The sequence below is a fragment of the Pseudomonas sp. DCA-1 genome (assembly GCF_046523955.1).
Classification (GTDB): Bacteria; Pseudomonadota; Gammaproteobacteria; order Pseudomonadales; family Pseudomonadaceae; genus Aquipseudomonas; species Aquipseudomonas putida_Y.
Genome location: NZ_CP169881.1, coordinates 3463198 through 3689190, shown reverse-complemented (window position 1 = coordinate 3689190; position 225993 = coordinate 3463198). Strand labels below are relative to the sequence as shown.

At 61.6% G+C, this 225993-nt stretch carries 208 protein-coding genes, 8 tRNA genes, 2 pseudogenes and 2 riboswitches (2 of these 220 cut by a window edge); of the genes and pseudogenes, 115 read left to right on the top strand and 103 right to left on the bottom strand.

What is annotated here, in order from left to right:
* Positions 1-710, bottom strand: the 5' portion of a protein-coding gene (locus ACE4QZ_RS17400) for a C4-dicarboxylate transporter DctA (protein WP_021785512.1). It extends 601 nt beyond the left edge of the window; only the first 710 of its 1311 coding nucleotides appear in the window; it begins with the start codon at positions 708-710; the stop codon falls past the left edge of the window.
* 227 nt (positions 711-937) lie between these two features.
* Positions 938-1252 (bottom strand): helix-turn-helix domain-containing protein, encoded by a 315-nt coding sequence (locus ACE4QZ_RS17395; RefSeq protein ID WP_028697376.1) that lies wholly within the window; start codon positions 1250-1252, stop codon positions 938-940.
* A gap of 202 nt (positions 1253-1454) precedes the next feature.
* Between ACE4QZ_RS17395 and ACE4QZ_RS17390 the strand changes: the two are divergent.
* The 3 genes and pseudogenes from ACE4QZ_RS17390 to ACE4QZ_RS17380 all read left to right on the top strand — a co-directional run.
* Positions 1455-1799 (top strand): annotated as a pseudogene (locus tag ACE4QZ_RS17390) (PAS domain-containing protein); the annotation flags it as partial.
* Positions 1800-1964: 165 nt separating this feature from the next.
* A complete protein-coding gene (locus tag ACE4QZ_RS17385) occupies positions 1965-3083 on the top strand; it encodes a methyl-accepting chemotaxis protein (protein ID WP_410480460.1) in 1119 nt (372 codons plus the stop codon).
* A 13-nt stretch (positions 3084-3096) separates the two neighbouring features.
* Positions 3097-4785 carry a putative bifunctional diguanylate cyclase/phosphodiesterase gene (locus tag ACE4QZ_RS17380; protein WP_021785509.1) on the top strand — a complete coding sequence of 563 codons (1689 nt, stop codon included), beginning with the start codon at positions 3097-3099 and terminating at the stop codon, positions 4783-4785.
* A 95-nt stretch (positions 4786-4880) separates the two neighbouring features.
* Here ACE4QZ_RS17380 and folD read toward each other — a convergent pair whose 3' ends face one another.
* Positions 4881-5735, bottom strand: coding sequence for a bifunctional methylenetetrahydrofolate dehydrogenase/methenyltetrahydrofolate cyclohydrolase FolD (folD, locus tag ACE4QZ_RS17375; RefSeq protein WP_021785508.1), 855 nt, complete (start codon positions 5733-5735; stop codon positions 4881-4883).
* A gap of 269 nt (positions 5736-6004) precedes the next feature.
* Here folD and ACE4QZ_RS17370 point away from each other — a divergent pair.
* The 11 genes from ACE4QZ_RS17370 to ACE4QZ_RS17320 all read left to right on the top strand — a co-directional run bounded on the left by ACE4QZ_RS17370 (position 6005) and on the right by ACE4QZ_RS17320 (position 16306).
* A tRNA-Arg gene (locus ACE4QZ_RS17370) sits at positions 6005-6081 on the top strand.
* A gap of 41 nt (positions 6082-6122) precedes the next feature.
* Positions 6123-6198: transfer RNA gene (locus ACE4QZ_RS17365), tRNA-His, on the top strand.
* Positions 6199-6250: 52 nt separating this feature from the next.
* Positions 6251-6335: transfer RNA gene (locus ACE4QZ_RS17360), tRNA-Leu, on the top strand.
* A gap of 36 nt (positions 6336-6371) precedes the next feature.
* Positions 6372-6447, top strand: a tRNA-His gene (locus tag ACE4QZ_RS17355).
* Positions 6448-7280: 833 nt separating this feature from the next.
* Positions 7281-7580, top strand: coding sequence for a DUF6388 family protein (locus ACE4QZ_RS17350; protein ID WP_021782906.1), 300 nt, complete (start codon positions 7281-7283; stop codon positions 7578-7580).
* Between the two features lie 248 nt (positions 7581-7828).
* On the top strand, positions 7829-9142 hold the full coding sequence (tig, locus tag ACE4QZ_RS17345; protein WP_021782904.1) for a trigger factor: 1314 nt from the start codon (positions 7829-7831) through the stop codon (positions 9140-9142).
* A 91-nt stretch (positions 9143-9233) separates the two neighbouring features.
* Positions 9234-9875, top strand: coding sequence for an ATP-dependent Clp endopeptidase proteolytic subunit ClpP (clpP, locus tag ACE4QZ_RS17340; protein ID WP_003259400.1), 642 nt, complete (start codon positions 9234-9236; stop codon positions 9873-9875).
* Between the two features lie 108 nt (positions 9876-9983).
* Positions 9984-11267 carry an ATP-dependent Clp protease ATP-binding subunit ClpX gene (gene clpX, locus ACE4QZ_RS17335; protein WP_003250242.1) on the top strand — a complete coding sequence of 428 codons (1284 nt, stop codon included), beginning with the start codon at positions 9984-9986 and terminating at the stop codon, positions 11265-11267.
* Between the two features lie 164 nt (positions 11268-11431).
* A complete protein-coding gene (lon, locus tag ACE4QZ_RS17330; protein WP_021782903.1) occupies positions 11432-13828 on the top strand; it encodes an endopeptidase La in 2397 nt (798 codons plus the stop codon).
* A 152-nt stretch (positions 13829-13980) separates the two neighbouring features.
* Complete coding sequence (gene hupB, locus ACE4QZ_RS17325; protein WP_003250246.1) at positions 13981-14253, top strand: nucleoid-associated protein HU-beta; 273 nt, start codon at positions 13981-13983, stop codon at positions 14251-14253.
* Between the two features lie 181 nt (positions 14254-14434).
* Positions 14435-16306, top strand: coding sequence for a SurA N-terminal domain-containing protein (locus ACE4QZ_RS17320; RefSeq protein WP_021782902.1), 1872 nt, complete (start codon positions 14435-14437; stop codon positions 16304-16306).
* Positions 16307-16421: 115 nt separating this feature from the next.
* On the opposite strand, the gene ACE4QZ_RS17315 is transcribed toward ACE4QZ_RS17320, so the two are convergent.
* Positions 16422-17462 (bottom strand): patatin-like phospholipase family protein, encoded by a 1041-nt coding sequence (locus ACE4QZ_RS17315; protein ID WP_028697375.1) that lies wholly within the window; start codon positions 17460-17462, stop codon positions 16422-16424.
* A 177-nt stretch (positions 17463-17639) separates the two neighbouring features.
* Here ACE4QZ_RS17315 and ACE4QZ_RS17310 point away from each other — a divergent pair, with 177 nt between their 5' ends.
* The 3 genes from ACE4QZ_RS17310 (at position 17640) to ACE4QZ_RS17300 (ending at position 19587) form a co-directional block, all read left to right on the top strand.
* A complete protein-coding gene (locus tag ACE4QZ_RS17310) occupies positions 17640-17918 on the top strand; it encodes a lipoprotein (RefSeq protein WP_003250254.1) in 279 nt (92 codons plus the stop codon).
* A gap of 14 nt (positions 17919-17932) precedes the next feature.
* Positions 17933-18712, top strand: a complete 780-nt coding sequence (locus ACE4QZ_RS17305; RefSeq protein WP_021782900.1) for a CHAD domain-containing protein — start codon at positions 17933-17935, stop codon at positions 18710-18712.
* A 77-nt stretch (positions 18713-18789) separates the two neighbouring features.
* Positions 18790-19587 carry an acyl-CoA thioesterase gene (locus ACE4QZ_RS17300; RefSeq protein WP_021782899.1) on the top strand — a complete coding sequence of 266 codons (798 nt, stop codon included), beginning with the start codon at positions 18790-18792 and terminating at the stop codon, positions 19585-19587.
* Positions 19588-19628: 41 nt separating this feature from the next.
* Here ACE4QZ_RS17300 and ACE4QZ_RS17295 read toward each other — a convergent pair whose 3' ends face one another.
* The 3 genes from ACE4QZ_RS17295 to ACE4QZ_RS17285 all read right to left on the bottom strand — a co-directional run bounded on the left by ACE4QZ_RS17295 (position 19629) and on the right by ACE4QZ_RS17285 (position 22475).
* Entirely contained in the window at positions 19629-19997 is a 369-nt protein-coding gene (locus tag ACE4QZ_RS17295) for an Mpo1-like protein (RefSeq protein ID WP_021782898.1), read from the bottom strand.
* Between the two features lie 75 nt (positions 19998-20072).
* Positions 20073-21551: a methyl-accepting chemotaxis protein gene (locus tag ACE4QZ_RS17290; protein WP_021782897.1), complete on the bottom strand. Its 1479-nt coding sequence runs from the start codon at positions 21549-21551 to the stop codon at positions 20073-20075.
* A gap of 126 nt (positions 21552-21677) precedes the next feature.
* Positions 21678-22475 carry a TatD family hydrolase gene (locus tag ACE4QZ_RS17285; protein WP_021782896.1) on the bottom strand — a complete coding sequence of 266 codons (798 nt, stop codon included), beginning with the start codon at positions 22473-22475 and terminating at the stop codon, positions 21678-21680.
* Between the two features lie 157 nt (positions 22476-22632).
* On the opposite strand from ACE4QZ_RS17285, the gene ACE4QZ_RS17280 reads away from it, so the two are divergent.
* From ACE4QZ_RS17280 to greB, 4 genes are all read left to right on the top strand, one after another.
* Positions 22633-24039, top strand: a complete 1407-nt coding sequence (locus ACE4QZ_RS17280; RefSeq protein ID WP_028697374.1) for a transglycosylase SLT domain-containing protein — start codon at positions 22633-22635, stop codon at positions 24037-24039.
* A 112-nt stretch (positions 24040-24151) separates the two neighbouring features.
* On the top strand, positions 24152-24589 hold the full coding sequence (locus ACE4QZ_RS17275; protein ID WP_021782894.1) for a DoxX family protein: 438 nt from the start codon (positions 24152-24154) through the stop codon (positions 24587-24589).
* Positions 24590-24837: 248 nt separating this feature from the next.
* A complete protein-coding gene (locus ACE4QZ_RS17270) occupies positions 24838-25146 on the top strand; it encodes a hypothetical protein (protein WP_021782893.1) in 309 nt (102 codons plus the stop codon).
* Positions 25147-25157: 11 nt separating this feature from the next.
* Positions 25158-25646 carry a transcription elongation factor GreB gene (gene greB / locus ACE4QZ_RS17265; protein ID WP_021782892.1) on the top strand — a complete coding sequence of 163 codons (489 nt, stop codon included), beginning with the start codon at positions 25158-25160 and terminating at the stop codon, positions 25644-25646.
* Positions 25647-25706: 60 nt separating this feature from the next.
* Here the strand turns inward: greB and ACE4QZ_RS17260 are convergent, their stop codons facing one another.
* Together ACE4QZ_RS17260 and ACE4QZ_RS17255 are read right to left on the bottom strand one after the other, a co-directional pair.
* Positions 25707-28214: an ABC transporter permease gene (locus ACE4QZ_RS17260; protein WP_021782891.1), complete on the bottom strand. Its 2508-nt coding sequence runs from the start codon at positions 28212-28214 to the stop codon at positions 25707-25709.
* The gene (locus tag ACE4QZ_RS17255) at positions 28211-28897 is read right to left on the bottom strand and encodes an ABC transporter ATP-binding protein (RefSeq protein WP_021782890.1); all 687 of its coding nucleotides are present in this window, start codon (positions 28895-28897) and stop codon (positions 28211-28213) included. Before ACE4QZ_RS17255 ends, ACE4QZ_RS17260 begins: the two co-directional genes overlap by 4 nt.
* A 10-nt stretch (positions 28898-28907) precedes the next feature.
* Here ACE4QZ_RS17255 and ACE4QZ_RS17250 point away from each other — a divergent pair, with 10 nt between their 5' ends.
* The 3 genes from ACE4QZ_RS17250 (at position 28908) to ACE4QZ_RS17240 (ending at position 30953) form a co-directional block, all read left to right on the top strand.
* Positions 28908-29513, top strand: coding sequence for an arylesterase (locus ACE4QZ_RS17250; RefSeq protein ID WP_020192893.1), 606 nt, complete (start codon positions 28908-28910; stop codon positions 29511-29513).
* 58 nt (positions 29514-29571) lie between these two features.
* Positions 29572-29862, top strand: a complete 291-nt coding sequence (locus tag ACE4QZ_RS17245) for a hypothetical protein (protein WP_021782889.1) — start codon at positions 29572-29574, stop codon at positions 29860-29862.
* A gap of 113 nt (positions 29863-29975) precedes the next feature.
* Positions 29976-30953: a L,D-transpeptidase family protein gene (locus tag ACE4QZ_RS17240; RefSeq protein ID WP_021782888.1), complete on the top strand. Its 978-nt coding sequence runs from the start codon at positions 29976-29978 to the stop codon at positions 30951-30953.
* Between the two features lie 127 nt (positions 30954-31080).
* On the opposite strand, the gene ACE4QZ_RS17235 is transcribed toward ACE4QZ_RS17240, so the two are convergent.
* Positions 31081-31332: an Lpp/OprI family alanine-zipper lipoprotein gene (locus ACE4QZ_RS17235; RefSeq protein WP_003250288.1), complete on the bottom strand. Its 252-nt coding sequence runs from the start codon at positions 31330-31332 to the stop codon at positions 31081-31083.
* A 508-nt stretch (positions 31333-31840) separates the two neighbouring features.
* Here ACE4QZ_RS17235 and ACE4QZ_RS17230 point away from each other — a divergent pair.
* On the top strand, positions 31841-32122 hold the full coding sequence (locus tag ACE4QZ_RS17230; protein ID WP_003250290.1) for a GNAT family N-acetyltransferase: 282 nt from the start codon (positions 31841-31843) through the stop codon (positions 32120-32122).
* A gap of 69 nt (positions 32123-32191) precedes the next feature.
* Here the strand turns inward: ACE4QZ_RS17230 and ACE4QZ_RS17225 are convergent, their stop codons facing one another.
* Complete coding sequence (locus tag ACE4QZ_RS17225) at positions 32192-33268, bottom strand: 3-deoxy-7-phosphoheptulonate synthase (RefSeq protein WP_021782887.1); 1077 nt, start codon at positions 33266-33268, stop codon at positions 32192-32194.
* Positions 33269-33499: 231 nt separating this feature from the next.
* Between ACE4QZ_RS17225 and ACE4QZ_RS17220 the strand changes: the two genes are divergently transcribed.
* The 3 genes from ACE4QZ_RS17220 to cysB all read left to right on the top strand — a co-directional run bounded on the left by ACE4QZ_RS17220 (position 33500) and on the right by cysB (position 36172).
* Positions 33500-34447, top strand: a complete 948-nt coding sequence (locus ACE4QZ_RS17220) for a putative 2-dehydropantoate 2-reductase (RefSeq protein WP_021782886.1) — start codon at positions 33500-33502, stop codon at positions 34445-34447.
* A 124-nt stretch (positions 34448-34571) separates the two neighbouring features.
* Positions 34572-35069 (top strand): universal stress protein, encoded by a 498-nt coding sequence (locus ACE4QZ_RS17215; protein WP_021782885.1) that lies wholly within the window; start codon positions 34572-34574, stop codon positions 35067-35069.
* A gap of 128 nt (positions 35070-35197) precedes the next feature.
* Positions 35198-36172, top strand: coding sequence for an HTH-type transcriptional regulator CysB (cysB, locus tag ACE4QZ_RS17210; protein ID WP_010953293.1), 975 nt, complete (start codon positions 35198-35200; stop codon positions 36170-36172).
* A gap of 168 nt (positions 36173-36340) precedes the next feature.
* Here cysB and ACE4QZ_RS17205 read toward each other — a convergent pair whose 3' ends face one another.
* The 5 genes from ACE4QZ_RS17205 to ACE4QZ_RS17185 form a co-directional block, all read right to left on the bottom strand.
* Positions 36341-37075, bottom strand: a complete 735-nt coding sequence (locus ACE4QZ_RS17205) for a phosphoadenylyl-sulfate reductase (RefSeq protein ID WP_003250299.1) — start codon at positions 37073-37075, stop codon at positions 36341-36343.
* A 79-nt stretch (positions 37076-37154) separates the two neighbouring features.
* Complete coding sequence (gene pabB, locus ACE4QZ_RS17200) at positions 37155-38495, bottom strand: aminodeoxychorismate synthase component I (protein WP_021782884.1); 1341 nt, start codon at positions 38493-38495, stop codon at positions 37155-37157.
* A 206-nt stretch (positions 38496-38701) separates the two neighbouring features.
* Positions 38702-39682, bottom strand: a complete 981-nt coding sequence (locus ACE4QZ_RS17195) for an alpha-L-glutamate ligase-like protein (protein WP_021782883.1) — start codon at positions 39680-39682, stop codon at positions 38702-38704.
* Positions 39682-41217, bottom strand: coding sequence for an inactive transglutaminase family protein (locus ACE4QZ_RS17190; protein WP_021782882.1), 1536 nt, complete (start codon positions 41215-41217; stop codon positions 39682-39684). The genes ACE4QZ_RS17195 and ACE4QZ_RS17190 overlap by 1 nt, the downstream gene beginning before the upstream one ends.
* A gap of 5 nt (positions 41218-41222) precedes the next feature.
* The gene (locus tag ACE4QZ_RS17185) at positions 41223-41759 is read right to left on the bottom strand and encodes an ATP-dependent zinc protease (RefSeq protein ID WP_021782881.1); all 537 of its coding nucleotides are present in this window, start codon (positions 41757-41759) and stop codon (positions 41223-41225) included.
* Between the two features lie 306 nt (positions 41760-42065).
* Here ACE4QZ_RS17185 and ACE4QZ_RS17180 point away from each other — a divergent pair, with 306 nt between their 5' ends.
* From ACE4QZ_RS17180 to prpD, 6 genes are all read left to right on the top strand, one after another.
* Positions 42066-42782, top strand: coding sequence for a GntR family transcriptional regulator (locus ACE4QZ_RS17180; protein WP_021782880.1), 717 nt, complete (start codon positions 42066-42068; stop codon positions 42780-42782).
* Positions 42779-43669: a methylisocitrate lyase gene (prpB, locus tag ACE4QZ_RS17175; RefSeq protein ID WP_012053054.1), complete on the top strand. Its 891-nt coding sequence runs from the start codon at positions 42779-42781 to the stop codon at positions 43667-43669. The genes ACE4QZ_RS17180 and prpB overlap by 4 nt, the downstream gene beginning before the upstream one ends.
* Before the next feature lie 60 nt (positions 43670-43729).
* Positions 43730-44857, top strand: a complete 1128-nt coding sequence (gene prpC / locus ACE4QZ_RS17170) for a 2-methylcitrate synthase (RefSeq protein ID WP_021782879.1) — start codon at positions 43730-43732, stop codon at positions 44855-44857.
* A 162-nt stretch (positions 44858-45019) separates the two neighbouring features.
* Positions 45020-47608: a Fe/S-dependent 2-methylisocitrate dehydratase AcnD gene (acnD, locus tag ACE4QZ_RS17165; protein ID WP_021782878.1), complete on the top strand. Its 2589-nt coding sequence runs from the start codon at positions 45020-45022 to the stop codon at positions 47606-47608.
* Between the two features lie 74 nt (positions 47609-47682).
* Entirely contained in the window at positions 47683-48873 is a 1191-nt protein-coding gene (gene prpF / locus ACE4QZ_RS17160) for a 2-methylaconitate cis-trans isomerase PrpF (protein WP_021782877.1), read from the top strand.
* A gap of 170 nt (positions 48874-49043) precedes the next feature.
* Positions 49044-50528 (top strand): 2-methylcitrate dehydratase, encoded by a 1485-nt coding sequence (prpD, locus tag ACE4QZ_RS17155; protein WP_021782876.1) that lies wholly within the window; start codon positions 49044-49046, stop codon positions 50526-50528.
* Between the two features lie 175 nt (positions 50529-50703).
* Here the strand turns inward: prpD and acnB are convergent, their stop codons facing one another.
* Positions 50704-53313, bottom strand: coding sequence for a bifunctional aconitate hydratase 2/2-methylisocitrate dehydratase (gene acnB / locus ACE4QZ_RS17150; protein WP_021782875.1), 2610 nt, complete (start codon positions 53311-53313; stop codon positions 50704-50706).
* Between the two features lie 405 nt (positions 53314-53718).
* On the opposite strand from acnB, the gene ACE4QZ_RS17145 reads away from it, so the two are divergent.
* Both ACE4QZ_RS17145 and ACE4QZ_RS17140 read left to right on the top strand, forming a co-directional pair.
* Positions 53719-54186, top strand: coding sequence for a DUF1289 domain-containing protein (locus ACE4QZ_RS17145; RefSeq protein WP_162149592.1), 468 nt, complete (start codon positions 53719-53721; stop codon positions 54184-54186).
* A gap of 70 nt (positions 54187-54256) precedes the next feature.
* The gene (locus ACE4QZ_RS17140) at positions 54257-55015 is read left to right on the top strand and encodes a hypothetical protein (protein ID WP_230849517.1); all 759 of its coding nucleotides are present in this window, start codon (positions 54257-54259) and stop codon (positions 55013-55015) included.
* A gap of 26 nt (positions 55016-55041) precedes the next feature.
* On the opposite strand, the gene queD is transcribed toward ACE4QZ_RS17140, so the two are convergent.
* Together queD and ACE4QZ_RS17130 are read right to left on the bottom strand one after the other, a co-directional pair.
* A complete protein-coding gene (gene queD, locus ACE4QZ_RS17135; protein WP_012053047.1) occupies positions 55042-55398 on the bottom strand; it encodes a 6-carboxytetrahydropterin synthase QueD in 357 nt (118 codons plus the stop codon).
* A gap of 53 nt (positions 55399-55451) precedes the next feature.
* Positions 55452-56531, bottom strand: a complete 1080-nt coding sequence (locus ACE4QZ_RS17130) for a patatin-like phospholipase family protein (RefSeq protein ID WP_021782872.1) — start codon at positions 56529-56531, stop codon at positions 55452-55454.
* A 237-nt stretch (positions 56532-56768) separates the two neighbouring features.
* On the opposite strand from ACE4QZ_RS17130, the gene ACE4QZ_RS17125 reads away from it, so the two are divergent.
* The 5 genes from ACE4QZ_RS17125 to ACE4QZ_RS17105 all read left to right on the top strand — a co-directional run bounded on the left by ACE4QZ_RS17125 (position 56769) and on the right by ACE4QZ_RS17105 (position 60770).
* Positions 56769-57077 (top strand): PepSY domain-containing protein, encoded by a 309-nt coding sequence (locus ACE4QZ_RS17125; protein ID WP_021782871.1) that lies wholly within the window; start codon positions 56769-56771, stop codon positions 57075-57077.
* Positions 57077-57391 carry a PepSY domain-containing protein gene (locus ACE4QZ_RS17120; RefSeq protein ID WP_003250344.1) on the top strand — a complete coding sequence of 105 codons (315 nt, stop codon included), beginning with the start codon at positions 57077-57079 and terminating at the stop codon, positions 57389-57391. The genes ACE4QZ_RS17125 and ACE4QZ_RS17120 overlap by 1 nt, the downstream gene beginning before the upstream one ends.
* Positions 57392-58060 carry a response regulator transcription factor gene (locus ACE4QZ_RS17115; RefSeq protein ID WP_003250345.1) on the top strand — a complete coding sequence of 223 codons (669 nt, stop codon included), beginning with the start codon at positions 57392-57394 and terminating at the stop codon, positions 58058-58060.
* A complete protein-coding gene (locus tag ACE4QZ_RS17110; RefSeq protein WP_021782870.1) occupies positions 58057-59376 on the top strand; it encodes a sensor histidine kinase in 1320 nt (439 codons plus the stop codon). The genes ACE4QZ_RS17115 and ACE4QZ_RS17110 overlap by 4 nt, the downstream gene beginning before the upstream one ends.
* Before the next feature lie 239 nt (positions 59377-59615).
* The gene (locus tag ACE4QZ_RS17105; RefSeq protein ID WP_021782869.1) at positions 59616-60770 is read left to right on the top strand and encodes an HPP family protein; all 1155 of its coding nucleotides are present in this window, start codon (positions 59616-59618) and stop codon (positions 60768-60770) included.
* On the opposite strand, the gene ACE4QZ_RS17100 is transcribed toward ACE4QZ_RS17105, so the two are convergent.
* Positions 60744-61610, bottom strand: coding sequence for a LysR family transcriptional regulator (locus ACE4QZ_RS17100; RefSeq protein WP_021782868.1), 867 nt, complete (start codon positions 61608-61610; stop codon positions 60744-60746). The two genes, ACE4QZ_RS17105 and ACE4QZ_RS17100, sit on opposite strands and share 27 nt — an antisense overlap.
* A 179-nt stretch (positions 61611-61789) precedes the next feature.
* On the opposite strand from ACE4QZ_RS17100, the gene ACE4QZ_RS17095 reads away from it, so the two are divergent.
* Positions 61790-63679 carry a propionyl-CoA synthetase gene (locus ACE4QZ_RS17095; RefSeq protein ID WP_021782867.1) on the top strand — a complete coding sequence of 630 codons (1890 nt, stop codon included), beginning with the start codon at positions 61790-61792 and terminating at the stop codon, positions 63677-63679.
* A 195-nt stretch (positions 63680-63874) separates the two neighbouring features.
* Here the strand turns inward: ACE4QZ_RS17095 and zapE are convergent, their stop codons facing one another.
* Positions 63875-64945 (bottom strand): cell division protein ZapE, encoded by a 1071-nt coding sequence (gene zapE, locus ACE4QZ_RS17090; RefSeq protein ID WP_021782866.1) that lies wholly within the window; start codon positions 64943-64945, stop codon positions 63875-63877.
* A gap of 132 nt (positions 64946-65077) precedes the next feature.
* On the bottom strand, positions 65078-65320 hold the full coding sequence (locus tag ACE4QZ_RS17085; RefSeq protein WP_020193386.1) for a hypothetical protein: 243 nt from the start codon (positions 65318-65320) through the stop codon (positions 65078-65080).
* A gap of 258 nt (positions 65321-65578) precedes the next feature.
* Between ACE4QZ_RS17085 and ACE4QZ_RS17080 the strand changes: the two genes are divergently transcribed.
* Positions 65579-65653: transfer RNA gene (locus ACE4QZ_RS17080), tRNA-Gln, on the top strand.
* A 116-nt stretch (positions 65654-65769) separates the two neighbouring features.
* Here the strand turns inward: ACE4QZ_RS17080 and ACE4QZ_RS17075 are convergent.
* The 3 genes from ACE4QZ_RS17075 to ACE4QZ_RS17065 are packed head-to-tail and all read right to left on the bottom strand — an operon-like array spanning position 65770 to position 70894.
* Positions 65770-68157 carry a response regulator gene (locus ACE4QZ_RS17075; protein WP_410480095.1) on the bottom strand — a complete coding sequence of 796 codons (2388 nt, stop codon included), beginning with the start codon at positions 68155-68157 and terminating at the stop codon, positions 65770-65772.
* A 13-nt stretch (positions 68158-68170) separates the two neighbouring features.
* Complete coding sequence (locus tag ACE4QZ_RS17070) at positions 68171-68632, bottom strand: response regulator (protein ID WP_021782864.1); 462 nt, start codon at positions 68630-68632, stop codon at positions 68171-68173.
* A 15-nt stretch (positions 68633-68647) separates the two neighbouring features.
* On the bottom strand, positions 68648-70894 hold the full coding sequence (locus ACE4QZ_RS17065) for an ATP-binding protein (RefSeq protein ID WP_021782863.1): 2247 nt from the start codon (positions 70892-70894) through the stop codon (positions 68648-68650).
* Between the two features lie 267 nt (positions 70895-71161).
* Here ACE4QZ_RS17065 and ACE4QZ_RS17060 point away from each other — a divergent pair, with 267 nt between their 5' ends.
* The 7 genes from ACE4QZ_RS17060 to ACE4QZ_RS17030 all read left to right on the top strand — a co-directional run bounded on the left by ACE4QZ_RS17060 (position 71162) and on the right by ACE4QZ_RS17030 (position 77506).
* Positions 71162-71689 carry a spore coat U domain-containing protein gene (locus ACE4QZ_RS17060; RefSeq protein ID WP_021782862.1) on the top strand — a complete coding sequence of 176 codons (528 nt, stop codon included), beginning with the start codon at positions 71162-71164 and terminating at the stop codon, positions 71687-71689.
* Between the two features lie 30 nt (positions 71690-71719).
* Positions 71720-72256, top strand: a complete 537-nt coding sequence (locus ACE4QZ_RS17055) for a spore coat U domain-containing protein (protein WP_021782861.1) — start codon at positions 71720-71722, stop codon at positions 72254-72256.
* Between the two features lie 18 nt (positions 72257-72274).
* On the top strand, positions 72275-72808 hold the full coding sequence (locus ACE4QZ_RS17050) for a spore coat U domain-containing protein (RefSeq protein ID WP_021782860.1): 534 nt from the start codon (positions 72275-72277) through the stop codon (positions 72806-72808).
* A gap of 3 nt (positions 72809-72811) precedes the next feature.
* Positions 72812-73315: a spore coat U domain-containing protein gene (locus ACE4QZ_RS17045; protein ID WP_021782859.1), complete on the top strand. Its 504-nt coding sequence runs from the start codon at positions 72812-72814 to the stop codon at positions 73313-73315.
* Between the two features lie 40 nt (positions 73316-73355).
* Positions 73356-74132, top strand: coding sequence for a molecular chaperone (locus tag ACE4QZ_RS17040; protein ID WP_021782858.1), 777 nt, complete (start codon positions 73356-73358; stop codon positions 74130-74132).
* Positions 74133-74240: 108 nt separating this feature from the next.
* A complete protein-coding gene (locus tag ACE4QZ_RS17035) occupies positions 74241-76538 on the top strand; it encodes a fimbria/pilus outer membrane usher protein (protein ID WP_021782857.1) in 2298 nt (765 codons plus the stop codon).
* Positions 76535-77506 (top strand): spore coat protein U domain-containing protein, encoded by a 972-nt coding sequence (locus ACE4QZ_RS17030; RefSeq protein ID WP_021782856.1) that lies wholly within the window; start codon positions 76535-76537, stop codon positions 77504-77506. The genes ACE4QZ_RS17035 and ACE4QZ_RS17030 overlap by 4 nt, the downstream gene beginning before the upstream one ends.
* Before the next feature lie 90 nt (positions 77507-77596).
* Here ACE4QZ_RS17030 and ACE4QZ_RS17025 read toward each other — a convergent pair whose 3' ends face one another.
* The 5 genes from ACE4QZ_RS17025 to dkgB form a co-directional block, all read right to left on the bottom strand.
* A complete protein-coding gene (locus ACE4QZ_RS17025) occupies positions 77597-78745 on the bottom strand; it encodes a M14-type cytosolic carboxypeptidase (RefSeq protein WP_021782855.1) in 1149 nt (382 codons plus the stop codon).
* Positions 78746-78886: 141 nt separating this feature from the next.
* Positions 78887-79660 carry an AraC family transcriptional regulator gene (locus ACE4QZ_RS17020; RefSeq protein WP_021782854.1) on the bottom strand — a complete coding sequence of 258 codons (774 nt, stop codon included), beginning with the start codon at positions 79658-79660 and terminating at the stop codon, positions 78887-78889.
* Positions 79661-79696: 36 nt separating this feature from the next.
* Entirely contained in the window at positions 79697-80929 is a 1233-nt protein-coding gene (locus tag ACE4QZ_RS17015) for an MFS transporter (RefSeq protein ID WP_021782853.1), read from the bottom strand.
* A 251-nt stretch (positions 80930-81180) separates the two neighbouring features.
* Entirely contained in the window at positions 81181-82368 is a 1188-nt protein-coding gene (locus ACE4QZ_RS17010) for an MFS transporter (RefSeq protein WP_172402817.1), read from the bottom strand.
* Positions 82369-82373: 5 nt separating this feature from the next.
* A complete protein-coding gene (dkgB, locus tag ACE4QZ_RS17005; RefSeq protein WP_021782851.1) occupies positions 82374-83177 on the bottom strand; it encodes a 2,5-didehydrogluconate reductase DkgB in 804 nt (267 codons plus the stop codon).
* A 204-nt stretch (positions 83178-83381) separates the two neighbouring features.
* Between dkgB and ACE4QZ_RS17000 the strand changes: the two are divergent.
* Positions 83382-87570 (top strand): annotated as a pseudogene (locus ACE4QZ_RS17000) (NEL-type E3 ubiquitin ligase domain-containing protein).
* Between the two features lie 46 nt (positions 87571-87616).
* Here ACE4QZ_RS17000 and ACE4QZ_RS16995 read toward each other — a convergent pair.
* Together ACE4QZ_RS16995 and ACE4QZ_RS16990 are read right to left on the bottom strand one after the other, a co-directional pair.
* Positions 87617-88111 (bottom strand): DUF934 domain-containing protein, encoded by a 495-nt coding sequence (locus ACE4QZ_RS16995; protein WP_003250391.1) that lies wholly within the window; start codon positions 88109-88111, stop codon positions 87617-87619.
* Positions 88095-89747 carry a nitrite/sulfite reductase gene (locus ACE4QZ_RS16990; RefSeq protein ID WP_021782849.1) on the bottom strand — a complete coding sequence of 551 codons (1653 nt, stop codon included), beginning with the start codon at positions 89745-89747 and terminating at the stop codon, positions 88095-88097. The genes ACE4QZ_RS16995 and ACE4QZ_RS16990 overlap by 17 nt, the downstream gene beginning before the upstream one ends.
* 213 nt (positions 89748-89960) lie before the next feature.
* Here ACE4QZ_RS16990 and ACE4QZ_RS16985 point away from each other — a divergent pair, with 213 nt between their 5' ends.
* Positions 89961-91037: an ABC transporter substrate-binding protein gene (locus ACE4QZ_RS16985; protein WP_021782848.1), complete on the top strand. Its 1077-nt coding sequence runs from the start codon at positions 89961-89963 to the stop codon at positions 91035-91037.
* A 362-nt stretch (positions 91038-91399) separates the two neighbouring features.
* Here the strand turns inward: ACE4QZ_RS16985 and ACE4QZ_RS16980 are convergent, their stop codons facing one another.
* Positions 91400-91615, bottom strand: a complete 216-nt coding sequence (locus ACE4QZ_RS16980) for a DUF2970 domain-containing protein (protein ID WP_021782846.1) — start codon at positions 91613-91615, stop codon at positions 91400-91402.
* A 169-nt stretch (positions 91616-91784) separates the two neighbouring features.
* A complete protein-coding gene (gene metH / locus ACE4QZ_RS16975; protein ID WP_021782845.1) occupies positions 91785-95492 on the bottom strand; it encodes a methionine synthase in 3708 nt (1235 codons plus the stop codon).
* A 183-nt stretch (positions 95493-95675) separates the two neighbouring features.
* Between metH and ACE4QZ_RS16970 the strand changes: the two genes are divergently transcribed.
* The 5 genes from ACE4QZ_RS16970 to ACE4QZ_RS16950 all read left to right on the top strand — a co-directional run bounded on the left by ACE4QZ_RS16970 (position 95676) and on the right by ACE4QZ_RS16950 (position 101114).
* Positions 95676-97976, top strand: a complete 2301-nt coding sequence (locus tag ACE4QZ_RS16970) for a fatty acid cis/trans isomerase (RefSeq protein WP_028697369.1) — start codon at positions 95676-95678, stop codon at positions 97974-97976.
* 172 nt (positions 97977-98148) lie between these two features.
* The gene (locus ACE4QZ_RS16965; RefSeq protein ID WP_021782843.1) at positions 98149-99183 is read left to right on the top strand and encodes an acyltransferase family protein; all 1035 of its coding nucleotides are present in this window, start codon (positions 98149-98151) and stop codon (positions 99181-99183) included.
* A 58-nt stretch (positions 99184-99241) separates the two neighbouring features.
* Complete coding sequence (gene nfuA, locus ACE4QZ_RS16960) at positions 99242-99826, top strand: Fe-S biogenesis protein NfuA (protein ID WP_003250416.1); 585 nt, start codon at positions 99242-99244, stop codon at positions 99824-99826.
* 196 nt (positions 99827-100022) lie between these two features.
* Entirely contained in the window at positions 100023-100631 is a 609-nt protein-coding gene (locus ACE4QZ_RS16955) for an SCO family protein (protein ID WP_003250418.1), read from the top strand.
* Positions 100632-101114: a copper chaperone PCu(A)C gene (locus tag ACE4QZ_RS16950; RefSeq protein WP_021782842.1), complete on the top strand. Its 483-nt coding sequence runs from the start codon at positions 100632-100634 to the stop codon at positions 101112-101114.
* A gap of 46 nt (positions 101115-101160) precedes the next feature.
* Here ACE4QZ_RS16950 and ACE4QZ_RS16945 read toward each other — a convergent pair whose 3' ends face one another.
* The 8 genes from ACE4QZ_RS16945 to ACE4QZ_RS16910 all read right to left on the bottom strand — a co-directional run bounded on the left by ACE4QZ_RS16945 (position 101161) and on the right by ACE4QZ_RS16910 (position 107019).
* Entirely contained in the window at positions 101161-101388 is a 228-nt protein-coding gene (locus ACE4QZ_RS16945) for a hypothetical protein (protein ID WP_003250422.1), read from the bottom strand.
* A gap of 264 nt (positions 101389-101652) precedes the next feature.
* Entirely contained in the window at positions 101653-102498 is an 846-nt protein-coding gene (locus ACE4QZ_RS16940; RefSeq protein WP_021782841.1) for an AraC family transcriptional regulator, read from the bottom strand.
* On the bottom strand, positions 102495-102809 hold the full coding sequence (locus ACE4QZ_RS16935) for an AzlD domain-containing protein (RefSeq protein ID WP_021782840.1): 315 nt from the start codon (positions 102807-102809) through the stop codon (positions 102495-102497). The genes ACE4QZ_RS16940 and ACE4QZ_RS16935 overlap by 4 nt, the downstream gene beginning before the upstream one ends.
* Entirely contained in the window at positions 102806-103498 is a 693-nt protein-coding gene (locus ACE4QZ_RS16930; RefSeq protein WP_021782839.1) for an AzlC family ABC transporter permease, read from the bottom strand. Before ACE4QZ_RS16930 ends, ACE4QZ_RS16935 begins: the two co-directional genes overlap by 4 nt.
* 147 nt (positions 103499-103645) lie before the next feature.
* Positions 103646-104341, bottom strand: coding sequence for a sel1 repeat family protein (locus ACE4QZ_RS16925; RefSeq protein ID WP_021782838.1), 696 nt, complete (start codon positions 104339-104341; stop codon positions 103646-103648).
* Positions 104342-104479: 138 nt separating this feature from the next.
* Complete coding sequence (locus ACE4QZ_RS16920) at positions 104480-105562, bottom strand: hypothetical protein (protein WP_021782837.1); 1083 nt, start codon at positions 105560-105562, stop codon at positions 104480-104482.
* A 39-nt stretch (positions 105563-105601) separates the two neighbouring features.
* Complete coding sequence (locus ACE4QZ_RS16915; protein ID WP_021782836.1) at positions 105602-106228, bottom strand: LysE family translocator; 627 nt, start codon at positions 106226-106228, stop codon at positions 105602-105604.
* A 2-nt stretch (positions 106229-106230) separates the two neighbouring features.
* On the bottom strand, positions 106231-107019 hold the full coding sequence (locus tag ACE4QZ_RS16910) for a YqcI/YcgG family protein (RefSeq protein WP_021782835.1): 789 nt from the start codon (positions 107017-107019) through the stop codon (positions 106231-106233).
* Positions 107020-107179: 160 nt separating this feature from the next.
* Between ACE4QZ_RS16910 and ACE4QZ_RS16905 the strand changes: the two genes are divergently transcribed.
* From ACE4QZ_RS16905 to ACE4QZ_RS16870, 8 genes are all read left to right on the top strand, one after another.
* Positions 107180-108100, top strand: a complete 921-nt coding sequence (locus ACE4QZ_RS16905; protein ID WP_021782834.1) for a LysR substrate-binding domain-containing protein — start codon at positions 107180-107182, stop codon at positions 108098-108100.
* 121 nt (positions 108101-108221) lie between these two features.
* Positions 108222-110582: a DNA polymerase II gene (locus ACE4QZ_RS16900; RefSeq protein ID WP_021782833.1), complete on the top strand. Its 2361-nt coding sequence runs from the start codon at positions 108222-108224 to the stop codon at positions 110580-110582.
* Between the two features lie 78 nt (positions 110583-110660).
* Positions 110661-115082, top strand: coding sequence for an NEL-type E3 ubiquitin ligase domain-containing protein (locus ACE4QZ_RS16895; RefSeq protein WP_021782832.1), 4422 nt, complete (start codon positions 110661-110663; stop codon positions 115080-115082).
* Positions 115083-115179: 97 nt separating this feature from the next.
* Entirely contained in the window at positions 115180-119673 is a 4494-nt protein-coding gene (locus ACE4QZ_RS16890) for an NEL-type E3 ubiquitin ligase domain-containing protein (protein WP_021782831.1), read from the top strand.
* 227 nt (positions 119674-119900) lie between these two features.
* Positions 119901-120443 carry a DUF4174 domain-containing protein gene (locus ACE4QZ_RS16885; RefSeq protein ID WP_021782830.1) on the top strand — a complete coding sequence of 181 codons (543 nt, stop codon included), beginning with the start codon at positions 119901-119903 and terminating at the stop codon, positions 120441-120443.
* Positions 120444-120616: 173 nt separating this feature from the next.
* The gene (locus tag ACE4QZ_RS16880; protein ID WP_021782829.1) at positions 120617-121114 is read left to right on the top strand and encodes a hypothetical protein; all 498 of its coding nucleotides are present in this window, start codon (positions 120617-120619) and stop codon (positions 121112-121114) included.
* A 74-nt stretch (positions 121115-121188) separates the two neighbouring features.
* A complete protein-coding gene (locus ACE4QZ_RS16875; protein WP_021782828.1) occupies positions 121189-122022 on the top strand; it encodes a DUF692 domain-containing protein in 834 nt (277 codons plus the stop codon).
* On the top strand, positions 122015-122710 hold the full coding sequence (locus ACE4QZ_RS16870) for a DUF2063 domain-containing protein (protein WP_021782827.1): 696 nt from the start codon (positions 122015-122017) through the stop codon (positions 122708-122710). Before ACE4QZ_RS16875 ends, ACE4QZ_RS16870 begins: the two co-directional genes overlap by 8 nt.
* A 33-nt stretch (positions 122711-122743) precedes the next feature.
* Here ACE4QZ_RS16870 and ACE4QZ_RS16865 read toward each other — a convergent pair whose 3' ends face one another.
* The 4 genes from ACE4QZ_RS16865 to ACE4QZ_RS16850 all read right to left on the bottom strand — a co-directional run bounded on the left by ACE4QZ_RS16865 (position 122744) and on the right by ACE4QZ_RS16850 (position 126057).
* Positions 122744-123232, bottom strand: a complete 489-nt coding sequence (locus tag ACE4QZ_RS16865; RefSeq protein ID WP_021782826.1) for a DoxX family protein — start codon at positions 123230-123232, stop codon at positions 122744-122746.
* A 14-nt stretch (positions 123233-123246) separates the two neighbouring features.
* Positions 123247-123864: a ferric reductase-like transmembrane domain-containing protein gene (locus ACE4QZ_RS16860; protein ID WP_021782825.1), complete on the bottom strand. Its 618-nt coding sequence runs from the start codon at positions 123862-123864 to the stop codon at positions 123247-123249.
* Positions 123865-124033: 169 nt separating this feature from the next.
* Entirely contained in the window at positions 124034-125320 is a 1287-nt protein-coding gene (locus ACE4QZ_RS16855; protein WP_021782824.1) for a sensor histidine kinase, read from the bottom strand.
* On the bottom strand, positions 125317-126057 hold the full coding sequence (locus ACE4QZ_RS16850) for a response regulator (RefSeq protein ID WP_003250463.1): 741 nt from the start codon (positions 126055-126057) through the stop codon (positions 125317-125319). The genes ACE4QZ_RS16855 and ACE4QZ_RS16850 overlap by 4 nt, the downstream gene beginning before the upstream one ends.
* Positions 126058-126274: 217 nt before the next feature.
* Between ACE4QZ_RS16850 and ACE4QZ_RS16845 the strand changes: the two genes are divergently transcribed.
* Both ACE4QZ_RS16845 and ACE4QZ_RS16840 read left to right on the top strand, forming a co-directional pair.
* Complete coding sequence (locus tag ACE4QZ_RS16845) at positions 126275-126550, top strand: DUF2790 domain-containing protein (RefSeq protein ID WP_021782823.1); 276 nt, start codon at positions 126275-126277, stop codon at positions 126548-126550.
* A 10-nt stretch (positions 126551-126560) separates the two neighbouring features.
* On the top strand, positions 126561-127076 hold the full coding sequence (locus tag ACE4QZ_RS16840; RefSeq protein ID WP_021782822.1) for a thioredoxin family protein: 516 nt from the start codon (positions 126561-126563) through the stop codon (positions 127074-127076).
* Between the two features lie 118 nt (positions 127077-127194).
* On the opposite strand, the gene ACE4QZ_RS16835 is transcribed toward ACE4QZ_RS16840, so the two are convergent.
* Positions 127195-128043: a shikimate dehydrogenase gene (locus ACE4QZ_RS16835; protein WP_021782821.1), complete on the bottom strand. Its 849-nt coding sequence runs from the start codon at positions 128041-128043 to the stop codon at positions 127195-127197.
* Positions 128040-128489, bottom strand: a complete 450-nt coding sequence (gene aroQ / locus ACE4QZ_RS16830) for a type II 3-dehydroquinate dehydratase (RefSeq protein ID WP_021782820.1) — start codon at positions 128487-128489, stop codon at positions 128040-128042. Before aroQ ends, ACE4QZ_RS16835 begins: the two co-directional genes overlap by 4 nt.
* 263 nt (positions 128490-128752) lie before the next feature.
* Here aroQ and ACE4QZ_RS16825 point away from each other — a divergent pair, with 263 nt between their 5' ends.
* From ACE4QZ_RS16825 to ACE4QZ_RS16815, 3 genes are read left to right on the top strand one after another with little or no spacing between them, the layout of a single operon-like run.
* Entirely contained in the window at positions 128753-130006 is a 1254-nt protein-coding gene (locus tag ACE4QZ_RS16825; RefSeq protein ID WP_021782819.1) for a TolC family protein, read from the top strand.
* The gene (locus ACE4QZ_RS16820) at positions 129999-131213 is read left to right on the top strand and encodes an efflux RND transporter periplasmic adaptor subunit (RefSeq protein ID WP_021782818.1); all 1215 of its coding nucleotides are present in this window, start codon (positions 129999-130001) and stop codon (positions 131211-131213) included. Before ACE4QZ_RS16825 ends, ACE4QZ_RS16820 begins: the two co-directional genes overlap by 8 nt.
* Positions 131214-131229: 16 nt before the next feature.
* Entirely contained in the window at positions 131230-134376 is a 3147-nt protein-coding gene (locus ACE4QZ_RS16815) for an efflux RND transporter permease subunit (protein ID WP_021782817.1), read from the top strand.
* Positions 134377-134408: 32 nt separating this feature from the next.
* On the opposite strand, the gene ACE4QZ_RS16810 is transcribed toward ACE4QZ_RS16815, so the two are convergent.
* The 4 genes from ACE4QZ_RS16810 to ACE4QZ_RS16795 all read right to left on the bottom strand — a co-directional run bounded on the left by ACE4QZ_RS16810 (position 134409) and on the right by ACE4QZ_RS16795 (position 138973).
* Positions 134409-135746 carry an MFS transporter gene (locus tag ACE4QZ_RS16810; protein WP_021782816.1) on the bottom strand — a complete coding sequence of 446 codons (1338 nt, stop codon included), beginning with the start codon at positions 135744-135746 and terminating at the stop codon, positions 134409-134411.
* Between the two features lie 180 nt (positions 135747-135926).
* Entirely contained in the window at positions 135927-136703 is a 777-nt protein-coding gene (locus ACE4QZ_RS16805) for a ParA family protein (RefSeq protein WP_021782815.1), read from the bottom strand.
* Between the two features lie 159 nt (positions 136704-136862).
* Positions 136863-138434: a sensor domain-containing diguanylate cyclase gene (locus tag ACE4QZ_RS16800; RefSeq protein WP_021782814.1), complete on the bottom strand. Its 1572-nt coding sequence runs from the start codon at positions 138432-138434 to the stop codon at positions 136863-136865.
* A 59-nt stretch (positions 138435-138493) separates the two neighbouring features.
* Positions 138494-138973: a hypothetical protein gene (locus ACE4QZ_RS16795; protein WP_021782813.1), complete on the bottom strand. Its 480-nt coding sequence runs from the start codon at positions 138971-138973 to the stop codon at positions 138494-138496.
* 133 nt (positions 138974-139106) lie between these two features.
* On the opposite strand from ACE4QZ_RS16795, the gene ACE4QZ_RS16790 reads away from it, so the two are divergent.
* Positions 139107-139604, top strand: coding sequence for a GNAT family N-acetyltransferase (locus ACE4QZ_RS16790; RefSeq protein ID WP_028697364.1), 498 nt, complete (start codon positions 139107-139109; stop codon positions 139602-139604).
* A gap of 56 nt (positions 139605-139660) precedes the next feature.
* Here the strand turns inward: ACE4QZ_RS16790 and ACE4QZ_RS16785 are convergent, their stop codons facing one another.
* From ACE4QZ_RS16785 to lpxO, 8 genes are all read right to left on the bottom strand, one after another.
* Positions 139661-140449, bottom strand: a complete 789-nt coding sequence (locus tag ACE4QZ_RS16785) for an ABC transporter ATP-binding protein (RefSeq protein WP_021782811.1) — start codon at positions 140447-140449, stop codon at positions 139661-139663.
* Positions 140446-141462: a FecCD family ABC transporter permease gene (locus ACE4QZ_RS16780; RefSeq protein ID WP_021782810.1), complete on the bottom strand. Its 1017-nt coding sequence runs from the start codon at positions 141460-141462 to the stop codon at positions 140446-140448. Before ACE4QZ_RS16780 ends, ACE4QZ_RS16785 begins: the two co-directional genes overlap by 4 nt.
* Positions 141462-142472 carry an ABC transporter substrate-binding protein gene (locus tag ACE4QZ_RS16775; RefSeq protein ID WP_021782809.1) on the bottom strand — a complete coding sequence of 337 codons (1011 nt, stop codon included), beginning with the start codon at positions 142470-142472 and terminating at the stop codon, positions 141462-141464. The genes ACE4QZ_RS16780 and ACE4QZ_RS16775 overlap by 1 nt, the downstream gene beginning before the upstream one ends.
* 110 nt (positions 142473-142582) lie before the next feature.
* Positions 142583-142781: riboswitch (cobalamin riboswitch) on the bottom strand.
* A gap of 28 nt (positions 142782-142809) precedes the next feature.
* Positions 142810-143976: a DUF1624 domain-containing protein gene (locus tag ACE4QZ_RS16770; RefSeq protein ID WP_021782808.1), complete on the bottom strand. Its 1167-nt coding sequence runs from the start codon at positions 143974-143976 to the stop codon at positions 142810-142812.
* Positions 143977-144093: 117 nt separating this feature from the next.
* On the bottom strand, positions 144094-146220 hold the full coding sequence (locus tag ACE4QZ_RS16765; RefSeq protein WP_031322176.1) for a TonB-dependent receptor: 2127 nt from the start codon (positions 146218-146220) through the stop codon (positions 144094-144096).
* A 108-nt stretch (positions 146221-146328) separates the two neighbouring features.
* A riboswitch (cobalamin riboswitch) is annotated at positions 146329-146537 on the bottom strand.
* Positions 146538-146631: 94 nt separating this feature from the next.
* Complete coding sequence (locus ACE4QZ_RS16760; RefSeq protein WP_003250500.1) at positions 146632-147201, bottom strand: GNAT family N-acetyltransferase; 570 nt, start codon at positions 147199-147201, stop codon at positions 146632-146634.
* 78 nt (positions 147202-147279) lie between these two features.
* Positions 147280-147624: a carboxymuconolactone decarboxylase family protein gene (locus ACE4QZ_RS16755; protein ID WP_014591592.1), complete on the bottom strand. Its 345-nt coding sequence runs from the start codon at positions 147622-147624 to the stop codon at positions 147280-147282.
* A gap of 119 nt (positions 147625-147743) precedes the next feature.
* Positions 147744-148643 carry a lipid A hydroxylase LpxO gene (gene lpxO / locus ACE4QZ_RS16750; protein ID WP_021782806.1) on the bottom strand — a complete coding sequence of 300 codons (900 nt, stop codon included), beginning with the start codon at positions 148641-148643 and terminating at the stop codon, positions 147744-147746.
* Between the two features lie 158 nt (positions 148644-148801).
* On the opposite strand from lpxO, the gene thpR reads away from it, so the two are divergent.
* Positions 148802-149347, top strand: coding sequence for an RNA 2',3'-cyclic phosphodiesterase (gene thpR / locus ACE4QZ_RS16745; protein ID WP_021782805.1), 546 nt, complete (start codon positions 148802-148804; stop codon positions 149345-149347).
* A 27-nt stretch (positions 149348-149374) separates the two neighbouring features.
* On the opposite strand, the gene ACE4QZ_RS16740 is transcribed toward thpR, so the two are convergent.
* Positions 149375-150280 carry an AraC family transcriptional regulator gene (locus ACE4QZ_RS16740; protein WP_021782804.1) on the bottom strand — a complete coding sequence of 302 codons (906 nt, stop codon included), beginning with the start codon at positions 150278-150280 and terminating at the stop codon, positions 149375-149377.
* A 181-nt stretch (positions 150281-150461) separates the two neighbouring features.
* Between ACE4QZ_RS16740 and calA the strand changes: the two genes are divergently transcribed.
* Positions 150462-151514: a vanillin reductase gene (gene calA, locus ACE4QZ_RS16735; protein ID WP_021782803.1), complete on the top strand. Its 1053-nt coding sequence runs from the start codon at positions 150462-150464 to the stop codon at positions 151512-151514.
* Positions 151515-151624: 110 nt separating this feature from the next.
* Here calA and ACE4QZ_RS16730 read toward each other — a convergent pair whose 3' ends face one another.
* A complete protein-coding gene (locus ACE4QZ_RS16730) occupies positions 151625-152941 on the bottom strand; it encodes a hypothetical protein (protein WP_021782802.1) in 1317 nt (438 codons plus the stop codon).
* A 205-nt stretch (positions 152942-153146) separates the two neighbouring features.
* Here ACE4QZ_RS16730 and ACE4QZ_RS16725 point away from each other — a divergent pair, with 205 nt between their 5' ends.
* Positions 153147-154346, top strand: a complete 1200-nt coding sequence (locus ACE4QZ_RS16725; protein WP_021782801.1) for a sugar transporter — start codon at positions 153147-153149, stop codon at positions 154344-154346.
* Positions 154347-154385: 39 nt separating this feature from the next.
* On the opposite strand, the gene ACE4QZ_RS16720 is transcribed toward ACE4QZ_RS16725, so the two are convergent.
* The 3 genes from ACE4QZ_RS16720 to ACE4QZ_RS16710 are packed head-to-tail and all read right to left on the bottom strand — an operon-like array spanning position 154386 to position 156823.
* The gene (locus ACE4QZ_RS16720) at positions 154386-154970 is read right to left on the bottom strand and encodes a LysE family translocator (RefSeq protein ID WP_021782800.1); all 585 of its coding nucleotides are present in this window, start codon (positions 154968-154970) and stop codon (positions 154386-154388) included.
* A 50-nt stretch (positions 154971-155020) separates the two neighbouring features.
* Positions 155021-155851, bottom strand: coding sequence for an AraC family transcriptional regulator (locus tag ACE4QZ_RS16715; protein WP_021782799.1), 831 nt, complete (start codon positions 155849-155851; stop codon positions 155021-155023).
* 48 nt (positions 155852-155899) lie between these two features.
* The gene (locus ACE4QZ_RS16710) at positions 155900-156823 is read right to left on the bottom strand and encodes a LysR family transcriptional regulator (RefSeq protein WP_021782798.1); all 924 of its coding nucleotides are present in this window, start codon (positions 156821-156823) and stop codon (positions 155900-155902) included.
* A 103-nt stretch (positions 156824-156926) separates the two neighbouring features.
* On the opposite strand from ACE4QZ_RS16710, the gene ACE4QZ_RS16705 reads away from it, so the two are divergent.
* From ACE4QZ_RS16705 to ACE4QZ_RS16695, 3 genes are all read left to right on the top strand, one after another.
* The gene (locus ACE4QZ_RS16705; protein WP_021782797.1) at positions 156927-157580 is read left to right on the top strand and encodes an oxygen-insensitive NAD(P)H-dependent nitroreductase NfsB; all 654 of its coding nucleotides are present in this window, start codon (positions 156927-156929) and stop codon (positions 157578-157580) included.
* Positions 157581-157722: 142 nt separating this feature from the next.
* Positions 157723-158172: an antitoxin Xre/MbcA/ParS toxin-binding domain-containing protein gene (locus tag ACE4QZ_RS16700; protein ID WP_003250525.1), complete on the top strand. Its 450-nt coding sequence runs from the start codon at positions 157723-157725 to the stop codon at positions 158170-158172.
* Positions 158169-158606, top strand: coding sequence for an RES family NAD+ phosphorylase (locus ACE4QZ_RS16695; RefSeq protein WP_003250527.1), 438 nt, complete (start codon positions 158169-158171; stop codon positions 158604-158606). The genes ACE4QZ_RS16700 and ACE4QZ_RS16695 overlap by 4 nt, the downstream gene beginning before the upstream one ends.
* Before the next feature lie 7 nt (positions 158607-158613).
* Here ACE4QZ_RS16695 and ACE4QZ_RS16690 read toward each other — a convergent pair whose 3' ends face one another.
* Positions 158614-159768 (bottom strand): cysteine desulfurase family protein, encoded by a 1155-nt coding sequence (locus ACE4QZ_RS16690; RefSeq protein ID WP_028697910.1) that lies wholly within the window; start codon positions 159766-159768, stop codon positions 158614-158616.
* Positions 159769-159961: 193 nt separating this feature from the next.
* Positions 159962-160888: a LysR family transcriptional regulator gene (locus ACE4QZ_RS16685; RefSeq protein ID WP_021782796.1), complete on the bottom strand. Its 927-nt coding sequence runs from the start codon at positions 160886-160888 to the stop codon at positions 159962-159964.
* Between the two features lie 140 nt (positions 160889-161028).
* On the opposite strand from ACE4QZ_RS16685, the gene ACE4QZ_RS16680 reads away from it, so the two are divergent.
* The 3 genes from ACE4QZ_RS16680 (at position 161029) to ACE4QZ_RS16670 (ending at position 164201) form a co-directional block, all read left to right on the top strand.
* Positions 161029-162258, top strand: a complete 1230-nt coding sequence (locus ACE4QZ_RS16680; protein WP_020192828.1) for an acyl-CoA dehydrogenase — start codon at positions 161029-161031, stop codon at positions 162256-162258.
* A 163-nt stretch (positions 162259-162421) separates the two neighbouring features.
* The gene (locus ACE4QZ_RS16675; RefSeq protein WP_021782795.1) at positions 162422-163819 is read left to right on the top strand and encodes a PAAR domain-containing protein; all 1398 of its coding nucleotides are present in this window, start codon (positions 162422-162424) and stop codon (positions 163817-163819) included.
* Positions 163812-164201, top strand: a complete 390-nt coding sequence (locus ACE4QZ_RS16670) for a hypothetical protein (RefSeq protein WP_021782794.1) — start codon at positions 163812-163814, stop codon at positions 164199-164201. The genes ACE4QZ_RS16675 and ACE4QZ_RS16670 overlap by 8 nt, the downstream gene beginning before the upstream one ends.
* 7 nt (positions 164202-164208) lie before the next feature.
* On the opposite strand, the gene ACE4QZ_RS16665 is transcribed toward ACE4QZ_RS16670, so the two are convergent.
* Positions 164209-165273: a TerC family protein gene (locus ACE4QZ_RS16665; RefSeq protein WP_028697912.1), complete on the bottom strand. Its 1065-nt coding sequence runs from the start codon at positions 165271-165273 to the stop codon at positions 164209-164211.
* A gap of 321 nt (positions 165274-165594) precedes the next feature.
* Between ACE4QZ_RS16665 and ahpC the strand changes: the two genes are divergently transcribed.
* The 3 genes from ahpC to ACE4QZ_RS16650 all read left to right on the top strand — a co-directional run bounded on the left by ahpC (position 165595) and on the right by ACE4QZ_RS16650 (position 168349).
* Entirely contained in the window at positions 165595-166158 is a 564-nt protein-coding gene (ahpC, locus tag ACE4QZ_RS16660) for an alkyl hydroperoxide reductase subunit C (RefSeq protein ID WP_004375926.1), read from the top strand.
* Between the two features lie 124 nt (positions 166159-166282).
* On the top strand, positions 166283-167845 hold the full coding sequence (gene ahpF, locus ACE4QZ_RS16655) for an alkyl hydroperoxide reductase subunit F (RefSeq protein WP_021782792.1): 1563 nt from the start codon (positions 166283-166285) through the stop codon (positions 167843-167845).
* A 315-nt stretch (positions 167846-168160) separates the two neighbouring features.
* Positions 168161-168349: a hypothetical protein gene (locus tag ACE4QZ_RS16650; RefSeq protein ID WP_021782791.1), complete on the top strand. Its 189-nt coding sequence runs from the start codon at positions 168161-168163 to the stop codon at positions 168347-168349.
* Between the two features lie 4 nt (positions 168350-168353).
* On the opposite strand, the gene ACE4QZ_RS16645 is transcribed toward ACE4QZ_RS16650, so the two are convergent.
* The 3 genes from ACE4QZ_RS16645 to nhaR form a co-directional block, all read right to left on the bottom strand.
* Complete coding sequence (locus tag ACE4QZ_RS16645; RefSeq protein WP_021782790.1) at positions 168354-169001, bottom strand: YceH family protein; 648 nt, start codon at positions 168999-169001, stop codon at positions 168354-168356.
* Positions 169002-169089: 88 nt separating this feature from the next.
* Positions 169090-170301: a serine/threonine transporter SstT gene (gene sstT, locus ACE4QZ_RS16640; RefSeq protein ID WP_021782789.1), complete on the bottom strand. Its 1212-nt coding sequence runs from the start codon at positions 170299-170301 to the stop codon at positions 169090-169092.
* A 97-nt stretch (positions 170302-170398) separates the two neighbouring features.
* Entirely contained in the window at positions 170399-171292 is an 894-nt protein-coding gene (nhaR, locus tag ACE4QZ_RS16635) for a transcriptional activator NhaR (RefSeq protein ID WP_021782788.1), read from the bottom strand.
* 132 nt (positions 171293-171424) lie between these two features.
* Between nhaR and ACE4QZ_RS16630 the strand changes: the two genes are divergently transcribed.
* On the top strand, positions 171425-171664 hold the full coding sequence (locus ACE4QZ_RS16630; RefSeq protein WP_021782787.1) for a hypothetical protein: 240 nt from the start codon (positions 171425-171427) through the stop codon (positions 171662-171664).
* Between the two features lie 28 nt (positions 171665-171692).
* Complete coding sequence (locus ACE4QZ_RS16625) at positions 171693-172445, top strand: TerC family protein (protein WP_021782786.1); 753 nt, start codon at positions 171693-171695, stop codon at positions 172443-172445.
* Positions 172446-172574: 129 nt separating this feature from the next.
* Here ACE4QZ_RS16625 and ACE4QZ_RS16620 read toward each other — a convergent pair whose 3' ends face one another.
* Positions 172575-172754 carry a hypothetical protein gene (locus tag ACE4QZ_RS16620; RefSeq protein ID WP_021782785.1) on the bottom strand — a complete coding sequence of 60 codons (180 nt, stop codon included), beginning with the start codon at positions 172752-172754 and terminating at the stop codon, positions 172575-172577.
* Positions 172755-172920: 166 nt separating this feature from the next.
* Here ACE4QZ_RS16620 and ACE4QZ_RS16615 point away from each other — a divergent pair, with 166 nt between their 5' ends.
* Positions 172921-173655 (top strand): peptidase C39 family protein, encoded by a 735-nt coding sequence (locus tag ACE4QZ_RS16615; protein ID WP_021782784.1) that lies wholly within the window; start codon positions 172921-172923, stop codon positions 173653-173655.
* A gap of 89 nt (positions 173656-173744) precedes the next feature.
* Here the strand turns inward: ACE4QZ_RS16615 and ACE4QZ_RS16610 are convergent, their stop codons facing one another.
* A complete protein-coding gene (locus ACE4QZ_RS16610; RefSeq protein ID WP_003250557.1) occupies positions 173745-175028 on the bottom strand; it encodes an NAD(P)/FAD-dependent oxidoreductase in 1284 nt (427 codons plus the stop codon).
* 203 nt (positions 175029-175231) lie between these two features.
* Between ACE4QZ_RS16610 and ACE4QZ_RS16605 the strand changes: the two genes are divergently transcribed.
* From ACE4QZ_RS16605 to ACE4QZ_RS16590, 4 genes are all read left to right on the top strand, one after another.
* Positions 175232-175308 (top strand) — tRNA-Val (locus ACE4QZ_RS16605).
* Between the two features lie 171 nt (positions 175309-175479).
* Positions 175480-175556, top strand: a tRNA-Val gene (locus ACE4QZ_RS16600).
* A 131-nt stretch (positions 175557-175687) separates the two neighbouring features.
* Complete coding sequence (locus ACE4QZ_RS16595) at positions 175688-176257, top strand: SPOR domain-containing protein (RefSeq protein ID WP_021782783.1); 570 nt, start codon at positions 175688-175690, stop codon at positions 176255-176257.
* A gap of 152 nt (positions 176258-176409) precedes the next feature.
* Positions 176410-176835, top strand: coding sequence for a bifunctional (p)ppGpp synthetase/guanosine-3',5'-bis(diphosphate) 3'-pyrophosphohydrolase (locus ACE4QZ_RS16590; protein WP_021782782.1), 426 nt, complete (start codon positions 176410-176412; stop codon positions 176833-176835).
* A 3-nt stretch (positions 176836-176838) separates the two neighbouring features.
* Here the strand turns inward: ACE4QZ_RS16590 and ACE4QZ_RS16585 are convergent, their stop codons facing one another.
* The 3 genes from ACE4QZ_RS16585 to ACE4QZ_RS16575 form a co-directional block, all read right to left on the bottom strand.
* Positions 176839-177531 (bottom strand): endonuclease, encoded by a 693-nt coding sequence (locus tag ACE4QZ_RS16585; RefSeq protein WP_021782781.1) that lies wholly within the window; start codon positions 177529-177531, stop codon positions 176839-176841.
* 6 nt (positions 177532-177537) lie between these two features.
* Complete coding sequence (locus ACE4QZ_RS16580; RefSeq protein WP_004574330.1) at positions 177538-177780, bottom strand: DUF1654 domain-containing protein; 243 nt, start codon at positions 177778-177780, stop codon at positions 177538-177540.
* Positions 177781-177996: 216 nt separating this feature from the next.
* Positions 177997-179085 carry an asparaginase gene (locus ACE4QZ_RS16575; protein ID WP_021782780.1) on the bottom strand — a complete coding sequence of 363 codons (1089 nt, stop codon included), beginning with the start codon at positions 179083-179085 and terminating at the stop codon, positions 177997-177999.
* Between the two features lie 402 nt (positions 179086-179487).
* Here ACE4QZ_RS16575 and ACE4QZ_RS16570 point away from each other — a divergent pair, with 402 nt between their 5' ends.
* The 7 genes from ACE4QZ_RS16570 (at position 179488) to ACE4QZ_RS16540 (ending at position 186424) form a co-directional block, all read left to right on the top strand.
* A complete protein-coding gene (locus tag ACE4QZ_RS16570; RefSeq protein WP_021782779.1) occupies positions 179488-180447 on the top strand; it encodes a sugar ABC transporter substrate-binding protein in 960 nt (319 codons plus the stop codon).
* 20 nt (positions 180448-180467) lie between these two features.
* Positions 180468-182021: a sugar ABC transporter ATP-binding protein gene (locus ACE4QZ_RS16565; protein WP_021782778.1), complete on the top strand. Its 1554-nt coding sequence runs from the start codon at positions 180468-180470 to the stop codon at positions 182019-182021.
* Entirely contained in the window at positions 182018-183013 is a 996-nt protein-coding gene (locus ACE4QZ_RS16560; protein ID WP_084850569.1) for an ABC transporter permease, read from the top strand. Before ACE4QZ_RS16565 ends, ACE4QZ_RS16560 begins: the two co-directional genes overlap by 4 nt.
* Before the next feature lie 4 nt (positions 183014-183017).
* The gene (locus tag ACE4QZ_RS16555; protein WP_021782776.1) at positions 183018-184040 is read left to right on the top strand and encodes a LacI family DNA-binding transcriptional regulator; all 1023 of its coding nucleotides are present in this window, start codon (positions 183018-183020) and stop codon (positions 184038-184040) included.
* A 15-nt stretch (positions 184041-184055) separates the two neighbouring features.
* Positions 184056-184964, top strand: coding sequence for a ribokinase (gene rbsK / locus ACE4QZ_RS16550; protein ID WP_021782775.1), 909 nt, complete (start codon positions 184056-184058; stop codon positions 184962-184964).
* Complete coding sequence (rbsD, locus tag ACE4QZ_RS16545) at positions 184961-185359, top strand: D-ribose pyranase (protein WP_021782774.1); 399 nt, start codon at positions 184961-184963, stop codon at positions 185357-185359. Before rbsK ends, rbsD begins: the two co-directional genes overlap by 4 nt.
* Before the next feature lie 63 nt (positions 185360-185422).
* Positions 185423-186424, top strand: coding sequence for a nucleoside hydrolase (locus ACE4QZ_RS16540; protein WP_021782773.1), 1002 nt, complete (start codon positions 185423-185425; stop codon positions 186422-186424).
* Here the strand turns inward: ACE4QZ_RS16540 and ACE4QZ_RS16535 are convergent.
* Positions 186396-186608 carry a hypothetical protein gene (locus tag ACE4QZ_RS16535; protein WP_021782772.1) on the bottom strand — a complete coding sequence of 71 codons (213 nt, stop codon included), beginning with the start codon at positions 186606-186608 and terminating at the stop codon, positions 186396-186398. The genes ACE4QZ_RS16540 and ACE4QZ_RS16535 overlap by 29 nt on opposite strands.
* A 273-nt stretch (positions 186609-186881) precedes the next feature.
* Between ACE4QZ_RS16535 and ACE4QZ_RS16530 the strand changes: the two genes are divergently transcribed.
* Entirely contained in the window at positions 186882-187202 is a 321-nt protein-coding gene (locus ACE4QZ_RS16530; protein ID WP_014591556.1) for an I78 family peptidase inhibitor, read from the top strand.
* A 201-nt stretch (positions 187203-187403) separates the two neighbouring features.
* On the opposite strand, the gene ACE4QZ_RS16525 is transcribed toward ACE4QZ_RS16530, so the two are convergent.
* A complete protein-coding gene (locus ACE4QZ_RS16525) occupies positions 187404-187616 on the bottom strand; it encodes a cold-shock protein (RefSeq protein ID WP_003250656.1) in 213 nt (70 codons plus the stop codon).
* A 162-nt stretch (positions 187617-187778) separates the two neighbouring features.
* On the bottom strand, positions 187779-188084 hold the full coding sequence (locus ACE4QZ_RS16520) for a hypothetical protein (RefSeq protein ID WP_021782771.1): 306 nt from the start codon (positions 188082-188084) through the stop codon (positions 187779-187781).
* 338 nt (positions 188085-188422) lie between these two features.
* Here ACE4QZ_RS16520 and thrS point away from each other — a divergent pair, with 338 nt between their 5' ends.
* From thrS to ACE4QZ_RS16460, 12 genes are all read left to right on the top strand, one after another.
* Positions 188423-190345, top strand: coding sequence for a threonine--tRNA ligase (gene thrS, locus ACE4QZ_RS16515; protein WP_021782770.1), 1923 nt, complete (start codon positions 188423-188425; stop codon positions 190343-190345).
* On the top strand, positions 190345-190896 hold the full coding sequence (gene infC, locus ACE4QZ_RS16510; RefSeq protein WP_012052879.1) for a translation initiation factor IF-3: 552 nt from the start codon (positions 190345-190347) through the stop codon (positions 190894-190896). Before thrS ends, infC begins: the two co-directional genes overlap by 1 nt.
* 60 nt (positions 190897-190956) lie before the next feature.
* Positions 190957-191151: a 50S ribosomal protein L35 gene (gene rpmI, locus ACE4QZ_RS16505; protein WP_003250667.1), complete on the top strand. Its 195-nt coding sequence runs from the start codon at positions 190957-190959 to the stop codon at positions 191149-191151.
* Positions 191152-191178: 27 nt separating this feature from the next.
* Positions 191179-191535 carry a 50S ribosomal protein L20 gene (rplT, locus tag ACE4QZ_RS16500; RefSeq protein WP_003250671.1) on the top strand — a complete coding sequence of 119 codons (357 nt, stop codon included), beginning with the start codon at positions 191179-191181 and terminating at the stop codon, positions 191533-191535.
* Positions 191536-191644: 109 nt separating this feature from the next.
* On the top strand, positions 191645-192661 hold the full coding sequence (gene pheS / locus ACE4QZ_RS16495; RefSeq protein WP_003250674.1) for a phenylalanine--tRNA ligase subunit alpha: 1017 nt from the start codon (positions 191645-191647) through the stop codon (positions 192659-192661).
* A 31-nt stretch (positions 192662-192692) separates the two neighbouring features.
* Positions 192693-195074, top strand: a complete 2382-nt coding sequence (gene pheT / locus ACE4QZ_RS16490) for a phenylalanine--tRNA ligase subunit beta (RefSeq protein ID WP_021782769.1) — start codon at positions 192693-192695, stop codon at positions 195072-195074.
* Positions 195075-195078: 4 nt separating this feature from the next.
* A complete protein-coding gene (gene ihfA, locus ACE4QZ_RS16485) occupies positions 195079-195381 on the top strand; it encodes an integration host factor subunit alpha (RefSeq protein ID WP_003250679.1) in 303 nt (100 codons plus the stop codon).
* A complete protein-coding gene (locus tag ACE4QZ_RS16480) occupies positions 195362-195718 on the top strand; it encodes a MerR family transcriptional regulator (RefSeq protein WP_003250681.1) in 357 nt (118 codons plus the stop codon). The genes ihfA and ACE4QZ_RS16480 overlap by 20 nt, the downstream gene beginning before the upstream one ends.
* Positions 195719-195832: 114 nt before the next feature.
* Positions 195833-195909 (top strand) — tRNA-Pro (locus ACE4QZ_RS16475).
* A gap of 1269 nt (positions 195910-197178) precedes the next feature.
* On the top strand, positions 197179-197772 hold the full coding sequence (locus tag ACE4QZ_RS16470; protein WP_410480094.1) for a hypothetical protein: 594 nt from the start codon (positions 197179-197181) through the stop codon (positions 197770-197772).
* Between the two features lie 24 nt (positions 197773-197796).
* On the top strand, positions 197797-198825 hold the full coding sequence (locus ACE4QZ_RS16465; protein WP_011911495.1) for an IS30-like element ISPsp7 family transposase: 1029 nt from the start codon (positions 197797-197799) through the stop codon (positions 198823-198825).
* Between the two features lie 60 nt (positions 198826-198885).
* Entirely contained in the window at positions 198886-199371 is a 486-nt protein-coding gene (locus tag ACE4QZ_RS16460) for a putative phage abortive infection protein (protein WP_410480459.1), read from the top strand.
* Between the two features lie 329 nt (positions 199372-199700).
* Here the strand turns inward: ACE4QZ_RS16460 and ACE4QZ_RS16455 are convergent, their stop codons facing one another.
* The 3 genes from ACE4QZ_RS16455 to mobH form a co-directional block, all read right to left on the bottom strand.
* Positions 199701-200666, bottom strand: coding sequence for a GTP pyrophosphokinase family protein (locus tag ACE4QZ_RS16455; protein ID WP_103469203.1), 966 nt, complete (start codon positions 200664-200666; stop codon positions 199701-199703).
* Positions 200666-201811 carry a nucleoid-associated protein gene (locus ACE4QZ_RS16450; protein WP_146050474.1) on the bottom strand — a complete coding sequence of 382 codons (1146 nt, stop codon included), beginning with the start codon at positions 201809-201811 and terminating at the stop codon, positions 200666-200668. The genes ACE4QZ_RS16455 and ACE4QZ_RS16450 overlap by 1 nt, the downstream gene beginning before the upstream one ends.
* A 347-nt stretch (positions 201812-202158) precedes the next feature.
* Positions 202159-203874, bottom strand: a complete 1716-nt coding sequence (gene mobH / locus ACE4QZ_RS16445; RefSeq protein ID WP_103469201.1) for a MobH family relaxase — start codon at positions 203872-203874, stop codon at positions 202159-202161.
* 223 nt (positions 203875-204097) lie between these two features.
* Here mobH and ACE4QZ_RS16440 point away from each other — a divergent pair, with 223 nt between their 5' ends.
* Positions 204098-204292: a hypothetical protein gene (locus ACE4QZ_RS16440; protein ID WP_103469200.1), complete on the top strand. Its 195-nt coding sequence runs from the start codon at positions 204098-204100 to the stop codon at positions 204290-204292.
* A 124-nt stretch (positions 204293-204416) separates the two neighbouring features.
* Positions 204417-204782, top strand: a complete 366-nt coding sequence (locus tag ACE4QZ_RS16435) for a histone-like nucleoid-structuring protein, MvaT/MvaU family (RefSeq protein WP_103469199.1) — start codon at positions 204417-204419, stop codon at positions 204780-204782.
* Positions 204783-204869: 87 nt separating this feature from the next.
* On the opposite strand, the gene ACE4QZ_RS16430 is transcribed toward ACE4QZ_RS16435, so the two are convergent.
* The 3 genes from ACE4QZ_RS16430 to ACE4QZ_RS16420 form a co-directional block, all read right to left on the bottom strand.
* Positions 204870-205808 carry an ArdC family protein gene (locus tag ACE4QZ_RS16430; protein ID WP_103469198.1) on the bottom strand — a complete coding sequence of 313 codons (939 nt, stop codon included), beginning with the start codon at positions 205806-205808 and terminating at the stop codon, positions 204870-204872.
* Between the two features lie 86 nt (positions 205809-205894).
* Complete coding sequence (locus ACE4QZ_RS16425) at positions 205895-206218, bottom strand: hypothetical protein (protein WP_232099723.1); 324 nt, start codon at positions 206216-206218, stop codon at positions 205895-205897.
* Between the two features lie 298 nt (positions 206219-206516).
* Positions 206517-206882, bottom strand: coding sequence for a DUF3085 domain-containing protein (locus ACE4QZ_RS16420; RefSeq protein WP_019099029.1), 366 nt, complete (start codon positions 206880-206882; stop codon positions 206517-206519).
* A gap of 465 nt (positions 206883-207347) precedes the next feature.
* Between ACE4QZ_RS16420 and ACE4QZ_RS16415 the strand changes: the two genes are divergently transcribed.
* Positions 207348-207704 carry a GNAT family N-acetyltransferase gene (locus ACE4QZ_RS16415; protein WP_103469197.1) on the top strand — a complete coding sequence of 119 codons (357 nt, stop codon included), beginning with the start codon at positions 207348-207350 and terminating at the stop codon, positions 207702-207704.
* A 4-nt stretch (positions 207705-207708) separates the two neighbouring features.
* Here ACE4QZ_RS16415 and ACE4QZ_RS16410 read toward each other — a convergent pair whose 3' ends face one another.
* From ACE4QZ_RS16410 to ACE4QZ_RS16395, 4 genes are read right to left on the bottom strand one after another with little or no spacing between them, the layout of a single operon-like run.
* Positions 207709-209247 carry a conjugal transfer protein TraG N-terminal domain-containing protein gene (locus ACE4QZ_RS16410; protein ID WP_103469196.1) on the bottom strand — a complete coding sequence of 513 codons (1539 nt, stop codon included), beginning with the start codon at positions 209245-209247 and terminating at the stop codon, positions 207709-207711.
* A 9-nt stretch (positions 209248-209256) separates the two neighbouring features.
* Positions 209257-209562: a hypothetical protein gene (locus ACE4QZ_RS16405; RefSeq protein ID WP_103469195.1), complete on the bottom strand. Its 306-nt coding sequence runs from the start codon at positions 209560-209562 to the stop codon at positions 209257-209259.
* Positions 209559-210914, bottom strand: a complete 1356-nt coding sequence (locus ACE4QZ_RS16400) for an integrating conjugative element protein (RefSeq protein WP_103469194.1) — start codon at positions 210912-210914, stop codon at positions 209559-209561. The genes ACE4QZ_RS16405 and ACE4QZ_RS16400 overlap by 4 nt, the downstream gene beginning before the upstream one ends.
* The gene (locus ACE4QZ_RS16395; protein WP_103469193.1) at positions 210914-211891 is read right to left on the bottom strand and encodes a TIGR03756 family integrating conjugative element protein; all 978 of its coding nucleotides are present in this window, start codon (positions 211889-211891) and stop codon (positions 210914-210916) included. The genes ACE4QZ_RS16400 and ACE4QZ_RS16395 overlap by 1 nt, the downstream gene beginning before the upstream one ends.
* On the opposite strand from ACE4QZ_RS16395, the gene ACE4QZ_RS16390 reads away from it, so the two are divergent.
* On the top strand, positions 211890-212018 hold the full coding sequence (locus tag ACE4QZ_RS16390; RefSeq protein ID WP_256127447.1) for a hypothetical protein: 129 nt from the start codon (positions 211890-211892) through the stop codon (positions 212016-212018). The genes ACE4QZ_RS16395 and ACE4QZ_RS16390 overlap by 2 nt on opposite strands.
* 94 nt (positions 212019-212112) lie before the next feature.
* On the opposite strand, the gene ACE4QZ_RS16385 is transcribed toward ACE4QZ_RS16390, so the two are convergent.
* Genes ACE4QZ_RS16385 through ACE4QZ_RS16345 form a run of 9 tightly spaced genes read right to left on the bottom strand, consistent with a single transcriptional unit; the run spans position 212113 to position 219538 of the window.
* Positions 212113-214854 carry a conjugative transfer ATPase gene (locus ACE4QZ_RS16385; protein ID WP_103469192.1) on the bottom strand — a complete coding sequence of 914 codons (2742 nt, stop codon included), beginning with the start codon at positions 214852-214854 and terminating at the stop codon, positions 212113-212115.
* Positions 214854-215273, bottom strand: a complete 420-nt coding sequence (locus tag ACE4QZ_RS16380; RefSeq protein ID WP_103469191.1) for a TIGR03751 family conjugal transfer lipoprotein — start codon at positions 215271-215273, stop codon at positions 214854-214856. Before ACE4QZ_RS16380 ends, ACE4QZ_RS16385 begins: the two co-directional genes overlap by 1 nt.
* Complete coding sequence (locus ACE4QZ_RS16375; protein WP_103469190.1) at positions 215236-216744, bottom strand: TIGR03752 family integrating conjugative element protein; 1509 nt, start codon at positions 216742-216744, stop codon at positions 215236-215238. The genes ACE4QZ_RS16380 and ACE4QZ_RS16375 overlap by 38 nt, the downstream gene beginning before the upstream one ends.
* Positions 216734-217540: a TIGR03749 family integrating conjugative element protein gene (locus ACE4QZ_RS16370; protein ID WP_103469189.1), complete on the bottom strand. Its 807-nt coding sequence runs from the start codon at positions 217538-217540 to the stop codon at positions 216734-216736. The genes ACE4QZ_RS16375 and ACE4QZ_RS16370 overlap by 11 nt, the downstream gene beginning before the upstream one ends.
* Complete coding sequence (locus ACE4QZ_RS16365) at positions 217537-218178, bottom strand: PFL_4703 family integrating conjugative element protein (RefSeq protein WP_103469188.1); 642 nt, start codon at positions 218176-218178, stop codon at positions 217537-217539. The genes ACE4QZ_RS16370 and ACE4QZ_RS16365 overlap by 4 nt, the downstream gene beginning before the upstream one ends.
* The gene (locus ACE4QZ_RS16360) at positions 218175-218576 is read right to left on the bottom strand and encodes a TIGR03750 family conjugal transfer protein (RefSeq protein WP_103469187.1); all 402 of its coding nucleotides are present in this window, start codon (positions 218574-218576) and stop codon (positions 218175-218177) included. The genes ACE4QZ_RS16365 and ACE4QZ_RS16360 overlap by 4 nt, the downstream gene beginning before the upstream one ends.
* Before the next feature lie 7 nt (positions 218577-218583).
* Positions 218584-218961, bottom strand: a complete 378-nt coding sequence (locus ACE4QZ_RS16355; RefSeq protein WP_103469186.1) for a TIGR03745 family integrating conjugative element membrane protein — start codon at positions 218959-218961, stop codon at positions 218584-218586.
* 15 nt (positions 218962-218976) lie between these two features.
* Positions 218977-219216, bottom strand: coding sequence for a TIGR03758 family integrating conjugative element protein (locus ACE4QZ_RS16350; protein ID WP_024717928.1), 240 nt, complete (start codon positions 219214-219216; stop codon positions 218977-218979).
* A complete protein-coding gene (locus ACE4QZ_RS16345; protein ID WP_103469185.1) occupies positions 219203-219538 on the bottom strand; it encodes an RAQPRD family integrative conjugative element protein in 336 nt (111 codons plus the stop codon). Before ACE4QZ_RS16345 ends, ACE4QZ_RS16350 begins: the two co-directional genes overlap by 14 nt.
* 348 nt (positions 219539-219886) lie before the next feature.
* Between ACE4QZ_RS16345 and ACE4QZ_RS16340 the strand changes: the two genes are divergently transcribed.
* Positions 219887-220396 (top strand): TIR domain-containing protein, encoded by a 510-nt coding sequence (locus ACE4QZ_RS16340; RefSeq protein WP_103469184.1) that lies wholly within the window; start codon positions 219887-219889, stop codon positions 220394-220396.
* A gap of 70 nt (positions 220397-220466) precedes the next feature.
* On the opposite strand, the gene ACE4QZ_RS16335 is transcribed toward ACE4QZ_RS16340, so the two are convergent.
* The 5 genes from ACE4QZ_RS16335 to ACE4QZ_RS16315 all read right to left on the bottom strand — a co-directional run.
* Entirely contained in the window at positions 220467-221390 is a 924-nt protein-coding gene (locus ACE4QZ_RS16335; RefSeq protein ID WP_247726823.1) for a macro domain-containing protein, read from the bottom strand.
* Positions 221372-222493, bottom strand: a complete 1122-nt coding sequence (locus ACE4QZ_RS16330) for a DUF3800 domain-containing protein (protein ID WP_103469182.1) — start codon at positions 222491-222493, stop codon at positions 221372-221374. Before ACE4QZ_RS16330 ends, ACE4QZ_RS16335 begins: the two co-directional genes overlap by 19 nt.
* Positions 222494-222722: 229 nt before the next feature.
* Positions 222723-223451 carry a TIGR03747 family integrating conjugative element membrane protein gene (locus tag ACE4QZ_RS16325; RefSeq protein ID WP_103469181.1) on the bottom strand — a complete coding sequence of 243 codons (729 nt, stop codon included), beginning with the start codon at positions 223449-223451 and terminating at the stop codon, positions 222723-222725.
* A 38-nt stretch (positions 223452-223489) separates the two neighbouring features.
* The gene (traD, locus tag ACE4QZ_RS16320) at positions 223490-225613 is read right to left on the bottom strand and encodes a type IV conjugative transfer system coupling protein TraD (protein ID WP_103469180.1); all 2124 of its coding nucleotides are present in this window, start codon (positions 225611-225613) and stop codon (positions 223490-223492) included.
* A gap of 9 nt (positions 225614-225622) precedes the next feature.
* Positions 225623-225993: the 3' portion of an integrating conjugative element protein gene (locus ACE4QZ_RS16315; protein ID WP_103469179.1), read on the bottom strand. Its footprint extends 49 nt past the window's final position; 371 of the gene's 420 nt are visible here — the last part of the coding sequence; its start codon lies beyond the right edge, outside the window; it ends in the stop codon at positions 225623-225625.

Sequence of the window (225993 nt, the reverse complement as noted above, 5' to 3'; positions counted from 1 at the left end):
ATCAGTACGAAGCCGGCACAGGTCAGGTAGAACAGCGCCACCAGCCCGCCCAGGTGCTGCAGCGACTCCAGGCCATACTTGCTGGTGGTGAAGGCGATGGCGCCGAACACGCCGATCGGCGCCAGGCGCACGATCATGCCCATGATGCGGAAGATCACATGGCTCAGTTCATTGATCAGTCGCGAGATGCCGGCGGCCGAGTCACCCACCAGGTTCAGCGCGCTGCCGAACAGCACCGAGAACAGCAGCACCTGAAGAATGTTGTTGTCGGCGAATGCACCGATCACCGAGGTGGGGATCAGGTCCATGAAGAACGCCGTGGCGCCATGGATGTGCTGGCCGCGCTCGGCCAGGCCGTTGGCATCGGCGGCGGACAGTTGATCCAGGTGAATATTGGCACCGCTGCCAATGCCACTGCTGAAGGCGAACACCAGGCCAATCACCAGCGCGAGGGTAGTCAGCACTTCGAAGTAGATCACCGACTTCAGGCCGATGCGCCCGACCTTTTTCAGGTCGCCCGCACCCGAAATGCCGCTGACCACCACGCAGAACACGATCAGGCCGATGAGCATCTTGATCAGCTTGATGAAGCCGTCGCCGAGGGGTTTGAGTTGCAGGGAGAGGTCGGGGAAGCTCAGACCGCAGGCGATGCCGAGGGCAAGGCCAAGTACGACTTGCAGGAAAATCGAACGCGAGCACCATTTGAGCATGGGAGGAGTCTCTGATCGGTGTCCTTGCTTCGGTAGCCGCACGGGGCGAAAGAGCGCAGGACTTAATTATTGTGGTCTTACCGGTTTGTTCAGCGCGAGGCCATAAAAGCGCGAAAAATCCTCGATTGCAAGGTTTTTTGGCCTTACCGGTCTGACCAGTTGTGGGGCAATCCGGCCTGCCATGCTCTAGATCGGTGCGTGCCGTGAAAGTGGGCGCGTGAAATAGCTCAGGGCTTGGCCAGTGCCTGGTCAACTGCTGCAATCAGCTTGCCAAGATCTTTAGGCGGGGCGTTGTGGATGACGCCGAACAGGTAGGCGCGCTGCTCCTCTTCGTCGTCCGGTTCTGCGAAGAAGTCCTTGGGCTTGACGCCCAGCACCTGGGCAAACGCCAAGATTGCATCGATGCTGGGGGTGTAGGTGCTGGTTTCGAAACGGCTGATGGTCTTGGGGTCGAAGCCGGTCCGTTCGGCCAGTTGTGCCTGGGTCAGGCCCGCCAGCTTGCGGTAGCGGCGCAGGGCGATACCCAAAGCTGATCTCGTCATCGCTTAATTCCCATTTAGAATCAAGAACTTAACGATATCTATCCATGTGGCGCAACGCCATGATCGATCACCTTTGTTTTATTTATGTGATGAATTTCGTAGAATTCATGGTCTGACCGGTTAGTCATCGTCCTCTTCCTTGTGCCGTTCGGCCTCGTGCCTCAACGGCAGGAAGCGCTTTTGCCTATTGGAACTGATCGCCATGAATCGGTTCCGGTGGCCGTCGATGAATGGATACCGGCTTGTCATTGAATGGAGTCTCATCGTGCGCCTCAACTTGCCGGTAACCCCGGTCGAGCAACGTTTCCCCCCTCATCAGCGGCTGATTTCTGCTACCGATACCGCCAGCCTGATCACCTACTGCAACCCTGAGTTTGCCGCCATCAGTGGCTACAGCGAGGCCGAACTGATCGGCAGCCCGCACAACCTGGTGCGCCACCCGGACATGCCGCCAGCGGTGTACGAGTTGATGTGGCGCTACCTGAAAGCCGGGAAGAGCTGGATGGGTATCGTCAAGAATCGCTGCCGTAACGGCGACTACTACTGGGTCAATGCTTACGTCACGCCCATCCTCGAAGGAGGTCGGGTTGTGGGTTACGAGTCGGTGCGCGTATGCCCCACGCGGGAGCAAGTCGCCCGTGCCGAAGTGCTGTATGCGCGGCTGCGCAACGGTCAGGCGGCATTGCCTGCGTCGCGCCGGCTGAGCTTGCTGATGCAGGCCTTGGCCTTGCCACTGGCCGGCGGGCTGCTGGCGGTAGGCGCAAACCAGTTGTGGCCCGGTCTGGTGGGGCAGGGGCTGACCCTGGGTCTGTTCGTGGCCTGCGGCCTGTGGGCGCGCAACGCCCTCGGGCGGCAGCTACAGCAGATTGTGCAGGGCGCCGAAGGTGCCTTCGCCGACCCGGTTGCAGCCTTGACCTACAGCGACCTGACGGGTGCTGCCGGGCAGTTGCAACTGATGCTGATCAGCGAAGAGGCACGTCTGAAAACCGCCTTGACGCGGCTAAGCGACCTGGCCGGACAAATGGCCGTGGCTGCTCGCGATGCCGGGCAGTTGTCGCGCAGCACCGAGGCGGCATTGCTGGAGCAGCGCGCCGAAACCGACCTGAGCGCCACCGCAATGAACCAGATGGCCGCCTCCATTGGCGAAGTGGCCAACCACGTGCAGTTGACCGCCGCCGAGGCACACACGGCCCACCTGCTGGCCGAACAAGGTAGCCAGGTAGCCGATGCAAGCGGTGCGGCCATTCGTAACTTGGCCAGCACTGTGGCGCAGATCAACCAGGCGGTCAGCCACCTGGCTGGTCAGACTGGCGCCATCGCCGAGGCAGCCGGGATGATCCGTGGCATTGCCGAGCAGACCAACCTGCTGGCCCTCAACGCCGCCATCGAGGCAGCCCGTGCGGGTGAGCAGGGCCGCGGCTTTGCCGTGGTCGCCGACGAGGTGCGGGCACTGGCCGACAAGACTCGCCAGTCCACCCTGCACATCCAGGCCATAATCGATGCCTTGCGCAGTGGCGCCGAGGAAGCCGTGGCGATCGCCAGCCACGGCATCGACGGTGCCGAGCAAGGTGTTGTCCAGGTGCAGGAGGCCCGGCAAGCGCTGCATGGTATTCGTGACGCGGTACAGCGCATCAGCGATATGAGCCAGCAGATGGCCGCCGCCTCGCAGCAGCAGTCGGCGGTGGCAGAAGACGTTTCGCGGCAAATCAACGGCGTTGCCGGTATTGCCCAGCACAGCGCCCACAGCGCCAACGCCGCCGCCTCGCGCGGCACCGAACTGGAACATGTATGCGCCGGATTGCGCGCCCTGGTGGAGCGCTTCAACCGCTAAGGCAGGATGCTTTATGGATGATAACTATCGCGCGGCCGTGGACGCGGCCGCGATCTTTTCGGAAACCGACCTGCGTGGGAACATCACCTACGTCAATCAGCAGTTCTGCAGCATCTCGGGCTACAGCCGTGAGGAGCTGCTGGGGGCCAACCACCGTATCCTCAATTCCGGCCTGCATGAGCCGACGTTCTTTGTCGGCATGTGGCGGGCTTTGGCTGCCGGGCGGGTGTGGAAGGGCGAAATCTGCAACCGGTCCAAGGACGGTTCGTTGTATTGGGTCGACAGCACCATGGTGCCGCTGGTCGACCCGCTAACAGGCCAGGTGCGCAAGTATGTATCCATCCGCTTTGACGTTACAGAGAAGCGTCAGCTACTGCATACCTTGCAGTGGCGGGTGGGCCACGATGTGCTCACCGGCCTGCCCAACCGCGCCTATTTGTCCGACCTGCTGAACCAGGCCCTGGCCTGTTCGCGCCGTGAAGGCATCTCGCTGGCGGTGTGCATGCTCGACCTGGATGGTTTCAAGGCGGTCAACGACGGCTACGGGCATGCCGTGGGTGACCTGCTGCTGGTGGAAGTGGCGCAGCGTTTGAAGAGTATCCTGCGCGGTGGTGATGCCGTTGCCCGGCTGTCGGGCGACGAGTTCGTGCTGATCCTGCGCGACGTCGACGATGAGTGCCAGCTGCATGCAGCCCTGCAGCGGGTATTGCGGGCATTGGCGGCGCCTTGTGTGGTGCGTGGGCATACGCTGTCGCTCAGCGCCAGTATAGGCGTGACCCTGTATCCGCAGGATGATGAAGATGCCGACACCCTGGTGCGCCACGCCGACCAGGCCATGTATGTGGCCAAGCAGCGCGGGCGCAACCGTTACCACCTGTTCGATGTGACGCAGGAGCAGGAGCTCAAGGCCACCCACCAGACCGTGGCGCGCGTGCGCCGGGCGCTACGCAACGGCGAGTTGTGTCTTTACTACCAACCCAAGGTAAACCTGCGCAGTGGCAAGGTACTGGGCTTCGAGGGGTTGTTGCGCTGGCAGCGGCCGGGCCGTGGCGTGGTGCCGCCAGGCGATTTCCTGCCGTGGGTAGAACAGACCGACCTGATCGTCGAAATCGGCGAGTGGGTGATAGGGCAGGCATTGAGCCAGTTGCAGGTCTGGCAGTTGCAAGGGCAGCCCTGGTCACTGAGCGTGAATATCGCCGCGCGGCACTTGCAGCGCAGTGACTTTGCCGAGCGCCTGCAGCAACTGCTGGCAGCGTACCCGGCGGTGGACCCGGCGCTGCTGGACCTGGAAATCGTCGAGTCAGTGGCCATCGACAACCTGCAGCACGTCAGCCGCTGCCTGGACGCCTGCCGTGCGCTGGGTGTGCGTTTCTCGCTGGACGATTTCGGCACCGGTTATTCGTCGTTGAGTTACCTGAAACGCTTGCCGACCCAGACGATCAAGATCGACCAGTCGTTCGTACGGGACATCCTTCATGACCAGGACGACCTGGCGCTGACGGAGGCGGTGATCGGCCTGGCCCGGGCGTTTGGCCGCGAGGTGATTGCCGAGGGGCTGGAGAGTGTCGAGCATGGCCGGGTACTGATGGACCTGGGCTGCGAGCTGGCGCAGGGTTACTGCATTGCCCGGCCGATGCCGGCCAGTGAAGTGCAAGCCTGGGCACAGGCCTACCGGCAGCCGGCGCAGTGGCGTGACCCTTGAAGGCCATCAGCGGGCCGTGGTCCTGACCCGCACCATCAATCACGGGCAAAAAAAAACGGCACCTGCAAGAGGTGCCGTTTTCGCATCACGCGGTATTACTTGTGCAGCTCTTCTGCCGCATACAGCGTGTTCTCAAGCAGGCACGCCCGGGTCATCGGCCCGACGCCGCCCGGCACTGGTGTGATCCAGCCGGCGCGTGCCAGGGCAGTCTCGTAGACCACGTCGCCAACCAGCTTGCCGTCTTCCTGGCGGTTGATGCCCACGTCGATGACGATGGCGCCTTCCTTGACCCACTCACCCTTGACCAGGCCCGGCTTGCCGGCAGCCACGACCACCAGGTCGGCACGCCCGACATGGCCGGCCAGATCCTTGGTGAAGCGGTGGCAGACGGTCACGGTACAGCCGGCCAGCAGCAGTTCCATGGCCATCGGGCGGCCAACGATGTTGGACGCGCCGACGATCACCGCGTTCATGCCGTACAGGTCCTGGCCGGTGCTTTCCAGCAGGGTCATGATGCCTTTTGGCGTGCATGGGCGCAGCAGCGGAATACGCTGGGCCAGGCGGCCGATGTTGTAAGGATGGAAACCGTCCACATCCTTGTCCGGGCGAATGCGCTCGAGCAGCAGCGAGGCGTCCAGGTGCGCCGGCAGCGGCAGTTGCAGCAGGATGCCGTCGACGGCCGGATCGTCATTGAGACGGTCGATCAGCTCGGTCAGGGCCTGTTGCGTGGTCTCGCTGGGCAGGTCGAAAGCCTGCGAAATGAAGCCGACCTCTTCGCAGTCCTTGCGCTTGTGCGAGACATAGACTTGGGAGGCGGGGTCGGTGCCGACCAGGATCACCGCCAGGCCCGGCGTGCGCAGGCCTTGCTGGCGACGCTCCACGACACGTTGAGCGATCTGCTGGCGCAGGCTGGCGGCGATAGCCTTGCCATCGATTAGGTGTGCAGTCATAGACGCGTGATTAACCATCGAGAAGGAACAATAAAGAACGCGCATTCTCGCACGACATGGGCCAAGGGCAAAGGCGGGTGGTCGGGCAAATCCCCTAACCCCTTAAATAATTTAAATTTTTTCGAAAAAGGTGTTGACGACTTTCGGGGTCGACTATAAGATTCGCCGCACTTGTCGGGCACAGCCTAGCACTGGTTGGCTAAGTCGGGCAGAATGAGTGGTTTAACAGTTCCTTGTTAGCGTCTCGTTCGGTTAGGCTTCAAGCTTAAGCGCCCGTAGCTCAGCTGGATAGAGCATCCGCCTTCTAAGCGGATGGTCGCAGGTTCGAGTCCTGCCGGGTGCGCCATTAGGCAGCTTTGGCAAGCAAGTAGGCTGTAATGCAATATGGTGGGCGTAGCTCAGTTGGTAGAGCGCTGGATTGTGATTCCAGTTGTCGTGGGTTCGATTCCCATCGTCCACCCCATATTCTTCAAGGGCGCCTCGATAGCATCTGGCGCCTTTGTTTTAAGCGTTACGCGGACGTGGTGAAATTGGTAGACACACTGGATTTAGGTTCCAGCGGCGCAAGCTGTAAGAGTTCGAGTCTCTTCGTCCGCACCATGCTTCTGTAAGGTTGTACTGCAAGACCGCAATATGGTGGGCGTAGCTCAGTTGGTAGAGCGCTGGATTGTGATTCCAGTTGTCGTGGGTTCGATTCCCATCGTCCACCCCATATTCCTGAAAGGCGCCTTGATCGTGAGATCGGGCGCCTTTTTGTTTTGGGGTTGTGATGTGCATGCCGTCAGTGTTCTGGTGTCTTTGTTTGAGGTTGAGCGTCGCCCGCGTGGCTCCTGATGTTCCTCCTCGATATCGTGCCGGGTAAGCAAGGTGGTCGCGCTTACTCTGTTGGCGGTCAAGCTTTTATGGGGTGTTCTACGGCCGATTGTTTCAGGGCGGCAAGGTGCCTGCCTTGGTTTTTGCGGTGATGCGTAGATCGAGCGCCGCCCGCGCGGCGCATCGCGAGCAAGCTCGCTCCTACATTTGTTTCGGGCCAATTATTCCTGGGGCAGACGCGCGCGTCCCCTTGGCGCTCACCTCGATATCGTGGGGGACAAACAGGGCGGTCGCGCGCAGGCACAGGCGACACTGGCCCGAAACAAATGTAGGAGCGAGCTTGCTCGCGATGCGCCGCGCGGGCGGCGCTCGATCTCACAGGCACTACAACCCTCAAGGCAAGCTCGCTCCTACATTTGTTTCGGGCCAATTATTCCTGGGGCAGACGCGCGCGTCCCCTTGGCGCTCACCTCGATATCGTGGGGTACAAACAGGGCGGTCGCGTGCGCAGGCACAGGCGATACTGGCCCGAAACAAATGTAGGAGCGAGCTTGCTCGCGATGCGCCGCGCGGGCGGCGCTCGATCTCGAAGGCGCTGAAAATGTCGCGGTCAACCACCGCTCGGCCAAATCACCTCCCGCCCCTTGTAATCCTCTGGTGGCACCCCAATAAAAGCTGTTAGATTTCAGCCGGTTGAAACACCGGCCCGTTTGGCCGGCAAAGGACACCACGATGATTGCAAAAGAAGCCCGTCAGGCCCTGGCGCTGCAGCGCTTTGCCGAAGCCAATCCGCAGTTGCTCGAGGAGATCCGCGAGCTGGATGCGCGCGAGCAGGCCCAGCAGATCGAGTGGGCGTTCGAGGATGCAGCCGCGGAGCAGGGCATTGAGCCCTGGGAGTTGGCGCTGCAATTGATTGCCGAGTCCCCGGAGCAGCTGCAGGCCATGCGCCTGGAAACGCACCGTGAAGTGGCCGAGGCGCTGGGGCTGGAGTGGGAGGAGTACTGCCAGTTCAACGAAATCGATCCTGAATAAAGGAGGCGAATTCTTTGCTGGTAGTTGTTTGACAAGGTATTTCGGCTGCAGGCCGCCCCGGGCGCCGTGCAGCCTCTGTTGGAAGCAGGTCCGGCGCTGTGCCGTGCGGGCCTTGAAAGTTAATCGACCGGCGTTGTTTTCAGTCGTCCCGTGTGGGGTGACTTCTGCAGCGTGACTCACTAGAATGTTTGCCCTTGATTCTGGAGTCGGGCTAACGCCGGCTAACGTCTGTGCAACGAGGAATATCCATGCAAGTTTCTGTTGAAAACACTTCCGCTCTCGAGCGCCGCATGACCATCGCCGTTCCGGCCGAGCGCGTCGAGAACGAAGTCAACAAGCGTCTGCAGCAGACTGCCAAGCGCGCCAAGATTGCGGGCTTCCGTCCTGGTAAAGTGCCGATGACCGTGATCCGTCAGCGTTTCGAGGCGGACGCCCGTCAAGAGGCTTTCGGTGACCTGGTCCAGGCTTCCTTCTACGAAGCCATCGTCGAGCAGAAGCTGAACCCGGCTGGCTCTCCGGCTGTAGAGCCGAAGTCCTTCGAAAAGGGCAAGGATCTGGAGTTCGTCGCCATCTTCGAAGTGTTCCCGGAGTTCACGGTTGCAGGCCTCGAGTCGATCAAGGTCGAGCGCCTGAGCGCCGAAGTGGCTGACAGCGACCTGGACAACATGCTGGAAGTGCTGCGCAAGCAGAACACCCGCTTCGAGGCCGTCGAGCGCGCTGCGCAGAACGACGACCAGGTCAACATCGATTTCGTCGGCAAGGTCGACGGCGAAGTGTTTGCCGGTGGTTCGGCCAAGGGCACCCTGCTGGTACTGGGCTCCGGCCGCATGATCCCGGGCTTCGAAGAGGGTCTGGTAGGCGCCAAGGCAGGCGAAGAGCGCGTTGTCAACGTGACCTTCCCAGAGGACTACCAGAACCTGGACCTGGCTGGCAAAGCCGCCGAGTTCACCATCACCGTCAACAGTGTTTCGGCACCTGTGCTGCCAGAGCTGAACGAAGAGTTCTTCGCCCAGTTCGGCATCAAAGAATCGACCCTGGAAGGCTTCCGCGCCGAAGTTCGCAAGAACATGGAGCGTGAGCTGCGTCAGGCGATCAAGACCAAGGTCAAGAACCAGGTCATGGACGGTCTGCTGGCCGCCAACCCGATCGAAGTGCCAAAAGCCCTGCTGGAAAACGAAGTCAACCGTCTGCGCGTGCAGGCTGTTCAGCAGTTCGGTGGCAACATCAAGCCTGACCAACTGCCAGTCGAGCTGTTCGAAGAGCAAGCCAAGCGCCGTGTCGTGCTGGGCCTGATCGTGGCCGAAGTGGTCAAGCAGTTCGAGCTGAAGCCGGACGACGCCAAGGTTCGCGAGATGATCGAAGAAATGGCTTCGGCTTACCAGGAGCCTGAGCAGGTCATCGCCTGGTACTACAAGAACGACCAGCAACTGAACGAAGTGCGTTCGGTTGTGCTGGAAGAACAAGTTGTAGATACTGTTCTGCAGAAAGCGACTGTGACCGACAAGTCGGTCTCGTACGAAGAAGCCGTTAAACCAGCTGAGGCTCCTGCCGCTGCTGAGTAACAGGCTTCTCTCGTAGGAAACCTCCACAAGCCAGCCTTCGAGCTGGCTTGTGCGTATTCAAGCCATGACTATTTGGGAGTGAGCGCAGGACATGTCCCGCAATTCTTATATTCAGCAGAGCTCTGACATCCAGGCCGCAGGCGGCCTGGTCCCGATGGTTATCGAGCAGTCCGCCCGTGGCGAACGTGCTTACGACATCTACTCGCGCCTGTTGAAGGAGCGTGTGATCTTCCTGGTTGGCCCGGTAGAGGACTACATGGCCAACCTCGTCGTTGCGCAACTGCTGTTCCTTGAGGCAGAAAACCCGGACAAGGATATCCATCTGTACATCAACTCGCCGGGCGGTTCCGTCACCGCCGGCATGTCGATCTACGACACCATGCAGTTCATCAAGCCGGACGTTTCGACCATCTGCATCGGCCAGGCCTGCAGCATGGGCGCCTTCCTGCTGGCGGCAGGTGCCAAGGGCAAGCGTCATTGCCTGCCGAACTCGCGCGTGATGATCCACCAGCCGCTTGGCGGCTTCCAGGGTCAGGCCACCGATATCGAGATCCACGCCCAGGAAATCCTCAATATCAAGGCCCGTCTGAACGAGCTGCTGGCCTATCACACCGGCCAGGACCTCGAGACCATCAAGCGTGACACCGAGCGTGACAACTTCATGAGCGCCTCGCGCGCAGCCGAGTACGGCCTGATCGACTCGGTCTACGACAAGCGGCAACTGGCCTCCTGAACCGGGAGGTCAGAGCAGGTGGGCGTCGAAAGCGCCTACCTGCGGACTTGAAAAAGCCCGCAATTGCCTTCATCTTGTGTTGCAAGCCTACCGGATTGGATCGATCGAATGACTGACACCCGTAACGGCGAGGACAGCGGCAAATTGCTTTATTGCTCCTTCTGCGGCAAAAGCCAGCACGAAGTGCGCAAACTGATTGCCGGGCCCTCGGTATTTATCTGCGACGAGTGCGTCGACCTGTGCAACGACATCATCCGTGAGGAGGTGCAGGAAGCCCAGGCCGAGAGCAGCGCGCACAAATTGCCTTCGCCGAAAGAAATCAGCGGCATCCTGGACCAGTACGTCATTGGTCAGGAGCGCGCAAAGAAGGTGCTGGCCGTAGCGGTGTACAACCACTACAAGCGCCTGAACCAGCGTGACAAGAAGGGTGACGAAGTCGAACTGGGCAAGAGCAACATCCTGCTCATCGGGCCGACTGGCTCGGGCAAGACCCTGCTCGCCGAAACCTTGGCACGCCTGTTGAACGTACCGTTCACCATTGCTGACGCCACCACCCTGACCGAAGCCGGTTATGTGGGTGAGGACGTCGAGAACATCATCCAGAAGCTGTTGCAGAAGTGCGACTACGACGTGGAAAAGGCCCAGATGGGCATTGTCTACATCGACGAAATCGACAAGATCTCGCGCAAGTCGGACAACCCGTCCATCACCCGTGATGTCTCGGGTGAGGGCGTGCAGCAGGCACTGCTGAAACTGATCGAAGGCACCGTGGCCTCGGTCCCGCCGCAAGGCGGCCGCAAGCACCCGCAACAGGAATTCCTGCAGGTTGATACCCGCAACATCCTGTTCATCTGCGGTGGTGCGTTCTCGGGCCTGGAAAAGGTCATCCAGAACCGCTCCACCAAAGGTGGCATCGGTTTTGGTGCCGAAGTGCGCAGCAAGGAAGAGGGCAAGAAGGTTGGTGAGTCCCTGCGTGAGGTCGAGCCGGACGATCTGGTCAAGTTTGGCCTGATTCCGGAATTCGTCGGCCGTCTGCCGGTACTGGCTACCCTTGACGAGCTGGATGAGGCTGCATTGATGCAGATCCTCACCGAGCCGAAGAATGCCCTGACCAAGCAGTATGCCAAGCTATTCGAGATGGAAAGCGTCGACCTCGAGTTCCGCAGCGATGCGCTCAAGGCCGTTGCGCGCAAGGCCCTGGAGCGCAAGACTGGTGCCCGTGGCCTGCGTTCGATCCTCGAAGGCGTTCTGCTCGATACCATGTACGAGATCCCTTCGAAAAAGGATGTCAGCAAGGTGGTTATCGACGAGAGCGTCATTGAGGGCACGTCGCAGCCGCTGATGATTTACGAAAACAGCGAACCGCAAGCCAAGGCCGCACCAGACGCCTGATTCAGGCAATGGCCGGTTTTCGGTTGCAAGCAAGAAGGGGGCCTACGGGCCCCTTTCTGCTTTTCCTGTGCAAGCGCTTGTAATTTCCCAAGCATGCCCCCACATTAGGTCCAAGCATCATTTCCACCGGTTTCCGGCCATAAGGCCGCTGTAGAGGCGAAATCATGAAGACCACCCTCGACTTGCCTCTTTTGCCATTGCGCGATGTCGTTGTTTACCCGCACATGGTTATCCCGCTGTTCGTGGGGCGTGAAAAGTCCATCGAAGCCCTCGAGGCGGCGATGACGGGCGAAAAGCAGATCCTTCTGCTGGCCCAGAAGAATCCAGCCGACGACGACCCGGGTGAGGACGCCCTGTACCGCGTCGGTACCGTTGCCACCGTGCTGCAACTGCTGAAGCTGCCTGATGGCACCGTCAAGGTGCTGGTCGAAGGCGAGCAGCGTGGTGCGGTCGAGCGCTTCTCCGAAGTTGAAGGGCACATCCGTGCCGAAGTCTCCCTGATCGACGAAACCGACACTGCCGAGCGCGAGTCGGAAGTCTTCGTGCGCACCCTGCTGTCGCAGTTCGAACAGTACGTTCAACTGGGCAAGAAAGTGCCTGCCGAAGTGCTGTCTTCGCTGAACAGCATCGAAGAGCCAGGACGCCTGGTCGACACCATGGCCGCGCACATGGCCCTGAAGATCGAGCAGAAGCAGGAAATTCTTGAAATCGTCGACTTGACTACCCGTGTCGAGCACGTGCTGGCACTGCTGGATGCCGAAATCGACCTGCTGCAGGTCGAAAAGCGCATTCGCGGCCGGGTCAAGAAGCAGATGGAGCGTAGCCAGCGCGAGTACTACCTGAATGAGCAGATGAAGGCCATTCAGAAAGAGCTTGGCGATGGTGACGAAGGCCACAATGAAGTCGAAGAGCTGAAAAAACGCATCGAAGCCGCGGGTCTGCCTAAAGATGCCCTGGCCAAGGCCCAGGCGGAGCTGAACAAGCTCAAGCAAATGTCTCCGATGTCGGCCGAAGCTACCGTGGTGCGCTCGTACCTGGACTGGCTGGTGCAGGTGCCGTGGAAGGCACAGAGCAAGGTGCGTCTGGACCTGAGCAAGGCCGAGGAAATCCTCGATGCCGACCACTATGGCCTGGAAGAGGTCAAGGAACGCATCCTCGAGTACCTTGCCGTGCAGAAGCGCGTCAAGAAGATCCGCGGTCCGGTGCTGTGCCTGGTCGGGCCACCCGGCGTCGGCAAGACCTCGCTGGCCGAGTCGATCGCTGCCGCCACCAACCGCAAGTTCGTGCGCATGGCCCTGGGTGGCGTGCGTGACGAGGCCGAGATCCGTGGCCACCGCCGTACCTACATTGGCTCCATGCCGGGTCGCCTGATCCAGAAGATGACCAAGGTGGGTGTGCGCAACCCGTTGTTCCTGCTCGACGAAATCGACAAAATGGGCAGCGACATGCGCGGCGACCCAGCCTCGGCACTGCTGGAAGTGCTCGACCCTGAGCAGAACCACAACTTCAACGACCACTACCTGGAGGTCGACTATGACCTCTCGGACGTGATGTTCCTTTGCACCTCGAACTCGATGAACATCCCGCCGGCGCTGCTGGACCGGATGGAAATCATCCGTCTGCCTGGCTACACCGAGGACGAGAAGATCAACATCGCCATCAAGTACCTGGTGCCCAAGCAGGTCAAGGCCAACGGCTTGAAGAAGGAAGAGCTGGAGGTCGATGTCTCGGCGATTCGCGACATCATCCGCTACTACACCCGCGAAGCCGGTGTACGGGGCCTGGAGCGGCAAATTGCCAAGGTCTGCCGTAAGGTGGTCAAGGAACATACCGGGCAGAAGCAGGTCAAGGTCAAGGTGGCCAGCGAGCAGCTGGAGCACCTGCTGGGCGTGCGCAAGTTCCGCTATGGTCTGGCCGAGCAGCAGGACCAGATCGGTCAGGTTACCGGCCTGGCCTGGACCCAGGTGGGCGGTGAGTTGCTGACCATCGAGGCCGTGGTCATCCCCGGCAAGGGCCAGTTGATCAAGACCGGCTCGCTGGGCGATGTCATGGTCGAATCGATTACCGCCGCGCAGACCGTGGTACGCAGCCGCGCCCGCAGCCTGGGGATTGCCGCCGACTTCCACGAGAAGCACGACGTGCACATTCACATGCCTGAGGGCGCCACGCCGAAGGATGGCCCAAGTGCCGGTATCGGCATGTGCACCGCACTGGTGTCGGCACTGACGCAGATTCCGGTACGTGCTGACGTGGCCATGACCGGTGAAATCACCTTGCGTGGCCAGGTATTGGCCATTGGCGGGCTGAAGGAAAAACTGCTGGCGGCACACCGTGGCGGGATCAAGACGGTGATCATTCCCGAGGAGAATGTTCGCGATCTCAAGGAGATTCCTGAAAATATCAAACAGGATCTTCAGATCAAACCGGTCAAATGGATTGACGAAGTCCTGCAAATTGCGCTGCAATACGCCCCGGAGCCCTTGCCAGATGTGGCTCCGGAGATTGTCGCGAAAGATGAAAAGCGCGACGGCGATGCCAAGGAAAGAATTAGCACGCATTAGTAGTTTTCAGCTGGGGGGCTTTCCTTGACAGTTTTTTCGAGGCCTTGCTATAAAGCGGCACGCTATTGTCGTCAGGCCGCCCAGCACACGTTTCATAAGCTTTTCATTACATACTTAGAAACAAACTCAATAGAGAAATAAGGGGACTTAGAGTGAACAAGTCGGAACTGATTGACGCTATCGCCGCATCTGCTGACATCCCGAAAGCTGTAGCCGGCCGTGCGCTGGACGCAGTCATCGAATCCGTCACCGGCGCCCTGAAGCAAGGTGACGATGTGGTACTGGTTGGCTTCGGTACCTTCTCGGTCAAGGAGCGCGCCGAGCGTACCGGTCGCAACCCGCAAACCGGCAAGGCAATCAAGATCGAAGCCGCCAAGGTTCCAGGTTTCAAGGCAGGCAAAGGCCTGAAAGACGCCGTCAACTAAGTCGTCTTTCAGCCGGGCCCGGCCTGGCCTGGTCCGAGCACGGTGATGGCGGGGCGCAAACGTTCCCGCCTGACACGTTTGCTAAGAAAAGGCGCATCCTCGGATGCGCCTTTCTTTTATCAGGATTCTACCCACGCTCCGCGGTTGTCGACGCAGTGGTACAGCCGTTTCTGGGGGACGCATGCTGCAAAATATCAGGGACAATTCACAAGGTTGGATTGCCAAGACCATCATCGGCCTTATCGTCGTGTTGATGGCATTGACCGGTTTCGAAGCCATTTTCCAGGCCGCCACTCATAGCCAGGACGCCGCCAAGGTGAACGGCCAGACCATCAGCCAGAACGAACTGAGCCAGGCGGCCGACATGCAGCGCCGTCAACTGATGCAACAGTTGGGCAAGGATTTCGACCCGGCGCTGCTGGATGACAAGTTGCTGCGTGAGGAGGCACTCAAGGGGCTGATCAGCCGCAAGCTGCTGCTGCAAGGTGCTGAGGATGCCAAGTTCGCATTCTCCGACGCTGCGCTGGACCAGGTGATCTTGCAGACCCCTGAGTTCCAGGTGGACGGCAAGTTCAGCGCTGACCGTTTCGACCAGGTGATTCGCCAGATGGGCTACGGCCGCATGCAGTTCCGCGAGATGCTCGGCGAGGAAATGCTGATCGGCCAACTGCGCACTGGCCTGGCCGGTAGCAGCTTCGTCACCGATCAGCAGGTCGAAGCCTTTGCTCGCCTGGAAAAGCAGACCCGCGACTTCGCCTCCCTGACCTTCAAGGCCGACCCGGCCGCAGTCAAGGTCAGCGATGAAGAGGTCAAGGCGCACTACGACCAGCACGCCAAGGAGTTCATGTCGCCTGACCAGGTCGTGATCGACTACATCGAACTGAAAAAGTCGGCCTTCTTCGACCAGGTCAAAGTGACCGACGAAGAGCTCAAGGCCCAGTACGAGAAGGAAATCGCCAACCTCGCCGAGCAGCGCCATGCCGCGCACATCCTCATCGAGGTCAACGACAAGGTCACCGACGCCCAGGCCAAGGCCCGCGCCGAAGAGATCGAGCAGCGTCTGACCAAGGGTGAGGACTTTGCCGCTCTGGCCAAGGAGTTCTCTCAGGACCCAGGCTCCGCCAACAGCGGTGGTGATCTCGGCTTCGCCGGCCCGGGTGTATACGACCCTGCCTTCGAAGAGGCGCTGTACAAGCTGCAGGATGGCCAGGTATCTGCACCGGTGCGCACCGAGTTTGGCTACCATTTGATCAAGCTGCTGGGCGTGCAGGCGCCAGAAGTACCGAGCTTCGCCAGCCTGAAGGACAAACTGACCCGCGATCTGAAGATGCCACTGGTCGAGCAGCGTTATGTCGACGCCAGCAAGCAACTGCAGGATGCTGCCTACGAGGCTTCCGACCTGGCCCAGCCGGCCCAGGACCTGAACCTCAAGGTACACACCTCCGCTGCCTTCGGCCGCGAGGGCGGTGATGGCATTGCCGCCAACCGTGCGGTGGTGCAGGCTGCGTTCTCTGAAGAAGTGCTGGATGAGGGGGCCAATAGCACCGCCATCGAGCTTGACCCTGAGACCACCGTGGTGCTGCGCGTCAAGGAGCACCGCAAGCCAGAGCAACTGCCGCTGGAAGCAGTGGCCAAGAACATCAGGGAGCACCTGGCCAAAGAGAAGGCGACTGCCGAGCTCAAGGCCAAGGCAGACAAGCTGATTGCCGGCTTGCGCGACGGTTCCATCGCAGCAGGCAGTGTGCACGAAGGCCAGGGCTGGAAAGCCTATGAAGCAGTCACCCGTGGTGAGGACGGTATTGATCCGGCCGAACTGCAGGCACTGTTCCGTCTGGGCAAGCCGCAAGCCAAGGACAAGCCTGTTTACGGCAGTGTAGTGCTGCGTGACGGTAGCCTGGTGGTATTGCAGCTCAAGGGTGTGAACGAAGGCGCTACCGCCACCGACGAAGAGAAGCAGCAGATTCGCCGCTACCTCGCGTCACGTGCTGGCCAGCAGGACTTTGCCGCTTACCGCAAGCAGCTGGAAGCCAATGCAGACATCACCCGTTACTAAGGTGTTCGTTGCATGAAGAAACAGGCCGCCTCGCGCGGCCTGTTTCGTTTTCGCCAGCCGCGAGGACGGCCATTGTCGAAGACCGCACTGCCTCAGGGGCGGCGCCGACCAGATTCTACCGCTTCACCCCTTCATAACTGTCCAGCGTATCGCGTGCAATCTCTCGCCCCAGGGCGATGAGCTCCGGCGCCTTGTAGAACTCAAAGAACCGGCACACCCGCTTGGGCACGTTGATCAGCACATCCGGCGGATAGCCGGCAATCTTGTACTGTGCCAACGAAGTCTGCATGACCTCGAAGCTCTGGTTGATCAAGTCCAGCAGCGAGGCCGGCCCCACGTTGTCGATGATGAAAGAACCGGTGGCCGACTTCGGCGCGCCCTCGCGCTCCGGGGCCGCCGCTGATTGCTGGCTTTCCGGGTCGGCGCTGTCGGCCAGCCACGGGCTTGGTGGCGCCAACCCTTCGGCGACGATTTCCTTTTCGATGCGGATCAGCTCTTCCGCCGGTTTGCGCCGGAACGGCAGGCGTGAGCCCAGCGAACTCAGCAAGGCGTCAAAACGCATCTTGAACGCTGCCGGGCGCTCAATCACTGGCAACTGGTACTGCTTCTGGTTGGTGGCGTTGAGGTTCACCGCGATGATCAGGTCGCAATGGCTGGACACCACAGGCACGATTGGCAGCGGGTTGAGGATGCCGCCGTCGACAAGCATGCGGTTGCCTTGCATCACCGGCGTGAACAGGCTGGGAATGGCCGCCGAGGCGCGCATGGCCTGGTGCAGGCAACCCTCCTGGAACCAGATTTCCTGTTGGTTGGTAAGGTCGGTCGCCACTGCGGTGTAGGGTATGCGCAGTTGCTCGATGTTTATCTCGCCGACGATCTTGCGGATCTGCCCGAACACCTTGTCGCCGCGAATTGCACCGAGGCGAAAGCTGACGTCGACCAGGCGCAGCACATCCAGGTAGTCGAGGCTCTCGATCCAGTTGCGATAGTCGTCCAGCTTGCCGGCGGCATAGATACCGCCAATCACCGCGCCCATGGAACACCCCGCGACGCAGGCTATTTCGTAGCCGCGGCGCTCGATTTCTTCGATCACGCCGATGTGTGCATACCCTCGGGCTCCGCCCGACCCCAGTACCAGTGCCACACGTTTACTCATGAACATTCCCCGGCCAGTGCCATCATGGTCCTACAATGCACCCATCGCTGCCTGTGCTTCAATGTAGATCGTGCTGAGCTACTGTAATAAAACTGGCCAGGCAACGCCGGCTGGGCATGGCACTTTCCAGCTGTCGGAGCGTCGAATAGCCACCGTTTATCCATAGAGGTATTACTGATGAAAGCCTGGATCTGCCTTCCACTGATTGCCTTGGCCCTTGCTGGCTGCGCGGGCAAGACGGCCTACCGTGACAGCTGCGCGACCCAGCTGGATGCCGCCTGGAAGGAGCTGGACCTGGCCAAGGCCGAAGGCTTCGCCGGTGCCGTCAGTTACTCCAAGGCCTTGTCGTTGCTGACCGGGGCCAAGACCCAGCAGCAGTTCGAAGGCTATGAAAGCTGTACCCGCAAAGCCGAAAAGGCCCGCTTCTACATTCGTGAATCTCGCGCTGGGCGCTGACCAGGGAGCATCGTATGTCTGCCATGCTCGACCATGTAGTTGCCCAGATACTGACCTTGCAGGTGCGCTTGCTGGCCTGTCGTGAACGCCTGGCTGCCAATACCGACAGCGAGGCCTTGCACGACTTGCGTATCACCTTGCGGCGCCTGCGCAGTCTGTTGAGGCCGTTGCGTGGGCTGCCCGGCGTGGAGCAGCTTGAGGATGCTGCAAGTTCGCTGGGTACCCTTACCACGCCCTTGCGTGATCGTGAGGTACTGGCGGCCGAGCTGATCGGGCGCGGTCATGCGGCAGCCGGGCAGCGGCGTCTGCAGGGGCGTGACAGAACCTTTGCAAGTGTCGCTGCCAGCCCGCAGCTGGCCAGGGTGCTGGCGATTGTTGACGCCTTTCCATTGTTCCTGCGTGCGGCGGGCCGGGAGGGGCTGGTCAAATCGCTGGACAAACGCATCGACAAGCGCCTGGTCAAACAATGGCGCACGTTGCACGAAGCGTTGCGGGACCCGGCTCACGATCGCCACCGGCTGCGTTTGCTGATAAAGCGTGCGCGCTATGGCGATGAGGCCTATCCGCAACTCGATCACGCAGGAAAGAAACTGCAACGTGTGCTGAAAAAGGCCCAGGGCGACCTGGGTGATTGGCACGACCGCCTGCAATGGCTGCTGCAAGCGCGCGACCATGCCGACCTGCTGCCCTGCAAGGCCGATTGGGAGCAGGAACTGCATGAGGCGGAGCGCCAGTCAGATGTGACGCTGGATACCCTGCAAGAGGCGCTGGCGCGGCGTTATCACGGAAAATGACCGATTTGCGGGCTGATTGTCCGGGGTTTGCTGGCTAGGATGAGTGGACCTTTTCCTTTGCAGGCAGGAGCCGGCCAATGAATTTCAACCAACTGCTCGACGCTGTGCGGGCCAACCCGGATTCCGTCAGCATTCCGCCCAGCTGGGCTCAGGGGCGCGCAGCCTTTGGCGGCCTGATGGCGGCCATGGTGTACGAAGCCATGCGCCTCAGGCTCTGCGACAGCCGCCCGGTACGCTCATTGGCCATCAGCTTCGTGGCGCCAGCGGCTGCGGATGTGCCCATCCGCTTCGAGGTGGAGGTCTTGCGCGAAGGCAAGGCGGTTAGCACGTTGCTGGGCCGCGCCGTTCAGGATGGCCAAGTGGTGACCTTGGTGCAGGGCAATTTCGGTGCGGGCCGGCCTTCGGTGGTGGAAGTGCCGGCGTTACCTGCCGTTGAAATGCCTGCGCTCGACGCGGCGGCCCCGGAGTTGCCCTATATCAAAGGCGTTACCCCTGAGTTCATGCGGCATGTTGCCCTGCGCTGGGCAGTAGGTGGGCTTCCGTTCAGTGGCAGTAAGTCGCGCAAGATGGGCGGCTGGGTGCGTTTGCGGGATGTGCTGGAAGAGCCGGTGAACGAGGCGCACTTGCTGGCGTTGGTCGATGCCTGGCCACCCAGCCTTATGCCGTTTCTCAAGCAGCCCGCTGCGGGCAGTACGCTGACCTGGACCATTGAGTTCATCCAGCCTACGGCGAAACTGTCGACCCTGGATTGGTGCCGATACTGCGTGGAGACCGAGCATGCACGGGATGGCTATGGGCACGCTGCTGCGGCATTGTGGACAGCGCAGGGCGAGTTGTTGGCCTTGAGCCGGCAGACCGTCACCGTTTTCGCCTGATCTTTACCAGGTTGCTTACAAGGAGCGCCCCGGCAACTGACTCAGTGTCGGTGCTTGTGCCGCTCCCGCCAGGCCTTCCACCAGGCCCCGCTCACCACAAAGCGCGGAAAGGTGATGAACTGCTCGGTCAGTAATCGCTGCACGGCATCCTGGCGGTTGGCGAACGGTTCGGGCTGCTCGGCTTCAAGGCGGTGGCCTTGGCGCTGCAGGCCCAGTGCGGCGATCAGGGAAATTACGCCCACCGCGATCTGGCCGAGGTCGAAACCGAAGAGTCCGGACAGCACCAGTAGTGCCCCTAAAATGAACAAAGGAACGGCAATCAGGTGCAGCACCAGGTTGGTCGGGTGGCGGTGATTATGGTGGTAGCCGCGCCATTGCCAGGCGGGAAGATTGGGCAGGCGTTTGCTCATGGGGATTTCCTCTCGGTCATGCCCAAAGCTTAGTGCGGCCCCCAGGCGGGGGCCAATCGAACCTGGCTATGGTGACTATAGCTTGAGCTGGCCAATGGCCTTGTTCAGTTCGCCGGCCAGGGTCGCCAGTTCGCTGCTGGTGGTCGCCGAGCCGACCGTCTGCTGCACGGTCCGCTCGGTGACATCGCGGATGCTGACCACCGCGCGGTTCATTTCCTCGGCTACCTGGCTTTGCTGCTCGGCCGCTACAGCGATCTGGGTATTGCTCTCGCGCATCTGTGCCACGGCACCGGTAATTTCAGCCAGCGCCTCGCCGGCCTCCTGAGCCTGACGCACGCAGTCGTCGGCCTTGTACGAGCTTTCCTGCATGAACTCCACCGCATCGCGGGTGCCCGACTGCAGGGCCGAAACCATGGTGGTGATCTCATCCGTGGAGGTTTGCACGCGTTTGGCCAGGTTGCGCACTTCATCGGCCACCACGGCAAAGCCGCGGCCCAGGTCGCCGGCGCGCGCGGCTTCGATGGCAGCGTTGAGTGCCAGCAAGTTGGTCTGTTCGGCAATACTGTGGATCACACTGACGACACCGTTGATCTTCTGGCTGTCCTCGGCCAACTGGCGAATCATTTCGGCAGTTTGCTGCACGCCGCTGGAAAGCCCGGAAATCGAATCCTGCACTCGGCTGACCACCGCTTGGCCGCTGCCGGCCAAGGTGTCGGCGGTTTGTGACAAATCGCGGGTGGCACCGGCGTGTTGGGCAATGTGGTGCACGGTCGCCGACATTTCGTTGATGGCAGTGGCGGCCTGGTCGGTTTCACTCTGCTGGCCGAGCATGCCATGGCGCACGTCACTCATGCTGGCGGCCAGGCGTGCAGCGCCCGAGTCCAGCTGTGCTGCGCTTTGGGCGACGGTGCTGACCACGCGGTGGTAGGTGGACTGCATAGCGTTGAAGGCCCCGGCCATCTGGCCGACCTCGTCGCCACTGGCCAGCGGTACGCGGGCCGACAAGTCACCGGTTTTTTCCACGTGCAGCATCACGTCCTTGAGGGTGTTGAGCTGGCTGAGCAGGAAGCGGATCAGCAGTTGGGAGGCACCGAGCATGGCCAGCATCAGGATCAGTACACACACCGCGTAGTTGCTGAAGCGATCGAAGAATACCTGGCGCAGACTGGGGGACTGAGCCAGCACAGCCAACTGCTGGTCGCCGTTGCGCAGCACCTGAGCGCCACGCAGCGGGTTTTCACCGAGGATCCAGGCGCTTGGCAGTTCTACCCAGCCTTTGGCATTGCGCAGGGCATCGAGCGCTTCTCCGGCGAAGGTTGGTGTTTGCCCCGTTTGCCAACTGATGACATTGGCCGGGCGTGGCAGTGCTTGCCCGGCTGGCCAGGCGGCCAGCAACTGGGCTTGCGCGGCCGCTTGGGCCTGAGCCGCCTCGGCACGTGCGCGTTGCTCCAGGTGCACGGCATACAGCACCAGCAGCAAGGTGGTGACAAAGGCCACTGCGTTGACGGCCCAGAACTTGTACTTCAGGGAAACATTGCTAAGCCAGGCACCCATGGGCAGGTCTTCTCTGAGTTGAGCGGAAACAATATTGGCAAGGTGCCATCATTGTGCCCGCATCCTCCACGGGATTTGTTGATGCATATCAACGGCGTTCACCCACCTCGCAGAAACCCGCAAGAATCAGGGGAGCTGGAAAAAATCGCGGGCCGTTGCCGTGGTATGCGCTGCCGTGTGCTCGGCTGACTCACCGCGATGTGAGGCCACCTCGCGCAGTACTTCCGGCAAGAACGCCGGCTCGTTGCGCCCGCTTTTGGGCTTGGGCCGCAAGCTGCGCGGCAGCAGGTAGGGCGCGTCGCTTTCCAGCATCAGCCGGCCTTGAGGAATGTTGCCTACCAGCGGGTGCAGGTGAGTGCCGCGGCGTTCGTCGCAGATCCAGCCGGTAATGCCGATATGCAGGTCCAGGTCCAGGTAGGCGAACAGCGCCTCGCGCTCACCGGTAAAGCAGTGCACCACTGCGCCCGACAGGTGGTCGCGGTACTCCCTGAGAATCGCCAACAAGCGCTCGCTGGCATCGCGCTCGTGCAGGAACACCGGCAGGCGCAGCTCCGCAGCTAGCGTCAGCTGGGCTTCCAGGGCTTTTTCCTGGAGCGGGCGAGGGGAAAAGTCGCGGTTGAAATCCAGGCCGCATTCGCCCACAGCGCGTACGCGCGGTTCACTCAACAACAGTCGCAACTGGCGCTCGCTGTCGGCATCCCAGGCCTTGGCATCGTGTGGGTGTACGCCGGCCGTGGCGAACAGGTGCGCGCCGCTGGCATCCAGTTGTTGGCACAGCTCCAGCGCTTGTTCGCTGACCGCCAGGCTGGTGCCTGTCAGTAGCATTTGCGTAACGCCGGCCTCCAGTGCGCGCTCGACAACGGCTGCCTGTTGGTCGTGAAAGCTGCTGTTGGTCAGGTTGACGCCGATATCGATCAGTTGCATGGTGCTATCTCGTGCCGCGGGGCGGCCAGCATAGCAAAAACCGGGTTTTTCTGAAAAAGCCAAGAACTTCATGCTGTTGCCGTGGTCTTTTACCGTCGTTTATCACTTGGCGGTGCAACCCATGGATGCCGCTCACCGACCACGGACACGTTTTCGCATGCTGCGATGCTGGCTCATTTTCCTGCTGATGCTTTGGGTGGCCTTTACCGGCACCGCCCAGGCGCGTTCGCCGGGCCCGCAGCAGCACATACCGCCGGCCAAGGTACGTGACCTGCCGCAGATTCGTACCAGCAAAGTACTGCGAGTGCTGGTCAACCAGAGCCGCAACAGCTCCGGCGAGGTCAAGGGCGAGCCAGTCGGCATAGAGTATTATCGCCTGCGTGCCCTGGAGCATTTCCTCAATGCTCGTACCGCCGACGACCAGCAGATCCAGCTAACGCTCATCCCGCGAGCCAAGGAGCAGTTGCTGGGCGCTCTGGCCCGCGGCGAGGGTGATCTGGCTGCCCCGGGCGAGCTGCTTGACCCCACGACGGTGGGCGCTGTCAGCAGCAGTGCGCCGATACTCGACCAGGTGCCGCTGACGCTGGTCGGGCGCAAAGGCGAGCGAAGTTTCAGCAAGGTCGAACAGCTGTCAGGGCGTACCGTCGCCTTGACCAGCGCCAGTGCCGCGGGGCCGCTGATCCAGCAGGTCAACCAGCAACTGGCACTGCGCAAGCGGCCGCCGATCAAAGTGGAGTGGGTCGATTCGACGCTGGCAGTGGAGGATGTGCTGGAGATGGTACAGGCTGGCATCTACCACCTGACCGTAGTCGAGCAGCCCATTGCCCGGCGTTGGGCCCGGGTTATGCCGCGGCTGCGCCTGGACAGCCGGGTGCGCCTGGGTGCGCCGCAAGCCATGCGCTGGTATGTAGGGCGTGATGCGCCGCAATTGTTGGCCGCAGTCGATCGCTTTCTGCAAGGTTACCGCGCGCCCGATAACCAGGATGCAGCGTTCGAGCGTATCTACCGCCGCCAGTACCGGGTACACAACCCCTTGGCCAGCAAAGGCCGCCAGCGTCTGGCCTCGGTGCGGGCAGTGTTGCAGAAGCATGGTCAGGCGCAACAGATCGACTGGCTCAACCTGGCTGCACTGGCCTTCAAGGAGTCGACGCTCAACCCGACTGCACGCGGCACTGGCGGTGCCCATGGTCTGATGCAGATTACCCCTTCGGCGGCCCAACGGGTGGGGGTGAGCAATACCGCGACGGTAGATGGCAATGTCCTGGCCAGTGCCCGTTACCTGGCGCTTATCCGGCGCAAGTTTTTTGCCAGTGCCAAGATCAATGAGCGTGAGCGCATGGCCTTTGTGCTGGCAGCCTACAACCTTGGCCCCGAGCGGGTTCAGGCCATGCGCGCAGAGGCCCGACGGCGAGGGCTCAACGGTAACCAGTGGTTCTTCCAGACAGAGCGTATCGCCATGGAGCAGGTGGGGATGGGACCGGTCAATTTCGTCAATAGCATCAACAAGTACTACCTGGCGTTCAACCGCGAACGCACAGCACTGGAGCGCGTAGCGAAGCGTTAACAATCGATTATATCGATTGTTATGTTGGGTTTTTTGCGATTTTCATATCTATCGAATTGATTATGATGGCGCCCATCCCAACACAACTGCTTCGCTTCAAGGACGCTTCCACATGAACAACACTACCTTCAACGCACTGTTCTCTACCCGTGCTGGCGCAGGCCTAAGCGTTATCCGCATCCTGGTCGGCATCATCTTCATGGCCCATGGTGCGCAAAAACTCTTCGGCCTGTTCGGTGGCTACGGCCTGGAAGGCACCGGCCAATGGATGGAAAGCATCGGCCTGGCGCCGGGTTATCTGATGGCCTTGCTGTCCGGCAGTGCCGAATTCTTCGGTGGCCTGGCACTGGTGGTCGGCCTGCTGGCTCGCCCGGCGGCCCTGGCGCTGACGGTGACCTTGATAGTGGCGATCGTTTCGGTGCACATCGGCAACGGCCTGTTCATGTCCAACAATGGCTATGAGTTCGCCCTGGCGCTGTTGGCCGGCACTGTTGCAGTCATGATCGAAGGCGCCGGCCGCTTCTCGCTCGACCGGCTGATCGCCCGCTAATCACCTGCAAGCTGCGAGCTACGAGCCGCAGGCAAGCGCGGGCCAATACTCGGCTTGTTCTTGCTTGCGGCTTGTAGCTTGCAACTTGGTGCTCATCGCTCTAGCATACCGCCTGCGCCGATTTAAACAGCTACTTGCGGGGCGCAGGAAGGCCCCACCTCCGGGTCGTCCGAAATACCGCTAAAGCGCTGGTTCGGTGACGCCTCCCACCGCTGCCCAGCGGGATTCGCGAGGCGGAGAGAAGCTCCATGAGTTGCCCACGTACCAGTGTCTGTTTGAGCCCTTTGCCTGCCAGCCAGGCGTCCCGCACACCGCGCATCCTGCTCGGCGGCCGGCATCAGCCCACTCTATTGCGTCATCTTGAAGGCCTGTCACGGCGTAAAGGGCAGGCGCGTGCCTTTCTGATCCAGTTCGCTGATAGCGGCTGCCACCTCGCGCAGTTTGGCAATGACCGTTTCGACCTGGCTGTGATTCAGGCGCCGGCGTCGGACGAGGCTGCCGAAGTCATAGGGCATCTCACCCGCATCGCGCGTCAAGGCCTGATAACCCGCCGCTGAGGAATGCGCTATTGAGCACCAATATCATCACCACAGAAGGCCATGAGGCGCTGAAGAAAGAGCTGGACCACCTGTGGCGGGTGTATCGCCCGGAAATCACCCAAAAGGTTGCCTGGGCGGCGTCGTTGGGTGACCGCAGCGAGAACGCGGACTACCAGTACAACAAGAAGCTGTTGCGCGAAATCGACCGCCGGGTGCGATATCTGCGCAAGCGTCTTGAAGATGTGAAAGTAGTGGCCTATTCGCCTGAGCAGGAAGGCAAAGTGTTTTTCGGTGCCTGGGTAGAGATCGAGAACGACGAGGGCGAGACCATGAAGTTTCGCATTGTCGGCTACGACGAGATCTACGGGCGCAACGATTACATCTCGATCGATTCGCCCATGGCTCGTGCCTTGCTGAAAAAGGAGGAAGGTGATGAGGTGGTGGTGCATACACCTACCGGTGAGGCAACCTGGTATGTGAGCAGCATCAGTTATGGCCAGGGCGTTTCGACGGGCTGACTGGGCCCGTCTTGCGCCAGCCTGAGGCATGTGCTGTCCCTGCAGGCGATCTCCCAGGCCTCAAGCCTCGCGTAACACCGCCAGCGGGCTGGCATTCAACGCCCGCCGCGTTCCCAGCACCCCCGCACCCCCTACCAGCAGTGCCCCTGTCAGCGGCAACACCAGCAGCCACGGGTGCGGGCTCCACTGCAAGTCGAAGGCATAGCGGTACAGCACCCAGGTAATCAGTTCGCAGCCCACGGCCGCCAATAGCCCGCTGGCCGCGCCCAGCAGGCCGAACTCGATACGTCGGGCTTTTACCAGCAAGGGCCGCGCCGCGCCCAGTGCACGCAGCAGTGCGCCCTGGCGAATGCGCTCGTCCAGCGTGGCCTGCAAGCCAGCGAACAGCACGGCCAGCCCGGCGGCCAGCACGAACAGCAGCACATACTCCACCGCCAGGGTGACCTGGGCGAGGATGCTGCGCAGCTGGTCGAGCAAGGCATCCACCTGCAGGATGGTCACCGCCGGAAACGCCCGTGACAGCGCAACTACATCCAGGTCATGCCCCGGAGCCAGATAGAAGCTGGTCAGGTAAGTGGTTGGCAGCCCCTGCAGCGTGCCGGGCTGGAAGATCATGTAGAAGTTCGGCTGGAAGCTGTCCCAATGCACGTTGCGCAAGCTACTCACGCGGGCCTGGCGTTGCTGGCCGCCAATATCGAACGTCAGCAGGTCGCCCATTTGCAGTTTCAGGCTGCTGGCCAGTTGCGCTTCCACCGAAACCCCGGGGATGTCGTTGTCGGCTGGCAAGGCTTGCCACCAGCTGCCGGCGGTCAGTACGTTGCCTTCGGGCAACTCGGCGGCCCAGGTCAGGCTGAGGTCGCGCTGCACGGCGCGCTCGCCTGCCGAGTCCTTGCTGACCACCTGCTGTACCGGTTTTTCGTTGATTTGCACCAGGCGCCCGGGCGTCACCGGGTACAGCGGCGCTGAAGCGGCATTGACCTGGTGCAGGTGTTGAATGAACAGCTCACGGTCATCTGGCAGGATGTTCAGGGCGAAGTGGTTAGGCGCGTCCTTGGGTAGCTGTGCTTGCCAGGTATCGAGCAGCTCTGCGCGCAGCAGGGCGACCAGGGCCATGGCCAGCAGTATCAGGCCGAAGGCCAAGGCCTGGCCTGCCGCAGCCATGGGGTGGCGCAATAGCTGGCCCAGCCCCAGGCGCCAGGTGAGTGGCGCGCCGGCCAGCAGCTGGCGCAGGCTGCGCAAACCGAGCAACAGCAGGCCGCCGAGCAGAAGCGCAGCGACCAGGCCGCCACCGAGCAGGGCAAAGGTGAGCAGCAGGTCGAGGCTCAGGCGCCACATGATCAGGCCCAGGGCGAGCAGGGCGGCGCCGTACACCAGCCAACTGCTCGCAGGTATGGGCAGCAGGTCACGGCGCAGCACGCGAAGTGGCGGCACTTGGCCCAGCGCTGCGATCGGCGGCAGGGCGAAGCCAGCCAGTGCCACCAGCCCGGTACCGATACCTGCCAGCGCTGGAATGATGCCGCCGGCGGGCACCACGCTCGGCAGCAAGCCGTGCAGCAGACGGAACAGGCCCAGCTGAGCCAGCCAGCCGAGCAAGGCGCCGGCCAGGGCAGCGACCAGCCCGAGCATGGCGAGTTGCAGGCAATACAGACCCAACGCCTGGTGGCGCGACAGCCCCAGGCAGCGCAGCAGGGCGCTGGCGTCCAGTCGGCGTGCAGCATAGCGGCTGGCCGACAGAGCCACGGCTACGCCTGCCAGCAGCACAGCCACAAGACTGGCCATGTTCAGGTAGCGTTCGGCTTTGCCCAGTGCGCCGCCGATCTGTTGGTTGCCATCGCGGGTGTCACGCAGGCGCTGGTTGGCGGCCAGGTCTTTTTCCACGGTGTGGCGGTACTGCGCCAGCGCCTCGGCATCGCCGCGCCACAGGTCGCGGTAAGTGACCCGGCTGCCCGGCTGGATCACTCCGGTGGCTTCCAGGTCGGCCAGGTTCATCATCACGCGCGGGGTAAGGCTGTAGAAGTTGTTGGCGCGGTCCGGTTCGTAGGTAAGCACACGGCTCATCCGCAGGGTTTTCATGCCCACGTCGATGCTGTCGCCGATCGCCAGCCCCAGTGCCGCCAACAGCCGAGGTTCGACCCACACCTCGCCAGGGGCAGGGCCGCCGCCGGGCGTTTCTTCGGCATAGGGGGCCGGAGCGCTGCGTACTTGCCCGCGCAATGGGTAGGCGCCGTCGGCGGCCTTTACGCTGGACAGCTGGATGCCATTGTCGCCGCCGACCACGCTGGTGAACTCGACCACGTGTGCATGGCGCAAGCCCAGTGCCTTGCCGGCATCGAGCTGTTGTTCGCGGGCCGGGGCACTGCCCTGCAGTACCAGATCGGCGCCAAGGAACTCGCTGGCGCGCAGCTGCATGGCGCCGTTGAGGCGGGCGCCGAAATAGCCGATAGCGGTGCTGGCGGCTACCGCTACCAACAGGGCGAAGAACAGCACGCGCACTTCACTGGCGCGAACATCACGCAGCAACTGGCGCAGTGCCAGGCCGCCCAGACGGGACAGCGGCATATGGCTCACCGGGCCTCCATCGGCGCCACGAGGCGGCCCGCGTCCAGGCGGATCTGGCGCCGGCAGCGGCGGGCCAGGCGTTCGTCATGGGTGACCAGCACCAAGGTAGTGCCGCGCTCCTTGTTCAGCTCGAACAACAAGTCGCTGATGCGCTCGCCGGTGTGGCTGTCGAGGTTGCCGGTGGGCTCATCGGCGAACAGCACCGCAGGCTGCGCGGCGAAGGCGCGGGCAATTGCCACGCGCTGCTGCTCGCCGCCCGACAGCTGCCGGGGTGTGTGGCTCAGGCGCTTGCCCAGGCCGACCCGTTCCAGCAAGGTACGAGCCTGTTCGCGGGCGTCGCGGCGGCCGTCCAGCTCCAGCGGCAGCATGACATTTTCCAGGGCATTGAGGCTGTCGAGCAGCTGGAACGACTGGAACACGAAGCCCACATGTTCGGCGCGCACACGGGCGCGTTGGTCTTCATCCAGTGGCCCCAGATCGTGGCCGGCGAGCATGACTTTGCCAGCGCTGGGGCGGTCGAGGCCGGCGAGCAAGCCGAGCAGGGTCGACTTGCCAGAGCCGGAGGCGCCGACGATGGCCAGGCTGTCGCCTTGGGCCAGGTCGAGAGACAGTGCGTGGAGGATGGTAAGGTCTCCTTCCGCGCTGGGGACCACTTTGCTAAGGTTCTGCGCAACGAGAATGCTGGGGCTCATGGAGAATCCGATGCGAGTGTGGTGGTTGAGTGCCGGTCTGGCCCTGTATTGCCTGGCCCAGAGCGCAGCGGCAGGAACACTGCTGGTTGTTGGCGATAGTATCAGCGCCGGTTTTGGCCTGGATAGCCGCCAGGGCTGGGTGTCTCTCTTGCAGGCCCGCCTCAGGGACGAAGGTTTTGACGACAAAGTGGTCAATGCTTCGATCAGTGGCGACACCAGCGCAGGCGGCCAGGCGCGGCTGCCGGCGCTGCTTGCAGCACATAAACCGAGCCTGGTGGTGTTGGAGCTGGGCGGCAACGATGGCCTGCGCGGGCAGTCACCTGCTCAATTGCAACAAAATCTTGCCTCGATGATCGAGCACTCGCGTCAGGCAGGGGCCAAGGTGCTGCTATTGGGCATGCGCCTGCCGCCCAATTATGGTGTGCGTTACACCACTGCCTTTGCCAAGGTGTATGAACAGCTGGCAGCGGACAAACAGGTTCCTTTGGTGCCGTTTTTCCTCGAAGGGGTAGGGGGTGTACCCGAGCTGATGCAGGCTGATGGCATCCATCCGGCCCAGGGTGCCCAGCAGCGCCTGCTGGAAAATGCCTGGCCAGCGATAAAACCCTTGCTGTGAAGCTTTAAACGGGGGCGCCTTTCGGCTAATGTTGCGCCCCCCGTTTCGAGTGCTCCAAATGCCGCGCCCTGCCTGGTCCCTGTATGCCTATCAACTGATCGAGCCCGACGAACAGCTCGACTTGTTCGCCTGCCAGGAAATCCGCGTCCACCTCGTGGCCCGCCAGCTTGAGTTGGGCGTGCCGGTCGACCGTACCTTGTGCGGCGGCCTGCTGCCAGCCCAGCCACGTTGGTCGGGGGTGTCGCGATCGATCTATCGCGATGGCCGCCTGTGTGAGCTGTGTCGTGCCATCCTCGATGCCCAGCGACGTGGCATGCGCCCGGTGTGGCCAGAGCTGCACGGCAGCTGAACGACAGGCGCCTTTCATCATCTGAAACGTTTGCAACGTGCCAATGCCTCCCGCTTGCATCGGCGCGGGTGTACAATCGATTCTCTTGACCCACCTTTCGAAGGATTTACCGGATGTTGCCGCGCTTTCCTGCAGTCACCCGTAGCCTGTCCCTGGCCGCCCTGTTGGTAGCGGGCCCCGCTGCTGCGCTGGAGCTGCCACTGCCACCGCCCGGTGAAGACATCGTCGGCCAGGTGCATGTGATCAAGGCAAAGTACGAGGACACGTTCGCCGATATCGGCACCGCGAACGACCTCGGCTACCTGGAAATGATCGCCGCCAACCCGGGCGTAGACCCTTGGCTGCCGGGCGCTGGCACCGAGATCATCCTGCCGACCCGTTTCGTCCTGCCGCCGGGCCCGCGCGAAGGCATCGTCATCAATCTGGCCGAGTACCGTTTGTACTACTTCCCTAAGGGGCAGAGCGTGGTGTACACCTTCCCGCTGGGGATTGGTCGCGAGGGGTGGGGGTCGCCGATTGCCAACACCAAGATCACCGCCAAGACGCCGAACCCGACCTGGACGCCGCCCGCTTCGATTCGCAAAGAGCACGCAGCGGACGGTGACATCCTGCCGACTGTGGTGCCGGCTGGCCCGGACAACCCGCTGGGGCCGTTCAAGTTCACCTTGGGCGTGCCAGGCTACCTGATCCATGGTTCGAACAAGAAGTTCGGCATTGGCATGCGCACCAGTCACGGCTGCTTCCGCATGTTCAACAATAACGTGCTTGAACTGTCGAAGATGGTGCCGGTGGGGACTCCGGTGCGCATCATCAACGAGCCTTACAAGTTCGGTATCAGTGGCGGCAAGGTCTATCTTGAGGCACACACGCCGCTGGATGACCAGGGTAACCCGTCAGTTGTCGACAAACACACCGCCGTTATCAATACCTTGCTCAAGCGCGAAGACCTGGCCAATAACCTACGCATGAACTGGGACATGGTGCGTGACGTGGTGGCCGCAGAAGATGGTATGCCGGTAGAAATTGCCGTGCCGGTGGAAAACCAGGGCGGCGCACCGATGGTTACGAGCATTCCGCCCGAACTGCAGTAAGGTAAATTCGACCCAGGCCTGCCTTAGTGCAGGCCTTTTCGTACCTGCTGGCCGCATTTTCGGTTTCAAAGGCAATAAAAAAGCCGACCCACAAGTGGGTCGGCTTCTTAACAATCCGTGAGGATTATTACTTGCGGCTGGCTTTGTCCAGCATACGCAGAGCGCGCTCGTTGGCTTCGTCAGCGGTCTGCTGAGCCTTCTGAGCGGCTGCCATTGCGTCGTCAGCCTTACGGTAGGCTTCGTCAGCACGAGCTTGAGCGCGAGCTGCTGCGTCTTCAGTCGCAGTCAGACGAGCTTCGGTTTCTTTGGATACGCTGCTGCAACCGGTAGCCAGAACTGCGGCCAGAGCCAGAGCAGAGAATTTCAGAACGTTGTTCATCGTGTTCCCCTTCAAGGACTTTCTATTAAAGAGCCATCTCTCAGGAAAGAGAAACTGGCCGGCGTACATAGTACCCATTACTTGTAGTAAGTAAACTGACAGAGCGCAAGAACTGCAAAAAAAATGTTGCTTGACCCCGCGCCGACAAGATTTGCGACGTGTCTGTGAAAAAAATGTGCAGGCTTCGCAAGCGGTTGTAGTGCAGGAACTTTTTTGTTGAACTAAGGGTGACTTTAACTGTCGATCAGCGTCTTAAGCGCTAGAGCATCCGGTGGCTGTTGGGCTGGCTTGGGAAAGTCACGCCGGGCGGCGTTTTGATCATTTTTAACCGCCACCACCTTGAGCAATCCCGCTTGCGGTGCCTACTATCTTGTGAGCGTCAGAGGATCCAGGCGATTACAATCGTCCAATGGTCGAAGCGGAAACAGGTGGCGTAGAGGATTCTGTGCCGGATAAACCACCATCGGTTAAGGTAAGGGTCTGCCGAGAAGACCTGCGAGGAGTAGTGATGAGCGAAGCGCTGACCATCCACCATGACCAGGCCGGTCATCAGTTCGAGACCAACGTGGACGGTCATCGTGCCTATCTGACGTACATGGATCTGGGCAAGCAGACGCTGGACATCTATCGCACCTTCGTGCCCAACGCCCTGCGCGGCCGCGGGATTGCTGCCGCGCTGACCGAGCGCGCCCTGGAGTACGCCGAGCAGATGGGCTACACGGTGATCCCGTCTTGCTCGTATGTGGAGCGTTACATGGAGCGCCAACAGCGGCATTCGAGCAAGGCTTGAGCTGACGACTGGGCGCCAGACACAACAAAAAACGCCGGGCAATGCCCGGCGTTTTTGTTCGCGCAATAGTTAGCTGCGCTTACGCTGCGGCAGCACATCCTTGAGCTTGGCATGCATGCTGCGCAGGGTTTTCTCGGTAGCCGCCCAGTCGATGCAGGCGTCCGTGATCGACACCCCGTACTGCAACTCGTCGAGGTTTTTCGGAATCGACTGGCAACCCCAGTTCAGGTGGCTTTCGACCATCAGGCCGATGATCGACTGGTTGCCTTCGAGGATCTGGTTGGCGACGTTCTCCATCACCAGCGGTTGCAAGGCCGGGTCCTTGTTGGAGTTGGCATGGCTGCAGTCGACCATGATGTTGGCCTTGATCTTGGCCTTGGCCAAGTCCTGTTCGCACAGGGCGACGCTGACCGAGTCGTAGTTCGGCTTGCCATTGCCGCCGCGCAGTACCACGTGGCCGTATGGGTTGCCCTTGGTGGTGACGATCGACACGCCGCCTTCCTGGTTGATGCCCAGGAAGCGGTGCGGCTTGGACACCGACTGCAGGGCATTGATGGCAACGGTCAAGCCGCCGTCGGTGCCGTTTTTGAAACCCACCGCCGAGGACAGGCCCGATGCCATCTCGCGGTGTGTTTGCGATTCGGTGGTGCGGGCGCCGATGGCCGACCAGCTGATCAGGTCTTGCAGGTACTGCGGGGAAATCGGGTCGAGCGCTTCGGTGGCGGTCGGCAGGCCCATTTCGGCCAGGTCCAGCAGCAGCTTGCGGCCGATGTGCAGGCCGTCCTGGATCTTGAACGAGTCATCCAGGTACGGGTCGTTGATCAGACCTTTCCAGCCGACGGTGGTGCGCGGCTTTTCGAAATACACGCGCATGACCAGGTACAGCGTATCGGACACTTCTTCGGCCAGCACTTTCAGGCGCTCGGCGTATTCGTGGGCAGCCTTGATGTCGTGGATGGAGCAAGGGCCGATCACGACAAACAGGCGATGGTCCTTGCCGTCGAGAATATTGCGCACCACTTCACGGCCGGCAGTCACGGTCTGCAGGGCCTTGGCGCTGAGGGGGATTTCCTTCTTGAGCTGATCAGGGGTGATCAGGGTCTCGTTGGAGGCAACGTTCAAGTCATCGATCGGTAAATCAGCCATCGTGTTACTCGTCAGGTCACGGTGCCGGCCGCCAACTATCCCCGTGCGGCCCAGCAGCAAGAATAATCGCAGCGGGGAGCCGAACCTTAGCGCGTTACAGATGGCACGACAATGGGCTTAGCCCAGTCATTGTGGGGTTTTTACCTGAGCAAGGGTGTTGCCCGCGAATGGACTGCCCAGCGCTACGTAACCTGTGTAAAAAGAGAGCTGACTATATACCTGGAGATTGGCATGCATTCGCACACCCCTCGCATCGGCATCATCGGCAGTGGCGCCATCGGTGGCTTTTATGGGTTGATGCTGGCCCGGGCCGGTTTCGATGTGCATTTTCTGCTGCGCAGCGAGTATCAGGCCGTTTGTGAGCAAGGGCTGAGCCTGGACAGTGCCGTGCATGGCGCACTGCAGATGAGGGTGCAGGCTTATGCCAGTGCCGCCGACATGCCGCCCTGTGACTGGCTCCTGATCGGGGCCAAGGCCACCAGCAATGAGCAGTTGGCACCGTTGATCGTCCAGGCCGCTGCGCCCGGTGCCAAGGTGGTGCTGTTGCAGAACGGCCTGGGGGTAGAGGAGCAGTTGCGTCCAGCCTTGCGTAGCGACATGCACCTGCTCGGCGGCCTGTGCTTCATCTGCGTCAACCGCGAGGCACCAGGTGTCATCCGTCACCAGGCTTTGGGTGCGGTCAATCTGGGGTATCACAGCGGGCCGGCCAGCGATTGCGGGGTCGCGCTGGTGAATGAGGGCGCTGGGTTGTTCCGGGCGGCGGGGATCGACTCGCAGGCCATGCCGAACCTGGCCTTGGCGCGCTGGCAGAAGCTGGTGTGGAACGTGCCTTACAACGGGCTGTCGGTGCTGCTGGGGGCCAGCACCACACCACTGATGGCCGACAGCAATACCCGCGCGTTGATACAGGCCTTGATGGCCGAGGTGGTGCAGGGCGCGGCAGCTTGTGGCCATGTGCTGCCCGAGGGCTATGCCGAGCACTTGTTCCAGGTGACTGAGCGCATGCCCGACTACTGGCCGAGCATGTATCACGACCACACCCACAAACGCCCGTTGGAGCTGGGGGCCATCTATGCCGAGCCGCTGGCACGCGCACGGGCGGCAGGCTGCAGCCTGCCGCGCGTTGAGATGCTGTACCAGGCGCTGAGTTTCATCGACCGCAGCAACCGGCCTGCCTGAAGGTGGTGGAGGCTTCGGCGGGGCCCTGCAGCCCACGGCAGCAGCGCGCCGGACGGCAAAGCGAGCGTCCGGCACGCTGCTAAGCTGAAGCTTGCTCTGCCGCTGCGGCAGTCGAGGAGGTCGAATGATCCGCTCCATGCTGTACGCCACCGACCTCGGTGTCTACGCCCCTTTCGTGATGCAACACGCGCTGGCCCTGGCGCGCACGTTCAGTGCCGAGTTGTATGTAATCCACGCGGTAGAGCCGATGGGCCAGTTCGCCGAATCCCTCCTGCAAAGTTACCTCGATGAGCAGACGCTCGACCAGTTGCACAGCCAGGGGGTGAATACCGTGATGGCGAACATAGAGCAGCGTGTGCTGGAAAACTTTCGTGACGAATTGGGCGAAGAAGCTGACCTGGCGGTGATCAAGGCCGTGCGGGTGCGGCAGGGTGACCCGGCACAGGTGATTCTCGACCAGGCCCAGCGGCTAAGTGTCGACCTGTTGATATTCGGTAGCCACAGTGCGGGTGCCGGGGTGGATGTACCGCTGGGGCGCACGGCGGTGCGGCTGCTGCAGCTGTCGCCGGTGCCCGTGTACATGGTGCCCTTGGCGCAGCATCTAGGGCGTAGGAAGGCATGAAGATAGGTGTAGGCCGTTTCCGTGGGCATGTAACAAAATAGTTCTAGATTTATTTCAGAAACCACTAATATAGTTATATATCGTCGCTGCCTGCTGCTGCGGACTCATCGCTGAACCGAGGGAAACCTATGAAGCTTCAACAACTGCGCTACATCTGGGAAGTGGCGCACCATGACCTCAACGTCTCCGCGACGGCGCAGAGCCTGTATACCTCCCAGCCAGGGATCAGCAAGCAGATCCGCCTGCTCGAAGACGAGTTGGGTGTTGAAGTCTTTGCCCGCAGCGGCAAGCATTTGACCCGCGTTACCCCGGCCGGTGAGCGCATCATCAATACCGCAGGCGAAATCCTGCGCAAGGTCGAGAGCATCAAGCAGATTGCCCAGGAATTCTCCAACGAGAAGAAGGGCACACTGTCCATCGCCACCACCCACACCCAGGCGCGCTATGCGTTGCCGCCGGTTATCAGCAGCTTCATCAAGCAGTATCCGGAAGTGTCCCTGCACATGCACCAGGGTTCGCCCATGCAGATTGCCGAGATGGCTGCGGACGGTACGGTCGACTTCGCCATCGCTACCGAGGCGCTGGAGCTGTTTGGCGACCTGATCATGATGCCGTGCTACAAGTGGAACCGTTGCGTCGTGGTGCCACAAGGCCACCCGCTGGCCAAGCTGCCGAAATTGACCCTGGAAGCAGTCGCCGAATACCCGATTGTCACCTACGTGTTCGGCTTCACCGGGCGCTCGAAGCTGGATGAGGCTTTCAATCACCGCGGCCTCACGCCAAAGGTAGTCTTCACCGCGGCTGACGCCGACGTGATCAAGACTTATGTACGCCTGGGGCTGGGCGTGGGTATCGTTGCCGGCATGGCTGTGGATGCCAAGCTCGACAGTGATTTGGTGGCGCTGGATGCCAGTGAGCTGTTCGAAGCCAGTATCACCAAGATCGGCTTCCGTCGCGGTACCTTCCTGCGTGGCTTCATGTGCGACTTCATCGAGAAGTTTGCCCCGCACCTGACCCGTGAAGTGATGGCCAAGGCCATTCAGTGCCATAACAAGCAAGAGCTGGAAGAATTGTTCGAAGGCGTCGAGCTGCCGGTGCACTGATTCGGGAATGATGGGGCCGCTTTGGGAGTAACTGCCTACCTCAATTTCTAAAAGCTGGCGCGATCTCTGTGGGAGCGGGCTTGCCCGCGAATACGGGCGAAGCCCCTGCCATCCACCGCGGTGTCTTCTTCGCGGGTAAACCCGCTCCTACAGACCGCCAGGACTAGCTCAAGCCTTGCTGATCAGGTTGCCCGCATGCAACCCGCATTCCTTCTGCGTCGACTCCTCCCACCACCAGCGGCCTTCACGCTCATGCTGGTTCGGCAGCACCGGGCGGGTGCACGGCTCGCAGCCAATGCTGATGAAACCGCGCTCGTGCAGGCTGTTGTACGGTAGCTCGAGCATGCGGATATAACCCCATACCTCTTCACTGCTCATCTGTGCCAGCGGGTTGAACTTGTACAGCGTGCGCTCAGGCGTGGAGAAGGCGCTGTCGATCTCCAGTGCCGCCACCTGGCTGCGGGTGCCCGGGCTTTGGTCGCGGCGCTGGCCGGTGGCCCAGGCGCTGACGGTGGCCAGCTTGCGTCGCAGTGGCTCGATCTTGCGAATGCCGCAGCACTCACCATGGCCGTCCTTGTAGAAGCTGAACAGGCCCTTTTCCTTGACGAAAGGGTCGAGCTTGGCGCGGTCTGGGCTTAGGATCTCGATCGGCAGGTTGTACTGTTCGCGTACCTGGTCGATGAACCGGTAGGTCTCCGGGTGCAGGCGCCCAGTGTCGAGGCTGAATACCTTTACCTGCTTGTTCAGCTTCCAGGCCATGTCGACCAGCACCACATCCTCGGCGCCGCTGAAGGAAATCCACAAGTCATCACCGAAGTGCTCGAAGGCAAGCTTGAGAATGTCCTGCGGGGACTTGTTGGCATAGGTCGCGGCGAGGGCGGCGACGTCGAAGGGTTGGCTCATCAGGCGGTTTCCATCTTGGCTGTGGCGCTGTGCGCTCGTAGTAGGGGGATGGTAACAAAAAAATGCGGTCTGGAAGGGCTCACAAGCCCTGCAGGGTCTGCATCAGCACCCGCACTTTGGCTATCGACTCTTCATACTCGGCCTGCCATTGCGAGTCGGCTACCACCGCGCCGCCGCCCCAGCAACTGACCTGGCCATCTTTGATCAGCAAGCTGCGAATGGCGATCGAACTGTCCATCTCGCCGCGTACATCCACATACAGCAGCGAGCCGCAGTACAGTGCGCGGCGCGATGGTTCCAGTTCGTCGATGATCTGCATGGCGCGAATTTTCGGTGCGCCGGTGATCGAGCCGCCCGGGAAGCTGTCACCGATCAGGTCCAGCGCATCCTTGTCGCTGGCCAGCTGACCGGTGATGCTGCTGACCAGATGGTGCACGTTGGGGTAACTCTCCAGGCTGAACAGTTCCGGCACCTTCACTGAGCCGATCTCACACGTGCGCCCCAGGTCGTTGCGCAGCAGGTCGACGATCATCAGGTTTTCCGAACGGTCCTTCGGGCTGTGCAGCAGCTCTTGGGCATTACGCTCGTCTTCAGCCGGGTCGCTGGCGCGTGGGCGGGTGCCTTTGATCGGCCGGGTTTCCACCTGGCCTTGGCTGACGCGGATGAAGCGCTCGGGCGAAAAGCTCAGCAGGGTACTGCCGTCGGCCAGTTGCTGGTAGCCGGAGAAGGGTGTCGGGCAGGCTTGGCGCAGGGCCTGGTAAGCCCGCCATGGATCGCCTTGGCAGGGCGCGCGAAAGCGTTGGGTGAGGTTGATCTGGTAGCAGTCACCGGCCTGAATGTAGCGTTGTACCTGGTCGAACGCTGTTTTGTACTGCTCGGGCTCCAGGTCGCCGACCATCGGTGCGAGCAGCCGAAAGTCGCCGGTGGTGGCGCTGGTATTCTGGAACAGGCTGATCAGGCGTTCGCGTTCGTCACCTGCCAGGCTCGGATGGAACACCAGCTGGCTGGTGCCAAGCAGATGATCACTGACCAGTGCCCAGGCATACAGCCCCAGTTGTGCGTCAGGCAGGCCGAGGTCGTCCACGGCCAGGCTTGGCAGGTGTTCCAGGCGGCGGCCGAAGTCGTAGCTCAGGTAGCCGATCAGGCCGCCGGCGAAGGGCAGTTCTACACCGTTGGGCAAGTTGGCGTGGCCCAGTTGTGCCAGGCCAGCGCGCAGGCGCTGGAGGAAGGCGCGGCCATCTTCATCGGGCTGCGCCTTCAGGTGTTGCAGCGGCCAAGCGCTTATCAGGTCGAAACGACCGCGCTCGGCGCCGGGGCGGGCGCTGTCGAGCAGGATCGCACCGGGTGCCTGGCGCAGGTGGGCGAAATAGGCGGCAGGGTCGGGCTGGTAGGGCAGGGGGTGTAGCGTGCAGGTCGGCATCAGTATGGACGGCGATGTAAAAGCGAGGAGGGCGATTGTAGACCTGTGCAGGAAAAGCGCCTAGCGCTGGGTACGACATTCAACATTGTGTTTGGCCCGTACGCAGCACAAGGTAGCGCCTGCAGGTCGAGCGAAGCGCTTGAACCCGGTGCAGTGCTTGCAGGCGCTACCTTGTGCTGCGATGGGCTGCAAAGCAGCCCTGTATTTCAGCGGTTAGGCACATGCCCGAATAGACCCTGTGCTACCCGCACCCGCTGTTCGGCGTCTTCGGTCACACCGTCCTTGGCCAGTGCTTCGATGTGCGCCTCGATGGCATGGGTGCGCTGAGTCAGGCCGCAATCGTTGGCGATCTGGATGTTCAGCCCCGGGCGGGCGTTGAGCTCCAGAATCAGCGGGCCCTTGTCCTGGTCAAGCACCATATCCACGCCGATATAGCCCAGGCCACACAGTTCATAGCAGCCAGCGGCCAGCTTCATGAAACCGTCCCAGTTCGGCAGTTGTACGCTGTCGACCGCGTTGGTGGTGTCCGGGTGCTTGCTGATGATGTTGTTCAGCCAGGTGCCGCGCAGGGTCACGCCGGTGGCCAGGTCGACACCCACGCCGATGGCGCCCTGGTGCAGGTTGGCCTTGCCGCCGGACTGGCGAGTCGGCAGGCGCAGCATGGCCATCACCGGGTAGCCCATCAGCACGATGATGCGGATGTCCGGCACGCCTTCGTAACTGATGCTCTTGAATATCTGGTCCGGGGTCACGCGGTACTCGATCAGCGCGCGGTCGCGGTGCCCGCCGAGGGAGTAAAGCCCGGTGAGGATGCTGGAAATCTGGTGCTCGATTTCCTCGTGGCTGATGATCTTGCCCGACACCGTGCGGTAGCGGTCCTCGAAGCGGTCGGCGATTACCAGAATGCCATCACCGCCGGCGCCTTGCGCCGGCTTGATGACGAAATCGCTGCGCCCGCCAATGATCTGGTCGAGCTTCTCGATCTCTTTTTCAGTCTCGATGATGCCGTACATTTCCGGCACATGGATGCCGGCTGCCAGTGCGCGCTCCTTGGTGATGATCTTGTCGTCGACGATCGGGTACAGGCTGCGCTTGTTGTACTTCAGCACGTAGTCCGCGTTACGTCGGTTGATCCCCATGATGCCCCGGGCCTCCAGGGCTTTCCACGTCTTGATCAGACCAAACATCAGGAGTCAGCCTTATTCAGGAAGGCTTTGAAGCGCACGAGCTCGGTCAGGCGGTAGCCGCGATAGCGGCCCATCGCCAGCATGAAGCCCACCAGGATCAGCAGCACCGCCGGGAAGGTGAACACGAAGTACACCAGTTCCGGCACCATCATCAGCAGGTGTGCCAGGGATGCTGCGAACAGGGTGCCGATGGCCACTTTCATGGCATGGCCGCCACCACGCTCTTCCCAGGTGATCGACAGGCGTTCGATGGTCATGGTCAGGATCACCATCGGGAACAGCGCTACCGACAGCCCGCGTTCAAGGCCCAGCTTGTGGCTGAACAGACTGATGGCAGCAATCAGCACCACGACAAAGGTCAATACCACCGACAGGCGTGGCAGCATCTGCAGCTTGAGGTGTTCCAGATACGAGCGCAGCGACAGGCCCAGGGCAGTGATCACTGTGAACAGCACAATACCGAAGCCCAGCTGGGTTTCGCGGAACGCCAGGGCGATCAGCACCGGGGTGAATGTGCCCAGTGTCTGGATGCCGATCAGGTTGCGCAGCACCAGAATCACCAGCACGCCGATCGGGATCATGACCATGATCATGAAGGTTTGCTGGGTTTGCAGCGGCAGGCCGTACAACGAGTATTCGAGGAAGTCGGCGTCGGTGTTCTCGTCGGTCAGCTTGGCCAGGCGGATGGCGTTCATCTCGCTGTTGTTCATGCTGAAGGTGACGTTGGCCTTCTTGCCGCCATCGACGGTAATGAGGTTGTCGTCACCGGTCCACCACAGCAGGCGGTCGCTCGGCAGGCCTTGCTCACCGGTGTCCGGGTTGAAGTACAGCCAGTCGTCGCCGTTGAAGCTGCGCAGCCACAGTTCCGGGGTTTGCGGCGTGTCGGCCAGCAGGCGGATGGTGTGTACTTTCTCCATCGGCACGTGGGCGATCGACAGCAGCAGGTCGATGACCTGGGCCTTCTTCATCGCCGAAGTGTCGCCGGCCAGCAGCAGCTTGACGTTGTCGTCGTTGAGGTTGTTGACCCGCTTGATGGTCTCGCTGACGAAGGTCTCGACGTCGGCCGAGTGCTGACGTATCGGCGCCATCAGGGCTTCGGCGGCAATCTTTTCGGGGCCTTCGACGGCCAGGCTGTCGCGGAAAGTCGGGCCTTTGACCTTGGTCTTCTCGCTGCTGTAGCGTTTGGTGAGTACCAGGCGGTAGTAGAGGGTCTGGTTGCCGCTGGCACGACGTGCTGACCAGGTAACCTTGCGGTTGCCGTCGGCACGGTTGATGCTCACCCCGTAGTTGTTGGAGATGAAGCTCTCGTTGAGGCTGACATAGTCGCGGTTCAGCGGTGGCACGAACATCTGCACCTTGACCGGGTCCTTGCTGTTGGCCACGAACTCGACCTTGGCGTCGATGTTCCACAGGTCGTCGGTTTCATCCTCGGTCACCGGGATGCCGAGCACGAAGATCTGATAAGCCGTGACCGCCACGCCCAACAGCACCAGCACGGTGATCAGGACTTTCAGATGGAGGGTAAGAGAGCGCATCGGGATTACTCTGCTTTGGGAGCGTCGGTGGCACAGGCAGGTTTGCCGGCCGCGTATTTAAGGCTTGGGTCAACCAGTGCGTCGAAGTGCTTGAGCGCCTCGGAACCGATCAGCAGCGGGAACTGGAAGGCGCTGCGGTCGGTGAGGTTGACTTCGATGGTGCGCCTGGCCTGGCCCATGCAGATTTCGAGTTCGATGACCGGGCGGGCCGTGTAGGCCTTGCCCGATTCGGCATCATAGTCGCCGGCTCGGCGCTTGATCTTGCTGACGCGTGCCAGCGGGCGTTCGATCGGGTGCGAATGGGCCGCATCGATGGCGAGGTAGAAGCGTACCCAGCTTTCGCCATTGCGCTTGAACCGCTTGATGTCGCGGGCACTGAGCGACGCGGTCTTGGCACCGGTGTCGAGCTTGGCGGCCACTTCCAGATCCAGGTCGCCCAAATGCGCGTATTCGTTGAGACCATACACGGTCTTGCCCGCAGCCTGGCCAAGGGCCGGCAGCAGGGTGAGGCACAGCAGCAATAAAACGGGTGTAAGTCTCATATTCCTGGCGCGGTGCATTGCAAGGTTCTAGGCAAGGTTCAGGTCAAGGTGACTGGCAATTACTGCGCAAGCTTCCTCGTTTATCTGTCAGCAAGCATGAATGCATGACAGACAGGCTATCCATACCCCATCGGAGGCGCGGCATTCTATCACGCCGACGTCTTGACGCCAGCGGTGCGCGATCTGACAGCGTTGACGTGGTGTTAGTTCGCGATTAGACGATTGTCGACAATTTTCATTTTGTCTTTGACTTACTGGTCTTGATTGGCTAGTTTTTGACGAAGAGTTTTAAAAGGTGTCGACAATATGCAGGACCTTTCCACCCCCGGCCCGGTGCTGACAGACGAAACGGAAACCCTCTCCGAAAACGTCTTCCGGCGCATCCAGGCGGCCATTGTCAAGGGTGAGATCGCCCCCGGCAGCAAGATCTCCGAGCCGGAACTGGCGCGCACGTATGGCATCAGCCGCGGGCCGCTTCGCGAGGCTATCCACCGCCTTGAAGGCCAGCGCCTGCTGGTGCGTGTGCCGCATGTGGGCGCGCGGGTGGTATCGCTCAACCACGCCGAGCTGATCGAGCTGTACGAAATCCGCGAGTCGCTCGAAGGCATGGCCTGCCGCCTGGCCGCCGAACGCATGAGCCAGGCCGACATCGACGAACTGCGCCGGGTGCTCGACACCCATGAGCGCGATGCCGCGTTCCAGGCCGGCCTGGGCTACTACCAGCAGGAAGGCGACTACGACTTCCATTACCGGATTATTCAGGGTAGCGGCAACCAGACCCTGGTCAAGATGCTCTGCGGCGAACTGTACCAACTGGTGCGCATGTACCGTATCCAGTTCTCCGCCACGCCCAACCGGCCACGCCAGGCCTTTGCCGAGCACCATCGCATTCTTGATGCCATCGCCGACCGTGACGGCGAACTGGCCGAACTCCTGATGCGTCGCCACATCGGCGCGTCCAAGCGCAATATCGAGCGTCACTACCTGGACGCCCACAACAACAGCACACGAGGTGAGAAATGACAGTCAAGAGCACCCCCGGTCAGCGTTTCCGTGACGCCGTTGCCGCTGAACATCCGCTGCAGGTGGTTGGCGCCATCAACGCCAACCATGCGTTGCTGGCCAAGCGTGCCGGCTTCAAGGCCATCTACCTGTCTGGTGGTGGCGTGGCCGCCGGCTCCCTGGGTTTGCCAGACCTGGGCATCACTGGCCTGGACGACGTGCTCACCGACGTGCGTCGTATCACCGACGTGTGCGACCTGCCGCTGCTGGTGGATGTCGACACCGGCTTCGGTGCTTCGGCCTTCAACGTTGCCCGTACCGTGCGCTCGATGAGCAAGTTCGGCGCTGCCGCCATCCATATCGAGGACCAGGTTGGCGCCAAACGTTGTGGCCACCGTCCCAACAAGGAAATTGTCAGCCAGCAGGAAATGGTCGACCGTATCAAAGCTGCCGTCGATGCCCGCAGCGATGACAGCTTCGTGATCATGGCGCGTACCGACGCGCTGGCCGTCGAAGGCCTGAACGCCGCCCTGGACCGTGCCGAGGCGTGCGTCGAGGCTGGTGCCGACATGATCTTCCCGGAAGCCATCACCGAACTGCAGATGTACAAGACTTTCGCTGATCGGGTGAAGGCACCGATCCTGGCCAACATCACCGAGTTCGGTGCCACGCCGCTATACACAACCGAAGAGCTGGCCTCGGTCGACGTGTCGTTGGTGCTGTATCCGCTGTCGGCGTTCCGTGCCATGAACAAGGCGGCCGAGAACGTGTACACCGCGCTGCGCCGTGACGGCACACAGAAGAATGTGATCGACACCATGCAGACCCGCATGGAGCTCTACGATGCCATTGGTTATCACGCCTTCGAGCAGAGCCTCGATGCACTGTTTGCCCAGAAGAAGGGCTAAGCGCCAGCGCCCGAATTAGCCAGAAAGCATCCATAACAAATTCAAGAAAGGAGAAACACCATGGCCGAAGCAAAAGTACTCAGTGGCGCAGGCCTGCGTGGCCAGGTGGCCGGCCAGACTGCACTGTCGACCGTGGGCCAGGCCGGTGCCGGGCTGACTTACCGTGGTTATGATGTGCGCGACCTGGCCGCCGGTGCCGAGTTCGAAGAAGTCGCCTACCTGCTGTTGTACGGCGAGCTGCCAACCCAGGCCGAGCTGGCCGACTACAAGCACAAGCTCAAGGGCCTGCGTGACCTGCCGCAAGCCTTGAAGGAAGTGCTTGAGCGCATCCCGCGCGATGCCCACCCGATGGACGTCATGCGTACCGGTTGCTCGGTAATGGGCACCCTTGAGCCAGAGCTGACCTTCGAAGCCCAGCGCGACAAGACTGATCGCCTGCTGGCGCTGTTCCCGGCCGTGATGTGCTACTGGTACCGCTTTACCCACCATGGCGTGCGCATCGACTGCACCAGTGATGAAGACACCCTGGGTGGTCATTTCCTGCACCTGCTGCACGGCAAGAAGCCGAGCGAGCTGCACGTCAAGGTCATGAACGTGTCGTTGATTCTCTACGCTGAACACGAATTCAACGCCTCGACCTTCACTGCCCGTGTCTGTGCCTCGACCCTGTCTGACTTGTACTCCTGCGTTACCGCAGCCATCGGCTCGCTGCGTGGACCGCTGCACGGCGGTGCCAACGAGGCAGCGATGGAACTGATCGAACGCTTCCAGAGCCCGCAGGAAGCCACCGCCGAGCTGCTGCGCATGCTCGAGCGCAAAGACAAGATCATGGGCTTTGGCCATGCCATCTACAAAGAGTCCGACCCGCGCAACGAGGTGATCAAGGGCTGGTCGAAACAGCTGGCTGACGAAGTGGGTGACAAAGTGCTGTACCCGGTTTCCGAAGCCATCGACAAGACCATGTGGGAGCAGAAGCGCCTGTTCCCCAACGCCGACTTCTATCATGCCTCGGCGTACCACTTCATGGGCATTCCGACCAAGCTGTTCACCCCGATCTTCGTTTGCTCGCGGCTGACCGGCTGGGCGGCGCACGTCTTCGAGCAGCGCGCCAACAACCGCATCATCCGCCCGAGCGCCGAGTATGTCGGCGTCGAGCAGCGCCAGTTCGTGCCGATCGAGCAGCGCTGAATAGCTACAGAGAGGCAGCCCGTTTCCCATGTGGGAGCGAGCGTGCCCGCGAATGCGCCCGACCGGGCAACCCTATTGCACCTGCTGACGCATTCGCGTGCACGCCTGCTCCCACAGGTACGGTGAAACCTTCCGATTCCTGTGACCGAGCCTGATTCCATGATGAACACTGCATACCGCAAGCACCTGCCAGGCACTGACCTGGACTACTTCGATGCCCGTGCGGCGGTCGAGGCGATCAAGCCCGGCGCCTACGACGGCTTGCCATACACGTCACGCGTGCTCGCCGAGAACCTGGTGCGCCGCTGCGACCCCGCTACGCTCGATGCCTCGCTGAGCCAGCTGATCGAGCGCAAGCGCGATCTCGACTTCCCGTGGTTCCCGGCCCGCGTGGTGTGCCATGACATCCTTGGTCAGACTGCGTTGGTCGACCTTGCCGGCCTGCGTGACGCCATTGCCGACAAAGGCGGCGACCCGGCCCAGGTCAACCCGGTGGTGCCGGTGCAACTGATCGTCGACCACTCGCTGGCCGTCGAGTGCGGTGGTTACGACCCGCAGGCCTTCGAGAAGAACCGCGCCATCGAAGACCGCCGCAACGAAGACCGCTTCCACTTCATCAACTGGACCAAGAAGGCGTTCAAGAACGTCGACGTGATCCAGCCGGGCAACGGCATCATGCACCAGATCAACCTGGAGAAGATGTCACCGGTGGTCCACAGTGACCACGGCGTCGCCTACCCGGACACCTGCGTCGGCACCGACAGCCACACGCCGCATGTCGATGCACTGGGTGTGATCGCCATTGGCGTAGGCGGCCTGGAAGCCGAAAACGTGATGCTCGGCCGCGCCTCCTGGATGCGTTTGCCGGAAATCGTCGGCGTCGAGCTGACTGGCAAACTGGCCCCGAACATCACCGCCACTGACCTGGTCTTGGCCCTGACCGAGTTCCTGCGCAAGCAGAAAGTGGTCGGTGCTTACCTGGAGTTCCATGGTGAGGGTGCACGTGCCCTGACCTTGGGCGACCGCGCCACCATTTCCAACATGGCCCCGGAATACGGCGCCACTGCGGCGATGTTCGCCATCGACCAGCAGACCATCGACTACCTGCGCCTGACCGGCCGTGAAGAGCAGCAGGTCAAACTGGTGGAAACCTACGCCAAAGCCACCGGTCTGTGGGCCGACAGCCTGGGCGCTGCCGTCTATGAGCGCACCCTCAGCTTCGACCTGTCGAGCGTGGTGCGCAACATGGCCGGCCCGTCCAACCCGCACGCCCGTGTCGCCACCAGCGACCTGGCCGCCAAGGGCATTGCCGGCAACTGGGAAGAATTGCCGGGGCAAATGCCTGATGGTGCGGTGATCATCGCCGCCATCACCAGCTGCACCAACACCAGCAACCCGCGCAACGTGATTGCTGCAGGCCTGATTGCACGAAATGCCAACAGGCTGGGCCTGGCCCGCAAGCCGTGGGTCAAGTCGTCGCTGGCGCCAGGCTCCAAGGCCGTGCAACTGTATCTGGAAGAAGCCGGCCTGGAAAAAGAGCTGGAGCAACTCGGTTTCGGCATCGTCGCCTTCGCCTGCACCACCTGCAACGGCATGTCCGGTGCCCTGGACCCGGTGATTCAGCAAGAAATCATCGACCGCGACCTGTATGCCACCGCCGTGCTGTCTGGTAACCGCAACTTCGACGGGCGTATCCACCCGTATGCCAAGCAGGCCTTCCTCGCCTCGCCACCACTGGTGGTCGCCTATGCCATTGCCGGCACCATTCGCTTCGACATCGAGAAGGATGTGCTGGGCGTGGTCGATGGCAAGGAAATCCGCCTGAAGGATATCTGGCCCAGTGATGAAGAGATCGATGCCGTGGTGCGTGCAGCGGTCAAGCCGGAGCAGTTCCGCAAGGTGTACATCCCGATGTTCGCCATCGAGGAAGACCGTGGGCCGAAGGTGGCGCCGCTGTACGAGTGGCGCCCGATGAGCACCTACATTCGTCGCCCGCCATACTGGGAAGGCGCCCTGGCCGGCGAACGCACGTTGCGTGGCATGCGCCCGCTGGCGGTGCTGCCGGACAACATCACCACCGACCACCTGTCGCCGTCCAACGCCATCATGCTCGACAGTGCCGCCGGTGAATACCTGGCGAAAATGGGCCTGCCGGAAGAGGACTTCAACTCCTACGCCACTCACCGGGGTGACCACCTGACCGCCCAGCGTGCCACCTTCGCCAACCCCAAACTGTTCAACGAAATGGTGCGCAACGACGATGGCAGCGTGAAGCAGGGCTCGCTGGCGCGTATCGAGCCGGAAGGCAAGGTTACCCGCATGTGGGAGGCGATCGAGACTTACATGCAGCGCAAGCAGCCGCTGATCATCGTTGCGGGTGCCGACTATGGCCAGGGTTCGTCGCGCGACTGGGCGGCCAAGGGCGTGCGCCTGGCGGGTGTCGAGGCAATTGTCGCCGAAGGCTTCGAGCGCATTCACCGCACCAACCTGGTAGGCATGGGCGTGCTGCCGCTGGAGTTCAAACCGGGCACCGACCGTAAGACCCTGGGTCTGGATGGCAGCGAGACCTATGACGTGCTGGGTGCGCGCACGCCACGGGCGACCCTGACCCTGGTGGTTACCCGCGCCAATGGCGAGCGGCTGGAGGTGCCGGTGACCTGCCGTCTGGACACCGCCGAGGAAGTGTCGATCTACGAAGCGGGCGGGGTGCTGCAGCGCTTTGCCCAGGACTTCCTCGAAGCGACCGCCTAACCAAGAGCAGCGCGGTCCTGTGTAGGCGCGGTCAAACCCGCGCCTACAGAGGCTGTGCAAGACAGGAATTGAACATGGCACATGTACCGCAAGTGAAAATCCCCGCCACCTACATCCGCGGCGGCACCAGCAAAGGCGTGTTCTTCCGCCTGCAGGACCTGCCCGAGCAGGCGCAAATTCCAGGTCCTGCCCGCGATGCGCTGCTGTTGCGGGTAATCGGTAGCCCCGACCCTTACGGCAAGCAGATCGACGGCATGGGCGGCGCCACGTCGAGCACCAGCAAGACCGTGATCCTGTCGCAAAGCATCAAGCCCGAACACGATGTCGACTACCTGTTCGGCCAGGTCAGCATCGACAAGGCCTTCGTCGATTGGAGTGGCAACTGCGGCAACCTGTCCGCTGCGGTCGGTTCGTTTGCCATCAGCAGTGGCCTGGTCGACCCGGCGCGTATTCCACGCAACGGTATCGCCACGGTGCGTATCTGGCAGGCGAATATCGGCAAGACCATCATCGCCCACGTCCCGATCACTGAAGGTGAAGTGCAGGAAACCGGTGACTTCGAGCTGGACGGGGTCACCTTCCCGGCGGCCGAGGTGCAGCTGGAGTTTCTCGACCCTGCAGCCGATGAAGACGGCGGTGGCGGTGCCATGTTCCCCACCGGCAAGCTGGTCGATGACCTGGAAGTCCCGGGGGTCGGCACGTTCAAGGCTACCTTGATCAATGCCGGTATCCCGACCATTTTTGTCAATGCTGCCGATATCGGTTACACCGGTAGCGAACTACAGGACGCCATCAACGGCGACCCGCAGGCGTTGCTTCGTTTCGAGACCATCCGCGCCTATGGCGCCGTGCGCATGGGGCTTATCGACAACGTCGACCAGGCTGCCGGGCGTCAGCACACGCCGAAAGTGGCGTTCGTCGCACCGCCGAGCACCTACACTGCGTCCAGTGGCAAGGCGGTGCAGGCCGGTGATATCGACCTGCTGGTGCGGGCCTTGTCGATGGGCAAGCTGCACCATGCCATGATGGGTACGGCTGCGGTGGCAATTGGCACCGCGGCGGCCATTCCGGGCACGCTGGTCAACCTCGCCGCTGGCGGGGGCGAGCGCAGCGCTGTGCGTTTCGGTCATCCTTCGGGCACCCTGCGGGTCGGGGCCGAGGCGCGCCAGGTGAATGGTGAGTGGACGGTAACCAAGGCAATCATGAGCCGCAGTGCTCGCGTGCTGATGGAGGGCTGGGTTCGCGTGCCTGGCGACAGCTTCTAACGCACCACTGGCGCTCGGCTTTAGTTCGTTGGGGCCGCCAAGCGGCCCTTCGCGGGCTTGCCCGTTCCCACAGGGTAACCACAGGTTCTGAATGCCGTGGTCAACCTGTGGGAGCGGGCAAGCCCGCGAAGGGCTGCACAGCAGCCCCGGCAATTTGAAGGGAGCTGGATATGAGCGCCAACGTAGACCTCAACGACCGCCCGGATTACGACCGGGTGCTACAAACCCTGGCCGATTACGCCCTCGGCTACCGGGTCGAATCCCGCGAGGCCCTGGACACCGCGCGCAACTGCCTGATGGACACCCTCGGTTGTGGCCTTCTCGCCTTGCGCTTCCCTGAGTGCACCAAGCTCCTTGGTCCTCAGGTGGAAGGCACGCTGGTCCCGAATGGTGCTCGCGTCCCCGGCACCTCTTATTGCCTCGATCCGGTCAAGGCCGCCTGGGACATTGGCTGCACGGTGCGCTGGCTGGACTACAACGATACCTGGCTGGCCGCCGAATGGGCTCATCCCTCGGACAACCTCGGCGGTATCCTGGCAGTGGCTGACCACCTGTCACAGAAACGTCTTGCTGCGGGTGAAAAGCCGCTGCCGATGCGTGACGTGCTTGAGGCCATGGTCATGGCGCATGAAATCCAGGGCGTGCTGGCGCTGGAAAACGCCTTCAATCGCGTCGGCCTCGATCATGTGATTCTGGTGAAGGTCGCCTCGACCGCCGTGTGCGCCAGGCTGATGGGGGCTAATCGTGAGCAGATGCTCTCGGCCTTGTCCCATGCCTTCGTCGACGGCCAGGCCCTTCGTACCTATCGCCACGCGCCCAACGCCGGTTCGCGCAAGTCCTGGGCCGCCGGTGACGCCTCCAGCCGAGGTGTGCGTCTGGCTGACATCGCCTTGCGTGGGGAAATGGGCGTGCCGGGCGTGCTCACGGCTTCGCAGTGGGGGTTCTACGATGTTTCGTTCAGCCATACCAACAAAGACCTGGCGCTCAAGCCCGCCGGGCAGTACGAGTTGCGTCTGCCCCAGGCGTTGGGCAGCTATGTGATGGAAAACGTGCTGTTCAAGGTCAGTTTCCCTGCCGAGTTCCATGCCCAGACCGCCTGTGAGGCAGCAGTCACCCTGCACCCACTTGTGCGTAACCGTCTGCATGAAGTCGACCGCATCGTCATCACCACCCAGGAATCAGCGATCCGCATCATTTCCAAGAGCGGCCCGCTGGCCAATGCCGCCGACCGTGACCACTGTCTGCAGTACATGGTGGCCGTGCCGCTGATCTTTGGCCATCTGGTGGCCGAGCATTATGAGGACGCCTTCCATGCCAATCACCCCAGTATCGACCGCCTGCGCGAGAAGATGGAGGTGGTGGAAGACCCGCGCTTCAGTCGTGAGTACCTGGAGCCGGACAAGCGCTCGATCGCCAACGCACTTCAGGTGTTCTTCAAGGATGGCAGCAGCACCGAACAAGTGGTGGTGGAATACCCGATCGGGCATCGCCGGCGGCGCGCGGAGGGTATACCGTTGCTGGAGGCCAAGTTCAGGGCCAACCTGGCGACCCGCTTTGCGCGGCAGCGGTGTCAGCAGATTTTCGAACTGTGCAAGGACCAGCAGAAACTGGAAGGCATGGCGGTGCACAGGTTCGTGGATTTGTTTGTGATATGAGGTGGCCTGTGCCGGCCGCTTCGCGGCTAAAGCCGCTCCTACAAGGGCGTGCGCAGGTCTGGAACACCGTGGGAGCCCTGTGGGAGCGGCTTTAGCCGCGAAATGGCCGGCGCAGGCCCTAACAACAAAGCCCCGGCATCGCTGCCGGGGCTTTGCTTACAACCTGTAACTCAGCTTACGCCTGGACCACCGGGATCTTGGCGTTGGCTGCCGCTTCGCGGAACTCGGCGATCTGGTCGAAGCTCAGGTAGCGGTAAACGTCGGCAGCCATGCTGTCGATGTCTTTCGCATACTGCATGTACTCTTCGACGGTCGGCAGTTTGCCGATGATCGAAGCGACAGCGGCCAGTTCGGCCGATGCCAGGTACACGTTGGTAGCGTCGCCCAGACGGTTCGGGAAGTTACGGGTCGAGGTGGAGACCACGGTCGAACCGGTCTGCACTCGTGCCTGGTTACCCATGCACAGCGAGCAGCCTGGCATTTCCATGCGAGCCCCGGCCTTGCCGTAGATGCCGTAGTAGCCTTCTTCGGTCAGCTGGTGAGCGTCCATCTTGGTTGGCGGAGCCAGCCACAGGCGGGTCGGAATGCCACCCTTGACCTTCTCCAGCAGCTTGCCGGCCGCGCGGAAGTGACCGATGTTGGTCATGCACGAACCGATGAACACTTCGTCGATCTTCTCGCCTTGTACCGAGGACAGCAGGCGGGCATCGTCCGGGTCGTTCGGCGCGCAGAGCACAGGCTCTTTGACGTCGGCCAGGTCGATTTCGATGATTTCGGCGTATTCGGCATCGGCGTCGGCCGACAGTAGCTCAGGCTTGGCCAGCCAGGCTTCCATGGCCTGGGCGCGGCGCTCCAGGGTGCGGGCATCGCCGTAGCCTTCGCCGATCATCCAGCGCAGCAGGGTGATGTTGGACTGCAGGTACTCGGCGATAGCCTTTTCCGGCAGCTTGATGGTGCAACCGGCAGCGGAACGCTCGGCCGAGGCGTCGGACAGCTCGAAGGCTTGCTCGACGGTCAGTTCGTCCAGGCCTTCGATTTCCAGGATGCGGCCGGAGAAGGCGTTTTTCTTGCCTTTCTTCTCGACGGTCAGCAGGCCCTGCTGGATGGCGTAGTAAGGGATGGCATGAACCAGGTCACGCAGGGTGATGCCTGGCTGCAGTTTGCCCTTGAAGCGCACCAGGATCGATTCTGGCATGTCCAGCGGCATGACGCCGGTGGCGGCAGCGAAGGCCACCAGGCCGGAACCGGCCGGGAACGAGATGCCGATCGGGAAGCGGGTGTGCGAGTCGCCACCGGTACCTACGGTGTCAGGCATCAGCATGCGGTTCAGCCAGCTGTGGATGATGCCGTCGCCCGGGCGCAGCGACACGCCGCCACGGGTGCGGATGAAGTCTGGCAGGGTGTGGTGGGTGGTGACGTCGATCGGCTTCGGATAGGCCGCGGTGTGGCAGAACGACTGCATGACCAAGTCAGCAGAGAAGCCCAGGCATGCCAGGTCTTTCAGCTCGTCGCGCGTCATCGGGCCAGTGGTGTCCTGGGAGCCGACGGTGGTCATTTTTGGCTCGCAGTAGGCGCCTGGGCGTACGCCCTGGCCTTCTGGCAGGCCACAGGCACGGCCGACCATTTTCTGCGCCAGGGTGAAGCCCTTGCCGGAATCGGCAGGCTGCTCTGGTTTCTTGAACAGGTCGGAAGCACCCAGGCCCAGCTCGGCGCGGGCTTTTTCGGTCAGGCCACGGCCGACGATCAGCGGGATACGGCCGCCAGCGCGGACTTCATCCAGCAGCACTTCGGTTTTCAGCGCGAAGGTGGTGACCAGCTCGTCGCTGTCGTGACGGCGTACTTCACCTTTGTATGGGTAAACGTCGATGACGTCGCCCATGCCCAGGTTGGTGCAGTCGAATTCGATCGGCAGGGCGCCGGCGTCTTCCATGGTGTTGTAGAAGATCGGGGCGATCTTGGTGCCGAAGCAGAAGCCACCGGCGCGCTTGTTCGGCACGTACGGGATGTCGTCGCCGAAGAACCACAGTACCGAGTTGGTAGCGGATTTACGCGAGGAGCCAGTACCGACCACGTCGCCAACATAGGCAACCGGGAAGCCCTTGGCCTTGACGGCTTCGATCTGGGCCAGCGGGCCGACCGAACCAGGCTGCTGCGGTTCGATGCCGTCGCGGGCCATTTTCAGCATGGCCAGGGCGTGCAGCGGAATGTCAGGGCGCGACCAGGCGTCCGGGGCAGGCGACAGGTCGTCGGTGTTGGTTTCGCCAGGCACCTTGAACACGGTCAGGGTGTACTTGTCGGCGATGGCCGGACGCGAGGTGAACCACTCGCCGGCAGCCCAGGATTCCAGGACGGCCTTGGCGTGAGCGTTGCCGGCCTTGGCTTTTTCGGCCACGTCGTGGAAGGCATCGAACATCAGCAGGGTGTGCTTGAGCTGTTCGGCCGCGACGGCGCCCAGTTCGGCGTCATCCAGCAGTGCGACCAGCGTTTCGATGTTGTAGCCGCCCTGCATGGTGCCCAGCAGTTCGGTGGCGTGCTTGCGGTCGATCAGTGGGGACTTGGCTTCGCCCTTGGCGACGGCGGAGAGGAAAGCGGCCTTGACGTAGGCAGCTTCGTCGACCCCTGGCGGTACGCGGTTGGTGATCAGGTCTACGAGGAAGGCTTCTTCGCCGGCCGGCGGGTTTTTCAGCAGCTCGACCAGGCCTGCAGTTTGTTCGGCGTTAAGCGGCTGGGGAACGATACCCAGGGCGGCGCGCTCTTCGATGTGTTTGCGGTAGGCTTCAAGCACAGTTATTTCCCTCATCAGTGGTCCCTAAAGGGGGTCCGGGACGCTTATCCAGCATTCAATGCACCCATGCGCTGCCGCGGCTTTGTGGGCCGCCCAGCCAGGGTCGCAAAGAATCCTTACAGAAGCTGCTTTCAAAGTTTTACGCCTGCAGAACGGGGGCTGATGAGGGCTGGCGCGGGCATGCGAGGGATGCATGGCCCGGGCCAACGCCGTTCTACCGGATCAACTGTGCTCGTGACGCTTTGAAAACAGCTTCCAACGGACATTGTTGCCTTTGAAAAGGCCGGGTGATTCTACGGTAAAAAAAGCCCGAAGGTAAGGCGGTGTACGCGACTTTAACGAGTGACCCTGGTTAGACAAAGGGCTAACATGGGCCTGTGTTCCATCGCCAAGCTGTTGTTTTTCATGTCCAACAAGTCCATCAAGACCCCTTGCGTCGGCCTGTGCTCCACGGTGTACGGAGACACGGTGTGCCGTGGCTGCAAGCGTTTTCACCACGAAGTGATCAACTGGAACGGCTACGACGATACGCAAAAGCGCGCCGTGTGGTTGCGCCTTGAACAGCTGCTGGTGCAGGTGATGATGGCCAAGCTTGAGGTGTTCGACAAAGGCCTGCTGCGCCAGCAACTGGAGCAGCGCTCCATCCGCTTTGTCGAGCAGCAGTCGGAATATTGCTGGGCTTACCAGCTGATTGCCCGCGGGGCGCGGATGATCCGCGACCTGGAGGCCTATGGGATGGCCTTGATGCCTGAATTCCGCGACTGGGATCTGCCGCAGTTGCGCGACGCCATCGACCGCGAATTCTTCCTGTTGTCCGAGGCGCATTACCAGCGCTACATAGCCCCTGCCTTCCTGCGTGCCGAACTGAGGTAAGCCTTCTTTCTGCTCCATGCTTTGAAAAGGCGCCATTGTGCGTTTTTATCGAGCGTATGGAGTACCGATGATGGCGGATCTGTATTTTGAACGGCTGCTGAGTTTTACCGCGACATGCCGCTGGCAACTGCTGGATGCACCGTTGCGTGCTGCCCAGTTTCACGATGATGAAATCACCCGGCCGTTCTGGGTCGAATTCGATGATTGGAACGGTGACGATGGTTGGCTGATGACCAGCCTGGACTACGGCGAAGAAATGTTGCAATCCTTCCTGATTGACTCGTTGTGGGCGGGCGAGGGTCGTCAGCGTGCGTTTTGTGACAGTTTCTGGTTTGGTGTCTATCGAGTTGCAACAGGCTTCGTTTACGAGATCCGCCCTGCATATGAGGGCAATAACGTGAACCGCTGGCCTTCACTGGAATACTGGCTCGACGTCAGTCGCAACGGGTACCTGGGCTTTTACCCGGCGGGTTCGGATGCCGGTGTGCTCAAGGACGACCCGGCCAGTCTGGCGTTGCGCGACCCCTTCGGGACATCCGTGGTGCTATCCGTCGACCCGCCTATCGATCTGGATGCGGTCCTGTACAAGCTGACCGCCGCGCGACGAACGCCACTGTGGCACATCCCTGGCCTGAATCCGCAGCGGTTGCAAGAAGGGCAATTGTTCTTGAACATGAAGCTTTATAGCCCGGACGGTCGGCAAGTGAGGCGAAGTGTCGAGCGGGTTGCATACCTTAACAACCGTCGAGGCGAGCGTGGCCAGTTCAGCCTGCAGGTGTTGAACCCTTGCGTGCCTCCTCACCCTCGCCCACTCTTTGCCAATCCTTGACCCATGCTCGGTTAGCGCAGCGCCAATCAATCGCCGCTGTATTCGCAGCCGCTGGTGCAGGTTTCATGAATACGCACCTTCGACAGCTCCGGCATCAGCGGCTTGACCTGGTCCCAGATCCACTTGGCGATCACTTCGCTGGTGGGGTTTTCCAGGCCGGGGATGTCGTTCAGGTAGTTGTGGTCCAGCTGATCATAGATCGGCTTGAAGATCGCCTTGACCTCGGCGAAGTCGCGGATCCAGCCCGTGTGCGGATCGAGCGGGCCGGTCAGGTGCAGGCCGACCTTGAATGAGTGGCCATGCAAGCGGCCGCATTTGTGCCCTTCAGGGACGTGGGGCAGGCGGTGGGCCGATTCGAATGTGAATTCCTTGAAAATTTCCACGCTGTCATAACTCTGTGTGAATCAATAATGCGCGCAGTCTACCAGCATGGCCGCTACAAGGCTTGCAGGCGTTCATGCAGCCGCCCGGTGGCGGTCAGTTCCAGAAGTTCATCACCCAGGCGCTGGCTTTCGGCGATGGCCTTGTACCAATAGCGCTTGCGCCCTGGCGCATCGCCCATGAAGCGCTTGAAATCGTTGCGGTCGGGCAGTTTGCCGTAGGGCAGAGCGGCCAGGTATTGCGGCGAAGGCGTCATCAGCAGCACGTTTTGCAGGCGGGTGGCATCGCCCTTGCGCCAGGGCAGGGCCTTGTCGAACCAGCCAGGGACCACCTTGTCGGTGAAGTGTGGGTACAGCACCAGGTCGTCACCGCGGTAGGGCAGGTCGAGGTGGTAGTCGAGCAGGCCGCCGTCGCGGTAGGTGCCGGCGCCGGCACCGGGGATGTCTTTCACGCCCTGCATGACCATCGGTATCGACCCGGAAGCGAGCAGGGCATGGCGCAGGTTGGTCAAGTCCAGCGGCAGGTAGCGTGAGGGGAAGTCGGTCAGGGTGTCGAGCGGAGGGGCGGCGCGCCCATCGTGCAGAATGATGCGCTCGAAATGGCGGGCCAGGCGCGAACGGCCCAGGAGGTTACTGGCAACCACCGAGCCCAGGCCCAGCCCCAGGCGGCCGCGATGGTCGTGAGCGAGCTGGCCATGGCTTTTCACCACCAGAATGTTCAGGCGGTAGTGCGGGTTGGCCAGCAGTTGGCCGTCGCGGCCTTCCAGCAGGTCATCGAGCATGCGTTGGCAGCTGCGGCTGATTTCGGCGGGAGTGACGCCCTTGGCAAAATCCTGCTCGGTGTACAGCTCGCCCAGGCGGCGGATGCCGGCGACCGGGTCGTCGAGGCAGGCGCTGGCGAAGCGCCAGGCACCGATCGATGCGCCGATCAGGGCACGCTGACGGGGTGCCGAGGGTAGCCACTCGCCGAACAGCGCCAGGTCAAGGCCCTGGATGCCCAGCGGCTTCGGCCCACCCGCCGCGCCCGGCAATACCCCGACATCGGCCGCCTGCAGGCCGCGCTCGCGGATGTGTCGCAAGGCACGCCGGCCGGCCTTGAAGGTGAGGGCGGGGTATTTGATGTGGATGGCGCTCATGGCGGGTCTCTTGGGCATAGGAGCAGCCTTGTGCTGCGAGGGTCCGTTACAGATAACATAACTGCATGTGCCTGTATTGGCCCTTTCGAAGCACAAGGCCGCTCGTTGAAGGTTGCCGAGCCTGGCTAGCGCCGTAACTGCGCTATCATGCCGCCAGCTGTTTTCAGGTTGAATTAAGGACCGGTGGTTAATCTTAACCCCGTAGACAACTTGTACAGTTCTCAGGAGAGAAGAACGATGAAAACCTTGACTGCCCTGATCACCGCCGCTGCCCTCGCCCTGGGCGCCAATGTCGCCTTCGCCAAGGACGTTCAGCCTGACGAAGTGGTGAAACTGGTCAACGCCAAGACCATCAAGTCGCTGGACGAGCTCAAGGCCGCTGCCGTGGCCAAGCACCCAGGCGCCACCGTCACTGACTCGGAACTTGAAGACGAGTACGGCCGCTACATCTACAAGGTCGAGCTGCGTGATACGCAGAACTTCGAATGGGACGTCGACATGGATGCCAAGACCGGTGAGGTGCTCAAGGACGAACGAGACAGCTGATGATCCATGTATCCCGGACGGCACGTTACCTGGCGCTCTCGCTGCTTGCCGTCTGCTCCCTGGCTGTTGCCCGCGACCTGGACCAGGATGAAGCCCTGAAGCTCCGTCAGAAGGGCATCATCCTGCCGCTCGAGCAACTGCTCGAGACCGCCCTGGGGCGTCACCCCGGGGCGCGTCTGCTGGAAGCCGAGCTGGAAGAGGACGATGATCGCTACGAATATGAAGTCGAGTTGCTGACGACTGAAGGTGTGGTGCGCGAGATCAAGCTCGATGCCAGCACCGGCGCCCTGCTCAAAGACGAGGAAGATGACTGAATGCGCCTGTTGCTTGTCGAGGACAACGTACCGTTGGCCGATGAACTGACCGCCGGCCTGCAGCGCCAGGGGTATGCCGTGGACTGGCTGGCTGATGGCCGTGACGCGGTTTACCAGGGGCAAAGCGAGCCTTACGACCTGATCATCCTGGACCTCGGCCTGCCTGGCTTGCCCGGCCTGGACGTGCTGGCCCAGTGGCGTGCCGCCGGCCTGGCCACACCGGTATTGATCCTCACCGCCCGCGGCTCCTGGGCCGAGCGCATCGAAGGGCTGAAGGCCGGGGCTGACGATTACCTGAGCAAGCCGTTCCATCCCGAAGAGCTGCAGTTGCGCATCCAGGCCTTGTTGCGCCGCGCCCGTGGCCTGGCCAATCAGCCGAAGCTGGAAGCGGCCGGCCTGCACCTTGACGAAAGCCGTCAGTGCGTGAGTCGCGAGGGTGTGGATGTGCAACTGACCGCGGCCGAGTTCCGCCTGCTGCGCTACTTCATGCTGCACCCGCAGCAGATCCTGTCCAAAAGCCATCTGGCCGAGCACCTCTACGACGGTGAAACCGAGCGCGACTCGAACGTGCTGGAGGTCCACGTCAACCATTTGCGCCGCAAGCTGGGTCGCAGTGTTATCGAAACCCGACGCGGGCAAGGCTACATCTATGCCGGGAGCGGTGAGTGAAGTCGATCCAGGCGCGCCTGAGCCTGGGCCTGGTGGCGGTGCTGGTGGTGGTCGGCGTGGTGCTGGCGCAACTGACCTTGTGGCTGTTCGAAGCCGGCCTGCAACGTTATCTGGAAAACGGCCTGCGCAAGGAAAGCGAGAACCTTCTGGTGGCATTGGTGCGTGGGCCTTCGGGCCTGCAGCTGGATGAGCGGCGCATCTCGGCTGCCTATCAGCGGCCGTTTTCCGGTTATTACTTCCGCATTGACCTTGACCAGGGTACCTGGAGGTCTCGTTCGCTGTGGGACCTGGACATGCCCAAGCCCGCAGCGCCCGGGCTTTCCGATAGCCATGAACTGGGCCCGGAAGGCCAGCAACTGCTGACCCTGCGTGCCGACTACCGGCGCCTGGGCCAGGACATTTCGATCAGTGTGGCTCAAGACTATTCACCGGTGCGCGAAGGTTTCCGGCGCTTGCAGCAAATCGGCCTGGGCATGGGGCTGGTGGCGCTGATCCTGATTCTGGTGCTGCAGCGCATCACGGTCACCCGCTCGCTGCGGCCGCTGGAACGGGCACGCCGGCAGATTGCCCAGTTGCAGCAGGGGCAGCGCTCGCAGCTGGATGCCGAGGTGCCCAGCGAGTTGGTACCGCTGGTGGGGCAGATCAACCACTTGCTTAGCCATACCGAAGACAGCCTGCGTCGCTCACGCAACGCCCTTGGTAACCTCGGCCATGCGCTGAAGACGCCGCTGGCGGTGCTGCTGAGCCTGGCTTCCAGTGAGCGCCTGCAGGGGCTGCCCGAGGTACGCGCGCAAATGCGCGAGCAGTTGCAGCAGATTCAGGAGCGTCTGGCGCGCGAGCTGAACCGTGCACGCCTGGCAGGGGATGCGCTGCCGGGCGCGCAGTTCGATTGTGATGCCGAACTGCCGGGGTTGCTCGGGACCTTGGGCATGATTCATGGCGAGGGCCTGCTGTTGGCAAGTGATGTGCCGCCCGGGCTGTTGTTGCCATGGGACCGCGAGGACGTGCTGGAACTGTTGGGCAATCTGCTGGACAACGCCTGCAAGTGGGCTGACAGCGAGGTGCGTCTGGGCATCGCGTCGAACGCCGAGGGCTACCAGCTGTGGGTCGATGACGATGGCCCGGGTATTCCGCAAGGGCAGCGGCAGCAGGTGCTGGAGCGTGGTTCGCGGCTGGACGAGCAGGTGGACGGGCATGGGCTTGGGTTGGGCATCGTGCGCGACATCGTTGATGCCTGGGAAGGGCACCTGGCCTTGCTGGAAAGCCCGTTGGGCGGCCTGCGAGTGAGCATCGACCTGCCGCGCAAGGCCCGATAATGCCGGGGCCGCTGCGCGCCACGAGGGTGTCAGTACTACAAAAAAATTGCAGTACAGGCGCATTTTTTTGAATTAGCCCAATCCCGCTGCGCCCGGCAGAATCTCCCTCACGAAACCCTGCGGTTTCCATCCTTCCACGGACGGAGCCCCTTGTGGTATTGCATGCGCAATACGAGGCCCAGGCCAGCTCGGCTGGGCTTTCTTTTTAATCAGAAAAACCAAAGATCCCGATTGCCCAAATGTCTGCCTCGCGTTCCGAAAGTCGTCTGCAGCGGCTGCTGCCGTCCCCCCTGAACATCCCCCCCAAAGAATGGTTGCGTGCCGGTATCGGTGCGCTACTTGGCCTTTTCCTCGCGGGCTGGCTGACCAGCATGGCCTATGGGCCCAGCATCGCCCTGCACTTGCTCGGCCCGCTGGCTGCTTCAGCGGTACTGGTGTTTGCCGTGCATTCCGGCCCATTGGCCCAACCTTGGCCGGTGTTGGGCAGCTACGCCGTGGCCGGCGCTGTAGGGCTGGCGATGCGCGAAGGCTTCGGCCCGGAGCTGTGGGTGGCTGCTGCGGCGCTCGGTATCTCGATCCTGGTCATGTGCCTGTTGCGCTGTCTGCACCCACCGGGTGGCGGGGTGGCGGTGAGCGCGGTGCTGGCCGACACGGGGTTGACTGCCATGGGCGATCACCTGCTGGAGCCGGTGCTGCTCAATGCGCTGATCCTGGTGAGCGTGGCAATCGCCTACAACCGCCTGACGGGTGTGCGCTACCCGAAAGGCGCGGTGCCGCGCAAAGACCTGCACCACACCCATGACCCGCTGCCCGGCGAGCGGGTCGGCATCCGCGGTGAAGACCTGGACCAGGCCCTGGAAGAGCTGGGCGAGTTTGTCGACGTCACCCGCGACGAGCTGGAGCGCATCATCCTTGCGACCGAGCAGCACGCCCTGCAGCGCAGCCTTGGTGGTATCACCGCAGCCTCGGTGATGTCCCGCGATGTGCAGTTCGCCACGCCTGATACCACGCTGGAGCAGGCGTGGAAAATGCTCGCCAGCCATCACCTGAAAACCCTGCCTGTACTGCAGCACGGCAAGCTTGTGGGCATCGTCAGCCTCAGCGACCTGGTTGGCCCGGCCATGCAGCGTGGCCGTTGCGGCTGGCGCGGCCTGTTCGGCCGCAAGGCAGTGCGCATGGCGCAAGTGATGAGCACGCGGGTTGTCAGTGTCAGCAGCCAGCACCCGCTGGAACGCTTGCTGCCTTTGTTGTGCGAACAAGGCCTGCACTGCTTGCCGGTGCTTGATGGCGACAAGCTGGTGGGGGTGATCACCCAGACCGACCTGATTGCCGGCCTCAAGCGCCAGTTGCTCAGCAAGACCGAGGCTTCAGATAACCGGGTCCCAGCGTTGTGACCAGTCGCTGGCGCCGGCAGCTACCAGCCGACGCAGGATGGCGAAGGCCTGTTGCAGGGCTTCGCTGTCGCGTTTGCGTGGGTACACCAGGAAGGTCGGGTAGGTGAACTCCGGTGCCTGCGGTACCCGCTCGAACACGCCGCTGTCCAGATAGGCCTGCACCACCCGCGTGCGGAAGTAGCCACTGCCGCCTTGGTCGAGTATGAACTGCAGGGCCAACGGGCCAAGGTTGAAGCTTAACGCCGGGCGCGCGCGGTCGGGCAGGGCCGCATCATGCTGGCGGCGGAAGGCCTCGCCCCAGTCGATGTAGATATATGGTTCGGGCCGGTCGACCCGGCGCACGCGAATCAGCTTCTCTTCCATCAACTGTTCCACCTGCAGTCCTGGGCCGTAGGTCGGCTGGTAGACCAGCGCGGCGTCCAGCAAGCCCATCTCGACCTTGCGCAGCAGCGATTCTCCATCGCTGACCTCGCTGCGGATGGCATGGCTGGGCAGTTCGCGGTGCAGGGCACTTACCCAGTCGAGCATCATCGGGTTGCCCAGGCTCACCTCGCCGCCCACATGCAGCACCTGCTGGCAACCTTCAGGCAACGGCAGGTCGCGGCGCGCGGCTTCCCAGGTTTGCACCAACTGGTTGGCATAACTGACGAACGCTTCGCCATCGCTGGTCAGGCTGGCGCCGCTGCGGCTACGCACGAACAGCTGGCAACCCAGTTGCTGCTCCAGGCGCTGCACGCGCGCGGTGATCGCGGTTTGTGACACGAACAGGCGTTCGGCTGCGGCGACCAGGCTGCCGCAACGCACAATTTCCAGGAAGGTACGGGCCTGATCGATGTCCATGGGCTGCTCGGTGTTTGAGGGGGTGCCTATTCTAGAGGCTTTGCACTGTTATGGGGCGTTATTGCGTTGTCTGCAAATTTGCAGGTCGGTTGTGACTTTAGTCCCATGGCAGGGTGGGTGTAGCGGTCCATACTCAAGTTTCGCCCTTCAATAACAACAAGTACCGGGTTTCTGACGACATGAGCTACCAGCACAGCTACGCCCATTCCATTTCCGACCCTGCCGCTTTCTGGGCGGAACAGGCCGCACACCTGGCCTGGCACCGCAAGCCTGCCCTGACCCTGCAAGACAACGCCGACGGGACCCACCGCTGGTTCGCTGATGGCCGCCTCAACAGTTGTTACCTGGCCCTCGATCACCAGATCGAGCAGGGCCGGGGCGAGCAGTTGGCGCTGATCTACGATTCGCCAGTGACCGGCGTGCAGCAGACTTACACCTACAACCAGTTACGTGATGAGGTAGCACGCCTGGCCGGCTTGCTGCGCCAGCTGGGGGTGAACAAGGGCGATGGGGTGATCATCTACATGCCCATGGTGCCGCAAGCGGCCATGGCGATGCTGGCCTGCGCGCGGATCGGCGCGGTGCATTCGGTCGTGTTCGGTGGCTTTGCGGCCAACGAGTTGGCCCTGCGCATCGATGACGCCCGCCCAACCTTGTTGCTGACGGCATCGTGTGGGCTGGAGTTCGACCGGGTCATTGCATACAAGCCGCTGGTTGACCGCGCCCTGCAACTGGCCCGGCACCAGCCGCGCAATGTGCTGGTGCTGCAGCGGCCGCAGGCGCACGCTGAGCTGCTGCCAGGCCGCGACCTGGACTGGCAGGCGGCCTTGGCCGGTGCCGAGCCGGTGGCGCCTGTGGAGCTGGATGCCGGCGACCCGCTATACATCATGTACACGTCGGGCACCACCGGGAAACCCAAGGGTATCGTCCGGGAAAACGGCGGCAATGCCGTGGCGCTGTGTTACGCCATGCGCCATATCTATGGCATGCAGGCCGGCGATGTGTGGTGGGGCATTTCCGACGTCGGCTGGGTGGTCGGCCATTCACTGATCGTTTATGGGCCGTTGATGAGCGGCTGTACCACGGTGTTCTACGAAGGCAAGCCGATCCGCACCCCGGATGCTTCGGCCTATTGGCGGGTGGTGGAGCAGTATCAGGTCAACGCGCTGTTCTGTGCACCTACGGCCATGCGCGCCATCCGCAAGGAAGACCCGGAGGGCGAACTGATCCGCAAACATGACCTCAGCTCGCTGCGGCAATTGTTCCTGGCGGGGGAAAAGCTGGATTCCAGCACCCATGAATGGCTGGAGCGGGTGAGTGGCAAGCCGGTGCACGACCACTGGTGGCAGACCGAGACCGGCTGGCCGGTCACCGCGCCTTGCGTCGGGCTGGAGGGCAGCGCGGCGAAGCCAGGGTCGAGCAACCGGGCGGTGCCTGGCTACAACGTTCGCGTGCTGGATGACGAAGGCCACTTGCTCGGGGCCAACCATCAGGGGGCGATCGTGATTGCCCTGCCATTGCCACCCGGTTGCAGTCAGACACTGTGGGGGGATCACGAGCGCTACCTGCAGGCCTATCTGCGCACGTATCCGGGTTACTACCACACGGGCGATGGCGGCTATCTGGACGATGATGGCTTCGTCTACATCATGGGGCGCACCGATGATGTGATCAACGTTTCCGGTCATCGCCTGTCCACCGGCGAAATGGAAGACCTGGTCGCCCGCCACCCGGCGGTCGCGGAGTGCGCAGTGATCGGCGTGCATGACGAGATCAAGGGCCAGGTACCGCTGGCGCTGGTGGTACTCAAGGATGGCGAGGGCATTGCCGAGGCGCAGTTGCTGGTGGAGCTGGTGGGCAGCGTGCGCGAGGAAATCGGCCCGCTGGCCTGTTTCAACCGGGTTCGGCTGGTGAAGCGCCTGCCCAAGACCCGTTCCGGCAAGATTCTACGGGCGGTGCTGCGCAAGATTGCCGATGGGCAGGATTATGTGCCGCCTTCGACCTTGGATGACCCGGCAGTGCTGGGCGAGATCGAAGCGGTGCTGGCGGATTTGCCCAGGGCGGGCTGATGGTTTGACCTCGATGGCCCTTTCGCGGGCGAAGCGCCTCCACCCGCGAAGGGGCCGGGCCTGCTGGCCAGTTTCCACCGGTCGTTCACCGTTGGCGCTGCCACCGTATTCGCGGGTAAACCCGCTCCTACACACGCATCGGTGGTTCGTAGGAGCGGGTTCACCCGCGAAAGGGCCGTCTCAGGCACTGCAGGCTCAGGGGGCAATCTGGTGCAGTTGCCCCAACCGGCTGCGGGTACGCATCAGGTCGGCCAGTGGGCCGCCCAGGCTCTCTTCCAGCGGTCGTTTACCGATCACAACCACCCGCCGATCCTGGTCATACAGCACATCTACCAGGTTGACGAAGCGCTGCTGAGCCGCCAGCGAACACTCCGAGAGGTCATCCAGCCCATCGATGACCCACTCGTCATAGTCCCTGGCCAGCACCAGGTAGTCGATGACCGCGGTGGCCTTCTCGCACAGATCGTCAAAACCAAGCACTACCCGTCGGCCATCGACGGCCAGCGCCCGCAGCGGGCGCTTGTTCACTTCCAGCATCACCGGGTGTTCGTTCGGCACGTTCAGCGCCTGGCGCTGCGCCGCATCACCCGGCCAGACATAATGGCCCTGGGTAAAACGCTGATGCTCGCGGTTGGCCGGCAAGCTGCGAAAATCAGTGTCGCCACCGACTTCGAGCACTTGCATCGAGCTGTTGATCAGGCGAATGACCGGCAGAAAACGCTCGTGATACAGCGGGTTGGGCAACAGCCCTTCGGGCGCATAGTTAGAGGTCACCAGCAGGTACACGCCACGGGCGAACAAGGCGTTGAACAGCCGGGTGAGCAGCATGGCATCGCCTATGTCATGCACATGGAATTCGTCGAAGCACAGCACCCGGCAGCCGCCCACCAGTTCGTCCAGCGTTGCGCCCAGCGCGTCGTCCAACGCCCGGTGGCGATGCATGCCCAGATGCAGGCGGGCAAAGAAGTCATGAAAGTGCAGGCGCAGCTTGGCGGCTATCGGCACGGCCTGGAAAAAGCCATCGAGCAGCCAGCTTTTACCACGGCCGACCGAGCCGTACAGGTACAGGCTGCGCGGTTGGCCTTGTTCAAGCTGCGTCAGTTGTTCGGCCATGCAGTGGATTACCCGCCGCTGACCGTCACTCAACTGATAACCGCGGCTGCGCGCCTTGTCCTCGAACCAGCCGAGCAGCTCGCTCTGTTGATTGGCGGTGCCGCGCAAGCGTTGGCCAAGCTGGCGCAGGGGGGTGGGGATCCAGGCAGACAAAAGCAACGCTCCTTGGGCGATGGTGGGGCAGCCTGCAGCTTGCCCGAGGGCGGCCATTTTGACTAATAGAGAAAGTGCCGGGCAATCATCACTTCTTGCGATAGGTCTGACCGCCTGTTGTACCTGTACGGGCTATGCCTTGCGCTCCAGTTGGCGCTCGATCATGTACTTCACCGCCAGGCGACGCTCCTTGAGGTGGCGCAGGTCTTCGTCGACGAAGTTACCGGCCGAAATCGATTCGGCAGCCAGCACCTGGTTGTCGATGTCCACGTACTCGTCCAGCAGGCGGTCCAGCGCCTTGTCCTGCTGGCGGCGCTGCTGGACGATTTCGCGCGGGTAGTGCAGGTCCTGGTAGAGGTCGTGAGAGACAGGCATGGGGTCCTCCTTGGTCAATGCAATGGGCTTACCTGATTGGAAGTGCGGAATGCGATTGTGTTGAAGCGAGGCAGGCGGAAACCGACGGACGGTCGCTGCACCAGAGCCGAAATGACTAACTCGCTGTTTTTTGGCAATTTTTTTTATCGGGGGGTTCACAGACCGAAAGTTTGTTGTTAAAGTGCCGCGCATTCCAAGACAACAACCCAGTTGTCACTCACTTGGAATTGTCAGAGCAGCAAATGCTGCATCCGATACAGGGGCGTCGCCAAGCGGTAAGGCAGCAGGTTTTGATCCTGCCATGCGTTGGTTCGAATCCAGCCGCCCCTGCCATTTTTCAGATTCAAACGTATTTCACCCAGTGCCAGGAAAGATGAGCACTGGGTTTTCGCGTTTGTGTAGTTTTACGCGCCACCGCGCCTCCTGAGCGCGGTTCGTGCCGTACCAGGTTACCCGGCAATCCCCAGCATTTCGTTCAGCGCCCTGGCCAGTTCATCAGCCTGCACCGGCTTCTGGATCACCAGGCTGCCCGGCAGTTCCAGCCCCTGCAGCTCCGCATAACCGGTAAGAAACACCACCGGCACGTGGGGGTACCGTTCGCGGGCCGCCAGCGCCAGTTGTGCACCGTTGAACTCGGGCATGGCGAAATCAGTCAGCAGCAGGTCGATATCGTCATCCAGCAAGGCCAATGCCTGTTCGCCGCTGTGCGCCTGGCGCACCTGGTAGCCGTATTGGCGTAACACATCACCCAGCATGTCGCGCACCAGATGGTCGTCGTCCACCAATAGCACCGTGCGGTTATGGCCGCTTTCGCTGATCGGCTGACTGAGCACTGCTGCTGCAGGTTCGTTCACCATCTCCTCTTTTACCGCTGGCAGGTATACCGCCACTTCGGTACCGCGACCGAGTGTGGTGTCGATGCGCACGCCGCCACCGGACTGCTTGGCGAAGCCGAATACCTGGGCCAGGCCCAGCCCCGAACCTTTGCCGATGTCCTTGGTGGTAAAGAAAGGCTCGAATACCTTGGCCTGCACGTCTTCGCTCATGCCGCACCCCGTATCGCGGATACTCAGCATCACGTACTCGCCCGGGTCCGGGTCTTCCGGGCGTTGTGGGCGCTTGTCGATACGGGTGTTGCGCGTTGTCAGGGTCAGTTGGCCGCCGTAGGGCATGGCATCGCGGGCATTGATCGCCAGGTTGAGGATGATCATCTCGGTCTGGGTGGGGTCGGTCAGTGCCTGCCACAGGGCCAGGTCAAGGTCCAGGCGCACCGAGACGTTGCCGCCCAGGGTGCGGCGCAGCAGCTCTTCCAGGCCGGCCAGGGTACGATTGAGGTTCAGCGGCACCGGCTCCAGACGCTGGCGGCGGGAGAAGGCCAGCAGTTGCGAGGTCAGCTTGGCGCCACGCTCGCCCGCCTCGCGGATATGGGTGAGGCGAGTACGGGCCTTTTCCAGGTCGGCCTTGGCCAGATCGCGCTCCAGAAAGCTGGCACCGGTGAGTATCACCGTCAGCAGGTTATTGAAGTCGTGCGCCACGCCAGCCGTCAGCTGCCCGACCGCTTCCAGCCGCTGCATCTGCTGCAGAGCGGCCTCGATGCGCTCGCGCTCGTTGATCTGTTCGCGCAGCCGGGCGTTGGCATCTGCCAGGCCCAGGGCGGCTTCGCGCTCGCTGGTGATGTCGCGTGCCACCACGTACAGCAGGGTGTCCTCCGGCACCACCACCCACGACAGCCAGCGTTGCTGGCCGCCGGCATGCAGAATGCGACCGACAAAGCGTGCGCTGGTGCGGCCATGGGAGAGGGCGGCCAGTTCGGTGAGTAACTGTTCCTGGTCGTGTTCCGGCAGCAGGTGCAGCAAGGAGGACTGGCTCAGGCGTTCGCGTGAGAAGCCCAGGCTGGCTTCCCAGGCGGGGTTCAGCGCGACCGGGGTCAAGTCTTTGTTCAGCACGGCCAGCAAATCTTGCGACAGCTCCCAGGCACGATCGCGTTCGCGGGTACGGCGCTCGACCCGCTCGCCGAGCATCTCGTTCAGCTGACGCAGCGCCTGGGTAGCCTGGCGTTGCGTGTGGATGTCCTGCAGCACGCCTGAGAAGCGAACGCACTGATCACCGACGAACTGGCTCTGGCCGCTGCTCAGCAACCAGCGGGGCTCCAGGCCATTGGGTTGCGCGATCCGAAACTCCACGCGGTAATGACCGTCGCTTTCCGGGCGCATGGCATGTTCCACCGCCTCGCGCACCAGTGGCAGGTCGTCGGGGTAGATGCCGGCGTAGAACACTTCAAGGCTCATTTCGGTGCTGGTGGGCAGGCCGAACAAGGTCTTGCAGCGGTCATCCCAAAGCAACAGGCCCTCTTGCGGGCGCAGGTCCCAGGTGCCCATGCCGGCGGCGTCGATGGCAATGCGAGCACGTGCTTCGACGTCCGCCAAGGCCTCTTCGGCGCGGCGACGGCGCTGGCGTTCCTGCACTTCGCTCAGGGCTCGGCGCACGGCTTTGGGCAGTAGTGGCAGGTTCTTCTTCAACACATAGTCGGTCGCGCCCAGGCGGATCATTTCCACCGCGTGCTCTTCGCCATAAATGCCGGACAGGAATATGAACGGAATATCGGGTGCCAGGCGTTGGGCGATGGCCAGCACTTCGGTACCAGACGAGCCTGGTAGCACGCAGTCACACAAGATCAGGTCGTAGTGGGCCTGGCGCAGGGCATGTTCGACACCCGCATGGTCGAACACCAGCTGCGACTGTACATGCAGCCCGCTGCGCTCCAGGCGCATCAGGGTCAGCTCGGCGTCCATCGAGCTGTCTTCGACCATCAGTAGTTTCAACGGCGTTTGATGCATCGTCGCGGCGGCCTCAGTTGCTACCGCGACGGTTCAGTCGCAGTGAGCCGGGTGGCGGTTCGTTTAGCACTGCCCAGAATACCCCGAGGTCGGAGATGGCGGCGACGAATTCCTTGAATTCCACGGGTTTGACCACATAAGCGTTTACCCCCAGCTCGTAGGCACGCAACAGGTCGGGCTCTTCGCGCGAGGAGGTCAGCATTACGGTGGGGATGCTGCGCAGTTCGGCAGTGGCGCGCACTTCCTTGAGCACCTCCAGGCCGTCGACCTTGGGCAGTTTAAGGTCGAGTAACAGCACGGCAGGATTGCCGTCATCGCGCTCGGCATAGACGTTGCGGCGCAGCAAGTAGTCGAGCGCATCGGCGCCGTCACGCAGCACGATGACCTCGTTGGCCAACTGGCTGCGCTCCAGGGCCAGCAGGGTCAGCTCCAGGTCTCGGGGGTTGTCTTCGACCAGCAGAATGGGCTTGAGCATGATGGTAGCGATGCCTCAGGTAACAGTGTTTCGGGGTAGGGTGAAGTGGAAGCTGGCGCCCTGGTCGATCTGGCCAGTGGCCCAGACTCGACCGTCATGGCGCTCGATGATGCGGCGTACGCTCGCCAGGCCAATGCCGGTGCCTTCGAAATCTTCCATGCGGTGCAGGCGCTGGAAGACGCCGAACAGCTTGTTGGCGTAGGCCATGTCGAAGCCCACGCCATTGTCGCGGATGCAGACCTCGGTTTCGCCGGGGTGCTGTACGGCACTGATGCCGATGCGAGCAGGGTCGCGGCCGCGGGTGTACTTGATGGCATTGGCTATCAGGTTGTGCAAGGCCATGTTGATGAATGCCGGGTCGCCGATCACCTTGGGCAGCGGGGCGATGTCCCAAACGATTGCGCGGCCTTCGTAATCGGGGGCCAGTTCGCTGCGAATGGCCTCGACCAGGGCGTTCAGGTCGACGTCTGACAGGCGCAAGGCCGAGCGGCCCATCTGCGAGAAGTTGAGCAGGTTGTCGACCAGGCTGCCGGCAAAATGCGCCGCCTCACCGATATGCTGCAGAAAGCGCTTGCCGCGTTCGCTCAGGCCCTCGCCTTCGATTTCGCCAAGCAGTTCGGTATAGCCGGCGATGTGCCGGAGCGGTGCGCGCAGGTCGTGGGAAACACTGTAGGAAAACGCTTCGAGCTCCTTGTTGGAGCGGCGCAACTCGCCAGCCAGTTGTGCCAGTTCTTCGGCCTTGCGCAGGACAATGCCCAGCACAGCGGTGCGCAGCTCCATCACACCCTCGATCACCAGTGGGTCCCACGCCTGACAATAGCCGCGCAGTTCTTCCTGCCAGCGTTCAAAACTGTGCCGCGGGTCGAGGGTGCCCTGTGGCCCGACCTGTTTGGTCGGCTGGCCGGCCCAGTTGACCGTGCGTATCTGCTCGGGACGGAACCACAGCAGGTAGTGCGAGTGGATCTGCGAGATGGCCACTGCCAGCACCCCGCCAGCGTGGTTTGCCAGCTCGGGTAGCTCAGTGATGTCGCGCCGCAGGTTGTCGCTGTGGAACACGCTGTCTTCGTCACGTTGGCCGAGCCAGTGCACCAGCGCCGTCACCTGTGCCTCAGGCGGAGTCTGGCCGATCAGGTCACAGCGCTCGGCCGAGATCACCGCCGCGCCCTGGGCGTCGGCAAAGGCCAGCAGCACGTGGGGCAGGTCGCGCAAGCCGTCACTGACACTGTCGTGGTCGGCCATGGACGAGATCATGCGTACGATGTGTTGGCGCAGCGCCAACAGCTTGCGCGTGCTGGTGTGGGACTCGCGGGACTCCACCTGCAACGACAGCACGCTGGCCAACAGTTCGCAGGCCGTGCGGGTGCGCAAGTCCACCGGGCGTGGCTGCTGATGGTGGCAGGAAATCAGCCCCCAGAGCTCGCCGTCGACCACGATCGACAGTGACATCGAGGCCAGCGTGCCCATATTGCGCATGTACTGCAGGTGCACGGGCGACACGCTGCGCAGTACAGCGAAACTCATGTCCAGCGCCTTGCCGGTGCGTGGGTTGGTAGCAGGCAGCAGTGGCGAGGGCTGATAGTTGGCATCTTCGATCACGCGGATACGGTTGACCCGGTACAGCTCGCGCGCCTGGCGCGGGATGTCCGCAGCCGGGAAGCACAGGCCCGCGTAGCTGGGGTAGCCCGGGTCGGCTACCTCGGCCAGCACCTGGCCGTTGCCTTCGGCATCGAAACGGTAAGCCTTGACGCGCCCAAACCCGGTGATGCGCTTGAGCTGCAACACCGTTTGCTGCAGCAGGTCTTCGATACTGCTGGCCAGTTGCAGACTGGCGACAAAGCTGCGGACCAACGGGTAATAGTCGCCTTGCCCGGCCAGGTCTGCTGGCAGGCGGGGTGGTTCGAACTCGGCAATCAGCACCTGATCGTGGCAGTGGACCAGCAAGTGCAGCAGGGCACTGACGGGTGCGCCCTGGCGCAAGCACACGTCGCCAATGTGGAATGGGAAGACTTCATCTTCGGGAAGCCGTGAGAGGTGTGCGTGCAGGTCAAAGCCATCGTGAACCAGGTCGGAGAAGTGGCAACCGATCAGTTCACGGGCTGGCAAGCCCAACCAGTGCTCGACATTTTCACTGGCCTGCAGTACGCACAGGTCGGTGGCATCCAGCACCAGCAGAAAGCCGTGAGGCTGGATGCTGCCCGGAACCTGGATCGGTTCCTGGGCACAGCGCTCCATGGCGTCTGCCAGTGAGTTGTCTGCAGTCATGATTGAAAAAGCTCCTGTCATGTCCGTCCGTGTACGGCACAGGTGTCTGGCGCAGGACGAGTACGATTCACCCTAACAGAATCCCGGCCCATTTACCGGCTCCTGGCCATTGGAGGCACGGGTTGGCCATGGGTTCTGTGCAGCACAGGCTTTTTTTGAGGCAACGATACCGCTTTGTCGCTAATACAAAAAAATGGCTTTATGCCACTTCGCTTGTGCCGCCTCACTGCTACGCTCAGTTCAGGACGTCTCGATAAGGATAACAAGGTGACGGAGCGCATGCTGGCCGCGCTGTTCGGCCTGTTGTTCAGCGGCAGTACCGTGGCTGCGGATTTTCTCGTGGAAGTGCGGGTGCTGGTGCAGCGTGGCTGCATGCTGGTCACCCAGACCCGCGATGCGGGAGCCCAGGCCCTGGGGCGAATCGACCTGGGTGCGACGGCGCGCCTGGATGGCCCTGGCGCTCCCTTGAGCGGCGTGCTGCTGAGCCAGCACCCGCCGCGCCTTGAGTGCAACCCGGATACGCCCTATCAGGTGCGCGTCGATGGTGGCCAGCATGGTGGCGTCGGCGAGCTGCGCTACCTGGCCAGCCACGACCGCACGGCGCGGCCCATTCCTTATCGCTTGTACCGTGATGCTGCCTGGCGTGAGCCTCTGGCGGTAGGTGTAGCCCTGTCGGCGCGTGTGCCGGGCAGCGGTTCGGTTGAATTGCCGTTGTACGCACGTATCGACAAACTGGCCTGGGTGCCGGATGCAGGGGTTTATGCCGACCTGCTCAAAGTCACCGTCACCTGGTAGGGACGCCACCATGCACAAGGACGCCCGGCCATGAACCGCACTTCGATCCTGTTGCTCACCCTCGGCCCGCTGCTGGTCCCCGGTAGTGTGGCGCATGGCAGCACCACCGGTTTCATCCAGGCGCGGTTGGTGATCAGCGCGTCTTGCCAAATCAGCAGCAACGAGACGCAACCGGCCGTGCTGGGTGATCCAGGCGTAATGGACTTTGGCGAGCGCGGCCCGAACTGGAACCAACCGTTACGCAGCCAGGTGGACGAAGTGGGTGGAGAGGGCAGCCTGCAGATCAGTTGCACGCCTGAAGTTCGGGCCTTCAACGTGCGTATCAATGGTGGACTCTATGGCGACGATGGCATACGCCGCCTGAGCAACGGCCGTGAACTGATTCCTTATCAGCTGGCGGTCGACCCAGGTGGCAATAGCCGCTACGGCATCGGCCAGGTGCGGGCCTTCACCATTCGCAGCAGCCAGCAAGTACCGATTCCCATCTACGGTGTGGTAGTGGCGCAACCGCGTGCGCTGCCGGCCGGGCTTTACCGCGACACCCTCAGAGTGACCCTGGACTGGTAACCACGCAAGGAGACTCCGATGCGAACGAACCTTTCATATTGCGTCCTCGCAGGCCTGGGCCTGGCGTTGGCTTCCCAGGCCCAGGCGGCCACGGTGACGGGGAGTATCAGCTCGACCCTGACGCTGACTGCGGCGTGCCAGGTCAATGGCACGTCGGGCACGTCGGGGCTTAACTTCGGTGCCTTGGACTTCGGTACCCAGGATGCCTTGTTCGTTACCGCCGATGCCCAGGTGCTGGGAGGCGGAGGTGGCGCCATGAGCATCCTGTGCTCGGCAGGTACGGTGCCTGTGATCAAAGTGCGTGCCGGCCTGCATGACGGCCAGTCGAGCGGCGGCACCCGTGCGCTCGCCGATGGTTCTGGCAACTTTGTACCGTATGACCTCTATACCGACGCTGGGCGTACGGCGTTGCTGGCGGTCGACGACACCATCACCCTGCCGACCAGTACCGGCGCCGCTCAAACGGTCAACCTTTACGGCAAGGCCGTCGGCAAGGCGGGCCTGCCTGCCGGGGTCTACAGCGACACGATCTCGGTCGAGCTGTCGTTCTGATCCATGCGCGGCTGGCTGGCAGGAGGCCTGACTGGCGTCAGCATGTTGTTGACCGCCCCGTTGGGGGCAGTGACCACCAGTACCTTCACGGTGACGGCGCAGGTTGTCGCCGGGTGCCTGGTGGTAGGCGGTGTCACCAGTTACGGCACGCTCGATTATGGCTCGCAGTCGGCGCTGTCCACGGGGCTGCTCAGCACATCCCTGGGGGGTTCTACCGTGACGTTCCAGTGCACGCCGGGCGTGGCCATGAGCATGAGCCTGGACGGCGGGCAAAACAGTACCAGTGGCACACGCAACCTGAAGCGCACCAGTGGTGCGCAAGTGCTGGCCTACCAGTTGTACCGGGACGCGGCCTATACCCAGGCTTTGGGCATCGGCCAGAGCGTGGCGGTGAGCTATTCCGACCCGACGGCGATCAAGCTACCAGTGTACGGGCGGGTTCAGCTGACCGGCACGCAGCCGGCGGGGACCTACACCGATGTGGTGCAAGTGACGGTGACCTGGTAACTGCCAGCACCACCCATGACAAGTGTCTAAGGAGAGCTGCATGCGGGCAGGCGCGAAGTGGATGCGTGGATTGACTGGATTGTTGTCGCTGGCAAGCCTGCCGGCCTGGGCGGCCACTTCGGTGCTGATCTGGCCGATCGACCCGGTGCTGGAGGCCGACCAGAAGGCAGGTGCGTTGTGGCTGGAAAACCGTGGCACTGCACCGGCAAACCTGCAGGTGCGGGTATTCGCCTGGCGTCAGGGTGATTATAAGGAGCAGTTCCAGGCGCAGCGCGAGATTATCGGCAGCCCGCCGGTCGCCAACATCGCTCCCGGGCAGAAGCAGTTGATCCGCCTGACCCGTACCGGCCCTTCACCCGCCGGCCAGGAGCAGGCCTACCGCATCATCATCGACGAGATTCCGCCCGCCATCCCGGTCGACAAGGCTGAGCCTGGCGCGACGGCGGCCATTCGTTTGCAGATGCGCTATTCGGTGCCGCTGTTTGTCTATGGCGAGGGGCTGTGGGGCAAGGCCGACCCTGAAGGCAAACGCAACGCCGAGGGGGTGGGCAAGCCGCAGCTCAGTTGGCGCCCGGTGACGGTGCAAGGCAAGCCCTACATTGAACTGCGTAACACGGGCCCGGTACATGCGCGGCTGACCGATGTGGTCGTGCAGCAAGGCCGCCAAAGCAAGCCACTGGCTGAAGGCCTGCTGGGTTATGTGCTGCCGGGTGCAAGCATGCGCTGGCCGGCCCCCGTGGCATCCGACAGTGGCAGCGTGCTGAAGGGCAGGGTCAATGGTCAGCGCTCGGCGGACGCCATCCGCCAAGGCCAATGAGCCAACGACCGAATGCAGGGCAGGCGTCAGGGAGGACCCGGCAATGGTTGGAAACCGTGTGTGAAATGGCTCCCGGCGACGACGTGCCGCTGGTGCCTGGGGCTGACCATGGCCAGCTCCGCGCTGGTGCTGGCCGACGACTTGCCCCCACCGCCCACGGAGATGTCCGCCATCGCCGAGGCTACCCTTTACCTCGACCTGGTGGTGAACCAGATGCCCAGGGTTGACTTGATACCGGTGCAGCAGCGGGCCGGGCGGTTGTTCCTGGACAGCGACGTATTGCGTGCAGCCGGCGTTTCGCTGCCGGGCAACCCCCAGGGGGAGGTGGCCTTGGACAGCATCGCGGGGCTGCACACCGACTACGACAGTCAGAACCAGCGCCTGCTGCTGCAGGTGCCGCCGGCCTGGTTGCCAGACCAGCAAGTGGGTGATCGCAACCTTTACCCGGCCAGCGATGCGCGCAGCAGTTTCGGCGCCCTGTTCAACTACGACCTGTATCTCAACGACACCGATGAAGGTGGCACCTACCTGGCCGCCTGGAACGAGCTGCGCCTGTTCGACAGCTGGGGTACCTTCTCCAGTACCGGCCAGTGGCGCCAGTCTTTCAATGGCGCACAGGCGGACGATACGCGGCGAGGCTTCATGCGTTACGACACCACCTGGCGCTTCACCGACGAGCAGCGCCTGCTGACCTACGAAGCCGGTGATTTTGTGACGGGCGCCTTGCCCTGGAGCAGCTCGGTGCGAGTGGGTGGGGTGCAGCTGTCACGCGACTTCGCTGCGCGCCCGGATCTTGTCACTTACCCCTTGCCTGCGTTCGCCGGCGAAGCGGCGGTGCCCACGTCGCTCGACCTGTTCATCAACGGTTTCAAGTCCAGTACCACTGAACTGCAGCCAGGCCCGTATACCCTGACCAACGTGCCGTTCATCAACGGCGCCGGGGAGGCGGTGGTGGTCACCACTGATGCCCTTGGCCGGCAGGTGTCGACTACCTTGCCGTTCTATGTCACCAGCAGCCTGCTGCAGAAGGGCCTGTCGGACTACTCGGTGGCCGCCGGCAGCCTGCGCCGTGATTACGGCGTACGCGATTTCAGCTATGGGCCGGGTATCGCCTCAGGTAGCCTGCGCTATGGGCTCAGTGACATCTTCACCCTGGAAACCCACGCCGAATCGGCTGAATCGCTGGTGCTGGGTGGGCTGGGTGGCAACATGCGCGTGGGCAACTTCGGCGTGCTCAACGCTGCCTTGGCGCAAAGCCGGTTCGAGGGCGACAAGGGCCATCAGGTCGCCCTTGGCTACCAGTACAACAGCCAGCGCATCGGCTTCAGTTACCAGCGCCTGCAACGCCATGGCGACTATGCCGACCTGAGCCGGGTGGGCTTCCCGGATATGCAGCTGAGCAAAAGCAGCGAACAGGTCACTCTCAGCTTCAACCTGAACGAGTACGGCAGCATTGGCGCTGGTTACTTCGACGTGCGCGCCGGTGACGGGACGCGTACGCGGTTGATCAACCTGAGCTACAGCAAGCCGCTGTGGGGCGGCAGCAGTATGTACCTGTCGGCCAACCGTGAAGTGGGTGACAGCCAGTGGGCGGTGCAGGCGCAGTTGGTGATCCCGTTCGACCTGCACGGCACCCTGGCGCTGAGCATGGAGCGCAGCAATGAAGGCGAGACCCTGCAACGGGTCAACTACAGCCGTGCGGTGCCAGCCGGTGTCGGCGTCGGTTACAACCTGGGCTATGCCGCAGGCAGCGACCGTGATGCCTATCGCCAGGCCGACGTCACCTGGCGCCTGCAATCGGTGCAATTGCAGGCCGGTGTGTATGGCAGCAGCGGCGACATGACCCGCTGGGCCGACGCCAGTGGGTCTCTGGTGTGGATGGATGCCGGCGTGTTCGCCGCCAACCGTATCGATGATGCCTTCGTGGTGGTCAGTACCGCAGGTTACGCCGATGTGCCGGTGCGTTATGAAAACCAGGAGATCGGCCGCACCGATGCCAAGGGGCACTTGCTGGTGCCTTACAGCAGCGGTTACTACCGGGGCAAGTACGAGATCGACCCCATGAACCTGCCACCGGATGTCCTCGCACCGGACGTTGAGCAGCGTGTAGCGGTGCGACGGGGCAGTGGCTACTTGCTGGAATTCCCCCTCAAGCGTGTCATGGCGGCCAGTGTCGAATTGGTGGATGGCAACCAGCAGGTGCTCAAACTGGGTAGCCGTGTCACCCACGCAGAGAGCGGCACCCTGGCGGTGGTGGGGTGGGACGGGTTGGTGTACCTGGAGAACCTGTCGTCGCATAACCACCTTCAGGTAGCGCTTGACGGGGGTGGAAATTGCGAAGTGGAGTTCGATCTGCCTGAAGCACAAGGCTCGATCCCTCTGATTGGTCCGCTGGTGTGCCGATGAAGGCTTGGTTGCGCGGCCTGGGGGCGAGCGTGCTGCTGTTGCCGAGCGCTTCGGCCTGGGCGCTTTGCTCGTCGGTGGCCACGTTGCCGGCAGCGTTTGGCAGCCTTAATTCAACGCAGGTTCGCAACACCGTACAGACGGCTTCCAGCCTGAACTCCGGGTTGCAGTGCACCGGCTCACTACTGACCTTGCTCAGCAGCGGTGATCACTTCTACGCCACGATCACGCCCGCCTCGGGTGGGCTGGTCGGCCCGACAGGCGATGTCATTCCCTACACGCTCTATGCCGACAACACCACCCGCTACCCGATTACCCGGGGTGTGGCCTACGACTTCGCCCGCAACGGTATCCTCGACTTGCTGGGGCTGCTCGGCGGTACCACGCCCAAGGCGGTGCCGATCTACATGCGCACCCAAATTGGCAGCAATGTCGCGGCCGGGTTGTATCAGGAGGCCCTGACCGTGGCCTGGAGCTGGGATTATTGTTCGGGTATTGGCGCGTTGGGGATATGCCTTGGGCGTGACACCGGCTCGGGTAGCCAGATCTTGAACGTGAGCCTGACGGTGACCAACGATTGCCAGATCACCACCCCTGACATCAGTTTCGCCAGTGCGCCGGTGGTGGCGGGGTTCGGCACGGTGAGCCAGGGCATAAACGTGTCATGCACCAAGGGCAGCAGCTACACGGTAGGGCTGGATGACGGGCAGAACGTTTCCGGTGGGCGGCGGCGGATGAAGTCTTCGGCCAACAACTACCTGGCCTATGACATTTTCAAAAGTGCCGGGACCGTGCGCTGGGGGGCGTCAGGGGCTGCCAGGCGTTCCAGTACGGATGCCGACATCAACCCCGGCGTGGGTACCGGCACGGGTAGCCAGGTGTTCAACTACAACGCCAAGGTCTATACCGATCAGGCGACACCGCCGGCTGCGACCTATACCGACAGTGTGATACTGGATGTGCAATTCTGAACCTGTCGTCCTTCCGGTGGTTCATACCCCCTGAAGGAGCCGCCGTGTGTCGCGACGTGCTGCTCCTGCAGGGGCTGCGCAAGGCGAGGTTCAGCGCAAATCGCCTACCATGCTTGCCAGGGTCTCCAGTACCGCTCCGGCCAGTGCCTTCGAACGCGCCCCCGACCACCCGGTGACGACATCGGGTGCGTCGTCATGGTCCTTGAACGGCATCTCCAGCGTCAGTGACAGGCAGTCATGTGCCATGCCCACCGCATTGCAGGCCAGCGTCGTGTTCGCCTGTCCGGGTTCGTCACGGGTATAGCCATGCACCGTCTGGAAGTCGCGGGTCAGGCTGCACAAGGTGCTACGGAACTGCTCTTCGAGCTTGGCCAACCGAGGGGTGTAACCCGGGTTGCCCTCGCATGCGGCCGTGAACACGTGCGGGATCTCTTCGTCGCCGTGCACGTCGATGAAGGCATCCACACCGTACTGCTTCATCTGCGCCTGTGCAAAGAACACTTCCGGGCTGAATTCGACGCTGGCGTCCTGCCAGGCGCGGTTGAGGTCCTTGCCCTTGAAGTTGGTGCGCAGGTGGCCGAGGAAGGCGCCGTCGGGGTTCATGTTGGGGATCAGGTAAAGGTCGGCCTTGGCCAGTAATTGCTGGATCACTGCGTCGTTGGTCTGCAGGCGGTCGATCACGCCTTCCATGAACCATTCGGCCATGTGCTCGCCCGGGTGCTGCTGGGCAATCAGCCACAGCTTGCGTTTGCCTTCGGCACCGTCACCTGCCCGCAGCAGCGGGATATCGCGGCCCTGAATACTGCGACCGCAGGCCAGCAACTCGACCCCCGGGAGTTGGCGGGCACGTTCGATCAGCTGGTTGTGGCGGGCTCGCGGGTAGGGCTCGAAATAGGCGAACCAGATCTGGTCCTGTTCAGCCGTGACCTCGAACGATAGCGCCGCACCGTCGAACTGGCTGGGCACGCGGAACCAGCGCTGCTGGTCGTAGCTGGCGACCGCGTTGTAGCCGCTCCACGCGTTCTTGTACGAGGAGCCAGAAGCGTTGTCCAGGCTGAAGCGATGGACCTGCCCCGGTGTCAGCCCGCTGACCTTGAAGTGGAACCACTGGTAGTGGCCGCTGTGGGTGTCCGGGCGAATGGCCAGGTGTACCTGGGCCGGGTTGCTGGCATCCAGTACCTGTATGTTGCCGGAGTCGAAATCGCAGTCGATCTGCAGGGGGGACAGCGTCACGGTCATGTGCCGGGCTCCTTTGCGGGCATTGTTGTAGGGGTACTGTATAAGGCTTGGCGGGGATGCTGTGCAAGATCAGGCAGGGCGAGCCGTTAGCGGCCGCCCTTATGCAGCAAGCTGGTGACCGGTAAATGTGTGGACTTCAGGTTATTTGAAGAACTGGCTGGGCGTGGTACCGAACTGGCGCTTGAACATGCTGGCGAAGGCACTTGGGCTGTCATAACCCAAAGCCCCCGCCACATCGATGATTCGCTCGCCCAGCGCTATCCGCTCCAGTGCCTGCATCAGCCGCGCCTGCTGGCGCCACTGGCCGAAGGTCATACCGGTTTCCTTGCGGAACAACCGCTGGATGGTCTTTTCGTCCACCCCCAGTCGCAGGCCCCAGTCGGCAACGGTGGCGTTATCCTCGGGCTGTTCTTGCAGCGCCGTGCAGATCACCCTCAGTCGCTTGTCGCTGGGTTGCGACAGCTTCAGCGGCAACGTCGGCAGTACGCAGATTTCGTCGAGGATCAGGCGCATGACCCGGGCTTCTCGCGAGTCCTCGGCAAACGGAGCGGTGAAGCCCACCGAGGTCTTGATCAGCTCGCTGAGCAGCGGCGAGATGCTGATGGCCTTGCTCTGCAGGGGCAGGCCTGCTGCCGCGTCGATGCGCACGAACACACTGCGCATCTTCACGTCGCCGACACAGCGAATGGCATGCACCTGGCCGCAAGGCATCCACACGCCGCGGCTGGGTGGCACAGTCCAGCATTCGTTGCCGGACTCGACGATCATCAGGCCTTTGATGGCATAGATCAGTTGATGTTTGGTATGGCTATGGGGCTCGATGAACCAGTCGCTTGGGTAGTCTGTCGCACGGCTACCGACTTCCCAGGTCCACTCATCGACCTCCACCAACAATTCACGCTGCGGCTTTACCATCGTGACCTCATATCGGAGCAGCCTGGCAGCGCCACTTTAGCAGCAACGACCTGGGCGGGCCCGCGAGTGGGTGGCCGGCAGCAAGGCGGTGGCCAACCCGAGCAGCGGCAGGAACGCGATGGCCTGGTACACCCATTCGATGCCATGCCGGTCGGCCAGTGTGCCCAGGCCGGCTGCACCCACGCCGCTGATGCCGAACATCAGCCCGAACATCACCCCCGAAACCATGCCGACCCGGCCTGGCACCGCCTCTTGGGCATACACCACCAGGGCAGCGAATGCCGAGGACATTACCAGGCCGATGGCCACCGCCAGTACGGCTGTCCAGGCGAGGTTGGCATGGGGCAGGGCCAGGGCGAAGGGCGCCACGCCGAGGAACGAGACCCAGATCACGGCCTTGCGCCCGATGCGATCACCCACCGGGCCACCGGCAAAAGTGCCCAGCGCTACGGCTGCGAGGAACACGAACAGGTACAGCTGGCTGTGCTGCACACTCAGGCCGAAATGCTCGATCAGGTAGAAGGTGAAGAAGTTGGTGAACGAAGCGATGTAGACGAACTTGGCGAACATCAGCACGGCGATCACCACCACCGCGCGCCACATGGCACCCCGCGACAGGCCAGGGGCCTGTTGGCCCGCGAAGCTCTTGAGCTGGGCCTGGCCGTGGCGCACGCTCCAGCCCGTCACACGCAGCAGCACCAGAACAGCCAGCGCAGCGGCCAGCATGAACCAGGCAATGGCCGGTTGCCCGTGCGGAATGATGATGGCAGCGGTGAGCAGCGGACCGAGGGCCGAGCCGGTATTGCCGCCGACCTGGAAGGTTGACTGCGCGGTGCCGAAGCGCCCGCCGGAGGCCATTCTGGCCACCCGTGAGGCCTCTGGGTGAAAGGTGGCCGAACCCACGCCGACCACGGCGGCAGCCACCAGCAGCATTTCATAGCTGCCAGCAAAGGCGAGCAGGGCGATACCCACCAGCGTCACCAGCATGCCGGCAGGTAACAGGTAGGGTTGTGGGTGCTTGTCGGTGAACATGCCGACCCAAGGTTGCAGCAGGGAAGCGGTTACCTGATACACCAAGGCGATCCAGCCGATCTGGGCAAAGCTCAGCGCGAAATCGCTTTTCAGCATGGGGTAGATCGATGGCAGTACGGCTTGAATCAGGTCATTGAGCAGGTGGGCGAATGCAGCCGCACCGACGATGCGCACGACAAAGCCTTGAGGCTGGTCGGCAGGCGTGGCGGCGGCTATGGAGGCGGCGGAGGTTGTCATGGGCAAGGTTCTTCTATGGCAAGGGAGCAAGGCATTGCCGTAGCAGGTTATCCAGTGCTCAGGTGGCCTGTCTCACGCCGAACAGGCAGCCAATGTCGCGTTTCGGGCATCCTTGCCTGCAGCCTGAAAAGAGAACGGAGGCGCCCGGCATTCCATCATTACAGCGTGAGGAAGGACAGAGGTGTATCGGGCGCGGCCCGTGTGCAGGAACGGCCTTGTGTCGCGATGGGCCGCTCCAGCAGGTGATGCGATCAGGCCATATCGGCTGCGGTCTTGCCGGCGACCTTGCTGCGCCCGCCCAGCCATACCAGCAACAGCCCCGCAGTCGCCAGCACACCCCCGGCCATTGGCACGGCGGCGTAGCCCAGGTTCAGGCTGATAACCGCACCACCCAGCGCCGCGCCCACGGCGTTACCCAGGTTGAACGCACCCACGTTGATCGACGATGCCAGGCCCGGCGCCTCGATGGCGGCAGTCATTACGCGCATTTGCAGCGGCGGTACCACGGCGAAGGTGAACATGCCCCAGACCAGCAGGGCGATGGCGGCGCCGATGTGGCTGCTCAGTACCAGGGGCATCAGTAGCATGATCAGCGCCAGCACGGCGAGGAAGATCTTCGCCGCGCCATCCAGCGACCAGTCCGCCAGGCGGCCCCCCAGGCTGTTGCCAAGGGTGAAGCCAACCCCGATAAGGACCAGCCCCAAGGTTATGAAGCTGTCCGAGGCACCGGTCAGTTCGGCCAGCACTGGTGCCACGTAGGTGTACAAGGTGAACATGGCACCGGCACCGAGCACCGTGGTGGCCATTGCCAGCAGCACGCTGGGGCGGGCAATGACTGCCAGTTCCTTGCGCACATGCGGAACGCTGCCGCGTTCACCCTTGGGCAGGGCGTACCACAGCGCGGCCATGGCCAGCAGGCCGAGTACGGCGGTGCCGGCAAATGCCATGCGCCAGCCGATCTGCTGGCCGATCCAGGTGGCGGCCGGCACGCCGCCGATGTTGGCGATGGTCAGGCCCATGAACATGGTGGCCACGGCGCTGGCCTGTTTCTCCTTGGGCACCACGCTGGCTGCCACCACGGCTCCCAGGCCGAAGAACGCACCATGGTTGAGGCTTGTGACCAGTCGCGAAGCGAGCAGGGTGTAGTAGTCCGGCGACAGCGACGACAGCAGGTTGCCAAGGGTGAAGATGGCCATCAATGCCATCAGCGCAGCGCGCCTCCCAAAGCGGCTGAACAGCAGGGTCATGATCGGTGTGCCGACCATCACGCCAATGGCATAGGCGGTGATCAGCATGCCGGCGCTTGGGATACTCACCTCCACGCCCTGGGCGATGACCGGCAGTAGCCCCATCGGGGTGAACTCAGTAGTACCGATGCCAAAGGCGCCAATGGCCAACGCGAAAAGCACGCGGCCGGGTCTCATTGTTTGAGCAGTCATCGGTGTCAGTCCCAGGTTGGCGCCAGGCCGTCAGGGCTGACCTCGCGGCCATTGCGCTCCAGCTTGGCGATGCGTGCCATGTCGTCGCTGTCCAGCTTCAGGCCACGGGCAAGCAGGTTGCTGGCCAGGTTTTCACGCTTGGTCGATGACGGGATCACGGCATAGCCCAATTGCAAGGCCCAAGCCAGGGCGACCTGGGCGACGGTAGCCTTGTGCTTGGCGGCGATCTGGGTCAGCACCGGGTCTTTCAGCACTTTGCCGTAGGCCAGGGTCATGTACGAGGTCACGGTGATCCCTTGTTCCTTGAGGAACGTGGTCAGCTTGCCGTTCTGCAGGTACGGGCTGAGCTCGATCTGGTTGGTGGCGATTTCCCCTTTTCCGACCACGGCAATGGCTTGCCTGGTCAATTCGATGTTGAAGTTGGAAACGCCTATCTGGCGAGCCAGGCCTTGCTGCTTGGCGTCGGCCAGGGCCTTCATGTACTCGGGCAGCTCTACGCCGTTGCCCGGCGCTGGCCAGTGGATCAGCAGCAGGTCGACATAGTCGGTGCGCAGCTTCTGCAAGCTGTCACGCAGGCTGGGGATCAGCTTGTCGGCGGCGTAGTTGTCGACCCAGATCTTGGTGGTGATGAACAGCTCGCTGCGCGGCACGCCGCTTTCGGCGATGGCCTGGCCGACTTCGGCTTCGTTCTTGTAGATCTGTGCGGTATCGATGACGCGGTAGCCGACTGCCAGGGCAGACTTGACCGAGTCGATGACGGTTTGGCCGGTGAGGCGGAAGGTGCCGAGGCCGAAGGAAGGAACGCTCATGGGGTTGCTCCTGAATAGGGGGAGGATCATGTGGTGCCCAGTGTGCAGGTTTGAACGGCAGCGAATAAGCCGCTACGGCGCCAAAGTCATTTGACCTGTAGGCACAAATACATTTTCAAGCTGTGCATTCACTACATAAATAGGGCCAGAGGGGATTGGAACCTTGTTCAGCTAGCGCTTTTTTATCAAGCGTTGAGGCTGCCCATGACCCCTTCCGTAATACCTGCCGATTCCATCGATGCGCTGATTGCCCGTCAGCTGCCAGGCTGGCTCAAGCGCGCGTCTGCCCAAGAGCTGACAGGGCTGCGCGCCGCTGCTTTGCGCCAACAGCGGGCGCAGGACCAAGTCGACGCCTGGTTAGGGGCCATAACCCCCTTGGATGAGTTCGCCGAGTCGTTGCTCAAAAGAGCACTTGAGGCCCATTCGATCAGGCAGGTAGAGCTGCGCCAGGCACAGCTCAGGCTGGTGACCCTGCAGCCCAAACCGTCGATATCTCCTGCTTTACCAAGCACTTCGACACGCATCGTCAGCACCCAGACCCTGCTCTCGGCGGCACTGCATAACTTCCACGAAAAGGAAATGCAGCCTGGCTGGTTCGCGGCCGGGTCGCAGTTGGTCACTGCTAGCGGGCACCTGCTGCCGCTAAGTGCGCAAGCCTTTGTCCGCCTTTGCAGAGACCTTGATATCGGCAGGCGTTATCAAAGCCATTTGCAAGCGAAGCTTGAAGGCGAGGGGGTGGCCGTCGAGAGCACCCTGGAGGAGGCGATGAGCGCCAACCTGGCGCTTGCTGCAATCGCCGCAAGGATCAAGGGTGAAATCGATGAGCAGACCTGTCAGTGGATCAACCAGGTGGTGGGCACAGCGTCTTTCCTGCCAGCCGACGACACCGTGTTGAAGTGTCACACCCTGAGGCTGTTGGGCAAGGAAGTCATTGGCGCACTGGTGATCGAAGTGCGTCAGAACGCCCGCCTGCTTGGCGTTATCGCGTGGTTGCCTGAGGACCCGTATGCCCCGGTGAGTTGGCACACCAGCTGGGAACTGCTGTACATGACCCTTGGCATACGCTTGCGTAATGAAGCGTATCGTCGGTACTTCCAGCGCTTCGTCGCAGAGCGTGATCGCGTCGCCTTCTGCGCGACGCTGAACGCGCTGCTCAACCACGGTAATACTGTTCTTCCGCTTGAGCTGGATGGCCGCTGTTTTGCGATCGAGGGCGACGTGTTCGTCGCGCTGCGCCAAGCCCGGATCGACAAAATGCGGGATGACGCGCGGGTACTGGCGGTATCGACAGAGGATGAGGATATCGCCGACCGCCGCGCACGTTTGCAGGGTTATCTGGACTTGGGCTTGAGCGTGGCAGGCTTGGCAGCGCTGTTTGTGCCTGTGTTGGGGCAGGCCCTGCTGGGGCTTACGGTGGTGCAACTGGCGGGTGAGGTGTACGAAGGCTACCAGGATTGGCAGTTGGGTGATCGCGACGCCGCATTGGGCCACTTGTTCAACGTGGCCGACACGGTCGTGATAGCGGCGGTGACGACGGCCGGGGCGGCGGCACTTGGCAAGCTGGCACAGCGAGTGGCGCGGGTGGATGCCATGGTGCCGGTAAGCCTGGGCGATGGCCAGTTGCGGCTGTGTGATCCCTCCTTGTCGGGCTATCAGCGTGAGGGCGTCGATCTGATGGTAGGACAGGCCGTGAATGAAACTGGCCGTTCGCTGAGGCGCCTGCACGACGCTGTCTATGAAGTGAGCGAAGGGGACGATGGCGCATGGCGTATTCATCATCCATCAAGGCCGGGGGCGTATTCACCGGCACTTGAGCACAATGGTGCCGGGGGATGGGTGCATGAGTTCGAGCAACCGCAGCGCTGGCATGACCCCGCCAGCATGGTGCGCCGCCTTGCCAGCCGCACGGCGCAGGTGCCCGATGAGGCGGTATCCGTAGCGCTGCAGGCAACCGGTTTCGATGCTGACTGCCTGCGCCGTTTGTTACTGGAAAATGCGCCCCCGCCGGCACGCTTGCTCGATGCCATCGAGCGCCAGCAATTGCACCGTGATTTTCCAGCGTTGCGAGGTGAAGCTTTCGAGGAGGTCTTCAACGAGCGACAGATCAGCCCGCAAGCAGCGGACCGGGTCTTGATGCGGGACTTCCCAGGCCTTTCCCACCGCTGCGCAAGGGAAATCGTCGAGGGAGCCAGCAGTGTCGAGATGGAGACCCTGACTGGCGCAGGCCGGGTACCCCTGGCCTTGGCGGAACGTGCACGCTGGGCAATACGCGACAGCCGAATAGACCGTGCCTGTGCAGGGTTGCGCCAGGCCGCTGCAGAAAATGACGATACCGGCAAGCTCGCGCTGGGCCTGATCGATGCCATCGCCCCTTGGTCGACCGGGGTCAACGTTGAGCTGCCTGCCGCGGGCAGGGGTGGGTTGCTGCAGACGTTGAGACAGCAACTGGACAGCCGTCAGCGACAGTTGCTTGGTATGAGCCAGATGACGGATGACGCACTGGGTGAGCGGCTTGGGCGTGAGGCACTCGCAGACCGTGAGTCGGCGGCCCGGATGATTGGGCTGGCCCGTGTGGGGCAGGGGATTCGCCCTCCTGTGCGGTTGTTCGATGGGCGTTTGGGCTACCCGCTCAGTGGCCACTTGACAGGGACCCGCCAGGCACTGCGCCGCACGTTGAACCACGTGTATCCGGTGATGAGCAGTGAGCAACTGGAGGTCTACCTGCAAGACCTGGCGCAGCGGGGGGGGGGATCCGTGGAACCATGTCAGCCAACTGCTACAGGCCAAGGTCAGCCTCAAGCAGGCATTGCAAGCCTGGCGAAATGACGCAGGGCTGAACATTGTCCGCCGCCTGCGTCGTATCAAGGTTGCCAGGCGCATTACGGCAAGCTGGCAGCGCTTTACCCCTGGGGAGATGGCGGGTGACTACCACCTGACCCTCGTGGGTGAGCGGGTGGGTGACCTGCCGGCTTTGCCTGAAAATGTGAGCTTTGACCACATCACGCACCTGACCCTGCGCGATATGCAGCTGACGAGCCTTGATGCGGGCTTTATTGGTCGCTTCAGCAAGGTGCGCAACCTGGACTTGCGGAACAACCGGCTGACTCGCCTTCCTGCAGGTATCGAGCAACTGACCGAATTGAAAAACCTGCGCCTTGGCGGCAACCAGATCGTGCTTTCCAGCGAGGATAACCTGCGTTTGAGCCAGCTTGTGGAGCTGCACCGTTTGGAGCTCAACGGCAACCCGGTCGGTTTGCTGCCACCCTTGGCGTCTTTCCCCCTGCTGCGCCGGCTGTCCTTGCGCAACACCGGGCTGGGCGAACTGCCCGCTGATCTGGCCAGGCACGGTAATCTGGAGTTGCTGGACATGCGTGACAACCAGATCCAGACGCTGCCTGAAGCGTTGTCCCTAGTGCCGCTTCGCTTGTTGCGGGGCCTGGAACTGCACGACAATCCACTCTCGGACGAAACCCTGCAGCGCTTGCAGTTGGCCAGGGCGTCGGCCGGGGCTGCTGAGCGTCGACGTGCAGCTCATGCCACTTCGATCCCGAACGCTGCAGCCCCTTGGTTTTCAGGGTTCACGCCAGCCCAGCGCGAGGTGCGATTGGCGAGCTGGAACCGCTTGAGCCAGGAAGCCGGGGCACAGGATCTGTTCCGCTTTTTCTATGATTTACGCGCCCTGCGTGAATACGACGCACAACCGCGCGACCTTCAGGCGCGAGTGTGGCATATCCTCGAAGCCTGCGAGCAGCACGCTGAAGTACGCGCGAGCCTGTTCGAGCAAGTTGCCCGGCCGCGCAGTTGCAGCGACGAGTTGCTGCTGACGCTCAGCGAGCTGGAGATTGGCGCGATGGTCGTCAGGGCCGGAACAGCCGGTACCGGGTTGCAGAAAGAGCGGGCGCTGGTCAGGCTGGGGCGTTCGTTGTTCCGCCTGGACAAAGTCAACGCAATTGCCGCGCGGCATATTGCGGATTACTTTTCGAACGATCCCGTTGAGGTTTACTTGACCTATCGCGTCAGGCTGGCGGATAGCCTCGACCTTCCCGTGCAGCCCAGCCATCTTTCGTATGAGAGTTTCAGCGGCGTTGGCCGTGAAGACCTGGACGCCGCGCGCAGCGAGGTGCTGCGGCAGGAAACGCCACAAGCCTTGGCTCAGGCGCTGGCAGATCGATCCTTCTGGCAGGACTATCTGCACGAGCAGCAGGCGGCGCGCTTCAGCCGCCTGGACGAGCCTTTTCAGCAGCGCCTGGATGCGTTGCTCGAACAATCGAAAACGCTGAGCGATGGCGACTATTTTGCCCAAGTCGAGCATATCTGCGCAGAGCGTGAGGCAGCAAAACGGCAGCTTTTGCTTGAATTGAGCCGAGAGGCAATTCAACGCCACGGCCTATGAACGAAACAGCCCGCCTAGAGGCGGGCTGTTCGCTGGGGCGGGACGATCAGCGGCGGCGGAATAGCGGCAGCGGTTCGTCGGTGGCGGCCTGGTAGGTCACCGAGAAGTCCTTCAGGCTTTGCAGCGCGTCTTCCGGGTCCTTGTCGGCACGGATGGCGAATGCGTCGAAGCCGCAGCGGGCCATGAAGAACAGCTGGTCGCGCAGCACATCGCCGATGGCGCGCAGTTCGCCTTTGAACTTGTAGCGGTCACGCAGCAGGCGCGCATTGGAGTAGCTGCGGCCGTCGGTGAATGCCGGGAAGTTCAGGGCGATGACCTGGAAGTGGTGCACGTCTTCACCGATTTCCTCCGCTTCCTGGTCGCTGTCCAGCCATACACCCAAGCCACCATCGCGGGCCTTGAGCACATGGGCATGGTCGCGCCACATCTGTAGCGGGACGATGTAGTCGTCGCAGTTGGTCAGCTCGTCGAACGAGGTTTCCTTGGGCAGCAGGTGCCAGGTTTCGTCGACGATCTGGTTGTTCTTAATGATTCGCTGCATAGACGCGTTCCTTGAAGGGGTCGATGCCAATACGCTGGTAGGTGTCGATGAAACGCTCTTCCTCGGTACGTTGCTCGACGTACACGGCAATCAGCTTCTCGATCACATCGGCCATGTCATCCTGCGCGAAGGACGGGCCAAGGATCTTGCCCAGGCTTGCGCCGCGCGCGGCGTTGCCGCCCAGCGACACCTGGTAGAACTCCTCACCCTTCTTGTCCACGCCGAGGATGCCGATGTGGCCCACGTGGTGGTGGCCGCAGGCGTTCATGCAGCCGGAGATGTTCAGGTCGATCTCGCCGATGTCGAACAGGTAGTCCAGGTCGTCGAAACGGCGCTGGATGGACTCGGCAATCGGGATCGACTTGGCGTTGGCCAGCGAGCAGTAGTCGCCACCCGGGCAGCAGATGATGTCGGTCAGCAGGCCGATGTTCGGAGTGGCGAAGCCGCCTTCGCGCAGTTCCAGCCACAGCGCGTGCAGCTGGCGCTGCTCGACATCGGCGAGGATGATGTTCTGCTCGTGCGAGGTGCGCAGGAAGCCGAAGCTGTAGCGTTCGGCCAGGTCGGCCACGGCGTCCAGCTGCTTGTCGGTCAAGTCACCCGGAGCAACACCGGTCGGCTTGAGTGACAGGGTCACAGCCACGTAACCCGGGCGTTTGTGGGCACGGGTGTTGCGCGAGCGCCAGCGGGCGAACCCTGGGTACTCGGCATCCAGTGCGGTGTAGTCGACGTTGTCGAGTGCGAGGTACTCGGGGTCGACGAAGTGGCGCGACACACGCTGCACTTCGGCCTCGGTCAGGGTGGTGCTGCCGCCTCGCAGGTGGACCATTTCGGCCTCGACCTTTTCGGCGAACACTTCCGGGGTAAGGGCCTTGACCAGAATCTTGATCCGCGCCTTGTACTTGTTGTCACGGCGACCGTAACGGTTGTACACGCGCAGGATGGCGTCGAGGTAGCTGATCAGGTCTTGCCACGGCAGGAACTCGTTGATGAACGAGCCCACCACCGGGGTACGGCCCAGGCCACCACCGACCAGCACACGGAAGCCCAGTTCACCGGCAGCGTTGCGCACCGGCTCCAGGCCGATGTCGTGCACTTCGATGGCGGCGCGGTCTTCCTGCGAGCCGTTGATGGCGATCTTGAACTTGCGTGGCAGGTAGGCGAATTCCGGGTGGAAGGTGGTCCACTGACGGACGATTTCACACCACGGGCGCGGGTCGACGATTTCGTCTGCTGCCACACCGGCGAACTGGTCGGTGGTGGTGTTGCGCAGGCAGTTGCCGCTGGTCTGGATCGCGTGCATCTGCACGGTGGCCAGCTCGGCGAGGATGTCGGGGATGTCCTCCAGCGCCGGCCAGTTGAACTGCACGTTCTGGCGGGTGGAGATGTGGGCATAGCCCTTGTCGTAGTCGCGAGCGATCTTGGCCAGGGTGCGGACCTGATTGGCGTTCAACTGGCCGTACGGCACCGCGACACGCAGCATCGGCGCGAAACGTTGGATATAAAGGCCGTTCTGCAGGCGCAGAGGGCGGAATTCTTCTTCGCTCAGCTCACCGGCCAGGTAGCGGCGGGTCTGATCACGGAACTGCTTGACGCGGTCCTCGATGATCCGCTGATCGTACTCGTCGTATACGTACATAAAAGTCCTGTCTCAGGCATGCAGCTATTCGCGCGCACGGCCGCGCACTCCGGTACGGAGCCGGGGAACGATATCAGGTTGCGGTTATGCGCTAAAGTGATGTTTTTGCATATGAAAAGAACCAAATGGACTATGTGAGATTGACTGCCATTTGTGCGTTGAGCGTCGCCAGGCGTTTATAATCCGGCGTTTGCTTCGCAGAGATGTGACCCCATGCTCAAGGCCCTGTGCCAAAGCTTGTGCCTAGCCTTGCCACTGGTGGCAAATGCGCAACCGGCTTCGGTGGTGTTTCTCAACCCGGGGCTGTCCACCGAGACATTCTGGACCAGCTATACCCGCTTCATGAAGGCCGCCGCGGACGAGCTGGGCATGTCCCTGCAGGTGCAATACAGCGAGCGCCGCGCCGACCTGATACTGACCCAGGCCCGGACGATCCTGAACGCGCCGCAGCGGCCGGATTACCTGGTACTGGTCAACGAGCAGTACGTGGCACCGGAAATCCTGCGCCTGTCGCGTGGCACCGGGGTGAAACTGCTGCTGGTCAACAATGGCCTGACCGCCAGCCAGCGCCTCAGCATCGAGGCTCAGCCCGACAAGTATGCCGAGCCGCTGGGTACCTTGATGAGCAACGACGAGCAGGCGGGCTACCAGATGTTGCACTCGATGCTCGCACAACTGCCTCGCAACGCAGGGCCGGTGGATCTGCTTGCCTTTGCCGGGGTCAAGACCACCCCGGCCTCGCAGTTGCGCGTTGAGGGCATGCGCCGCGCCTTGGCCGATTTCCCTCAGGTGCGCTTGCGGCAGGTGGTATACGGCGGCTGGAACCGCCAGCGCGCCTACGAGCAGGCGCAACAGTTGCTGGAGCGTTACCCGGCCACCCGCCTGGTGTGGTCGGCCAATGACCAGATGGCCTTTGGTGCGATGCAGGCGTTCGAGGAGGCCGGGTATACACCGGGGCGTGATGTGCTGTTCGGTGCCGTCAACAGCTCGGCCGAAGCCTTGCGCGCGCGTATCGATGGGCGCTTGAGCGTGCTGATGGGGGGGCATTTCACCCTTGGCGGTTGGGCCATGGTGATGCTGCACGATGATGCCCATGGGCTGGCGTTGAACCGCGACGGCCTGCGCGAGCGCCGTGTTCCGGTATTGCAGGAAATCGATCAGGCCAAGGCCAGGCGTTGGTTGAAGCTGCTGGAAAGGGACGACTACGGCGTCGATTTCCGGCGTTACAGTGCCGAAGGGCGGCCGCCCGGTTACCGTTACCCGTTTCTGGCGTCACCGGTCGAATATTGAATGACCCTGCTTGAGGGAAGGACATTGCTCGTCTTAACTGCTGGTGGTGAAGTGCATTCCCATAACCACTACAAGAGGCAATGCAATGGGAAACCCAACCAAGGTCCGCAAAGCTGACAGCAGTGTCGATGCCTGGGCGATCCTCTGCCTGATCGTTCTGGTGGTAGTCACTGCCGTGTATTGGGTCAGCCACCAGTGACTTGAAACTCAAGACCGTGATGTAACAGGAGCGCCTGCGGGAGGGAATCCCGCCGGCGCTTTATTATTGCCTGTGCCCGCCTCTGCGCAGTGGAAACATCTGCCTTGAAAATGACGCAGGACCGTTGTAGGCGCGGGTTTACCCGCGAAGAGGGCGGCACAGGTTAGCGGGTCAGGTGCAGGGCCAACTGCACCAGGCCGATCAAAATCGCGATGAACACCAGGGTGAACAGCGCCCCCAGCGCAATGAAATGGCTGGCTTTGCCGTGGGTGAAGTCGCGTGCGCGGTTTTTGCCGCTTTGCACGCCGAAGGCGGCGGCGAGGATGCTGTGAAGCATCTGCCAGAAGGTCGGGGGTTTGCCCTGGCTGGAATCGTCCATGGTGGCTCCTGGGGAAATCAGAGGCAATCAGGGACAGTGTAGGCAATGGTTGTGAGGTTGCCTGTGCCGGCCTCTTCGCGGGTATACCCGCCCCTACAGGTAAATCATGGCCCTTGAGGCCTGTTTCATACCTGTGTGGGCAAGCCCGCGAAGAAGCCAGCGCAGTCGTTTAGCTGTCATACCCCAGGTTAGGCGCCAGCCAGCGCTCGCTTACGCTGACATCCTGGCCTTTGCGTGCGCTGTAACGTTCGATCTGGTCCTTGTCGACCTTGCCGACGGCAAAATACTTCGCCTGCGGGTGGGCGAAGTACCAGCCGCTGACCGCCGCCGCCGGGAACATCGCGAAGTGCTCGGTGAGGTACACCCCGCTCGGCCCGGTTTCACCAATGGCGGTGCCATCGAGCAGGCGGAACAGGGTTTCCTTTTCGGTGTGGTCAGGGCAGGCCGGGTAACCAGGAGCAGGGCGGATGCCGCTGTACTGTTCCTTGATCAGCGCCTCGTTGTCCAGGTGCTCGTCGCGGGCATAGCCCCAGTGCTCTTTGCGCACCTGCTCGTGCAGCCATTCGGCACAGGCTTCGGCCAGGCGGTCGGCCAGGGCCTTGACCATGATCGAGCTGTAGTCGTCGCCCTTGTCCTGGTAAGCCTTGGCTACTTCCTCGGCACCGATGCCGGCGGTGGTGATAAAACCACCTACATAGTCGGTCACGCCGCTGTCTTTCGGTGCGACGAAGTCGGCCAGCGACCAGTTGGGCTTGCCGTCCGGCTTGATGGTCTGCTGGCGCAGGTGGTGCAGGGTGGCCAGTGCCTGGCCATCTTCGCCGTAGACTTCGATGTCGTCATCGGCCACCTGGTTGGCCGGCCAGAAGCCGAATACCGCGCGGGCGCTGATCAGCTTCTCGTCGATCAGCTTGTCGAGCATCTCGCGGGCATCCTTGTACAGCGCCGTAGCGGCCTCGCCAACCACCTCGTCGGTGAGGATGCGCGGGAACTTGCCGGCCAGGTCCCAGGAGATGAAGAACGGGGTCCAGTCGATGTATTCGGCCAGGGTGCGCAAATCGATGTCCTCCAGCACCTTGACGCCGGTGAAGGAGGGCACCGCTGGCTGGTAGCTGGCCCAGTCGTACTGCGGCTTGGCGGCGATAGCCTGGGCGTAGCTGAGGCGCTCGGTGCGGGCGCTGCGGTTGGCGGTGCGCTCGCGCACGTCCACGTATTCCAGGCGGGTTTTCTCGACAAAGCCCGGCTTCAGTTCTTTGGACAGCAGCTGGGTGGCCACGCCGACCGCGCGCGAAGCGTCGGTGACGTAGATGACTGCGTCGTTGCTGTACTTGGGCTCGATCTTGACCGCCGTGTGCGCCTTGGAGGTGGTGGCGCCACCGATCATCAGCGGCAGTTCGAAGCCCTGGCGCTGCATTTCGCGGGCAACGTGGACCATTTCGTCCAGCGACGGGGTAATCAGGCCGGACAGGCCGATGATGTCGCACTTCTGCTCGCGGGCCGTCTGCAGGATCTTCTCCGCGGGCACCATCACGCCAAGGTCGACGATGTCGTAACCGTTACAGCCCAGCACCACGCCGACAATGTTCTTGCCGATGTCGTGGACGTCGCCTTTCACCGTGGCCATCAGGATCTTGCCCTTGGCTTCCGGCTTGTCGCCTTTTTCGGCCTCGATGAACGGGATCAGGTGAGCAACGGCCTGTTTCATCACTCGGGCCGACTTGACCACCTGCGGCAGGAACATCTTGCCTGCGCCGAACAGGTCGCCGACCACGTTCATGCCGTTCATCAGCGGGCCTTCGATCACTTCGATGGGGCGCGTGCACTGCTGGCGGCATTCTTCGGTGTCTTCGACGATGAACGCGGTGATGCCCTTGACCAGCGCGTGCTCCAGGCGTTTTTCCACCGGCAGCGAGCGCCACTCTTCGTTTTCCACTTCCTTGGTTGCGCCGCCGCCCTTGTAGTCGTCGGCGATGGCCAGCAGTGCATCGGTGCCATGCGGGGTGCGGTTGAGCACCACATCCTCGACCTTCTCACGCAGTTGGGCCGGGATCTCGTCGTAGATCTCCAGCTGGCCGGCGTTGACGATACCCATGGTCAGGCCGTTCTGGATCGCGTGATACAGGAACACCGAGTGGATCGCCTCACGCACCGGATTGTTGCCGCGGAACGAGAACGACACGTTGGACACACCGCCCGAGCTCAGGGCGTGGGGCAGGTGGTCGCGGATATAGGCACAGGCTTCGATGAAGTCGACGGCGTAGTTGTTGTGTTCTTCGATACCGGTGGCGACGGCGAAGATGTTCGGGTCGAAGATGATGTCTTCTGGCGGGAAGCCCACTTCGTTGACCAGGATGTCATAGCTGCGCTGGCAGATTTCCTTCTTGCGCGCGGCAGTGTCGGCCTGGCCGACTTCGTCGAAGGCCATGACCACCACGGCAGCGCCATAGCGCTTGCACAGGCGGGCGTGGTGCTTGAACTGCTCGACGCCTTCCTTCATGGAAATGGAGTTGACGATCCCCTTGCCCTGGATGCACTTGAGGCCGGCTTCGATCACTTCCCACTTGGACGAGTCGATCATGATCGGTACGCGCGAAATGTCCGGTTCGCCCGCGATCAGGTTGAGGAACCGGACCATGGCCGCCTGGGAGTCGAGCATCCCTTCGTCCATGTTGATGTCGATTACCTGGGCGCCGGCCTCGACCTGTTGCAGGGCGACTTCCAGGGCTTCGGTATAGTTCTCTTCGCGGATCAGCCGGGCGAACTTGGCAGAACCGGTGATATTGGTGCGCTCACCGACGTTGACGAACAGCGACTGGCGGTCGATGGTGAACGGCTCCAGGCCCGACAGGCGGCAGGCCTTGGCGATTTCCGGAATCTCGCGCGGCTTGTACTTGGCCACGGCTTCGGCAATGGCCTGGATGTGCCCCGGCGTGGTACCGCAGCAGCCGCCAATGATGTTGAGGAAGCCGCTGGCAGCGAATTCCTCGACCACCGCAGCCATCTCGGCCGGGGTTTCGTCGTACTCGCCGAAGGCATTCGGCAGGCCGGCATTGGGGTGGGCGGACACATGGGTATCGGCCTTGGTCGCCAGCTCTTCCAGGTACGGGCGCAGGTCCTTGGCGCCCAAGGCGCAGTTCAGGCCCACGGAAATCGGCTTGGCGTGACGCACCGAGTTCCAGAACGCTTCGGTAGTCTGGCCCGACAGGGTACGGCCGGAGGCGTCGGTGATGGTGCCGGAGATCATGATCGGCAGTTCAACGTTGTCGTCCTCGAACACTTGCTGCACGGCGAAGATCGCCGCCTTCGCGTTGAGGGTGTCGAAGATGGTCTCGATCAGGATCAGGTCGGCGCCGCCTTCGATCAGGCCGCGGGTGGCCTCGATGTAGTTTTCTACCAACTCGTCGAAGGTGACGTTGCGGAACCCTGGGTCATTGACGTCCGGGGAAATCGAGCAGGTCCGGCTGGTTGGGCCGAGCACGCCGGCGACGAAGCGCGGCTTGTCCGGCGTCTCCAGAGTCTTGGCATCGGCAACCTGGCGAGCGATGCGCGCGCCTTCGACGTTCAGCTCGTAAACCAGCGACTCCATGCCGTAGTCGGCCTGGGAAATCTGCGTGGCGTTGAAGGTGTTGGTTTCGAGAATATCGGCACCTGCATCCAGGTAAGCCTTCTCGATGGCGGCGATCACGTCCGGGCGGCTGAGCAGTAACAGGTCGTTGTTACCCTTCACATCGCTTGGCCAATCGGCAAAACGCGTGCCACGATAGTCGTGTTCCTCTAGACGGTAGCTTTGGATCATAGTACCCATGCCGCCGTCGAGGATCAGGATGCGCTCTTTGAGTGCGTTCTGGAGTGCTTGGAGACGAGCGCTGCGGTCGGACATAGGAACTACCTGGTCGGGCAAATATCAGAAGGTGCCGAATCATAACAAAGCTGCGCGGTTTTTAGGCATGTCGCCCATTTTGCATGAAAACTGCTCATGTTGAACGGGCGCTGACAGCGCAAAGCACCCAGGATGACCAGGCAACAAATCGTGATGGCTTTCAAGAACCAGGACTTTCCGCACATGGTGCATCGTATCCTTGCTGGCGCCTTCGCCCTGCTCATCAGCGGCGCGGCATTCGGGCAAGCCCCCCAGTCGAGCCCGGCCATTTCCTACACCCGGGACATTCAACCGATCTTTACCGAGAAGTGCGTGGCCTGCCATGCCTGCAACGACGCCGCCTGCCAGCTGAAGCTGGAAAGCCCTGAAGGCGCTGTACGCGGGGCCAGCAAGGTCCCGGTGTACCAGGGCGAGCGGAGCAAGGCGGTGCCCACCACGCGGCTGTTCTACGACGCACACAGCGAAGAGCAATGGCGCAAGAAGGGCTTCTACTCGGTGCTCGACAACCAGGGCAGTCAGGCTGCGCTGATGGCGCGCATGCTGGAGTTGGGCCACAAAACCCCGCTTACGCCCAACGCCAAGCTGCCCGAAGAGATCGTCCTGGGCCTGAGCCGCAACAACATGTGCCCGTTGCCCCATGAATTCGACGCCTATGCCGGCGCACACCCCAAGGAGGGCATGCCGCTGGCGGTGACCGGGCTGACCGACGACGAATACACCACCATGCGCCGCTGGCTGGCGGCCGGTGCGCCGGTGGAGTATCAGCCGATCCAGCCTAGCGCGGCCGAGGCCAGGCAAATCGCAGAGTGGGAAGAACTGCTCAACCGCCCGGGTTCCACCGAGGCGCTGGTGGGCCGCTGGCTGTACGAGCACCTGTTCCTGGCACATATCTACTTCGTTGGCGGCGAGCAGGGCCACTTCTTCCAGTGGGTGCGCTCGCGCACGCCAAGTGGCAAGCCGGTCGATATCATTGCCACCCGCCGCCCCAACGACCCGCCGGGCACGGACTTCTACTACCGCTTGATCCCGGTGCAGGGCGTGATCGTGCACAAGACGCACATCACCTACCCGATGGGGCCGCAGAAACTCAAGCGCGTGAAGCAGCTGTTCTACGCCGGCGACTGGCATGCCACCGCGCTTCCGGGCTATGGCCCGCGCCACCGGGCCAACCCGTTTGAAACCTTCGAGGCGATCCCGGCGGTGGCGCGCTACCAGTTCATGCTGGATAACGCCGAGTACTTCGTGCGCACCTTCATCCGTGGCCCGGTGTGCCGCGGGCAGATTGCCACTGACGTGATCCGCGACAACTTCTGGGCGCTGTTCCAGGAGCCGGCCTTCGATCGCTACATCACCGATGCCGAGTATCGGGGCAAGGCTACGCCCTTGCTGGCCATGCCTGGCCAGATCGATGACGTGGGCAGTGTGCTGAGCCTGTGGCACGCCTATCGTGACAAGCGCAACGACTACGAGAAACTGCGCCGTGAAGCCTATGCCGAAATGCCGGCACCGAGATGGTCGACGCTGTGGGCCGGTAACGACAATGCGCTGCTGAGCATCTTCCGCCACTTCGACAGCGCATCGGTGACCAAGGGCCTGGTGGGGGATGTACCGCTGACTGTGTGGTTGTTCGACTACCCGTTGTTCGAGCGCACGTATTACCAGTTGGCGGTCAACTTCGATGTGTATGGCAACGTTTCGCACCAGTTGCAGACGCGCCTGTACTTCGACCTGATCCGCAATGGCGCCGAGATCAACTTCCTGCGCCTGATGCCGGCCGACCAGCGCAAGGCGATCCTTGGCGACTGGTACCAGAACAGTGGCAAGGTGAAGATGTGGATGGATTATGAAGACATCGACACCGACACCCCGAGTGGTATCGAGCTCGACTCGCGCAACCCCAAGCGCGACTTTGGCCTGAAGCTGCTGCAGCGCACCGGTAGCCTGAATGCCGCGCCGGACCCGATCAATCGCTGCCAGGGCGCGTTCTGCTCACGGTCGCAGATCAGCGAAGAGTTCCGCAATGCCGAGCAGTCGCTCAGCCGACTGGTGTCGCGCCCGGCGGCCGGGCTGAAGGTGATCAACCAGTTGCCCGAGGCGACCATGCTGCGTATCGAAGGGCAGGACGGCCAGCGTCAGGTGTACAGCCTGCTGCGCAACCGCGCGCACAGCAACGTGGCGTTCCTGCTGGGTGAGGCGTACCGCTACCAGCCGGGGCTGGATACCCTGACCCTGTACCCGGGTGTGCTCACCAGCTACCCGAACTTCATCTTCAACATCCCGACCAAGGATGTGCCGGAGTTCGTCGAGGACATGGAGTATGCGAAAGATGACGCGGCGAAGTTCGAGCGCATTGTCATGCGCTGGGGGGTGCGCCGCAGTCACCCAGCGTTCTGGCACTACTTCCACGACCTGAACAGCTATATCAAGGAGACCGAACCGGTCGAGGCGGGCGTGCTGGACATGAACCGCTACGAGAACCTCTGATCGGGTTGGCTGACTTTTCCGAGTGCCCTGCGGTCGGAAACGGTGGGTGGTCTTGATCGATTGCAAAGGGGCTGCTTTGCAGCCCTTCGCGAGTATGGCGCTGCCATCAAGGCTGGCGCTGGCCTCTGCACTCGATACGGGCCTCAATGCATCGCCAAGCGCAGGGTATTCCATGCTGTATTCGCTTCAGGCACTGCGGGCGTTCGCCGCCTGGGTGGTGGTCTGCCACCATTTCATGCAGATCTTCTTCGACTTCCACGCCACCGGCCCCATCGGCCAACTGCTTACCAACCGTGGCGCGGTAGGCGTCGACATCTTCTTCGTCATCAGTGGACTGGTCATCTACCTGTCGACCCGCGACAAAGCCATCGAACCGCGCCAGTTCCTGCTCAACCGGGCGCTGCGCATCGTTCCTGCCTACTGGTTCTACACCGCCCTGATGGCCATGTTGCTGCTGGCATGCAGCCAATGGATGCCACATCAGGCGTTTACCTGGCCGCACCTTTTGCTGTCACTGCTGTTCATCCCGGCGGAAAACCCAGGTGGCTACGGCCTGTACCCGACCCTGAACGTGGGCTGGACGCTGAACTTCGAGATGTTCTTCTACCTGCTGTTCGGCCTGGCGTTCCTGGTACGCCAACAGCATCACCTGCTGCTGGTGACTGCCGCACTGTTGCTGGTCAGTGAGGTACTGGGGCGCATGGGCGTGGTCAGCCGCTTCTACAACAACGACATCATCTACGAGTTTCTGCTGGGCATTGGTGTCGGCGTACTGTACCGCCGCGGGCTGATCCGCCAGGGCCGGTGGTTGCCGCTGGCGTTGCTCGGTGTGGCGGGCCTGGCGATCTACTATCTGGACGCTTCCCAGCGCTTGCTGCACTGGGGTATGCCGAGCGCGATGATTGTGCTGGCCTTCGTGGCCATGGAGCCGCTGTTCCAGGGCAATCGGCTGCTCAAGGCCCTTGGCGACTGTTCGTACTCGGTGTACCTGATTCATGTGCTGGTGCTGTATGCAGGCTGGTTCGCCAGCCAGCGGCTGCAGCTGAACCCGTTCCTGACATTTGCCCTGTGCGTGCCGTCCATTGGACTAATGTCGTGGTTCAGCTACCAGTGGCTGGAGCGCGGCCTGTACCGGCGAATGCAGGCCTGGCTGACGGCGCAACGGGGGGCGGCCCCGGAATATGCGCTTTCCCGAGTCAATTGCTAGGACTTTGTTCAAGGACCGGGTTGGCGTACACTTGGCCGCAAGTCTGTGAGGAACCTACATGAGCGCTATAACCATTACCGACGCCGCCCATGACTACCTGGCCGATCTGCTCTCCAAGCAGAATACGCCCGGCATCGGCATTCGCATTTTCATCACCCAGCCGGGCACCCAGTACGCCGAGACGTGCATCGCTTACTGCAAGCCGGGCGAAGAGAAGCCTGACGACACCGCCGTGGGTCTGAAAAGCTTCACCGCCTACCTGGACGCCGTCAGCGTACCGTTCCTGGAAGACGCACTGGTTGACTACGCCACCGACCGCATGGGCGGCCAGCTGACCATCAAGGCGCCGAACGCCAAGGTGCCAATGGTCAACGAAGACAGCCCGATCAACGAACGTATCAACTACTACCTGCAGACCGAGATCAACCCGGGCCTGGCCAGCCATGGTGGCCAGGTGAGCCTGGTGGACGTGGTCGATGACGGCATTGCCGTGCTGCAGTTCGGTGGTGGCTGCCAGGGTTGCGGCCAGGCCGATGTCACCCTGAAGGAAGGCATCGAGCGCACCCTGCTCGAGCGTATTCCGGAGCTGAAGGGCGTGCGCGACGTGACTGACCACAGCCAGAAAGAAAACGCCTACTACTGAGTTGAAGGCGGCTCCCTTAGCAACAAAGTGTTACGGTTTCAACCCCTGCGACAACAGGCCGCAGCCCGTATTCAAAGGGCTGCAGGCCATCCCCGCGTTGGTCGGGTAGAACCCCTCTGGGTGTCATGCCAGAATGCCCCGGTTTTTCGACCGGCCCGTCCCGAGGGCCGGCACCTTCCCTGTAAAGGATGGTTTCATGAATGATCTTTTGACCCGGCGTGCGGTTGTCGCCGGCATGGGCGTTCTCGGGCTTGGCCTGCTGGCAGGCTGCAGCCCGGCCCGGGGGCTCGAGTTCAAGTACGGCAAGAACATGAGCAACGAAATCCTCGGGCGCAAGTTCAGCCTCAAAGACCCGCAAGGTAACGTGCGCACCCTGTCGAGCTTCTACGGCAGCATGCCGATGGTCTTCTTCGGCTTCACCCAGTGCCCGGCTGTCTGTCCGACCACGCTGGCGCGTGCGGCGCAGATTCGCAAGCTGCTGAGGGGACGCGACCGCGACCTGTTCCAGGTGGTGTTCATCACCCTGGACCCGGAGCGCGACACGCCCGAGGTGCTCGATGCCTACGTCAAGGCCTTCGACCCGACGTTCACCGCGCTGACCGGCACCCCCGAGGAAATTGCCGCGGTGGCCAAGGAATTCAAGGTGTTCTACGAGAAGGTTCCGGCCGGAGACACCTACACCATTTCTCACTCGTCCACCAGCTACGTCTACGATACACGTGGCACCCTGCGCCTGAGCCTGGGCCATTCCCTGAACGCCAAGGAATGTGCCGAAGACCTGGTCACCCTGATGGAGATCTGCTGAATGTCGATGCAACCGATCAAACGCGGTTTGGCTGCCCTGGTACTGATGGGGCTGGCCTTGCCGGCCCTGGCCCAGACCACCGTGAGTGATGCCTGGGTGCGTGCCAGCGTGCCGCACCAGCAGTCCACCGGTGCTTTCATGGTCCTGACCGCCAGCAGCGACAGCAAGCTGGTAGGCGTGGCTTCGCCCGTGGCCAAGACTGTGCAGGTGCACGAGATGACCATGAACGGTGACGTGATGGGCATGCGTGAGGTCAAGGCTGTCGAGTTGCCAGCCGGCAAGGCAGTGACCCTGGACCCGAATGGCCTGCATGTCATGCTGATGGGCCTGCACAATCAGGTGAAGGAGGGTGACAAAGTGCCTCTGACCCTGACCATCGAGGATGCCAAGGGCGCCAAGGAAACCCTGGAAGTTCAGGCACAAGTGCGTGCACTCAACGCCGACGCGGGTGGTGGGCATGATCACATGCACATGAACCACTGACAGATCAAAGGGCCGCGTTCAGCGGCCCTTTTTTCAACTGCGCCTTTCAGCTACGAAAGCGCGGCAGCGGCCTGTCGAGGGTCAGCGACGTCAGGGTCTTTCGAACCTGGGCCTCATCGGCCTCCAGTGCCTTCAGGCTAGCGCGGATCTTGCCGGCGGCGGGCACATCGCCCTGCCGGTCGATCCAGTCGGCAATCTCCTTGCAGGCACTGCTCAGACAGGCCTGGCGCTGGTTCATCAACGACAGAAGGGTGGTGAGCTCTCTTTCGGACATGGCAGGATCCTCCGTTCAGCCTTGTCAGTGTAGCAGAGGGTTGGCCAGGCTCTTGCGGCCTTTGCAAGGCGCGCTGCGGCAGCTGCAAGTGGCTGCTCTTGCGGCGCAGTAACAACTCGTTACTTATAAACAGCATGTTTAAAGTTGATGCTCGTGCCGTGCAAGGGATTCAGGGCTTGGTTTCTGAACGTGACCTGTTGAAGTGCTCAACTGCACAATCTGGTAGCTGCTGGCGGGTCTGCATTCTCGAGAGGGCGCTGCCTCTCACGCGCGTAGAGCAGAGTGAACGCAGGCTTGCCGATAGGCCCCCGGGGTCACCCCATAGGCTTGCTTGAACTGCCGGCTCAAATGGCTCTGGTCGGCAAAGCCGAGGTCGAACGCCACTTGCGAAGCGGCCAGGCCGTGCTTCAGCATTTCGCGGGCGCGGGCCAGGCGGCGCTGCTTCAGCCAGGCATGGGGTGGCAGTCCGGTGGCCTGGCGGAACACCCGGGCGAAGTGGAACGGCGACAGGTTGACTGCTGCCGCCAGCGCTTCCAGTGAGGGCGGGTCGGCCAGTTGGCTTTCCAGCAGTTCGCGGGCGCGGGCTACGGCCAGGGGTTCGTGGCCAGGGGGCGAAGGCTCGGCGCACTGCCCGTGCCGCTGCACCAGGGCCAGCACCGCCTGGCGCCAGGCCGTCTGCTGCTGCAAGGCGCTGGCGCTGGCTTCAGACAACTGATGCAGCTGGCTGAAAGCGAGGGCCAGGGCCGGGTCATGGATCACGCTGTCCTTGAAGCTGGGCATACCGTGGCGGCCCAGTTCCAGTTCGTCGAGCACACCGGTGACCCGCTCGTGCTCGGGATAGAAGCCGCGATAACGCCAGCCGGCTTCATGGGCCGTAGCGCCGGTATGCAGTTCGTCGGGGTTGATCAGCACCATGCTGCCGACCGGTGCCAGATGCTCGCTGCCGCGGTGCCAGAAGCGTTGGGCGCCCGACTCGATCACGGTGAATACGTAGCCCTCGTGCACATGCGGGGCGAAGCGCTGCTGATAGTAGCGAGCGTGCAGCATCTCGACGTCGCCCAGGGCTGGCGCCTGCCAGAGGTGTGTCTGCTCGCGCAAGGGTGTGCTCATGCCAGCCAGCTGCGTAGAAAGAAGAAGATCAACATGCTCACCAGCATGCTCAGCAACACGCTGCGGGTCAACAGCACCAGGGCGATGGCCACAAGGGAGCCCAGCAGGTAGGGGTTGAGCAGGCTTAGGTTGAGCTGGTGGTCAGCTATGAAGATGATCGGGCCGCAGATGGCGGTGAGCATGCCCGGCACGGCAAAGCCGAGAAACTGCCGGGCATTCGAGCTCAGGCGCAAGGGCAGGCGTGGCTCCAGGAATGCGTAGCGGTTGAGGAACACGATGGCGCCCATGGCGAAAATCAGGATCCAGGTCATGCGCGGGCTCCGGCGAATTTCTGGCAAATGAACCCGGCGCTCATGCCCAGCAGGCCTGCGACCACCAGGGCGGTTTCCCAGTGCCAGTAGCTGAACAGCACCGAACAGAACAGCGACACGGCTACGCACACCACGGTGGCCAGGTTGCGCACCAGCGGGGCGATCAGGGCGACAAAAGTGGCGACAATGGAGAAATCCAGGCCGAACTGGTCCAGGTGTGGAATATTCTGGCCCAGCAGTATGCCGGCCAGGGTGAACAGGTTCCAGGCAATGTAGAAGGTCAGGCCCACCCCCAAGGCATACCAGCGGTTGAATTGCTGCTGGTCGTACTGGCTGGTCAGGGCGAAGAATTCGTCGGTCAGCAGAAAGCCCAGGCCCAGGCGCCAGCGCAGCGGCTGGCTGGATAGTACCGGGCGCATCGACAGGCCATACAGCAGGTGCTGCGAGGTCAGCAGCAGGGTGGTGAGCAGGATCGACGCCAGGTTGGCACCCCCCTTGAGCATGCCAATGGCCACCAGCTGCGCGGCGCCGGCAAAGACGATGGCCGACAGCCCTTGCCCCTGCCAGGCGCTGAGGTTGGCCTCGATGGCCATGGAACCGGCCAGCAGTCCCCAAGGGGCAACGGCCAGGGACAACGGGATAATGGCAATGGCGCCGTGAAGGAAGGCTTGGCGGGCGATGTGGGGCATGATGGCTGCATTACGGCTACGTGGCAGGCCAGCATGACAGACGGGGCAGGGGATGGCTTGAACGATCTTGCTGGTCGACGTGTGTTCGCCTCAACCTCAGCGGCCACTTGACAACAGGGCCGCAAAGCGGCCCCGAATGCACCTGGGTTATGGGCGGCTGGTCAGCAGCTGTTGCGCCGTTGCGCAGCCATTGATGTCTACGGCTTTCTGCAGCAGGCTCGTGCGCTGCTGTGGGTCGAGGTCGCCAAGCAGGCGGTACACCTCGGCCTGGTAGTCGCGCTGACGCCCCCACAGCATTTCCAGGCCTTGTGGCCGGCTGCGGTTGCAGGCCAGGCGTGTGGCCGGTTGCGGGTAGTAGGGGGCGTACACGGTGGCCATGCTGGGGATGGCCTCCAGCGCTGTACGGTACTCGCTGCTGACGTTGTAGGGCCGGCACCAGGTGGCGATGGCTGGCGCGGGTGCGGCAAACCCCTGCTTGAGGCTGGCTTCGAGCAACGGGCAGGCGGCCTCCGGGATTTGCGCGACGGGCAGGTACGTCATGTAGTACAGCGCCAGGCGGTACTGCGCAACCGGGTGGCCAAGCGCTACCGATTTTTTCAGCAGGGCTACCGCTGTCGGCAAAGTGTGGGCCATGGCCTGGCCCTGGCGGCTAAGCTCGGGGTCGCCGCCCACTGCGGTGCGCAGCGTGCTGGCAGCATCGCCCTGGTCATCGGCCTGCTCCAGCAGCGGCAAGGCCTGACGGTAGAGCAAGTCGGCATGAGGGTCAATGCGTACCTCCAACGCTTGCGCGGCCAGTGGCACCAGCGCAGCCAACAGCGGGGGCAGGCGTCGCACAAGGCTCACAGGCGAACCCCATGGATGGCCAGGTACGGATGGACGGCTTCGGTGTTCATGGCGGTCAAGCGTGCGCCTCGGACAAATCGTAACGACGACGTATTCTACCCATCCAAGAGGGGTGGCCGAAAGACCACTCGGCAACTGTCAGACGAGCTTGATCGGCGTGACCTTGCGCTGGCCATGTTTTTCCTGGGCCAGCCCAAGCTTGGCGGTGATCACCTTGGCCAAGGCATTGTTGCCCAGATCGTTCAGGTGCAGGCGGTCGATGAACAGGTCGGCGCCGAACACTGGCGAGCTGTCGAGCATGCAGTTCATGTCGTAGCAGGGCACCGGGTCGGCCTGGCTTTTGATGCGGCGGAAAAATGTCGAATGCAACTGTCTGTCGAATGCGCCCTCCAGCAGCCGGTCGAAGTTCGCCGGTTGTTGCTGAAGCGCGGTCAGCATGGCTTGCTCACCGGCGGGCAGAGTATCCCTGCACCAGGGCAGCAAGGGTTGCAGGATGAAGGTGAGCGTGGCGTGGCTGTCTGCTAGCAAGCGGTCCCATTGGCGCAAGGTACGGCCAATGTTGTCGGCGGCACGGGCCAGCCGTTTTTCCGGGGGCGACAGCGGCCAGCTGACCGGGGCCGCGGCCGCAGGAGGCGCCAGCGCCTGGCCGATACGCCGCCACAGCGACTGCCGACGGGGTGGTGCGCAGGGCTGCAGGCCTTCGCTGAAACTGTTGAGAAAGGCCTGGTAGGCCTTGGCATGCTGCGGGTCGTTGGTACCTGCGAGGACTTCACACAGGGCTTCGTGGGCCAGGCTGTTGAGGCCACTGAGCACCACCACATGGCCGAGCTGGCCAAGGCGGTGCTGGTGGGTCAGGAACATCATCAATTCCTGGGTGGCATTGAGCCCGCAGCCGGCCAGGCTCAGCCAGACTTCGCCGGTGAGCATCGACAGGTGCGAGGCCACCGTGTGTTCGTCGGAGCTGGCGCCGATGCCCAGGGCTGTGGAGCCCCCGACCAGCAGGTTGATGCGTGACGCACCACCGTGCTCGGCCGCCGAAAAGCGCTTGCCGGCGCAATGGCTGTAGCGCAAGCCAAGGGCATCGGTGTTGATGGTGCCGGAGCGGTAGCCGGTTTCGTGCACATGCAGGGTATAGGGCGCACGGCGACTGCCCAGCAGGAGAAAACGCTGGTAGTCCTGCTGCAGCGGAGAAGGAGACGGGCGCGTGTCAATCGTGGTCATGGTCTCTCCTTCGCCGATGCCAGGCGCGGTGCAGCAGATTCAGGCCGCCAGTTCCTTGAGATTGTAAAGCAAGCCGCCGGCGGCGATCAGCAGCAGGGCAACGCCCGAGGCCAGGCTGATGACGCGGTTGCTGCGCTGCGAGGCGATCTTGCCGATGGCGAAGATGTACAGGCTGAGCACGGCGAAATCGATGGCCACCCACAGTAGTGACAGCACCACCATGCTCTTGCCGAATGATTCGGTGATCTGGATGAACTGCGGAAAGAAGGCGATGAAGAAAATGATGTCTTTCGGGTTGGAAATGCCCACCATGAAGCCTTGCATCAGCCCACCGCGCCCAGCCTTGGGGGCCTCGCTCGCCGAGTCAGACGCGGGTGCGCGCAGGGCGTCCCTCAGCGTGCCGATGGCAATGTAGCCGATGAACAGGCAGCCCAGCAGGCTCATGGTGCTGAGCCATGCCTTGTCGATGGCGGCACTGGTGAGGATGATCCAGGCTGCCGCGCCGATCAGCACCAGTGAAGCCCAGTTGGTGCCGACGGCGGTGAACATGGCCTTGCGCGAGCCGGAGGCGGCCGCAGTGTTGACGATCAGTGCCACCACCGGGCCGGGAGTGGCGATCAGTAGCAGCACGGTGAGGGCATAGGTGGCGGTGAGTGCGGTATTCACGGTCAGTTCTCGATCAGTATGTCGGTTGTCGCCTGGTGTGCGGCATGGGCGTGGAACGGGCAGCGTGACGGGTTGAGCGAGCCTGTCTCCTGCAGTTGATACTGCTTCCACTCGTAGTTGTCGGTATCGCCGAAAAAGCCAAGGGTGTCGGGCACAACGCCGTCGTTGTAGTGGTGCACGCGCTCGCGAATGCGCTCGCGGATGCGCTTGCCACTCTCGGTGTTGGCGTTGGCCACTTCGTCGAAGTTCTCCCGCGGGTTGATGACGAAGGTGATGTGCTGGCCCAGATTGCGGCTTTTCATCTGCTGATGACCGGGGAAGTTCATGTTGATGAACAGTGGCATGCCGGCATAACAGAACGACCAGCCGGCATCGTCGGGATCGGTCGGGATGCTCTGAGGCCAAGGGTGTGGGTCGCGTGCGTGCACGCCGCGCAGTACCTTCCAGGCCAAGGCCTGCTGCTCGGCCAGGCTGCTGCCGGCTGCGGTTTCGAGAAACACCACCAAAGGGCTGCCGATGCGCTGCTTGGGGGCGATCGGTGCGACGGTGCGCACGTAATTGGCCAGGCCCTGTGCGATGTCATCGGCCAGTTGCTCGGCGCGGGCGAAGAGAATGTGGCAGGTTTCGCCGTTTACCGCCTTGCGGCCGAACAGGCAGGGGAATTCGGGGTTGGCAAGAATGTTGCGGAAGTGTTCTATGGTTTTGAACGTCCAGTGTTGCATGTTGTAACCATGTTCAGCGGCGAGCTCCAGCGCATCCAGGCGATAGCAATTTCCATATCCCGTAAACATGATTTCCCCAGGCGTTGATTTAAGTGAACGTTCCAGTCACATGCAGGCAGGATCTTGGTGATGTTTGTTATTTACCAGCATTTTCCGAGACGCTCCTGTCGTTGTAAAACGCGTGGAACTATGACCTACTATTAGTCTTACTCATGCTCGGGACGCCGCCATGTCGGAACGGATTCAGGCCTTGCACGCACTGCGTGCCTTCGAGGTGGCCTCTCGCTATGGCTCTTTCACCCGTGCGGCTGAAGAGCTGGCTTTGACCCAGGGCGCCGTCAGCCACCACATCAAGACCCTCGAAGCCCTGTTCGGCTGCGACCTGTTCGAACGTCGGGGGCCGAAATTGAGCCTGACCGAGCACGGCCGCCTGCTGGCGCAAGAGCTGAAGGTGGGCTTCAAGATCATCGAAAATGCCTGCGCACTGCTGCGTCAGGATCGCTACGGCCTGCGCCTGAAGGCGCCGTCCACGCTTACGGTGCGCTGGCTGCTGCGGGCGCTGGATGCCTTCAAGAAGGTCGAGGACAACTGCAGCGTGCAGCTATCCAGTGTGTGGATGGATATCGACAGCGTGGACTTCTATTCCGAGCCCTACGACTGCGCCATTCTCCTGGCCAGCGGGCGTTTTCCCGCCGATATCGAGAGCTTCAAGCTGTTCGATGAATGGCTGATCCCGGTATGTCATCCGGATTACATGACGCAGGCACATCCGCAACTGTCCGACCTGCCCCGATGCGAGTTCCTGCACCCGTCGCCCGACCGGCGTGACTGGCGGCGTTGGCTGGCGCGAATGGATGCGCTGGACATCAGCATCGATCAGGGGCAGGTGTTCGATACCCTCGACCAGGGCATATCGGCCGCCCAGCAAGGCCTGGGCATTTCAGTGGTCGATCTGGTACTGGCCAGTACCGACCTGGCCGCCGGACGTTTGGTCACGCCTTTCAAACATGCCGTGGCCACCGGCGACGGTTACTACATGACCTGGCTCAAGGCCAGCCCAAAAGCGCGGCAGATGCACAAGCTGCGTGACTTCCTGCTCGGCCGGGTACCGCCGCTGGTCTACAAGGACATCAACTACCTGTACGGTTGAATACCCGATCGAGCATCAGTCGGCGAGGATGCACCGGCTGCGTAACAGGCGCTAAAACACTCATGCCAGGCACGACACAGGTAGAATAACGCCATCTACAGACAATCCAGAGGTCGACGCAGTGGAGTTGCAGCAGGGTTTTGTCCTGACCCGGCACTGGCACGATACGCCGGAAGGCACCTGCGTGGAGTTCTGGCTGGCCACCGATGCCGGGCCGCGGCTGTTGCGGCTGGCGGCGCAGGAGTCTGTGGCTTTCATTCCTCAGGCGCAGGCCGAGCATGCCCGTGGGCTGCTGGCCAACGAAGCAGGGACCAAGCTCAAGCCACTGCGCCTGAAAGACTTCGAGCATCGCCCGATGCTCGGTCTCTATACCCGCCAGCATCGCCAGTTGATGCAACTGGAGCAGCGTCTGCGCACGGCCGGTATCGACGTGTTCGAGGCCGATATCCGCCCGCCGGAGCGTTACCTCATGGAGCGCTTCATCACGGCGCCGGTGCAGTTCACTGGCCAGCCGGATGCGCAGGGCGTTTACCGGGAAGCCCAGCTCAGGCCGCTGCCAGGCTATCGCCCGGCGCTGCGCCTGGTGTCGCTGGATATCGAGACCAGCGAGCGTGGTGAGCTGTACAGCATCGCGCTGGAGGGCTGTGGTCAGCGCCAGGTGTACATGCTCGGCCCGGCCAACGGCGATGCCAGCGGGCTTGACTTCGACCTGGAGTATTGCGCTGATCGCGCCGCCTTGATCACCCGGCTCAACCAGTGGATGGCCAGGCATGACCCGGACGCGATCATTGGCTGGAACCTGGTGCAGTTCGACCTGCGCCTGCTGCATGAGCACGCCAAGTCGTTGCAGGTGCCTCTGGCCCTGGGGCGCAACGGTGCGGTCATGACCCTGCGCAGCCATGCCGGCGGCGGCCATGTCTTCGCCGATGCGCCGGGGCGGCTGCTGATCGATGGCATCGAGGCGCTGCGTTCGGCTACCTGGAGTTTTCCCTCGTTCAGCCTGGAGAACGTTGCCCAGACCCTGCTGGGTGAAGGCAAGGCCATCGACACGCCGTACCAACGCATGGACGAAATCAATCGCCGCTTCGCCGAAGACAAACCGGCCCTGGCGCGCTACAACCTGAAGGACTGCGAACTGGTCACGCGCATTTTCGCCCATACCCGGCTGCTCGACTTCCTGCTCGAACGTGCGTCGGTGACGGGGTTGGCCGTGGACCGCAGCGGTGGGTCGGTAGCCGCGTTCTGTCACTTGTACATTCCACAGATGCACCGCCTTGGCTTCGTCGCGCCCAGCCTTGGCAGCCGCCCGGACGAAGCCAGCCCCGGCGGCTTTGTCATGGACTCGCGGCCAGGGCTTTATGACTCGGTGCTGGTGCTGGACTACAAGAGCCTGTACCCGTCGATCATCCGTACCTTTCTCATCGACCCGGTCGGGCTGATCGAAGGCCTGCGTCTGCCTGACGACGCACATTCGGTCGAGGGCTTTCGTGGTGGGCGTTTTTCACGCACACAGCACTGCCTGCCATCCATCGTCGAACGGGTGTGGCAGGGCAGGGAAGCGGCCAAGCGCGAGGGCAATGCGCCGCTGTCACAGGCCTTGAAAATCATCATGAATGCCTTCTACGGAGTGCTTGGCTCCAGCGGTTGCCGTTTCTTCGACCCGCGCCTGGCGTCGTCGATCACCATGCGCGGCCACCAGATCATGCGCCAGACCAGGTCCCTGATCGAGGCGTGCGGCTACGATGTGATCTACGGGGACACCGACTCCACCTTTGTCTGGCTCAAGGGCGCCCATGCCGAGGCAGACGCGGCGCGCATCGGCCGCGAGCTGGTGGCAAAGGTCAACCAATGGTGGCAAGCCCATCTGCACGAGACCATGAACCTTCAGAGTGCGCTCGAGTTGCAGTTCGAGGTGCATTACCGGCGCTTTCTGATGCCCACCATCCGCGGTACCGACGAAGGCAGCAAGAAACGCTATGCCGGCCTGGTGCAGCGGCCCGACGGTGCTGAAGAAATGGTTTACAAGGGCCTGGAATCGGTGCGCACCGACTGGTCACCGCTGGCCCGGCAGTTCCAGCAGGAACTCTACGGCCGTGTGTTCCGCAGCGAGCCCTACCGTGATTACGTGCGCGAGTATGTGCGGCGAACGTTGGCGGGCGAGCAGGACGAACTGCTGGTTTATCGCAAGCGCCTGCGTCGCCCGTTGGCCGATTACCAGCGCAACGTGCCGCCGCATGTGCGTGCTGCGCGCCTTGCCGACGACTACAACAGGCGTCTGCAGCGCCCCCTGCAGTACCAGCGTGGGGGCTGGATCAGTTACGTGATCACCACCGCTGGCCCTGAGCCGCTGGAAAACCTGCAGGCACCGATCGACTACGATCACTACATCAGCCGTCAGCTCCTGCCGGTGGCCGATGCCATCCTGCCCTTTGTCGGCGATGATTTCGCGCGTCTTACCGACCATCAGTTACTGCTGTTCTGAGCGGGTGGTAGATAGCTAGGCGTCAGCATGACGCTACAGTCTTCAGACTCGGTCCTCCATGTCGTCGCGGAGGCAGAGATGCAGAACAATAGCAGTCAACCATCGGCTGTGGTCGATACCCTTGCCATGGCACAAGCATGCCAGGATCACTACATTGCACAGCGGCTGCCGGCCTGGATGAAGCGGCTGAGCATGGCCGAATTCACCCTGCTGAGCGAGGCGCTGCCTGAACTGCTGGCCTGCCGCGCAGGCTTGTCGTCAGCGCTGGCGCGGCTACGCAACCTGAATGCATTTACCCAGCCCTTGCTGCAGCAGGCGCTCGGTGCCCACGGTGACCTTGACGCCGATCGCCTGTACTTTCGCCAGTGGTACACCTTTACCTCGCCCACGATCCATTATGTAACCAGTCGGCTTCCGGTTGTTGGCAGCGATTACTACGACATCCCTCTGCTCGAGGCCGCCTTAGGCAATTTCACCGCAGAACAGCAACGCGACCAGCCACAGGGCAATTGCCTGGTCGATGTGCGCGGCGCAAAGCGTAGTGAACTGTCTGCACCGGGCTTCGCCAGGCTGTGTCGAACGCTGGATCTTGGGCAGAAATACCAGGCGCATCTGGATTCGGTACTCCAGCCCGAAGTCAGAGGATTGCTGACACGACGGCAACGCTACAGCATGCTGGTGGATGCCCTGCAAGCCAGGGCTCAGGGCGTATTGAGCGCAGAGGAACTGCAGTGGGTGGTGGCGCTCTGCACCAAGGACACGCTCGGCAAGCTCGAAGGCGCATCGGTTCGCGTGCGACAGTTGGCGGTGTTCGGCTGCCGCTTGCAGCAGATCGTTGTGCTGGACGTGATCGACGCGGGCCTGTTGTTCAACACCAGCAAGCGCGTGTTGGTCTATGTACCGGGTGACCCGCACGGCCCCTGGAGCGTGCGCAGCGATCTGGAAGATTACGCTCGCCGGGTGCTTGGCAAACGCCTGCGCGAAGATGACTACCGGCGTTTTTTCAACCGCTTCGTACGCCGACGCGATAGCCAGCGATTCTTCTCGGCCGTCAGTGAGCGCCTCGATGACGTGCCTGGCTGGGCAACTCGGGACCTCGATGAGCAGACCTTTGCCTATCGCCTGCCACTGTTCGAACACCTTGCTGACGACTGGATTGCGCGGATCAAGGACGATGCTGCGGTCATCGCCCCGCCCGTGGCCTTGCTTGATCGCGAGGTCCAGGCCGAACACGCCCGCCGTTTGCGTGCTGAAGGCTGGACCCTGTTGGGTGTTGCAGGGTTCTTCGTTCCGGGCATCGGCGCGGTGTTGTTGGGGGTGATGGCCTGGGAACTGCTTGAGCAGACGTTCCAGGCTGTAGGGGACTGGCAGGACAACGAACGCAATGCGGCGCTGGCGCACCTGCTGAATGTAGGCAAGGGGCTGCTGGCTGTCGGGGCAACCGTTGCCGTCGTTGCCACGGCCCGGCGCGCCTGGAGCGTGGTGGACAAGCTGGTACCCGCGCAGCTGGAAAACGGTGAGGAAAAACTGTGGAACGCAGACCTCAGCCCCTATCGCTGCGAAAGCCCGCCAGACACGGCGGAGCCGGACATGGAGGGTATGCACCGCCTGGGCGAGCGCCGCTGGATCAGCATGGACGGGCACTGGTATGAGATGACCTGGCACGACCACGATGAACAGTGGCAATTGCTCCCTTATCAGGGCTATGCGCCGCCGCTGCGTCACAATGGGGCCGGTGCCTGGCGGCTGTGGTGCGAACAGCCCGCCGAGTGGGGCGACACACGCCAGTTGTTCCGCCGCCTGGGCGGGCCATTCAGTGACCTTGACGATGCGCAGATCGACCGGTCGCTGGCGATCCATGGCCTCGATGATCAGCACCTACGAGCTTGGCATGTGTATGGCCGACCGCCGGAGGCAGCGTTGGTCGACACCGTCACGCGCGTGCGGCTCGCTGGCAGGATTGGTACGTTGGTCAACCAGTTGCGCGAGGGCGGTGTAACCGCAGACCCGCAACTGCTGCAGCGGGTCATGAGCCTTCCACAGGCGGCCGGCAAGGGCGGGGCAGCGTTGGCCGATGTGGCCTGGGCCGGGCGACGAGAACTGCTACAGGCGATGTACGATGAGCAGAATCCCGACACGGACACTGGCCGCCTCTTACGACAGAATTTTGCCAGCCTGCATCGCTTGGCCGCCGATGAGGTGTTGCGCGATGCCAGCGAGGATGACCTGCAGCTTTTACGTGAGACGGGGCGCGTGCCGTTGCTGGTGGCCGAGGCAGCAAGGTTGCAGGTTGCGCGAATCCGAATGGCGCGGGTGTTTGAGGCGCTGTGCATCGATACGCCGCAAAACCTCGACCTGGCGCGTGTGGTCTTGAATATGCTGGTACATGTGCCGGGGGCTGGTGGGCCGGGGTGGCGGTTGTTCGACGGTGATGCTGGCGAGCCGTTGTTGACGGTCGAGGGATCGGGGCAGACATTTGACGTGCTTCATCGTCATGGGCTGTTCCGCCTGCGTGCCCGAACGCAAACGGATATCGGTGAGACAGGCGAGTTGTTCGAGACCTTGGCCGCAGCCTATGACGACGCCTCGCAAGCGGCCATCGCTCAAGGCCAGCCCTTTGTGCCTGCGCTGCGCCAGGCGCTGACCAACCTGGCTTTCGACCAACGCCAGACTGTGGTGAATCTGCTCAGGCTGGAGCAGCCGAGCGGCTCGTTTCTCGCGCCGCAACGTCTGGCTGATGGCCGGATTGGTTACCCCATGGCGGGCGGCAGGCTCTGGGGGGCGTTAGGGCTAAACAGGCCAAGGGCGCTTCAGGCCCGGTTGCGAGACCTGTATCCGGCCTTTACCGACGAACAGATCGAGCGCTGGTTGGCCTCAAGTGACGCGCAGGCCAGGTTATCTATGCTGGAGCAGCAATATGGGGTGCTCAAGAGGCACTTGACCCAGTGGGCACGCAGTGCCTTGCTGTCACCAGAACTGGCCGCCCGGCGTGAGTTCAGAAAGGGGCTGATCAACTGCTGGCGCTGTCTTGTGCCGGAATTGCAAGGGCAAGCAGCACTGGAGGACGGGCGCTTCATGCTGACCCAGACCATCAGCCGCTTGCGCCAGCTGCCGGTCCTGCCCGCGCAAGTGGGCTTTCCCCACGTCTCGATCCTGGCCTTGCGCGCCATGCGCGTGGAGCACGTTCCGGACGAGTTTCTGCGGGCGTTTCCCAACTTGCGCAACCTGGAAATCACCAACTGCCGACTCACGCGTTTGCCATTGCCTCTGATGCTTGTCCAGAGGCTGGAGGTACTCGACTTGTCTGGTAACCAGATCACGCTCGACCAAGGCCAGGCGTTGGTCTTGGCAGATTGCCGGTCCCTGGTGTACCTGAACCTTTCGGACAACCCGTTGCGCAGGGCATTTTCCGTCCAGGCAATGATCGAGCTGAATGCCCTCTACCTGTCGAACACTCAGTTACCCGAGTGCCCCTACGGGCTGATGGACGCGCCAGAACTGCACACCCTGAACCTCAGCGACAACCGTATTTCTGAACTGCCCGAGGGTTTTCATCAGTCGCAGTTGTGGCGTTCGGGCAGGGTCGAGCTTTCCGGCAATCCGCTGGGGGCAGCATATGACGGGGTTTCAACCTGGCATTTGCTTGAGGCCAGTCGCGTGCCTTACCGGTTGCGCATTCTGGATGCGTTGCCTGGCGAACGTCGAGATGAAATGGCGGCACTGTGGGCCCATCTGGAGGCCGAGGAGCAATCGGAAGAGTTTTTCAATACCCTGTCGATGCTGACAGAATCCGGCGCCTTCAGTTTCTCATCGACTGCATCCGCGCTGGCGGCCCGTGTGTTCGACATGCTCCAGGCGATGTCTGAGCATGATGCCCTCAGGCAAGAGCTGTTCGAGCACGCAGCGGCGACCGGTTGCCAGGATAACGCCACCGCGCGTTTCGCCGACCTGGAACTGCGAGTGATGATATGGCGCACGAGGCACAGCGGATCTGCCCGGCCTGAACGGGCCTTGCTGAAGCTCGGTGCCCGGATGTGGCGGTTGGCGGTGCTTGAGCAAATTGCCGCTGAACATGCTTATCGGGTGGGGGCGGGTGCTGAATCGATCGAATTCGCCTTGGCCTATCGAATCGGCTTGCGCAAGTCTCTGGACTTGCCTGCCCAACCCGATGAAATGCTTTATGCAGGGATCCCTGCCTTGAGTAATCAGGACCTTCTCCTGGCCCGTGAAAGGATCCTGGCGCGACAGACTCGGGAGGGCATTGCTGATTACCTGTCACGCCAGTGGTTCTGGCAGGATTACTTGCGCAAGGCCTCGGCGGTTCGCTTGCAAGTGCCCCAATCCATGCACGCTGAGCTGGAACGGCTGATGGCGCTGGGGAATCGGGACGAGGAAATCGCGCGGCTGCAGATCCGCAATCAGCAACGCGAGCATGCGGTGTTGCTGCAGTTGACGCTGGAGGCGCTGGACCGGAACACGGTGCAGCGTCCGCTCCGCTAGCGGGTTGGCGGTTGTCTGAACGCAGGCATTAGCTATATAGCGCCTGGCGGGGAGCAGGCAACTTAGTCTGGCCTCTTTTCATGAAGAGGCCCCCGCTATGGACACCACTTTGCCGTCAGATGCGCAGGCCGCCATCGACGCTTTCCAGGACGGCATCATCGGCAGGCGCCTGCCACCCTGGTTGCGTCATGCACCTGCTGAGCAACTGCCTGATATCGGCAGGGCATTGGCAAACAGCCTTCGCTGCTGTGAGCAAGTGAACACGGTGCTGCGAGGTATCGAGGGCATCGACCGTTTCGTCGCATCAGCCCTGGGGAAGGCCCTCGACGAGCGTTACGGGCTTGGCCGTAACCCTTACTCGCTCAGGTTTCTGGAGGGCCGCCGGGAAGCTGTGATCAACAGTCAGCCGGTGGGCGCGCACCTGACGGCCGTGGTCTATGAAGAAAAGCCGCTGCTCGAAGTGGCATTGCGCAACTTCACGGCCGCCCAGGCGCAGGAAGGTGGCCAGCCGCGTGGTAACCGCCTGCTGCTTCCACGCCACGGCACGGTCAAACCCCCTACAAGCATCGAGTTTGCCGGACTGTGCCGTGAGCTGGACCTGGGTGAGTGCTATCAACGTCATCTGGATGCCATCCTCACGCCCGCTGGCAGTGCCGAGCGCCTGGTATCACAGCTTGTAGATGCCACGCGCTACACCATGCTTGCGGACGCCTACAAAGCCAGGCAGGAGGGAACGCTGGATGCCAGCGAACTCAATGTGATGGTGGCTGTGTGCGAGAAGGGTGAGCTGCCTCGCTTGGCGGGCGACCTTGTGCAGGCCAGGCAACTGAAGTTGCTGGGCTGCCAGATTGAGCAGGTGACTGTGTTCGTTGTGGTTGAGCAGGGCGTTTTGTTCAACACGACGCGTCGGGTGTTGCTTTACGTGCCTGGGGACCCTTTTTCGCCTTGGCGCGCGTTCGAGAGCCTCGACAAACTGAACCGCGAACTGGGCCGCCGCTTGCGAGACAAGGCCTATCAGCGTTTCTTCAGCCGCTTCGTGCTGCGGCGTGACAGCCAGGCTTTTTTTGCCCAGGTCGCGGAGCGCTTCGATGATCTGCCGAGCTGGGCTTTTCGCGATCTCGAACCGCGTTTGCAGGCTTACCCACAGCCGTTGTTCATCAGCCTGGCGCAGGCACGTATCCACCAGATCAAGGAAGATGCGGCGATGATCGCGGTCCCTGTGGCCAGGCTGGATCGTGAGGTTCAGCGCCAGCATGACCTGCGCCTTGCCGCCGAAGGATGGGCGCTGCTCAACCTGGCCAGTTTTTTTGTGCCTGGGGTTGGCCTGGCGCTGCTGGCCGTGACGGCCTGCGAACTGCTGGGCGAGGTCTACCATGGCGTCGAGGCCTGGCAGGAAGGCGATCGCCAGGAGGCGCTCGACCATTTGACCCATGTGGCGACAGACCTTGCCGTGCTGGCGACCACGGTCGCCGGGGTGGGTGTGGCTCGACGGGTTTGGGCACGCTCTGCGAAGGTCGATGCCATGGTGCCGGCTCGGCTGGAGGACGGCACTGAGAAACTCTGGCAACAAGACGTGACGCCGTTTCAAAGCCAGGCCCCCGTTGCCGCCTCAAGCCCGGACGCCTTGGGTATTCGGCGTCAGGACGGGCGGGCCTGGATCGAAATGGACGGGCATCACTATCGCGTGACCGAGGCAGGTGATGATCAATGGCAGTTGCATCCGGTCGACGGCCACGGGCCGTTGCTGCGCCACAATGGCGCAGGTGCCTGGCGGTTGTGGAGCGAGCAACCGGCTCGGTGGACTGACAGATACCGCATGTTCCGGCGTTTGGGTGAGCCCTTCAATGGGCTGAATGACGAACAGATTGATCAGGTTCTGCTGTTCCATGGCCTTGATGGCGACTATGTGCGGGGCTTGCATGTACACGCCCAGCCTCCGAGCCCCGGGATGATCGACAGTGTGGAGCGGGTCAGGCTTGATCAACGCATCCGCAGCATGATTGGCCGTCTGCGCAGCGGCGAGCCGGTAGAAGATGCAACAGTGCTCGATCACGCTCGGCGCTTGCCAGGCGCGAGTGGCCTGACAGGTCAGGCACTGGCCGCGCTGGCATGGACGCAACGCCGAACACTGCTGCAGCACCTTTTCGAAGCCTTGCAGCCCAGCGACACCCCTGGCAGCGCGGCGCTGCGTCGGGTGTTCCCGGGGCTGAGCGCGCGCACTGCGCAAGCACTGGTACAGACCGCCAGCAGCATTGATCGCACGCGGCTGCTGTCCAGCGGCAGGGTTGCATTGGGGCTGGCCGAGGCGGCAAGGGGCAGTGTGCTGGCGACACGCCAGGCTCGGGTATTTGAAGCGTTGTACCTTGATACTCCGCAGCAAGCAGACCTGGCACGGGTGGCCTTGGGCTTGCTGCGGTATCTACCCGGAGGCGACCAAGGTGTGTGCTGGCGTCTGTACGAAGGTAGCCTGGGCGGGCCGATGCTGGCGAAGACTGAGCAAGGGCCGCGGGCGTTCGATCTGGTACATCTGAACGGCAGGTTTCAACTGCATGGCAGCCAGGGCACGGCGCTGGGTGAGGCAGGTGAGTTGTTCGACGTCATGGCGCCAGCCTATACCGAAGGGCAACGGCAGGTGATGGGGATCGGCGATCCATTCGCGCACAACCTCAGGGTGATGTTGGCGCGCGAAGCAGCACGCCATCGTGATGAGATCAGTCGTTTGCTTGGCGCGGTACGCCCAGGTGCTGTCCGAGGGCCCATGCGCTTGGCCGATGGACGTATTGGCTACCCGCTGGGTGGTGGCGGAGTAGGTGGTTTCGCATCAAGGGGCAATGCCCTGAGGGCAACGCTGCGTGATCTCTTTCCGTGGTTGAGTGATGAGCAGGTCGAGACCTTCGCCGATGACGCCAGGCGTTCAGGGCATCAGATTGAACACGTACTGGCTGACCTTCGCAATGAGTTCGCCATCCTGCGCATGACACTGAATACCTGGGTGGCACGAGGGCAGGGCGATGTCAGGGAAGATCGAGAGGCTTTACGCCAGACGTTGTTCAATTGCTGGCGGCGGTCGGTGGGCGTGGGGGAACTGCAGATCAATGCACAGGAAAACCTCCATGTCATGTTCTGCAATTTCAGATCGAGCGGCTTGCCCAACATACCCGCACAGGTCAGCTTCAGAGGTGTGACCAGCCTGTCGCTGCTGCACCTTGACCTTCTGGAGGTGCCCAGCAGCCTGTTGCTGGCTTTCCCTAACCTGCAAACCCTCGATCTGGGTGGGAACCTGTTGACGCGCCTTCCGCAGCCGTTGCTGCAGATAGCGCAGCTGCGGCATCTGAGCCTGACCAACAACCGGATCGTCCTGAACATTACACAAACCGCCACACTGGCCAGTTGCACGAGCCTGCAGTCTCTCGACCTGTCCCACAACCCCCTGGGGAGCCGGTTCACGTTGGCGGGTTTGGCTGAGTTGCGTTGGCTGAACTTGCGCGACACACAGATCTCGCAGTTTCCACTGGGCGTGTTCGACAACGCTCAGTTGGTATCCGTTGACTTGCGGGATAACCGGATCAGGCACATTCCAGAGGGTTTCTACCAGTTGCCCGTGTGGCATCGGCGGCGGTTTCGCTTGAATGCGAACCCCTTGGGCGAGGCCCAGACGTTACGCTTGCAGGCTTCGTTGAGCAGCGTCGATCCGGCCCTCGACGAGGAGCAAGTGCTTCTGCGCCTGCAGCACGCGCGTGAAGTCTGGGGGGATGCCGTGGCCCCGGAGCATCGCGGCTTGATGCTTGCAGCCTGGGACTCGCTGGATGCAGGGCAGGACGCCGAGCGTTTTTTCCGTGTGCTTCGCCAGTTGTTGCTGTCCGAAGACTTTCGTGTCAATGCGCGTGCACTGGGCAATCGGGTAATGGCGGTATTGCAAGCGATGGCCATTACGCCAGAGCTGCGGCAGAACTTGCTGTCAGTGGCCAATGATGAGTGGGGGTGCCAGGACGGTGCAACCTGGTGCTTGAGCAACCTTGAACTGAATTTGTTGGTTTGGCAGGTTGAGCACGCGGCTCAGGGAGAAAGCGAACGCGCTTTGCTAGACCTGGGCAGACGTTTATGGCGCCAGGATGCAGTCGACATGTTCGCTACCCGATGGGCGCTACAGCATGGCAGGACGCTGGAAGGAAGCGAGGTGGGGCTGGCTTTCAGGGTCGGGCTGAGGGAGCGTCTCGACTTGCCACTGCAGGTGGGAGAAATGAGCTTCCTTGCGATCTCAGGCGTCCTGGATGCGGACCTGGCAGAAGCAGAGGCTGCGGTGCGGGATGCGGAAACGCCGGAAGAGATTGCCCGCTCCATGGTTGACCGTGAATTCTGGCAGGCGCACCTGGAGCGTTCCCATCCTGAGCGATTCGCTGCGGTCGACCTGCCGTTCAGAAGGCAACTTGAAAGGGTGCTTGACGACGAAGCGCTGAGCGAAGGGGCCATGATCGACCAGGCGGATGCCATTCGTGATGCACAGCGCGCTGCACGCAGAGGGCTGATGCTGGATATGACGATTCAAGCGATGGAAGTTGGACCCAAGGGGCCATCGATCGATGTGCGTTGACATGCGCTCAGGGCAAGGGGGTGCCTGGCCCTGCCACAGCGGCTTTGGGCTATGCTCAATCAAGCTGACAGTGGTTTTACCAGCGCCGTAGTCTTGGCTTCAGGTGGCTCGGAAATCGACAGTTACTTTTGCACACCCCTTTCTGGAATGAAGTGGTTTAGGCTCCCTGTCGGATTTTTCTCCGTGATCTGTAGTCATTGGTATATCGAGACAATAAGGAGATACGCATGCTTGTCCGGTCACTGACCCTCGCAACCTTGCTTGCTGTTGCCGGCCCCCTGTTTGCCGCAGACAGTGATGCGCCTCTAGCCAAGGAACTGGGCAAGACCAGACCATTGGTGGTTATCGCTCCCAGCAGTGCCGACCCGACGTTGCGAGGGTTGAACAAGGCGCTCGAGGACCCGGCCACCCAGGCAGCGTTCAAGGAGCGCAACCTTGTCCTGTACAGCGTCGCCAACATGATGGGCAAGCGAGAGGACAAGAACCTCGAGCAGCAGACCACAATGGCCCTGATTCGGGAACTGAAGCTGGGTGCGAGCAAGGGTACCAAGGTGATTCTGGTGGGCAAGGACGGTGAGCGGCACATGCTCAAGGACGACGACAGCGGCGAGGCCATCGACCCGCAGGTGATCTTCAAGGCGGTCGATGAACTGCCCGCCAGTGAAAAGGCACTGGCGGCGCCCGAGCCCGTAGCGGCGACCCCGCAAGCCAAGGCCAAGGACAGCAAGCCGGCCAAGCCCGCAGCCCCGCCCAAACCGCTGGAAGACTAAATACGGCTCATGGCCCCAAGGCACCTTGGGGCCCGTTGCCGGGTGGTGTGTATCGCACTGTATCTGCCTGTGCTGCAGACCTACTGCCATACAAAAGCGCGCCTGGCACGATACATCCCCGACAAACCGCGACGGCCTAATGGCTCCACTTTCCAACCCAGTGGAGCTGCATCATGACTCAAGCAAAAAACACCCTCGGCTTGCTCGGCGCCGCCCTGATCGGCAGCATGGCATTGAGCAACAGTGCGTTCGCCGTCGAGCCGCTGGCCCAAGGTTACCAACTGGCTTCGGCCAAAGTGGCCGGCGAGGGCAAGTGCGGTGAAGGCAAGTGCGGCGGCAGCGGCAAGGCTTCCCAAAGCGAAGGCAAGTGCGGTGAGGGTAAATGCGGCGCCGGCGCCGGCGCCAAGGCCGGGGCTGAGGGCAAGTGTGGTGAAGGCAAGTGTGGCGACGCCTCGTTCGCCAAAACCGACAGCAATCACGATGGCAAGGTCTCGCGCGATGAGTTTTTGGCGGTGGCCAAGGACCGTGCCCGTGATTTCGACACGATCGACCGCAACCATGACGGTTTCATCTCCGAGCAGGAAGCGGCGGATCACCTCAAGGCGATTTATCAGGCCAATGGCAAGGCCATGCCTGATGGCTTGTTCAGCCACCTGACCGGCAAGCCCTGACTTTCTACCCCATGAAATGCCACAACGCTCCTCCTGCTGGCCAGGTGGGGCGTTGTGCCTGTTGGAGAGCTTTTATGTTTCCCGCAATGTTGAACATCGGGCTAGGCCTGCGTCGCGGCCTGTTGCCGGAACTGCTGGCCATGGAGGCGGGTGCAGTGGACTTTCTGGAGTGTGCGCCGGAAAACTGGATTGCCGTGGGCGGCGCCTACGGCAAGGGCCTGGCCCAGCTGGCGGAGCGCTTTCCTGTCACCTGTCATGGGTTGTCTTTATCGCTGGGTGGCAGCGCGCCGCTGGACCGCCATTTTCTTGAGCAGACCCGGCAGTTTCTCGACCGATACCAGGTGCGACTGTACAGCGAGCACCTGAGCTATTGCAGTGATGACGGGCACCTGTACGACCTGATGCCCATCCCGTTCACCGATGAAGCCGTACGCCATGTGGCCGGGCGCATACGCCAGGCTCAGGAGCAGCTGGAGCGGCGCATTGCCGTGGAGAACATCAGCTACTATGCCGCGCCGTATCAGGCGATGAGCGAACTCGACTTCATCCGGGCGGTGCTTGATGAAGCTGATTGTGACCTGCTGCTGGACGTCAACAACGTCTATGTCAACGCCTGCAACCATGGTTACGACGCCCGGCAATTTCTTGCAGGCCTACCCCAGGCGCGCGTGACCGGTATGCACGTTGCCGGGCATTACGATGAAGCGCCGGACCTCAAAGTGGATACCCACGGGGCCGCCGTGAAGGAAGATGTCTGGACGCTGTACGCCACCGCTTGTGCGCGTTTCGGCATACGGCCGACGGTGCTGGAGCGTGATTTCAACTACCCACCCTTGGCCGAACTGTTGGCCGAGACGGCGCGTATGCGTGCTGTGCAATGCGCTGCCGGAGGGCAAGCAGATGAATGAGACCTTGCGTGCGCAGCAGTATGCCTTGGCCCGTCACCTGCGCGACCCGCAGCGCCATGCCCCGCCGCCCGGCGTCGAGGCCCGCCGCCTGAGGGTTTACCGCGAATTGTTCTATGGCGCCATCGAAGGCTTGCTGGCTGGCAGCTTCCCGGTCATGCGCCAGGCGTTGGGCGAGCAGCGCTGGCATGCCCGAGTAGGTGATTTCTACGCCAGTTACCGTTGCCAGACGCCGTTGTTTACCGAAATTGCCGAAACGTTCGTCGACTACTTGCAAGGTGTGGCGCTGGACACCCCTTGGCAGCTGGAGCTGGCGCATTATGAGTGGGTCGAGGCGCAACTGTACCTGAGCGATGCCGAGGACCCGGCGCATGATCCAGGTGGAGACCTGCTGGATGGGCAGCCGTTGTTGTCTTGTGTGGCGCGCGTGTTGGCCTATCGTTGGCCGGTGGATCGCATTGGCGTGGACTACCAGCCAACGGCTACCCCGGCGTCGCCTACCTTGCTGCTGGTTTATCGCGATGCCCGGTTTCAGGTGCGCTTTGCCCGGTTGGCCCCTATGGCGTATCGGTTGCTGGCGGAGCAGGGGACTGGAAGAGAGCGGCTGCAGGCATTGGGCGGGGATGTGCAGCAAGGGTTGGCATTGTTGCAGGCATTGCGCGAGCAGGGTGTCATTGTCGGAACCGTTTGAAGGCATTGGGGGCTGCGCAGCAGCCCCCGGTCCTTATCTGCCGAACCGCGTGCCAAGCCAATGATCGAGGCTAAGGCGCCCGGCGCCCTTGAGTAGCAGTGGCAGCAACGCTATCAGGTAGATCAGCGGCAATTTGTAATTGCCGAAGCCCTGGTCGGTAATGGCATAGCCTTGGGCCAGCTCCGCCAGGCCCGACCAGTGCGCCGGCCAGTGCACTGCCGCTATCGCTACAACGGTCACCACCATCAAACCCAGCGATGCCAGCCGGGTACCCAAGCCCAGCAACAGCAGCAACGGCAGCACCAACTCGGCCCACATCGACAGCTGCCAGTTCAGCTCTGCGGGCAGCAGGTTGAAGGGGAACGGGAAGCTGGACTGCAGGTCGGCGAACCAGTTGCTGCCGTTGAATTTCTCCAGGCCGGATTCGAAAAACTCCCAGGCCAGAAATACCCGTAATGGCAAGTCGGCGCTCCAACTGCCGATGCGATCAACGGTGGTCAGGGTACGGGTCAAGGTCGTCATGTGCGGTGCTCTCTTCAGGCAAGGGCGCGGGTGCTGCGGCGTTGTTTACGGGCCACTTTGGCGGTGAGCTTGACGGCGATGGCGCTGAACATCAGGGCGAACGCCAGCGGGTACCAGCCCCCCATGGGAATGCGTTTGTAGAAGGACAGGCAGAACACCCCAGCCAGTACCCACATGCCGCTGCTGTGCAGCGCTTGCCAGGCACGGCCGCCCAACAGCCGCATGGGCGCCTTGAACGAGGTGGCGGTGAGCAGCAGCAAGAACAGGTAGCCGACCGTACCGGGCAGGCTGGACGTGAGCGTGCGGCCTGCCCAGAACAGTTCGGGGAATTGCTGGGCGTAGCGATAAATCAGCACGCCATGCACGGTGTGGGAGAACGCGAATGCCAACCCCAGGTAGCGTCGCTCCTGAAGGATGCGGCGGCTTGAGGTGCCAGGCAGCAAGGTCACCAGCGACGAGGCCAGGAACGCCAGCAAGAACAGTGCGAACGAGCTGCGTGCGGTGGCACGAATGGCACTGCGCAAGCCGTCCGGGTCAGGTTGGCTGGCCAGGACCACGGCGCTCATCGCCAGGGTCAGGCCGGCAAGGGCGGCGAACAGCTTCCAGCCGGAGGGCAAGGTGAAGGCTTTCATGAGGGTCTCCCGGGGTGTGGTTGTGTGACCGGGAGTGTCTCGAGGTGGGGTATCTGCAGTGTGTCAGGGGGATGCAGTTGTGTATCTGTTTGTAGAGGCGACCTCGCTTTTTACAGGAGCGGCCCGATCGAGATCCAAGGCCGTTCCTGCCAGCGATCGCAGATGCACTTCAGGTGAGTTCGATCTGCGCGCACAATCCGCCCTGTTCGCGGTTGCTCAGTGTCAGCCGCCCCCCCATGGCCTGGATCAGCTGGTGGGCAATGGCCAGTCCCAAGCCGGTGCCACCCGTGCTGCGATTGCGTGAGCCTTCTACCCGGTAGAACGGCTTGAGCACTTCATCCAGCTCGTCACCGGGTATCCCTGGCCCGTTGTCGAGCACGCGGATGATGGTGGTACTGCCCTCGCGGGACACATGCAGCTCGGCAGCACCTGCAAACTTCAGGGCGTTGTCGACCAGGTTCACCAGTACCCGGCGCAGTGCGTGCGGGCGGGTTTCCAGCAGGGTACCGCTGTTGCCGTGGCGTTCGACCTGGGCGCCGCTGTCCTGGTAGTCGAATACCAGGCTGTCGAGAAAGGCATCAAGGTTGACCCGGCAGGTCGCTTCGGTGCTGCTGTCCATGCTGCGGGCATAAGCCACGCCTTCGCGCACCAGGTGTTCCATTTCATCCAGGTCGTTCCAGAACTTGTCCCTTTCGACCCCCTCATCCATCACTTCGACCCGCAACTTCATGCGAGTGATCGGTGTTTGCAGGTCGTGGGAAATGGCCGCCAGCAACTGCATGCGTTCCTTGAGGTGGGCAGCAATGCGCGCCTGCAGGGCGTTGAAGGCCACGGCAGCGTAACGCACCTCGCGTGGGCCGCTTTCATCCAGTTGCACGCCGGGCTGGTCCGGGTCGAGGTTGTCCACGGCCTGGGCCAGACGGGTTAACGGGCCGATGGCCAGGCGTACGGCCAGCCAAGTGCACAGCAACAGCACAGCGAGCTGAATCAGCAGCACCACAGGCAACCAACGGGCTACCGGGACCGGTGTTGGCGTTACGTCGATGGTCAGGGGCGTGCCGTCGGCCAGGTTCAGGTGTGCCTGGAAATGCGCATTGGGCCCAGGGATTTCCAGAAAGGTCAGGCGGTAGTCGCTGCCAATGGCCTTGACGATCGACGCGGCGGCCATCGGTGGGTCACTGCTCGGCATCGCTTTGCCGGCCAGGCCTTGGTCGAGGCGATAGCGATAGGTGCGCCGTTCCAGGCGCGGCAGCCAGGCGGCACGCTCGGCTGCGGGCAGGCGGTCAAGGATGGCAACCGAGGTCGCCACGTCCTGCTCGAGGTTGCTGAGCATCATCGAGCGGCTGCTGATATAGCGCTCGTAGGCCTGCAGGCCAAACGACAGACCATAGGCCAACACCAGGCCGGTGAAGAAGATCAGTGCCAGGCGCGAGGCCAGGGTGCGTGGCCATTTCATGAGGGGGACTCGAGCAGTTGCACCGGCAGCGAGAACACGTAGCCCTCGCTGCGCACGGTCTTGATGCAGCTGGGCTCGCGGGCATCGTCACCCAGGCGCTGGCGCAGGCGGCTGACCAGCAAGTCGATGGAGCGGTCGAAGATGTCGGCTTCGCGGCCCTGGGTCAGGTTAAGCAGCTGTTCACGGCTGAGCACCCGCTGCGGGTGGTCGAGGAACACCCGCAGCAGGCGGTATTCGGCGCCGCTCAGGGCCACCAGGGTGCCTTCGCTGTCGAGCAGGTGGCGCGCGGTGGTGTCCAGGCGCCATTGACCGAAACCCAGCAGGCGGCTGCTTTCACTGATGGTCAGGTTGGGTGGCAGCATGCGTGTGCGGCGCAGCACGGCGTTGATGCGGGCGAGCAGTTCGCGGGCCGAGAACGGTTTGGTCAGGTAGTCGTCGGCGCCCATTTCCAGACCGATGATGCGGTCGGTTTCGTCATTGCGGGCGGTCAGCATCAGCACCGGCGTGTTGCGGTGCTTGCCGGCGCGCAGCTCGCGGCACAACAGCAGACCGTCGTCGCCGGGCATCATGATGTCGAGCACGATCAGGTCGACGCTGTTGGCTTCGAGAAAGGCGCGCATCTGCCGGCCATCGGCAACGATGCTGGTGCGCAGGCCGTTCTTCTTCAGGTAATTGCCGACCAGTTCGCGGATCTCGCGGTCGTCGTCGACGATCAGGATGTGATCGACGTGTTCCATGCGCTGGGTTCCTGTGCAAAGGGGGTTGGGCGCAGTGTACCGAGCGCGTTCGTCCTTGCCTGCGGGAGTTTGTATTGCAGTGTATCTGGCACGGGCAGAGATACAGCAGGAAGCACATCACAACGCTGGACGACACATGCGCGATACCTGGCAGGCGTGAAATGGCTCTCGACCGGGGAGCAACACTCCCCCCCAATTGTTACTCAGGAGAGATGCCATGAACGTCAAGACTATCGCCAGCGCCAGCCTGTTCGCCGTGCTCAGCTTCGGCGCCATCGCTGCCCAGGCCAGCACTGCCCCGATGCAGGATGGCGGGGTCATGCAGTACCGCTACGGTGAGCCTCTGGATGTGAAGAAAGTGCTGTCGGTTCAGGATGACCAGAGTAACGCCTGTGGCCTGGTGAATACCCGAATGGACTACCTTGACTCCCATGGCCAGCGGCAAAGCGTGCAGTACCGCACCTACGCCACGGGCGGTTGCCATGACAACTGATCGCCGCCGGATGCTCAAGGCAGGTGGTTTTGCGCTGGCGCTGATGGGGCTTGGATTGGCTGGGCACCTGAAGGCCCGCGACAGCTACGGCGCCATGCCGTCGCTGTCCGGCGCCAGCCAGTGGTTGAATTCGGCGCCGCTGGATGCCCCGGGGCTCAAGGGCAAAGTGGTGCTGGTGGACTTCTGGACCTGGGACTGCATCAACTGCCGGCGCAGCCTGCCGCATGTGAATGAGTGGGCGCGGCGCTATGCCGATCAAGGGCTGGTGGTGGTGGGGGTGCACACACCCGAGTACGACTACGAGCATGATGTCGGCACTTTGCGGAGCAAGGTTGCCCGGTTGGGTATCGGGTATCCGGTGGCGGTAGATAACGACTACAAGGTGTGGAATGCCTGGGGCAACCAGTTCTGGCCGGCGCATTACTTTGTCGACCGCAAGGGGCAGGTGCGCCATGTGCACTTTGGCGAGGGGGATTATGGCGGGCAGGAACAGGTGATACAGGCTTTGCTGGATGAAAAAGAGTGATTCTCCTGTACCGGCCTCTTCGCGGGCATGCCCGCCCCCACAGGGAGAGTGCAATCAGTAACGTTTGCGCAGTACCTGCGGGAGCGGGCGTGCCCGCGAAGAAGCCAACACTTTTCTATCAGGTGAAACTGGCAAAGTGCGCCTGCATTCGTGCCGCATCCGCCTGCCGCCCGCTGAACAGCTCGAATGCTTTCACCGCCTGGAACACCGCCATGTTGCTGCCATCCAGCGTGCGGCAGCCCAGTGCCCGGGCCGCGCGCAGCAGTTCGGTCTCCAGCGGGAAGTAGATGATCTCGGCCACCCACAGGCGGGCATGCAGCAATTCCACCGGCAGTGGCGTGCCCGGTAGCTTGGCCATGCCCACCGGCGTGGTGTTGACCAGCCCGTCCGCTTCGGCCAGGGCTGCGGCCAGGTCGGTGCCAAGCACGGCGCGCTCCGCGCCGAAATGGGCGTTCAGGTTGTCCACCAGCGCCTGCGCACGGGCTGCGTCCACTTCGAACAGCACCAGCCGCTCTACCCCTTCACCCAGCAGGGCATGGGCCACGGCCGAGCCAGCGCCACCGGCACCCATCTGTACCACCTGGCGCCGTGCCGCACCGGGAAGGCCACGGCGCAAGCCTTCGGCAAAGCCCAGGCAGTCTGTGTTGTGGCCGACTCGCTTGCCGTCCTTGAGCACCACGGTATTTACCGCGCCGATACCACGGGCCTCGTCGGACAGTTCGTCGAGCAACGGCAGGATCGCCTGCTTGAACGGGTAGGTAATGTTCAGCCCGGTGAAGCCGGTATGTTGCGCGGCTTCGAGCAGGCCGGGCAGGGCGCTGTCGTCCAGTTGCAGCTGGTCGGCGTCGATCAGCCGGTACAAGTAGCGCAGGGCCTGGGCGTCGCCTTCGTGTTCATGCAGGGCCGGCGTACGTGACAGTTGAATGCCGCGGCCGATCAGGCCGGCGAGGATGGCTTGCTGGCTCATGCCGTACGCTCCTGCAGCAACTCGGCGAAGTGGCTCAGCGCCATGCGGTAGCCGTGGCTGCCCAGGCCGCAGATGACACCGACGGCGATGGACGATACGAACGACAAGTGACGGAACGGCTCGCGTTTATGCACATTGGACAGGTGCACCTCGATCACCGGCAGTTCGCTGGCCACCAGGGCATCGCGGATGGCCACCGAGGTGTGCGTCCAGGCGCCAGGGTTGATCACGATGCCGGCGCAGCGGCCACGGGCAGCGTGGATCCAGTCGATCAGTTCGCCTTCGTGGTTGGTTTGGCGAAACTCGATTTCCAGGCCGTGGGCGTGGGCAGTATCGGCACATCCCTGAGCCAGGTCAGCGAGGGTTTCGTGGCCGTACTGGGCAGGCTCGCGGGTGCCCAGCATGTTCAGGTTGGGGCCGTTGAGCACGAGAATAAGGGGCTTCATGACGGGCATCGCTTTGTTGTTGTTGAATGCACGTAGTTTTGTACTGACTGGTTAGTTCCGTCAATTGGACAAGATCGTCGCACCGGGAAAGTGGGCGATTATCGAACTTCTTGGGCGTTCACCGTCCTGTGCCCAGCAGCACAAGGCTGCGCCTGCAAAGCAACGCAGCGCGTCATTACAAAATTGTAATCTTGCCGCCACCGCCCCGATAACCGGCCCTTTCTACAGTCCCTCGCCAATGCTTCGCCGAGAGGACCTGTGTCGTGCCCATCCCCCGCAAGATCGCCTTGCTCTGTCTGTTGCTGGCCAGTGCCACCGGCGCCCAGGCCAGCCAGGCGCTGAGCCTGCCCCAGGCGCTTGCCGCCGCTTTCGCCCAGAACCCGGAGCTGGCTGCAGCCGGCCGTGAAATTGGCATTGCCGATGGCGAATGGCGCCAAGCCGGGCTGATCCCCAACCCGGAGCTGGCCTGGGAGGTCGAGGACACCCGTCGCGACACCACCACCACCACCGTCACCCTCAGCCAGCCGCTGGAACTGGGCGGAAAGCGTGGCGCACGTCTCGCCGTGGCGGAGGCCGGCCAGGCCATTGCCCTGCTCGACCTGGAGCGCCAGCGCAACGCCCTGCGGGCCGATGTGGTGCAGGCTTTCCACGCTGCCTTGCGTGCGCAGACCGCGCTGGAGCTGGCGCAGCAGTCGCAGGCATTGACTGAACGCGGCCTGCGGGTGGTGCAAGGGCGGGTTACGGCAGGCCAGTCATCACCGGTGGAGGCCACCCGTGCCCAGGTGCAACTGGCCCAGGCCCAGACCGAAGTGCGCCGCGCGAAAACCCAGCGCAGCGTGGCCTACCAGGCCTTGGCCCGGTTGACGGGCAGCCCGATGGCAAGCTTTGAACGGTTACAGGCGGCCAACCTTTCGCCAGGCATCGCGCCGGGTGCCGACACCTTGCTTGAACAGGTCGAACAGACCGTTGAATGGCGCCTGGCCGCTGCCCAGGTCGAGCGCGGCGATGCGTCCCTGGGTTCGGAAAAAGCCCAGCGTTTCCCCAACCTCACCGTCAGCCTTGGCAGCCAGTACAGCCGCGAAGACCGGGAGCGGGTGAACGTGGTTGGCCTGTCCATGCCGTTGCCGCTGTTCGACCGCAACCAGGGCAATGTCCTGGCGGCTGCGCGCCGTGCCGATCAGGCGCGCGACCTGCGCAATGCCGTGGAGCTGCGTCTGCGAAGTGAAACCCGCAGTGCCATCAGCCAGTGGGAGACGGCGATGCAGGACGTTGAAGCCTACGACCGCACCATCCTGCCGGCTGCGCAGCAGGCCGTGGACACCGCCACCCGCGGTTTTGAAATGGGCAAGTTCGCTTTTCTCGATGTACTCGACGCCCAGCGCACGCTGATCGAGGCTCGCGGGCTGTACCTCGAGGCGCTGGCCTCGGCGACCGACGCGCGTGCACACGTGGAGCGGATCTACGGCGATCTTGATGGCCTGAGCAACAAACCCGATAGCAGGAGCAACAATGACTAACCCACGCAAGCTAGCCCTTCTGGCCACTGCCGTTGCGGCCCTTGGCCTCGCTGGCCTGGCCTGGACCGGCACACTCGGCCAGGCGTCCAAGGCTCAAGCCCCCCATGACGACCATGGTCAAGACAGCCACGGCCACGCTGCAGAGCAGGCCGCCGCAGGCCCTACAGAGGAGGGGCATGGCGAAGAAGAGGGCCAGTTGCACCTGTCTGTCGCGCAGATCGAATCGGCTGGCGTGCAACTGGCTGCCGCTGGCCCCCGTGAGTTGGGCACCGCCATCAGCTTCCCGGGTGAGATCCGCTTTGACGAGGACCGCACCGCACATGTGGTACCCCGCGTGCCGGGTGTGGTCGAAGCGGTGCAAGCCGAGTTGGGCCAGGCGGTCAGGCGCGGCCAGGTACTGGCGGTGATTGCCAGCCAGCAGATCTCCGACCTGCGCAGCGAACAGCAGGCCGCCCAGCGTCGTCTGGAATTGGCGCGGTTGACCTTTCAGCGGGAGCAACAGCTGTGGCAGGAGCGAATCAGCGCCGAGCAGGATTACCTGCAGGCGCGCCAGGCCCTGCAGGAGGCCGAGATCGCTCTGGCCAACGCTCGGCAGAAGGTCGCGGCGGTGGGCCCGGCCGGTGCCGGCAACCGCTATGAACTGCGCGCACCCTTCGATGCGCTCGTCGTGGAAAAGCACCTGACCGTGGGTGAGGTGGTCGACGCGACCAGCAACGCGTTCACCCTGTCCGACCTGAGCCGGGTGTGGGCCACCTTCGCCGTGGCCCCTCGTGACCTGGACAAGGTGGTGACCGGCCGCGATGTCAGGGTCAGTGCGCCGGACCTGGGCGCCGAGGTCCAGGGCAAGGTCAATTACGTCGGCAGCCTGCTCGGCGAGCAGAACCGCGCCGCCACTGTGCGCGCCACACTTGCCAATCCCAATGGCGCCTGGCGCCCCGGGCTGTTCGTCAACGTGGCTGTCAGCGTCGACCGCTTCGAGGCCGCCGTGGCGGTGCCGGAAAGCGCCCTGCAAACCTGGGAGGCGCAGACCGTGGTGTTTGCCCGCACTGCGGAAGGCTTCGAGGCGCGCCCGGTGAAGACTGGCCGCCGCGATGCTGGCCAGGTGGAAATCACCAGCGGCCTGGCCGCCGGTACTCAGGTTGCGGCCGCTGGCAGCTTTGTCCTCAAGTCGGAACTGGGCAAGGGCTCGGCCGAGCACAGCCACTGATCACGGGGACACCTGCATGTTCGAACGCCTGATTCAATTTGCCATCGAGCAGCGCCTGGTGGTGATGCTGGCCGTGGTCCTGATGGCCGCGGTGGGTATCCACAGCTACCAGAAACTGCCGATCGATGCTGTGCCGGACATCACTAACGTCCAGGTGCAGATCAACACCGCCGCCCCCGGCTATTCGCCGCTGGAGACCGAGCAGCGCATCACCTTTGCCATCGAAACCGCCATGGCCGGCCTGCCAGGGCTCAAGCAGACCCGCTCGCTGTCGCGCTCGGGCCTGTCGCAAGTCACGGTCATTTTCGATGATGGCACCGATATCTTCTTCGCCCGCCAACTGGTCAACGAGCGCCTGCAGGTGGCCCGCGAGCAATTGCCTGAGGGCATCGAGGCGAGCATGGGGCCGATCTCCACCGGCCTGGGGGAAATCTTCCTGTGGACGGTGGAAGCCCAGGAGGGGGCGCTCAAGGAAGACGGTACACCTTACACCCCAACCGACCTGCGGGTGATTCAGGACTGGATCATCAAGCCGCAGCTGCGCAATGTGCCGGGTGTGGCCGAGGTCAACAGCATCGGTGGCCATGCCAAGCAATACCTTATTGCACCAGAGCCCAAACGCCTGGCGGCCTACAAGCTCACCCTCAACGACCTGATTGCAGCGCTGGAGCGCAATAACGCCAACATTGGCGCTGGCTATATCGAGCGCAATGGCGAGCAGTTGCTGATTCGCGCGCCTGGCCAGGTGGCCTCGGCCGAAGACATTGCCAACATCGTTATTTCCAGCGTCGACGGCACGCCGATCCGCGTCAGCCATGTCGCCCAGGTTGGCCTTGGCCAAGAGCTGCGCTCGGGGGCAGCCACCGAAAACGGTCGGGAAGTCGTGCTGGGCACGGTGTTCATGCTGATTGGCGAGAACAGTCGCACGGTGTCGCAGGCGGTCGCTGCAAAACTGGTCGAGATCAATCGCAACCTGCCCAAGGGCGTAGTGGCAGTGACGGTGTACGACCGCACCCACCTGGTGGAGAAAGCGATCGCCACGGTGAAGAAGAACCTGATCGAAGGTGCAATCCTGGTGATTGCCGTGCTGTTCCTGTTCCTCGGCAACATCCGTGCTGCGCTGATCACGGCCATGGTTATCCCGCTTTCGATGCTGTTCACCTTTACCGGCATGTTCAGCAACAAGGTCAGTGCCAACCTGATGAGCCTGGGCGCGCTGGACTTCGGCATCATCGTCGACGGCGCGGTGGTGATCGTGGAAAACGCCATCCGTCGCCTGGCCCATGCCCAGCTGCGCCACGGTCGCATGCTGACCCGCGCCGAACGGTTCCATGAGGTGTTTGCCGCCGCCCGCGAAGCACGCCGGCCGCTGATCTATGGGCAGTTGATCATCATGGTGGTGTACCTGCCGATCTTTGCCCTTACCGGGGTCGAGGGCAAGATGTTCCACCCCATGGCCTTCACCGTGGTCATGGCCCTGTTGGGTGCGATGGTCCTCTCGGTCACGTTCGTACCGGCGGCCATTGCCCTGTTCGTCACCGGCAAGGTCAAGGAGGAGGAAGGCCTGGTGATGCGTACGGCACGTCAGCGCTATGCCCCGGTGCTGGCCTGGGTGCTGGGCCGGCGCAAACTGGCGTTTGCTGCTGCCGCCGCCCTGGTGCTGTTGTCCGGCGTGGTGGCCAGCCGCATGGGCAGCGAGTTCATCCCCAGCCTCAGCGAGGGTGACTTCGCCCTGCAGGCCCTGCGAGTGCCGGGCACCAGCCTGTCGCAGTCGGTGGACATGCAGCAGCGCCTGGAGCAGGCGATCATCGCCCAGGTGCCCGAGGTGGAGCGGGTGTTTGCCCGCACCGGCACTGCCGAGATTGCCTCCGACCCGATGCCACCGAACATTTCCGATGCCTACGTGATGCTGCGCCCGCGCGAACAATGGGTTGACCCGGGCAAGCCGCGGGATGAACTGATCGCCCAGGTGCAACGTGCCGCTGCCAGTGTACCGGGCAGCAACTATGAGCTGTCGCAGCCCATTCAGCTGCGCTTCAACGAGCTGATTTCCGGGGTGCGCAGCGATGTGGCGGTGAAGCTGTTCGGAGACGACATGGAGGTGCTCAATCGCACTGCCGCGCAGATCGCCACCAGCCTGCAAGGGGTGCCAGGCGCGTCCGAGGTGAAGGTGGAGCAGACCACGGGCTTGCCGGTACTGACCATCGACATCGACCGTGACAAGGCCGCCCGTCATGGCCTGAATGTGGGCGATGTGCAGGGCGCCATCGCCATTGCCGTGGGTGGCCGCACCGCCGGTACGCTGTATGAGGGCGACCGCCGCTTCGACATGGTCGTGCGCCTGTCGGAAACCTTGCGTACCGATGTCGACGGGCTGGCCAGCCTGCTGATTCCCGTACCGGCCAGTGCTGCTGAGGGGGCCGGGCAAATCGGTTTCATCCCGCTGTCGCAGGTAGCCACGCTGAACCTGCAACTGGGCCCGAATCAGGTGAGCCGCGAGGATGGCAAGCGTGTGGTGGTGGTCAGTGCCAACGTGCGTGGACGCGACCTGGGCTCGTTTGTGCAAGAGGCCGAGCAGGCCCTGATCGACCAGGTGCAGGTGCCACCGGGGTACTGGACGCGTTGGGGAGGCCAGTTCGAGCAGTTGCAGTCGGCGGCCGAGCGCTTGCAGGTGGTGGTACCGGTAGCCTTGCTGCTGGTCATGGCACTGTTGCTGATGATGTTCAACAACCTCAGGGACGGCCTGCTGGTGTTCACCGGCATCCCCTTTGCGCTGACCGGCGGGGTGCTGGCGCTGTGGTCGCGTGATATTCCGCTGTCCATTTCTGCCGGGGTCGGGTTCATTGCATTGTCGGGAGTGGCAGTGCTGAACGGGCTGGTGATGATTGCCTTTATCCGCGGGCTGCGCGAGGAAGGGCGCACGCTGCGGGCGGCGGTCGAGGAGGGTGCGCTGACCCGATTGCGGCCGGTACTGATGACGGCGCTGGTGGCCTCGCTGGGGTTCATTCCGATGGCCTTGGCCACCGGGACCGGTGCGGAGGTGCAACGGCCACTGGCAACGGTGGTGATTGGCGGGATCTTGTCCTCTACAGCGCTGACGTTGCTGGTGTTGCCGGCGTTGTATCAGTGGGCGTATCGGCGGGAAGAGCAGCAGGAAGGCTGAGCAGTCGGGGCTGCAAGGCAGCCCCGGAAATTTCAGACGGTGTTTCGGGTTCCGGCCCGCACACCGTCCATGCTCATGTCCTCATGCAAAGAAATCCGCGAAGTTTCCGGCAACGCCAAGCCGCCCACCAACGCCACCAGCGCAATCACCACCAGGTAGAACGCCGGTGCCAGGCTGCTGCCGGTTTGGCCGATGAGCCAGGTTGCCACCAGCGGCGCAGTGCCGCCAAATAGCGTGTAGGCCACGTTGTAGGTAATCGCCGAAGCGGTATAGCGGGTACGTGTAGGGAAACTTTCCGACAGCAATGCTGCGGTAACCACGCCACTGCACAGTGCCCCCACCGCTAGCAGGATCACCCCCAGCAACGCACCCGACATCGAGCCAGAGCTGGCCAGCCAGTACGCCGGGAACACGCTAAGCATCATCCACAGGCAGGTAAAACCGATGGTCTTGCGCCGCCCCACCCGGTCCGAAAATGCACCGGCCAGCGGGCAGCCCACGGCGGCGAACAGCAGGGCCACGGTGGTCACCAGCAGTGACTGCGCGCGGGTCAGGTTGCCGACCAGTTGCAGGTAGGTGGCGAAGTAGGTGGTGAACATGTAGAACGACAACGCGGTCAGCGAAATGAACGCCCCCAGGTTGCGGATGACCCGGCCATGGTGGCGCAGGGTTTCCTTCAGCGGTGAATGCTCGTGCTCCTTGCCTTGGGCGACGGCTTCGCGGAACGCCGGGGTTTCCTCCATGCGCCAGCGCAGGTACAGGCCGACCAGGCCCAGCGGTGCGGCAATCAGGAACGGAATGCGCCAGCCCCAGGCATTCATCGCCTCGGTCGACAGGCTGGCCTCCAGGCCATAAGCGATCACCGCTGCGCAGGCAAAGGCGGAAAAGGTCGACACAGGTACGAAGCTGCCATAAAAGGCGCGCTTGTCGTCAGGCGCGTGCTCCATCAGGTAGGCGCAGGCCCCGGCATATTCGCCACCGGCAGAAAACCCCTGCAGGCAGCGGGCCAGGGTCAGCAGCGCCGGGGCTGCCAGGCCGATGCTGGCATAGGTCGGCAGCAGGCCGATCAACGTGGTGGAGCCGGCCATCAGCAGGATGGTCAGCGACAGGATGCGCTTGCGACCCAGTCGGTCGCCCAAGGCACCGAAGACGATGCCGCCCAAGGGGCGCAGGGCGAAGGCCACGGCGAACACCGCGAAGGTTTTGAGCAAGGCCACGCTGGCGTCTTCGCTGGCAAAGAACTGGCTGGCGATCAGCGTGGCGAGAAAGCCGTACACGGCGAAGTCGAACCATTCGACGAAGTTGCCGATGGCCGAAGCGGCTATCACCCTGCGCAGGGTGGCGGGGGATACCTCATGATGTGCGGACATGCGGGAGCTCTCCGGTTTCCTTTGGCAGCCATGATGAAAGTGGCGCGGTAGGGCCGCGCCATCGTTATTGTGCTTGCCAGTAGATAGCCGGGCGCTGCAAGGCGCTTTGTCGAGGGCGACCTCGGTATACCTGATTCAACCGATGCAGCAGGTTACAGCCGGAGTGCCTCAAAAGGCCTGTCAGGCCGCACGCTCAAGCACATCCAGCAAATCGACAAATTCCAGGGCCAGTTTATGCCGTGGCGCCAAATGCACCAATGGCACCGAGGCATGGTGCGATTCACGCATCTTGATCGAACTGCTCAGGTACACCGGCAGCACCGGCAGGCCTTCGCTGCGCAGTTGATCGACCAGGGTCTGGTGCAGTGCGGTGCGGCCGGCGAACTGATTGACCACCACACCTTCCACCTGCAGCGCGGGGTTGTGGTCCTGGCGCAGTTCTTCGACCTCGGCCATGACACTGTGCAGGGCCTGGCGCGAGAAACTGTCGCAGTCGAACGGAATCAACAGACGCTCGGCCGCCACCAGCGCGCTGAAGGTATAGAAGTTCAGTGCGGGCGGGGTGTCGATGTAGATCCGCTCGTAGTCCTCGCCCAGCGCCACCAGCAACTTGCGCAGCTTGTTGATCTTGAACTTGCTCTCCAGCTTGCTTTGCAGGTCGCTGAGGTCAGGGCTGGCGGTGACCAGGTGCAGGTTGCTGTAGCGGGTTTCGGTGATTGCCACGCGGTGCTTCTTGCCGGCGGCAGTAACCGGCGACAAGGTCTGGCGGAAGAAGTCGGCGATGCCGGCAGGAATGGTGTCGTTGGCCAGCCCGGTCAGGTAGAAGGTGGCATTGGCCTGTGGGTCGAGGTCGACCAGCAAGGTTCGGTAGCCCTCGGCGGCACTGGCTGCGGCGAGGTTGCAGGCAATGCTGGATTTGCCAACGCCACCTTTCTGATTGAAAACCACACGACGCATGAGACGCTCATCCATGAAGTGAAAATGTCAGGTCGGGGTCAATCCTATGACTGAAACGCTGCAGTTTTATGACAGGAATTGTTACAGGGCAGCGATGCATCGCTGCCTGTATCGGCATTTTCACGGGCGAGCCCGTTCCATGGTGACAACACAAGGCGTTCAGGCAAAAGCGACCCGGTTGCGCCCCTCTTGCTTGGCCCGGTAAAGCGCCCGGTCAGCCTCGCCCAATGCGTTCATGGGCTCGCCGTGCGTCTCGCCATCCCAGTGCGTCACCCCCAGCGAAATTGTCACTGCCCCCACCGGTTCCACCGGCATATCCTGTACGGTCACACGCAACCGTTCGGCCACTGCGGCGGCCACATTCAGGGTTGCCCCAGGCAGCAATATCAAGAACTCCTCGCCGCCGGTGCGACACAACAGGTCGCCCTCGCGGCAACAACGGCGCATGAGCTCCGCCAGCTGGCGCAGCACCTGGTCGCCCACTTCGTGTCCATGGCTGTCATTTATCCGCTTGAAATGGTCGATATCCAGCGCAATGGCAGCAAACTCCCGGTTTTCAGCTTCCAGTAACGAAAGGCTGAATTCCAGGCTGCGGCGGTTGCCCAGGCCGGTCAGCGGGTCGGTCTGGGCGTCCCGATTGAGCCGGCCGATGCGTTCTTGCAGCAAGTTCAGGCTGAACAGCAATGCGCGCTTGAGCTCTGCCGCCTCGAAGTACCAGGCCCGCACCTGATGCAAGCGTTCGGCGGTACCGGCGCGGTCCATCGTGCGGGCACTCGCGGCCAGTTTCCACAGCGGCCGGGCGATGGTACGAGCCAACCACCACAGCAGCAGGCTGCCAACCAGCGCCAAAGGCGCCGAACTGGCGATCACGTTCAGCACCAGATGGTTCAGCGGCGTCACCGTCTGCGCCAAAGGCTGCTGCGCTACCACGCCCCAGCCGGCGCTGGGTACAGTGGCGAAACCGGCGAGCATTTCCACGCCTAGGCTATTGGTCAGCTGCCGGGTACCGCTGTCCAGTGTCGCCAGCTGGTCAACCAGCGCATTGCCCTCCACCACCGTGCCTACCCGTTCGCTATTGGGGTGGTACAGCAGGCGTCGGTTGCGGTCGACCACATACAGGTACGAACCGTCCTTGTAGAAATGCTCGCCCAGCAGGCTGTTGAGGATGTTGTGTTCACGCAGATAGAGGCTGCCACCCACATACCCCAGGTAGCGACCGTTGTTGTCGAAAATGGGTTGCGACAGCACCACCACCAGGTTGTCGGCCGCCGACAGGTAGGGCGTGGAAACCAGTGGACGGCGTTCGTGCAGGGCTTCCTGAGCGCCGGGCGACTGCACGTGGGTGCCGATCAGGTGGCGTAGCGGGGCGGGGGATACTGCCAGCAGTACCCCGTTGGCATCGATCACGAAGGTGGAGTTGAAGGCCATGCTCTGGCCCAGCACGCGGTCAGTCTCTACCTGCAGCGCTGCGGTGTCGCTCAACTGTCGGCTTTGTACACCGGCGCTGAACATCAGTTGCTGCAAGGCGCTGCCAATGAAGGTTTCGGTGATGCTGGCCAGCTTTCTCGCATACACCCGGTTGGCTTCCAGGGCATTGTCGATCAGTAGCTGGCGCTGCACCCGGTAGCTGGCGAAATAGCTGGCGCACAGCATGACCACTGCGGTCAGGGCGCAGAGCACCAGAATGAGTGTACGTAGATCCAGGCGCAATCCGTGCTTGGTGTGTGGCAATCCTGACCTCGGGTGATCGTAAAGGGCTGCTGAACGGGAGTTACCTTAGCGGGTGGCGCTCAAGAGCCTGCCTTGTCCAGTGCATCAAGCTCATCTTCCACCTGTTGCATGCGCTGTTCGACCAAGGCCTGCACGCTCACATCGCGGGCGGTTTCGCGCATCAGCGCGGTGAGTTTTTCGCTCAAGCGTTTGCCGGCTTCGGTGTCTTCCAGGGCGCGCGCTTTGGCGGGGTCCTGGGTGGCGGCGACGATGGTGGCGAATTCGGCGTCGCTGAAGTTCTTTTCGCTGTACAGGCGGAACAGGTCCCGGCGCTGGTCCTCGACGGTCAGGTGCTTGCGCAGTACGTCCTGGATGGTCGCTTGCGACAGCTGCGGGTGAGTGCGGCCCAGCAGCGCGGACATGCGCTCGATGTTGTGCGTGTAGGCGTCCTGCAGCGGCAGCTGGGCGAGGATCTGTTCTTCACGGGAGGGTTTCTGGTCGCAGGCGGTGAGTGCAGCAGCCAGCAACAGGGGGAACAGCAACTTCGGGAGGCGAGGCATGGTGTGGCCTGGTCGGGCAGTGAAGACTGCCGATTATACCGGTGTCCGCCTTGCCGCGACGAGCCCTGTGATTTGCCTTGAGCGGCAGGCTGCGGTAGAACCGTGCGCTCCCGATCACACTGGCAACCGCCCGATGCCGAACTGGACCCTGCAACCTGTAGCGCGTGACGCCATTGCCGAAGTGCTGGCGTTTGTCGACAGCGCTCGCCGCGCGCTTTTTCCGATGCTCGCCAATGCACCCTTGCCGCGTGACCTTACGCATTTCGCCGACACTTACCTGGACGGCGCGGGTTGTTTTCTGGAAGCCCGTGAGGGTGAGCGGCTGGTCGCGGTGATAGGTTACTTGCCCTATGACCATCGCTTTGTCCAGCTTGATTACCGCGCAGAGCGGGTAGTCGAGGTGGTGCGGCTGTTCGTGTTGCCGGCCTACCGCAGGCATGGCCTGGCGGCTGCCTTGTTTGGTGCCTTGCGCGAACGGGCGATGCAAGCGGGCGTCGACTGCCTTTACCTGCATACTCATCCGTTTCTGCCGGGCGCCATTGCGTTCTGGGAGCGGCAAGGGTTCACGCTGGTGGATGTGGAGCAAGACCCGGTGTGGCAGACCACGCACATGCAGTTGCGATTACGCTGACCTGTGGGAACGTGCCTGTTGGCAATGACGCAACAGCATGGGCAGGGCTACTTGGTTCAGGGGGCGCGAAAGCGCAGGATGCGCGCGCCGTCGAAAGGGTCGGTGAGGTAGTGGGCGTGGACGCCGAAGGTGCTCAGCAGGCGCTTGGGGGTAAGCACCTCGAAGGGTTTGCCGAGGGCGATCAGGCGGCCTTTGTCGAGAACCGCGACACGGTCGCAGGTCAGCGCCTGGTTGAGGTCATGCAGCGCCACCAGGGAGGTTACCGGCAGCGCCTGCACTTGTTGCAGCAGGCTTAGCTGATGCTGGATGTCCAGGTGGTTGGTCGGCTCGTCCAGCAGCAGCACCTGCGGCCGTTGGGCCAGCGCGCGGGCGATGTGTACACGCTGGCGCTCGCCACCGGACAGCGACCCCCACAGGCGCGTGCGCAGGTGCAGGGCATCGAGGTCGGTCAGGGCTTGCTCGACGATGGCGCGGTCCTGCCGCGAGAACGGTGCCAGGGCCGAGAGCCAGGGTGTGCGGCCCAAGGCAACCGCGTCGAACACGCTGATCGCATCGAGGGTGTCGGCCTGTTGCTCGACCAGCGCCAGCATCTGGGCAACACGGCGGCGGGGCATCTGTGCCAGTGGCTCACCCATGAGCTGCACGCTGCCGCAGGCCGGTTTGCGCAACCCTGCCAGCAACTTCAGTAGCGAGGATTTGCCCGAGCCGTTAGGGCCGACAATGCCCAGGGTTTCACCGGCGACAACGCTGAGGTCGATATCGCTGAGCACGGTATTGCCGGCCAGTTGCAGCCCCAGCCCATGGCAGGCCAGCGGAGGGATGCGAACTGCTGTCATGGCGGTCATGGGCGCCCCCGACGGCTAACCAGAATCAGCGCGAATACGGGGGCACCGATCAGCGCAGTCACCACGCCCACCGGGATCACCTGGCCGGCGATCAGCGTGCGTGAAAGAATGTCTGCCGCAATCAGGAACAGCGCACCGCCCAGTGCGCTGGCGGGCAACAGACGGCTGTGCCCGGGGCCGAGCAGAAGGCGCAGGGCATGGGGTATTACCAGCCCGACAAACCCGATGGCGCCGACAATGGACACCATCACAGCTGTCACCAGCGCTGCACAACTGATCAGCAGCAACTGGGTGCGCCGCACCGGGATGCCCAGCGAGGCGGCCGAATCGGTACCGAAGGTGAAGGCATCCAGAGCACGGCGGTGCCACAGGCACACCAGCAAACCGAAAATCGCCACCGGCACAGCCAGCCACACCGAAGGCCAGCGCACGCCGCTCAGGTTGCCCAGCAGCCAGAACAGGATACCGCGCGCCTGCTCGGCGGTGGCCGACTTGGTGATCAGGAAGGCGGTCAGTGCATTGAACAGTTGCGAGCCGGCGATACCGGCAAGGATCACCTGGGCATTGTTGCTGCTGGGGCCGGCCGCGCGGGCCAGCACCAGTACCAAGGCGAATGCGGCCACGGCACCGATGAAAGCCCCTGCGGACATGCTTAACGCCAGGCTACCCAGGCCCAGCAGGCCGACGAGTACCGCGCCGGTCGAGGCACCGGCAGACAGCCCCAGCAAGTAGGGCTCGGCCAGTGGGTTGCGCAACATCGCCTGCAGGATGACACCGCAGGTGGCCAGCCCGGCGCCACAAGCGGCTGCGACCAGGGTGCGGGTCAGGCGGTAGTTCCAGACGATGCCGGCGTCGATCGGGTCCACCGGGTAGGCGGCTTGCCACAGGTGGTTGGCCAGCACCTGGCCGACCACGCTGGGCGACAGGTTGGTTTCGCCGATGGCGGTGCCGGCCAGCAGGGCAGCCAACAGGGCGGCCAGGGCAACGGCGATGCAGGGTAACAGGCGAATCATCACTGGGCTGCTTTACCGCTGGCGAAGGCCGTGGACAGCGTTTGAACGCCGCGGAACAGGCGGATACCGGCCTGCATGGCGTCGGCGTCAAGGATAATGATACGGTCGTGCTTCACTGCGTCCATGTTGCGGGTTACCGGATCACTGCGCAGGAATTCGAGCTTTTTCTGGTAGTCGTCGGCGGGGAAACGGCGGCGGTCCATGCGCGCGATGATCAGCCAGGTCGGATTGGCCTTGGCCAGGGTTTCCCACCCTACGCTTGGCCATTCTTCGCTGGACTCGACCACGTTGCGCACACCAAGGGTGCGCAGCATGAAGTCGGCGACACCCTGGCGGCCGGCCACATAGGGATCGATGTGAAGGTCGGCGCTGGAGAACCAGAACAGCGCCGAAGTTGCCGACAAGTCCTTGCCGGCCAGCCGCGCCCTGGCGCTGTCCAGATGCCCTTGCAACTCGGCGTTCAGGGCCGCACCGCGGTCCTGAACGTCGAAGATCTCGGCCAGTTGACTGACGCTCTTGTAGATGCTGTCTACCTGGAACGCTTGCAGGCGGGTGCCGTCTGCACCGACCAGGTTGTCCTTGCCTTCGCAGTCCGATGGCAGCACGTAGGTGGGGATCTTCAGTTCATCGAACTGCTCGCGGGTGGCGACCGAGCCCTGGGCACCGACCATCCATTCGAACTGCACCGCGACCAGCTGCGGGTGCTTGCCGACCACCGCCTCGAAGCTGGGTTCGTTGTCGGCCAGGCGTGGAACCTTGGCGTTCACTGCCTGGTATTCAGGCAATACGTTGTTGAACCACAGCGAGGTGCCCGCCAGCTTGTCACCCAGCCCCAAGGCATAGAGCAGCTCGGTACCGGCCTGGCCGATGGTGACGGCGCGCTGCGGTGCCTGAGCAAAAGTCTGCGGCTTGCCGCAGTTGTCGATCGTCAGCGGGTAGTGGGTGGCAGCGGCCTGGGCCAGGCCGGTGAGGCCTAGGCCCGCGAGCAGGGTGGCGAAACGGGGCAGCATGCTGGGCGATCTCCTATCGGACAGTTCTGGTGAGGAACGCACGGACAGGCATCGCCGAGCCCCAGCGGGTGGCTGGGGCAACACTGACGGCCAATCCCGGACACCCCGCCGGTTGGTGAATGCAGGCCGGCAGGTCTCCTGACTGGTGCGTCATGGCCTGGCTCCGGCCTTCCCGGGCGGTAGGCCCAGTGGCATGGGTGGAGCAGGCTCGGCACCTACAGTTGCGGGGGCAGTTCCGTTTGGCCCGTATTGGCGGGCCTGGGATTCCCTGTTAGTTCCGTGGTGGAAACCGGCGGCCCGCATGGTAGACCATCGCGGCGCCGGGGGAAAACGCTTTTCAGAAGTACTTCAGCCAGCTGATGTCGCGGCGGCGCTGTTTCAGCCGGGCGAACCCGCGCACCGGCAGGTACAGCGAAACCGCCAGCAGCACCGCGCCCAGCCACACCGCTGCAATACCGTCGAAACCGAAGTAGTCGCCATGGTTGAGCCCGAACAGCGCCACGCAGGCCAGGTACAGCAGCTTCAGCACATACAGGTGCAGCAGGTAGAAGAACATCGGTGCCGCACCGAACACCGCCAGTGCCGTGATCCAGCGCACTTGGCCGGCCCGCTCGAACGCGCGTAACAGCAGCAGGCCACAGCCCAGGGTCAGGGCCAGGAACAGAAGCGACGGTGGGTATTTGGTGATGTTGAAGAAGCTCATCAGGGTTTGCGTGAAGGTTGGATAACCGCTCCACGGCGCCTCACCGTAACCATTGAACATGCGCAGCAGGGCAAAGCCAAGCAGCGCGAGCAAACCGGCTACCTGCAGGTGTTGCTGGCGTTGTCCGGCATCGCTGCCACGGGCGAACCAGGGCCCCAGGCCGTAACCCAGGGCGATGACGCCGATCCAAGGCAGCACCGGGTAAGACGTGCGCAGGTGCAGGGTCTCGGAAAACGCCAGCCAGCCACGATCATGCAGGATTGCCCACGGCACATGCAGGGCTGACTCTACGCCGAAGTGCACGCCGTCGAGCAGGTTGTGGCCGGCGACGATGATGGCGCCCAGGGCGAGTAGCGCGGCGCGTGGCAGCCACACCAGCAGCGACAGGGCGATCATGCTGACGCCGATGGCCCAGATCACTTGCAGGTAAATCACGCTGGGGGGCAACTGGAAGGTCCAGGCGAAGTTGACCAGGGTGAACTCCAGCACCACCAGGAACAGCCCGCGTTTGAGCAGGAACGCCGAGACGTCGCCACGGCCCTGATACTTCTCGCCATACAGCCAGGCCGACAGGCCGGTCAGCAGGACGAACACCGGCGCACACAAGTGGGCGAGGGTGCGGCTGAAGAAAAGCGCCGGTTCCGTGGTGTCGATGGCCATGGGATCGCTGACCTGGTGGTGCAGGAAGAAAGTCTCGCGGACGTGGTCCAGGAGCATGAACAGGATCACCAGGCCGCGCAGGGCATCGATGCTCTGCAGGCGCTGGGTGATCAGCGTGGGCGTGGCGCTGGCACTTGTCATGGGCTGTCTAATAAGAATGGATTTCATGTGAAACGTTATCGTATAACAATATGCTAAAAGGGAATAGAGGTTTTTGTGTGGCCTGTGCCGGGCTCTTCGCAGCACAAGCCATCCAGATCAGAAGCTGTAATCCACCGTCGCGAAGTAAGACCGCGGCACCCCCATCAACCACTGCTGCCCGCTGAACGCCGACTGCACATACTCGCGATCGAACAGGTTGTTCAACTGCAACCCCAGCTTCACGTCCGGCAACACTTGCCAGGCGATGTTGGCATCGACCACGGTGTAGCCGGGGGCGCTGTGGTTATTGGCGGTATCGGCATAACGCTCATCCACATAACGCGCCCCCAAGCCGGCCTCTACCTGCTGGCCGAAGCCTTTGCTCAACCAAAGGTTGGCGGTACGCCGTGGCACGTTGGCCGGCCGGTTGCCTGCGCGGTCCTGCGGCAGACCGCCGACCATTTCGTCGAAGTCGTCGTACTTGGCGCGTACCAGCGATGCATTGGCCGACACCTGCCACTGATGGGCCAGGGCCAGCTCCAGCGTCGCTTCCAGGCCATCGGAGGTCTGCTGCCCGGCTTGTTGCTTCTCGTGCGTGATCGGGTCGTCGACCAGCAGCTTTTTCTTGACGATGTGGTAGGCGGCAAGCGTCCATTCGCCACGCCCCTCCCAAAAGCGCTGCTTGATGCCGGCCTCGGTCTGCTTCGCCTTGGTCAGGTCATAGTGCATCTGCGCGGGGCTGAGGCTGATGAGGTTGTTGACCCCGTCCTCGCTGGTTGAGTACTGGCCGTACAACGACAGGTCGTCGTTGAGTGCATACACCAGCCCCACGCGCCAGTTGCCACCTTGCAGGCTACGATCGCTGCGGCTGTCGTTGGTCAAGTTGTTGCGGTCGATGTGGTTCTGGTCGCGACGCACGCCGGTAACCAACGACAGGCGATCGCTCAATTGCAGGCGGTTTTCGGCAAACAGGGCAAAGGTATGGGTGGTCGAGAGCGTTTGCGGCCGCAACGGCGAGGCGCTATGGAACCCGCCGGGCTGTGGCTGCCACGGGTCGACGTAGTCGCCGCCGACATCGTTGTAGGGGGAATTGCTGTCGACGTTGAAGCGCACCTTGTTGTACTCGGCACCGAGCACGGTCTTGCTGGCCAGGCCGAACAGGGTGTGGTCGAAGGTGAAGGTCTGGCGGTCGCCGAACTGCTCCTGGTTGTGCTTGATCTCCAGGTAGCTGCCGCGCAGCAGTTGCTGACGCTCTGCGTCCCAGCTGTAGTCCTCGGCGTTGCGCCAGTGGCGGCGGCTTTTGATGTAGTACAGCTGGTTGCTGGCGCTGAGCTGGTCGTTCAGCGCCCAGTCGGTTGTCAGCCGGGTCCATTCATCAACGTACTGCTGCACGTCGTTCTGTACGTTGTAGTTCTTTTTGCGCAGGCTGCTGCGGTAGTGGCCGTCGATCAGCGGGGTGCCGTAGTAGTTGGCAGGTTGTGCATCGCCGCGGTCATGGGCCAGCGTGAAGCTGAGGTCATCACTGGCATCGAAACGCAGCGCGGCGCTCATGGCCAGGCTACGTGAAGCGGTGCGGTCGACCCAGCCATTGCCGGCCTGCTGGTTCAGCGTCAGGCGGTAGCTCAGGCGCTCGCTGAGGCTGCCGCCGCTGTCCAGGCCGAGCTGCTGGCGGTCCCACGAGCCGTAACCCAGGCGCAGGTGGTTGCGCACTTCGCCGGCAAAAGGTTTTTTCGGGATCACGTTGATCACCGCGCCGGTGGCGCCTTCGCCATGCAGTACCGAGGCCGGGCCGCGAATCACCTCGATGCGTTCGACCATCCACGGGTCGACCGGGAAGGTCTGGGTGCCGGCACCGGTGTACAGGCGCGCGCCGTCGAACAGGGTCATCACCGAGCTGTGGCCGGCAAAGCCGCGGGCAGACAAGCCTGTACCGCCGTCCCCCGGTGAGCCGACGAAGGTAATGCCCGGCGAGCGGGTCACTGCATCCTGCACTGTGATGTTGTTGCGCTGCTGAATCTGCCGTTCGCTGATACTGCTGGTGCTGGCCGGCGTCTCCAGGGCACTGAGGCCAAGGCGCGAGCCTGCCTGGGTCGGCGTGGCCAGGTCGATGGTACGGCTGTCGAGGGTGTCGGTGATGGCCGTGGAAGGCAGGGCCAGAGGCTGCGGGTCGCGGTCATCAGCCAGCGCCGGCAGGGTGACGGCCAGGCAGGCCGCCAGAGGGTGAAGCTTGAACATACGGGACATGTCGTTCCACTGCTGCAGGAATGAATGGATCCCGGTGGAAAACACGCAAAGGCGAACCATGCAGGCAGGCGCGCGCACGGATTCCGGCCTGCGCCCGCCCACCGCGGGTTGCCAAGTGAAGCTCCAGGCCGGTCTCCGGGCTTGCGAGGGGCATGAAACCTTCACCTTCCCATGCCTGAGCACAGTGGTATCTCGAAGGGTTCGCTCGCTTACCGTTGCGGGGGCAGCACCGGACTTGTCGTGGGCAACACGACGCACCGGTTTCCCGTTTCACCCTGCGCGCGGCGGCGCAGGGCACCTGAAACTGGCGCGCATCTGACCATTGAAAGGCTGGGGCGTCAAATGTGGGTGTGCTGTGAGTGTCGCGAAAAAATCAGGTTGTGAGTTTGAAGGCAGGTTTGCCTGAACAGGCTAGCGCCCGCGGCGCCGCGATACCCGTGCCTCGATGTTCTTGCGCCCGATCAGCAGCGGCGGCTTCTCCACCACCGGCTCATCCGCCAGCCATTTGTACATCACCAGGCAGTCCACCAGCCCCAGGCGGGCATGACGGTAGGCCTTGGGCAAACGGCCGACTGTTTCAAAGCCCAGCTTGTGCCATAGCGCCACGGCCACTGCGTTGGTGGCTACCACCGAGTTGAACTGCAATGCCAGAAAGCCTTCCTGGCGCGCGAGCTTTTGCGAGTGCTCGCACATCAAGCGCGCCACGCCCCGGCCGCGCGCCTGTTCGCAGACCATGTAGCCGCAATTGCCTACATGCGCACCAGGCCCGGCAGCATTGGGCTTGAGGTAATAGGACCCCAGTAGCTCGCCATCTTCTTCGGCCAACAGCGTGTGCAAGGGCAGCTCCAGCCACAGCTGGCGGGCCTGCTCGAAGCTCAGCGCCGGGTCGAAAGCGTAGGTTTCACGGGCTTGGACAATGGCCTGGAAGGTGGGCCAGAAACGATCAAAATCTTCCGGCGTCATGGGGCGAATGTGGATCATGCGGGTTCCTGCGCGGGGTGAGCCGCCCAGTCTGGGTGGCGCGGCGCCGTCGCGCAAGGGCGACGACGCCGTTTGTGCTCAACCGTTGGCCTTGCCCACCGCGTCCATTGCGCGGGCCGAGTACACCAGCGCGGCACCGGCGTTCATGGCCACGGCCACGCCGAGGGCCTCGGCAATTTCCTCGCGGCTGGCACCCGCTTTGACGGCCTGCTGCGAATGCACGGCGATACAGCCGTCGCAGCGGGTGGTCACAGCCACGGCCAAGGAGATCAGCTCGCGGGTCTTGGCATCCAGGTGGTTGGTTTTGGCGCCTGCACCGCTGGCGGTCATGTAGCCGGCTACGGTGTCGGGTGAGAGTTGCTTGAGATCGCCGATGCCGGCCATCAACTGCTTACGGTAGGCGTCCCAGTCCATCATGCTCATCGTCTTCACCTTGGGGTGGTTGCGAGTGGAGCTTTCAGGCTAGTCGAAGAGTTGCACGTGTGAGGCGGTACTTTGGTTGGTAAACGCAGGTCACTCGTACAGTGGCCTGCGTTGAGCCTTCAGATGTAGATGAACACCAGCACCAACGCCGCGACCACTGCCCATTTTTCCAGGTAGTAGCGCATGCGGTTGCGCTTTTTCAGCGCCTTGCCACGCTCGCGGATCTTGTAGATGCGGGTGAACAGGCGGTTGATGCCACCGGTCTTGTCGCTGGCGTCGTTGGGCGCAGCGGCAGCGGCCATCACGTTGCGGCTGAACCAGCGGTTGAACGCAGTTGCCCAGCGGTACTTGAGCGGGCGTTCGACGTCGCAGAACAGGATGATGCGGTTGTGCTCGGTGGTGTTGGCCGCATAGTGGATGTAGGTTTCGTCGAAGATGACCCCCTCACCATCGCGCCACGCGTATTTCTCGCCGTCCACATCGATGTAGCAGCCATCGTCATTCGGTGTGTCCAGGCCCAGGTGGTAGCGGTAGGAACCGGCATACGGGTCACGGTGGCGCACCAGCTTGGCACCGGGTGGCAGGGTGGCGAACATGGCCGCCTTGACCGTGCCGATGCCTTGCAGCAGCTCGGTCGTGCGTGGGCAAAGGGCCATTGCCGACGGGTGGCTTTCGCCATACCACTTCAGGTAAAAGCGCTTCCAGCCGGTCTTGAAGAACGAGTTGAAACCGACGTCATCGTAATTGTCGGACTTCTTGATTTCACCCACGTGCAGCAACTGGCGACCTTCCTCGCGGATCTCCTGCCAGTGGTCCTGCAGCGGTTTCAGTTCTGGAAAGGCCTCGACCGGCAGGTAAGGCTTAGCCGGGTGTTTGGAGAACAGGTACAGGAAGCTGTTGATCGGGGCCAGGAAGCTGGAGTGGTCGCCCAGCTGGCGAGTCAGCTTGTGGCGAACCCGACCGCGCAGGTGAACATAGGCGATCGAGAGGACGAAGATGAGTACGAGTGCAATTTTCATGGACGTTTACTGGTCGAAGAATGGCCATGCGCCATGGCATGAGCCCGCCAGCATAAACAATCATGGGGGTAGTTTGTACTGATTGTTACGAAACTGTGGGGCGACATTGGTGTAATACCCTACAGTCTTGCGCAAACGTTTCATGTCAGGGAGTTGGTATGGTTCAGGATATACGCCCCAGTGGTAGTCCGTTCAAGCGGCTGTTCTTCGCCTTGCCGGTCAGCGACGCCCAGCGCCGTGACCTGGCCCAGTGGCGGCGAGGGCTGAACCTGCGCAGCGGCAAACCGGTGCCGGCCGCCAACTTCCACGTCACGCTGCTGTTCCTCGGTGATGTGGATACCGCGCAGGTGCCTGCGATTTGCGCGGCCGTCGACCAACTGGCGCTGCCAGCCTCGGCGCCGCGGCTGTTGCTCGACCGTTTGCAGGTGTGGCAGCGGGCCAGCGCCCTGGTGCTGGAGGCGCAGCAGGTACCGCCGACCCTGTTGCAACTGGTGTACGGTTTGCAGCAGGCGCTGCTGCCGTTGGGGATGGAGGCGGCCAAACGTGAGTATCGACCGCACCTGACGCTGTCCAGGGATTACCGCGGGCAGCCGCCCGAGGCCAGCAGCGCGCCGGAGTTTTACCTCACCGCACGACACTTTACGCTCTACGAGTCGCGCAAGGGGGCTTACTGGCCCTTGGCGCAGTGGCCGCTGGTGGACTGACCTGCAGGGGCCGTCCAGGTCAAGCAACTACACCGGCAAGCTCTGGTAAGGCAATTCATCCCCCGGGCTACGTTCGAACTGGCGCTTGTACTCGCGGCTGAACTGCGAGGTGCTCTGATAGCCCACCCGGTGCGCAGCCTGTGCCACGCCCAGGCCTTCGCCGATCAGCATCTGCTGCGCCTTGAGTAGCCGCAAGCGCTTCAGGTACTGCATCGGCGCCATGTCGGTGCAGCGCTTGAAGTGTTCATGGAAGGTCGAAACGCTCATGTTGGCGCGCGCAGCCAGTGCCTCCACGCTCAGCGGCTCGGCGTAGTGCTCGCGCAGGTGGGCGAGGGCGGCGCCGATGCGGGCGAAGTGCCCCTGTTGCTCCACCAGTGCCCGCAACACACCGGCCTGCGGGCCGCGCAGCGCGGTATACAGCACCTCGCGTACGCGCGCCGGGCCCAGTACCTTGGCGTCAAGCGGGTCCTGCAGGCAGTGCAGCAGCCGTTCCACACTTTCGCGCATTGGCGCATCCAGTGCTGCAGAGGTCATCGATTGCGGTGTTTGCGCCTGTACTGCAGCGTCCGGCACCAGGCCCATGCTCTGCACCAGTTCTCCTAGCACGCCACGGTCGATGCCCACCGCCACGCCCAGCAATGGCGCGTCAGGGGTGGCGAAGGTTTCGCACATGAACGGCACCGACAACGCCTGCACCAAGTAATGCCCGGCGCCGTACTCCAGGGTGCGCGGCCCCAGGCGCGCCAGCTTGCTGCCCTGGGCCAGGATCATCAGGCTTGGTTCGTAGATCTGCGGGCTGCTGGCCACATAGTGGTCCCAGCTCAGCACCTGCACCTGGGGCAGGTGCGTGGGCACAAAGCCTGGGCGCGTGGCGAGGCTGCGGATCAGTGCGCAAAGCGGCGCATTGGCATCGACGTGACGGGTCAGTTGCATGGTGGACCAAGGGCAGAGAATCAGACAGCTTGATCATCGCAGATTGAGGGCGTGGCGCCAGCTATGGGTTGGCATCTTCGTAGAATCAGGCATGCATGCCGGAGAATCAGCCGTGGGCGAGGCGGCAAACGGCGCGCAGAATGCGTCGCCTGAATCGTTTCACTTCACTGCGAGGCCCTGCATGTATACCGCCATCGGTTACGCCGCTCAAACCCCCACCAGCCCCCTGGCCCCCATGACGTTCCAACGCCGCAGCCCGCGCCCGGACGACGTCGCCATCGACATTCTGTACTGCGGCGTGTGCCACTCCGACATCCACCAGGCGCGCAACGAATGGGGCATTGCCGTGTACCCGCTGATGCCGGGCCACGAGATCATCGGCCGGGTCACGGCGGTGGGCGACAAGGTCACCGCGCACAAGGTCGGTGACCTGGTGGGCGTTGGCTGCATGGTCGACTCGTGCCGTACCTGTGAAGCCTGCGCCAAGAATCTGGAGCAATACTGCCTGGAAGGCCCGACCATGACCTACGCCACCCCGGACCGGGTCGATGGCAGCAACACCATGGGGGGGTATTCCAGCAGCATCGTGGTCAGCGAGCACTTCGTGGTGCGCATACCAGCCGGTATGGACCTGCCCAGCGCTGCGCCTATCCTGTGCGCCGGCATCACCACCTATTCGCCGCTCAAGCACCACGGCGTGGGCCCGGGCCACAAGATCGGCATCCTCGGCATGGGCGGCCTGGGCCACATGGGCATCAAACTGGCCAAGGCGCTGGGTGCGGAAGTGACCCTGTTCACGCGCTCTCAGGCCAAAGCCGAGGAAGCGCGCCGCCAGGGGGCCGACCATGTGATCGTCTCCACGGATGCCGAGCAGATGCGCGCCGCTGCCGGCCGTTTCGATTTCCTGCTCGACACCATTCCGGTGCAGCACGACCTCAACCCGTACCTGGAAACGCTGAAGTTCGACGGGGTGCACATCCTGGTCGGCCTGATCGAACCGATTGACCCGGCATTGCATGCGGCCAACCTGGTGATGAAGCGCCGGGTGCTGGCGGGGTCGTTGATCGGGGGGATTGCCGAGACTCAGGAAGTGCTGGACTTCTGCGCCGAGCACGACATCCGCTGCGATATCGAGATGCTGGATATCCGCAACATCAACCAGGCCTATGAGCGGATGATTGCCGGTGATGTGAAGTACCGGTTCGTGATCGACATGGCCACGCTACAGGGCTGATTGATCGGTTGCCTGTACGGGCCTCTTCGCGGGCAAGCCCGCTCCTACACAGGGGTGATGTAGGGCTTGCGCGCGGTGGGGCCCGTACAGGCAGCAACGATGCAGCCGTTTTACCAGGCCATTGGCTTGTCCCAGCCCTTCCAGAACAACCATCGCCGCACCTCGCCGTGCGCCCCGGTACCGATCTGCCACTCGGGCCGCCCGCTATCCAGCGCAATCACCGAAATAACCCCCGCATGGCTCGCCGCCACCAGTGTTTGCCCGTCGGCGCTGATATCCATCGCACTGATGGTCGATCCCAGGTAATGCTGCCAATGCTCCGTACCCTCTTCGCCAAACGCCCGCAGGTAGCCATAGGCATCACCCACAATGTACTCGCCATCGCGCGCTACCCCCGCATACACCCTTGCGCCATCCTGCACCAGCGGGGTACGCGGGTCCTGGCTGTAGTAATCGGTATCCAGCCCGTGCAGGTCTGCCACCCTCACGGCCAGCGTGGCGCCGCTGTAGAAATGGCAGGCATTGACGATCAACTGGTCACCGGCGCGGTTGAACAAGGCAAAGTGTGGGTATTCGCTGCCCGGGCCGATGTGCGCCAGCGGCTTGAGCTGTTCGTCCAGAACAAGGTGCCGGCTGCCTTGCTCACCCACGACGATCAGCCGGCCATCCGCCGACACCGCACCATGCTCCATGCTCAGCCCCAGGCTGATATCGTCCGGGTCGGTGCCCTCGGCCAACTCATCGAGCACGCGTGCTTGCTGTGGCAGCAGGCGGGTCGCACCTTGGGTGGCCAGCACAAAGATACCTTCGGCACTCACCAGCAGCACGCGCTGGCCGTCGGGGAAGGGGATCAGCGCGGTCGGTGTGGGCGGCAGGTCGAACGGCTCGAACGGGTAACCTGGCGGCAACCCCTCCAGCCCCGTGGGCCAGGCCAGACGTTGCACCTGCGGGCCACCCCAGCCATCGGTCACACGCACGCCCTCGGCATTGGCCAAGGCGAAATAGCGCCGCGCCGGGCAGCGGCCAAAGTGTTCGACGCCGATGACCGGGGTTACCCCATGGTGGTCTATACGCACCACCTGGCCCTTGTCGTAAGGCATGCCGATACGTGCCAGCAGGCTGCCATCTTCCAGCAGCAGGACACTGCCGATGCCTTGGCCGTGCGCTTCGAGCAACGGTACCAAGGGCTGGTGCGCGGGTGGCCAGGCCTCACGGAAGGCCTGGCGCTGCAGTTCGTCGACGCCAGGGTGGTTGGCTGCCTGCAGGGCTGCCAGCCAGGCGTCGAGCAGGTGTTCGGTGGCGGGTGCCTGCGGCTCTTCGAGGTTGTCCCAACCGTGCGCACGGCCCTGCGCGACATAGTCGTTGACGGCCTGGGCATAGGCGGTAACTGCCTGCTGCCACTGCTGCTGGGGGGGCTGCTTGTCCATGAGCGGATCGGGCTCCTTGTTGCACACGCGTTTCACACAAAGCGTGCATGGTACTCCTTCTGCCTGCCCTGTGGTTGTGAGGCCCCAGCTTGACGCGTACCATGCCGGGCATTCCTATCCATAACAAAACGTACGTTGGCACCCCTGCAAGCGGGTCGCTGGCGTGCGACTTGTTGCGTTGCCTGCGGAGAAGCAGTTTCCACCCATGAACGAACCCATCCCCACACACCTGCCGCCCACAACGGGCAGCGGCAGCTGGCTGAGCGTCATCGCCCTGGCCTTGGCGGCCTTCATTTTCAACACCACCGAGTTCGTCCCGGTGGCGCTGCTCAGTGACATTGGCCGCAGCTTCGACATGAGCACTGCCCAGGTGGGCCTGATGCTGACCATCTATGCCTGGGTCGTGGCACTGGCCTCGTTGCCCATGATGTTGCTGACCCGCAACATCGAACGGCGGCGTCTGCTGCTGTTCGTGTTCCTGGTGTTCATTGTCAGCCACTTGTTGTCGTGGCTTTCGCAAAGCTTCGCCATATTGCTGGTCAGCCGTATCGGCATTGCCCTGGCGCATGCGGTGTTCTGGTCCATCACTGCCTCGCTGGCGGTGCGTGTGGCGCCGCCGGGCCAGCAGGCCAAGGCGCTCGGCCTGCTGGCCACCGGTACTACCCTGGCCATGGTCCTTGGCATCCCGCTGGGCCGCGTAGTGGGCGAGGCACTGGGCTGGCGCATCACGTTCCTGAGCGTTGCCGGGGTAGCGCTTGCCACCATGCTGTGCCTGATGAAATCGCTGCCGCTGCTGCCCAGCCAGAACTCCGGTTCGTTGCGCAGCCTGCCGGTCCTGTTCAAGCGCCCGGCACTGGTCATTACCTACCTGCTGGTGACGCTGGTCATTACCGCGCAGTTCACGGCCTATAGCTATATCGAACCGTTCGCTCTGCACGTAGCGCAGTTTGGCGGCGACCGTACCACGCTGTTGCTGCTGTTGTTCGGCGGTGCCGGGGTTTTTGGTTCGTTGTTGTTCAGCCGCTACAGCGACCGCTTCCCGCATGGCTTTCTGGTGGGGTCGATCGGGTTGCTCGCCGCGTGCCTGTTGCTGATGTTGCCGCTGTCGGGCAACTTCCATGTGTTCGCAGTGCTGAGCATGTTCTGGGGCGTGGCGATTCTCAGCTTCAGTCTGTCGCTGCAGTCCAGGACCCTGAAGCTGGCGTCCGATGCCACCGATGTGGCCATGGCGCTGTTCTCGGGTATCTACAACATCGGCATTGGCGGTGGTGCGCTGCTGGGCAGTATCGTCAGCAGCCAGATGAATGTGGCGCATATCGGCCTGGTGGGCGGTAGCGTAGCAGTGGTCGGGCTGGTACTGGCCGTTGCCAGTACCCAGCGCTTTCGCGAGGCGCTGACTCGCTGAGCCGAGGCCGTTCAGGCCACTTGCAAGCCAAGTAGCGACTCAGGCTAATACTGCAGCCCATGCCGATATCAACAAAACCCCCGCCAACACCTGGTTGAACACCCGCAACCGCCCCGGTGCCTGCAGCCACCGGGCGCTCCCCACCCCCAACACCGCCCATGCGGTCATGCTCGGTAGAGCGATCAGCCAAAACACCAGCGCCAACTGCCACACTGGCAACGACGGCGCGGCAAATACCCCGACCACCGCCACGGCCATCAACCACACCTTGGGATTCACCACCTGCAACGAGGCCGCGCTGAGCGCACTGAAGCCTGGCGCCGTGGTCGTGTGGAGCGGGGTGGCGGCACTGCGCAGCATCTTCCACGCCAGGCTGGTCAGCCACAGCACCCCGGCCCAGCTCATCAGCTGTTGCGCCAAGGGGTGACGCAGCAGCAGTTCGCCCAGCCCCAGCCCGACGAGCAGCACAATGGCTGCTGCCGCGCCACACGCCGCCACGATCGGCGCCAGGCTTGCGCGCAGGCCCCGGCGGGCGCCATGGGCCAGGATCAACAGGTTGGTCGGCCCCGGGCTGATGCTGGACACCAGGGCGAACAGAATGAAGGGCAACAACGACTGCGACATGGTTCAGGGCTCCGTAACATTGAAGCACCATGCTCGCTGCCCGCCGGCCCTCAGTCTGGAAGGTTTGAGCAGCGCCTGCGGTAGTCGGCCGGGGTCAACTGGTAGGCGCGGCGGAACCAGCGCCCCAGGTGGCTCTGGTCGGCAAAGCCCAAGGCCACGGCCACTTCGGCAGGTGTCTGGCCCAAGGCGAGCAGTCGCCGCGCCTGGGCCAGGCGCAGCTGGATCAGGTAGGCATGCGGTGCAATACCAAACGCTGCCTTGAACGCACGCGTCAGGCGAAAGCGGTCAATGCCGCATGCCTGGGCCAGGTCCTCCAGGCCGATGTCGCGCTCCAGATTGGCATGCAGGAAGTCCCGGGCGCGCTGTGCGGTCAGCGGCAGGCGCGGGTCGGGGTTGATGCGGCGGCGCCAGTGCAGGTGACGGGTCAGACAGGCCAGTAAATCGTCCATGGCCGTTTGCCTGACGATGCGCAAGTCCTGATCATGCACGGCCTGGAAGGCCTGGGCGGTGGCCCGCGCCAGACGTTCGTCATGGCACAGGGTGTCGGCAAAGCTGGGCAGGCTGTCGCCTGGCGCGTGCTCGTACAGCGCGCGCAGCTGTTGGTCGAGCCAGGCGGGCTCCAGGTACAGCGTCGAATAGGTGAAGCCTTCTTCGGTGGGCGCCAGGCCATCGTGGATGTCGCCAGGCTCAAGTAAAAACACCTGCCCCGGCGTGCTGCGGTGGCGCACCCGACGGCAGTTGAACTGCTGCACGCCCTGCTCGGTCACGCCGACCAGGAAGCTGTCGTGCCAGTGGGGGTCATAGGCATGCCCGACAAAATGCGCACGGACCGACTCGATGCCGGTGTCGGCGTCTTGTTTGAAGTCGATCCAGTTGCTCATGGACGTATACCGTGGGGTAAATGGCAACCTTAGCGCAATGCCCCCGACTCAGTCTGGAACGATTGTGCAGCCGTTGGTCAGTGCCCGGGCGCGCAGGGCCTCGAAGCGTTCGCGTAGCCACAGGTGCAATTGCGTCACGGCAGGCGTGAGTTGCTTGCGATGAGGGCAGACCAAGGTGAGCGGGGTAGGTTCGCCGAGCAATTCGGGCAGGACGATTTCCAGTTCACCGGCCGCGATGTTGGCGCTGACATCCAGCCACGACTTGTAGACGATACCTTCCCCCTGGATGGCCAGGCGGCGGATGACGTCGGCGTCGTCACTGACCAATGGCCCACGCACCTGCACCGTGCGATTACCCAACTGCCACTTGTCGTACACCCGGCTGTGCTGCATGTACAGCAGGCAGGCATGCTGCTGCAGCGCGTCGGGGGTGAGCGGGCGGCCGTGGCGGGCCAGGTAGTCGGGCGAGGCCACCAGTACTCGGCGGTTCCATTCGGCCAGCGGCAGGGCGATGTAGTTGGCATCCTGGTTGAGGCCATAGCGGATGGCCACATCCACAGGGTCGCGGTTGAGGTCGGCCATCTGGTCGGACAGAAAGAAGCGCAGTTGCAATGCCGGGTGGTCGCGGCGAAAGGCGCTGAGCCAGGGCAGCAGCATGTTGCGGCCCATGTCGGAAGGGGCCGACACTTGCAGTGTGCCGCGCAGGCTATTGGGGTTGCCATGCAGATCTTCATGGCCCTGGCGCAGGCTTTCCAGCACATTCAGCGCGGTTGGCAGGTAGCGCTCGCCCTCGGCGGTCAGGCGCAGGCTGCGGGTGGTGCGGGCGAACAGGCGTACATCCAGGTCGCGTTCCAGGCGTTTGATCGCGGCAGCCACCTGGCCCGGCAGCAGGCCTGCTTCATGGGCGGCGGCAGTGAAGCTGCCCAGCACGCTGCTGCGGGCAAACAGTTCGAGGTCGGTGATGCGCAGCATTTTCATTCCAGGGATGAAAGTGTTGTTACATTGTGCCGCTTTTTCTTTTTTGCTGGAAAGATAAGATGCGCGGCACATCCACTGTTCATTACGGAGTTGTCGCATGGATACCGTATCGCTGGCCAAGCGCCGTTACACTACCAAAGCTTACGATGCCTCACGCCGCATTCCCCAAGCCACTGTCGACGCCCTGCTCGAACAACTGCGCCACAGCCCGTCGTCGGTCAATTCCCAGCCCTGGCATTTCATCGTCGCCGACACGGCCGAAGGCAAGGCCCGCCTGGCCAAGAGCACGGCGGAGGGTTATGCCTACAACACGCAGAAGCTTCTCGATGCCTCGCATGTGATCGTGTTCTGCACCCGTACCGAAATGACTGAAGAACACCTGAACACCGTGCTCGATCAAGAGGCTGCCGATGGCCGTTTCCGTGATGAGCAAGCGCGCGCCGGGCAAAACCAGAGCCGCCGTCACTATGTCAACCTGCACCGCTTCGACCAGAAGGATGTGCAGCACTGGATGGAAAAGCAGACCTACCTGGCGTTGGGTACTGCCTTGCTGGGTGCGGCAGCGCATGGGCTGGATGCCACGCCGATCGAGGGCTTCGACAGCAAGGTCCTCGATGCCGAACTGGGCTTGCGTGAGCGTGGGTTCACCAGTGTGGTGATCCTGAGCCTGGGTTACCGCAGCGAGGCGGACTTCAATGCCGGGCTGAACAAGTCGCGGTTGCCGGCATCGCAAGTGTTCACCTTCCTGTGAGGTTTCCGGGGCCGCTTTGCGGTCCTGGCAATGCTGGCGGTCAATCTGGCAAAGCCCTGGCTTCGATTGCCCGCCCCGGCAAACTGGCAATGACCCGGCATATACCGCATACTTATCGGTAAATGCCGAAAAGGAGCGTGCCATGCTTGCCGAAGTGCTTCGCGACAACGGTTACCACGAGTACCGGGCGCGCCTGCAGGCGCTGCTGGACATTCCCGAGCTTGCCAGCGACTTCGAAATTCACACCCGCATCACCGATGGTTTTGCCGCCACCTGGTTGGTGAAACTGACCGAACGCGGTGTGCTCACGCCGGTGGAGCGCGACCAGATCATCCCGCTGCGCACGCTCAAATCCCGTATCGAGCGTGACCAACCGCTGACCGTGGATGAGAGCGACCGGCTGTTCCGCTCGGCCCACATCACCGCCATGGCCGAGGCCGTGTTCGGTGAAGCGGGCAAGGCCAAGCGCTGGCTGTCCAAGCCCAAGGAACGCTTCTCGGGGCTGACGCCGATGCAGATGCTCACCACCCAGCAAGGCACCACTCAGGTCGAAGAAATGCTGCTGCAGATTGCCGAGGGCTATGGCCTGTGATTTTGTGGCGAATCAGCGCCTATGCAGACTTGAGCGGTACGGGGGGCTTGCGTGTAAGCGGCCGCTGGCACCAGGCGGGTCGGCCGGTGGTGTATGCCGCCACCAGCCCTCCCGGGGCGATGCTGGAAGTGTTAGTGCATCTGGAGATCGACCCGGAGGATTTCCCTACCACCATGCGCTTGCTTCGCATCGAACTGCCTGACACGGTTTCCCAGGCGCAGTTGCCCGCTTTGCAGCCCGGCTGGTCCGCCCAGCCTGAGTTGACCCGTACGTTGGGCAATCGCTTTCTGGATGACTGTTCGGCATTGCTGCTGCCGGTGCCAAGCGCGATCATGCCCAGCACTACCAATTACCTGTTCAACCCACGGCACCCGCAGGCGCAGAGCGCGAAAATCCAGGTTGAGGATTTCACGCCGGACAGCCGCCTGTTCTAGGGCGTGGTCACCACAGTGCTGCCGATGCTGACGCCAGCACCCGGCCAAACACTTCGAGCGCCTTGTCCACGTCAGCCTCGGTGCTGAAACGGCCGAGGCTCAAGCGCACACTGTTGCGTGCCTGGCGTTCATCCAGCCCCAGTGCCAGCAGCACATGCGAGGCAGCGTTGCTCGCCGAGTTGCAGGCCGAGGTGGTCGACAAGGCCAATTCGCTGGCCAGCGCCGTGCTGTTGAAGCCCTTGCTGTCGATGCACAGGTTCAAGGTATGGGGAATACGTTGCTTGGCGCAGCCATTCAGGGTAACGCCGGGCATGGCCAGCAGGCCTGTGCGCAGGCGTCTTGCCAATTGCTCAAGGCGCTGGTACTCGCTGTCGCCGGGTTGGCCGGCCAAGGCAAAGGCGCTGCCCATGCCAGCGATCTGATGGGTCGCCAGGGTGCCGGAACGCAAGCCTTGCTCATGGCCGCCGCCGTGCATCTGGGCACGCATCAGCGCGCGAGCGCGTGGCCCCACATACAGCGCACCGATGCCCTTGGGCCCGTAGACCTTGTGTGCCGAAAAAGACATCAGGTCCACGGCCATCGTATGCAGGTCGATTGCCAGCTTGCCCGCAGCCTGCGCGGCATCCACGTGCAGCAGGGCACCGTGGGCACGCACCTGCTCGCCGATCGCGGCAAAGTCGGTGACCGTACCCAGTTCGTTGTTGACCGCCATCAGCGATACCAGGCGGGTGTCAGCGCGCAACGCTGCCTGTACGCTTGCGGGCTGGATCAGGCCGGCGGCATCCGCCGCCAGGCGAGTAACGGCCCAGCCTTGGCGCTCCAGTTCGGCCACGGTGTCGAGCACGGCCTTGTGTTCCAGCTGGCTGGTGATCAGGTGTCCGGGCTGGCCGATGCCTTGGGCAATACCCTTGAGCGCCAGGTTGTTGGACTCGGTCGCCCCCGATGTCCACACCAGATGCTCGGGTTGCGCACCGATGCACTCGGCCACTTGCTGACGGGCCTGCTCTACGGCGTGACGTGCAGCTTGGCCGAAGGCGTGCCCGCTGGACGCCGGGTTGCCGAAGTTGGCCTGGCTTCCCAGGCAGGCGAGCATGGTTTCGATGACCCGGTCGTCAACCGGGGTTGTGGCGGCGTAATCGAAGTAGAGTGGGGCGCTAGGCATTGAGGCGGGTCCGTGTCAGTGGCCGTGAAATCGGCAATCATTGACGTAAGCGTACCCGCCAGCAGCGCGATATTTTTCACTTCCTTTGGTTCGATTCTCGATGCTTATAGAAAAAAATTCTCTTTCTAAGACATTGCATGGAATTTTCTACTTTTTTGGGTGAGGTGCCATAAATGGCCCCTCGCCAGCTTTTTCAGGCGGGCTCCAGCGCCTTCTCTTCCTCGGCCACCACGCGCTCGCACAATTCGGTGATCTGTTCGCGCATCCAGCGGTTGGCCGGGTCCTGGTCGGTGCTTTCATGCCAGTACAGGTGCGTTTCCAGTGCAGGCACCTCCACCGGCAGCGCCTGATAACGCAACTGATGGCGACGGGCGAAGCGCTCGGGAACCGTCATGGCCATGTCGGTCTGCTGCAACACCTGCGACGCCATGAGGTAGTGTTGCGAACGCAGGGCGACCTTGCGTTGCACACCCATCTTGCCCAGCGCCAGGTCGACGTAACCCAGGCCGTTGCGTCGGCTGGAAATATGGATATGGGTCATGCCCAGGTAGCTGTCGAGGGTCAGCTTGCTGTCGGCCAGCGGGTGGCCCTGGCGCAGGGCGCAGACATAGCGGTCCTGCATCAGTTTGATGTGGCGCACCTGCGGGTCGGTGTTCAGTGGCGCGTCGATGGCAAAGTCCAGGCGGCCGGCCGCGAGTTCCTTGGTGGTCTCGCGGCGCTTGCACAGGAAACTCTCGATCATTACCGCCGGCGCCAGGCGGCGCAGGCGCTGGAACAGCGGCGGCAAGATGACCGCTTCGGTCAGGTCGGTCATGCTGATGCGGAAGGTCTTGTTTGCCTGCTGCGGATTGAACGTGCGGCTTTCCTGCACCGAGGTCCGCAGCAGCGCCAGTGCGTTGCGCACCGGGCCGATGATGTTCTGCGCCATGGGTGTGGGCACCATGCCTTGCGCGGTGCGCACGAACAGCGGGTCATTGAAGGTTTCGCGCAGACGCGACAGGGCATTGGACACTGCCGGCTGAGTAATGCCGACGATCTGCCCGGCGCGGGTCAGGTTGGCTTCGGTGTAGATCGCATCGAACACGATGAACAGGTTGAGGTCGACCTTGCTGAGGTTCATGGGCGCCGCTCTTTGTTGGAGTTATCGGTCGATCATATATCGGTTATGAATGTTTATACACGCGGAAAATAGACTAGGTGGATGGAGCAATGCTGCTCTAGGCTCTGCTCCACGTACTCCGAACTGTGAAGGTAGCCCTGATGGATTTCGCCTATTCACCCAAGGTCCAGGCACTGCGCGAGCGTGTCACTGCGTTCATGGACGCCCATGTCTACCCTGCCGAAGCCGTGTTCGAGCGCCAGGTCGCCGAGGGTGACCGCTGGCAGCCCACTGCAATCATGGAGGAACTCAAGGCCAAGGCCCGCGCCGAAGGGCTGTGGAACCTGTTCTTGCCAGAGTCGGAATACGGCGCCGGCCTGAGCAACCTGGAGTACGCACCGCTGGCAGAGATCATGGGCCGCTCGTTGCTCGGGCCGGAGCCGTTCAACTGCTCGGCGCCGGACACCGGCAACATGGAAGTGCTGGTGCGCTATGGCAGCGAGGCACAGAAACGCCAGTGGCTGGAGCCGCTGCTACGCGGCGAGATCCGCTCGGCGTTTGCCATGACCGAACCGGACGTGGCCTCCTCGGACGCCACCAACATGGCTGCTACCGCCATACGGGACGGTGACGAGTGGGTAATCAACGGCCGCAAGTGGTGGACTTCCGGCGCCTGCGACCCGCGCTGCAAGGTCATGATCTTCATGGGCCTGTCCGACCCTGAAGGCCCACGCCACCAGCAGCATTCCATGGTGCTGGTGCCGACCGACACGCCGGGCGTGAAGATTGTCCGCCCGCTGCCGGTGTTCGGTTATGACGATGCGCCCCATGGTCATGCCGAAGTCCTTTTCGAGAATGTGCGGGTTCCGTACGAAAACGTGATCCTTGGCGAAGGCCGCGGCTTCGAAATTGCCCAGGGCCGACTGGGCCCAGGCCGTATCCACCACTGCATGCGCTCGATCGGCATGGCCGAGCGCGCGCTGGAGCTGATGTGCAAGCGCTCGGTGGAGCGCACTGCCTTTGGTCGGCCACTGGCACGCTTGGGCGGCAACGTCGACAAGATCGCCGACTCGCGCATGGAAATCGACATGGCCCGACTGCTGACGCTCAAAGCGGCCTACATGATGGACACCGTCGGCAACAAGGTGGCTCGTAGCGAGATCGCCCAGATCAAGGTGGTGGCGCCGAACGTGGCCTTGAACGTGATCGACCGGGCTATCCAGATACATGGCGGGGCAGGGGTAAGCGGCGATTTCCCGCTGGCCTACATGTATGCCATGCAGCGCACCCTGCGCCTGGCTGACGGGCCGGATGAAGTGCACCGGGCGGCGATTGGCAAGTACGAAATTGGCAAGTATGTGCCGGTGGAGATGTTGCGTAGCGGGCGGTGAACGCGTCAGCCTGCCCCGGCCCATTCGCGGGTGAACCCGCGCCTGCAGTGATTGCGCAAAGTCCTGCAACTTGTAGGACGTATCTGAATTTTGGCTGATGCCACTTGTATCTCCCTTGCTGGTGATAGGTTTCCAACCTGAGTCAAGTACAGGGAGTTCATATATGCGCGTCAATCTAGAGGGAAAAGGTCAGGCGGTAGATGGCGATATCACCACAACGGGTGCTGTCTGTATTGCGACCGGGGCCGGCTACCTAGATGAAGGCCGAATGGTGCTCCGTGAAGGCGACCACACCACGCCATGCCCTCTTTGTGGGCAGGCGGGAACTGTCGCCGAAGGTGTGGATCACTTTATTTCAGATGGCCAGCGGGTGGCTATGGATGGTGCGTTGGTTGTCTGTGGCTGTTCGCCGGGCACCAACCGGGTAGTCGCGCCCTTGTATGAGGCTCCGCCGTCCATGCACTCCATTGCAGGGCGTGCCAATACCCACGCTGCCGAGCTGTCACCCACCTTCAACCCCGAGCGCTTCTCCCAACCGGTAATAGGTGCACTGCCTGGCACGCTGGAGCCTGGCTTCTACGTGGTTCCACGACGCATGTCGTTTCCCCAGATACTGCTTCAACTGGCCGGTCACGATTCCACGTTGCCGATCTCACGGTTACAGCGGCTCAACCCCACGTATGCGCAAGGGTTCAAAGCTGGGGAAATTTTCGTTATCGGTGATCCTGACAATGGAAATGCCTGCACGCGCGAAGAGGGAGAGCTTATGGCGGCGGCGCAGCATGCGCGGCGTGCGCTGGAAGCACTCGACTACGTCGAAGCGGATTTCATGATGCAGCACCAGGCCGAAATCGCCGGCTTGCTCAGCAACGCCAGTCTGTCCATGGGCGTGGGCAAGGACATGCTGGATCAAGGCTTGAAACAAGTAAGCAATACCTTGACCAGCATCGAGCAATTGCACCAGCGTGAGTTCATGCACAATGGCCATTTGAATAGTCCGGGTTTCTTCGCCGAGCGCAGGCGGTTGTTGCAGCAACTGGATGGCCAGTTGAAAGCGGCTTTGCTTAATAAGCAACTGAATCTGGGGAGCTATGAGCGGCTGAAGAAGAGCTTGCGTATCTCTACCAAGAGCCTGGTGCACCATTGGTCGAAAGCGGGCGGACCGGGGCAAATTCCGGGGTATGCGACACATCTTGAGAAGGTGGCGCGGTTAAGTAAGTACCTTCAATACGGAGGGTATGCAGCGATTGGGCTGGGCGGGACCTCGTCTTATCTGAAAGTAAAAGAAGTCTGTCGGGCCGGGGAGACTCGTGCTTGTCGAAAGGTTCGGTTTACTGAAGCGGGAAATTTTGCAGGAGGTCTAACGGGAGGGTTGGTAGGCGCCTCTGGTGGAGGTGCTGCAGCAGCTGCGTTATGCGGTATTTTTGCGGTGGGTACCGGTGGGTTTGGTGCAGTGTGCGGGATTGCGATCGTTGGCGCCGCCTCTTCTGCAAGCGCTATTGGTATTGGCGCCCTCGGAGAGCGGACCGGTGAATTCCTTCATGAGGTGACTGATGATTGACTTTGACAATTGGTCCCCATTGTTGCAAATAGTATTCCTGAGTGCGCCTTTCGTCCTGGGCCTTGCGGGGATCGCTATCAATGTGAAAATTGCTTTGTCGAGTGATTTTGATGTCGCCCTTTCAGCGATCACGAGCAACCCCTATCTTGAGCAGATGAAACCCGTATGGGGCGGACGAAACCTAAGGCATCGATGCCTACTGATGAGTACAGTAAGCGCTTTGGTCACATTCCCAAGGCTACATTTACGCCTCGGATGGTTGAACGAAGCGGAGCTTGACAATTTCCCCCCAAAGTTGAGGCGAGATATGGGAGCAGCCCTTTGGCTGATCTTGATTGCCTCACTTTGGGGAGCGGTTGGTTACTTCATCATCAAGCAATGATTGCAACTCAGACCCGCAACTGTGGGTCATTCTTCTTTTGTCCCGTTGTTTTCTTATCGTTAGCTGCTTTTTCTATCGTCTTTTCGTCTTTATTCAACGTCTGCCCCCGCGTCTTGATCAACGAAATCACCACCCCACCCAGCAACAACCCGAATGTCACGCCCAGTGACAGCAGCGCCGGCACCTTGCCCACCATGCCGTGGTAGAAAATCTTGCAGCCAATGAAGATCAACACCAGTGCCAGTGCGTACTTGAGGTAGACGAACCGGTGCATCAGCGCCGCCAGCGCGAAATACAGCGAGCGCAAGCCGAGGATGGCGAAGATGTTGGAGGTGTAGACGATGAACGGGTCCTGGGTGATGGCGAAGATCGCCGGCACGCTGTCGACGGCAAACACCAGGTCGGCCAGTTCGATCAGTACCAGTGCCAGAAACAGCGGGGTGGCATAACGCAGCGCCTTGCTGTGCCCGGCCGGGGTGTGGCGTACGAAGAAGTGCGAGCCATGGATCTGGTCGGTAACCCGCATGTGCCGCCGCACGAACTTGAGGATCGGGTTGTTGGCCAGGTCCGGGCGGCTGTCTTCCTTCGACAGCGCCATTTTCACCCCGGTAAACAGCAAGAAGGCACCAAAGATGTACAGCACCCAGGCAAAGTTCTGTACCAGCGCCGCGCCCACGCCGATCATGATGGCCCGCAGGAACACCACGCCCAGGATACCCCAGAACAGCACGCGGTGCTGGTAGCGGCGGGGGATGGCGAAGTAGCTGAAGATCATCGCCATGACGAACACGTTGTCCATCGACAGCGACTGTTCGACCAGGAAACCGGTGTAGAACTCCAGCGCAGACTGCGCACCCAACTGGTACCAGACCCCCGCGCCGAACAGCACACCGACACTGAAATAGCCCGAATACAGCAGCAGGCTCTCGCGCATTTCAATTTCCCGGTCGTGGCGGTGCAGCACGCCCAGGTCGAGCACCAGCAAACCGATGACGATGGCCATGAACACCAGCCACAACCAGGCGCTGGTACCGAGGACAGGTGTTGTGAGGAATGCTTGCAGAGCTGTCATGAGCCCCTCCTTGAATGTCGACGTTGCATGGCAACAGTGATCCGACATGGCGGCTTGGCAGCCGTCAGAGGGGCCCGGTATCACATGAGCTTGAGCCTAGACCCGTTTGCCAGTGGTGCCGAATGGGTAGCTGTTACATTTCTTTGCCAGTGCAGCGCTCAAGCCCGCAATCCTTTGCTCAGCCCTTTCCCTTCTATTAAATAACCCCGGTTATAGCCAAAACCAATCGAAAGCATGAGCTTTGCCAATGAGCCTTCAGCGGGATGATTAGTTAGGATTCTATCCATCAACTGATTCCAACCCCATGAAGGAGCGTCTCTCATGCCAATCATCAACAGCCAGGTCAAACCCTTCAACGCCACCGCCTACCACAAAGGCGAGTTCGTTCAGGTCAGCGAAGCCGATCTGAAAGGCAAGTGGTCTGTCGTGTTCTTCTACCCGGCCGACTTCACCTTCGTTTGCCCGACCGAGCTGGGTGACCTTGCTGACAACTACGCCGAGTTCCAGAAGCTGGGCGTGGAAATTTACGGTGTTTCCACCGATACCCACTTCACTCACAAAGCCTGGCACGACACTTCCGACACCATCGGGAAGATCCAATACCCGCTGATCGGTGACCCGACTCACGTCATTTCGCGCAACTTCGACGTGCTGATCGAAGAAGCCGGCCTGGCCGACCGCGGTACCTTCGTGATCAACCCGGAAGGCCAGATCAAGATTGTCGAGCTGAACGACGGTGGTGTAGGCCGTGATGCTGCCGAACTGCTGCGTAAGGTCAAGGCTGCCCAGTACGTTGCCGCTCACCCAGGCGAAGTGTGCCCGGCCAAGTGGAAAGAAGGCGAAGCCACTCTGGCGCCGTCGCTGGACCTCGTAGGCAAGATCTAAGGTCATGCCCATAACGCGGGCGGTAAGCAGCCGCCAAAGCTGAAATACCTACCGCCCCGTCAAACGCCCGGGCGACCTCGCCTGGGCGTTTTTGTATCCGAGTTTTGAAAAAGGAATCGCCCGTATGTTGGACGCCACGCTTAAATCGCAACTGAAAACCTACCTGGAGCGGGTCACCCAGCCGATCGAGATCGTTGCCTCCCTCGACGACGGCGCGAAGTCCCGCGAATTGCACGACCTGCTGGTGGAAATTGCCGGCCTGTCGAACCTCATTACCTTCAGCGCGGACGGTACCGATGCCCGTCGCCCTTCGTTCTCGCTGAACCGCCCGGGTGCCGATATCAGCCTGCGTTTCGCCGGCATCCCCATGGGCCACGAGTTCACCTCGTTGGTGCTGGCGCTGCTGCAAGTCGGCGGCCATCCGTCAAAGGCCAGTGCCGAAGTGATCGAGCAGATCCAGGCCCTGGAAGGTGAATTCAACTTCGAAACCTACTTCTCGCTGTCGTGCCAGAACTGCCCGGACGTGGTCCAGGCGTTGAACCTGATGGCGGTACTCAACCCCAACGTGCGGCATGTTGCCATCGACGGTGCGCTGTTCCAGGACGAAGTGGAATCGCGCAAGATCATGGCGGTACCGAGTATCTACCTGAACGGTGAAGTGTTTGGTCAGGGCCGTATGGGCCTGGAAGAAATCCTTGGCAAGATCGACACCAACGCCGGCGCCCGCCAGGCCGAGAAGATCAACGCCAAGGATGCCTTTGACGTGCTGGTTATCGGTGGTGGCCCCGCTGGCGCCGCTGCTGCCATCTACGCTGCCCGCAAGGGCATCCGCACCGGTGTTGCCGCCGAGCGCTTCGGCGGCCAGGTGCTGGACACACTGGCCATCGAGAACTTTATCTCGGTGCAGGAAACCGAAGGGCCGAAGCTGGCCACGGCGCTGGAAGAGCACGTCAAACAGTACGACGTCGACATCATGAACCTGCAGCGCGGTGAAGCGCTGATTCCTGCTGCCGAGGGCGGTCTGCACGAAGTGCGTTTGGCGGGGGGCGCTTCGCTGAAGGCCAAGACTGTAATCCTGGCCACCGGCGCCCGCTGGCGCGAAATGAACGTGCCAGGTGAGCAGGAGTACCGCAGCCGCGGCGTGGCCTACTGCCCGCACTGTGACGGCCCGCTGTTCAAGGGTAAACGCGTGGCGGTGATTGGCGGCGGCAACTCGGGTGTGGAGGCGGCCATCGACCTGGCCGGTATCGTCGCCCAGGTGACGCTGATCGAGTTCGACAGCCAGCTGCGTGCCGATGCGGTGTTGCAACGCAAGCTGCACAGCCTGCCGAACGTCAACGTGATCACCAGCGCGCTGACCACCGAGGTGCTGGGCAATGGCGAGAAGGTGACCGGCCTGCGCTACAAGGACCGCACCACGGATGAACAGCACGAAGTGGCACTGGAAGGCATCTTCGTGCAGATTGGCCTGTTGCCCAATACTGACTGGCTGAAGGGCACCGTCGAGCTGTCGCCGCGTGGCGAAATCATTGTCGACGCCAAGGGCCAGACCAGCATCCCCGGTGTGTTTGCCGCCGGTGACGTGACTACCGTGCCGTACAAGCAGATTGTCATTGCGGTGGGTGAGGGGGCCAAGGCATCGCTGGCGGCCTTTGACCACCTGATTCGGACTTCGGCACCGGCGTAAGCCTGTACCGGCCCTTTCGCGGCTAAAGCCGCTCTCGCAGGACTGCGCAGTTGTTGAAACTGTGAAAATCCCTGTAGGAGCGGGTTTACCCGCGAAGAGGCCGGCCCTGCTGGCCAATTTCCACCCGCCGTTCACCGTTGCCGCTGCGACCGTATTCGCGGGTAAACCCGCTCCTACACAGATTGGTGGTGGACACACATCGGGAATTGGACACAGACCGCTGTAGGAGCGGGTTTACCCGCGAAAGGGCCGGTTCAAGCAAAGCAGCACCTGAAGATGTCTATGCTTACAGCAGACCTCTCAGGAACCACACCCATGACCCTGATCAGCCGCGAACCCTGGTGGCTAGTCCCCCCAAAGCCCGGGGAGCAAGAGCAGGACCTGCACTGGGGCTACCTGGAAATCTACGCCGACGGTCGCGCTGTGTTCGTCGACCAGCGCCCCACTGACCGGGAACTGGCCGAGCGCAAGAGCTGCCGCAATTTCCCCGACCCCGAACCGTGACGGCTCAGCCTTCCAGTTCGGCCAGGCGCGCTTCCAGCGCCGCAATGCGGGCTTCGAGGGCTTCGATGCGGTCTTCTGACACACTGCCGCCACTGTTGCGCGCGCCGCCTTCCTGTTGGCGTGCAGCGAGAATCGCCTCGATTTCCGCCGGGTCGCCCAAGGCATGGGTGTAGCGGTCTTCACGCTGGCCGGCCTGACGTGGCAGGTGCAAAGCCAGGTCCCGCGAGATCAGGCGCTCCAGCTGATGCTGGATCTGCTCGGTGTCGTCAAAGTCGTGCAGGCGGTTGCTACGGGTCAGCAGTTCGTTGAGGGTTTGCGGGCCCCGCAGGAACATCAGGCCCATCAACACCAACTGTGCTGGCACCAGCTCCAGTGCCTTGTCTACCCGATGTTCCCAGCGGTCGGCACGGCTGCCCATCTGCAGGCGGGTCATGCCCTGACCTTCGAGGGCGCGCAGCGCCTGGCCGACCTGGCCTTGGGTGAGGTTCATCACCGGCTCGCGGCTGGTCTTCTGGTTGCAGGCCAGGACCAGGGCATTGAGGGTCAGCGGGTAGCTTTCCGGGCTGGTGGCCTGCTTTTCGATCAGCGAGCCGAGAACGCGGATCTCGATGCTGTTGAAGCGGCCTTCACCTGCGGTTTCGTGTTCTGACATGGCCCTGTCTCGTGGCTGGGGAAAGGCCACTAGGGTAGGTAATGCCATCGAGTAAGGCAATTGGGGCCGCAATGCGGCCCCGGCGCGCTTAGCCGTTACGCCGCTCTTCAGCCTGACACGCCGCCGCAGTGAACAGCACATCGGTCGAAGAGTTCAGCGCCGTTTCGGCCGAATCCTGCAACACGCCAATGATGAAGCCCACCGCCACTACCTGCATGGCAATTTCGCTTGGGATGCCAAACAGGCTGCACGCCAGCGGAATCAGCAGCAGCGAACCCCCGGCCACGCCCGAGGCGCCGCAGGCGCACACTGCCGCCACCACGCTGAGCAGCACGGCAGTTGGCAGGTCTACCTGGATACCCAGGGTATGCACTGCGGCCAGGGTCAGCACGGTAATGGTGGTTGCCGCGCCGGCCATGTTGATGGTTGCGCCCAGCGGGATCGACACCGAGTAAGTGTCTTCATGCAGGCCGAGGCGTTCCGACAATGCCATGTTGACAGGGATGTTGGCGGCCGAGCTGCGGGTGAAGAACGCAGTAATGCCGCTTTCACGCAGGCACAGCAGCGTCAGTGGGTAGGGGTTGCGGCGGATCTTCCAGAACACGATCAGCGGGTTCATCACCAGCGCCACGAACAGCATGCAGCCAATCAGTACCGCCAGCAGGTGCAGGTAGCCGAGCAGGGCGTCCAGGCCAGACTGTGCCAGGGTGGAGCTGACCAGGCCAAAAATGCCCAGCGGGGCGAAGCGGATGACCATGCGCACGATCAGGGTGACGCCATTGGACAGGTCTGCGACCACGGTGCGGGTGGTTTCGCCGGCATGGCGCAGGGCCACGCCCAGGCCGACGGCCCAGGTCAGCACGCCGATGAAGTTGGCATTGAGCAGGGCATTGACCGGGTTGTCTACCGCGCTCAGCAGCAGGTTCTGCATTACCTCGGCGATGCCGCCTGGCGCGCTCAGCGTGGCTTCGCTGGTGCTTAGCGCCAGGTGCGAGGGGAACAGCATGCTGGCAACCACGGCCACCACTGCAGCGGCAAAGGTGCCCAGCAGGTACAGCCAGAGGATCGGGCGAATGTGGATTTCCTGGCCGTGACGATGGTTGGCGACCGAAGCCATGACCAGGATGAACACCAGCACAGGCGCAACCGCCTTCAGGGCACTGACGAACACCTTGCCAAGAAAGGCCAGGTCACGGGCGATGGCAGGTGCCAGCAGGGCGAGGGCGATACCGGCGAGCAAGCCGATGACGATCTGGGTCACCAGGCTGGTGCGGTTGAGGAGGCGGAGAAAAGGGGTCATGTGCAGCGGTATCTCGGAATCTGGAAAGGGCGGACTTTACCATAGAGCACCTATGGCGCATGCCGGGCTGTGTTCGTAGTCAATCAGGCTTTTACGGCTACCAGTGAAACAACTCCCGCCGCGCCCCCTCGGTAATCGCCACGATCCCTGGGTGCTTGACCTTGCGCTCCACCGAAATGGCATAGAACGATTCGTGCACGGCTTCGGTCTGCCCGATCAGTTGCACGCCATACTGACGGCACACCTCTTCGGCGATTACGCTGGGAGCAACGAAAATGCCGCTGCCCGATTGACCGAACGCTTGCATCAAGGCACTGTCATCGAACTCCCCCACGATCCGTGGTTGCACCTGCTGCTCGCCCAGCCACCGCAGCAGGCGGCTGCGTACCACGGTCTCCTGGCCGGGAACAAGCAGCGGAGCATCCTGCAGACACGCTGGAAAAGGACCGTCCAGCCGTTGTACCAGCGCCGGTGTGGCGAAGAAGCTCAGCCCGCACTCGCCCAGCTTCTGGCTGTAGCCCTTGATGTCCAGGTGGTTGGGCATGGGGCTGTCGGAAATCACCAGGTCCAGGCGCTGGATAGCCAGGTCTGCCAGTAACCGCTCAAGTTTGTCCTCGCGGCAGTTGATGCGCAGCACCTCCTCCAGATCCATGGTCGGTGCCAGCAGGCGGTAGACAATGGATTTGGGCACCACGTCAGCCACCCCCACACGAAACAGGATCTGCTCCTGAGGGCCGGCGCGCAGCATGGCTTCAAGCTCGCTGCCAATCTGAAACATCTGTTCTGCATACACCAGGGCCTGGCGGCCGGTTTCGGTCAGTTCCAGCTGCCGGCCGGCGCGCTGGAACAGTTCCAGGCCGTAGGTTTGCTCGAACAGGGTGATCTGCCCGCTGATGGTTTGCGGTGTGAGGTTCAGCTGTTGGCTGGCGCGGGTGATGCTGCCCGTCTTGGCCACGGCCCAGAAGTAATGCAGCTGGCGATAGTTAAGCACCGTCGGTCGTTCCGATTCGTAAAAACCGAAGTATATGCCATGAAAATACGAATTTTCCTGAACTATTGCCGTCTCTAGAATGCACGGCTACCAGGCGCCATGCGCCGCCGGGTTATTTCAAGCGAGGACACCATGCTGCAATTCAAATCCATTGGCACCCCGTTGGTGCTGGCTTTGGCCCTGTTCACCCTGGCAGGCTGCGACCAGGCCGAGAAATCCGCCCAGCAGATGCTCGACCAGGCGGCGCAGTCGGCCAAGCAGGCCATCGACGACACCAACAAGGCTGCCCAGCAGGCGCTGAGCGAAGCCATCGGCAGCGAAGGGCACAAGCCCAAGGATGCCGAGAAGAAAGAAGAAACCCAGGAAATCTGACCCCAACCGACGCTGCAGGATTTGAACAATGGAATATTTGCTGGAACTCGCCGCTAGCCCGACCGCCTGGGTTGCCCTGGCTACGCTGGTGGCCATGGAAATTGTACTGGGCATCGACAACCTGATCTTCATCTCGATCCTGACCAACAAATTGCCGGTGGAGTACCGCTCCAAGGCGCGGCGTATCGGTATCAGCATGGCCTTGGTCATGCGGCTGGCCTTGCTCAGCACCGTGGCCTGGATCGTTCAGCTGACCGACCCGGTGTTCGAAGTGTTCGGCAACACCTTCTCGTGGAAGGATGTGATCCTGATTGCCGGTGGTCTGTTCCTGCTGTGGAAGGCGACCAAGGAGATTCACGAAAACGTCGACCCGCATGGCGCCAAGGAGGAAGCCAAAGTCTCCTCCACGGTTACCCTGGGCTTTGCTGCGGCGATCTTCCAGATCCTGCTGCTGGATATCGTCTTCTCGGTCGACAGCATCATCACCGCCGTGGGCATGACCGAGCACCTGCCTATCATGATTATCGCCGTTATCACTGCTGTGATCGTGATGATGGTGGCAGCCGATCCGCTGGCCAATTTCATCAACGACAACCCGACTGTGGTCATGCTGGCGCTGGGTTTCCTCATCATGATCGGCATGACGCTGATCGCCGAAGGCTTCGGCGCCCATGTACCCAAGGGCTATGTGTATGCCGCCATGGCGTTCTCGACGGCTATCGAGGTCCTCAACATCCTGGCCCGCCGGGCGCGTTTGAAGCGTGAAGCGGCTGAAGGTTGATGTAAAAAAGGCGTTTTGCGCCCCCCCTCACGGACAAGCCCGCTCTTACAGGTACCTCGCGTCCCACTGGCATTGCGAAATACCTGTGCAGCGGGCTTGTCCGTGAGTGGGCTTCAGAAAATCCTGAGGTTAGCTCACCCCGGCATGCCGCCGCGCCCGTGATACCGGCTGTGGCCTTGGCGGGGCCTGCGGTGGCAGGTGGTGATGGTGTGCATGACGCCGCACGATACGCAGTACACCCCACAGCATGGCGGCTGCGACGCTTAGCCACATGCCTACCAGCATGAGTATTGCCATGGTCAGGCTCATCTGTGCCTCCATCTCTACGGCAAGCGCTTGATTGGCCCGCGTTTACCTTCCAGACACTGCTTTAGTCTAGCCCTTCGCCTGTGACGTTCCATCGAACAATGGTCGATCTCTAGTGCCGATTCGCTCCAAGGCGCTGTCGGACTATACCCGCGCGGCTGTCGGACCTATGATCGGTGGCCAGAGCCGGGCGCTGCCTGCCTGGCGTTGGAACAAGCGAGTGTCCATGGAGCAACATTCCTTCAAGGCTGCCCCCCGACGGCTACTGGCCGCCTGTCTGCTGGCTGCCACCCTGGCCGGCTGCGCCAGCGCACCGCCCGGTAACCTCAAGGGCCTGCCGCAGCGGGTCGAAATCAGCAGCGTGCCGTTCTACCGTGGCAACGCCAACCACAGCGGGGCCATGGCGCTGGCGGCAGTGCTGTCGCAGCAGGGGGCGCCTATTACGCCGGGCTTGCTGGATAAGCCGCTGAACCTGCCTCAGGGCGCCGAAACGCTGGATACCGCTATTCCCCGTGTGGCGCGGGACTACGGCAGGGTGGTGTACCCGCTGGACAAGCAACTGGACGCGCTGTTGACCCAAGTGGCGGCGGGCAACCCGGTGCTGCTGCGTTACGAGGAAGGTTCGGCCTGGTGGAGCGAGCCGCGCTATGCGGTGTTGATGGGGTATGACCGTTACAAGCAGCGGGTGCTGCTGCGCTCGGGCATGCACCGGCGGCAGATGATGGCATTCGATGACTTTGCATCGGCGTGGGCAAAGCAGGGGAGTTGGGCGGTGCTGGTGCAGCCACCTCGGCAACTGCCGGCTCAGGTTGATCGCCAGCGGTGGTTGCATGCTGCGGATGAACTGGCCAAGGCGGGGCAAGAGATTGCGGCGAAGCAGGCGGTAAATAGCCTGAACAAATAGCGCTGCCAGTGCCTGCCCCTTCGCAGGTAAGCCCGCGCCCACACGGACTGTGCAATAGCACAAATCCTGTGGGCGCGGGCTTGCCTGAATCAGAAGCCCAGGCGGTCGCGCAGGCTGTAGTACCAGGCACCGATGGCGCTGAAGGGTACGCGCAGCATCTGGCCACCCGGGAACGGGTAGTGCGGCAGGCCGGCAAAGGCGTCGAAGCGCTCTGCCTGGCCGCGCAGGGCCTCGGCCAGTACCTTGCCCGCCAGGTGGGTATAGGTCACGCCGTGGCCCGAGCAACCCTGCGAGTAGTAGATGTTGTCGCCGATCCGGCCAACCTGTGGCAGGCGCGACAGGGTCAGCAGGAAGTTACCGGTCCAGGCGTAGTCGATCTTCACGTTCTTCAGCTGCGGGAAGGCCTTGAGCATTTTCGGGCGGATGATCGCCTCGATGTTGGCCGGGTCACGCGCGCCGTACACCACGCCGCCACCGAAAATCAGGCGCTTGTCGCTGGTCAGGCGGTAGTAGTCGAGCAGATAGTTGCAATCCTCGACGCAGTAGTCCTGCGGCAGCAGGGTGCGTGCCAGTTCTTCGCCCAGTGGCTCGGTGGTGATCACCTGCGTGCCGCATGGCATGGACTTGGCGGCCAGCTCGGGTACCAGGTTGCCCAGGTAGGCGTTGCCGGCAACGATGATGAACTTGGCGCGGACCTTGCCCTGCGGGGTATGCACGACCGGGTTGGCGCCACGCTCGATGCGCACGGCCGGGGTTTGCTCATAGATGATGCCACCCAGCGACTCGACCGCGGCAGCTTCGCCCAGGGCCAGGTTCAGCGGGTGGATGTGGCCGCCGCTCATGTCGAGCATGCCGCCAATGTAGCTGTCGCAGGCAACTACTTCGCGGATGCGCTTCTGGTCCATCAGCTCCAGCTGATTATGGCCAAAGCGTTCCCACAGGCGCTTTTGCGATTCCAGGTGGCCCATCTGCTTGCTGGTAAGGGCGGCGAATACGCCACCATCTTTCAGGTCGCACTGAATGTTGTACTTGGCCACGCGCTCACGAATGATGCGCCCGCCCTCGAAGGCCATGTGGCCCAGCAGTTGTGCCTGCTTGGGGCCAACGGTGCGTTCGATGACATCAATGTCGCGGCTGTAGCTGTTGACGATCTGGCCGCCGTTGCGGCCCGATGCGCCAAAGCCGACCTTGGCCGCTTCGACGATGCTTACCTTGAAGCCGTTCTCCAGAAGGAACAGGGCGCTGGACAGGCCGGTGTAGCCGGCACCGATGATGCACACATCGGTTTCCACCTCACCCTGCAGCGCCGGACGTGGCGGCACCGGGTTGGCCGAGGCGGCGTAGTAGGACTGGGGGTAGGGGGTGTTAGCCATGCTGCAGGAACCTCGTGTTTTATATTTTTAACGAATGTACCGATGCTATCAATAATAATAAACACCCGCTAGTCGTCTGGTGAAAATCCTTTACGGGGCCCCCCTCAGTCAGCCTCTCTATAAAGAGTTTAAGATTCAGTAGGTTAGCGCGAAAAAAAGTGTTGACAGGGTTTTTGTAATGCGTAGAATGCGCACCACACGACAGGCACATAGCTCAGTTGGTTAGAGCACCACCTTGACATGGTGGGGGTCGTTGGTTCGAGTCCAATTGTGCCTACCAAATCGAAAAAGGGGTGATCCGAAAGGGTCACCCCTTTTTTCATTGTCCATTGCCATGCGGGTCGAAAACCGCGGTATGGGCACGAAGCGCTTGCATGCGAAAGTTTTTGATTTTTCTCAAAAAAAAGCTTTACAGGTACGCGTCGGATCACTAATATGCGCACCACACGACAGGCACATAGCTCAGTTGGTTAGAGCACCACCTTGACATGGTGGGGGTCGTTGGTTCGAGTCCAATTGTGCCTACCAAATCGAAAAAGGGCGATCAGAAATGATCGCCCTTTTTGCATTTGCGCCCGAAGCAGCGTGTAACGTTTGGTCGCGGTTCGGGCATACCCCGGCGTGCTAGAATCCGCCCCTTCGAATCTGGAGGTACACGCGTGCGCAAACTGGCTGTGGTAATGGCAGTGCTCGCCCTGGCGGGCTGTGAGAACGAGGTCGAAGGCGTGCACAAGCAGGTGGCCGAACACCTGCACAACCCCAAGACCGCCAAGTTCGGCAACGTGCGGATCGACACCCAGGGCACCATCTGCGGTCAGGTCCGCGGCAAGGACGATGCCGGGCAGTACGAAGCCTACCGCAGCTACGTGGCGATCAAGCGCGATGGCCAATACGACATCATCGTCGACGATACCGGCAATAACCTGCGTATCCGCGAGCTTTGCGGCGGCGCCGACCTGCAGCGGCGTGCCGAGGCCCTGGCAGGCCAGCCGGCGCCCCAGGGTTGGGATGTGGAAGTGGTGCAGGGCGCCAACATGGGGGCGCTCAGCGACATGACGGCGCGCCTGATCGAAAAGGGCATCCCGTCTTCGGTGGAGTACCGCGACGGCAAGCCGGTGGTGCTGCTGGGGCCGTTCCCCACCCGCGAAGAGGCGCAAGCGCGCAGGGACGAAGTGATGGCCAAGCTGGGTACCGATTCGGTGGTCATCCAGCACGGCGCATCACGCTAGGGTCTGTTTTCAACGCGGCATGAACAAGTATCAAGGCTTTTCCTGCAGAGCCTAAGCCTGGGCAGAGGCTCCGCCGCCAAGGCTTGTGTCAGGCGCCTTTCACACAAGTTTGGCTATGCTTGGGTGGGTAGCTGCCAAACGGGGAGGGCCTCATGTCTACACTGGAGCGGGCCATTGCCGTGGCCGCCAGGGCGCATGAAGGGCAATACGATAAGGGTGGGGCGGCTTATATCCTCCACCCGTTACGCGTGATGATGCGGGTTTCCACACCTGAACAGCGGATTGTGGCGGTGCTTCACGATGTGATTGAAGACACCCCGCTGACCCTGTCCGACCTGGCGCGTGAGGGCTTCGCGCTGAAAATCCTGGCCGCGTTGCTGGCGCTTAGCCGCCGCGAGGGCGAACCTTACCAGGATTTCGTGGCGCGCCTGGGCGGTGATCCGTTGGCGCGCACCGTCAAGCTGGCCGATCTGGCCGACAATAGTGACCTCTCGCGCATCCCCTGCCCGGGCCCTGCCGACCTGGCGCGGCTGGCTCGTTACCGGGAAGCCAGCGCCTACTTGCAAGCGCTGGCTTAAGGGTCAACCGCACGCCTTGAGGTTGACCGGCCCCACGAACGCGTTTCCCCGCCCCATCACGCAGGCGACCTGTTGGTTGCGTTGCCGCTCCCAGGCTTGCGGCGGGTAGGTCTTGTTCCAGGCTTCGAACAACTGGCGGTCCTGTTTGGACAGACGCAGGTTGTACTGCTTGCTCATGTAGAAGTAGGTGCGGGCGATCATGCCGCGGATCGATGGGCGCGGCATCACTTTCCTGGCCTTGAAATCGACCTGGGTCAGGCAGCGGCCATACTGGCCGCGTTGCTCCGGCAGCCAGCCGAAACTGAAGTTGCTGCGGTCGCCGTTGACCTCGCCGATGCTTGGCACCAGGTTGTGCAGGTCGGCTTCGGCGCGTTTGTACACTTCGTCATGCTGCGAGCACTGCTTGCGCCCGCCACTCTGCCAGCATTGGCGCTGATGGCCGATCTGCCAGGCGGGTACGATGTGTTCCCATTCGATGCGCGAGGCGCGCCGGGCATTCTTGCGTGGGGTATAGCCGCATGACGCCAGGTCGACCTTGTTGCCCTTGTATTTGCACCCGCAATAGAACTCGGTCGATTGCGGTGCATAGAGCTTCCAGGCGACCTTCTTGGCCTCCTGGAAGGTGCGCGGGGCGTCGGCTTGAGCAAACGGAGTGGTCAGTAACAGGCAAGCGGCTGCGAAAAGCGAAACTCTCATGCGCAGTCAGTCTTCCTTTGGTACGGTCCAGAAAATCTGCACGCCGCCATCGTCACGGTGGGCGAGGGTGACGTTGTCGTTCTCGGCAATCTCCTGAAGCAGGGTTTCCCAGTCATCCGGGCTTTCCTGTTCCAGGCGGAAGATCAGCGCCGCGCGGCTGCGCTGGGCGGTGGGGCTGTTGATGATCTTCTGGATGCGTACACCCAGCTGTTCATAGCTGCTCGGGGTGGCGGAGGCGGTGCTGGACACAGGAATTTCCTTGTTTTTGCTGTATGCACGTACAGTATTTCACTGTAAGTAAATTCGCAACAGCTTGTCAGGAGAAATCCAGCGTTGGCCTGTAAACCATCAGGCAGGTCAGAAAGGTAAGCGATGTCGCCGGTTTTTTACCCTCAGTGTCTGTGCGGTTCAGGAGAGGGCATTGAGGCCCTCAGAGCCGGCGCACCGGCACTGAGGGGGGAGCACTCAGTATTCCCAGAAGATGCGCTGCAGCTCCTTGCTGTCCTGGGTCTTGGTCATTGCCACCATCGCCAGGATCCGCGCCTTCTGCGGGTTCAGGTCGTGAGCCACGACCCAGTCGTTTTTGTCATCCGGCTGTTCGGCGTTGCGCAGTACGAAACCACCCTGGTTGACATGCGACGAGCGGATGATCTGCACGCCGTTCTTGCGCAGTTCCTGCAGCGCCGGGACTACCCGCGACGATACCGAACCGTTGCCGGTACCGGCATGGATCAGCGCCTTGGCGCCGTTCTGCGCCAGCGCCTTGTAGGCGGTGTCGGTGACGTTGCCATAGCCATAGGCAATGTCCACCTGCGGCAGGCTGCTGATCTGCTTGATGTCGAACTCGGAATTGACCGTATGGCGCTTGGCCGGCAGGCGGAACCAGTACGATTTGCCTTCCACTACCATGCCCATCGGGCCCCAGGCGCTCTTGAAGGCTTCGGTCTTGATGTTGACCGCCTTGCTCACGTCGCGGCCGGACTGGATCTCGTCGTTCATGGTCACCAGCACGCCTTTGCCACGCGACTGTTTGTCGCTGGCTACGGCCACGGCGTTGTACAGGTTGAGCATGCCGTCGGCGGACATGGCGGTACCCGGGCGCATCGAGCCGACCACCACGATTGGCTTGTCGGTCTTCTCTACCAGGTTGAGGAAGTAGGCGGTTTCTTCGAGGGTGTCGGTGCCGTGGGTGATGACGATACCGTCGACGTCCTTGCTTTCGGCCAGCTCGGCGACGCGCTTGCCCAGTTTCAGCAGGTCGTCGTTGCTGATGCTCTCGGAGGCGATCTGCATCACTTGTTCGCCGCGTACGTTGGCGATGTCGGCCAGTTCTGGCACGCCGGCGATGAGCTTGTCGACGCCCAGCTTGGCAGCCTGGTAAGTGGCGCTGTTGGCAGCGCTGGCACCGGCGCCGGCAATGGTGCCGCCGGTGGCGAGGATGACCACGTTGGCCAGCTTTTGTTGGGTTTCGGCTTCCTTGGCCGAGGCGCTGGTTGGCAGGATCAGCAGCAGGGCGAGTGCGCTGGGGGCGAAGGTTTTCAGTGCGGCATTCATCGTTATTGTTCTCGCTTCCTAGTGAGATAGTTATTGAGTCGCGCTCGGCTACAGGCACTTTTCGTACCAAGGCACCACGCGCTGCCTGGGTGGGAGCGGCCGTGCGTTGCAATGGGCTGCTTGGCAGCCCCGGCAATGGGTGGTGTTGCACCGAACCCGGGGCCGCTGCGCGACCCTTTCATTACCAAGCGCTACGGCTGAGAAAGGGGGATTTCATTCGTAATTCCGAACAAAAAAAGGAAAAGGCGTTCGGTTTTTCGGAAAAGCCTGCATAATCGGCCTCAGCAGCACTCTGGCCTCCGATAGCCAAACGGATTTGACAAACAACGGTCCTGTTACCATAGTTGGTCAACGCAAACGTTTGCGATCCGATAAAAAACACAAGATTCGGAGTCATCGTCCATGAAGCTGCCGTTCCCCGGTCGTCTGCTGGCCCTCGCTGTCATTTCCTCGCTTAGCCTCGCCTTGCCATTGTCTGCTGCCCACGCCGAAGACAAGCCCAAAGTCGCCCTTGTCATGAAGTCGCTGGCCAACGAATTCTTCCGCACCATGGAAGACGGCGCCAAGGACTACCAGAAGAGCCATGCCGACGAGTTCGACCTGATCGCCAACGGCATCAAGAACGAAACCGACACTGGCGAGCAGATCCGCATCGTCGAGCAGATGGTCAATGCCGGCGCCAAGGCCCTGGTCATTGCTCCGGCTGACTCGAAGGCACTTGTGTCGGCGGTGAAGAAGGCCATGGACCAGGGGGTGGTGGTGATCAATATCGACAACCGTCTGGACCCTGATCTGCTCAAGAGCAAAGGCATCAGCGTTCCTTTCGTCGGCCCCGACAACCGCAAGGGCGCGCGTCTGGTTGGCGATTACCTGGCCAGCCAGAAGCTCAAGGCCGGTGACCAGGTGGGCATTATCGAAGGGGTGCCGACTACCACCAATGCCCAGCAGCGCACCGCCGGTTTCAAGGACGCCATGAATGCCGCGCAGATGAACATCGTCTCGGTGCAAAGCGGCAATTGGGAGATCGACAAAGGCAACGCCGTCGCTGCCTCCATGCTCAACGAATACCCTGACCTGAAGGCCTTGCTGGCTGGCAACGACAGCATGGCCCTGGGCGCTGTGTCCGCCGTGCGTGCCGCTGGCAAGACCGGCCAGGTGCAAGTGGTGGGCTATGACAACATCAATGCCATCAAGCCAATGCTTGCAGACGGTCGCGTGCTTGCCACCCTCGACCAGGCCGCCAGCCAGCAGGCGGTGTACGGCATTCAGGCGGCGCTGAAAATGGTCAAGGGCGAAAAGCCTGATGTGGATGCCGACAACGTCATCCAGACCCCGGTCGAACTCATCACCAAGAAGCCCTGATGCTGCCAGGAGAATCGGCCATGCCTGCATCGGCCAATGAAGTGGTGCTCGCCGCCAGCGGCCTGGGCAAGACCTACGCCCAGCCCGTGCTCGGCGAGGTCAGCCTGAACCTGCGCGCCGGTGAAGTGCTGGCCCTGACCGGCGAGAACGGCGCTGGCAAGAGCACGTTGTCCAAGCTCATCGGTGGCCTGGAGCTGCCCACCACCGGGCACATGACCTACCGCGGCCAGGCCTACGCGCCCGGCAGTCGCAGTGAGGCCGAACGCCTAGGTGTGCGCATGGTCATGCAGGAGTTGAACCTGCTGCCGACGCTGACTGTGGCGGAGAACCTGTTTCTCGACAACTTGCCCAGCCGCTTTGGCTGGATCAGCCACAAGCGCCTGCGCCAACTGGCAATGGCCGCCATGGCCCGGGTCGGGCTCGACGCCATCGACCCGGACACCCCGGTCGGCGAGCTGGGCATCGGCCATCAGCAGATGGTCGAGATTGCCCGCAACCTGATCGGTGACTGCCATGTACTGATCCTGGACGAACCCACGGCCATGCTCACTGCGCGCGAGGTGGAGTTGCTGTTCACCCAGATCGAGCGCCTGCGTGCGCGTGGCGTGGCCATCGTTTATATCTCGCATCGCCTGGAAGAGTTGCAGCGCGTGGCGCAACGCATCGTTGTACTGCGCGATGGCAAACTGGTGTGCGACGAGCCGATCCAGCGCTACAGCAGCGCCGAACTGGTCAACCTGATGGTCGGCCGCGAGCTGGGCGAGCATATCGACCTGGGCCGGCGGCAGATAGGTGCACCGCTGCTCAAGGTTGACAAGTTGTGCCGCGGCGACAAGGTGCGCGAGGTGTCGTTCGAAGTCAGGGCAGGGGAAATTTTTGGCATCTCCGGTCTGATCGGCGCCGGCCGTACCGAGCTGTTGCGCCTGATCTACGGTGCCGATCGCGCCGACAGCGGCTGTATCGCGCTGGGCCAACCGCCGCAGGCGGTAAACATCGACTCGCCCAAGGCTGCAGTGCGGGCCGGCATCGCGCTGATAACCGAAGACCGCAAAGGCGAGGGCCTGCTGTTGACGCAGTCGATCAGCGCCAACATTGCGTTGGGCAACCTGGGCGCGGTATCGCGCGCCGGTGTGCTCGATAGCGAAGCGGAAAAGGCCTTGGCCGAACGCCAGATCCAGGCCATGCGCATTCGCAGTGCTGGCGCGCAGCAAGTGGTGGGCGAGCTGTCTGGCGGTAACCAGCAGAAGGTGGTAATTGGCCGCTGGCTGGAGCGCGATTGCCAGGTGCTGCTGTTCGACGAACCCACGCGTGGCATCGATGTGGGCGCCAAGTTCGACATCTATGGCCTGCTGGCCGAGCTGGCGCGTCAAGGCAAGGCCTTGGTGGTGGTGTCCAGTGACCTGCGCGAACTGATGCTGATTTGCGACCGCATCGCCGTGCTGTCCGCCGGCCGCCTGATCGACACCTTCGCGCGTGATCATTGGAGCCAGGACCAGTTGCTTGCCGCCGCCTTCGCCGGTTATCAGAAACGTGACGCACTGCTGCATGATGCAGCCCCCAGGATGGATGCATGAAAACCACCCCGCTAAACAACCAGGGCGCCGCCCCCATGCGCCGCAGCGGTACGTACTTTGGCCTGGGCACCTACCTGGGCCTGGCTGGCGCCTTGCTGGCGATGATCGTGCTGTTCTCGTTCCTCAGCAGCCACTTCTGGTCGTATGGCACCTTCAGCACGCTGGCCAACCAGATCCCGGACCTGATGGTGCTGGCGGTGGGCATGACCTTTGTGCTGATCATCGGCGGCATCGACCTGTCGGTGGGTTCGGTGCTGGCGCTGGCCGCCTCGACGGTGAGCGTGGCGATACTCGGCTGGGGCTGGGGCGTGCTGCCCTCGGCGCTGCTGGGCATGGCTGTGGCCGCATTGACCGGCAGCATTACCGGTGGCGTCACCGTGGCCTGGCGCATCCCGTCGTTCATCGTTTCGCTTGGTGTGCTGGAGATGGCCCGTGGCCTGGCCTACCAGTTCACCGACTCGCGCACCGCCTATATCGGCGACGCCTATGCCTGGTTCTCCAACCCGGTCGCCTTTGGTGTTTCGCCGGCGTTCATCATCGCCTTGTTGGTGATCGTGCTCGCCCAGTTGGTCCTGACGCGTACGGTGTTCGGTCGTTACCTGATCGGTATCGGCACCAACGAAGAGGCCGTGCGCCTGGCCGGTATCGATCCGCGCCCCTACAAAGTGCTGGTGTTCGCCCTGATGGGCCTGCTCGCCGGCCTGGCCGCGCTGTTCCAGATCTCGCGCCTGGAAGCGGCCGACCCCAATGCTGGCTCTGGCCTGGAGCTGCAGGTCATTGCTGCCGTCGTGATCGGCGGCACTAGCCTGATGGGTGGGCGTGGCTCGGTCATCAGCACCTTCTTTGGCGTACTGATCATTTCCGTATTGGCCGCCGGGCTGGCGCAGATCGGTGCCAGCGAGCCGACCAAACGCATCATCACCGGGGCGGTGATCGTCATCGCCGTGGTGCTCGACACTTACCGTAGCCGGCGTGCAGGCCGGCGGAACTGACAACATGGCAACCATCAAAGACGTCGCGGCACTGGCGGGTATTTCGTACACCACCGTGTCTCATGTACTCAACAAGACCCGGCCGGTCAGCGAACAGGTGCGGCTGAAAGTGGAAGCCGCCATCATTGAGCTGGATTACGTGCCCAGCGCGGTGGCGCGTTCGCTGAAGGCGCGTAGCACGGCCACCATCGGCCTGTTGGTGCCCAACAGCGTCAACCCGTACTTCGCCGAGCTGGCGCGGGGTATCGAAGACGCCTGCGAGCGCAACGGCTATTGCGTGATCCTGTGCAACTCCGACGACAACCCGCAGAAGCAGCGCAGCTACCTGCGCGTGCTGCTGGAAAAACGCATCGACGGCCTGGTGGTGGCCTCGGTGGGCCAGGACGACGACCTGCTGCAAAGCCTGGCCAGTGTGCGCACGCCAATGGTCATCGTCGACCGTGAACTGGAAGGCGTCGATGCTGACCTGGTGCGCATTGACCACGAGCAGGGGGCGTACCTGGCCACCCAGCACTTGCTGGGGCTTGGCCATCGCGATGTTGCCTATATCGGCGGCCCCGCCGAAACCGGGGTTACCCAGCTGCGCCTGAGCGGCTTCCGCCGTGCCATGGCCGAAGCCGGGGCGCCTGTGCTGGGCAGCCGTGTACTGCACTGCGACTTCACCAGCCCGGGTGGCCATGCGGCGGCGGCGCAGGTGCTGGAAGGCAAACGGCCCTCGGCGATTTTTGCCGGCAACGACATGATCGGCTTTGGTGTGCTGCGTGCTGCAGCCGAACGCAATATCAGCGTACCCGGCGAGCTGTCGGTGATCGGCTTCGACGACATCGAACTGAGCCGCTACGTGTACCCGCCGCTGACCACCGTGGGCCAGTCGATTCGCGAGCTGGGCGAGAGCGCTGCCTCGTTGCTGCTGACGCGTATCGCTACACCTCGGCAGGGCGCGGCAGAGCAGCGCATTGTCGCCCCGCGTATCGTCTTGCGTGAGTCCACCGGGCCGCGCCCGGACCTGTTCAATGATTACCGCTAACGCTAAGGAAATGTCATGAATGCCAAGGTTGTGGTGGTCGGCAGCCTCAATATGGACCTGGTGGCCCGCGCCCGGCGCCTGCCACGGGCCGGCGAAACACTCCCCGGCGATAGCTTTTTCACGGTGCCGGGCGGCAAGGGTGCCAACCAGGCCGTGGCGGCTGCGCGGCTGGGCGGCAGCGTGGCGATGATCGGCAATGTTGGGGATGATGATTACGGTCGGCAACTGCACCGGGCCTTGTATGTCGAGGGGGTCGACTGTCAGGGCGTCAGCACCTGCCCAGGCGTGTCCAGCGGTGTGGCGCTGATCACGGTGGATGCCGCCAGCCAGAACTGTATTGTCATCGTTCCCGGCGCCAACGGCCTGCTGACGCCGCAGTCGGTGCTGCGCTTCGATGCACTGCTGCAGGCCGCCGAGGTGGTCATCTGCCAGCTGGAAGTGCCGACTGACACTGTGGCTTGCACGCTGGCCAGGGCGCGTGAACTGGGCAAGCAGGTCATCCTGAACCCGGCGCCTGCTACCGGCCCCTTGCCAGCGGACTGGTTTGCGCATATCGATTACCTTACCCCTAACGAAAGCGAAGCCGAAGCCTTGACCGGTGTGGCGGTGACCGATCAGGACAGTGCCCGGCGCGCCGGCGAGTGCTTGCTGCAGCTGGGGGCAGGCAAAGTGATCATCACCTTGGGTGCGCAAGGTGCCTTGCTGGTTACCGCCCAAGGCCATCAGCACTATCCTGCACCGCACGTGCAGCCGCTGGACACCACCGCTGCCGGCGATACCTTCATTGGCGGCTTTGCTGCCGGCCTGGTACGTGGGTTGGAGGAGGGTGAGGCGATCATCTTTGGTCAGCGGGCCGCAGCATTGTCGGTTACCCGTGCCGGTGCCCAGCCATCGATTCCCTACTTGGCGGAGCTGACGCCATGAAGAAAACCCCACTGTTGAACGTTGCCCTGTCGCGGGTCATTGCCGGCATGGGGCATGGCGACATCCTGGTGATCGGCGATGCCGGGCTGCCGGTGCCGCCGGGGGTGGAATTTATCGACCTGGCCATTACGCCTGGCCTGCCGGACTTCGCCAGCGTGCTGCGGGTGGTGCTGAGCGAATTGCAGGTTGAGCGGCACGTGCTGGCTGAAGAAATGCAAAAAGTGGTGCCACCCGCGCTGGTCGAAATCGAGCGATTGAAGGGCAAGCTGGGCAAGCGCGAGTGGCTGGCCCATGAGGATTTCAAAGTGCTGTCGCGTAGTGCTCGTGCAGTGGTGCGTACAGGCGAGTGTCAGCCCTACAGCAACATCGCCCTCATCTCCGGCGTCACCTTTTAGCCGGTTCCACAAAAGACACCGGGGGGGCAAACGAATAATTCATAGGCAACAGGAGTGCCACCCATGCTCAAGTCCCTGCTACAAGGAATCGTCTTCATGGCCACAGCCTCGACCCTCCAGGCCGCCCCCATCGACCTGATCATTGACACCGATCCCGGCGCCGACGATGTGGTTGCGCTGTTTCTGGCCATGGCTTCGCCCAAAGAGCTCAATATCCGCGCCATCACCACAGTGGCCGGCAACGTGCGCCTGGACAAGACCTCGCGTAATGCCCGCCTGGCCCGCGAATGGGCCGGGCGCGAAGACATCCCGGTGTACGCCGGTGCCGGCCGCCCATTGGTGCGCACGCCGATCTATGCCGCCGATGTTCATGGTGAAGAAGGCCTCACCGGTGTCCAGGTGCACGAGCCGAAAGCCCCCCTGGCCCAGGGCAATGCCGTGCAATACCTGGTCGATACCCTCGGCGCAGCCAAACCGCACAGCATCACCGTCGCCATGCTTGGCCCGCAGACCAACCTGGCCCTGGCGCTGATCCAGCGCCCAGGCATCGTCAAAGGCATCAAAGAGGTGGTGGTCATGGGGGGAGCCCATTTCAATGGTGGCAACATCACCCCGGTGGCGGAGTTCAACCTCTACGCCGACCCGCATGCCGCCGAAGTGGTGCTGGCCAGCGGCGTGCAGCTGACCTACCTGCCGCTGGACGTCACCCACAAGCTGCTGACCAGTAACGCCCGCCTGACGCAACTGGCAGCCGTGAACAACCAGGCCAGCAAGCGCGTGGTGGACATCCTCAATGCCTACATTACCCACGACATGGACCTGTACGGCATGCCCGGCGGCCCTGTGCATGACGCCAGTGTCATCGCTTACCTGTTAAAACCCGAGCTTTTCAGTGGTCGGCGCATCCACATGAGCATCGACAGCCGCGAAGGGCCCACTTTCGGCCAGACAATTGCGGACTGGTACGGCGTGCTCAAGCAGCCAGCGAATGTGCTGTGGGTGGAGCAGGGTGATGCCCAGGGGCTGTTCGACCTGCTCAGTGCCCGCCTGGCGCGATTGGAATAGCCGCGTGCGGCGCGTAGCGCTCGAACACCTGGTCGATGAAGCTGCGTGCCGCCTCGGCGCCGTTATCGCGCACCAGCAGGTCGATGGCGATCAACAGCAACTCTTCCGGTGTGCCAGGGCTGTACGCACTCTGGCCCTCGGCCCATTTGACCTTGATATCGGCATCGATGCTGTGGGTGCTCATGAAAAGCTCTCGCTGGGGGCCCGGAACGAAGAGGAACACCTGGCCCTGGTGTTCGATGGAGGCGGGATGCGCTCCACTTCTTGCAGCAAATCATGGCTTTGCGCCGGTGACCGTGCGAGCTAAGCATATGGCAAACACAGCACGTTGTGCAAAATCCGGTCACGATTGCTTTTCGTCTTGCTGCTACAGTTCAGGCAGACTTGACCGGTTTTGCAACAAATGATGAGCGGAGCTGTCGGATCAGGCAGTTCCCGGACCGATTTAGGAGGCTTCATGTTCCGTACCCGTGCTTACCTGGCAACTCTGGCTGTGGCTGCTGTCCTGGCGGGTTGCAGCACTGGTGGCAATGCTGATGGCGGTGCTGCGCCGGCCGCGCCAGTGGGCAACGATGGCCGCTGCGAAGCCAGTGGTGCTGACTTTGCCATGGGCAAGCAGGCCAGCGCCGAATTGCTGGAGCAGGCACGCAAGGCCAGCGGCTCGCAGATGGCGCGCATTCTCAAGCCGCACGATGTGGTCACCCTGGAGTACCGCTCCGAGCGCCTGAACCTGAACGTGGACGAGCAGGGCAGGGTAACCCGCGTCAACTGCGGTTGATGCACGCGGGGGCAACTGCCTTGCGCAAAATGTGAAAAGCCTGCGCAGTCGCCTGTAGGGGCGGGTTCGCCCGCGAACACGGGCGAAGCCCGTGCCGTTCACCCTAAAGTCTGTTTTGCAGGCAATCCCGCCCCACTCAGATGATGCAATCACCCATAAAAAAACCCGCCACAAGGGCGGGTTTTTTTACAGCTATCCGAATTACTCCGGACGAACCTGTGCAGCCTGCATGCCCTTCTGGCCGCGCTCGGCGACGAAGGAAACAGTCTGGCCTTCTTTCAGGCTCTTGAAGCCGTCAGATTCGATGGCTTTGAAGTGTACGAACAGGTCGTCGCCGCCGCCTGCTGGGGTGATGAAGCCGTAGCCTTTCTCATCATTGAACCATTTGACGGTGCCTTGTTGGCGATTGGACATGGGTGAATCTCCAGAACATTTAGTTTTTTCAGTGGTGCAATGCGGCCGAGGCTACGGAGCACGGGATACATCATAGTCTAATTCTGCGCATCTAGCGCCTTTTACCTTCGCAGGATATTGATCCAGCTCAAAGAATGGCTGGTCGTCGCTGACTTTAAGGTTTCAGCTCTTCGGTGCACAGGCCTGTTTCACCACCATCTGCGCCCTCTGCATCAGCTTGGCGTCAACGCCGTCCTTGCTGTCGAGGTCGGCAATCTCGGCGTCGGTGAAGTTCTTTTTGATGGCTTGCGCGCCGCATTCGCAGTGCTTTTTCGCGGTGGCAGCGTCAACGCCCTGGCCGCTGGCCACTTGCGTGCACTGGGTCATGTAGCCGGCCTCCTTCCCAGGGGGGAAGTTGCCGGCGTTCGCAGCCACGGGCAGCAGCAGGGCGCCAGCGGCCGTCAGGGCCAGAAGAGACGGAACTCGCATCACCAGTTACTCCTTGGGTTAAGGTCTCATCAAGAGTAGGTTGCTTCCCAAAGTCTGAGCGGTATTTTTCCGCGTTAGTTCACCGCTGTGGTGCAATTTCCAAATATTTCTGCCTGGGGTGCAACCCGCGTGCTAGCATGCCCGGCTTGCGGTCGCGCTGTTGCCGGCTGCAGCTATCTTTTTTCTTTCCAGTCACTCTGGTTCGTCCCTGACAAGCCGAAAGGCTTCTGCCACTGTGGGGCAGGCTTCCTTTTACCGGAAGGCAGGTCGGATCTTGTACTGGCTCATCCCAACCCACGTGACCTTTGGTAGGGGTCACCACTAGGAGAGGAGGCGCCATGCCCGTTATTACTCTTCCCGATGGCAGTCAACGTTCGTTCGATCACGCCGTATCCGTAGCTGAAGTAGCCGCTTCCATCGGCGCTGGCCTGGCCAAGGCCACCGTTGCCGGCAAAGTCGACGGCAAGCTGGTCGATGCGTGTGACCTGATCAGCAACGACGCCACCCTGCAGATCATCACCCCTAAAGATGAAGAGGGACTGGAGATCATCCGTCACTCGTGCGCCCACCTGGTTGGCCACGCCGTGAAGCAGCTGTACCCGACCGCCAGGATGGTGATCGGCCCGGTCATTGACGAAGGCTTCTATTACGACATCGCCTATGAGCGCCCCTTCACGCCAGAAGACATGGCCGCCATCGAAAAGCGCATGATGGAGCTGATCGAAAAAGACTACGACGTGGTCAAGAAAATGACCCCGCGCGCCGAAGTCATCGAGGTGTTCAAGGCTCGTGGCGAAGACTACAAACTGCGTCTGGTCGAAGACATGCCGGATGAACAGGCCATGGGCCTGTACTACCACGAAGAATACGTCGACATGTGCCGTGGCCCGCACGTGCCGAACACCCGCTTCCTCAAGGCATTCAAGCTGACCAAGCTGTCCGGCGCCTACTGGCGTGGCGATGCCAAGAACGAGCAGCTGCAGCGCGTGTACGGCACGGCCTGGGCTGACAAGAAGCAGCTGGCTGCGTACATCCAGCGCATCGAAGAAGCCGAAAAACGCGACCACCGCAAGATCGGCAAGCAGCTCGACCTGTTCCACCTGCAGGAAGAAGCCCCGGGCATGGTGTTCTGGCACGCCAACGGCTGGACCGTCTACCAGGTACTCGAGCAGTACATGCGTGGCGTACAGCGCGAAAACGGCTACCAGGAAATCAAGACCCCGCAGGTTGTCGACCGCATCCTGTGGGAGCGTTCCGGCCACTGGTCCAACTATGCCGAAAACATGTTCACCACTTCGTCGGAAAGCCGTGACTACGCGGTAAAACCGATGAACTGCCCGTGCCACGTGCAGGTGTTCAACCAGGGCCTGAAAAGCTACCGCGACCTGCCGCTGCGTCTGGCCGAGTTCGGTGCCTGCCACCGTAACGAGCCGTCCGGCGCACTGCACGGCATCATGCGCGTGCGTGGCTTCGTACAGGACGACGCGCACATTTTCTGCACCGAAGAACAGGTGAAGAAAGAAGCCGCCGACTTCATCAAGCTGACCCTGGACGTGTACAAGGACTTCGGTTTCAGCGACATCGCCATGAAACTGTCCACTCGCCCGGCCAAGCGTGTCGGTTCCGAAGAGTTGTGGGACCGTGCTGAAACCGCGCTGGCCGACGCCCTGAACGAATCCGGCCTCGAGTGGGAGTACCAGCCTGGCGAGGGCGCCTTCTACGGCCCTAAAATCGAGTTCACCCTGCGCGACTGCCTCGGCCGTAACTGGCAGTGCGGTACCCTGCAGTACGACCCGAACCTGCCAGAGCGTCTGGATGCCAGCTATATTGCCGAAGATAACAGCCGAGTTCGCCCGGTCATGCTGCACCGCGCCATCCTTGGTTCGTTCGAGCGCTTCATCGGCATGCTGATCGAACACTACGCTGGCGTGTTCCCGGCGTGGCTGGCCCCAACCCAGGCGGTGATCATGAATATCACCGACAAACAGGCCGATTTTGCCCTTGAGGTTGAGAAATCTCTGAACGGAAGCGGTTTCCGTGCCAAGTCGGACTTGAGAAATGAGAAGATCGGCTTTAAAATCCGCGAGCATACTTTGCTCAAGGTCCCGTACCTTTTGGTTATAGGGGACCGCGAAGTCGAAACGCAAACCGTCGCTGTGCGTACTCGCGAAGGCGCAGACCTGGGCTCCATGCCCGTCGCCCAATTCGTTGAGCTTCTGACACAAGCGGTTTCCCGGCGTGGTCGCCAAGAATCGGAGTAATGACTATTAAGCGTGAAATGAGAAACGATAAGCGTGCTGTACCGAAGGCCCCGATCAACGAGAATATCTCGGCCCGCGAGGTTCGGTTAATTGGCGCAGACGGCGAGCAGGTTGGCATCGTCTCGATTGATGAAGCGCTGCGTATCGCTGATGAAGCGAAGCTGGACCTGGTAGAAATCTCTGCAGACGCGGTACCACCCGTCTGCAAGGTCATGGACTACGGCAAGCACCTCTTCGAGAAGAAGAAGCAGGCTAACGAAGCCAAGAAAAACCAGAAGCAGATCCAGATCAAAGAAATCAAGTTTCGTCCAGGGACGGAGGATGGGGATTACCAGGTAAAACTACGCAACCTGGTACGTTTCCTTACCGATGGGGACAAGGCCAAGATCTCTCTGAGATTCCGTGGTCGTGAGATGGCCCACCAGGAGCTGGGCATGGAGCTGTTGAAGCGGGTCGAAGCCGACCTCGCCGAATACGGCACCGTTGAGCAGCATCCGAAGATGGAAGGACGCCAGCTTATGATGGTCATCGCCCCCAAGAAAAAGAAGTAATCTCCCGGGCACGGCAGGCCTGATGATTATGTGTAATTTTATCGAATGCGGAGTTCCAACATGCCAAAAATGAAAACCAAGAGCGGTGCTGCGAAGCGCTTCCTGAAGACAGCTTCGGGCTTCAAGCACAAGCACGCTTTCAAGAGCCACATCCTGACCAAAATGTCGACCAAGCGTAAGCGTCAACTGCGCGGTGCCAGCTTGCTGCACCCGTCCGACGTCGCAAAAGTCGAGCGCATGCTGCGCGTTCGTTAATTCTGGTTAAGATAGAGGAAGTTACTCATGGCTCGTGTTAAGCGCGGCGTTATCGCTCGTAAGCGTCACAAAAAAATTCTGAAACTGGCTAAAGGTTACTACGGTGCACGTTCGCGCGTATTCCGTGTAGCCAAGCAAGCGGTCATCAAGGCAGGCCAATACGCCTACCGCGACCGTCGCCAGAAGAAGCGTCAGTTCCGCGCACTGTGGATCGCTCGTATCAACGCCGGTGCCCGCACCAACGGTCTGTCCTACAGCCGTCTGATTGCTGGCCTGAAAAAGGCTTCGATCGAAATCGACCGTAAGGTTCTGGCTGATCTGGCAGTGAACGAAAAAGCGGCGTTTGCTGCGATTGTCGAGAAAGCTAAAGCCGTTCTGGCTTAAGTACCCGCGACAATCACCCGGCGGTGCTAGCGCTGCCGGGCATTGAACGTCATCGATAGGGGAAGAGCCTTCAAAGCTCTTCCCCTATTTTCGTATCTGGAGTCTGTACATGGAAAACCTGGATGCGCTGGTCTCCCAAGCCCTAGAGGCCGTGGAACGCGCTGAAGACATCAACGCCCTGGAACAGATCCGGGTTAATTATCTCGGCAAGAAGGGCGAGCTGACCCAGGTGATGAAGACCCTGGGCAACCTGCCAGCCGAAGAGCGGCCGAAAGTCGGCGCGCTGATCAACGACGCCAAAGAGCGCGTCACCGTTGTGCTCAATGCCCGCAAGGCTGCCTTTGAAGAAGCCGAGCTCAGCGCTCGCCTGGCTGCCGAATGCATTGACGTCACCCTGCCAGGCCGCGGCCAGGCCACCGGTGGCCTGCACCCGATCACCCGTACACTCGAGCGCATCGAGCAGTTCTTCACCCACATTGGCTACGGCATTGCCGAAGGCCCAGAGGTGGAAGACGACTACCACAACTTCGAAGCGCTCAACATCCCTGGCCACCACCCGGCGCGGGCGATGCACGACACCTTCTACTTCAATGCCAACATGCTGCTGCGTACCCACACCTCGCCGGTGCAGGTGCGGACCATGGAGTCCACCCAGCCGCCCATCCGCATTGTGTGCCCGGGCCGCGTATACCGCTGCGACTCGGATATCACCCACTCGCCGATGTTCCACCAGGTCGAAGGCCTGCTGATCGATCGCGATATCAACTTCGCCGACCTCAAGGGCACCATCGAAGAATTCCTGCGCGTATTCTTCGAAAAAGAACTGGCGGTCCGTTTCCGCCCATCGTTCTTCCCCTTCACCGAGCCGTCTGCAGAAGTCGATATCCAGTGCGTGATGTGCTCCGGCAATGGCTGCCGCGTGTGCAAGCAAACTGGCTGGCTGGAAGTGATGGGCTGCGGCATGGTGCACCCGAACGTGTTGCGCATGTCCGGTATCGACCCAGAAGAGTTCCAGGGCTTCGCCTTCGGCATGGGTGCCGAGCGCCTGGCCATGCTGCGTTATGGCGTCAACGATTTGCGTCTGTTCTTCGACAACGACCTGCGGTTCCTAGCCCAATTCCGCTAGGCCCAATCGACGCAACTTTCAGGAGAACAGCATGAAATTCAGTGAACAGTGGCTGCGCGGTTGGGTCAACCCGCAAGTCTCCCGTGACGAACTGGTCGCCCGCCTGTCCATGGCCGGCCTCGAAGTTGACAGCGTTACCCCCGCTGCCGGCCAGTTCAGCGGCATCGTCGTGGGCGAAATTCTCGCCACCGAACAACACCCGGACGCCGACAAGCTGCGCGTGTGCCAGGTAAGCAGCGGCCAGGAAACCTTCCAGGTTGTGTGCGGCGCCCCTAACGCCCGCCCGGGCATCAAGATCCCGTTCGCCATGATCGGTGCCGAACTGCCAGGCGACTTCAAGATCAAGAAGGCCAAGCTGCGCGGTGTCGAGTCCTTCGGCATGCTGTGCTCGGCTGCCGAACTGCAGATCAGCGAAGAAAACGACGGCCTGCTGGAACTGGCTGCCGACGCTCCGGTTGGTGAAGACATTCGCACGTACCTGAGCCTGGATGATGCCAGCATCGAAATCGGCCTGACCCCGAACCGCGGCGACTGCCTGTCCATCGCTGGCCTGGCCCGCGACGTCAGCGCCCTGTACGACACCCCGGTCACCCGCCCGGTGGTACCAGCCGTAGCGGCCGCCCATGACGAAGTGCGCCCGGTCGAAGTCAGCGCCCCGGCTGCCTGCCCGCGCTACCTGGGCCGCGTTATCCGTAACGTCGACCTGAGCAAGCCAACCCCACTGTGGATGGTCGAACGCCTGCGCCGCAGCGACGTACGCAGCATCGACGCTGCCGTCGATGTCACCAACTACGTGATGCTCGAACTCGGCCAGCCGATGCACGCCTTCGACCTGGCAGAAATCAACGGCGGCATCCGCGTGCGCATGGCCGAAGAGGGCGAAAAACTCGTCCTGCTCGACGGCCAGGAAGTGGCCCTGCGCGCCGACACCCTGGTCATCGCCGACCACACCCGCGCCCTGGCTATCGCCGGCGTCATGGGTGGCGAGCACAGCGGTGTGAACACCGAAAAAACCCGCGACCTGTTCCTGGAAAGCGCCTTCTTCGAGCCGATTTCCGTCGCTGGTAAAGCCCGTTCCTACGGCCTGCACACCGATGCCTCGCACCGCTACGAGCGCGGCGTCGACTCGCAACTGGCCCGCGAAGCCATGGAGCGCGCCACCCAGTTGCTGCTGGACATCGTTGGCGGCGAAGCCGGCCCTGTGGTCGAAGCGGTCAGCGAACAGCACCTGCCACAAGTAGCCCCGGTCACCCTGCGCGCCGAACGCATCACCCAGATGCTTGGCATGGAAATGGACCCGGCCCAGGTCGAGCAGTTGCTCAACGCCCTCGAGCTGACCACGACCAAGAGCGGGGAAGGGCAGTGGACCGTCAGCGTGCCAAGCCACCGCTTCGACATCAGCCTGGAAGTGGACCTGATCGAAGAGCTGGCCCGCCTGTACGGCTACAACAACCTGCCTGTACGCTACCCGCAAGCCCGCCTGGCCCCACAGGGCAAGCCGGAAACCCGCGGTGACCTGCCGACCCTGCGCCGGCTGCTGGTTGCCCGCGGCTACCAGGAAGCCATCACCTACAGCTTCATCGACCCGAAACTGTTCGAACTGTTCAGCCCGGGCGTAGAGCCGCTGCTGCTGGCCAACCCCATCTCCAGCGACATGGCCGCCATGCGCGCCTCGCTGTGGCCGGGCCTGGTCAAGGCACTGCAGCACAACCTGAACCGCCAGCAAGACCGTGTGCGCCTGTTCGAAAGCGGCTTGCGCTTTGTCGGCCAACTGGGTGACCTGCAGCAGCAGCCAATGATTGCCGGCGTCATCACCGGCAGCCGCCTGCCAGAAGGCTGGGCCAACGGCCGCGACGGCGTCGACTTCTTCGACGTGAAAGCCGACGTGGAAGCCCTGCTGGGCTACTCCGGCGCCCTGAGCGACTTCACCTTCAGCGCCGGCAAACACCCAGCCCTGCACCCAGGCCAGACCGCTGCCATCGAGCGCGACGGCAAACTGGTCGGCTACCTCGGCGCCATCCACCCAGAGCTGGCCAAGGCCCTGGGCCTGGACCGTCCGGTGTTCCTGTTCGAGCTGGTGCTGGGCGATGTGGTCGAAGGCCGCCTGCCGAAGTTCAGCGAACTGTCCAAGTTCCCGGAAACCCGTCGCGACCTGGCTTTGATCGCAGGACGTGATGTGGCTTCTAGCGCGGTGCTTGAATTAATTCGTGACAATGCAGGCGAATGGCTCACAGACCTCAGGCTGTTTGATGTGTACCAAGGTAAAGGCATTGATCCTGATAGAAAAAGCCTTGCCGTCGGCTTGACCTGGCAGCATCCATCGCGCACTCTTAACGACGATGAGGTGAACACTACCCTGCAAAACATCCTCACCTCGCTCGAACAAAGGTTGAACACCACGTTAAGGAAATAACGGCATGGGTGCTCTGACGAAAGCTGAGATGGCCGAAAGGCTGTACGAGGAGCTGGGGCTTAACAAGCGTGAGGCCAAGGAGCTGGTCGAGCTGTTTTTTGAAGAAATTCGGCACGCACTTGAAGAGAACGAGCAGGTCAAGCTGTCCGGTTTCGGCAACTTCGACCTTCGCGACAAACGCCAGCGGCCGGGCCGCAACCCCAAGACTGGGGAAGAGATCCCGATCACCGCGCGGCGCGTCGTCACCTTTCGTCCAGGGCAGAAGTTGAAGGCCCGGGTTGAGGCCTATGCTGGAACCAAGCCATAACGACGAACTGCCCCCCATACCGGGCAAACGCTACTTCACCATTGGTGAAGTGAGCGAGTTGTGTGCCGTAAAGCCACACGTGCTGCGGTATTGGGAGCAGGAGTTCGACCAGCTGAACCCTGTGAAGCGGCGGGGGAACCGGCGGTATTACCAGCGGCAGGATGTGCTGATGATCCGCCAGATTCGTGCGCTGCTGTATGACCAGGGGTTCACCATTGGCGGGGCGCGGTTGAGGCTCTCCAGTGATGAGGCTAAAGATGAATCCAGCCAGTACAAGCAGCTGATTCGGCAGATGATTGTTGAATTGGAGGATGTATTGGTGGTTTTGAAGAAGTGAGCCGGGTTTCTGATGAGTGGAAATTTTTTTGAGAAAAAGCTTCCATTTATCAGGAGGTTAGGGTACATTCTTCAACGTTCTCGGCAAGATTGAGAACATGCTTCAAAGCCCAGTCGGGGCGTAGCGCAGCCCGGTAGCGCACTTGCATGGGGTGCAAGGGGTCGAGTGTTCGAATCACTCCGTCCCGACCAAATAACTCCAAAAAATCCAGTCACTTAGCGGTGACTGGATTTTTTTATGAGCATCAGAAATTTCACTGATCGGAAAAATACCCCTACTTATCCCCCCACCCGAGAAATCGCCTGCGTTTCTCTGCGGAGGTCATTATCGGCCAGTCGAGCAGATAGGCGGACTGATTGTGATAAGTGCCGCGGAAGCGGCTTTTGTATAATTTTTCGGGTGGAGTGTTCCCGGATATGTGGTCGAATCTCTACGCTTCCGCCACTAATCCTCATTAAAGCCCTGATTTTTCAGGGTTTTTTTGTGCCTGGTCGTTTTTGGTCCCCCATTTGGTCCCCCATTTTCAGGTCGGCTTTCTATGGTGCTGTGCGGATAGTGGTGCACATGCTGACCCAAAGCCCCGGCTGGTATGCTGGGCTGTGCTTGAGAGATTTGAGTATTTCTCTTGCTTAGCTTACTAGTCAGTCATGTTTGGTTTCGCAGAAAAATCACGCAGCACTAGAAACCAGAAGAGGATGCGTGAGCGCTGGGCGTTGCTAGCTCGTTCTGAATCGATGCCTCGCTTTCATCAGACTTGAAAGGCATTACCCCGCGTAGGCCACGCCGCATGCGGTTTTGAATGCAGATCCGCCCGAAATGGTTCGGTTCCTGACAGCCAAACACGCATACTCAAAAGGTTGCGCTCACCATCGGTGCTCACGCGGCTATTTTGACCTCGACCGTAGTTATGTGTCGGCCTTCCGCGCCTTGGCGTAGGGCGAGCCGATCAACGGTAAGGCCAAACACCCTGAATTGGATAATCAAAATGCACGACACGCTCAGCGGTCTCGCTGAAGTGGCGCAAACCATGAGTTGCACAGTAAGTCATGATCGAGTGATAAAGCGTGCACCTAGAAGCTTGGGAGCAGGTCACCTGAATTCCGAGATCTGCTGTTTAGTGACACGCAAATTTTCTACAAGAGAGTCTATCGAGTCAAATTGACTTCATTCTTGACTTTCATTCATGCACGAATCCATCGTGCACAACGGCTGCGAGTCTTCGATTAAGTACTGTTGCGCTCGCATCGGTTAACTATAACATGATGGCCACTTGATATCTGTGGCTGGTTCGTCCATGCTCGCTTCCTTGCTTGCGGGTTGCCAAAAAAAGGCTCTGGCTATGTATGGTGCGAAGGTGTCACGGAGATGTTTTTGATTGCTGTTGAGCATGCTCTGCATGGAAGTTATCGGGTCTGAAACGCATTTTATATCTTAATCGCGGCAGTTGGGGCTGTACCAGTATGGGCTTTAACAAAAAAGAAGAACGGAAAGATCTTCATTCGGGGAATCTAGAGGATCTTTGGGAAGTACTTTCAAATTTTGAGCTTCAGCGGATCAAGATGTACTGGCTATCAAAGATAGCTTTGGTGCGGGATAATGGAGTCTATCTGCTTGCGCTGATAGCCGTAGTTCCTATTCTATTCGTGACTGGCGCCGTAATCGTGCACTTTCAGTATGGCATAGATCTTCCTTGGTTTGACGTTAAAAATGCCGGTACTGCAGCGCATTGGGGGCAGATCGGAGATTTTGTTGGTGGAGTGCTCAATCCATTATTAAGTTTTGCAGCGCTAGTAGCGGTTATATATAGCCTAAGAGTTCAAAGTAAAGAATTGGCTCTTGCAAGAGACGATGCTAAGGAAAATCATAGAATCCAAGTTCAGCAAAGCCAGATATTCGAAAGGCAAAATTTTGAGTCGGTTTTCTTCAGGCTGTTGGATGTTCACTCTAGGCTGGTTAATGACTTGCAAGTAAGTGTGAGTGAGTACGGTGTGGATGGCAGGGAGGCAAGCAATATTTATCATGGGGCGGCGGCAAAAACTGAGTGCAACACCTGACCTTTCCGGTACGGTGCTGCCCCTATGTCTTATACCGAACTCAGCGTTGAAGAGCGCGCCACCATTCAAATCGGTCGTACCCAAGGCTTCAGCCTGCGCAGGATTGCCTGCTTGATCAACCGATCCCCTTCGACCATCAGCCGTGAGCTGCGCCGTAACCGAGGTGCTTGCGGTGGCTACTCGGCCCGCCTGGCCCAGCAGCAAATGCAGGCCCGCCGCCAGGTTTGTCGACCGATGCGAAAACTGTTGCCGGGTAGCGAGCGCTTCGAACTGGTGACCCATATGCTGCGTGAGCGTTTGTCTCCCGAGCAGATTGCCGGCAAGCTGCGCAGCATGAACATACCCAACCTGCGAGATGCCTACGTCTGTCGCGAGACGATCTACAACGCGATCTATGCCCTGCCAGTGGGTGAGCTGCGTAAGGAGCTGATCATCTGTCTGCGCCAAGGCAAGACGACGCGCCGGCCGCGCTCTGGTGGCGTGGATCGGCGCGGCCAGATCCCCGAGATGGTCAGTATTCATGTGCGCCCGCCGGAGATTGAAGACAGGCTGATGCCGGGGCATTGGGAAGGCGACCTCATCAAGGGTAAGGCCAACGCCTCGTCCGTCGGTACGCTGGTGGAACGCACCAGTGGCTACCTGATGTTGGTGAAGATGAACGACGCGACGGCGACTTCGGCGCTGGAAGGCTTCAGCGCCGCGCTCAATAGCATGCCGCTGGAGATGCGCAAGAGCATGACTTACGACCAGGGCCGGGAGATGGCGCGACACGCCGAGATCACCCAAAGAACCGGCGTGGCGATCTACTTCTGCGACCCGCACAGCCCCTGGCAGCGCGGCAGCAACGAAAACATCAACGGCCTGATTCGCCAGTACTTGCCCAAGGGCACAGACCTGTCGGTACATAGCCAGGAGGAGCTGGACGCCATTGCGCTGCAACTGAACATGCGACCGCGCAAGCGCTTCGACTTCAAATGCCCCATCGAGGTGATGGGAGAGGTCATGCAAAATGCCATGGCAATGCGGCATGATGCTCCGGTTTCAATTCAATAACCGTGTTGCACTCAGCTCCTGCAACCGCCTGGTGTATTGGCTTTTGATAAGCTTGCGGAAATGTATTTTCCACAGCCATATTCAGGATTGACAGTCGCTCGCTACGAACAGCGGTTTGATACTAATAGTGCGAATATGCAAAAGTACTATAGTAGTAGGCTTGCTCATTATTGCAGAAATCTCTATCAGATAATGAAGCATGTAGATGGTTTTGGGATGGATGCATTGCGAGTTTCAAAGCCAAGCTCTAGGGCAAATTTAAGGGCGTGGATTGATAATTATATCTCTCAAAGGAAATATGCGAACATGCTTCGAGCTCAATTGAGCCCGAGCGAATTGCGAGTGATTTTCTTAAATTGCTTATCTGTCCAGGGTCACGGCCTTAAGTATTATGTAGAGCGCTTTTCTTTACTTAAGCACATGGATCTTGAAGTGTTTGGAGATCACTCGGAGGTTCCTTTTAATCTGTACAATGAAATGGCATATGCAGGCTATGAAAAGATTGATGGCTTTAAGCTCAGGGCGCATTTAAGTACGAAGCGGTAGATGCTGCGTTCGGGCTAATAATTAGAGCTAAGTGGGGCGTGCAGTATATGCTATTGATGCTTGCGTTAAGTTAGGCTGGTCCCTTTTGTTCATGCAGCATTAAGGTCTTCGGCTTTTCTCACGCCTCCCTCGCATCTGTGCTTGTGGACAAGTCTTGAGTTAAATTGAGTGCAAGGCTTGAACCTTTGGGTGGCGTCTTGTTATGTGAAGTGTATTGAATCATTATTTTAGGGTTGTGGTGTTAAATGATGTATTTCTGATTGCTTAGAAGTCGAAACATGACTGCTTTGTGGGTGGTGTTGTCATTTTAGGCCTGATCTGCAAAATCCCTAGTTGTGGTACTTTTTGCCTAGATCGCTATAAATTATCTCGAGAGATTCTTCGGATTCAGCATATGGCCAAAGTTCTTTGAGTGCTAAAGGCTGCTCGACGGCCAAGAGGTAGGCGAGAATTGATACCGGCTGAGACCAAAAAATATTAGAGTCTAAGCGAGATTTTATCCTTTCTGTTATGTATGCTCTATCACCTAGCAAATGGCGGACATTATCCAGTGTGTCCTCGTTGATGACGTCGGATAAATTATCAAGGACCAACATATTGAACTTTTGATCCTTAAATTTTGAAGTGGTTATTGTTGAGTCGTAAATATCCGTTAGCTCTTCGAGAAGGCTACCTCGGATTTTAGATTCTGACTCAAGTATGTTCATGGTTTCACAGAATAAGTGGTCCGCCGTTTCAATCAATGCTGCGCTGCTTGAAACAAATCTTACCGCACGAGTAGGGGCTTTCCAAGAGCTTTTATAAATACTATCATGAACAACTTCTGCATAGGCATGCTGCATCAGTGTTCGGATTTGCAATTCGCAGCAAGTTGTTTTAGATATTTTAGATCCTCCCAGCTCTAAGTCTGTTTTTGGACGAATCTCAAAGTGATGTGATTGATATCCAAATTTGTCTGGCGCCTCTTCATATTCTTTTGAAGTGTCTCTTGATTTTTGAATTTCCCATCCGGATGTTGCGGTTATTGCCTGGCAGAGTATTTCTACATCGGCTGATAATAAGCAGACTGCTCGGACTCCGACTAGGTCGGTCATTTCTTGTAGCGGGTTGGTATAAGACTTTCGCGCAAGTTTCCCTATTGCGGAATCTATATCCTTCACTCGTAGTGATAATATTTGTAACTTTATGTCATGATCTTTTGAGATTCGTTTTATACTTTTTTTAACGAGCTCTCCCCAAGCTTTGAGGCCGGGTTGAGCAGCTGAAAGATGTTCTTTAAACTGCTCAATTTTCATTACTCTTGGCTCTCCACGGCGCCCTTAATTCTGACGTTAGTGTAGCCGTTCTCTTGGCCCAGTGTTTGAACATGATCTCGGAAATCTAAATCTGCGGGTACTTGGATTTTTACTCCTGTACTAAAATCGACACGACGAGGCCGCCGCAGCTTGGACTTGATGTAGGCAAGATCTTTGACCATGGCTGTTTCTGGAAGGCCTTTGGCAGTCATCACCGCGATATACTCGGGTTTTATCTCGACTGGCATATGCTCTGCAGCGAATGTAGAAACAGACATTGTGCCCTTATTGCTTCTGAGCTCAGATCGCAAGGCCTCAATCAACTCAACTCTTTCTGGCTGTGGTAAGGGTAGTGTGTTGATATAGGTCTTGGTTTCTTCATAGAACTTCCGGGTCTGATATTTTGATGATTTCAAAATATTCATGCCTAGGAACGCGTTGTAAAAATAAGCAGCAGCTGCTTTTGTTTCTGTGCTGGTAAGTAAATGGTCAAAAAGGAAAAACTTATAGTTATCTAGTTTGTACAGGCTCCCAATTGGAGGTTCGTAGGATACTTCTACGCTGACACCAATTTTATAGAGGCGCTGAGTCTGTGAAAGTAGCATCTTTTTAATTAGTGTGAGGCTCACTGATCCATTTTTTTCAACAATATTGAAGCCCTTGTCCGTTTCTGCTTTGATTGCTGCGAGGAATGGGTGTTGGTGCTTTCCGACTTTACCAGTGAGCACAATTAATACGCCGCCGGGCCATTTGGGATTTGTCTGTGCCTCTGCGAGGTCGGCTGCGATGACTTTTGAAATCTCTACAAATCTTGCTTCGTTCGCTCGAATTGCTTCAGCCGATTTTTGCATGAACGACGAAGAATCAATTTTATCAGCATTTATCTCAATTCCGTGAGAGTTGCTGCCTAATGCATCAGTGATTCGTACTTGAAGAAGATCTTTGGAGTCGACGTCTAGCTGGATCAGCTCTTCGGAAAGCTGTGGAGGAACGAGTACGCCATCTTTGGTTCTGGCGAAGATTGTATGCGCGATCATCCTTTCTATTGAAAGCGCCTCAAAAATGAATTTTTCCATGATATCCCAAGTGTTGGCTAATTTTTCTTTTGGTCTTGAGCGAAAACTAACTGGGCTCAAGTCGGCCACCCCATCGCCAGTGCTTGGGTGTGGTAACCGGCTATTAATATAGTGTGCTTTCAATCAGGAGGCAATAAGTAAGTCGGTCTCGTTGTCGAAAAGTTTACGCTGCCCATCTTGCGAGCCAAGTCGTGGATAAGGTGCACCGTTGGTAGGGATGTGTTGTTAGGTAATAGTAACGGCTCGTACGTCTGCTGATTTTTGCAACGATTGTGGTTTGGTTTGTGGTTGGGCGTATGTGGCGCGCGCTTGGTGCATTTGGAAATGCATGATTAGTTTTTCTCGTGATTTGTCACTCACTTCTGCGATGCTGAGTTTGGTTTTTGAGGTGTTGTTTTTAATTGGCGTGTTATTTTTTAGGCTGACGATAATATCAAGTGCGGATTATTATTTGGGATTGCACTTGCAATGCTTATGCCGTTCTGAAGCAGATAGCCATTGAGTGATCCGGATTTGCGTCGACCTTTTACCACACAGGTCCAGATGTTTTGGCCGTTCGGCTGTCTTTTATGAACTTCCAACTTCTCAAACTGGCGTTGGACCCAGCGCCAGATATCACTCTCGGTATCTCTACCGACCAATTCTGGATGCTCGGCCGCATATCGTTGGAAAATACCTGGCGAAACCAGAAAAAATGTGTCGTTGACTGTGTGAATCTTGGCCCTGCTGTCGTTGATCACTAAGCGATGACTGTGAACCCCTTGGCGCAGCCACTCAAGAAAGGCCAGCCCCACCGCATTCTCTGGTGGAGCAGTGGCGGATCGCGTCTTTTCAGCGCCTGATCCACTCTCGTGTTCGCCCGGTACTTGCAACATTTCTATTAGATCGTCGAGGTAGTCGAATTTCTGATCTCGCAGCACGGCAACGGGTTGATTAACTTTTGGTGCCGCTGGATGCCGATCCGGAGATAGTTCGTTTGTTTCACCGGTCGTTAGGGAACCGTCGATTAACGGCTCAACCTTGCCGCTGAAGCAGTCTGGCCGGGGCTCATCGGCCCAAATCAGGCCCGGCCGCAGGCGAAGAAAGGTAAAACGATACTGCCAGTCCCCGTCTGTGACTGCGGCGCTCCACACCGCTTTCCCTTCACCTGTCGCATCCACCAATCCATGTGATTGCAGCTCATCGAACAAGGCGATATTGGAGGAGGGAATACCGTCCACCGATTGAGCCAGCAGGTAGGCACGCAGTTTGTCGGTCGCGGTTTTGCTGACCAGCCACAGATGATCCGCGGTGAGCCAGCCGGCAGCCCCAGGCTGGTTGAGCTTGAACTCGTTTTTGACCAGGTGGCGTAGCCCCATCAGCAGGTGATGCTGCAGCGAATGTTTAGGTGCCTGCAGTGCTTTGGTGGGGTTGGCGCCGATGTTCTGTGCCGTGGATACCCGGTCGGCTTGCAGGACCAGCTCTCCGAGGGTGCCGGCGTGCTCGTAGTGGTCGGCCAGCAAGGAGAGCAATTGTTTCCACAGTTCAGGGTAACTGCTGAGCCAGTCAAGTAGCGCGGGCGTCAAGATCTGCGTATACAGCAGCCCGGCGGCGGCACCGTGTAGCTGGTAGTCCCGGTCGGTATTGTAACGGAAGCGGTAAGGCTGGTTCATGGGGCCGTGCCAGGGGTGCCAGCGTTCACCATTCTGGTACTCCACCTGGACATCGACGGCAATTTTACCAACGTCATGCAGCAGGGCGCCGTAGGCAATGGCGGCGCTCCAGGCATCAGCCTGCGCAGCTTGGTCTTCCGGTGCGGCACCACTGGGGAGTAAGTAGGACTGGCGTAACTTCAGGCTGCACGCCACCAGTTCCAAACCGTGGTCGAGCATGCCACCTGGATAGGCATGGTGATGGCTCTCACTGGCCGGTAGTTGCTGTACATAGGTGGCGTAGCGATGAATCGGTTCGAGGTAGAGTTGTTCGAACTGTAGCGGGGAGAGGGCCGTGTATTGCCAGATGCGCTCGAGTAGCCTTTTCCGGTGGCTGGCAGCAAGCAGTGATTCCGCCGTTAGAGGTTGATGAAAGCCCACGACGGCGGGGGTGGTTTCTTCGGGAAGGCCTTTTTGCGGTTTGAACCACCAGCATCTCATCGCAGTACCTGCCTTGCGTTCAAAAGGTCCTTTTGCCTTTTCGGATAAGTCTCTTACCCTTGCGCCCCCTTCCATTGACACCATTACCCTTTACCGCCTTTGCCTTTTTCGCGAGTGCGATAATCCGAAGTGTGGCGCATCGGATTAGCCGGTCGATCGGCATAGCCGACCCTTTCGAGTGGGGGTAGACTGACCGGCATCATTTTTCTGAGCTGGGGCGCTGATGACGCTGAGTGATGCTGTATTGATCGTGTTGCTGGCGGACCGAATTCATGGCACAGATGCTGCCATTCGGTCTGCCGCCAAGCGCTGTGCGAAAAAGTTGCCGCGCAGCCAGCGCGACATCTTGTTCAAGATTGGCAGCAGCGGGGCGCCTCGCGAAGTGGTGGCGCATCTCTGTCAGAACTTGGCTGACTGATCTGTCACAGAGTTTTGCAATTAATGCGCATTAAATGACTCTTAGATTGGGAATTAATACTCGGATATTGAGTGTGTCTCAGTTATTATGCATTCACATGTCTCATACCTAGGAAAGATCTCTCATGTCCAAACTTGCTGAATTCAAAGCACTGGAAGCGCAGCTGGCCGCGCAACTTCAACAGCTGGATGCGATGAAAAACGATTCCGGCCTGAAGCAGGAGATCGAGTTTGAACAGAAGCTGAAAGCCTTGCTGGAAGAGTACGGCATGAGCCTGCGCCAGGTGATCACCATTCTGGACCCGTCCAAGGGCGTGAGCGTGGGTGCCGCAAGCGTGTCGAGCGGAGCTCAGCGCAAGCCGCGTGAAGTTAAGCGCTACAAGAACCCGCACAGTGGCGAGGTCGTGGAAACCAAGGGTGGCAATCACAAGATCCTCAAGCAGTGGAAGCAGGAACACGGCTCGGATACCGTTGAGAGCTGGCTGCAGTAATCGACTGCGCATTTGCAGCGGCCGATCCACGGCGCTGCAGGCAAAACAAAGGCCCCAAATCGGGGCCTTTTTGCTGGTTAAGGGAAATTACGCCGTGAGTCGCTGAGTCGCTTCTATGGCGTGGTCGGACTGCAGTGCCAATAGGTATTCCGAGGCCTCACGGGCTTGGCCACTGGCGCGGAAGATCGCGCGCTTGTCTTCCTTGAGGATCTTCAGCCAGGAGGCCAGGTACTCCTCGTGGCGCAATTCTCCCTGGGTGGCGGTCAGTGCGCAGAGAAACGCTGCGCCCATTTCCGCGACCAACTCCTCGAAGGCATAGGCTGCGGAGCCGAACGCGTGCCCGCCGGTGATGCCGTCGCGGTTCAGGCGCGATCGATGACCCGACCAGTGAGTCAGCTCATGCAGGGCCGTCGCGTAGTAGCTGCCGACGTCTTCGAACTGGGCCTTGGTGGGCAGCTGGATGCGATCGCGTAGCGGCTGATAGAACGCGCTATCTCCATAGCAATGCTCGATCTGCGCGCCGCTGGCTAGCAGCAGCTGCTCGGCCGGGGCATGGTCGATGAAGGCGGGCGGCTCGGTGAGCTCATCAAGGACTGGCTGCTCGTCAGGCATGCCTTCGGTCTGCTCGATGTTGAACAGGCAGTGCGTGCGCAAGAGGGCGAACTGCACCATTTTGATATTGCCCTGGTCATCGCGAACGACCTGGCCGTCTTCGTCGTGCGCCTCCTTGCTCATCGGTTTGTACAGCACCGCGAGGGTGGATTGCTCGCCCTTGCGCACATGGCCACCAGCTTTGCGTGCCTGGTTGAAGGTCAGCCAGCGATCCTGGGTGAAACCTCGCAGGCGCGCCTCGGCCCACAGCAGTGGAATGTTGATGCCGGCGTAGGGCCGTCGGGTGATGGCGTTGATGGGAAAAGGGGAGTCAGCACTTGAACCGGTGGTGGTCCAGGGTTTGATCCAGGGGATCACGCCTTGGCTCAAGGCGCTGACGATCTTGTTGGTGACATCCAGGTAGATATCGGACATGGCGTTCTCCGGGCGTGTAGGGGGAACGCTGCCCAGCCGGGAAGGGTTCCCGGTGGGGTAGTGAGGCAGTAGCGGTGTTGACAGGGTCAGAGGGCGGCGATATCGACTACGATTTCGCCGGGCAGCCTGATGAGCAGAAAAACCGGGCCGCAGTGTGGCGTGATGCGAGCCAGTTGAAGCTGCGGCAAGTGAGCAGATACCGAAGTGCCGTTGCGCCGCGAGTAGTCGAGTTGCAGCTCAATGGGGCAGTGTGAGGTACGCGGTACCGAGTTCAGTACTCTGTTGAGCAGGTCTGCCAAGCGCATGGCTGACTGTCCAATCGGTTCCTCGCCTGTGGCAGGTGCAATGAACTGCTGCCAGACACCTGGGCTCAGTACCACCGCATCGGAAAAGCGCTTCATCCTGGACATTGGGACCTCCGCGTAGCTGATCCCGCGACACCTCATGTGAGGTTCGTGCGTGGACTTGCTCAATCTGAACAAGGCATTGAGCAGGGGGCGTCCATCTATTAAACCGCGCTTGGACGTGAGGTCAATCTCCGATCTACACCTCATATGGAGGGCTCTATCCAGGGAGTTCCAGCGAAGACTTCCGTCCTTGGACTCCTGACAAACGGCGATCTTCAACCGACTGAAAAAGGATGCGAGAGGCGCCCAGAGAGGCCGGTTAAGGTGCCGCTCTGGGAACGCGTGGAGCTCGCTTCTGCGTTCAAGACTTGCCTGCGGGGTCAACCTCGGCGGCCAGGTACAGGTGGGTGGACGTGGCCTCCACCACCAGCGATCCTGCGGTACCGCGAAGGCTGGCGAGGACAGGATCATCAATGTCGAAGTACTCGGCAAAATCGTCGCCGCCGAATTCATCGCGGGCGCGATTCCACCAGGTGTCGAAGTCGTCGACGTTGGGGTTGCAGCCAGTGGCATAGGCCACGCGTTTGCGGCCACCGCCATCCGGCTTGCTTTCGCCAATCTCGGACATGAGGTAAACACCGTGGTCCTTGACCAGTATCAATCTGCAACCATTGATACCGGCCTCGGCCAGCACGGCGTGAAGTTCAGTGCCTGTGAAACGCAGCATGATGAGATCCTCCAGAGGGTGCGGAGGAACGCCATCCCGTGTGGGAGAGTTCCCAGCACTGGAATGGATGTGAGTAGGGTGCAACGAAAACGCAGGTTCAGTGAACCCGGGGGAGTAGAAAGCGTTCATCACCGGGGAACGGTGACCATGCGAGCTGCCGAACGCGTATCGCATTTTGGGGTAACCATCACATGTGTGACGTAGCCTCCAAGGTTATGGCTACCTGGGGTGCTGGAAAACCAGCGATTGCACACTTGATTTACCAAGCGAACCGGCACTGCGTCAACGGTGCTTTTCGGCGAAGGCAATGTTCCCTATCCATTGAGCGCCACCGGCGATAATCCGCGTTGTCTAAGTGATCAACGGTCATGGAATTCAGCGACAGAGGAGTAAGCTAAAGCTTGGATCCAAATTAGCGGTAGCGGCTGGACCGCGTGCGCGGTTATAGGTAAGGGAGGCAATCAAATGTCGACTCAAGCATCCTCGGCTTCTGGCAGCACCGGTATCGGCAAGCATCTTATTCGCGCTGCGGTTGGTGCTGGTCGAGTGGTGAACAGATTCGAATCCACGGTTTTGAACTCCCGCGTTTTGGCCGCCGTGCCGTTCAAATATCGCAAAATTGGCTTTCAGGTAGTTAAGTTGATCCTGATGCTCGTCGTTGCTTCAGTTGCGATATCTCTCGCGCTCGGGATGCTTGCTTTATGGACCATTGCCGCGCTGCCAATCAGTACTGAGAGAGAGCCCCGGATCCATGAAATGAGCCACCCTCGACATCATCTTAGATTCCCAGAAATGTACGACGATAACGGGGCCCCCAGGTGATTGGTTACTTGAGTCTGCGGGCACCGGACATGATCTGTGAAGATCCCTTTTCTGCTTGTACCTGAGCACCTTCTGATCCCCGGGTGAGGAGCGTTTGCATACCGCTGCCCACGTTGTATCCCGCCCAACTCATGACGCCGAGGAAAAACATCGGCAGCACTACGAACATTGCACCCATCACGTACTCGATCACCTGCGCGGTAACTGTCCCGTCCATGAGGCCTGCTGTCGGCAATGACAACAGCGCCTGGTCTGTGACCGATACCTGGTTGTACAGAGTTTCCAGCATGCTCGAGTCGATCCAGCGCGCGAGCTCCCACCAGAACGTCAGCATGTGCAGCGTGAACAGTGCGAACGTGATCGTCATGAGCGCCTTGAGCTGGTAAGTGCTGATCAGCAGCACCAGCGGCAGACTGATGATCGTGCCCATGATCAGAAAGGCCTGGACCATCGGCAATGCCGCGCGCAGCGCATTCATCGCCGGGAAATTACTAAATGAGCCGAGGGCCAGGCCGGTGTTGGTGGCCAGGTTGTTCAGCCCTTGCGTCAGCGAACCGCCACGGGCGCTGCTGCCGTAGTCCTGGAACACTTGCCCAGGCGCCATGCTCAAAGACTGCTGCCGTGGACTCACCAGCTCGCGTAAGGTGGCGTCTTCGACTTCTGTAGAAGTGTGCCCCGTCAGCCAGCCCCGCAGCTGCGAGAGCAGCGATGGATCAACCTCGGCCACCAAGCGATCGCGCAGTCCGATTGTGCCGTCGCTCCACCACTGTTTGCAGGTGGGGTAGCCGGCGCCGCTGTCGAGTTTGGGCAGGGAGGTGTCTCGGGTCTCGTCGTACGGCCAATCGGCCCTGGGCATTCGCGAGCGATCAATATCGTAGTAGCCCGGTGTGTTGAGCAGGTAGGTCGAGCCTATCCAGGACGCATCGTAGCTTTGCGACTCGTCCAGCTCGGGCCGATTGGTGAACAGCCGCGAGCGCGAAAAGCCGTAGCAGTCTCGGGTGAAGTCGGCGACTTCCTGCAGCAGTACCTGGTCGTTGATCCGCGAGCTGTCGATCTCCATGCGCATCGCCCGGATGTCGGGTGCGCAGGGAATCGACGCGGTCGCTGCGGCGGTAATGCCTTTGCTCATGGCATGCACGAGGAACCACCACACCGGCACGTTTGCTGACTTCTCGCCGATGGTATTGAAGGTCGTGCCCCAGGCCGTGTCGGCAGGCCTGGCCATGGACACCCCACAGCGCTGGCTCGCGGCATCGTCGAAAGTCACGGATGAAAGGCTCAACGGGAAGAACGGCATACAGCCGAACAGAATGACCACGTAGCTCATCCACAGCCGGTTCTCTACGCGAGGGATCGACAGCAGGCCCTTATTGCCCTCGTCGGCACCCTGTTGGCGAGCTGATAGCCATTCCTGGAGGATGATCGCACCGAAAGGGGCGGCGAACAGCCCGGTGTCCGCCAAGGTGTTCCAGATGCCGTTGTTGATGATCCAGGCCAGCAGCGACAGGTAGTACTCAAGGTAGCTGTTGGTGCTCATGTTCATGGCTGCACCTCACACGCGAGACAGCTCGACCAGGATGATCGAACTGAAGCCGATCAACCCCAGACGCTTTAGCCGTTGCTGGTCCACAGGCGTAGCTCGCATACGCAACGCTGCGGCCCAACCGGTGAATATCAGGGTGTACAGCAGGGCGCGCCACCACGCGAAGTAGGCGGCAGTTGCCCGCGTTGGTGCGAGCCCATCCAGTTGGGCAGCGGGCAGTTGTAGTGCCATCCAGGCAATCAGCAACATGATCAGCATGGTGCCGAGGATCAGCAGCACTTGGGCGATCATGGACCTCACAGAAATCGGCATCATGGCGTGCTCCTTTCCTGGTCAGCCCGACGCAGTCGGTCCGGCTCCGGATCGCGCTGATCAATACTGCGCGAGGCGTCGGCGCCGCCGGCGTGGCGATCAAGGACCAGGCTGGCGGTATTGGTGGCCAGCGACTGGCGTACCTGCAGCTCGGTTTGCAGCAGGCGGATCTCCCGTTCCAGGGTTTCGACGTTGCTGTTGAGGGCGGTGGTGGCGGGCTGCGCCGATGCCACGTTCGGTTCGTGGCTGCCGGCGAACAGCGTGCGCTGTAGCAGCATCGCCTTGTAGATCACGCTGGACAGCGCGGTCTCACTGGCCAGGCGCCGGGCCAGCAAGTTCTGGTCGGGGTCATCGCGCAGCCCCTCGATGACGCCGCGAGAGACCTGCAACAAGGGGCTGGAGACCTTGCTGAGGTTCTCTGGGGTAGGCTGGTCGGCACCCGAGACCATGTGCTGCAGGCCTTCCAGGTGTTTCGTGTAGGTTTCCTGGATCAGCGGCGACAGGCCCGTACCGGCGGTTACACGCAGCGTCTCGCAGTCATCGCAGGTTTCCACCTCGGTTTCACCGAGCACCCGTGTCGCCCATTCCGAGGCCTCCTCGGGGCTCGACCAGGCTTGGCAGATGGCGCCATTCTGGCAGCCCGAACCGACGGCCGAGGTGTCCTCGACGGATCGGTTGTGCAGCAGGTTGTAGCCGGCCTTTACCACATCCGAAGTCACCCGGATGGGTTGCTGTCCGTTACCTCCGGCTTTCTGCCCACCGACCCAGCTGACGCCGTTGTTGCCGTTGTTCGACTCGGTATCCTTTACCGCCATTACGGCATCGCCGCCGGACTGCTCAAGGTTGTGCTGCATCTCCTGGTTCTGGGCCAGCGCACCCCATCCGGCCTGGTCGACCTTGTCGGCCATTTTTGCCGCCATCGCTTGGCAGGTGAGCTTGGAACGATCGAAGTCGATGCGTCCCTGCAGCACGCCATTACTCAGCAGCTCATACAGCCCAGGGTTGGCGCGCTGGATGATCATCGCCGGCAGCGACATCACCGCTTGTGTGGCGTTCTGGATGACGTTGCCCATGATCTGCTGGAAGCCCTGGGTGGTACCATTGAGCTGGTTCTGCAGGGTGTTCGAGAGGTTCATGTTTCCGCACATCATGTTGGCCCGCCAGGACATGCCGACGCCGAGGCCGTTTGGACGGTAAAGCGAGGAGGGCGCTCCTGCCGCGGAGCCGCCGCCGATGGTGTACATCACGCGGTCATCCAGGACCTGGGCTTGGTCACCGAGGTGGTAGCCGTTCTCTGCGGCATGGCCTGCGGCAGACACAAGGAAGCACACCAACCCGAGCGCGAGGTTTTTCATCACTGGCCTCCATCAAAGTCGATGCTGAACAGAAACGTCTGACCCATACGCTGGCAGCAGCGGTAGGGCCGCCACAGCGACCAGGCATAGGCGCCGTCGGCGCTCTGGATCGTTGGGCTGGGGAAGATGACGCAGGTGTTCTGGATCACCGGAACCAGCAACTGCCAGCGGTGGTTGTCGACGTTGTTCTCCATCACCGGCTGCGGCGGCCAATAGCCGGGAGCCGGTATCGGCTGCAGCGGAAGATAAACGTGCGGCTGGCCGACGCGGGTGATGAAGTCGCTGGCGCGCTGGGCCATCACGGCAGCCGCCTTGAAATCATCAGGTTGCACCAGAAAACCGTGGCGCGGATACACGCTGCCCCACATGTCTCCGAGTGCCTGGTTGCCGATCTCGCGCATCCCCGGGACCAGTGCCTGTGGGTAGACGGACTCGGGGATCGCCTGGCGCCACGCCAACGGGTCGAGCGTGCTGAGGTAGTAGGGCGCAAACGGCACGGCTCCGCTTGGGCAGGCATATCCGAATGTATGCGCGAGAGCTGTGAGGGCTGCCCCGCCGGGATGGCCAATGCCGTCGACATTCTTGAACCTGGGCAGGTTATCGCGCTGCGGCGAAGGCGTGATCAGGTTGCCACCCCCTTGCGACGCCGGCGTCGGCATCGACAGCGCGGACATCTCGCTCCAGGGATTGGCGCCCGTGTCGGCATAGCTCGATATCACCAACTCGGGAATGAAGTGACGGATCTTCGGTGAGGTGCGCACCGTGCAGCCGAAGGGTGTGCATAGCAGCCAGTAGCAGATTCCGACGACTCGGTACTCCAGGCACTGCAGCGACCCGACGGAGGCGATGATGGTAGGCGTGGTCAATGCCAGGCACTGCTCGGCGGCGACCAGCAGAGCTGCCGCGGTGAAGGCTCGGCCACGGCGAGCCGTTCTGGGTTTAGGCGCTTTGCTTCGGGTGAAGGCGGTGACGTTCATGGGAAACGCTCGGCAGGTGGCAGCGGTGTGCATCCGTGCGCCAAGTTTCAGCATCCCGGATCCGGTGCTGGAGGAGGGCGGACAAACCGAGTCCGGGGTGATCGGTTTCGTCGGGCGCTCGATTTAGCGGCGCGAGATGAGCAAAATGGCGAAGGAGTACAAATGTGCTCTTTTCTAATTTTTACTAAGCAGAAGGGCTCGGATAGCCCTGACGGTGTCGTTCACGAGATGCCGCGCAGGCGATCAATCTCCGCCGCGACCTGCAGGGCGGCTTCCAGCTCGGACTGCTGGTGCTCTTCCATCAATCGCCAGCGCTGAGCTTTTTCCTCGGGCTCGGTCATGGCCAAGGCGAGGTATAGGCTCGGTGGTACCGCGCGGAACAGCGTCTCTAGGTTCTTCGACAGGACGACGCCCTCGGTGTACTTGCCCGAGGCCTTGCTTGCGGAGAGCAGCAGCGCTTTCTGCGCCGGCGTGAGTTTCTTGAAGCGGGCTATTTCCTCAATTTCCGCTGGCGGCATGTTTAAGCAGATCCACCATTCGATCATGTTGAGCATGGTCTGCGCCGCGTCGGGCAAGTCGGCCATGTTCTGCGTTGCCAGCCAGAACCAGGCACCGAGCTTGCGCCACATCTTCGTGCCCTTGACCACGAAGGGTGCCAGCAGCGGATTCTTGGTAATTATGTGGCCTTCGTCGGTGACCATGATGATCGGTCGTCCCAGGTACTGATCGCGCTCAGCGATGTTGTTTACCGTGTTCATCAGGCTGATGTAGCTGATCGACATCTGCGCCTCGTAACCCTCACGGGCGTACGTGGCGAGGTCGACGATCGTCACGTCGCTCTCCGGCCAAGGTGTGCCGGGCCGGTCGAACAAGGCACCTTCGAAACCCTGGCAGAACAGGTCGATCGACTCGGCCATCTCCTGCGCTCGCTCGCGGCGTTTGTCGGGCAGATGGGTGTCGCTGGCGACCTTACGCAGGGCATCGCGGACATGGCGGGTCAGCACCTGCTGCTCAGTCGTCGCGCAATGTCGGGCGGCGTCGAGGATGCACTCGCGGATCAGACTGCGGTCTGCTCGGGTCAGGCGCGCCTCTTCCTTGGCTTCGCCGCCGGTGATCATCAGCCGCGCGGTAATCTCCAGCTCGCCCAACACATCGCGCTGCTCGTCACTGTCCGGCGCGGCCTCATCCAGATCTTCAGTCGACAGGCTGGCGACCTGGTCTGGATGTTCAATTAGGCGCCGGGCATGGGCGAACGGCGCCAGGCTCACATCGCTGCCCGGTTTGAGCTGAACCTTGTTGATGGACAGCCCGAGGGTGGCGAAATAGTCACCCTGTAGACCAAAGGAGTTGCCCGCCTCGACGATAAACAAACGTGGCCGGTACACGGCCATGACCTGCATGAGGATTGAGACCAAGGTGGCCGACTTGCCGGCGCCGGTCGGGCCGAACAACAGCAGGTGGCCATTCATCGAGCGGTCGAAGCGTGACAGCGGATCGAACGACAGCGGCGCACCGCCACGGTTGAAAAAGGTGATGCCCGGGTTGCCGGTACCGATGCAGCGACCCCAGAGCGGCAGCAGGTTGGCGACGTGCTGGGCAAACAGCAGTCGGGTGTACCAGTTACGTGTGTCCCGCGCCGGGTTGTAGGCCATCGGCAACCAGCGTAGGTAGCTGTTGCACGCGGCCACTTCATCGCCCTCGCGCACCGGCTGCAGGCCGGCACCTAGCAGCACGTTGGCAGCCTGGACCGAACGCTGGCGCAGCTGCTGTTCATTGGCGCCGCGCAAGTACAGCGCCAACGTGCCGCGGTACAGCTTGTGCTGGCGACCAATCAGCGCGCGGGCCTCTTCCACGTCCTGGCGTGTCTGGGTCGAGGCGAGGTTCTCGCCGATGGCTTTGCGCGCCAGACGATTGAGCTGCTCCTCGAGCACATCCTGGGGTGTGATCACCAAGGTCAGGCTCATCACCGCCTGCTCGGGCAACTGATCGAACAAGGCGTTCAACGCTTCGCCCTTGCGTGTTTCACCGGTCAGCTGGCCGATATGCGGTGGCCTGCGTAGCTTGTCGACCACCATCACGGCGTGGGGCTGTTGATCGAAGTACCACAGACCCTGCTCGCTATCGGAGCGCGGCTCTTGAAAGAACAGCCGCTCGGCGAAATCGTGGTCGAACGGCAGCGGCAGCTCCTCGCCGTCATCCCCTTCCGGATAAGGCACACGTCGATAGAACGCGGCAGGCGTTTCTTCGGTGAGGGCAGGGGCCGGGTTGAACCAGGGCAACAACCAGGCGTAGAAGTCGCGCCCGGTCAACCGTCGAGGGCTGACCCCGCAGGCCTGCAGCGAGGCCACCAAGCGGTCGCAGGTGCGGCTCAACAGCTGAACCGGGTTCTGCCCATCCTCGTCAGCCTGCTCCCCGAGCCAGCGATAGACCACCAGGCGAATACGCCGATTGCTGCCGCGCCACGGCAGGTGAGACACCACATGGTCGTCGAACAGCCCGCCCGGTTTGCCGACGGCGTCGAGGTGACGCTGCATCGACGCGAGGAAAGCCTCGGTGAACGGCGTACCTCGCGCGCGCGGCGCGATGTAGCGCTCCAGGCGTTCAAGGTACGGGGCAAAATCACTGTCGTCCTGGCAGAAGAACTGCACCACCCAAGGCGCCTGATCGAGCTCGTCGAAGCTGTCCTGCAGCGCATCTTCCAGGGCGTCGCGTGCCGCCATTAGCCACTCGGGCTCGCGGCCCTCGGTGCCGATTGGTTGCAGCTCGAACACGGCCCCCACGGAACGGTTGTCATCGAGCAAAAAGCACTGCTCATCTTCGAGGTATTCGACCCAGGGCAGGTGGTCGGCGAAGCTGGGGTTGTGCGCGTACTGGGCGGCCTCATCGGCCAGCGTGGCGCGCCGACGCTGCGCCTCGCGCCAAGGCCTCCAGCGTAGCGGGTCGCGACTCGCGTCATCGGCCATCACAGATCGTCCAGGCGCTCGCCGGGCAGCGCGTACTCGACCTTCTCGTACAACGGGAATACGGTCGAGTAGCCAGGCACCGGTGCCTGTTGGGTACCGGCCAGGTGCGGGTAGACGTACATGACCAGGTCTGGGTTAGGCAGACGCGGAAACTGGGCACGGATTTCGTTGGCCGCAGTGCGCGTATAGGCGCTCTGGTCGTTCATCAGGCGCTCGGGATCCAGCACCGGGCGACGCAGTTCGCCCCGCGCCTCCAGCAGCTGTTGCTGAGTACCGACCGAGCCACCGCCGTTCCAGATATCAAGCATGGTGTGATCGCCATGGGGCAGCATTTCCTCTTTGCTGGTGGAGCAACCGGCCAAGTGCAGGCCGAGCAGCAGGCTAATCCAGATCCAGTACCGAAACGGATGGGCTTTCATGGTTCACTCTCCTGCCTTTTGGTTCGTAATCGATGCTGATTTCGTGGTCCAGGTGCAGAGCCACCTTGGCCCCAGGGGGCACGTAGATGGCGGCGAAGGCTTCGCCGTAGAGCTTGTTGATCCACTCACGGATGTCGCCAATGCCACCGCTGATCACCGAGTTCAGCGCGCTGTTGCCGCTGTTCTGGCTCAAACCCAGGCTGCCGCTGGCCGAATTAATGAAGGAGGTGTTGGTTTGCTCGCTGCCCAAGGCCGCGGCGAAGCCGGCGCCGGCCGCAGTGATCAGACTCTGGCTGCCCAGGTACTGCTGGGCGTTGGAGCGGCGCTCACCGGAAATGCAGGGGATGCCGTAGGGGTCGGAAATGTAGCCCAGGCCGCCGCGGATCTTCTCGGTGTCAGAGGTCTGGGTGCTGCTGCGATTGCGGCTGACGACCTTCTGCGGCTGCGGCACCGTGCGAACGGTGCCGTCGCCGAAGACAAAGGTGATCGACTCGACCTGACCACGCACGCAGGACAGCGTCCAGTCACCCGCAGCGGTGCCGCTCATTACCGCGCCGACCACGTCCGGCAGGTCGATGCCGTTGGCAGTGAGGTTGTCTGGCCCCACCAGCACCTTGAACGGATAGGGATCGTTCACTGTGCCGTCCACCGGCACCCGGCCAATCAGCGCGGTCATGGCGATCGAGCCCATCAGCGTCGAATTCTCGGGGATGGTGTAGACGGGGCGGGCACCTTCGGTACGGTCCTGGGCGTTCTCCAGGTCACGTTCGCCTTTGGCGACGGCACGCAAGCGATCCTGGCCACGGTCGATGGCGTTGTCGTCCAGACCGTGCAGATCCTTGAACTTCGAGGTCAACGACGACAGCGGTCCCTCGGCTTTGCCGGTGTTCTCTTGGCCGGCGCGGGAATTCGATGGTTCGATCCACTGCACCGCATCTGCCGGTGCCTGAGGGCCTGCAAACTGCTGCTCGTCGCCTGGCTCAAGACCGAAGCCCGCAGGAACATCCGACTTTACGGCGGGCTTACCGGTGAGCTGATCCTTGAGCCTGGAGAGTAGCCCCTGGGTCTCGCGGTGCTGTTGCTCGGCCTTCTGCCGTGCATCGTTGGCCTGCTGGCGCTGTTCGGTAACCTGTTGGGTGACACTGCTCAGCGTGCTCTGGATGCGCGTATCGATATTGCCTTCGCGCGTGCGCAGCCGGTTGTTCTCGGTCTGCAGGGCATCGTTGCCTTTCTTCAACATCTGCATTTCGCTGCGCATCGCTTTTACCTGGCCGATCAGCGTGGCCACGGTGTCGCGTGGGGTGTCGCCGGCGATGCCCAAGGCTTTGGCCTGTTCCGCGCTGAGCGTGGCATTCTCCGGATCGTGAGTGGGCTGGCCATCCGGCGCGGTCACCCAGGACTTGATGATGATCAGCACGATGCCCAGCAGGACCGCAGGCACAAACCATTTCAGCAGGCCGTTAGCTTTCATGATCGGCAGCCTCCGGTTTTGGCGGGGGCAACAGCAGCGCGTGCTTCAGGTCGCCGCCGCGGGTGACGAGGTATGCCACGGTGGTGTCTTCAGGCGTACCGGTGAGACCTAGGTCCGCATGCTGGAAGGTTGCGGCGTACAGCGTGGCCTGTAGGTGACGCGGGTCCAGCGCGACCTTGCCAGGACCGCGGTTCACGATCTTTACCGCCGTCACCCAGTAGTCGCCCAGCCGCCAGGCCGCGAGTGCCTTGATCGAAACCCGCTCGGTGGGCAGCAACGAACTGAAAGCAACGGCGTCGCTTAGCGGCACCCGTCGCACACCGGGCAGTGGTGCCACGGTACGCAGGGGCGCATAGAGGTTCTGCGCCGCATAGCGGGTGAGCACCACAGGTACCGGCGTAGCTGCCGGTGCCGCCTCCTTCGCAGCTTCCACGCCCGGTACCGAAGCCTGGCCCACGATCCTGACCGGCTCCAGTGCCTCGCTGCCCTCGAGCGCCTCGATGTCGATCAGGATGATGTCACCTGACTTCACCGACTGCAGTTGCAGCCGGGTAGGGGGAAGGGTTTCAGCGGCGCGCAGATAGACCGTGCCGCCGACGGACTGCACGCGCAGCTTGCCAGCGATCGCACTGGGCAGCCCGACACGCACATCCTCATCCAGCATCAAGACCCGCTCCTGGCCCACCGTAAGCGGTACGGCCAGCGGCAGGCGGTCCCAGTATTTGACCTCGATCGCACCGACTGCAGAACACCAACCTGCGGCAACCGCCAGAATCATGATCAAGACACGCATCATCCCGCACCTCCAGGCAGCGTCAGTTTCTGCGGTGTGCCTTCGTAGCAGTCCAGGGCCAGGCCCCACTTGTTGTGCTCGGGGTCGACGTCGAAGCGCACCACACGCAGCGGGTAGCGCACGACGACGCGTTTCACCGGCTCGGCGGCGTAGTACTCGTCGGCATTGAGGTCGAGTTTGACCAGCCAGCTGTGCTTATCCAGCTGCTTCACGCGCAAGTCGGGATCGTCGCTGTAGCCGCGGCCCAGCACCTCGTACACCCCGCGCACCCGGCCGCGCAGTTCGCCGGCGGCCTTGCGGTACTCGAAGTCACCGTCGAAGAAGGTCTTGCACGCCGGTGTCAGGTAGGGCTGCAGAGCAAAGATGGCACGGTGGTAGTCGACCTCACCGTCGGTTGGCCAGCGGTTGAGTTGGCCGAAGATGTACAGAGCGAAGCCGTAGATGTTTTCCGGGGGTACATCCCACCACTTGCGCGTACTGCCGGAGCGCAGATCGGGCGGCACATGAATGGTCAGCTCGGAGGGTGCGGACTGCCAGCCGTACCACAGCCCGCAGCACAGCAGTGCCAGGATCGATACGGCCAGACGCAGGCTGAAGATATGCGCCTGCTGCGCGTCGACTTTGTTGCGGAAGCGGCTCATTCAACAGCCCTCACATGTCGACGTGTACGGCGGACGGTCCAGGGCCCCGAATGCAGGATCAGCTGATGAGTGCCGATGCCCCAGTGCACTGCCAAGTGCCACTGTAGACGCCGGTACAACCAGGTTTCCGGCCGGGCGCGCTTGGCTCGGCGCATCAGCTTGCCGCCGCCCAGCAACACCAAAGCCATGCAAATGAACATGCAGGTGGGGAGGGTAGCGATGGAGGCGGTGGCCACCGCCAGCGGCGCACCGAGAATCACACCTAGCCCTGCGCCGACGATCAGCGCGACCCACATCTCGTCGTTGGTGAGCCCGCGAAGAACGGCCGGGTCATGGTTGAGGCGCTCCGGGAGGAAGGTCAGCGTTCCGTCAGGCAGAGTGGCTGGGGAGTCGGACATGATGACCTCACAGGATCGTCGCAGCTTTGGTGAGGAACCACAGGATCACCACCACTAGCAGCGCGCCGACGCCGACCACCGCGCCGAGATCCTTCCAAGTCTTACGCTGGTTCTGCACGTCGGCGTAGACGGTGAGCGAATGCCAAGCCACGCCGAGGAAGGCGAGAGTGGCTATCAACAGGCCGAGCAGAATGCCGCCGTCGTAGGCGTAGTTCTTGATGGTGTCGATCAGACCCGAACCTTCGCCGCGAGAGGGCGCTTCCATGGTCGGTAGGTCAGCCCAGGCCAGCGTCGAGCTCAGCAGCACTAGGCTACCGAACAGGACTTGCGGACAGGATTTCCGGAACAGAGCGAGCGGGCGATGGCAACGACGGTAGAGGTTCATAGCAAGGACTCCTGATTACGACAACATGAAAAACATCAGCACGATCAGGGCGAGGACCAGGCGCAGCGTGCTGCCACCGAGCGCACCGAAATTGAGGTTGCCGGCTGCCCACCCGCGGTAGCCGGTCCACAGGGCCCAGCTACACCAGAGCAATGCGAGCACGAGCACAGATGAGCGCCACAGCACCGAGCTGAGCTGCGGGGTGAACCCGGCAACGGCAGAGAACGCGTTTAATTGGGCGTCAGTCATGCTCATCGGAAGGACTCGAGTTAGCCGCTTCAGCCCGGTAGTCACCAGTGAACTCGACCAGATCGGCAGGCTGCGCGCGGGAGGGCGACAGGTAGTTGTGGATTCCTTGACGCATACGCTCGAGGTCCGCAGCGAACCTCGGATAATCGAAGCGATAACGGGGCCCTGCAGCATCGACAGATCTGCTGCTTGCGCTCTTGGCCAATAGCTCGATGGCGGTGATCTGCCGCTGCACCAAGCCCAGACTTGAGCGCTCGCGTACGTCTTGAGCCGCAGCAGAGAGCGTTACAAAACACGCAAGGAGCAATGTGTAGGGAATAGGAGTCATGATTAAATCCAGCCGGGTAACTGGCTTTTACCTTGAAGGCGCAGGCGGGTTATTGCATGACCAAAAGGGATTTTCGGTCATTCACATTCGAGGAGCAGGGGTGGATGCAGGGGGGGGGGCGGTTTGCCCTTACGCAGGTTGACTACAGCAGCTAAAGCTCCAGGTATGTTGGGTTGCACATGAATCGGTGCTTGCGTTTGTCGGCTGCTCCGACTGTTCGAGTGACCTTGGTCGTTGTGTTCCTCCTCCAGTCACACTGGGTAATAGATTCGGTTTGGAAAGTAAAGCTTTCGTCAGAAAAGTATGATATTAAAATGCCTTTACGTTGCAGATTAACACGGAGGGTTTATGGCGTATCGAAATAAAACTTACGTCGCTTTCGCAAGCGAAGACATTAACTTGTATCGGCTCATGGAAGCATGGCGCGAGAATGATAAGATAGACTTCGATTTTTTTGATGCTCACGATCTATTCATTTCGAGGGATACAAGTCAGCGGGAAACGATTAAGCGAAATCTTCGCCAGCGTATGAAAAATGCAAAGCAGGTTGTCTTGATTGGCAGTCCAGATGCCAAGAGGAAAGGCGGGGATGGATATTCGTTTTTGGCTCACGAGCTTGAGCTAATTGTGGAGTTTGACTTGCCCGTTGTGGTGGCGAATAAAGGCGGCAGTCGCGAAATTCAACGAGCGTTAATACCGACTCCCCTGCTGAATGCGGACTACTATACAATGTCAGTTTCGCTGCAGCCAGCTATAATAAAGTTTGCGCTGGATGAGTATGTCCCAGCGTTCGCCCAGAAGGTGAGAAAAGGTCCGCATTATTATCCGGCGGATATTTATAAGAAGCTTGGTATCTAGCGGGCAGGTGGAAAGTTATCGCTCCGGCAGAGGTTTTAATCTGCCGGATCTTAATTAATCTTGTGTTAGGTTACAAACCGTTCCTGGCGGACTTTATGTCAAGTAAATTAATTTGACTAATTTTGTCTTTGTGAATTATTATGTTGAGCTTTGCTGGGTGCTTGAAGCGCATCTCGCTTATTCTAAAAGTCCAGAGCATGATCTTTAGTAGTTCTTCGTCGCTTATATTTCGATGTTCTTTAATGCGCGTGATGCCCGATCCGAATATTGGTGTTGAAACGCTTTGCTGTGCGTACACTCTATTGACGTTGTCCCAGAATTTTATCAAAAACCCTAGGTACTCAGGCATCGTTAAATAGGCTTGGTTGCGGTCGTTGAATTTTGAGAAGGCTGCAAGAAGAAAATCCTCGTACACACATATAGTGCCTATGTCGTATCTCTGTTTCTTTCCAGTTGCCCTAGTTTCGTTTAACTCTAAGATTTCACACTCGTCGAATCGATAGGCGGTCAGATGATTTTCAAGGTCTACTAATGCTTTTGGTAAGTGCCTGTCTATGAATATTCCGTTTAAAGAGCTGTGAGAGATTATTTCGTCGTCAACTTGTGTATCAAAGTACTCGTTAAAGGCGATCGCTTTAAGGCCGGGTTGCTTGAATATGTCGCCTACTTTTACGATGACTGTTGTGCTTTCTATCTTTAGTTCTACTTCGGTTAGGTTGTTAGATGTCCACCAAAAGTAAATATAAATTAAAATCAAGAATGCCACACAGGCGATCCCCGCTGTGACCTTTCCAGTTTCAGGTATGGTTACGAAAATTAGTAGTAATGACAGCGCTGTGCCGGTCGCGGCGAGCGCGCCCCAGAATCTCTTGATTATCCGCTGATCAAAAAAGCCTATTTGACTCATCCTGATGCTCCTAGCGTCGCAGGCGGTTATTAGTTTATGGGTGAAGTCAGAATGAGATCCAGTCACGATTAGGAAAAGCGAACGCACTCGCTCAAACCCTCTAAGGTTTCACTTCTTGTGTCGACGCCAAATGCTTCAAGAAATTTCCTCGCGAAAATATCCTTGGGGCCTTCTTTTCCCTCCTCTTTATTCATTATTCTAGAGATGGAGCTAACAAATAAGTCGGAAATTTGCATGAGTGGAGATATGCTGGAGTCTTCCGCCTCAACTATGTCAACATACACGTTTCCTTGGAAGATGTTGCTGGCAGCATTTTTCAATTGTAATTCTATTTCCATTAGCGCAAGTTTGTCTTTTGACGCTTCTTCTGCATCCTTTCTAAATTGCAGGTTTCGTGGGAGAATGGCTCGGCCAGATTTGTTTTCTTCGGTAATTCCTTGGATTACCATATGGTAAAATAGCTTATTGAGCGTGTCGTCGACATTGTAAAGGCCGCTACGATTTACTCCGAGGCCTTTGAATGAGATTGAGGAGGAGTTCTGTACGATAGAGCCAAGCAGCGCCTCGTAGGCTTCGAGATTCCCCTTGTTGATTTCTTTAAAATGCATTTCGCCTTTGAATCCTATCTCTGCCTTCTTCCTGTTAATGGCGGCAGTGATCTTCATGGTTTCGTAGCTTCTTAAAATCCAAAGGCTACCGACTAATAGGTACTTTCCGGTTTTTCCGCTCTCATCGGCATAGATGCAATATACTGGGTGCGAAGGTCGGACCTCAAGAGCACGCTGCTTTTCTTCCTCTTCCAGCTTCCCTCTGTATTTTCTAACTTCAGGTGATGCAATGAATAGACCCAGTATGTTTTGTACCACCGCTCTGGCGCGTGCTATAGAGTGCAATCTCTGCAGTTTGGGGTAATTTTCAAATGAAATATCACCCCCGCTATAGAGGTCGGTTTGGAAAGTCTTCCAATAAATGATTTGGCACTTGATGTCAGAGTCTCGGGCCTGAGGATAGTGATTAAGAATCCACGCAACTCTATCGGTCACACGCGTCGGGCTGTTACTGGCGATTGCAGAAAGTACCCGAATTTTTTCGGACTCTTTGTCGCGATTTTTTCTTTCTGACGCAATTAGAAGCGCTTCCTGCTCCGCACCTTCCTCTTCTTCTTGTGAAATGACAGCAATGTCGTTCATGTGAAGTCCCTTTACTAATCGAGCGTTGGCGATATGCCAGCATTGCCCGAGAGTGGTTGTGTAGTCAACTCTCAAGAGGTGGTGCTGGTCGCGCGTAGATAACCTGCGATCAATGATAGGGAGCCGTGGTTGTGCCGTCGGTGTGGCTACTGCTTGTTTTGCCTCAACCGTGTACGTTCTAAGGCGTTGATTTTAAATAACATATTTCGGCATTCGCCGAGGTGGGCAGTCAAAGGTATTTTTTGAATGTAGTAGCAGTGATGGCCACCATGATGCCAAGTAAAATGGCGCATGGCAGCAGCACCCAGATGGGATTCACCGACCAGGGCAAGGATAAGTAGATCACCCAGGGGCTGACCACCAGCGGCAGTAGTGTCCGCTTTGCTCGGTGGTAGACGAAACTGCTTTCGCGGCCTGCTCCGAACTTACGCAGGTCGCGACGCATCAAGCCATCGATCGCGCCGGTGATCACCGCGAGCAAGAACAGTGGGGTGGCCAAAGTGAGTACGGCCAGCCGCACTGCGAAAGTGAAGGTCGTGAACAGGGCTGCGAGCAGGTAGTCCTGCATCACAACGTAGACTTGCGCGAACTGCCCCTGCATTGAAGGTTCCTGACTGAGCAGTTTCAGCTGGGTATCAGATGTCGCCCATCCAGACCGCACTACGATCCAGTCGTTCAGGTGTTCGAGTACCTTGACGGTCGCTTGCGCCGGCTCTTGCACGAGCAATGACTTCTTGAAGTGATCGCTGAGCCAGCCTAGCTCGCTCAGCCACATGGCATGGCTATGGTGCCAGCCCTGCTCGGACCAGAACCACAGCATGCCCACGAATTCCAGCACAATGGAGAAGATCAGCGAAGCGAACAGCAGGCCGAGTAGCCGCAGACACAGTTCGAGCATGCCGAAGATGAGTCCCGGACTTCGTTGTGGAGGCGGTGGGCTGTCTGGGGCAGTCGGCATATGGGCTCCACAGTACTCGGTTGCTCACGGCGCGCAGATTAGGAGTGCCTGCGCCCTTGTGGAGGCATCTCGGGATCAAAATCGACCGTCGGCGCACCGCCAGCGCTGCTCCACCAACTCCCCGCATTGGCGTTGTAGGACTCGCGCATGCGCGCGGCCAGGGCCTGCAGATCCGCCGGCATCGCATCGTCGCTAGCCGACTTCGGTAGCGGCATGCGCACCTTCCACAGCTGTCCTCCCTCCTGGAACGAGAACATCTGGCCCTTGGGCAAGGCGATGATGTGCGCGGGTTCAATCAGTGGTACCGAAGTGGTGGTGACCCGATCCTGCGAGGAGGAGGTGAAGTCGGTGCGGGCGTCCGGATCGGCGGTGTCCGTCGCGCCGGAGACCAGGGTGCGGGTCTGCACGTTGACCTTGGGCAGTTGTTTGGTCAGCAGTTCTGCGGTCGCGGTTTCCCGCACGCGAAGCATCTGCAGGGTGTTGAAGTTGCCGATGACCTGGCCGGCCTTGGCCCGGTTGCCGATCCGTGCCTCGATGTCGCTCAAGGTCTGGGTGTAGGCGGTGACCTGGATACCGGCGCCACCACCCTTGTTGATCAGCGGAATGAACTCGTCGCCCATCAACTCGTTGAACTCGTCGGCATGCAGATTGATCGGCACCTTGTCCGCAGCGCTGGAGGAGCCTGGCAGGCCATGATCGATGCCATGCTTGTAGATGTGGCCAGCTACGGAGACCAGGTCGGCAAACATCGAGTTGCCGACGGCAGCGGCAACTTCAGCATCGGACAGCGCGTCCAGGCCGACGTAGACGATGCCGCGTTTGCGGATGACCTGCAGCCAGTCGAAGATCGGCCTCGGATCGTCGAGGTCGGTGTAGTTGGGGGCGAGCAACTGTGCGGTCTTGCCGCTGGTGAGTTTTTCCAGCAGCGGCAGCAGCGAAGCCACGATCTTGTCGAAGTAGGTGCGGTCGTAGCGCACGGCCGAGCGCAGGCCGTCCATTACAGGATCGAAAATGCGCTTGGCAGTCAGGTATTGCTCGATCGCCACCACGCGCTTTTCCCGGCCAATCATATGCCGTGGGATGTTCTTCTCGTTCAGGCGGCCTTCGATCTGCACGATCGCTTCCCAGGCCTGAGGATCATGGCGGGCGAAGAAATGCTGAGCGTACTCGATGAACAGCGCATCGATGTTCACCACGTGCCGCTGGATCTGCAGGTAGTCAGGGCGGCGGCCGAGCTCGATCAGCGCCCGGGCGATGATGTTGACGAAGCGCCAGGCAAACTCGCGAAACGCCGCCGAGTTGCCTTCACCGCTGAGCTGGCCAGCGATGCGGGTGGCGACTTCCGAAATGCGGCCAAAACGACCGATGGCGTTGTAGCGGGCGGAGATCTCCGGCCAGCCCAGGTGGAACACATAGAACTCACGCTCGCGGCCGGCGCGCCGCGCCTCCACGTACATGCGCTTGAGCAAGTCGGCATCGCCCTTGGGGTCGAAGACGATCACCACCTCCTGGCTGGTTCGATGGATGTCCTGGGTGATGTACACCTCGGCCAGGCGCGTCTTGCCGACCCGGGTGGTGCCAAGTACCAGGGTATGCCCGACGCGTTCGCCCAGCGGTAGGCTGGCTTCTTGCTCCTTCGGCTCGACGCCATGCAGCAGTGGCGAGCCACCCACCGGTGGCAGTGGCCGCACCGGGTTCAATGGGCTGTCCCAGGCGGTCAGGCGGGGCAGCAGCGACAACCCGGGTGGAGCCTTCTCCAGCAAGTGCTCCATCCGCCGTGCCCACTGGTGGGCCGCCGATTGATTGACATAGCGGGCCAGCGCCGGGTCCTGCGCCTCGAGCAGACGCTGGGTGTGCAGGCGGGTCCAGCGAAAGCCGCGGCCCATGAACAGGCGCTTGCCGCTCACCGGAATCTGGCGACTGGTCAGCGAATAGCGCGGCAGGCGGCGGATGTTGCGTCGATAGCGCAGGACGATCCGTGCCTCATTCAGCCGCTTCAGGCCGAATGCAGTGTAGGCCAGTGCCATGCCGGCCCCCACCTCGGGCGACAGGGCTACCGCCCAAGGTGAGTGCAGACATAGGGCGCCAGCACCCGCGCAGATACCCACGGTGTATAGCTCCACCGCAGGACGCAGCAGAGACTCCATCGCATGTTCGCCCATGATGCACCCTCACTGTTCCAGGCCGGTGGGCGTGATCAGCACCGGGTAGTGCTGCAGCTCTAGGCGTTCGGCGATGTCGTCACCACTCACCGGCCAGATGTTCAGTCCCGGGGCTGCCGCCTGGATACGTCGCAGCGCCTGGGCGTCGGTAACTTCAACGGCTAGACCGCTGGCGCCCAGCTTCTGCAGCGTCTGCGCATGCTGGGCCAACCATTCCAGAGAAGCGGCGTCGTGCCCGACCAGGAACAGCGGCGTGAACCCTGGCAGGCTCAATGCCCTTGGCGACACGGCACCGGGTGAAAGGCGTGTACTGTGTATGGGCAGGGTCCAGGTCAACGCGCGGGGATCGGGCAGTTGGCTGGGGGCCGCGAGCGCGCCAA

Coding starts and splice junctions, on each gene's coding strand:
- ACE4QZ_RS16780 (WP_021782810.1), bottom strand. CDS start 141,462: ATGATTCGCCTGTTACCCTGCATCGCCGTTGCCCTGGCCGCCCTGTTG.
- ACE4QZ_RS16390 (WP_256127447.1), top strand. CDS start 211,890: ATGGGAAACGCTCGGCAGGTGGCAGCGGTGTGCATCCGTGCGCCAAGT.
- aroQ (WP_021782820.1), bottom strand. CDS start 128,489: ATGAAGCCCCTTATTCTCGTGCTCAACGGCCCCAACCTGAACATGCTG.
- ACE4QZ_RS17050 (WP_021782860.1), top strand. CDS start 72,275: ATGCGAACGAACCTTTCATATTGCGTCCTCGCAGGCCTGGGCCTGGCG.
- ACE4QZ_RS16895 (WP_021782832.1), top strand. CDS start 110,661: ATGCAGAACAATAGCAGTCAACCATCGGCTGTGGTCGATACCCTTGCC.
- ACE4QZ_RS16990 (WP_021782849.1), bottom strand. CDS start 89,747: ATGTACGTATACGACGAGTACGATCAGCGGATCATCGAGGACCGCGTC.
- ACE4QZ_RS16470 (WP_410480094.1), top strand. CDS start 197,179: ATGGGCTTTAACAAAAAAGAAGAACGGAAAGATCTTCATTCGGGGAAT.
- thpR (WP_021782805.1), top strand. CDS start 148,802: ATGGTTCAGGATATACGCCCCAGTGGTAGTCCGTTCAAGCGGCTGTTC.
- ACE4QZ_RS17225 (WP_021782887.1), bottom strand. CDS start 33,268: ATGGCTGATTTACCGATCGATGACTTGAACGTTGCCTCCAACGAGACC.
- ACE4QZ_RS17095 (WP_021782867.1), top strand. CDS start 61,790: ATGAGCTACCAGCACAGCTACGCCCATTCCATTTCCGACCCTGCCGCT.
- ACE4QZ_RS16645 (WP_021782790.1), bottom strand. CDS start 169,001: ATGTCAGAACACGAAACCGCAGGTGAAGGCCGCTTCAACAGCATCGAG.
- ACE4QZ_RS16345 (WP_103469185.1), bottom strand. CDS start 219,538: ATGACTCCTATTCCCTACACATTGCTCCTTGCGTGTTTTGTAACGCTC.
- ACE4QZ_RS16815 (WP_021782817.1), top strand. CDS start 131,230: ATGTTCGAACGCCTGATTCAATTTGCCATCGAGCAGCGCCTGGTGGTG.
- traD (WP_103469180.1), bottom strand. CDS start 225,613: ATGGGCGAACATGCGATGGAGTCTCTGCTGCGTCCTGCGGTGGAGCTA.
- ACE4QZ_RS17010 (WP_172402817.1), bottom strand. CDS start 82,368: ATGACTGCTCAAACAATGAGACCCGGCCGCGTGCTTTTCGCGTTGGCC.
- ACE4QZ_RS16680 (WP_020192828.1), top strand. CDS start 161,029: ATGGATTTCGCCTATTCACCCAAGGTCCAGGCACTGCGCGAGCGTGTC.
- ACE4QZ_RS16935 (WP_021782840.1), bottom strand. CDS start 102,809: ATGACCTGGATCCTGATTTTCGCCATGGGCGCCATCGTGTTCCTCAAC.
- thrS (WP_021782770.1), top strand. CDS start 188,423: ATGCCCGTTATTACTCTTCCCGATGGCAGTCAACGTTCGTTCGATCAC.
- ACE4QZ_RS16535 (WP_021782772.1), bottom strand. CDS start 186,608: ATGAGCACCCACAGCATCGATGCCGATATCAAGGTCAAATGGGCCGAG.
- ACE4QZ_RS16710 (WP_021782798.1), bottom strand. CDS start 156,823: ATGCTGCGCATCACCGACCTCGAACTGTTTGCCCGCAGCAGCGTGCTG.
- ACE4QZ_RS17250 (WP_020192893.1), top strand. CDS start 28,908: ATGCGAGTGTGGTGGTTGAGTGCCGGTCTGGCCCTGTATTGCCTGGCC.
- ACE4QZ_RS16380 (WP_103469191.1), bottom strand. CDS start 215,273: ATGAAAGCCCATCCGTTTCGGTACTGGATCTGGATTAGCCTGCTGCTC.
- ACE4QZ_RS16965 (WP_021782843.1), top strand. CDS start 98,149: ATGCTGTATTCGCTTCAGGCACTGCGGGCGTTCGCCGCCTGGGTGGTG.
- ACE4QZ_RS17045 (WP_021782859.1), top strand. CDS start 72,812: ATGCGCGGCTGGCTGGCAGGAGGCCTGACTGGCGTCAGCATGTTGTTG.
- ACE4QZ_RS16985 (WP_021782848.1), top strand. CDS start 89,961: ATGCTCAAGGCCCTGTGCCAAAGCTTGTGCCTAGCCTTGCCACTGGTG.
- ACE4QZ_RS16620 (WP_021782785.1), bottom strand. CDS start 172,754: ATGAGCCTGACCATGGCAATACTCATGCTGGTAGGCATGTGGCTAAGC.
- ACE4QZ_RS16785 (WP_021782811.1), bottom strand. CDS start 140,449: ATGACCGCCATGACAGCAGTTCGCATCCCTCCGCTGGCCTGCCATGGG.
- ACE4QZ_RS16805 (WP_021782815.1), bottom strand. CDS start 136,703: ATGCGTCGTGTGGTTTTCAATCAGAAAGGTGGCGTTGGCAAATCCAGC.
- rbsK (WP_021782775.1), top strand. CDS start 184,056: ATGAATGCCAAGGTTGTGGTGGTCGGCAGCCTCAATATGGACCTGGTG.
- rbsD (WP_021782774.1), top strand. CDS start 184,961: ATGAAGAAAACCCCACTGTTGAACGTTGCCCTGTCGCGGGTCATTGCC.
- ACE4QZ_RS16720 (WP_021782800.1), bottom strand. CDS start 154,970: ATGTCGCAGTCGTTGTTGCCCTTCATTCTGTTCGCCCTGGTGTCCAGC.
- ACE4QZ_RS16350 (WP_024717928.1), bottom strand. CDS start 219,216: ATGAGCATGACTGACGCCCAATTAAACGCGTTCTCTGCCGTTGCCGGG.
- mobH (WP_103469201.1), bottom strand. CDS start 203,874: ATGAGATGCTGGTGGTTCAAACCGCAAAAAGGCCTTCCCGAAGAAACC.
- prpD (WP_021782876.1), top strand. CDS start 49,044: ATGAGCGCCAACGTAGACCTCAACGACCGCCCGGATTACGACCGGGTG.
- ACE4QZ_RS16675 (WP_021782795.1), top strand. CDS start 162,422: ATGCGCGTCAATCTAGAGGGAAAAGGTCAGGCGGTAGATGGCGATATC.
- ihfA (WP_003250679.1), top strand. CDS start 195,079: ATGGGTGCTCTGACGAAAGCTGAGATGGCCGAAAGGCTGTACGAGGAG.
- ACE4QZ_RS17255 (WP_021782890.1), bottom strand. CDS start 28,897: ATGAGCCCCAGCATTCTCGTTGCGCAGAACCTTAGCAAAGTGGTCCCC.
- ACE4QZ_RS17395 (WP_028697376.1), bottom strand. CDS start 1,252: ATGACGAGATCAGCTTTGGGTATCGCCCTGCGCCGCTACCGCAAGCTG.
- folD (WP_021785508.1), bottom strand. CDS start 5,735: ATGACTGCACACCTAATCGATGGCAAGGCTATCGCCGCCAGCCTGCGC.
- ACE4QZ_RS16525 (WP_003250656.1), bottom strand. CDS start 187,616: ATGTCCAATCGCCAACAAGGCACCGTCAAATGGTTCAATGATGAGAAA.
- ACE4QZ_RS16820 (WP_021782818.1), top strand. CDS start 129,999: ATGACTAACCCACGCAAGCTAGCCCTTCTGGCCACTGCCGTTGCGGCC.
- calA (WP_021782803.1), top strand. CDS start 150,462: ATGTATACCGCCATCGGTTACGCCGCTCAAACCCCCACCAGCCCCCTG.
- ACE4QZ_RS17075 (WP_410480095.1), bottom strand. CDS start 68,157: ATGCATCAAACGCCGTTGAAACTACTGATGGTCGAAGACAGCTCGATG.
- ACE4QZ_RS17315 (WP_028697375.1), bottom strand. CDS start 17,462: ATGAGTAAACGTGTGGCACTGGTACTGGGGTCGGGCGGAGCCCGAGGG.
- ACE4QZ_RS16930 (WP_021782839.1), bottom strand. CDS start 103,498: ATGCCCCACATCGCCCGCCAAGCCTTCCTTCACGGCGCCATTGCCATT.
- lpxO (WP_021782806.1), bottom strand. CDS start 148,643: ATGAAAATTGCACTCGTACTCATCTTCGTCCTCTCGATCGCCTATGTT.
- ACE4QZ_RS17055 (WP_021782861.1), top strand. CDS start 71,720: ATGAACCGCACTTCGATCCTGTTGCTCACCCTCGGCCCGCTGCTGGTC.
- ACE4QZ_RS16890 (WP_021782831.1), top strand. CDS start 115,180: ATGGACACCACTTTGCCGTCAGATGCGCAGGCCGCCATCGACGCTTTC.
- prpC (WP_021782879.1), top strand. CDS start 43,730: ATGGCCGAAGCAAAAGTACTCAGTGGCGCAGGCCTGCGTGGCCAGGTG.
- ACE4QZ_RS16845 (WP_021782823.1), top strand. CDS start 126,275: ATGAACGTCAAGACTATCGCCAGCGCCAGCCTGTTCGCCGTGCTCAGC.
- ACE4QZ_RS16570 (WP_021782779.1), top strand. CDS start 179,488: ATGAAGCTGCCGTTCCCCGGTCGTCTGCTGGCCCTCGCTGTCATTTCC.
- ACE4QZ_RS16875 (WP_021782828.1), top strand. CDS start 121,189: ATGTTTCCCGCAATGTTGAACATCGGGCTAGGCCTGCGTCGCGGCCTG.
- ACE4QZ_RS16995 (WP_003250391.1), bottom strand. CDS start 88,111: ATGCAGCGAATCATTAAGAACAACCAGATCGTCGACGAAACCTGGCAC.
- ACE4QZ_RS16360 (WP_103469187.1), bottom strand. CDS start 218,576: ATGTCCGACTCCCCAGCCACTCTGCCTGACGGAACGCTGACCTTCCTC.
- pheT (WP_021782769.1), top strand. CDS start 192,693: ATGAAATTCAGTGAACAGTGGCTGCGCGGTTGGGTCAACCCGCAAGTC.
- clpX (WP_003250242.1), top strand. CDS start 9,984: ATGACTGACACCCGTAACGGCGAGGACAGCGGCAAATTGCTTTATTGC.
- lon (WP_021782903.1), top strand. CDS start 11,432: ATGAAGACCACCCTCGACTTGCCTCTTTTGCCATTGCGCGATGTCGTT.
- ACE4QZ_RS17025 (WP_021782855.1), bottom strand. CDS start 78,745: ATGACCGTGACGCTGTCCCCCCTGCAGATCGACTGCGATTTCGACTCC.
- ACE4QZ_RS17085 (WP_020193386.1), bottom strand. CDS start 65,320: ATGCCTGTCTCTCACGACCTCTACCAGGACCTGCACTACCCGCGCGAA.
- ACE4QZ_RS16855 (WP_021782824.1), bottom strand. CDS start 125,320: ATGAAATGGCCACGCACCCTGGCCTCGCGCCTGGCACTGATCTTCTTC.
- ACE4QZ_RS16355 (WP_103469186.1), bottom strand. CDS start 218,961: ATGAACCTCTACCGTCGTTGCCATCGCCCGCTCGCTCTGTTCCGGAAA.
- ACE4QZ_RS16715 (WP_021782799.1), bottom strand. CDS start 155,851: ATGAGCAACTGGATCGACTTCAAACAAGACGCCGACACCGGCATCGAG.
- ACE4QZ_RS17070 (WP_021782864.1), bottom strand. CDS start 68,632: ATGCTCAAGCCCATTCTGCTGGTCGAAGACAACCCCCGAGACCTGGAG.
- prpF (WP_021782877.1), top strand. CDS start 47,683: ATGGCACATGTACCGCAAGTGAAAATCCCCGCCACCTACATCCGCGGC.
- ACE4QZ_RS17240 (WP_021782888.1), top strand. CDS start 29,976: ATGTTGCCGCGCTTTCCTGCAGTCACCCGTAGCCTGTCCCTGGCCGCC.
- ACE4QZ_RS16650 (WP_021782791.1), top strand. CDS start 168,161: ATGACCCTGATCAGCCGCGAACCCTGGTGGCTAGTCCCCCCAAAGCCC.
- ACE4QZ_RS17285 (WP_021782896.1), bottom strand. CDS start 22,475: ATGCAACTGATCGATATCGGCGTCAACCTGACCAACAGCAGCTTTCAC.
- ACE4QZ_RS16690 (WP_028697910.1), bottom strand. CDS start 159,768: ATGCCTAGCGCCCCACTCTACTTCGATTACGCCGCCACAACCCCGGTT.
- ACE4QZ_RS17220 (WP_021782886.1), top strand. CDS start 33,500: ATGCATTCGCACACCCCTCGCATCGGCATCATCGGCAGTGGCGCCATC.
- ACE4QZ_RS16370 (WP_103469189.1), bottom strand. CDS start 217,540: ATGATGCGTGTCTTGATCATGATTCTGGCGGTTGCCGCAGGTTGGTGT.
- ACE4QZ_RS16615 (WP_021782784.1), top strand. CDS start 172,921: ATGATCGGTGGCCAGAGCCGGGCGCTGCCTGCCTGGCGTTGGAACAAG.
- ACE4QZ_RS16430 (WP_103469198.1), bottom strand. CDS start 205,808: ATGTCCGATATCTACCTGGATGTCACCAACAAGATCGTCAGCGCCTTG.
- ACE4QZ_RS17020 (WP_021782854.1), bottom strand. CDS start 79,660: ATGGTAAAGCCGCAGCGTGAATTGTTGGTGGAGGTCGATGAGTGGACC.
- ACE4QZ_RS16775 (WP_021782809.1), bottom strand. CDS start 142,472: ATGCTGCCCCGTTTCGCCACCCTGCTCGCGGGCCTAGGCCTCACCGGC.
- ACE4QZ_RS16440 (WP_103469200.1), top strand. CDS start 204,098: ATGACGCTGAGTGATGCTGTATTGATCGTGTTGCTGGCGGACCGAATT.
- ACE4QZ_RS16415 (WP_103469197.1), top strand. CDS start 207,348: ATGTCGACTCAAGCATCCTCGGCTTCTGGCAGCACCGGTATCGGCAAG.
- ACE4QZ_RS16540 (WP_021782773.1), top strand. CDS start 185,423: ATGCTCAAGTCCCTGCTACAAGGAATCGTCTTCATGGCCACAGCCTCG.
- ACE4QZ_RS16340 (WP_103469184.1), top strand. CDS start 219,887: ATGGCGTATCGAAATAAAACTTACGTCGCTTTCGCAAGCGAAGACATT.
- ACE4QZ_RS16565 (WP_021782778.1), top strand. CDS start 180,468: ATGCCTGCATCGGCCAATGAAGTGGTGCTCGCCGCCAGCGGCCTGGGC.
- ACE4QZ_RS16920 (WP_021782837.1), bottom strand. CDS start 105,562: ATGACCACGATTGACACGCGCCCGTCTCCTTCTCCGCTGCAGCAGGAC.
- prpB (WP_012053054.1), top strand. CDS start 42,779: ATGACAGTCAAGAGCACCCCCGGTCAGCGTTTCCGTGACGCCGTTGCC.
- ACE4QZ_RS16705 (WP_021782797.1), top strand. CDS start 156,927: ATGGATACCGTATCGCTGGCCAAGCGCCGTTACACTACCAAAGCTTAC.
- ACE4QZ_RS16480 (WP_003250681.1), top strand. CDS start 195,362: ATGCTGGAACCAAGCCATAACGACGAACTGCCCCCCATACCGGGCAAA.
- ACE4QZ_RS16395 (WP_103469193.1), bottom strand. CDS start 211,891: ATGAACGTCACCGCCTTCACCCGAAGCAAAGCGCCTAAACCCAGAACG.
- ACE4QZ_RS17310 (WP_003250254.1), top strand. CDS start 17,640: ATGAAAGCCTGGATCTGCCTTCCACTGATTGCCTTGGCCCTTGCTGGC.
- ACE4QZ_RS16630 (WP_021782787.1), top strand. CDS start 171,425: ATGCTGCAATTCAAATCCATTGGCACCCCGTTGGTGCTGGCTTTGGCC.
- ACE4QZ_RS16770 (WP_021782808.1), bottom strand. CDS start 143,976: ATGACAAGTGCCAGCGCCACGCCCACGCTGATCACCCAGCGCCTGCAG.
- ACE4QZ_RS16590 (WP_021782782.1), top strand. CDS start 176,410: ATGTCTACACTGGAGCGGGCCATTGCCGTGGCCGCCAGGGCGCATGAA.
- ACE4QZ_RS16955 (WP_003250418.1), top strand. CDS start 100,023: ATGAATGATCTTTTGACCCGGCGTGCGGTTGTCGCCGGCATGGGCGTT.
- ACE4QZ_RS16425 (WP_232099723.1), bottom strand. CDS start 206,218: ATGTCCAGGATGAAGCGCTTTTCCGATGCGGTGGTACTGAGCCCAGGT.
- ACE4QZ_RS16555 (WP_021782776.1), top strand. CDS start 183,018: ATGGCAACCATCAAAGACGTCGCGGCACTGGCGGGTATTTCGTACACC.
- tig (WP_021782904.1), top strand. CDS start 7,829: ATGCAAGTTTCTGTTGAAAACACTTCCGCTCTCGAGCGCCGCATGACC.
- ACE4QZ_RS16840 (WP_021782822.1), top strand. CDS start 126,561: ATGCTCAAGGCAGGTGGTTTTGCGCTGGCGCTGATGGGGCTTGGATTG.
- ACE4QZ_RS17205 (WP_003250299.1), bottom strand. CDS start 37,075: ATGAGCCAACCCTTCGACGTCGCCGCCCTCGCCGCGACCTATGCCAAC.
- ACE4QZ_RS16865 (WP_021782826.1), bottom strand. CDS start 123,232: ATGACGACCTTGACCCGTACCCTGACCACCGTTGATCGCATCGGCAGT.
- ACE4QZ_RS16435 (WP_103469199.1), top strand. CDS start 204,417: ATGTCCAAACTTGCTGAATTCAAAGCACTGGAAGCGCAGCTGGCCGCG.
- ACE4QZ_RS17015 (WP_021782853.1), bottom strand. CDS start 80,929: ATGACAACCTCCGCCGCCTCCATAGCCGCCGCCACGCCTGCCGACCAG.
- ACE4QZ_RS16560 (WP_084850569.1), top strand. CDS start 182,018: ATGAAAACCACCCCGCTAAACAACCAGGGCGCCGCCCCCATGCGCCGC.
- ACE4QZ_RS16530 (WP_014591556.1), top strand. CDS start 186,882: ATGTTCCGTACCCGTGCTTACCTGGCAACTCTGGCTGTGGCTGCTGTC.
- ACE4QZ_RS17030 (WP_021782856.1), top strand. CDS start 76,535: ATGAAGGCTTGGTTGCGCGGCCTGGGGGCGAGCGTGCTGCTGTTGCCG.
- ACE4QZ_RS17120 (WP_003250344.1), top strand. CDS start 57,077: ATGATCCATGTATCCCGGACGGCACGTTACCTGGCGCTCTCGCTGCTT.
- ACE4QZ_RS17295 (WP_021782898.1), bottom strand. CDS start 19,997: ATGAGCAAACGCCTGCCCAATCTTCCCGCCTGGCAATGGCGCGGCTAC.
- ACE4QZ_RS16365 (WP_103469188.1), bottom strand. CDS start 218,178: ATGAGCCGCTTCCGCAACAAAGTCGACGCGCAGCAGGCGCATATCTTC.
- ACE4QZ_RS16685 (WP_021782796.1), bottom strand. CDS start 160,888: ATGAACCTCAGCAAGGTCGACCTCAACCTGTTCATCGTGTTCGATGCG.
- ACE4QZ_RS17320 (WP_021782902.1), top strand. CDS start 14,435: ATGCTGCAAAATATCAGGGACAATTCACAAGGTTGGATTGCCAAGACC.
- ACE4QZ_RS16980 (WP_021782846.1), bottom strand. CDS start 91,615: ATGGACGATTCCAGCCAGGGCAAACCCCCGACCTTCTGGCAGATGCTT.
- ACE4QZ_RS17280 (WP_028697374.1), top strand. CDS start 22,633: ATGCTGCGATGCTGGCTCATTTTCCTGCTGATGCTTTGGGTGGCCTTT.
- ACE4QZ_RS17190 (WP_021782882.1), bottom strand. CDS start 41,217: ATGCGCTCTCTTACCCTCCATCTGAAAGTCCTGATCACCGTGCTGGTG.
- ACE4QZ_RS16755 (WP_014591592.1), bottom strand. CDS start 147,624: ATGAGCATGATGGACTGGGACGCCTACCGTAAGCAGTTGATGGCCGGC.
- ACE4QZ_RS16730 (WP_021782802.1), bottom strand. CDS start 152,941: ATGGACAAGCAGCCCCCCCAGCAGCAGTGGCAGCAGGCAGTTACCGCC.
- ACE4QZ_RS16700 (WP_003250525.1), top strand. CDS start 157,723: ATGCTTGCCGAAGTGCTTCGCGACAACGGTTACCACGAGTACCGGGCG.
- ACE4QZ_RS17290 (WP_021782897.1), bottom strand. CDS start 21,551: ATGGGTGCCTGGCTTAGCAATGTTTCCCTGAAGTACAAGTTCTGGGCC.
- ACE4QZ_RS16850 (WP_003250463.1), bottom strand. CDS start 126,057: ATGGAACACGTCGATCACATCCTGATCGTCGACGACGACCGCGAGATC.
- ACE4QZ_RS17185 (WP_021782881.1), bottom strand. CDS start 41,759: ATGAGACTTACACCCGTTTTATTGCTGCTGTGCCTCACCCTGCTGCCG.
- ACE4QZ_RS17380 (WP_021785509.1), top strand. CDS start 3,097: ATGGATGATAACTATCGCGCGGCCGTGGACGCGGCCGCGATCTTTTCG.
- ACE4QZ_RS17105 (WP_021782869.1), top strand. CDS start 59,616: ATGTCTGCCTCGCGTTCCGAAAGTCGTCTGCAGCGGCTGCTGCCGTCC.
- ACE4QZ_RS16465 (WP_011911495.1), top strand. CDS start 197,797: ATGTCTTATACCGAACTCAGCGTTGAAGAGCGCGCCACCATTCAAATC.
- ACE4QZ_RS17275 (WP_021782894.1), top strand. CDS start 24,152: ATGAACAACACTACCTTCAACGCACTGTTCTCTACCCGTGCTGGCGCA.
- ACE4QZ_RS17145 (WP_162149592.1), top strand. CDS start 53,719: ATGTCCAACAAGTCCATCAAGACCCCTTGCGTCGGCCTGTGCTCCACG.
- ACE4QZ_RS16885 (WP_021782830.1), top strand. CDS start 119,901: ATGCTTGTCCGGTCACTGACCCTCGCAACCTTGCTTGCTGTTGCCGGC.
- cysB (WP_010953293.1), top strand. CDS start 35,198: ATGAAGCTTCAACAACTGCGCTACATCTGGGAAGTGGCGCACCATGAC.
- ACE4QZ_RS16740 (WP_021782804.1), bottom strand. CDS start 150,280: ATGCAACTGACCCGTCACGTCGATGCCAATGCGCCGCTTTGCGCACTG.
- ACE4QZ_RS16880 (WP_021782829.1), top strand. CDS start 120,617: ATGACTCAAGCAAAAAACACCCTCGGCTTGCTCGGCGCCGCCCTGATC.
- ACE4QZ_RS16460 (WP_410480459.1), top strand. CDS start 198,886: ATGTATTTTCCACAGCCATATTCAGGATTGACAGTCGCTCGCTACGAA.
- ACE4QZ_RS16670 (WP_021782794.1), top strand. CDS start 163,812: ATGATTGACTTTGACAATTGGTCCCCATTGTTGCAAATAGTATTCCTG.
- dkgB (WP_021782851.1), bottom strand. CDS start 83,177: ATGAGCGTTCCTTCCTTCGGCCTCGGCACCTTCCGCCTCACCGGCCAA.
- pheS (WP_003250674.1), top strand. CDS start 191,645: ATGGAAAACCTGGATGCGCTGGTCTCCCAAGCCCTAGAGGCCGTGGAA.
- ACE4QZ_RS17235 (WP_003250288.1), bottom strand. CDS start 31,332: ATGAACAACGTTCTGAAATTCTCTGCTCTGGCTCTGGCCGCAGTTCTG.
- ACE4QZ_RS16330 (WP_103469182.1), bottom strand. CDS start 222,493: ATGAACGACATTGCTGTCATTTCACAAGAAGAAGAGGAAGGTGCGGAG.
- ACE4QZ_RS16455 (WP_103469203.1), bottom strand. CDS start 200,666: ATGAAAATTGAGCAGTTTAAAGAACATCTTTCAGCTGCTCAACCCGGC.
- ACE4QZ_RS17035 (WP_021782857.1), top strand. CDS start 74,241: ATGGCCAGCTCCGCGCTGGTGCTGGCCGACGACTTGCCCCCACCGCCC.
- ACE4QZ_RS16945 (WP_003250422.1), bottom strand. CDS start 101,388: ATGTCCGAAAGAGAGCTCACCACCCTTCTGTCGTTGATGAACCAGCGC.
- ACE4QZ_RS16795 (WP_021782813.1), bottom strand. CDS start 138,973: ATGCCTCGCCTCCCGAAGTTGCTGTTCCCCCTGTTGCTGGCTGCTGCA.
- ACE4QZ_RS16520 (WP_021782771.1), bottom strand. CDS start 188,084: ATGCGAGTTCCGTCTCTTCTGGCCCTGACGGCCGCTGGCGCCCTGCTG.
- ACE4QZ_RS16625 (WP_021782786.1), top strand. CDS start 171,693: ATGGAATATTTGCTGGAACTCGCCGCTAGCCCGACCGCCTGGGTTGCC.
- ACE4QZ_RS16970 (WP_028697369.1), top strand. CDS start 95,676: ATGGTGCATCGTATCCTTGCTGGCGCCTTCGCCCTGCTCATCAGCGGC.
- ACE4QZ_RS16765 (WP_031322176.1), bottom strand. CDS start 146,220: ATGTCCCGTATGTTCAAGCTTCACCCTCTGGCGGCCTGCCTGGCCGTC.
- rplT (WP_003250671.1), top strand. CDS start 191,179: ATGGCTCGTGTTAAGCGCGGCGTTATCGCTCGTAAGCGTCACAAAAAA.
- ACE4QZ_RS16325 (WP_103469181.1), bottom strand. CDS start 223,451: ATGCCGACTGCCCCAGACAGCCCACCGCCTCCACAACGAAGTCCGGGA.
- ACE4QZ_RS17245 (WP_021782889.1), top strand. CDS start 29,572: ATGCCGCGCCCTGCCTGGTCCCTGTATGCCTATCAACTGATCGAGCCC.
- ACE4QZ_RS16835 (WP_021782821.1), bottom strand. CDS start 128,043: ATGAGCCAGCAAGCCATCCTCGCCGGCCTGATCGGCCGCGGCATTCAA.
- ACE4QZ_RS17300 (WP_021782899.1), top strand. CDS start 18,790: ATGAATTTCAACCAACTGCTCGACGCTGTGCGGGCCAACCCGGATTCC.
- ACE4QZ_RS17100 (WP_021782868.1), bottom strand. CDS start 61,610: ATGGACATCGATCAGGCCCGTACCTTCCTGGAAATTGTGCGTTGCGGC.
- infC (WP_012052879.1), top strand. CDS start 190,345: ATGACTATTAAGCGTGAAATGAGAAACGATAAGCGTGCTGTACCGAAG.
- ACE4QZ_RS17040 (WP_021782858.1), top strand. CDS start 73,356: ATGCGGGCAGGCGCGAAGTGGATGCGTGGATTGACTGGATTGTTGTCG.
- ACE4QZ_RS16860 (WP_021782825.1), bottom strand. CDS start 123,864: ATGAAAGCCTTCACCTTGCCCTCCGGCTGGAAGCTGTTCGCCGCCCTT.
- ACE4QZ_RS16910 (WP_021782835.1), bottom strand. CDS start 107,019: ATGTTTACGGGATATGGAAATTGCTATCGCCTGGATGCGCTGGAGCTC.
- ACE4QZ_RS17305 (WP_021782900.1), top strand. CDS start 17,933: ATGTCTGCCATGCTCGACCATGTAGTTGCCCAGATACTGACCTTGCAG.
- ACE4QZ_RS16420 (WP_019099029.1), bottom strand. CDS start 206,882: ATGCTGCGTTTCACAGGCACTGAACTTCACGCCGTGCTGGCCGAGGCC.
- ACE4QZ_RS17065 (WP_021782863.1), bottom strand. CDS start 70,894: ATGACTGCAGACAACTCACTGGCAGACGCCATGGAGCGCTGTGCCCAG.
- ACE4QZ_RS16905 (WP_021782834.1), top strand. CDS start 107,180: ATGTCGGAACGGATTCAGGCCTTGCACGCACTGCGTGCCTTCGAGGTG.
- ACE4QZ_RS16665 (WP_028697912.1), bottom strand. CDS start 165,273: ATGACAGCTCTGCAAGCATTCCTCACAACACCTGTCCTCGGTACCAGC.
- ACE4QZ_RS16400 (WP_103469194.1), bottom strand. CDS start 210,914: ATGAAAAACCTCGCGCTCGGGTTGGTGTGCTTCCTTGTGTCTGCCGCA.
- ACE4QZ_RS17180 (WP_021782880.1), top strand. CDS start 42,066: ATGCAGGACCTTTCCACCCCCGGCCCGGTGCTGACAGACGAAACGGAA.
- ACE4QZ_RS17195 (WP_021782883.1), bottom strand. CDS start 39,682: ATGTTTGGTCTGATCAAGACGTGGAAAGCCCTGGAGGCCCGGGGCATC.
- ACE4QZ_RS16790 (WP_028697364.1), top strand. CDS start 139,107: ATGCCGAACTGGACCCTGCAACCTGTAGCGCGTGACGCCATTGCCGAA.
- ACE4QZ_RS17140 (WP_230849517.1), top strand. CDS start 54,257: ATGGCGGATCTGTATTTTGAACGGCTGCTGAGTTTTACCGCGACATGC.
- ACE4QZ_RS17385 (WP_410480460.1), top strand. CDS start 1,965: ATGCAGGCCTTGGCCTTGCCACTGGCCGGCGGGCTGCTGGCGGTAGGC.
- ACE4QZ_RS17130 (WP_021782872.1), bottom strand. CDS start 56,531: ATGAGCGCCATCCACATCAAATACCCCGCCCTCACCTTCAAGGCCGGC.
- ACE4QZ_RS16575 (WP_021782780.1), bottom strand. CDS start 179,085: ATGAATGCCGCACTGAAAACCTTCGCCCCCAGCGCACTCGCCCTGCTG.
- ACE4QZ_RS17125 (WP_021782871.1), top strand. CDS start 56,769: ATGAAAACCTTGACTGCCCTGATCACCGCCGCTGCCCTCGCCCTGGGC.
- sstT (WP_021782789.1), bottom strand. CDS start 170,301: ATGACCCCTTTTCTCCGCCTCCTCAACCGCACCAGCCTGGTGACCCAG.
- ACE4QZ_RS16585 (WP_021782781.1), bottom strand. CDS start 177,531: ATGAGAGTTTCGCTTTTCGCAGCCGCTTGCCTGTTACTGACCACTCCG.
- ACE4QZ_RS16940 (WP_021782841.1), bottom strand. CDS start 102,498: ATGAGCACACCCTTGCGCGAGCAGACACACCTCTGGCAGGCGCCAGCC.
- ahpF (WP_021782792.1), top strand. CDS start 166,283: ATGTTGGACGCCACGCTTAAATCGCAACTGAAAACCTACCTGGAGCGG.
- ahpC (WP_004375926.1), top strand. CDS start 165,595: ATGCCAATCATCAACAGCCAGGTCAAACCCTTCAACGCCACCGCCTAC.
- clpP (WP_003259400.1), top strand. CDS start 9,234: ATGTCCCGCAATTCTTATATTCAGCAGAGCTCTGACATCCAGGCCGCA.
- ACE4QZ_RS16810 (WP_021782816.1), bottom strand. CDS start 135,746: ATGTCCGCACATCATGAGGTATCCCCCGCCACCCTGCGCAGGGTGATA.
- ACE4QZ_RS16610 (WP_003250557.1), bottom strand. CDS start 175,028: ATGGCTAACACCCCCTACCCCCAGTCCTACTACGCCGCCTCGGCCAAC.
- ACE4QZ_RS16950 (WP_021782842.1), top strand. CDS start 100,632: ATGTCGATGCAACCGATCAAACGCGGTTTGGCTGCCCTGGTACTGATG.
- ACE4QZ_RS17350 (WP_021782906.1), top strand. CDS start 7,281: ATGATTGCAAAAGAAGCCCGTCAGGCCCTGGCGCTGCAGCGCTTTGCC.
- ACE4QZ_RS16375 (WP_103469190.1), bottom strand. CDS start 216,744: ATGAAAGCTAACGGCCTGCTGAAATGGTTTGTGCCTGCGGTCCTGCTG.
- ACE4QZ_RS16870 (WP_021782827.1), top strand. CDS start 122,015: ATGAATGAGACCTTGCGTGCGCAGCAGTATGCCTTGGCCCGTCACCTG.
- ACE4QZ_RS16405 (WP_103469195.1), bottom strand. CDS start 209,562: ATGATGCCGATTTCTGTGAGGTCCATGATCGCCCAAGTGCTGCTGATC.
- nfuA (WP_003250416.1), top strand. CDS start 99,242: ATGAGCGCTATAACCATTACCGACGCCGCCCATGACTACCTGGCCGAT.
- ACE4QZ_RS17270 (WP_021782893.1), top strand. CDS start 24,838: ATGAGTTGCCCACGTACCAGTGTCTGTTTGAGCCCTTTGCCTGCCAGC.
- metH (WP_021782845.1), bottom strand. CDS start 95,492: ATGTCCGACCGCAGCGCTCGTCTCCAAGCACTCCAGAACGCACTCAAA.
- acnD (WP_021782878.1), top strand. CDS start 45,020: ATGAACACTGCATACCGCAAGCACCTGCCAGGCACTGACCTGGACTAC.
- ACE4QZ_RS16725 (WP_021782801.1), top strand. CDS start 153,147: ATGAACGAACCCATCCCCACACACCTGCCGCCCACAACGGGCAGCGGC.
- rpmI (WP_003250667.1), top strand. CDS start 190,957: ATGCCAAAAATGAAAACCAAGAGCGGTGCTGCGAAGCGCTTCCTGAAG.
- ACE4QZ_RS17115 (WP_003250345.1), top strand. CDS start 57,392: ATGCGCCTGTTGCTTGTCGAGGACAACGTACCGTTGGCCGATGAACTG.
- ACE4QZ_RS17215 (WP_021782885.1), top strand. CDS start 34,572: ATGATCCGCTCCATGCTGTACGCCACCGACCTCGGTGTCTACGCCCCT.
- ACE4QZ_RS17230 (WP_003250290.1), top strand. CDS start 31,841: ATGAGCGAAGCGCTGACCATCCACCATGACCAGGCCGGTCATCAGTTC.
- ACE4QZ_RS16760 (WP_003250500.1), bottom strand. CDS start 147,201: ATGATCCACATTCGCCCCATGACGCCGGAAGATTTTGATCGTTTCTGG.
- ACE4QZ_RS16385 (WP_103469192.1), bottom strand. CDS start 214,854: ATGGCCGATGACGCGAGTCGCGACCCGCTACGCTGGAGGCCTTGGCGC.
- ACE4QZ_RS16410 (WP_103469196.1), bottom strand. CDS start 209,247: ATGAACATGAGCACCAACAGCTACCTTGAGTACTACCTGTCGCTGCTG.
- pabB (WP_021782884.1), bottom strand. CDS start 38,495: ATGCCGACCTGCACGCTACACCCCCTGCCCTACCAGCCCGACCCTGCC.